The following is a 228,048-nucleotide window of genomic DNA, read 5'->3' as shown; positions in this document are numbered from 1 at the left end:
GTTCGTAAAGAAGATTCACCGATCGGCACGGCGTGGCGGGACCACCGAAATCGATCGCCGCGGTCGGTCGAGCGCGGAGTCGCGTAAATCGCGACCGGCGAAAACCGGCCGGCGTCACATCAGCGAGGATCTTCGCTCGAGAGCGCGTCCGATACGTTCTCGATCGGGTGGGATGGCTCCGCGCAGCCGTCGTGCCCCGAAAGTTGGCTCCGACAGGACGCGCCCGGTGCGACGACCGTCTCGCCGTCGCTCTCGTCGACTTGGTCGAAGAGGATGCGGCCGATCGCCGCGCTCAGCGAGTAGTGCTCGGCCTCGTAGCCGAACGAGCCGGCCATGCCACAACAGCCCGAATCGAGTGCGTCGACCTCGTAGCCCGCAGCCCGGAGGACGGTCGTCGCGTGCCCGTCCTTTTTCGTGGCTTTCTGGTGGCAGTGCCCGTGGTAGGTCAGCCGCTCCGTCGGCTCGGCCAGCGGGAGGGTAGCGACCAGGTCGAACGTATCGAGATACTCCATCACGCCGTACGTATTAGCCGCCACGCGATCGATGTCGTCGCCCGAGAGTAAATCTCGATAATCGGACTGAAGCATCACCGCATCGGAGGGTTCGATCAGGACGACCTCCCAGCCGTCCTCAACGAAGGGGCGAAGGGCGTCGACGTTCGTCCGCGCTCGCTCGCGAGCGGTTTCGAGGAACCCCTTCGAGAAGGCCGGCCGGCCCGTCGACGTGACGCCCTCGGGAATCCGGACGTGGACGCCCGCCGTTTCGAGGACCTGCACGGCCGCCTTCCCGGCGCGGGGGTGGTTGTAGTTCGTGTAGGTGTCGGGAAACAGCAGGACCTTCCGATCGGCCTCCGCGAGCCCGACGCAGGAGCCGCGCTTTGCGAACCAGTCCTCGAAACTCTCGGCGGCGAAGGGCGGGAGCGATCGGTCGCGGGCGATCCCCAGCGTCTTCTCGGCGATCACGTTCGCGCCCGGCAGCGACGCGGCCCAGTTCGAAAGCGGCGCGAGTTTCGAGCCGAGGGCGTTGACCCGGTCGACGTTCGCGAAGAGCCGATCGCGCAGCGTCGCGCCGTGGGCCTCGTGGCGGGCGTGCTCGACTTCCGCTTTGAGCTTGGCCATGTCGACCTCGCTCGGACAGTCCCGGGCGCAGCCCTTACAGCCGACACAGAGGTCGACCACCTCGGCCACGAACTCGGCGTCCGTCGCGTCGGCGTCGAGATCGCCGCTCATGGCCTGGCGGAGCATGTTCGCCCGACCGCGGGTGCTCAGCCCCTCTTCTTCCGCCGCGCGGTAGGTCGGACACATCACCCCTCCGGTCGTCTCCTGGGCGCCGCGACAGCCGGCGCAGCCGTGACAGAGTTCGACCATGCCCTGCATCTCGTTTTCGTTCTCCCAGTTCAGCGCGGGATCGAAGCCGGCGTCGAACTCGTAGCCGGGAGAGAATCGGAGGTGCTCGGTCAGGTCGTGGTCGCCGCAGACGTTTCCGGGGTTCAGGAGCCAGTCCGGATCGAACGCCGTCTTCAGGTCGCGAAACAGCGACCAGACCTCGTCGCCGTAGAGCTTCCGGTTCCACTGAGTTCGGGCGCGGCCGTCGCCGTGTTCGCCGGAGACCGAGCCGCCGTACCGGACGACGAGGTCCGTCACGGCGTCGGCGATCGCCTCGAACTGGTTCAGCCCGGCCGGGCTCTTGGTGTCGACCAGCGGCCGCATGTGCATACAACCCGGGCCGGCGTGGGCGTAGAAGCTGGCGACCGTGTCGTGCGTTTCGAGCACGTTCTGGAAATCCGCGACGTAGTCGGCGAGGTTCTCCGTCGGGACGGCCGTGTCCTCGATGAACGAGATGTGCTTCGCGTCCGAGGTTCGCGAGAGCAGGATCGGCGCCGCGCTCTTGCGGAGCTTCCAGAGTTCGGCTCGCCCCTCGGGATCGTGCGCTTTGCGGGCATCGAACGCGCGGACGGGATCGTCGCTTTCGTCGATCGCCCCGTTTTCAGCCGAGGGGGACGGACCCGCCGAACCGGGGAGGCGATCGGCGAGCAACTCCCGGACCTTCACCCGACCGTCGGCGTCGTCCTCGGCGTAGAACTCGACGAGCAGCGCGGTCTCGGTTCCGTCCGGGAGCCGATCGGCGACGGCGGCGAACTCCTCGGTGTCGCGGGCGAGGCCGAGCAGCACGTCGTCGATCGCCTCGATCGCGGCTGGATCGTGGTTCCTGACGATCGCGTCGACGTCGGCCATCGCGTCGAGCAGGTCGCGGTAGGTCAGCAACGCAACGGCTTTCGTCTCGGGGATCGGTTCGAGCGAGACGGTCGCCTCGGTGACCACGCCGAGGGTTCCCTCGCTGCCAGCGAAGACGCGAGCGAGGTTGACGGTCGCGTCGGGGTCGGGTTCGCCGTCGATCGAGACCGACGCTTCGGTGTTCTCGTCGAAGGCCTCCGGCTCTCCGTACGCCTCCGCGACGAGTCGATCGAGGTTGTACCCCGAGACGTTGCGTTTCAACTGCGGGAAGACCGCGGCGATCGCCTCGGCCTCCTCGTCGACGACCCGACGCAGCGCCTCGTGGATCCGCCCGCGAAGGTCGCCGTCGGGATCGGCCCGATCGCGGAGTTCGGCGACCGTCACTTCACCGAACGTCGTCACAGTGCCGTCCGCCAGTACGACTTCGCACTCCTCGACGTAGGCGTCGGTCTTGCCGTACTGCAGGGAGTGCGCCCCGGTCGAGTTGTTGCCGATCGCGCCGCCGATCGTGCTGCGGTTCCCGGCGGCGGGATCGGGCGCGAACTTCAGGTCGTGGGGTTCGAGCGCGGCGTTGAGCTCGGCCAGGACGGCGCCCGCCTGGACGGTCGCCAGCCGATCGTCGGGGGCGACGTCGAGGAGGTCGCCCATGTGGACGGTGAGGTCCAAGACGACGGCCTCGTTGACGGCCTGGCCGGCGAGGCTCGTCCCGCCGCCCCGCGGGAGGACCGGGACTCCTCGATCGGCGCAGTATTCGACGACGGCGGCGACGCCCTCGGTCGAGGCCGGGAAGACCACGCCGACGGGCGTCACCTCGTAGGCGCTCGCGTCGGTCGCATACAGCTGTCGGCTGTACTCGTCGAAGCGGACCTCGCCGTCGATACGCGCGTCCAGCGCCGCCACCAGCGAGGGTCGATTCTCGTCGCCGCCGACGTACTCGTACTCGGTCCGCGGATCGTCTGCCGGATCGTCAGTCCCCGAGTCGATCGGTCGATCGTCGGCCGGATCGTCGGTCCGCGAACCGGTCGCGCGATCGTCGACGGGTTCGGGATCGGCCCCGGACGGTCGTGAATCCTTGCTCGCCATGGGTCGTCAGCTCGACCCGGGGACGAGAACCGCGTTCTCCAGCTCGCCGCCCTCGTCGAGCGCCGCGACGTTGTGCGCGACGATGTCGGCGAGACGATCCCAGTGTTTCGGCGTGTGGCCGCCCGTGTGGGGCGTGATGAGGCAGTTCTCGAGATCCCAGAGCGGGTGGTCGTTCGGAAGCGGTTCGGGATCGGTCACGTCGAGCGCGGCGCCGCGGATCCCCTCGGTCTGCAGCGCCGAGACGAGCGCGTCGGTGTCGACGATCCCGCCGCGGGCGGCGTTGACGACGACCGCGTTCGGCGGGAGCGTCGCCAGTTCCGCCTCGCTGACGAGCCCGCGGGTCAGGTCGTTGAGCGGGCAGGCGACGACGACGTAGTCGCTGCGGGCGAAGGCCTCGTGAATATCGTCCTCGTCGAAGCCGAGCACCTCGTCGGTCGGACCGCCCTTCTCGGGCGTGTAGCGGATGCCGATCGTCTCGACCTCGAACCCCTGGAGTCGCTTGACGACCTCCCGCCCGATCGAACCGAGGCCGACGATCGTCACGGTGCTGTCCGTGAACTCGTACGATTGGAAGTGACGCCACTCGCCGTTTCGCTTGCGGCGCCACCCCTCGTGGAGCCGCCGGGCGAACACGAGCACGTTCCCGATCGCCTGCTCGGCGATGCCCGGCGCGTGGATACCGCCCGCGTTCGTGACGGCGACGCCGTGCTCGTCGAGCGCGTCCATCGGCACGTGGTCCGTGCCCGCGAACGTGCACGCGAACAACTCGAGCCGATCGGCTCGTTCGAGGAGGTCCTCCTCGATCGTGATCCCGGTCACCACTTGCGCCTTCGGGACGAGTTCGCGCTCCTCCTTCGGCGTTCGCGCCAGCGCCACGTCGGAGTCGGGCAGTCGCTCGCGCAGCGTTTCGACGTACGATTCCATCGACAGTCCCTCCGTCCCCTCTCGGAGAACGACGATATCTGGATTCTCGCTCATATCGATCGGTGCCGCGTCGGACGGACGCGTTGTGTGACGATCGAGACGCCGTACCTTATCCCTTTTGTGTACACGACGTAACCGATGATTGTGTATAATTAAGTCGGTGGAGCGAGTCAGTCGCTAGCATGAGCGAATCGATTCGCGATCGGCTCGTCGCCGTCCGACGCGACCTGCACCGCCATCCGGAGCCCGCGTGGTGCGAATTCGCCACCACCGCGCGCCTCGTCGAAGAACTCCGCGCGCTCGACGTCGACGATCTCGCCGTCGGTCCCGACGCCTACGACCCCGCCGATCGGATGGCCGTTCCCGACGACGCAGAACTGGACCCCTGGTTCGAGCGCGCCCGAACGCGGGGCGTCGACGAGGCGCTGCTCGATCGGATGGCGGGCGGAAACACGGGCGCAGTCGCCATCCTCGACCGCGGCGAGGGGCCCGCGATCGGACTGCGGGTCGACATCGACGGCCTGTTCATCGAGGAGTCGACCGATCCGGACCACGCGCCGGCCGCCGAGGAGTTCCGCTCGGAGATCGACGGCACGATGCACGCCTGCGGTCACGACGCCCACATGACCTGGGGACTGGCCGTTCTCGAAGCGATCTCGGAGAGCGACTTTTCGGGTCGACTTGTCGTCTTCTTCCAGCCCGCCGAGGAGACCAGCGGCGGCGGTTGTCCGATGGCGAACAGCGACTACACCGCCGATCTCGACTACCTGCTGGCGGTCCACGTCGGCCTCGACCACCCCACGGGCGAGGTCGTCGCCGGCATCGAGAAGCCGCTCGCGATGTGCCACGTCGACGCGACGATCGAGGGGACCTCCGCGCACGCGGGGAAGGCGCCCAACGAGGGCGACAACGCGATCCACGCGCTCGGAACGGCGATCGAGAACGCGTACGGCATCCCGCGTCACGCCGACGGGATGACCCGGGTGAACATCGGTCGGGTCGAGGCGGGAACGACGAGCAACGTCATCGCCGAGCACGCCACCCTCAAGGCGGAGGCCCGCGGCGAGACGACGGAACTCATGGAGTACGCGAAGTCGCGACTCCGCCGCGTCATCCGCAACGCCGCGGAGCTCCACGGCTGCCGCGCGGAGGTCGAAATCGAGAGCGAGTCGCCGCGGGCCGACAGCGATCCCGAACTGCAGCGCCTCGTCGCCGAGGTTGCTCGCGGCGTCGCGGGCGTCGACACCGTGCTGCCGAGCGCGGACTTCGGCGCCAGCGAGGACGCCACCTTCCTGATGGAACGGGTCCAGGAGAACGGGGGGCTCGCGTCGTACATGATCGTCGGCACCGACCACCCGACGAGCCACCACACGCCGACGTTCGATGTCGACGAACGGAGCCTGGAGATCGGCGTCTCGGTGCTCACGGAGTCGATCCTCGCGCTCACGGAGCGTCGGCCATGACCGGGCCGCGATCGCCGGTCACCGTCGAGGACGTCGAGCGGGCCCGCGATCGGATCGACGATGTCGTCCACCGCACGCCGCTCGACACGTCGCGAACGTTCGCGGAGATGAGCGGCGCGGCCTCGGTCGGCCTCAAACTCGAGAACGTCCAACGGACGGGCTCGTTCAAGATCCGAGGCGCGTACAACAAGATGGCGCAGCTTTCGCCCGAGGAACGCGAAACCGGCGTCATCGCCTCGAGCGCCGGAAACCACGCCCAGGGCGTCGCGCTCGCCGGCGACCTGCTCGACGTGGACACCACGATCGTCGTGCCGGAGGTGACCCCCGCGGCGAAGATCGACGCGACGCGGGGCTACGGCGCCGAGGTCGTCGTCGAGGGGGACATTTACGAGCGCTCCTACGAGTACGCCCTCGAACGCGCCGAGGTGTCGGGCCGAACGTTCGTCCACCCCTTCGACGACGAGGCGATCATCGCCGGCCAGGGGACGATCGGGTTCGAACTGCTGGAGCAGTTCCCCGAACTGGACACCGTCCTCGTCGCGATCGGCGGCGGCGGCCTCATCTCGGGCGTCGGTACGGTTCTGAACGCCCACGATCGGGACGTTCGCATCGTCGGCGTCCAGCCCGAGGGCGCCGCCCACGCCAAACCGTCGCTTGAGGCCGGCGAGATCCGCGAACTGTCGGACGTCGACACAGTCGCGGAGGGGATCGCGGACACCCGCATGCTTTCGACCACCTTCGCGGTCGCCCGCGAGGTCGTCGACGACGTCGTGGCCGTCGACGATCGCGAGATCGCGACCGCGGTGGCACTGCTGGCCGAGCGGGCGAAGACCGTCGCCGAGAGCGCCGGCGCGGCGCCGCTGGCCGCGCTGCTGTCGCATGAACTCGACGTCGCGGGCGAGCACGTCGCCGTCCTCGTCTCCGGCGGGAACGTCAATCTCACCGAACACGCCGACCTGACCCGCACCGGGCTCGCCGAACTCGGGCGCTACGTCGACGTTCGCCTGGCGATCGAGGGCTGGCCGACGACGCTCGGGGCCGTGATGGAGACCGTCGAAGACCGCGGCGCCGAACTCGACCGGCTGGAACGCGCCGATCGGACCGCGGTCGATCACCCGAACCGAACGCCCGTGACGATCGGCCTCGAAGGCAGCGGACCGGATCACCTGCGCGAGGTGCTCGCGGCGCTCTCGGAGATGCAGGGCGTGACGATCGTCGAGCGGACTCCGGACGTCTCGTAGGAGTTCGTCGGGTTTCAGGTCGAACGACTGCCGGCAGAACCGACGGCGAACGCGGAATCAGTCGGAGTACAGCTCCGTCGCGGCCCCGCCGTCACCGCCTCCGTTTCCGTCTCGGGAAGCCACGTGTCGGGCCACTTCTCGGTGCTCGTGTTCCCGCATGAGGTGATCTTCGAGGGTGCGATCGAGCGCCAGCGTGTTGCCGCAGATCGGACACTCGACCGGGGGTTGAAACGTCATCTCACGAGTATTCGACCGGTTCGCGAAAGACGGTTCAGCTTGCACATGCTCGCGGCGGACCCCCGGACCTGAGGGGGTTCCGTCGAAGACTAGGCGACCTTCGCGGTCGTTCCGGCCGCTTCGATCGCCTCGCGGAAGATCGAGACGCCGAGTTCGATCTCGCGCTCGGTCGAGTCCAGCGGCGGGAGCAGCCGGACAGTCTTCTTCCCGCAGCCGAGCGTGAGCAGACCGCGTCGCAGCGCCTCCTGGACCACGGCGGTGCGTCGCTCCGGCGTGTCGAACTCGACCGCGAGCATCAGTCCCGTGCCGCGGACGTCCTCGACGTGGGACGGCGCGCCGTCCCGGAGCAGTTCTTTCGCCTGCTCGCCGCGTCGGGTAGCGTTGTCGAGCAGGTCGTGCTCCTCGATCGCCTCCAGCGTGAACGCGCCCATCATCGAACCCAGCAGATCGCCGCCGCCGAACGTCGATCCCAGGCGGTTCTTCTCGCTGGGGAACACCTCCGATCGGGAGATGGTCGCGCCGACGCGCAGCGCCTTCGCGCTGGCGATGACGTCGGGTTCGATCGGGTAGTGATCCGAAGCCCAGATCTCGCCGGTGCGACCGACGCCGGATTGGATCTCGTCGACGACCAGCGGAATGTCGTACTCGTCGGTGACGTCAGCGACCTCCTGTACGAACCCCTCGCTCGGGAAGCGGTAGCCGCCGACGCCCTGGATCGGCTCGAGGATCAAGAAGGCGATCTCGTCGGGATCAATGTGACCGCCCTCCGGCGAGAGGGTGCCGCGGAGCCGCGAGCTCGATCCGGTGAAGAATCCGCAGTCGCAGGGGTCGCCGGAACTGTCGCGGGCCCGACAGTCGCAAAACGGGATCGTTTCGATGCCGCCGATCTCGGGGTAGTGGCGCGTGTAGACCGACTTGGACTTCGTGATCGAGAGCGTCCCCAGGGTCCGGCCGTGGAAGCTGCCGGCGAAGGCCACGCCGTACTTCGCAGGCGCCCGGTGGTCGTGGGCGATCTTCATCGCGTTCTCGACGGCCTCCGCGCCGGAGTTCGAAAGGAAGACCGTGTCCATCCCGTACTGGCTCGAGACGTTGACGAGTCTCTCCATCAGGTGGCTCGAGCCCGGAAACTCGGCCTCGGCGGGGTCGGAACCGGCTCCGAAGTACATGTCCTGGCCGGCGATCTTCATCGGCTCGACGAGGTCGAACTCGCGGAGTTTCGACGTGATCTTCTCGTTGTTGTAGCCGAGCGGCGCCGCGCCGATGTGACAGGTGAAATCGAGCAACACGTTGCCGTCGACGTCCGTGACGAACGGGCCGTCGGCCTCGCGGGTGACGTCCCAGACGAACTCGTGGGAGTACTCGCTGGGCGCGGAGTACTCCTGATGGAAGTCGACCCATCGCTGCGCGTTCGGACCCGGAAGCTCGCCCGCGTCGGGTTCCGCCGTGTCCCTATCCATACACAGTTTATGTTTACATCGTACATTAAAACTTGTTATCGATTCTCGAGGGGACGGAGCGAAACAGCGCTCGTCGGTCGGGCGCGCGAGAAAAGCGAACAGCATGACGGCCGACGCGACGCGTCGGCCGGAGAGGCAGAGGGCGTCGGCGTCTCAGTCGTCGTCCGATTCGACGGGGCCGCCGGGCGGCGATTCGGGTTCAGTCGTCGCGCTCGAGCCCACGAGGACGGTTTCATCTTGCAGGAGCACGCGGCCGTAGTTCGAGCCGAAGTTCTTGATCAGCGAGAGCATCGCGAGGAAGCAGACGAAGGCGAACGGTGCGCCGGTGATGATGACGGCGTCCTGAAGCGCGCCGGTTCCGTCGTTGCCGCCGATGATCATGAGGATCGCCGCGGTCACGCCGAGGACGACGCCCCAGAAGATCCGGTTGATGGTCGATGGGCGGGCCTTGCCGCCGGTCGTCATCATCGAGACGGCCAGCGTCGAGGAGTCGGCCGACGTGACGAAGAATGTCGTTACGAGAACCATGAAGGCGATCATGAACACGGTTCCAAGGGGGAACGCCTCGAAGAGGATGAAGCCCGACAGTTCCGGTGTGTTGTTGGCGATGACGGTGCTGAAGTCGGCCGTGCCATTGTGGTGGTACATCAGGGCAGTGCCGCCGACAAACGTGAACCACGGGATGGTCGCCGCAGAGGTCGCGACGATCCCCGTGAACGCGACCTCGCGGACGGTCCGACCCTTGGAGATGCGGGCGATGAACAGGCCAGCGAACGGTGACCACGAGAGCGCCCACGCCCAATAGAAGACAGTCCATGTGTTGACCCACGCCGTGCCACCTTCGTCGCCGGCACCGGTGTAAAGGCTCATAGAGACGAAATCGGTGATCATTCCGCCCACAGCCTGTGAGCCGAGCAGGAGCAAGAACAGCGTCGGTCCCAGGAAGAACGTCGCAACCATGAGCACGACGAACAGCACCATGTTGAAGTTCGATAATCTGCGGATCCCCTTGTCGACCCCGAGCACCATCGAGATCGTAAAGAGGAGCGTCATCATCGTCACCACGAGGAGGATACCGACGTTCCCCAGGCTGATCCCCCACTGGTAGTTAAGGCCAGCGATGAACTGGCTCCCGATGAAGCCGAGTGAGGTCGCCACGCCACCGATCGTCGCGAAGACGGCGAGGATGTCGACGACCTTTGCGACCGGGCCGTCGAGGTTATCGGCGCCGATGATCGGCGTCAGCGCCGAAGAGACGCGGAGCGGGACGTTCTCGTAGTTGTACGCGAAGTATCCGATCGCGAGCCCCATGATCGTGAACACGGCCAGCTGTGGCAGCGCCCAGTGGAACAGTGTCTGCTGGATCGCGATTGGGACCGCCTCGCTCGTCCCGGCCTCGATGCCGAACAGCGGTGACGGGGAATCGTAGTAGAACAGCGCCTCCGTCGGTCCCCAGAACACGACACCGGCTGCGAACCCGGCGGAGTACAGCATCGCGAAGAACGACAGGAAACTGTACTCCGGATCCGAGTCTCCCATCTTGATCTTGCCCCACGGCCCGACGATCAGGAACAGGAGGAAGATGACGATCAGGAATACGATCACCAGTAGTGCCCAGTTCAGATAGGCGAGGACCTCGGTCTGGACGGTCGAAATCCCGTTCGAGACGAACTCTTGGTCGATGAAGAACGCTGCAATCACGCCGACCGTAAGCAACGCACCGAACAAGAAAACCGTCGGATCGATCTCCTCGAAGAATTCGCCGACCATCCCCTTCTCGGCATCGCTCATTCCGTCCCACCTCCGGTTCCGAACAGCACCGTAGCTGATCCACCCTGTTTCTGCCTCAGCCGGACTGTGCCGTGCAATGGCATACCGAGATTATCGATAGTGTACTTAATAAAAATTTTCTTTTCGTATCTGGCATATACAGATTATGTTTATCGTCGGGAAGTTGTCACGCCCGGTCAGATCCGTTCGAACCGACCGCCGGTCGTCGACGAATACGCGGATCCAAAGGTCTGTCGACCAGGTTCCGTCAGCGCATTCGCCACCCAAGACCGTCCGTCCGACGCTCGAACGGAGACCTCGGCGGGACGAGGGTTACGCGGAGAAGGCCCGTTCGACGGAAGCTTCGATAGCGACGGCGGAAAACGGTAGCAGAATACGACGGCGGAGATGGCAGAGTGCGGCAGCGATCGACGTGGTCAGCGGACGACAGCAGCTCCCGTCAACGATGAGCGATCCGCTCAGTTCGTCAGCTCCTTGAGTCGCTGTTCACGGGATTCGGCGCTCTCGTTTACGTTCCGGGCGTACTCGTCGACGCGATCCTTGATATCCTCGCGCGTCGCCTCCGGGGAGAAGTCGTCGGACATGGTCAACAGGCGGACGAACGCCCGAAGCTCCTCGTCGGTCAGCTGGGCGAACTCCTCGTTTTCGAGCTTCTCGATCACCTCGTCGACGTCGATCTGACCGACCGGGTCGACGTTGAACTCGACGTTAACCATCCGGTAGTTCGAGCCGGCGAGTCGCTGTTCGGCCTTGCCGACGCCCTCGGAGAGCATGTCCTTGAACGGCGTGTAGTACCCCATCGTCCCGAGGTGGAGAAACGCGAGCATGTCCGTGATACCCTGCGTGTACGCGTCGCGTTCGTCGTCGTCGGGGTCGAAGACCGTCTTTCGGTCCCGGTCTTCCATGTATTCGAAGAGGATGCTGAAATCGAGTATCGCGTTCCGCACGCGGCGCCGAATGCGGTTTCGTTTCTGTTTTTTGGAGTGATCGGTGTAGTCCGTCTTCCGACCGAGCAGGAAGTCGCGATCGGACGGTGTGAGGATCCCGCGGGGCCGATCGGAGTCCGCTGCCGTCCGGAGCGACTCCGGCACGTCGTCCTGACTCATACAGGGAACACGGGCACCTCGCGAATTAACACTTCTGATCGAACGAATTCGACACGTCACCGAACGGTTTTCGCCGGTCGTCGGCCGGAGTTACGGGTGTCGACGGGAGAGTTCGACGGCGGCGTCCGCGAGGACCGAGACGCCGATCCCCAGGCTCGCTTCGTCTACGTCGAACGTCGGCGTGTGGTGATTCGTCGGGTGGTCGGTGCCGACGAGCAGGTACGAGGCCAGCCCGCCCTCGCTCTGGACGCGATCCATCAGGTACGTCACGTCTTCGCTGACGCCGAACTCCGCGCTCGGCAGCACGGTGTCGACGCCGGGGACCCGTTTCGCGACGGAGCTCACGAGGTCGCGGAGTTCGGGGTCGCTATCGACCCGCGGCGATTCGCTGATCATCCGGGGCGTGACGTCGCAGTCGTGCATCTCCGCGGCGGCGTACAGTACGCGCTCGAGTTCCGTCCGCACGTACTCCATGAGCGCCGTCGTCTCCCCGCGGACCTCGCCTTCGAGCGTGATCTCCTCGGCGATGACGTTGCTCGCGGTCCCGCCGTCGACCCGACCGAAGTTCACCCGGGTCATCCCGTCGGCGTGGCGCGGGATCGCGTACGCGTTCTGCACCGCGGTCGCCATCGCCTGCATCGCGTTCGCCCCTTCGTTCGGCGCCTTGCCCGCGTGCGCGCTCGCCCCCTCGAACGTCACCGTCAGGTGCGCCATGGCGAGCGGTTTCTCGACGCCGGCGATGACGGTCCCCGTCGGATTGTTGAGTCCGATGTGGACCGCGAGCAGGTACTCGACGCCGTCGAGGTAGCCGCCCTCGGCCATCGCCTTGCCGCCGCCGGAGATCTCCTCGGCCGGCTGGAAAAACACCGTGAACGTCCCCGCAAACTCGCTCGCCTTGATCGCCTCGACCGCGCCCAGCCCGATCGCGACGTGCGCGTCGTGGCCGCAGGCGTGCATGTAGCCGTCGTGCTCGGAGCGAAAGCCCTCGTCCGCCGGTCGGTGGCCGGGTTCGTCGGACTCCCGCAACGAGATCCCGTCCATGTCGACGCGCAGCCCGACCGAGGGGCCCTCGCCCTGCTCGACGACGGCGACGACCCCCGTGTGACCGTCGGCGGTTCGCTCGAGCACGTCCGATCGGACGCCGGCCCCGCGTGCGCGTTCGAACCAGGGCTCGAGTTCCTCGGCGTCGGGGACGGCCATCCGCGCATCGGAGGCGAGCGCCTCGCGGCCGACCGCGATCTCGTCGACCCCGATCCGCTCGAGTTCGTCGACGATCCGGCCCGTGGTCCGGTACTCCCGCCAGCCGGGTTCGGGGTATCGGTGGAACTCCCGCCGGAGGTCGCGCAGCCGTTCGCGTCCGTCGAATGCCATCACTCCCCGGGTCTATGACCAGGAACTACTTAATCGTGATCGATAATCGTGTACTCCGTACGAACGGGATATCCGATCGGCGGTCCGGGTGTGACGGGAGAGCGATACGCCACGAGAAGCGGGTCGATCAGCAGACGGCGATCGCGTCCATCTCGACGCGGACGTCCTCGGGAAGCCGCGAGACCTCCACGCAGACTCTGGCCGGCGGGTCCTCGCCGAACCGCGCGCCGTAGGCCTCGTTGACGTGCTCGTAATCCTCGAGATCGGTGAGGTAAACGGTGACCTTCACGACATCGTCGAGTCCGTCGCCGCCGGCCTCGTCGACGACCGCGGCGACGTTGTCGAGCACGCGATCGGTCTGGTCTCGAATATCGCCGTCGACGGCCTCGCCCGTCGCCGGATCGACCGGCCCGTAACCGGAGACGTAGAGCGTGTCGCCGGTGCGGATACCCTGCGAGTACGGATTGTCGGAGTTCGGTGCGTCGTCGGTTTCGACGGGATGTGCGTCGGTCATGGTGTGCGTCGGGTTTCCGTCCGGTCAGGCGGTTTGTGCGGCCTCTTCGGTCGCGTGTTCGATCGCGTCTACGATGACGTCCAGGGCCGTCTCGGCGAGGTCGTGCGTGAGCACGAGCGGCGGCAGGAGTCGAAGGATGCTACCGTGCCGGCCAGCGGTCCAGACGAGGACGCCGCGCTCGAAACAGTACTGCTGGATGGCGTCGACGAGGTCGCCGTCCGGGGCGCCGTCCGCGTCGACGAACTCGGCGCCGATGAACAGGCCCCGTCCGCGCACGTCGACGAGCCGATCGGTCTCCTCGGCCGCTTCGTTCAGCCGGTCCTGAATGTACTCGCCGAGTTCGCGGGCGTGGGCCAGCAGGTCGCGTTCCTGGATGTACTCGATCGCGCGAGTCCCGGCCCGCATCGCGACCACGTGACCGCGGTAGGTGCCGGCGTGGTCGCCCGCTCCCCACGTGTCGAGATCCTCGTGGTAGATCGTCGCCGACAGCGGAAATCCGACGCCGCCGAGCGCTTTGGCGGAGGTCATCGCGTCGGGCGTCACGCCCGCCCAGTCGCTGGCCCACCACTCGCCGGTGCGGCCGAATCCGCTCTGGATCTCGTCGAAGACGAGCGGGATGTCGTTGTCGTCGGCGATGTCGCGAAGCCCCTGCAGGAACCCCTCCGGAGGGGTCACGACGCCGCCCTCGCCCTGGATCGGTTCGACGAAGATGCCGGCGGGGTTGGCGAGGCCGCCGTACGGATCCTCGACGATCGCCTGCACCTCCTCGAGGGCGTGGTCGACCGCTTCCTGCGGATCTTTTCCCATGTGGACCGGGTACGGGTAGGGCGCGTGCACGACGTCCGAGAGCAGTGGCGTGTAGTGGCCCTTGAACTTCGTGTTGGAGGTGACGCTCATCGCGCCGGTCGTCGCGCCGTGGTAGGACCCGCGGAACGCGATGAGGCCGTCGCCGCCGGTGTTGTACTTGGCGAGCTTGATCGACGCCTCGATCGCGTCGCTGCCGGTGGGACCGCCGAAGACGACCTTGTTGGATCCTCGAAGTCCGTCGGGGGCGATCTCGTCGAGTTTTTCGATCAACTCGAGGCGCGCGTCGGTCGGGAAGTCGACCGTGTGCACCAGTTTGTCCGCCTGCTCGTGGACGGCCTCGAGCACGTAGGGGTTCGCGTGGCCGACGTTGAGCACGCCGATCCCCGCGAACATGTCGATGTACGCGTTGCCGTCGACGTCGCGAACGGTCGCGCCGCTGCCCTCCTCGAAGGCGACGGGGATGTCGTCGGGGTAGGCGACGGCGCTGCTGTCGATCTCGCGCTGTTTTTCGAGCAGTTCCCGGGACCGCGGCCCGGGAACGCTGTCGACCTTCGGCGCTTCCTCGTAGTGTAGGTCTTCGATCGGTGGGCCTGCCGTCATACGTAAGGCCAGGCGAAACAGTAATAAATAGTTTGTCCACAATAACCATATAATACATACACAGATATCGAACCCGGGCCGCGGCGGAGAACTCGAGAACGAGTACCGATACACACGATAATCGTATCCGGAGAGGATACACATGACAATCGCATCCGGATAGGGGGTGCCCTCCCGCGGGGATCCGCTCGGCCTTTTGCGCCGTCGCGCGTACGCGGCCGCTCGTCGAGCGAGAGAATCGAACGGCGCTCACCGACGGCAGTGTCGTCTGCAAGATACCCGCGACGAAGCGCCGCTCGAACTCGACGGAACCGGCGCCGCGCTCGACGAGTAGTACGAGATCAGCGGTCAGACCGAAGCCGGGACTGTTCCCGGAGAACGAGTTCCGGGCCGCGTCGCGATCGTCGCCCGATCACCAGGGTTCGTTCTTCAGTCCCAGCTTGTACGCGATCACGTTCGTCGCCACGTGCAGGACGGGCGTGAGGACGACCACGACGAGGACCACGTCCCACGTGAACACTTCGCGGAACCAGCCTGTCGCGAGCAGGGCCGTCAGCGGGAGCGAGACGACGACGAAATCCAGCTGATCGAGCCCGGGGAACATCGCTCCGCGCTGGCGACCGGTCCGTCGCTTGAGGAACGACGCGAGGATGTCGCCCAGCATCGCCCCGGTGGCGAGTCCGATCGCGGCCAGCGGTTCGAACGCCGGGACGTCGACCCCGATCGCCGCGCTGACGTCGTCCGCGAGAACCGACAGGACGGCCGCGAGCGCCAGTCCGGCGAGAATGCCCGCGGCCGTTCCACGCCACGTTTTTCCGTCTCCGAGGACCCGCTTGCCGTCCCACGTTCGGCCGCCGTCGATCGGCCGACCACCGCCGGCCAGCACCGCGGCGTTGTTGGGGACGTACGCGGGTAACATCGCCCAGAAGGCGACGACGATCGTCTCGATCACTGCCATATCGGCCGCGACGAACCCCGATGTCTTAACCGGCGGTGGTTTGTCCGCGCCGCCGGCCGTCGGAACCGATGTGAGCGGCGAGCACAATCACTAACTGCCTTAGTGGTCGCCTTACAAAATCGCTGTATGATCCCACCGATCGCAAACCGGTTCGTCGCCGGAGAGACGCCGGCCGAGGCGCTCGACCACGTACGGCAGTTGAACGATCGCAACCTGAAGGCGATCGTCAACCTGCTGGGCGAACACTACAACGATCGCGATCCCGTCGACGCCGACGCCGCGACGTACCGATCGCTCGCCGCCGACATCGCCTCCTCGGGCCTCGACGCGTGCATCTCGGTCAAGCCCTCGCAACTGGGACTCGACCTCGGCGAGGACGTGTTTCGCGAGGAGGTCACCGCGATCGTCGATTCGGCGGTCGAGGAGGACGTCTTCGTCTGGATCGACATGGAAGATCACACGACGACCGACGCGACGCTCGACGCGTTCGAAGCCCTCGCCCGGAAACACGGCGGCGGTGAGCGTTCCGGCGGAACGCGATCCACGTCGGACGGCGGGTCCGGCGCTGGCGTCGGCGTCTGCGTCCAGGCGAACCTCAAACGCACCCGGGACGACGTCGAACGGCTCGCCGACGTTCCCGGCAAGGTCCGGTTCGTCAAGGGAGCCTACGACGAACCGGCCGAAATCGCCTACAAAGACAAGGCGGCGGTCGACCGCGAGTACGAGGCGCTGCTGGAGTACGCGTTCGAGCACTTCGACGGCGGCATCGCGGTCGGCAGTCACGATCCCGCGATGATCGACCGGGCGATCGAACTCCACCAGAAGTACGGGACGCCGTTCGAGGTCCAGATGCTGATGGGCGTTCGTGAAGACGCCCAGGAGGAGCTCGCCGACGAGTACGAGGTCTGGCAGTACGTCCCCTACGGTGGTCGCTGGAAGTCGTACTTCTATCGGCGCGTGATGGAGCGGAAGGAAAACCTCTGGTTCGCCGTACGGGCCGTCGTCGGGCGGTAAAGGGAAGGGCTCATTACCCCGTAGTGAGAGGTGCAGTACATGGGTTCGTGGAAGCGGGACTTCGCGAGTGGGCTGATCGTCCTCGGTCCGATCCTCATCACGTTCTACGTCATCCTCTGGCTCTACGGCATCGTCGCCGGGGTGACTCCGGGTCTGGGCCTCGAGGGGTCGACGCTCGAGCCGTTGCTCCCGTGGGACGGTTTCGACCAAACTCGCGCACACCTCGCACAGTTCCTCCGCGTGATCGTCGCGCTCACCGTCTTCATCATTCTCACCTTCTCCGTCGGCTACTTGATGCGGACGACGGTCGGCAGCCTCGTCGAGCGCGTCGTCGACGACGTCGCCAACCGCGTCCCCGTAGTTCGCGTGGTCTACAACGCCTCCAAGATGGCCGCCGAGACGGCCTTCGGAGAGCAGGAATCGCTTCAGAAGCCGGTCAAGATCGAGGTCTGGGACGGCCTCCGGATGACGGCGTTCAAGACCGGAAAGACGTCCGAAGACGGCAGGGAGGTGCTCTTTCTCCCGACATCGCCGAACATCACGACCGGATTCGTCGTCGAAGCCAACCCCGAGGACATCAGCGAACTCGACGAGGACGTCGAGGACGCGCTCACCCGCGTACTCAGCGCCGGGTTCGGCGACGCCAATCGAAACCGGATGGACGCGGGCGTCTCGATCGACGTCGTCGACGAGTCAGCGGCGAAAGGAACGGACGACTAGCGGTAGGCGATCGGAACGGCGGTTCCGGAATCGCGGGAGTGGAACGGACACGTTTTGAACGGCGGGTCCCTCCACCCGCGTATGAAGCGACGAGCCGTCATCGCTACGATCTCGAGTCTCGCGTTCCTGAGCGGCTGTTCGTCGATGCTCGGTGACGACGACCACGTCGAACTGCACGGCAGCGGCGACATCGCGGTCGTCGTCGACGACGACTCGGTCGATCTCTCCGCCGATCGGTTCCAGGCCGAACACGCCGAGAACCACTCGATGGCGTTTCACCTCCACGAGGGGGACGAACACTGGTACATGGAAGGCGAGAAGCCGGTGACGTTCGCGGAAGGGCTCGATCTTCTCCCCCACTTCGAGTACGAGGAGTCGAACGGAGACCGCGCCCTGACGATCGACGGGGAGACGTACGATTCGGCCGACTCCGGCACCGACGTCGCGTTCTACGTCAACGATGAGGCGGTCGATCCGGCCGAATACGAACTGCAGGACGGCGATGATCTTCGGGTCGAGATCAGTACTGAGGAGTGATGTCCGGGTCCGTAGAAAGCCGCAGCCGTGAGCGTGCTCGCCCTGGTGGGGCGAGCACGCGATCCGGGGAAGGTCAGGCTGTTGTTCGAGGGAATCATACCGCGAGCGAACCCGCAGGGTGAGCGAGCGGGCCGACGACCGATGTGGAATGCGCTCGGAGAGCGCATGAAACGGAGGGAGGAGTGCTTTTCATCAACGTTTTGCCGAGTGCGGTCGCCAGAGGCGACCGCACGCAGAGTAAAAGGTTGTTAGACGTATTCGAACCACTCGCCGTAGTCGTCGGTCTTGCGCTCGACCACGTCGAAGAACGCCGACTGGATGTCCTCGGTGACGGGGCCGCGGGAGCCGTCGCCGACGACGACGTTGTCGACCTTCCGGATGGGCGTGACCTCGGCCGCGGAACCGGTGAAGAATAGTTCGTCGGCGGTGTGGAGTTCGCCCCGCGAGATCGTGACGTTGTCGTGGACCGTGTACCCCATGTCTTCGGCGATCGTGATCACGGTGTCGCGGGTGATGCCGTCGAGGATCGACTCGGAGAGGCCGGGCGTGTAGAGTTCGCCGTCGCGGACGAGGAAGATGTTCTCGCCGGGGCCTTCCGCGACGTGGCCCTCCTTGTTGAGGACGATCGCCTCGGCGTAGCCGTGGCGGCGGGCTTCTTCGCCGGCCAGCAGGCTGTTGACGTAGAGGCCGGTCGTCTTCGCGTTCGTCGGGATCTGGCTGGAGGAGTGTTTGCGCCACGAGGAGATCATCACCTCGATGCCGTTCTCGAGGGCGTCCTCTCCGAGGTAGGCGCCCCACGGCCAGACGGCGATCGCCGTCTTGGTGGGGCAGTCCTGCGGGCTCACGCCCAGCGAGTTGTAGCCGTAGAAGGCGATCGGGCGGATGTAACAGGAGGGCAGTTCCTGGCGGCGGATGAGTTCCTTCGTCGCCTCGGTCAGTTCCTCCTTGGAGAAGCCGATGTCCATCTCGTAGGGTTTGGCCGACTCGAAGAGCCGATCGAGGTGTTCCTCCCAGCGGAAGATCGCGGGGCCCTCCGCGGTGTCGTAACAGCGCGCGCCCTCGAAGACGCCGGTGCCGTAGTGGAGTCCGTGGGTGAGCACGTGAATCTGCGCGTCGTCCCAGTCGACGAACTCGCCGTCCATCCAGATCGTGTCGACGTCCATCTCGTCGAATCCCATAGTCGTGTGTGTTGAAACCCACTGTACTAAGTGTTCGCGATTCGCAGGTCGGCGATCGGGTGCTCGGCGGTCGATCGAGACGGCGGGACTGAAACTGAACCGGGAGAAGCGACGGGCCGTCGCGGCGCGGCGTCAGTCGGCGGGGCGATCGGATTCGAGGAGGTCGTCGACCAGCCTGGTGAACCGATCGATCAGCCGGTCCGGTACGGTGGGTTCGACGATCGAGAGCAGCGGGGCGGTCCGCTCCGGCGCCGCGAGTGCGAGGCTGACGCGATCGCGATCGTCGTAGCGTTTCTCCACGATGTCGTGGGCGACCAGCCGATCGAGGTGGTACTCCAGGGTGCTGCGGGCGATTCCGAGGTCGTCGGCGACGGTCGCCGGGGCGACGGACTCGTTCTCGATCAGGTACACGACGATCTCCCGCGCCGTTTCGCGGCGGAACAGCGCGAGCGCGGCGCGTTCCCAGTCGTCGTAGCCGGGCGGATAGTAGTGGGTTCGGCCGTAGTGTTCGCTTCGAACGAGTTCGTCGTCTTCCAGCAGTCGGCGGACGTGGTACTGGATCTGTCCCGGCGCGAACTCCGACTCCCTGACGAGTTCGTTGAAATGGATGCCGGCGTTCGCGTGGATGCGATCGCGTATCCGTCGTCGAGTCTCGGTCATATGGATTTCGTGTACGTTCGTCCCGGACGATCGAGCGGGGACGGTGCGTACTACGAGGAGACCCGTCATAACGCGGGTCGATCGTTCCCGGCGGCTGGGAACGGTCCCGACGGCCCTGGCCCGCGTACGGACCGCGTAACTCGAGTCGACGGGACCGGAGCGGCTGACGCTCGTTCGGGCGCTCTAATGACCGTAACCGAAGAGCCTACATGACGTTTTCACCCAGGTACGGTATACGATCGCCGCTATGGACCACACGAGCCCGTTCGACATCCCGTGGCTGGACCCGCAACTGGCGCCGGTGCTGGTGGCGATCATCGTCCTCGCCGTCGTCGGGACGACGATCCTCTTCTGCTGCGGCGTCGTCGCCTATCGACGCCGGCGATCGACGCGGTATCTACTGATCACCGTGGTCCTCGGGCTGCTCGTGGTCCGATCGGTCGTCGGTCTCGGGACCGTGTTCGGACTGGTGCCGATGACGGTCCACCACCTCGTCGAGCACAGTTTCGACTTTACGATCGCCGTGCTCGTGCTGTACGCTGTGTATCGGGCCGGGACCCGAGCGGATCGGGTCTCGATCGGATCCGACGACGATTGACGGCGAGAACCGGACCGGGAGCGGACGATCGGGTACGGCGACGTTACCCAAGTCGCGCGGTGATCTCGCTGCCCTCCAGGTAGGTAAAGCCGTGCCGATCGGCGTAGGCGCGGGCGTCGGCGGGCGTGAGCGCGTGTCCGGTCTCGTCGTCGAGCATCTCGCAGACGACGACCGCGGTCGGAAGACCGGCCGCGTCGGCGAGGGCGACGCCGAGTTCGGTGTGGCCCTCGCGCTGGGCAAGCAGGTCGGGCGCGGCCTTCAGCAGGTGGACGTGGCCCGGAACGCGGAACTCTTCGGCGAAATCGATCTGAGATGGGGCGGCCGCCGCGTCGCCGAGCGCCCGGATGGTCGTCGATCGATCGGCGTCGGTGATCCCGGTGTAGGTGTCCTGATGGTTGACCGTCAGCGAGAACGAGGAGCGCTCGTCGTAGCCGAGTTCGTGATCGCCCGCGGCGGGGTGGTCGACCGCTTCGATGTAGAACGGAAGGTCGAACGCCTCCGCGATCTCGTGACCGAATGCGACGCAGATCAGCCCGCCGGCGTCGTTTCGAAGCCGGGCGACGGCCTCGGGCGTGACGGCGTCGGCGTGGTAGATGAGGTCGGTCTCGCCCTCGCGATCGGCCGCGTCGTGGACCAGCACGGGCTCGCCGACGCGAAGCGACTCGACGGCTCGATCGAACGGATCGGCGTCCGCGGCGCCCGCGCCGGCCTCACTCGGCCCCGCGTCCGACCGAGCGCCGGCGTGATGGCCGGTCATCGTCCGTCACCCACCGAGATGGTGACGTGGTCGCCGTCGTCCAGGTCGAGCGTCTCGCGGAGTTTGTCGGGGGCGATGACCTCGAGCTGGTCCTCGTCGTGGTGGGTCCGTTCGGGCGCGATGACGTGGGCGTCCTCGTACGCGTCGCCGTCGACAGTCTCGATCGTCGCCGGGTGGCAGACCGCGGGGCCGTAGGTCCGGTCCTCGTCCTCCCAGCCGTCGATTGGGACCGGTTCGAGCGAGGCGATCGCGCTCCGTCGACGGACGCTGTCCTCTCGGAGGTCGACGTTCAACGTCCCGGGGAACGGCTCGTAGCCCAGCCGCTCCTCGAACTGGCGTTTGTACCCCGGCAGCGAGATGTAGTGGCGGCCCTCGCCCATCCCGCTGGTGATCGTCCCGTCGAGTTCGACCTGGGAGTCGGACTCGAAGATGCGGCGGTAGTCCTCGTACTCGGCGTGGAGCGCGCGCTCGCCGGCGTCGGTGATCGCGACCCACTGGCCGTCGCTGACGGTGTCGCGCTCGAGCAGGTCGGCGCTCTCGAGGCGCTGGAGCCGGCGCGAGGCGGTCTGATTCGAGGCGTCGAGTCGAGTCGCGAGATGAGAACAGGAGATTTTCACGTCGCCCTCGAGCCCGCCCTCGAGCGCGAGGAGCTTGAGCACGGCCAGTTCGTCGTAGCCGACGGCGGACTCCGATGTGAGTGACATGGGAGTGGGTTGGACTCACCGCCCTAAAAGCATACCGAAAGCGGTACGCATAACAAAATTGTGATGGCGTTCGCGGGCGTCGATCGGCTACTCAATCATGCGAGGCCGGGAGCAAAAAGCCACCGATGGGCGCGAACGTGCGCACGCGGTCTCGCATCGGTCCCATGCTAGGTATCGCGCGCAGAGATTGCAATCGTCCCGACGAGGCCATCCCGAACGATCGGGTGGACGCGGTTCGTGCTGGCCCGTGACCGCCACGAGACGGCACTCGTATAACAATGCAAGCCGGTCTCTTTTAAGGCGGTCCGTTGAGGCTTCCTCCAGACGTCTATGAGACGACTCCTCAGGGCTTGTTTCGCGCTGTTGACGCTTACGGGTCTTCCCTACGTGACCTATCTCGCCGCGTACTATCTCCTGCGACCGTCGGGTTCTCCGGCGAACGGGTGGCCACGGGAGCCGTCGGTCAGCATCGTCCTTCCGACCTACAACGAGGCGGCGATCGTCGAATCGAAACTCGAAGAACTCGTCGAACTGGACTACCCGATGGACCGGGTCGAGATCGTCGTCGTCGACTCGAGCGACGACGGGACGGCCGAACTGGTCGAGACGTTTTTCGCGGGCCGATCGGCGCCGGAACTGACGCTCATCCACAAGGACGAACGCGAGGGGCTGGCGACCGCGCTGAACGAAGCCTACGCCGCCGCTGCCAGCGAGATCGTCGTCAAAACCGACTGCGACTCTCGGATCGCGCCCGACGCCGTCCGGAAGGCGGCGGCGAACCTCGCCGATCCAGAGGTCGCGGCGGTGACGGGCCGCAACGCCGAGGTGATCGGCGGCAGCGAGGTCGAACAGGGCTACCGGGACGTCCAGACGATGATCCAGGTGCTCGAGTCGCACCTCGATTCGACGCTGATCTTCCACGGTCCGTTCTCCGCGTTCGAACGCGACGCGATCGTCCCCATCGACTCGGACTCGGTCGCCGACGACTCCGAACTCGCGCTGAAGATCCGCCGCAACGGCGGCCGAGTCGTCTTCGATCCGGAGATTCACTACCGGGAGGCGGCCCACTCCGAGTTCGGCAAGCGTCGCGAACAGAAGGACCGTCGGGCGATGGGGCTGTTACGACTGCTGTGGCGACAGCGCGACGCGATCGGTAGTCACGGGCTCTACGGCCGGGTCGTGCTGCCGTTCAACTGGTGGTTCATGGTGATCTCGCCCTGGCTCCTCGCCGGTTCGATCGCGCTCGCGACGGTCGGGTCGCTGGCCCTGGCCGGCCCCTTCGGACTCGCGGTCCCGGCTGCGCTGTTCGGCTTTACGACCCTCGGCTCGCGGGACGCGCTCGGCCCGCTCCAGCCCGCCTACGCGCTGTTCGACACGCAGGTCTCGCTGCTTCGCGCGAGCGTCGCCCTCGTCCGCGCCCGCGGCGACGAGGACGAAACGATCGACGGGACCTGGGCGCCCGATCGGGAACTCCGGGAGGTGTTACAGTGACCGACGTCGCGATCCTCCACGATCGCTTTCCCGGCGTCGGCGGCGGCGAGGAGTTCGCGATCGAGGCCGCCCGAGTGCTCGACGCGCCGATCTACACGACCTACGTCGCGGAAGGGACGGATCTGCCGGACGACGTCGAGGTGATCCCGTTCCGGCAGGCCAAGTACACCTCGCTTCCGTGGCGGCCGTTCCTCGAGTGGAAAAACGAGGGGATGAACCCCCTCGAGACGCTCAACGTCGCGCTCGACCTGACCGACGCCCACGACGATCTCGCCGGATACGACGTGGTCCTCGAGAGCGCGCCGCTGTCGAAGTACTACGTTCCGGAGGTCGACCAGCGGATCGTCCACTACCCCCACAGCCCGCCGCGGTGGCTGTATGACCTCTACCGCGATCGGCTCTCGTCGTTCGAGTATCCGTTCGTCGAGACCGCGATCAAGGGCTACGCGAAGGCGTGGCGGGCGATGGACAAGGAGGCCAACGACTACGTCGATCGGTTCGTCGCGAACAGCGAGCTCGTCCGCGATCGGATTCGACGCTTCTACGATCGCGACGCCGAGGTCGTCTACCCGCCGGTCACCGGCGACTGGCGCGACGAGGGCGACGACGGCTACTTCGTCACCTGGTCGCGGCTCGCCCCCGAGAAGCGGATCGATCTGATCGCGAAAGCGTTCGCGGGGCTCGACGAACGGCTCGTGATCGCGGGCGACGGGAAACAGCGCGAACGACTCGAAGCGATCGCGGCGGCCCACGACAACGTCGAGGTGCGAGGCTACGTTGACGACATCGAGTCGCTCGTCGCTCGGGCCACCGCGGTCGTCTACGCGCCGAAGCAGGAGGACTTCGGCCTCGTCGGGGCGGAGGCGATGATGGCCGGGAAACCGCTGCTCGGCGTGGACGAGGGATTCACGCGGTATCAGGTCCAGGGCGAGCGGACTGGCCTCCGCTTCGAGCCGACCGTCGCGTCGATCCGGGACGCCGTTCGCCGGTTCGATCCCGACGACTTCGACTCGGTGGAGATCCGCGAGGAGGCGCGGCGGTACGAGTACGATCGGTTCGCCCGGGGGCTCCGAGAGGTCGTCGAGGAGGTGGCCGCCGGAGCGCCGGGTTCTCGGCTCGCCGAGGACCCACCGCGGCGGGAGGCACCCGAGGAAAGCGACGCCGACGAGGCGGAACGAACGGCGCTCGAGGGGGTGACCGACGAGTGACCGCCGCGGCCGTGGCGGGGATCTCCCGACCGATCGACCACCCGGATCCCCGGATCTCGGTGGTCGTGCCGACGATCCCGGCGAACGACCACGACGCAGTCGTCGACCGCCTCCGCGCGCAGACGGCCGACGCCTACGAGGCGATCGTCGTCGACGACGCGACGCTCGACATCTGCGAGGCGCGCAACGCGGGCATCCGGGAGGCTCGCGGCGAGATCGTCGCGCTGACCGACGACGACTGTCGGCCGTCCGGCGAGTGGCTCTCGCGGATCGAGGCCGCGTTCGATCGCGATCCGGGCCTGGTCTGCCTCGAGGGAAGCGTCCGCGGCGGCCGAACCTACGACGGCGAGCGCCGCTACGTCGGCTGCAACCTCGCGTTCGATCGCGAGGCGGCGCTCAACGTCGGCGGCTTCCGCTCCGAGTTCGCCGGCTGGCGCGACGACACCGAGTTCGGCTGGCGGATGGAACGCGACGCTTCCGGTCGCTGCGCCTATCGCGACGAGGTCAGCATGCACCACCCCGACCAGCCGCGGGCGACGATCGACGAGGACCTCGAGGCCCGCCTGCGCCGGGAGTACCCCAGACGGTACGAGGAGGTCATCGTCCCCGACACCCTGCCGGGGCGGGTCAACGACTGGCTCTGGCGCAAGGGGTTCTGGAACCTCGTCGATACGATCCGCTACGACCTCCCGAACGCCGTTCGATCCGACAGATGACGAAGAACGCTACCCCCTCAATCGAACTATGACCAACGTCGCACTAGTCGTCCTCGACACGCTCCGGTACGACGCCTTCGAGGAGCACTTCGACTGGCTGCCCGGCACGCGGTTCGAGCACGCCTGGAGCACGAGCCACTGGACGGTTCCGGCCCACGCCTCGCTGTTCACCGGCAGGTACGCGAGCGAGGTCGGCGTCTACGCCGATGCACAGACCTTCGACTGCCCCGGCCCCCTGCTCGCCGAGCGCCTGCAGACGGCCGGCTACGCGACGCGAGCGTTCAGCGCGAACCCGAACCTCTCGCCCGTCTTCGACGCCGATCGCGGCTTCGACGAGTTCGAGCTGAGCTGGCGCATCCGACATCACGGTGACGACCTGTTCGACTGGGACGGCTTCATCGCGGAGACGCGCGACCAGGGGCCGGAGCGGTACGCCCGCGCGCTCAAGGAGGTCCTGCTGGGGGATAATCGGACGCTCCCGTCGCTGAAACACGGCGCCGTACTGAAACTTCGAGACACCCCGCTCGCGAGTCAGGTCGAGCACGTCGACGAGGGCGCGAGCACCGCACTCGAGATGGTTCGCGACGCGAGGTTCGGCGACGACGAGTTCGTCTTCCTGAACCTGATGGAGGCCCACTCGCCGTACGACCCGCCTCCGGAGTGGAAGACGGTCGACGTCGACATCGACGGACTCGCCGCTTCGCTCGGGGAACCCGACGACGATCCCGCGGACCTGCGGCGGGCGTACGACGACTGCGTCCGGTACCTCTCGCGCGTTTACGAACGGATCTTCGCCGAACTGCGCGAGTCGTTCGACGTGATCGTCACGGTCAGCGACCACGGCGAACTCCTCGGCGAACACGGCGGCTGGGAGCACCTCTCGGGCATCTACCCGGAACTCGCCCGCATCCCGCTGTCGGTCTACGACGCCCGGGACGGGAGCGTCGAGGGGGTCGCATACAACGATCGATCGGTCTCGCTCATGGACGTCCACGAAACCGTCCTTGCCGCGGCGGGCCTCGAGTCCGATCCCGAGGCGCGGGGGCGGGACCTCACCGACCTCCCGGACGCCGATCCCGGTCCCGTTCGGGAACCCCAGTCCGAGAGTGCGGATGGTGACACCGGGGAGCCCGCGGCGGACGGGTTCCGCGAGGGCGAAACCCTCGTCGAGTACCACGGGCTGCCCGAGCGACACCTCGACGCCCTGCGCCGAAAGGGGTTCGAAAACCTCGACCACCGCGCCGAGTGGCTCGACGGCGTCGCCGTCCGCGGCTACTTCGGCTACGAGACGTTCGACGGGTTCGAGGAGTGGGGCGAGTCGCCCTACGATGACCCGCGGGGGCGGCTCGAGGCGCTCGTCGAGACGATCGATCGGCGGACCGACGTCTCCGAGGACCGCGAACTGGACGAATCGGTGATGCGACAGCTGGAGGACTTGGGATACGCATGACGTCGGGAGCGTCGTATCCGCGGAGACGTCCGGAGCCGCTTCGGGAGGTGGTCGGCTGATGGGCGTCGGCCGATTCGTGCGACGGCTCCCGGACCGCGGCGTTCGACGATCGATGAAGATCGTCTACGAGTGGCTCGGACGGCAGCTGTGGATGGGCGACTTCGCCGACGAGACCGTCTTCGACCGCGAATGGGACGTGCTCGTCCTGCTGGACGCCTGTCGGGTCGACCTGATGGCCGACGTCGCCCCCGAGTACGAGTGGCTGCCTTCGTCCGAGGCCGTCGAGGCGGGCGCGATCGACTCGGTCGCGGGCTCGTCGAAGGAGTGGATGCGCCGGACGTTCGATCCCGAGCGTACGGATCCGGCCGAACTCTCGCGGACGGCCTACGTAACCGGGAACCCGTTCTCCGCGGAAGTCCTCGGTGACGACCACCCGCTCGGGCTGCTCGACGAAGTGTGGCGGTACGCCTGGGACGACGACCTCGGCTCGATCCGACCCGAGCCGATCACCGATCGGACGATCGACGCCCGCCGCTCCGGCGAGTTCGATCGCGTGGTCGTCCACTGCATGCAGCCCCACGTCCCGTTCCTCGATCGGCCGGACCTGCACGCGGGCTACCGGCCCGAGGAGTGGGGATCGCCGGATTCGGTCGTCGACGCGGACGAAACGGGGCTGAACGTGTGGGGCCGCGTCCGGGACGGGGACCTCGAGCGAGACGAGGTGTGGGCGGCCTACGCGGACAACCTCCGCCTCGGCCTGGACGCGGTCGACGCGCTTCGGCACAACGTTGACGGAACCCTGGTAGTGAGTTCGGACCACGGGAACGCGCTGGGCGAACTCGGCATCTGGGGCCACCCCGACAAGCCCGTCTCGAGCGTCCGGCGGGTGCCGTGGATCGAACTCGAGGCCCGCGACGAGGGGACGAGGGAGTCGACGCTCGAACCCGACGCGATCGACGAGGACGGACGACCGATCGACGTCGACGTCCAGGATCGCCTGGCGTCGCTCGGCTACAGGGAGTGAGATGCGGATACAGGACGTGAGAACGATGCGACCACAGATAACACCGCGAATGGAACGGCGAGACGACACGGATCGAACGGAGGTGAGAGCACGGTGACGAACGCGAGCGTCGCCCTCGGCGTCAAGGTCTTCAACCGAACCGAGAAGCTCGAGGCGCTCCTGGAGTCAGTCCCCGATGGCGCCTACGAGACCGTCTACGTCGCCGACGACGGGCGGACGGAGGAGCGCAGCCACCTCTACGATCGGGAGTGGCCGTTCGACCTCGAACTGCTCGACCTGCCCTACGACGCGGGTCTCGGCCCCGGTCGCAACGCGATCGTCGACGCGCTCTCCGAGGAGTATTTGACGATCGTCGACAGCGATCACGAGGTGCCGCCGAACGCGGACGTCCTCGCCCGCCAACTCGAGGAGCGACCGGAGTTCGGCGGGATCAGCGGCCTCCTGCTCGAGCACGGCCGGATCCAGGGTCTGTGCCACGACCTGTTCGAGGAGGGTAACGTGCTGATCCGCGATACGGGATCGAAGACCGCCGAAACGGTCGCGGAGTACCCGCTCGTGGAGTTCGACTTCGTGCCGAACATCACGACGTTCCGTCGGGACTGTCTCGAGGAACTGGCCTGGGACGAGAACTACGTGATCGGCCGCGAGCACCTCGACTTCTTCGTCGCCCACTGGCGGGAGACCGACTGGCGGTTTGGCACCTGTCCCTCGGTGTTGTTCCCCCACCGCCCGGGCGGCGGAGCCGAGTACGAGGGGAACCGACACGATCCCGCGAAGAACCTGGCGAGCGAGTCCTACTTCCGCGAGAAGTGGGGGTACGACCAGATCGTCGCCCGCGAGTTCTGGCTGGGGAACCAGTCCGTCGACAAACCGCTCGCGATCCTCGACCGCGACGTCTCGGTCCCGACGTGGCTGGGGGCGAAGGTGATGGACCTGCGCGACGCGCGGTTGCGCCTGGCGGCCGCGACGCTGAATGCAAGCGCCCTGCTCCCGGAGGTGGTCCGTCGATGACGCCCCAGTTGGTCCGGACGGAGCCGGGAACGGACTCGAACTCGACCGGCACGCCCCGGCGGACGCTGCTGGTCACCGTCGACTCGCTGCGCGCCGACCACTTCGACGAGCTGGAGCGGACGAGGAGCTACCTCGATCGCACCCACCCGCGGACGTTCGCGACGTCGACGGCGACCCTCGGGAGCTTTCCGGCGATCGTTGGCGGCGAGTACGCGACCGGTGGCGGTCTCAACGAGGGGACGAGCGTCGCCCGCCGGTTCGATCGCCGCTGCGTCGGGATCACGACGAACCACCTCCTCTCGGCCGAGTACGGCTACGACGAGGGCTTTGACTCCTTCGCCTCGCCGAAAGGCGGCGGGGAGACGCTGAAGGACAAGGGGGCGATCCTGCTCGATCGCGGCACCCTCGCGTACGACGTCGCCAGCTGGGGCTGGAACCGCTACCAGGCGCTCCGGAGTCGGTTCCGCAAGATCGAGAAGTCGTTCCGGCCGGCCGACGACGTGATCGAGTCGTTTCTCGACGCGGTCGAGGACGCCGATCGATCGGGGAACGACGGCGACGGGTGGTTCGGCTGGCTCCACTTCATGGAACCGCACCATCCCTACGACCCCAACGGTGCGAGCGTCGGCCGCGCCGAGGCGCAGCGAGTGACCCGCCGCGTGCTCTCGGGCCGGGGCTCCGCGGCGGACGAGGACCTCGTGCGCGAGCTCTACCGTCGGGAGGTCGTCGAACTCGATCGGAAACTGGCGCGGCTCTGGGAGGCGATCCCCGACGAGACGCGGGTCGTCTTCTGTGCGGATCACGGCGAACTCCTGGGCGAGGACGGCCTGTGGGGCCACCCCGGCGAAATGCGCCCGGAACTGCTCCGCGTGCCGTTCGGGACGCGAAACGCGCCCGAACTCGGTGACGTGGTCTCGCTGATCGACGTGCCGACGATCCTCGTCGGGAGCGAGCACGGCATCGGGACGCTCGATCGCGAGGTGGCCTTCGCCGCCTACGGCGAGCACAAGGCGGCGATGAACGCGGACCACCTGGCGAGCGCGGCGGGGACGATTCGACTGGTCGACGGCGACCCGGCGAGCGACCCGGCGCTCGAGCGCAAGCTCGATCGATTCGAGCCCGAGTACGTGATCAAGGAGGACGCGCTGCAGGAGGACCTCGAGGATCTGGGGTACGCCTGAGTATCGTCCGAACAGCCGAGCGTCGAACCCTGGTTTTCGAGCGTCCCGGCGGTCGTCACTCGAGGTAGCCGAGTTCGCGGAGTTGCTCCTCGGTCGTGTCCATCACCGCCCGCCGATCGGCGTCGCGTCCCTTGTCGGCCCGTTCGTCGACCCAGTCGCGGATATCGTAGACGGATTCGGGCGGCTCCGACAGCGTCGTCGACGCGAGCGCGCGCCAGCTGTGCAACCCCGGCTCGTCGTCGCCGTCGATCCACTCCACTTGCATCCCGTGGTCGGAGACGATCAGGAGGTCGCCGACCCGGTCGCGAAGCGACCCGACCATCGCGTCGACGCGCTCGTACACGTCTCGAAGCCGATCGGGGTGGGAGGCGAACGTGTGACCGGCGGCGTCGAGGACGTGCATGTGGATGCCGGCGACGGCGACCTCGGCCTGCGCCATCCCCTGCAGCCAGCCGAGTTCGACGCCGGCATTGCCGTACAGCCGGCGCCACAGTTCGGCGTCGGAGAGCTCCCCGTTCGAGGCGAGGTTGAACCAGTGCCACGTCTCGCTCACGTGCTCGCCCGGGGTCACGCCGGGCCACCAGCGGACGACCCGCCCCTCCGGTTCGAACAGGTGCGAGTGAGACGTCTGTCGCATCGCCATTCCGGCCCCGTCGTCGTCGTTATCGCCTCGCAAGCGCGTTCCGATTGCGACGCGCACGTCCTTCGGCAGGACGTACGGCGCGACCTTGCTCGCGTACTCGAGCAGGGGATTTCGCCAGTCCTGGTGTTCGCCGGTCGAAAGCAAGCCGTGGTCCTCCGGATGGGCACCCGTCGCGGCCGACGTCCAGACCTCGACCGTGTTCGGGTACCTGTTCGAGTAGGCGAACGTCTCCAGTTCGCGGTGGTTCTCCAGTAGGAGGTTGTCGCAGTTCCAGTCGCGGGCGAGTCGGTAATCGGCGGCATCGAGGGCAACGATCCCCAGCGTCGACATGGGACGACGAACCACGACCATGAGCATTAAGGTCGGGGATACTAGTCCGTTACCCTCCGAATTACTCCCGGCAGGAGCACTATCGGCGCACATCGATCGGCGTCGGTTCCGCTCGCTCGTCGTCTCCGAGACGTCCGTGCGGTGGAAAGATGCGACACACTGATGGGGGCGAACGGTGCACTCTCTCGTACCTCGTTTCGTGATCTCCATGGTGACGCACTCGATCGTACGTCCCGACGCTTCGCGTCGACGAACCGCGGCCGGTCGACGCCCCGCGCTCGTCGACCGGGCACTCGAGGGGCACACCGACGGTCGGCCAACACGCCGGCGGATTCGACGCGCATGACGGACGCCTCGACGGTCAGTCTCGGCAGCGAGACGGTGAAGGGAACGATCGCCAAGTTCGTGATGGCGGCGATCGGATTCGCGGGAACGATCGTCTTCGCCCGCGCGCTCGGACCGACCGGCTTCGGGGGCTACTACCTCCTCTACTCGCTGATCCGCATCGCCGATCGGGCGGTCAACGGATGGGCGACGGCGGTCCTGAAGCGGTACTCCGAGGCCGACGCGCCGAAGCGGGAGCTGATGGGCGGACAGGCCTGCTTCACGGTGGGGTGGGTGGCGCTGACCGGCGCGTGCTGTTTCGTCGCGGCGGAGTGGTTGATCTCGTACACGGGACTGCCCGAGGCGCCCGTCCTGTTCGTCGTCCTGATGGCCGCCGTCACGATCTACGACCCGCTGGATCGCGTCGTTCAGGCGCGCGGGCGCATCAGCGCCTCGATGTGGGTCGACACGTTTCGATCGCTGCTCACGTTTCCTTTCCAGCTGGCGCTCGTGCTTCTCGGACTCGGCGCCGCCGGCATGGCCTACGGACTCGCTGGCGCGACGATCCTGACCGTTCCCGTCCTCTGGTACTTCGTGCGGACGCCGCCGACGGTTCCCACCCGCGACACGCTGGCGAGCCTCTGGCGGTACGCGAAGTACAGCATCCCGAACTCGTTTCTGGGGCAGGCCTACGATCGGTTCGACATCCTCCTGCTCGGCTTCCTCTTGGCGCCCGCCGCGGCCGGCCAGTACGAGGTCGCGCTGAAGCTCACGGTGCCGGCGACGTTCGTGATGCTGGTGGCCCAGAGCGGGTTGATGGCTCGCGTCAGCAACCTGCACAGCCGGGACGAGGCGGTGAGCGACGACGTCTCGAACACGCTCGCGTTCTCGAGCATCGTCGCCATCCCGATGTGTTTCGGCGCCGCCGCGATGCCGGAACTCCTCGTCGTGACCGCGTTCGGCCCCGAGTACGCCGAGGCCGCGTCGCTGCTCCTCGGCCTCGCGGTGTTCCAGGTCGTCAGCACGCAGAGCGGGCCGCTTACGAGCGCCATCGGCGGGATCGATCGTCCGGAGATCAACACGCGGATCTCGGCGCTGACGCTCGCCGTCAACATCGCCCTCGGCGTGGCGTTGACCCTCGCGTTCGGCGCGATCGGGGTCGTCGTCGCGACGGTGATCGCGGAGACGATCCGATACGTCCTCTCCGCGCACGTTATCAAACGGGAGCTGCCGGACGTCGTGTTGGTCCCGCGGACCCTCCTCGAACAAGTCGCGGCGTCGGTGTTGATGTTCGTCGTCGTCGTCTCCCTGGTACGGGCGATCGCGATCGACGAGTGGTACGTATTGCTCGGCGTCGTCGCCGTCGGCGCGGCGGTCTACGCGGCCGTCTTGGTCGCGATCAGCCGCAAGCTCCGCGTGACGATCCGGGGCGTCGTCGGCAGCTCGCGACTCGGGTCATAGCGATCCGTCGGGCACGCGACCGCCGCCGATCGGACCGCAGCCGTCGCGTTCCGACCGACCGGCGGTCTGCGGCAGTCGATCGACGGGTGGCGGCCGACGATCGGCCGCCGATCAGTCGCCGATCACCGGGTCGCGCGCCCAGAACTCGCTGTCCTTCTTCAGCTTGGGCACCCACGTGTCGCTGGTCTTCGAGAGGAGGGCGACGCGGGAGGCGGGAACCTCCTTACAGGTCGTAAACTCGGGCATGTACTCCCGGACCTCCTCGGCGAACTCCGCGACTTCTTCGTGGTCGGGCATCGACGATCGATCGAGTCGGCCCCGGGAGTGGCCGACGTGCATGTACGCTTTGAGTTCGACGAAGTCGGGGTCGGCCTGCTGGTAGAAGCCGGCGTACCAGTCGGGGTGGTGCACGTTCTCGCCCTTGACGAGGGTCGTCCGCAGGACGGTCCGAGTCTCGTCCTTTTCGGCGAGGACGGCCATCGTCTCCAGGAGGCGGTCCCAGGCGTCGTCCTCCATCGCCTTGACGACCCGATCGAAGGTGTGGCGTTCCGGCGCGTCGACGCTGACGTACAGTTGCGTGGGATCGCACTCGCGGAGCACCTCGGGACGGGTGCCGTTCGAGACGAGGAAGGTGGTGATGTCCCGATCGTGGAAGGCTTCGATGAGTTCCGGCAGGTAGGGGTAGAGCGTCGGCTCGCCGTCCAGCGAGATAGCGACGTGGCGCGGTTCCATCGCTTGGTCGAAGACCTCGCGCGGGACCTCGTCGTTCCCGCCGAAGCCCGAGAGGAGTTTCTTCTGGAGGTCGATCGAGGCGTCGACGACGGCCTCGGGGTCGTCCCACTCGACGTCGTCCAGTTCGTAGGCGTGGCCGTTGTGGTCGCGCCAGCAGAAGACGCAGCGCTCGTTACAGCGGACGACGGGCGTCATCTGGATGCAGCGGTGGGACTCGATCCCGTACCAGATGTTCTTGTAGCACTTCCCCTCGCCGCGCAGGGCGTTGGCGGTCCAGCCGCAGGTTTGTGCGGCCGTGTGGTTCTCGCTGTGGTAGTTCGGACTCGAAACCTGCGCCGGTCCGCCGTCCGACCCGCCCTCGGCGCCGTCGGACGTCCCGTCTCCCCCGGAATCCGCGGAGTTGCTCATGTTGACGGTCGTTGGACGGGCGCCGACAAAAGGCGTATGGTATGCGCGGTTCGGAGCGAATGAAGTGAGGGAGAACCGCGATGAAGCGAGCGGCTCGCGCCGACCGGGTGCGACGCCGGCCGATCGGCGCTATTTCCGATGCGGAAGCTGCCCCGGTTCCGGCGGCTCGTCGTCCTCCGTCGCGACCTCCCGCTCGAAAGTGTACAGCACCGGCCCCGTGTTGGCGGTTAGGATGACGCCCGTCATCGGCGCCGCGTCGACGAACAGGAAGAGGTAGAATCCGACCGCGATCGTCCCCGCCGTGACCGTCGCCCAGAACAGGGGGTGGCCGATATCGAGGCGCGTCGCGTCCCGGTAGACGTACCCGAACGCGCCGATCGTCAGTGCGAGACCGACGATCGCGATCAGCGCCGTCGCCAGTGGTCCCATGTGGAATCCTTCGGGAGCCGACGCAAAAGCGTTCCGCGTTTCGAAGCCGCCGACGAGACGTCGCTACGCCGAGCGCACGCGATCGAGCACCGAAAGCGTCCCGTCGGCGTGGGGAAGATCGACGACCTCGTCCGCGGCCGACTTCGCGGACTCGTCGGCGTTCGAAACGGCGAAGCTCCGCCCGACGACCTCGAACGTCGAGACGTCATTGACGGAGTCGCCGATCGCCACGCAGTCGTCGAGATCGAACCCGACGTGGTCGGCGATCGTCGCGACGCCGTCGCCCTTGTTCGGACTGGTGTCCTTCACGTGGTAGGCGTACCCCGTATCGACCACTTCGAGGCCGTGCTCGGCGGCGATCTCGCGCAGCGGGCCGATCGGCTGCTCTAAGTTCACGGCGATCTCGGTCTCCCGCCACCGGTTGACCGTATTCTCCTCGCCCCAACCGGGCGAGTAGCCCCGCGCTCGGTACTCTTCGACGACTGCCTGGGCGGCCTCGCGATCGGCGGTGAAGAACACGTCGTCGCCGGTGTAGACGACGCCGCCGTTCTCGGCGACGACGAGTTCGGGGATCCCGACGAAGTGACAGAGGGCGACGGGATAGGGGAAGGCTTTCCCGGTCGCGATCACGACGGGCGCGTCCCAGTCGCGGATCGGGTCGAAGACGCGGGGATCGATGCCCCACCTGTCGGGGCGCGTGAGGGTGCCGTCGACGTCGAGGACCAGCGGCGGATCGACAGTCATATCGTTCGGTCGGTGATCGACCGCCTAAAACGATCGGTTCGTCGCCGTCGCGCTCGTGCGATCGCGCAAAAACCCCGCGCGCAGCGAGAGAGTCGAGGTCAGCGGGCGATCAGAACCACGGGACCCACACGGTGTGCGGGAAGACGCCGAGGGCGTACATGATCGAGACCACGAAGGTCCCGAAGACGATCGCCGCCGCCGGCGGGTCCCAGTGGGTATCGCCGTGGGCGTAGAACACCCGCTGGAACAGCTCGCCGAACAGCGCGCTGATCACGCCGAAGACGAGACCGACGAGTAGCGCGACCTCCAGGGGCTGGGCCGCGAGGAGCGCGCCGTCCTGGTAGGTGACGAGGTTCGGATCGAAGAACTCGCCGCTGCCGCCCCAGTCGTAGACCGACATCGCGGCCGTCGAGGCGGGCAGGGTCATGTGGTGGGTCACGGGGATCTGTTCGACGCCGCAGTTGAGGAACACCAGCGTCGCGGCGCTGATCCCGAACGCGAGGAACGCGCTTTCAGTCGAGATGGCGACGTATGCGCCCAGCAGCCCCGCGACGGCGCCGATCGCGGCGACGTTGGCCCACTTGTACTGGTGGGGCAGCCACGGTTCGACCGCGAAGCGGCCGGTTTGGGCCGCGGCGGCGGGCGCGGCGTCGGCCTGCGCTTCGGCTTCGCCGCCGTCGGTCGCGACGTCGGCGGCGGGGCGGCGCTCCTCGCGCTCGAAGGGCGTCATGTCGAGGATGCCCGAGCCGCGGACCTTCCCGATGATGCTGTAGCCGAGTATCAGCCGGTGGAACAGCGCCGAGAGGACGACGCCCATGGCGATCGGGTCGTAGGGCATACCGCCCACGAACTGGGCCGAAATCGTGGTCAGCCAGTAGCCCAGAACGCCGAAGGCGCCGCCGACGGCCAGCACGTCGGGCTTGGTCCCGAGCGCGAAGGCGATGTTCTTCGCCTCGTGGTAGTCGAAGCCCGTGTCGATGTAGCCCCGCCGAGCCGCGTACGCCGTCGCGGCGGCGCCGCCGGCGAAGCTGATCGCCGGCGAGAACGGCGGCCCGAAGGCGACGTTCGCGGTGATCGCGTCCGCACCTTCGACGCCCGTGATCGCGGCGGCCTCGCCGGCGATCACCATGAAGCCGGTGAAGATGAACGCCGGCAGCGCGCCGAGCGCCGCCCCGAACGCGCCGCCGCCGAAGGCGGCGATGATCTCCGCGAGATCGAGGAGCTGGTCGATCATTCGCTACCACCGTCTCTCGCCCAGTCGCGGGAACGATCGACCGCGTCGTCCCAGCGGCTGTACATCTCGTCCGCCGCGCCTTCGTCCATCTCCGGTTCGAACTCGGCGTCGACCTGCCAGTTGTCGCGGAGGCTGTCGACGTCCTCCCAGTAGCCGACGGCGAGGCCGGCCGCGTACGCGGAGCCGAGCGCCGTCGTCTCGTCGACGACCGGGCGGACGATTTCCGAGCCGATGATGTCCGACTGGAGCTGGCAGAGGAAGTTGTTCTTGACCGCGCCGCCGTCGACCTTCAGCGACGTCATCTCGATGCCGGAGTCGGCTTCCATCGCTTCGGTTACGTCGCGGGTCTGGTAGGCGATCGACTCGAGGGTCGCGCGGACGACGTGCTCTTTGCGCGTGCCGCGGGTCATCCCGACGATCGTGCCGCGGGCGCGTTGGTCCCAGTGGGGGGCCCCCAACCCGGTGAAGGCGGGGACGAGATAGACGCCGTCCGTCGAGTCGACGCTGCGCGCGAGTTCGGCCGTCTCGGCCGGGTCGTCGATCAGCGTCATGTCCTCGAGCCACTCGATCGCGGCGCCGGTGATGAAGATGGCGCCCTCGAGGGCGTACTGGACGGGCTCGCCCGACCGCTGGAACCCGATCGTCGTCAGCAGACCGTGTTCGCTCTCGACGGCCTCGTTGCCGGTGTTCATTAGGAAGAACGACCCCGTGCCGTAGGTGTTCTTCGCGTCGCCGGCGTCGAAGCAGGTCTGGCCGAACAGCGCGGCCTGCTGGTCGCCGAGCGCCCCGGCGACGGGCACTTCGGCTTCGAGGAACCCGTCGGGGTCGGTCGACCCGTAGGTCTCCTCGTCGCTGGAGGGACGGACTTCGGGCAGCATCTCGCGGGACACCGAGAACTCCGCTAAGAGCTCGTCGTCCCACTCGAGGTCGTGGATGTTGTACAGCATCGTCCGGGACGCGTTCGTGACCTCGGTGATGTGGTTGCCCGTGAGGTTGTAGATGAGCCAGGTGTCGATCGTGCCGAAGAGGACCTCGCCCTGTTCGGCGCGATCGCGGATGTCGTCGGGCCGCGCCCGCTCCATCTTGATCGGATCCGCGTTGTCCAGCAGCCACTCGGCTTTCGTCGCCGAGAAGTAGGCGTCGGCCTCGAGGCCGGTCTTCTCGCGGATGGTCCCGACCATCCCCTCGGCCTCGAGTTGCTCGACGCGATCGGTCGTGCGCCGATCCTGCCAGACGATCGCGTTGTGGACCGGTTTCCCGGAGTCGGCGTCCCACAGCAGCGTGGTTTCGCGCTGGTTCGTCACGCCGAGCGCCTCGAGCTGTTCGGGGCTGATTCCCGCCTGTCCGAGCGCCGTCGTGATGACGCTTTTCGTGTTCTCCCAGATCTCCATCGGGTCGTGTTCGACCCAGCCGGGTTCGGGATAGATCTGTTCGTGTTTCTCGTATGCGTTGGCGACGACTTGCCCCTCGTGGTCGAAGACGATGAACCGGGTACCGGTCGTCCCCTGGTCAACTGCGCCGACGTATGTGTTATCAGTCACTTCTGGTCACCCCTTTCGGAATTCACGCGATGTCTTTACTGCCGGTCGCGTGCTATTGGTAAACAGTAGCGACTATCATTATAAATGTTTCCGAAGACCCCATCGAAATGACATAATATACGTTATAATTACGGGGGAAGTGTGAGTCGTATTGGCCGGATTTCGGGGTATTCACGGATGCTGGAACGGTCGCATCGCGGACAGAGATTTTCTGCCGATCGAGACCGGTCGCGATACATTCCGTTTGTTATGGGTATTCGGCCAGCGCCGATAAAATAAAGACGGAGGCCTCCTAGGTGAGAGTGAAGGGATGGCACAGAACACCGAGGTCCTCGTCCTCGGGGGCGGATCGACGGGCTGTGGTATCGCCAGGGATCTGGCGATGCGCGGGCTCGAGGTCACGCTCGTCGAGCGAGGCAATCTGACAGGCGGGACGACCGGCCGGATGCACGGCCTCCTCCACAGCGGCGGTCGGTACGCCGTCTCCGATCGGGCCAGCGCGACGGAGTGTATCGAAGAGAACGAAGTGTTGCGGGAGATCGCCGGTCACTGCGTCGAGATGACCGGTGGGCTGTTCGTCCAGCGCCCCGAGGACCCGGACGACTACTTCCGGGAGAAACTCGAGGGCTGTCGCGAGTGCGACATTCCGGCGCGCGCCCTCTCGGGACGGGAGGCCCGCGAGGTCGAGCCGTACCTCGCGAAAGACGTCAAGCGCGCGATCGAGGTCCCCGACGGCGCGGTCGACCCGTTCCGACTCTGCGTCGCGAACGCCATCGACGCCGAGAACCACGGCGCGCGCGTCGAAACTCACGCCGAGGTCGTCGACCTGCTTCGCGACGGCGACGACATCTACGGCGCGAAAGTGCGCCACGACTCCGGCCCGGGCAAGCGCACGCACAGAACGCCCGGGACCACGGAGGAGATCACGGCCGACTACGTCGTCAACGCGACGGGCGCGTGGGCCGGCCGGATCGGCGCGATGGCCGACCTGAACGTCGAAGTGCGCCCCTCGAAGGGCGTCATGACGATTATGAACGTCCGGCAGGTCGACACGGTAATCAACCGCTGCCGGCCGAAAGGCGACGCTGACATCATCGTTCCCCACGAAACGACGGCGATCCTGGGGACGACCGACGAGGAGGTCGAGGATCCGGACGACTACCCCGAGGAGCAGTGGGAGGTCGACCACATGATCGACACCCTCTCGGAACTCGTCCCGATCATGTCCGAAGCGCGGACGATCCGCTCGTTCTGGGGCGTCCGCCCGCTGTACGAGCCGCCGGGAACGGGGACCACCGACCCGACGGACATCACGCGGGATTTCTTCCTGCTCGACCACGCCGATCGCGACGGCGTCGCCGGCATGACCAGCATCGTCGGCGGGAAGTTCACCACCTACCGGATGATGGCCGAGCAGATCTCGGATCACGTCTGCGAGAAACTCGGCGTTCGCGCCTCCTGTGACACCGCGACGGAGCCCTTACCCGGCAGCGAGGACCGCTCGGTGCTCGACGACGGCATGGACTCGTTCGGGCTACGATCGCCGATCGCCCGCCGGAGCAGGCAACGGCTCGGCAGCCGCGCGCGCGAGGTGCTCGACACGAACGAGGCAAACCCCGTCATCTGCCAGTGCGAAGGCGTCACCCGCGCCGAGATTCAGGACGCAATCTCGCAGTCCGGCTCCGACCTCAACGCGATCCGGATTCGGACGCGCGCCTCGATGGGCAACTGCCAGGGCGGCTTCTGCTGTCAGAACATGGCGAACGAGCTCCACCCCGAGTACGACGAGGCGACGGTTCGAGCGGCCCTCGACGAGCTCTTTCAGGAGCGCTGGAAGGGCGAGCGCCACGCCCTCTGGGGCGAGCAGCTCTCACAGGCCATGCTCAACTACGCGCTGCACGCGACGACGATGAACCGCGATCGCGATCCCGCGAACGCGACCGAGAGCGATCCGGTCGAGTACTCGGCGTTCGACGGCGGCCGCGCGAGAGCGGAACCGCACGCCGACGGCGGACGCGACGGAGGGCGCTGAGATGGCGATCGAAGACGACGTCCTCGTTATCGGCGGCGGCCTCGCGGGAGCGACGGCCGCGCTCGCGGCCGCGGACCGCGACGTCTGCGTTCGGCTCGTCACGTTCAAACAGAGCACGCTCCGCCACGCCAGCGGCCTGATCGACGTGCTGGGGTACGCGTCCGGCGTAAACGGGCCGCTCGTCGATCCCTTCGACGCGATCGCCGATCTCCCCGATAGCCATCCCTATCGACGCGTCGGGGAGGAAACGATCCGGGACGCGCTCGCGTTCTTCGACCGGATCGCCGGCCCCGCGTACGAGGGCGGGCACACGGATACGAACGCGCTCGTACCGACCCACGGCGGGACCGTCAAACCGACCGCCCGCTACCCCGCGTCGACCGCCGCCGGCCTGGCGAGCGATCCGCGGGACATGCTCCTGGTCGGCTTCGAGACGCTGGCGGACTTCGACGCCCCGCTCGCCGCGGCCCACCTCGACGCGGCCGGCGTTCCCTTCGAGGCTCGCGGCGTGACCCTCTCGTTCCCCGGCATCCGTCGGGACGACGCGAAGATCACCCGCTATTCGAACCTGCTCGACCGGGAGGAGACGGTCGAAACGGGGACCGGGTCCGCGACCGCCCGCGAGGCGCTCGCGGAAGCGATTCGCCCGCACCTCGCGGACGAGTCCCGCGTCGGCTTTCCGGCGATCCTGGGCGACGAACACGCGGACGAAGTGCGCGCCGATCTCGCGGCCGCGATCGGCGCCGACGTATTCGAAGTCCCGATGGGGCCGCCCAGCCTCCCCGGAATGCGACTCGACGATCTGCTGTACGCCGCCCTCGAGGACGCCAGCGTTCGCGTGACCGCGGGCGTGCCCGTGATTGACTACCAGACGAACGGGACCGGCGCCGATCGGATCGATCGCGTGATCGTCGACCGGAACGGGACGGAGATTCCCCACCGGGCCGAGCAGTACGTGCTCGCGACGGGGGGACTGGTCGGTAAGGGGATCCGGTCGGACCGCAGCGTCGAGTCCGGCTCCCGTGACGACGACGTCCGAACCGACGGGGTCGAACCCGCCGACGCCGGCGGATCCGCCGCGACGGAGCGATCGGGCGTCGTCTTCGAACCGATCTTCGACTGTTACGTGCCCCACGCTCCCGATCGGTACGACTGGTTCGTCGACGACGCCTTCGGCGAGCACCCCTACGCACGGTTCGGACTCCCGGCCGATCGGGAGCTGCGGCCGCTCGACGCCGATGACGAGCCGGAGTTCGAGAACCTGCGAGCCGCGGGCGCGGTGCTCGGCGGCTACGACTACGCGGCCGAGAAGTCCGGCGCCGGCGTCTCGCTCGCGACGGGCTACGCCGCCGGTCGCCGCGCCGGCGACGAGGTGGGGTACCGACCATGACCGATCGACAGACGAGCGGATGTGAGGTGATTCGATGAGCGATGCAGAACGACCGACCGACGACCACGTACCGGGAAGCGACGACTTCGAGCCGATCCAGGTCTTCCCCGAAGCGGAGGACATGGACCTCCGACCGGGCGCGGACAACTGTTATAAGTGCTCGACCTGCGACACCAACTGTCCGGTGGCGGAGGTCGACGACGAGTTCCCCGGCCCGAAGTTCCAGGGACCCGAGCAGTGGCGGCTCAAGCGCCAGGAGGACCACGACATCGATAGCTCGGTGATGAAGTGCTCGAACTGCATGCGCTGCGACGGCGCCTGCCCCTCCGAGGTGCCGCTGTCGCAGATGCACAACGCGGCTCGGGGCGAGTACGTCGACGAGCACATGGACACGTTCTCCCGCGAGTACGTCCGCAACCGGATCCTGGCGAACTACCGTCGACTCGCGCCGCTGGGGGCGGCCTTCCCGCGGACGGCGAACTTCGTGATGGGCCTGTCCGTCACGAAGTGGATGGGCGAAAAATTGCTCGGCATCACGGGCGAGCGGGAGTTTCCGGAGTTCGCGACGCAGACGTTCCGGGAGTGGTGGGCCGAACGCGGCGGCGCGCAGGTTCGAAACGAGAACAAGCGCATCGCCTACTTCCACGGCTGCTACTCGAACTACAACACCCCGCAGGTCGCGAAGGCGCTGGTTCGAGTCTACGAACGCTTCGGCTACGAGATCATGGTCCCCGAGCAGTCCTGTTCCGGCACGCCGATGTTCGCGAATGGGATGTTAGACGACGCGCGCCGGGCGGCCGAGACGAACGTCCGCGAACTCGGCGCCGCGATCGAAGACGGCGCCGACGTCATCGCCTCGTGTAGCTCGTGTTCGATGTCGCTCCGCCAGGAGTACCCCGAACTGTTCGACTTCGATGACACCGAGACCGTCGCCGAGAACACCTGGGACGCGATCGAGTACCTCCGGGTTCACGAAGATCTCGAGGCCGCGCTCGAGGGGACGTCCGTCGACGGCGAGCGGTACGCCTACCACGCGCCGTGTCACTCGCGCAACCAGGGACTGGACGGACAGACGGTCGAACTGATGGCCCTGATCGACGGCGTCGACGCCGAGGACGTCGGCGACTCCTGTTCCGGCATTTCCGGCACCTACGGCTGGAAGGCGGAGAATTACGAAACGTCCATGAAAATCGGCGAGGAAATGTTCGAGCACATGGACGCCGCCGACGCTACGACCGGCCTCACCGAATGTCCGACCTGTTCGATGCAGATGGAACACGGAACCGGCTACGAGATCACCCACACGCTCGAGGTACTCGAGGACGCGCTCGTCGGGACGAAGGAATGAACCTGCAGGAACGGATCGCTCGTCGGCGGTCAGTCCACCAGGGCCGGGCGGTCGTCGTCGATCGCGAACACCTCAGCCCGGTGGTTCACCGATCCGAGCCGGTCGGCCGCGGTCCCGTGCTCGAACAGTTGCTCGACGAACTCGAGCCGGTGTTCGACGGGGGCCTCCCGCCGCCGGTCGCCGTCGTCGGGCCGGCGGGGTCCGGGACGTCGGCGATCGTCACCGCGCTGTTCAACGCGATGAACGAACGGTTCGGCGAATCCTCGCAGGCGATGGGAACGACGACTCGCGGCGGCAGTTCGGGCCCGGTGACGTGGTTCGTCTACGTCGACGCGCGCCGCGTCGACAGCGCCTTCGCCTTCTACAGGGCCGTCCTCTCCGTCGTCTCGAGCGACACCGTTCCGGAAAGCGGCGTCGGCACCGACGACCTCCGCGATCGCCTCTGCGACCGCCTCTCACGGCACGATCGACGCGCGATCGTCGCGATCGACCACCACGACGAACCGGAGACGCTCGCCTACGGTCGGGTCCGCTCCCTGCTGGAACCGGCCGCCGAGAGCGTCACCGCGATCGCGGTCGGTCAGCGCGAACCCGACGAGTGGGACGGACCCACCGTCACCGTGCCGGCGTACCGCCAGCACGAACTCGTCGACGTCGTCACCGATCGAGCGTCGACGGGACTGGCCGCGGGCGCGCTCGACCACGAATTCGTCCGCGAACTGGCCGAGTGGGCCGACGGCAACGCGCACGACGCGCTCGCGGCCCTGTTCGGGGCCGCGATCCTCGCGAGCGACGAACGGAGCGCTCGGATCGACGCCGGCCACCTGGAGGCGGCGATGGCCGACGTCCCCGAGAACGGGGTTCACGTCGACCGGGCGCTCGCGCTCCAGGAAACGCGCCAGCACGTTCTGTTGGATCTCATCTCGGTCGAGTCCGCCGGTCGGCCGATCCGCGAGGTCGCGGCCGACATCGCGGGCCGATCGTCGCTGACGGCCGGGACCGTCAAACGATTCCTCTACGAACTCGCCGATCGCGGCGTGATCGAGCGCGTTCCACTGCCCTCGAGTGGGAGCGGGCGCCGTCCCAGCACCGTCGAACTTCGATTCCCGACGATCGCCTTTCGGGCGTTAGCCTCCGTCGCGGACGACGCCTGACCGGCGTTCGATCTCTCGTTTTGCGTCCCGCGAACGATCCGGTGTGCCTATCGACGGCTGAAAGAGTGCCGGGGGTCGAACGATCCGAGAGCGGATCGAGCGCTAGTACTCCAGATCATCCGTGTACCGATCGACCAGCAGGACGGCTGCCGCGCCGACGACGGCCGCGAAGAGCGCGACGCCGAGCGTTCCGCCGGGCGTGACGCCGAGTCCATCCTCGATTCTGGCGATCGGCAACCCGAGCGCGCCGACCATCAGACTCACGAGGAACGCCAACGTCGTCTGCCGGTACCGATCGAGCGCCCGGCGGACGACGTGAGCCATCGTAAACAGCCCGAGTACCGCCCCGACGCCGAAGATCGCGACGACCGTTCCGGTCTCGACGACCGGCGCCAGCGGATCGCCGTTCAGCGCGCCGAGAACGCCGTCGACGAACCGGCTCAGGGTCCCGGTCATATACTCGTACTGACCGAGCACCAGCAGGAAGAACGATCCGGAGACGCCCGGGAGAATCATCGCACAGATCGCGATCGCGCCGGCGAAAAAGACCATCGCCGGTCCGTGCGACGTGGCGCCCGCGGTGACGCCCGTCACGGCCGCCGCGAAGACGACGGCCGCAACGGAGACCGCGACCCGCCACGCGGTCCACTCGTCGATCTCGCCGTAGAGGACGATCGCCGAGGCGGCGATCAACCCGAAGAAGAAGCCGTACGTCGGAACGGGGTACTCGGCGGTCGCGACGTGCATGACCCGGGAGAGCGTCACGATCGCCGTCGCGATCCCCAACCCCAACGCCAGTAGAAACGGCGCGTCGATTCGTTCGAGTTCTGCCTGGAGCGCCGCCCGCCCCTCCGGCTCGTGAACGCGGCGGATCGCTCCGAATCGGCGCGGATCGATCGCCGTGATCGCGGCGATCAACCGATCGTAGATCCCGACGATGAGCGCGATCGTCGCCCCCGAAACGCCGGGGACGACGTCCGCCGATCCCATCGAGAATCCCTTGCAGTAGACGACGAGAAGTTCCCGCATCGTGCTGTGGTATTCCGGACGCCCTCAAAAGGATTCCCACTTTCCGGACGCGGTGACCGGAGGGTCGAAATCGCGGGACCGGACGCCCGCGCTACGAGCGATCGAGTCGATCGAACCGGGATCAGGACGCGACGTCGACCGCGGGCGAGACGACGCGTTCGGCGGTCGCGTTTCCGGCGTTCGCGCTCTCGTTGCTCTCATTGCTCTCGTTGCCGGCTCCGTCGTTCGCGCCGTCGGTTTCGTTTCCGCCGTCGGTTTCGTTTCCGGCGTCAGTCTCGTTCCCACCGTCGGTTTCGTTTCCGTCGTCGATTTCCGGGGGATCTTCGACCTCTTCGAGAGTCACCTCGACGGTCTCTCCCTCGACGACGGCCGTTTCGGGGACCGCGGTCTGTCCCGCGTACTGGCCTGCGACCACGGTGTACTCGCCCATCGCCTCGACGGAGCTGTTCGTGTAGCCGTCTTCGACGCCGAGTTCGTCGTTCGTCGCGTACGGGACGGTCAGTTCGAAGCTCCCGTCGGCCTGCACGGTCGCCTCCTGGACGTAGGTGAAGTTTCCGCCGCCGGTCCCGCGATCGAGTTCGACCTGGGCGTAGACGGACTCGCCCTCGGGAACGCCCTCGGCGGTGCCGGTGATCGTCGCCCCTTCGACGCGCTCGAACGTCTTTATCGCGCTGGCCTGTCGAACGTCGAAGATCTGCAGTTCGATGCCAGGGATCCGCTGAAGGAAGGCGTACCGCTGTTGGATCTGCCGCGGCGTGCCCCGCTCGTTGACGTAGATTTGGGGATCCCACTTGGCCTCGTCGGCCGGCACCCCGTTGGACAGCGACCTCAGGTCCTGAGTGAGCACGTTCCCGGTTTCGGCGTTTACGAACGCGTAACTCGTGAACGCCATCGTGTACGCGTCGTTCTCGTGGACGAGCCGGTAGTGTTCCATCCCGTTCGCGTCCCCGAAGTAGAGCCGCGACTGCATCGTATCGTCGTACGGCAGCGAGGCGTTCGCGAGTTCCTGGGCGGAGATCGACTCGCCCCTCTCGAATCCGTCGGGGGTTACGTAGTGGTTGTAACCCGGTCCGGCCCACTGGGTGATCGCGCTGAACTTTCCGCCGGCCATCTGGTCGTCGATCATCACGTACCGGATCTCCTCGTCGGTGCCGTTGGCCTCCGCGACCGCCGCCTCGAGGTCTTCGTTCTGGTAATTCCGCCAGCGTACGTCCGCCCCGGAGGCGATCGCGTCGAGGATCAGTTCGCCCTGTTCCTCGGATTCGGCGGTGAGGTACGCCGACGACGAGCGGGCGTTCTGCTGGAACGGGTTCGAGTGCGGGATCCGCTCGCCCTGTGTCGTGATGAAGTGGCCGTAGTCCCACCAGGACATCACGCCGTAGGCGCCGTTGGGATAGTCGTAATCCCCGTCGGCGGGATCGTAGGTGCCGTAGTAGTCGAGTTCGCTGGCATTCCCGGCGCCGCCGTAGTTCCCGGGCTCGGGCGTGTTCTCCGCGAGCCAGTGGGTCGACTCCTCCCAGACCTCGGCGCCGGAGTGCGGCTGTGCGGTCTTGCCGCGGTCGACGACGGTCGTGCCCGCGGCGGCGAGCGGCGGGACGAGCGGCGCGAACACCAGCAGGACGACCATGAAGACCACGATAACCTGGTAGGTTTCGATCTCCCTGAGCGAATCCACGCCGCCTCGAACGTCGAGACTGAACAGGCGCACGACGTCAGCGACGAAGACGGCGTTGACGATCGCGACCGCGAGCACGAGGTAGTACGCGAAGCGGACCTGCGTTGCGGCCATGCTGATCAGGAACAGCGTCCAGACGGCGATAAGGGTGTACTCGGCGCGAAATTCGCGACCGAGGAGCGGACGCGCGACGAGCAGCGCGAGGCCGACGAGCATCGTGTAGAACGCCGCGCCGAACTCGTCGAAGACGTACTGCGAGAGGAAGTTCTCCGGCGGCTGCGCCTCCTGGATCGTCAGCGTCCCCGTCCCCGGATTAAGCGGGATCAGGCGACTCGTAAGGTTCCCGATGAACGTCTCGTAGAGTCCCGGGAGCGCGAGCCACATGACCGCAACGGCTGCGATCGCGATCCCGACGATCGTCGCCGGGTAGTACCGGGGTTCGAGGCCGCGGGCGCTCCACTCGCGGGCGAGCCAGGCCATGAAGACGCAGCCGGCGGCGACGAGGAGCGCGGTGAGCGGCTGGAGGTAGCTGAAGCTCGTTACGCCGATCCCCGATCGTTCGATCAGCAGCGCCGTCACGACGGCCGTGACGCCGAGGCTGACCGCGCCCACGAAGGCGACGTGATCCGGGGAGACGCCGCGGAGGTAATCGAGGCAGAGCTGAACGGCGAAGAAGACGCCGAAGATGCCGATCAGGAGGACCGCCGCCGGCCAGACCCAGATGTACAGCGCGAGCGCAAGCCCGGCGAGAGCGCTGTACAGCGCCGGCGTCCGGAGGGCGCCCCAGTCTTTGTCGACGATCAGTTCGTAGATCGGCTGTTCCCGCTCGGCGACGCCGAGCGCGACCATCATCGCGACGACCGCGATCGCCATGAACAGCGTCTCGCCGACGTGGTGGTCGAGCTGTCCCACCGTCGATCGGGCGAAGAACTGGCCGGGGGTAAGCGCGAGGATGACCACGGAGACGAGTCCGCCCATCGTGCCGCCGAGTCGGCGACCGCCGTAGAAGACCGGAACCGCGGCGAGCGCGGCCATCGTCGGGATGGCGAGGAGGGCGACCGAGTACAGCGTCTCGGTCGACGGATCGCCGAACCCGACGATCATCGCCGCGGTGACGATGAGCTGGTCGAACAGGGTCCCGAACTGGCCGACGTACTTCCCGGTCGGGAACCCGGTCCAGATCTCGTAGGGCATCGTTTGCGGGTAGTTCTCCGCGGTCCACTTGATCGTCCGCCAGTGATACCACGAGTCGATACCCGCCAGGGCAGGCGAACCGTCGTCGGTGACGAAGCGGTCGTACGCCTGGGTCCGCACCCAGATCATAAACAGCATCACGACTCCGACCACGGGGAGGTGATACCAGTCCTGCCACGCCTCGAGGACGGACGTTTCCGTTCCCTCCTCGACGTGTTCAGTGTCGGTACTCATTAGCTTGCACCAGACCGAACCCAAGAATAAGTCTTTTTATATACGCGTGATCGGTTTGATAACCGGGCCCCTAATCCGGCGGCCGCGCTGAACGAATCGCTCTCGAGTCCGTCGCGACTGACTGAACGAAAAGGCTTATTCTTCGTTCCTCGCAACCACTCGCCGATGAAGGTCTCCGTCGTCATCTGCACGTACGCGATGGAACGCTACGACGTCTTCTCCGAGTGTGTCGACAGCGTTCTCGATCAAACGCACGAGCCGCTGGAAGTCGTCATCGTCGTCGACGGAAACGAACCGGTTTTCGATCGGGTCTGCGACGATTACGGGGACCTCGACGACGTCGTCATCCGCTGCAACGAGGAGAATCAGGGGATCTCGTACAGTCGGACCCGGGGCGCCGAAATCGCGACCGGCGACGTCGTCGCGTTCATCGACGACGACGCGGTCGCCGAGCCCGACTGGGTCGCGGAGTTGGTTCGCGCCTACGATGAGACCGACGCGATCGCGGTCGGCGGCCACGCGAAACCGGATTGGGTGGCGCAGAAGCCGGACTTCTTCCCGGAGGAGTTCTACTGGCTCGTCGGCTGCGACGAACGCGGAATGGGCGAGCACATGGAGGAGTTGCGGAACACGTACGGATCGAATATCTCCTTCCGGCGAGACGTCTTTCTCAGCGTCGGCGGGTACGACGAGAACACGGGGCGGAAAGGCGACAAGCACATCCAGGCCCACGAGGCGCCGGTCTGCATCCGGATGGCCGATAAGTACGGCAAGGGCGTGATCTACAACACGAACGCGGTGGTAAATCACAAGCTGTTCGAGTATCGCGGCGACTTTCGGTGGCTGGTGTTTCGATCGTTCTGGCAGGGCTACTCGAAACGGATCATGGACCTGCTCCTGCCGGAGGCGAAAGACGACAAGAACGAGTACCTGAGGCGGCTGCTGCTGGAGTTCGTTCCCGATCGAGTGACGGATCTCGTGCGGCGACCGTCGGCACCGAAGGTGGAGCAACTGTTGGCGATCTTCGTGTTCACCGGCGCGGTCGGCCTCGGCTACCTCTACGGGCTGTTCGAGGTCGATCGAGCGGAGCTGATCGCCAGCCGAGACGCCGTTGGAACCGAGTAACCGCCGAGAGACCGTTCCGCGAGCGATCGACCGGCGTTACCGATCGTCGGACAGGTAGTCGACGTACCACGGCGGGGTCGTGTCGGACGTCGAAACGGCCTCGGCGACCGCGTCGCGGATTCCGTCGTGAAACGCCTCCACGGAAAACCGATCGGCGAACGACGCGATCTCCTCGTCCGACCACCGCACGCCCTCCGTTTCGAACCGGCGAACGGTCTCCGTCAGCGAGGGGCCCGAGTCGCCGTCTCGCGCGTGCCGGTAGCCGTTCTTCCCGTCGACGACCTGGTACTGCGTCATCCCTTCCCGGACGCCGAGTACGGGCGTTCCCGCCGCTAACGCCTCGACGGGTGCGATCCCGAAGTCCTCGTCGCGACCGTTGAACACGAACGCTTTCGCGCCGGAAAGAAGCGTCCGTTTCTCCGCCTCGTCGACGAAGCCGAGGAACTCGACGTTATCCTTCGCGATCCGCTCCAACCGATCGCGCTCGGGGCCGTCTCCCGCGATCAGCAACCGTTCGTCGAGGTCGTTGAACGCCCTGACGATGCCGTCGATATCCTTGTGCCAGTCGAGCCGAGAGAGCGTGAAGTAATAGTCCGCCGTCGGGGCGTCGCTCGGGGAGTACGTCCGGGTATCGACGGGCGGATAGACGACGCGGATCTTCTCCTCCGGGACGCCCCAGTACCGGACGACGCGTCGCTTCACGATCTCGGAATTGACGACGAACAGGTCCGGTTTGTGCGTGTTGTGATCGAACGCGACGCGGATCGCGTAGTGGGCCAGCAGTCGCGCCTTCTCGAACGGCTTCGATTCGACCTCCGCGAGCTGGTCCGACTGGCGCCGGTTCGTGTGGTGGATGTAGGCGACCCAGGTCTGATCGTCGGGCGGAACGTAAAACAGCGGCTCGTTGCCGCTCGTAACGAGGACGTCGTACTCTCGCAACGGCGAGGCGAGCTGCCAGCCGAGCAAGTGGGCTACCTTTCGGAACGGCCCGCCGCGTTCCAGCGCGCGGTTCAGCCAGTCCCCCGCGATCAGTTGTCTCGCCTCGACGTCGTCCGGTTCGATCGATTCGTCCCGCCACCCCGCGTAGAACGGCGCGTCGTCGAACACCCGTGCGAGCTCCCACGCGAGCCGATCGCCACCGCCGTTGGCGTGTTCGCCCCAGTGGGCGACGACGAGGTCAGCGGCTGACGATGTTCGATTCGCTTCAGGCTCGTCTGTCATTGCTCCAGTGGTTCAGTGCCAGGGACAAATCGTTCACGACTCAAGTGCGCCGATGAGCGAAGCGTCAACCGGCAGTGTATCCGGTTCACATCCGATAGCCGAGCGCCTCAAGTTGCTCCTCAATGGCGGGATCCGTCTCGGTTTCGGATGGCGGATCGAAGGAGGGAGAGTAGGTACCTTCGTCTGTTGCCGTGGTCTCGACCCATGGGACGGTCCGAACCTTCGGGTGGAGACTCCCCGTTTTGTGACCGTACTCCCAGTACTCGCCGAAGGCCTCGCCGTGGTCCGCGGAGATCGCGACGGTCTCTGCGTCGACGTTCTCCAGTAACAGTTCCACGTCGTCGAGCACGTATCGAAGTTCGTCGAGGTACGTCTCCCAAATCGTTTCGTAGTCGCCCGTCTCGCCGAGGTATCCCCACCAGTCGTACTCGTACCGGTAGAGCTCGTCGCGGCCTTCGCGGAGGGCATTCACCACGTACGGCGGATGCGGCTGGAGGTAGTGGAGGATCACGCGGTCGAGGTCGTCGCGTCTCCCGACCTGAATGCCGCGGTCGGTTACGTACCGGGGCGGCGTCCCGCCGCCCTCATGACCTAGGGGTCCCGGTTCCCCAACGGGTTCGTACCGGTAGAGATATTCGAAGTGGCCGAGAGCGTCGACATCGACCGTCGGAATTCGCCTGAGGAGTCTATAGGTCAACTGTTCGTCGCTGATTGAGGCTGACTCGTGATGTCTGTTTCGCAGGATCCGCTCCGGAAACACGTTCGCCGACAGATACCCCGTTCGCCGAATCTCGTCCTCGTACTTCTCGACGAAGGTTTTGGCGATCCACTCGGGTGATCGACCGCCGACCGAACGGATCGAGCCAACATCGGGGATGAAGTCGTACTCGGGAGCGACGGCCTCGAGTGCATCGACCCGGCAAGTATCCAGAATAATCAGTAGGTCCCACTCTCGGGAAAAAACGTTTGTCCCGATCGTTCGTTTCGTGTTCGCGTAGGTAGCGGGGATCCGATAGCAGACCTCGTAGAGCGTCTCGTCGACCGCCTGCCTCGGGTATTTGAAGGCTTTCTTGACGTTTTCGAGCGTTACGTTGTGTTTCAGCATGAGATCGGCGCGTAGTGGTGAGACTGTATCAGTCGTTCTTAAGGATTCTCCTATTCCGAAATCCGGAGTCGAGACCGTCGTACGCTAGCCGGTGAATCGCCCCGCTCACGAACGGGCGGCGGATCGCATCCCGTCGACGGCGCCAGATCGACGTCCCCAGCAACCAGTACGTTATTAGTGTCGACCTGTCTCTGACCCACTATGGCCCTGCGCCACCACCTCCGAAAAGCTCGAGAGATCCTCTCGAACGAGGGGCCCCTCGAGACGGCCAAAAGCGCGATCAGGTTCGTCCCAATCGAGGTAAACAACTACATCTTTCGGCTGCGACACGGCAGTGGCACGTACGTGATGGACGAGGACTGGGACAATCTCCTTATCCTCGACGCCTGTCGGTACGACATGTTCGCCGACCAGATTGATCTCGACGGGGCGCTCGAGCCGCGGATTTCGCTCGGTTCGAGCAGCGAGGAGTTCCTCGAACGCAATTTCGACTCGCGCGCCTGTCACGATACGGTCTACGTCAACGCGAACCCGTACATTCCGCGACTCGATCTCGACAGGGGGACGTTTCACGCCGTCATTAATTGTCTCGAAGACTGGGATCCGGATCTGGAAACAGTTCGCCCCGAAACAGTCGCGGACGCAGCGCGGGACGCACACGAGTCGTTTTCGAACAAGCGGCTCGTTGCCCACTTCATGCAGCCACACCACCCGTTCATCGGAGAGACGGGACGCGACCTGACCGGGACCGGACTTTCCATCGATTCCGACGGCGAACGGGACACCGTTATCTGGGAATATCTCGAGTCCGGTGACGCTGACGCCAGCCTCGAGACGGTCTGGGCAGCTTATAAGGAAAACCTGGATATCGTCCTCGCGGAAGTCGAGTCCCTTCTCGAGGATCTCGAGGGAAAGACGGTGATAACGGCAGATCACGGGAACCTCTTAGGCGAACGCCTGTCACCGATACCGTCGCGTCGAAAGTACGGGCATCCGTACGGAGTCCACACCCCCGAACTCGTCCGCGTCCCGTGGTTCATTTGCGAGGGATCGGAGCGACGTGACATTCGGTCGGACCCGCCCGTCGAAAGCGAACGAGCGTCCGATTCGGAGATCGAAAAGCGGTTGGAGGCGCTGGGATACAAATAAGCGCGACTGTCGGCGATCGTCATTTTAGACGGGCCATCTACCAATCAGTCAATATTTATAGGGATACGTGGCTACAGTCCGGTAATGAACGGGTACGAGTTGAGTCTCGAAAACATCTGGAAAGGGTTACGAAATCCGTCCCGCGTTCTCGATAATATCGTTCTCGATTACGTCTACCGAACCCCCGCGATCGTCGCCAACAGCCGACGGACCATCGGGACCAACGTCTTTGACCGCGAATGGGACGTGTTAATCTTGCTCGATACCTGCCGCGTCGACGCGCTGCGGGAGGTCGCCCCTGAATATGAATTTATCCCGTCCGTCGAGAGTATCTTGTCGACAGGCGGCGCATCTGCGGAGTGGCTAGCACGAACGTTTGATGAACAGCACCGCGACGAAATCGCGGATACCGCGTTCTTATCGGCACAGAACCATGTCCAGCAGATCCTCGACACCAACCTGCCGGAGCGCGACTCCGATAAACCGCTCCCGTTCAAAGCGCTCCGATTCATGCCGTCAGTCGATCTCGAAGATGTCGGAAAGGTTGAGTATATCTTTCGGTATGAACCGGTCGGAGAGGAGGGGCCGTACGGGCATCCCGAAGGAAGTACACCGCCCCGATATGTCACTGATCGCGGGATTCAGGTCGGGAGACGTGAGGAGTACGATCGACTCATTCTCCAGTATCACCAGCCCCACACTCCCTGGTTTTCGACCGCTCTCGAGGAGGATCGCGACCTGAAGTACCACGAACGCGACTGGTGGAACTACTATATGGAAACTGGTGACGTCGACACCATCTGGGACGCCTATATGAGCGATCTCCGGTACGTGCTAGATGATATCGAACTCTTGCTTCGCAATATCGATGCGGAAACCGTCGCCATCTCGTCGGACCACGGCGAAGCGTTCGGCGAATACGGAATTCTTGGTCACACGCTCGGAAGTCTCCACCCGAAAGTTCGAAAGGTTCCATGGGTAGAGACGACCGCTACTGATGAGGGATCATACGAGCCGTCGATCGACGAGCCGAGCAGCGAGCGCGTGCCTCGAGAGAAACTCGACGAGCAACTGAAGGCGCTGGGGTATCGATGACCGAAAGCTCAGCCCGGAGCCACCCCGAGTGACAACATCGAAATAGATAGCATGTTTACCCACAGAAACATGATCTCGACGGAGTTTGCGTACCGAAAGCTAGAGCGAAAGCTCGAGGCTGACGGGATCAGTGAGTCGATCGTCGCGGCCGGCGACCTGCTGGTCCGAAAACGCCTCGGGCGGCCGATCTTCGACCCGCTCGTCGAACGTGGCGTCGTTCGGACCGTTTCGCGGCCCGCTCTTGAGACGATCGCGAACGAGACCGTCGCGATCCCGGCGGATGCAGACGATAGTTCCGCTCCCTTCGTTGCACTCTTGGAAGAGGGATGCGTCCTCTCAGAAACGGGATTAGCGCTGACTCCGGACTTCGAAATACTCGAGGAGAGCGCCGCCGTCCCGGACCAAGCCCAGCAAGCTATGATGGCGATGCTTTCCAGAGAGTTCTTTTACGGGGATGCCCCGCTCCGTGGCTTCCTGTCGGAGCCGCGCCGCGGACACTTTCGCGAAGCCGCGGGGTCACTTGAAACTGCTGCACCGCTCATCCCTAGGTATCCGAACTACTACCACTGGATGGTCGAGACGGTCCCGCAAATACGCTATATTCGAGCGTTCGAAGAGAATACTGGTGAGCGCGTGACGTTGCTCCTGCCGCCGGACGCGCCGTCGTTCGTCGGCGAGACGCTCGACGTACTCGGGTGGCCGCGGTCTAAAGTCGAGTACGCCACTGAGCCGGTGTACGACATCTCGAGGCTCGTTCTCCCCTCGTTCCCGGAACGACGGGCGGCAGACTTCGAGTGGCTTCGCCGTGAGGTACTTGACCAGGTGCTCGAAACGACGCCGGAGAGCGGCGACAACGTCTACGTCTCGCGAGCGAACGCCGTCGAACGGCGCGTGGTGAACGAGGACGACGTGATGGACGTCCTGTCGCAGTTCGGATTTTCGTGCTATCGATTGGAGGAACGGTCGCTCGAACAGAACGTGCGTCTATTTGCTGATGCCGACGTTGTAGTCGGGCCGCACGGGGCAGGTCTCACCGACGTCGTCTTTGCCGATGACTGTATCCTCGTCGAACTGTTCGGCGACAAGATCAAACCGCACTATCGAGAGTTAGCGTCGACGCTCGGCCTGTCGTACGAACCGATGTACTGTCGGGCGGAATCGACGGACATCGTCGTCGACACCGAGGCGTTGGCGGAAACGATTCGCGAATTAATCGCCTGACCTCGTGTCGTTACAACACCGACCGATAGCGGATTCACCGATGCAACGAAGATTCGAATGACGAAAGTATTTAGAACCGAGAATCATTCTATCCCCCTCCAAATAGCTACGTGGAATCCATGAATAACCATTATACACTCGAGAATTTGAAACGGGCGATACGAAATCCGGTTTTGTTCGGTCGAGAGGCGCTTCGATTGGCCAGTTGGCCACTTCATAAGGGATACGGGAGGTACACCGATCGAAAATACGGCGCAGGACTCGACGTAATGGACGAGGATTGGGATAACTTGATCATTCTCGACGCGTGTCGATACGACTATTTCCAGCGTCTCAATTCGATCGACGGAACCCTCTACAAAGCGGTTTCGAAAGGAAAGAAAAGCTGGGAGTTCTTACGGAAGAACTTTGCAACTGGTGAGTTTCACGACACCGTTTACGTGACGGCGAACCCGTTTTCGACAGATCTCGATGAGGACACGTTCTATCACATCAAACACTTACACGTCGATCGGTGGGACGACGACATTGGAACGGTCCAACCGGCCGAGGTCGTCAGCGCAGCGAGAGAGGCTCACGAGCAGTATCCGGACAAGCGACTTATCGTTCACTTTATGCAGCCTCATCGTCCTTACCTCGGAGAGACGGCTGACGAGCTACGGCGCCGGCTGGATCTACGAGGATACGGAGAACACGACGAGGGGATCCAGATCTGGGGGGCGGTCAAACAGCGAGATGTGACGTTTCGAGAGATACGTGACGCGTATACCGAGAGTCTCGAGATCGCGCTAGAACACACTGAAGCGTTGCTCGACGACGTGCCCGGAAAATCCGTCATAACCGCCGATCACGGAGAGATGCTCGGTGAGCGTGTATTCCCGTTTACGACTCGTGTATGGGGACACATGGAAGGGTTCAGTACCCCTACCCTTCGTGAAGTTCCCTGGTTAGTAATCGATGCGGACGAACGCCGCGAGATCACTCGTTCGGATCCCATCCAATCCGAGAAGAACCTAGACGACGACGAGATAGCGGAGCGCTTGGAAGCGCTCGGATATGCTGATTGAACGGAGGGTATCACGCGTCCTACGATGGATGTTCGCGGACGACTGGAAGGGGCAGGAAAAGTAGTTAGGGATCTCCCAACTGTCTGTAGGCGATGCGGGTCACTAGCCGTCTCTCCTCGAAACGTCGTGTCGCGCCAAAGACAAGCGGGCGCGAGGCGCGTTCGAAGCCGGCCCGAAAGACAGCTCCCGTGTAATGCGCCTTCGGCATTTCCGGCGCAAATCGATGGAATCAAGAATATTTGCGAGAGTAGGTCGAGTCGATACTCCTTAATACACAGATGCGCCTCGGGCAAACCTCTTTAGTCTATTTCTTGTCGAACCTCGTCTCTTCGGCCCTGGGATTTCTGGCGACGATCTACATCGCTCGCATGCTCGGAGCGGGACCGCTTGGGGTGTATCACCTCGTCGTCGGACTTGTCTCGTGGCTGGCTATCGTGGGGGAAGTCGGCATTTCGCGTGCGATATCGAAGCGGATCTCCGAGGGAGAGGATCAGGCCGAATACGTTCTCGCCGGAACGACGATCATCGTCGGTCTGTTCGTCCTTAGTACCTGTGGACTCCTTCTCTTTCGAGAGCGGCTGGTCAACTACGTCGGCTATCCTGCCACGGGGTACGTCATCGCGATTCTGCTGGTCGTGCTCGTCAACGGACTCGTAAATTCGCTTCTCGTCGGGTTACACCTCGTCCACGTAAACGGGTTTCTGTCGCCGGTGCGAACGGGTGGTCGAGCGCTGGTCCAGATCGCCCTTATCGTTGCCGGGGCCAGCACGGCCGCACTGTTCATCGGGCACATCGCGGGATATATCGTCGTTATCGGTATCGGTACCTACTTCACTGCACGAGCACTGCCGGGACTCTCTCGGCCACGGCGATACCACTTCGACCGACTCGTCGATTTCGCGAAGTTCTCTTGGCTCGGCAACCTCCAGTCTCAGATGTTTAGCTATACCGACATCATCGTACTCGGTTTTTTCGTCTCGTCCGGACTCATCGGCGTCTATTCGGCGGCATGGAATATCGCCGAATTTCTGATCCTGTTCAGCGGCGCTCTCAGTTCGACGCTGTTTCCCGAAATGAGCTCGCTTTCGTCGAAGGACAATTCTCGAGCGGTCGCACGAATCGTCGAACAATCCCTTTCGTTTTGTGGGCTCTTCCTCATTCCCGGTCTGTTTGGAGGGATGTTACTCGGCGAACGTATTCTCCGTATCTACGGTCCCGAATTCCCGAGAGGGGCGACCGTGCTGACGATCCTGATCGTTGCGAATCTCCTCATGGGGTACCAGAATCAGCTGTTGAACGCACTCAACGCGATCGATCGTCCGGAACTCGCCTTTAGGGTCAACGTCGTGTTCGTGGGATCTAACGTCGCGCTCAACATCGCGTTGATTTATCTGTACGGATGGATCGGGGCAGCGATAGCAACGACGATTTCGGTTGCGATTAGCCTCGTGCTCGCCTATCACCACGTCGACGCAGTTATCGACTTCGAGGTTCCAGCGGGAGAAATCGTAAACCAGTGGATCGCCGCTGTCCTTATGGGTGGGCTGGTATACGTCAGTCTCTGGGCTGAAACCACGTACGGCCTGCTCAATCACAACGTTGCGACGGTTGGTATTCTCGTCGTAATCGGCGCTGGCACGTATTTTGCCGTCCTGTTGATAATTTCGAGGCAGTTCAGGACGGTCGTCGATCAGAACGTGCCGTTCGATCTCACCCTTCTCTCGAGCGAATGATCGAATTATCGCCCGAAACGGCGATCGTTGATTGTCGAGCCTCCGTTAGGCTATAGCCTGAAACCCGACGATCGACGTCGAACGCGACTGCTCACCGTCACCCAAAGTATTTGTCCTGCTATTTCAATTGCTTTCCCATGCAAGCAGTTGTCCTGGCCGCGGGCAAGGGTACCCGCCTTCGGCCGCTCACCGAAGACAAACCCAAGGTCCTCGTCGAGGTCGACGGCAAACCGCTCATCGAGGACGTCTTCGACAATCTCATCGAGATCGGCGCGACCGAGTTCGTCGTCGTCGTCGGCTACATGAAAGAGAAGATCATCGAACGGTACGGCGACGAGTACGAGGGCGTTCCGATCACCTATGCCCACCAGCGAGAGCAGCTCGGACTCGCACACGCCATCCTGCAGGCGGAGCCCCACGTCGACGACGACTTCATGCTCATGCTCGGCGACAACGTCTTCCGGGCGAACCTCGGGGACGTGATCAACCGACAGCGAGAGGAGCGCGCGGACGCCGCGTTCCTCGTCGAGGAAGTTCCCTACGAGGAGGCCTCGCGGTACGGCGTCCTCGATACCAACGAGTACGGCGAGATCGTCGAGGTGACCGAAAAACCCGACAACCCGCCGTCGAACCTCGTCATGACCGGCTTCTACACGTTCACGCCCGAGATCTTCCACGCGTGTCACCTCGTCCAGCCGAGCGATCGCGGCGAGTACGAACTCCCCGACGCGATCGATCTCCTCATCCAGTCCGGGCGGACGATCGACGCGATCCGGATGGACGGCTGGCGGATCGACGTCGGCTATCCCGACGACCGCGATCGGGCGGAAGAACGGCTGACCGAAGCGGTGGCCGCGATCCGAGAGTAGCCGGCTCGTTCGTTACTCGGCAACGATGATTCCGCCGTCGGGAACGGTGGTTTTGAGGTCGGAGATCGCTTCGCGAGCCGCGGTGCGCGTCCCGTACGTCTGCGTGCTCTCGATCACCGTGGTGCCATACTCGTCGACCAGCCGCCACACCCAGCCGTCCTCGTCGGCGTACAGTTCGAACGCGGCGCTGTCGATCGCGAAGATGCTCGCCCGATCGAGTAGCTGGCGGCCGTCCGAGACGGCCTCGCGGGCAGCCGCCCTCGACTCGTAGCGGTCCGCGCCGGTCGCGACGGCCTGCCCGTGTTCGTCCCGAAGTTGCCACTGCCACCGATCGTCCGCCGTCGTGACGAGGTCGAACGACGCAACCCCGAATTCGACCGGCTGCGCCAGCGGTGCGAGCCGACGGACGTCGGCGATGGCCCCCATGAGCGCCGTCTTGGTCTCGGTGGCGGCGCCCGCGCTGGCGAGTACCGCTCGATCGCGGTCGACGAGTTCCCAGCGCCAGCCGTCGTCGCCGTCGAGGCGGATCGCCGCGTCGTCGATCGTGAAGACGGGGACGTCGTCGACGCGGCTCGTGAGCGTCTCGACGGCGTCGAGCGCCGCCTTGCGATCGGGGTAGGACCCCGTCCCAGTAGCGAGTTCCTCGCGGTCGCGATCAAGTACCCGCCAGTGCCAGTCGCCGCTGTCGTAGAGTTCGATCGCGACGTCGTCGATCGTCGCGTCGTCGGCGGTGGCCGCGGCTTCGCGGACGGTCGTCACGCCCTCTGCGAGGTCGTCCCGTGTCGGGTACTCGGCGGCACCGGTCGCGACGATTTCCCCCGTCGGGAGCACGAACCGCCAGCCCCAGTCGTCCGTCCCGGAGACCTGGAATATCGGCCGGTCCATCGTGCGAACGTCGGCCTCGAGGTGGTCGAGCAGGCGCCCCATCGCGTCGCGGGCGGCCTCCCTGGTCGGGTGGGTGGTGGGTCCCTCGGCGACGAGGCTGCCGGCGCCGTCGATCAGTCGCCAGCCCCACTCGTCGTCCGCGGTGACGAACAGTTCGAACGCCGCCGTCTCGATCTCCAGCACCTCGGCGTCGGGCGCCTGCTCTTTCAGCGTCAGCATCGCCTCCGCGGCCTCGTCTCGGGAGTCGTGTTCCGCGCCGCTGTCCGCGAGCACGGTTCCGTTCTCGTCGATCAGCCGCCAACGCCACTCGCCCGCGTCGGTCTCGTAGACGCGGAACGCAGCGTTGTCGAACTCGATGAGTTCGGCGTCGCGAGCCTGTTCGCGAACCCGCTCGATCGCCGCCTCGGCCGTCTCGACGTCGGCGGCGGAGTCGGTGCTCGCGGCGATGATCTCGCGATCGTCGGTCACGAGTCGCCAGCCCCAGTCCCGGGCGTCGGTCGCCTCCGCGGCCGAGGCGTCCGCGGACGTCTCGGCGACCGACGCGCCCGCCCCGTCCGCGATGGCTTCGGGCCGCTGACTGGTTGCGGTCGCCGACGCGGGCCGGCTCTCCCCGGCGTCGCGCACCGGATAGACCTCGTACTCCGCGGTTTCGATCTCGACGACGTCCGCCTCGCGGGCGGTCTCGCCGAATCGTTCGATGGCCGGATCCGCGTCGTCGCGCGCCGGCGCGCCGGCGGTCGACCGGGCCACGACCCGGTCGGTCCCGTCGACGAGCCGCCAGTGCCACTCTTCGTCGGACCGGTACCGCTCGAAAGTCGGCTCGTCGGCGACGAGAACCGCCGCCGACTCCAGCGCCGTGAGCACCTCGTCCGCGGCGCGTTCGGCGTCGGGGCGCGCGGCGAACGCGTCGGTCGAGTCCGCGACGACGGTATCCTCGTCGTCGACGATCCGCCACGCCCAGCCGTCGTCGCGGTCGTACAGTTCGACGCCGACGCGATCGACGTCGAGTACCCGCGCCTGGATGAACCGTTCTGCGAACGTTCGAGCGGCGGCGACGGCGCGTTCCTGGCTCGCGTACCCGACTTCGCCCGCGGCCAGCGTGGTTCGATCGTCGGCGACCAGCTGCCAGTGCCACCGTCCGTGGCGCTCGACGACCGTGAACGCTCCGCCTTCGACGTCGATCATCTCGGCGTCAGGGCCGTGTTCTTTCAGGAAACTCACCGCCGTTTCGGCGCCGTCGCGGTCGTCGAACTCGCGGGACGCGGCGCAGACGCGACTACCGTCGCCGCGCACCAGCGTCCACTGCCAGGTTCCGTCCCGCGTCTCGGACAGCCGGAACGCCGATTCGGACACTTCCAGCAGCCCGGCGTCGTCGATCGTGTCTTGCAGCCGTTCGATCCGCTCGGTCGCCGCCGCTCGGGAGGGGCTTCGGGCCGCGCTCTCCGCACGGGTCTCGAGATGCAGGACGGACCACGTCCAGTCGCCGTTCTCGTCCTGTGCGAGTGCGATCCGGGAGTCCTCCACCGCGTCGTCGGTCGGGATCGCCGGAGCCACGGCTGCTCCCACCTCGCCGTCACCGTCGGCGCCGTCGAACGTCCGTTTCGCGTTCAGGGCGAACGCGACCGCGAGGAGGCCAACGACGAGCAGGATGCCGGTTGCGATAACGAGTTCGCCAGCACCCAAATCCGTAGTCGGGACGGTCATTCGTACCGGTTCGAATCACCGACTGGGCCATAATAATGTGCGACTTACACGAACGACGCGGCTAGAACGGCGGCCCGGTCGGGGCACAGTGCCGGTGGCTCGCGATCGGTGGGGAGCGGCGGCCGTCGACGGGCCGATCGGAGAAAGGGTGTCTCTAACCGCTGCGAGCGCGACGATCGGTGGTCGTCGAAGTCAGTACTGATTATCGGTTCCTCGTCAGCGTCCTCACTCGTCCGTATACTGCGCACAGACCCGCCGGATTCCCTCTTCGAAGTCGATTCGGGGTTCCCAGCCGGTTTCGTCGCGAATCTTCGAGGAATCGGCGCAGGTATCGTGGACGTACACCGACTCGGGGATCGGGTTCTCGACGTACTCGGGTTCCACGTCGGTCCCGAGTTCGTCGTTGATCAGCTCGACGACCGTATTGAAGTCGTACGACTCGCCGGTCCCGAGGTTGTAGACCCCGTCGAGCTCGTGGGCCGCGGCCAGTTCGAGTCCGCGAACGATGTCGGAGACGTGAGTGAAGTCCCGGGTTTGCGAGCCGTCGCCGTAGAGCACCGGCGACTCGCCGCTGGCGATGTCGTCGGCGAACTGGGCGATCACATTGGCGTACTCGCCCTTGTGGTCCTCGGCGCCGCCGTAGCCCTGGTAGACCGAGAAGAAGCGCATTCCACACGCCGACATGCCGTAGTGGTTCGAGAAGTATTCGCCGTAACGCTCGCGGGCGAGTTTCGAGGCCTCGTAGCCGGTGTTCACCGTCACGTCCAGTCCCTCCGGCGAGGGATCCGTCCGGCTGCCGTAGATCGACGATGTCGAGGCGTACACCACGGTCTCGCAGCCGTCCTCGCGCGCCTGTTCGACGACGTTGACGAACCCCTCGACGTTCACACGGGCGCCCCGTCGGGGGTTCTCTTCGTGCATCGCGTACGAGGAGAGCGCGGCGAGGTGAACCACGGCGTCCACGTCCGTCGGTAACTCGTCGTCCAACACGCTCGCTTCCACGAAGTCGACGTCGTCGGAGAGGTTCGACGGCGTGCCGAGGTAGCAGTCGTCGACGGCGATCACCTCGTTTCGATCGGCCAGTTCGTTCGCGAGGTTCGACCCGATAAACCCTGCACCCCCGGTGACGAGAACGCGAGCGTCGTGTAGCTCCATACGCGACAGTCACCGATCGCGGAAAAGTGTCTTCTGGTCACTACCCGCGGACGCCGTCGTCGCACGGGACGTCCACGCCGGAGGCGATTCGCGGACGGTCGCGGATCCCTTCGCATTAGTATAACAATTACTGTTACGGAACGCTCGTAGTCGACGGATACTGCGAAAAGCGCGCTCGCGGTCGTCTACCGTCCCGCCCGAGCAGGCCGACGACAGCAAGCTCCTCATGTGACTCTCCCGGGCGGGCGAGGAGAACGACGTCGAGGCGAGCATCACTGTCGGGATCAGAAACGACCTCAAGTACGCCGATCGGGTTCGGGAGGAGCGCGTCCGCGTGGCCAACGACGACGCGGAGGTCACCCGCATCCAGGATCTCATCCGGGGCTGTCCGATCCAGGCGAAGATCGCGATCGACGTGCGGGTGCGCCAGCACATCGCGGGGATCCTCGACTCCTGATCTCGTGCGGTCTCGCCCGCGACTCGCGTCTCGCGGAATCGACGAGCGCCGAGCGGTTGCGATCGGCCCTGCCGATCGGAAACCCAAAAACGTCTAACGACCACCCCGCATTGCTCCTGATATGCACGTCTCGATCGTCGGCAGCGGCTACGTCGGAACCACCGTCGCCGCCTGCCTCGCGGATCTCGGACACGAGGTCGTCAACGTCGAAATCGACGAGGGGATCGTCGAGACGATAACCGCCGGCGAGTCCCCCATCCACGAGGACGGCCTCGCGGAACGGATCGCCGAGCACGCCGGAACCCGCCTGCGGGCGACGACCGACTACGGCGCCACCGCGGAGACGGACCTCACCGTGTTCTGTCTCCCGACGCCGCAGGCCGATGACGGCAGTCTGGATCTCGCGATCGTGAAGGCGGGCGCGGAATCGCTCGGCGACGCGCTCGCCGCGAAAGACGGCGAGCACGTCGTCGTCGTCAAGAGCACCGTGTTGCCGGGCACGACCGAGGACGTCGTCGGGTCGATCCTCGAAGACCGATCGGGGAAGCGCGTCGGCGAGGACCTCCACCTCGTGATGAACCCCGAGTTCCTCCGGATGGGAACCGCGGTCTCGGACTTCCTCGAACCGGACAAGGTCGTCGTCGGCGCGTCGAGCGAGCCCGGGGCCGCGGCCCTCCGGGAACTGTACGCGCCGATCCTCGATCGACCCGAGACCGCGCTCGTCGAAACCGACGTCCGCGAGGCCGAACTGATCAAATACGCCAACAACGCCTTCCTCGCGGCGAAGGTCTCGCTGGTCAACGAACTCGGCAACGTCGCGAAGGAGTACGGCGCGGACGCCTACGAGGTGCTCGACGCCGTCGGCCTCGACGATCGGGTTTCCGAGCGGTTCCTCCGGTCGGGCCTCGGCTGGGGCGGCTCGTGTTTTCCGAAGGACGTCAACGCCCTGCGCGCCGGCGCTCGCGAACGGGGGTACGAGCCCGCGCTGCTCGACGCGGTCGTCGCGGTCAACGACGAACAGCCCCGCCGGCTCGTCGCGCTCCTCGCCGACCACGTCGCGCTCGACGGCGCGCGGATCGCCGTCCTCGGGCTCTCGTTCAAGCCGGGCACCGACGACATCCGAAAGTCGCGCGCACTCGACGTGATCGGCGAACTGGTCGATCGCGGTGCGGACGTCGTCGCGTACGATCCAGTCGCGACGGCGAACGTCCGCGAGGAGTATCCCGACCTCGACGTCGAGTACGCGGACTCGGTCGCGGGGGCGCTCGCGCACGCGGACGGCGCCGTGATCGCGACCGACTGGCCCGAGTTCGACGACCTCTCGTTCGCGGACATGCGCCGGCGGATCGTCGTCGACGGTCGCCGGATCGACGTCGACGAGGACGAACTGGCGGTCTACGAAGGCCTGACGTGGTGATCGATGGGCCGACGCACGAAACGGAGACGGTCAAAACGCCGGCGCGGTGCGGGCGACGTACCGATCGCAGCGCCGTCGACCGATACGCCGGGGGCGCAGGTTGGGGTGTCGGGTGCGCCGATCGACGCTGCGATCTGCGGGCGGCGTCCCGCGACGGCTGCGTATATAAGCGAACCGCCAGTTTATCAGCACCCTTTTGCACTCCGACACGAGATTGCCTGCCGATGGAGGATGACGGCACTCTCGTGGACGCGGTCGACGCCAACGCCACCACCGGCCGGGAGGTCATCGGGATGAGCGAGACGGCGCGCGAGGTTTCGCCCGAGGACGTCTGCATCCTCGTCCCGACGCTCAACGAAGAAGCGACGATCGGCGAGGTGATCGACGGGTTCCGCGAGCAGGGCTACACGAACGTCGTCGTCGTGGACGGCGACTCGGACGACGACACGCGCGAGGTCGCTCGCGAGTACGGCGCCCACGTCATCGTCCAGTCCGGGGACGGGAAGGGCCAGGCCGTCCGCGAAGCGCTCCGGTACATCTCCGTTCCATACGTGCTGATGGTCGACGGCGACGGGACCTACGATCCGGCGGACGCGGAGAAGATGCTCGAACCGCTCGCACACGGGTACGAACACGTGATCGGCAACCGGTTCGCCGACATGGACGACGACGCGATGCGCGCGCTGAACGGGTTCGGAAACCGGCTGATCAACCGATCGTTCCGGTTCATCCACGGAGCCGACTACGACGATATCCTCTCGGGATACCGGGCGTTCACCGTCGACTCGATGAAGCGGCTCTCGCTCGACTCGGACGGGTTTACGATCGAGACCGAACTCGCCGTCGAGTGCGTCAAACACGGGATCGACACGACGGTCGTCCCGGTCAGCTACCGCGCGCGCCCGGAGGAGTCGGAAACGAACCTCCATCCCGTCAGAGACGGCGGGACGATCATCCTGGCGCTGTACACGCTCGCGAAGACGAACAATCCGCTCTTTTACTTCGGGAGCCTCGGCGTCACCGGGATCGGCTCCGGCGCCGTCATCGCGTCGTACGTCATCTGGGAGTGGATCCAGTACCGCCAGGGCCACGAGATCATGGCGATCGTCTCCGCGGCCGCGATCTTACTCGGCGTGCAGTTGCTCATGTTCGGCGTCCTCTCGGACATGCTCGTGACGCTGCACCGCGAGCAGCGCCGGCGACTCGAACAGATCGCGCGAGAGACGGACGAGGAGTAGCGAGAGCCGATTCCGCGAACCTCGTGAGCGGGTCAAAACGGGAGGAGCGATCGGACCTGCTGGACGACGCTCCCCGAGTGACGCTTCCGGTACGCTTCGAAGGGGTCGTGCAGGGCGTTCAACAGCTCCTGTCGCGAGCCGAACTCCTCCGCGTCGACTTCGGCGAGTATCTCCCCCAGCGAAACGTCGTTCCCGTGAACGTCGTAGGGGATGCGCTCGTGTCCGAGTTCGGCTTCGACGTCGGTCCTGGTCGCCGGAAACGAGAGATCGGCGTCTCTGAGTTCGGCGTCGACGGCGGCGATACCGAACTCGACGCTCTCGGGATCGTCGTTGTCCTCGCTCGATGGTGGTCGAACTCCCATACTGGATCGCTAGTCAGGTAGATACAAAAAACCGCTACGGAGACGATCGACGCCGGTCGCCGGTCGGCGCCAAGGGGAGCCGCCGATCGTATCGCCGGCCGGAAACAGGCTCGCCCGCGCCGACGGCGCGCTGTCGGTGATCCCGCGCCGGTCGACACTCATTTCACGGCGGCGACGGAGTAACGGATATGACCGAGTACACGACGGTTTCCATCCCGAAGGATCTCGCCGATCGGGTCGAAGAGACGATCGAAGGCACCAGTTTCCAGAGCACGAGCGACCTCGTCCGGTTTCTGTTGCGTAGCATCGTCATCCAGCACCAGAAGGAGGGGAAGCTTACCGAAGCGGAGTTCGAGGAGATCACCGAACAGCTTCGCGGCCTGGGCTACCTCGATTGATAAGTCCGAACCTTTTCAGGGCCGACGGTCCTAGTTAGTCGCGGAGGTCGAACCGCATGCCCCACATCCCGGATTTCCCGACACCGTCGGACGATCCCGACGAGGAGCAGCGAGATCCGAACCGGAGCATCATCGACCGAATCATCGGCGGCGGCGACGGACCGACGCCGACCGGCGGGTAACGTCCCTCCGCTTTCGATCGCGACGTCCGCGATCGCGATCGCGTTTTTTCAGTCCGTCAACGACTGGTCCGGCGCGCGGGCGTCGACGACATCGAGGGGCTGGCGCGCGCCCGTTCGATCGAACGCGCCGAAGGAGTTCTCGTCGAGTTCCCACGGCGGCACGGCGACGAAGATCACCTCTGCGAGGTCGTCCCGTTTCGTTACCTCGAGTTCTCGCAGCGGATGGGAGACGAATTGCCCCTGGGCCTGCCGGACGGGCGTCGTGAGGTCGACGCCGAAGACGGCGTTAACCGAATTTCCGGGATCCGGGAGGAAGAAGTCGGTGAACACCGGCGTCTCCGGCGGGAGCGCGTCGGCGTCGGTGCCGTCGAGATCGCCCGCGGGGGTGACGGAGACGCCGGTCGTCACGCGATCGGGATCGGCGCCGCTGGCCAGATCGAGGAGGACGTCGACGAGCGCTTGCGTGACGTAGACCACGGACCCGATACGGGCGGTGCGTAGTTAGATGTGTTCCCCGCGAGCGCTAAGCGGGGGCAGCGATCGTCGCGGGTCGGAGGGCCGGAACCCGCGCCGCGGCCCTCCGGCTCAAAACGGCAGCAGGTTCCGCGCCGCCTTCGCGTAGAGAATCGGCGATCGTTTTCGAGCGCCCGCCAGCGCGTTGTCGAGCGCTGCCGACGCGCCGTCCATCACCCCGGGGCCGTGTCCGACGAGTACGCGTTCGGGATCCAGGTCGCCGAGGGCGTCCCGCGGGGGAACGAGCCGTCGCATCGGGTGGACGCCCAGACGCTCGCTCCCGGCGAGGAAGTACTCGGCCGTTCCGACGGACTCGGGAACGATGAGCGTTCCTTCGGCGGGATCGTACAGCGCGACTTCCTGCCAGAACCGGCTGTCGACGACCGTCCGGGCTTCGAGGCCGGTGTCCGCGAGTTCGTCGTCGAACCGAACGATCGGCGCCTCGAGCTCCTCGGAAACGCCCTCGAAGAACTCGGGGAGGTAGACGTGGACGCCGTGCCGATCGGCGATCTCGGCCGCGTCGCGTTTGTGGCGATCGAGGGTGATGACGACGCCGGCCACCTCGCCGAACTCGGCGAGCAGGTCGTCCAACCCCTCCGTGTCGACGGGATCGAAGAGCCAGACTTCGCCGTCCACTTCGAGGGCGTGGCTCGCCCGCTGCATCGTCTCGTCGGGATGGGCGATCCAGCCGACGCCGCCTTCGAAGCGATCGATCTCCGCGAGGTCGGTCGCGCGCTCGTCCGTACGGAAGGTCATGACGAATCATAGACGCGTCGGACGCATAAACACCGGCGAACCGATCGACCTCGCCCGCGCTGGGCGGCCGATCGCCGATCCGAGCCCTCCGGTCTCGAATCGCGCCGATCGCCGACGGTTCTTTGCTCGCCGGTCGAGTAGGGTTGGCTATGCTACGCCGGCTCTCGCGGCTCGCCCTCGAGGTCAAGTACCTCGAGCCGGCGCGATCGTTCTACGAGGAGACGCTGGGACTGCCCGTCCGCGAGGAACGCGCGGATGAACTCGTCTTCGCCGCCGGCGAGAGCGAGTTCGTCCTTCGCCGTCCCACCGCCGTCCCCCGCGGCGGCCTCCACACGCACTTCGCGTTCTCGATCCCCGACGCCGAGTACGACGACTGGTGGGACCGCCTGGGCGAAGACTACGACCTCGAGGAGGCGCGGTTCGGCTCCGCTCGATCGCTGTACCTGTACGACCCCGACGGCAACTGCGTCGAACTCGGCCAGCAGGGTGTCGACGGCCCCGGGATCGACGGCATCTTCGAGGTGGTCCTCGAGGTCGAAGATCTCGATCGCGCGAGCTCGTTCTACGAGGATTTGGGATTCGAGACCGTCGACGTGGGCGACGACAGAAAGCGCGTTCGACTCCAGGGACCGATGGCGCTCGAACTCTGGGAGCCCCACCTCGGAATCGCCGACGCCCGCGGCGGGGTCCACGTCGACCTGGGGTTCGCGACCGCCGATCCGCCGGCGGCGCTCGATGCAGTGCGCGATCGGGTCCGGTCGATCGATCGGGAGCGCGACGACGAAGTCGTCGTTCGTGACCCGGACGGTCACTTCCTCACGTTTTCGGCGTAGACCCTGCGCCACGTGCTGATCCGGCGGCGCTCGCCCGAACTGCTCTCAGGTGCAGGCCCGCCGCTTTTCGACCGCAGCGGCGTTCCATCACCTGGATCACCCATGAGCATTGATTCAACCGAAGACCTCTTCGTGTCCGGTCTGAAGCACGCGTACTACACCGAACAGCGACTCGTCGACGCCCTCGACGAACTCGAACGAACCTCGTCGAACGAGGAACTCAAGGGCGGCTTCGCCGAACACCGCGAGGAAACCCGACACCACGTCGATCGCATCGAGCAGGTGTTCGAACAGCTCGACGCGAGCGCCGAGGCGGAGGAAGACCCCGTCATCGAGGGGATGATCGAGGCCCACGAGGAGTTCATGAGCATGGACCCTAGCCCGGAGGCCATCGATCGGTTCAACATCGCGGCCGGCCAGAAGGCCGAACACTACGAGATCGCGACCTACGGCAACCTCATCCCGATGGCCGACCAGATCGGGATGGACGACGCCGCCGACACGCTGGAGGAGACGCTCCGGGAGGAACAGGACGAACTCGAGACCCTCTCGAAGATGGGCGAGGAGTTCGACTACGGCGAACTCACGGTTTCGGAGTGAGCGCTCGGGGCGACGAGGTTCGCCGCGGTCGCCGCTCCGTTCGCAGCGCTCAGAGCCGATCGGTGTTGACGCCCACGCCGGGCGGCGTCACGATCAGGAAGCCCCGGAAGTGGACGAGATTGCCGCCCGACTCCTTGACGTCGCGGGCGAAGCCGGAGGCCAGGTCGTTGACGTCGCCGTCGACGCGGAGGACGAGGACGTTGCCGCTGGATATCGCTTCGAGCCACTCCTCGGGCGTCGTCGTCCCGTCGAGAATGCCGAGGACGAGTTCGCCCTCTAGTTCGAGTTCGTCGTCGATGTGCTCCTCGACGGCCCGAAGGTCGAGGTCGAAATCGCTCATACGGGGTGGGTCGAACCGGGGCGAGAAAAACGTTCGCCTCTATTCTGGAACTGCGTCCGGCCACGCAGTCGGATCCCGACCGTTCGGTAGGAACGGGTCTTCCCCTCCTGACCGCGCTCTTTCCGCTCGTCGGCGTCGGCGTCGTCGTTCCGCTGTGGTACGTCTATCGCAGGAGTCGCCTCCGACGGCGCACGAGCGATCGGTGACTCCGTCCATCTCCGGAGCGGCTGCGGCGTGCGGTACCCGGATCGAGTGGCGGACTCGAGAGAAATCGGGAACGCGCCCGATTCCGACGCGTCGCCAGCGAGCCATCAATCCTGCGGGAACTCCTTCTGGAATCCGCGGAACTCGGTGTGGTGGGCTTCCTCGTCGGCGAGGATCGTGACCGCCACGTCCTCGGTGACGGGATCGTTCGCCTCCGAAGCGGCTTCGTGGAGCGCGCGGTAGGTCTCGATCGCGTCGTTTTCGGCCTCGATCACGCCCTCGATGACCGACTGGACGTCCGTCGTGTCTTCGGGGGGCTGGAGACTCGACTGGCGCGCCTCGAACGACTCCGAACCGGGCGGCGACTGATCGAGTTGCTTCAGCCGGTTGCCCAGCATCCGCGCGTGCTCCAGTTCCTCCTGAACGTCGGCGTCGAGGCTCTCTTTGACCTCCTCGGCGTGGACGCCGTCCAGCACGATCGCGTTCGTGAGATAGTTCATGACGGTCTCGAGCTCGTCGATGTACGCTTTCGTCAACAGGTCGGTGACTTCGTCTGACGTCATTCCTCGCGTTCCTACCACGAGGGGGCGTAAAGTTCTGACACGCGCATACCGAACCCAGTACCACCGGGTCGACGACACCGATCGTCGTCGACGCGGTCGTCGGAGACGGAGCGGAATCGAGCGCCGAACGGCGTACATTAATTGCAATCGGGAGCGAATGTGAGAATATGCGCGACCTCGACGATATCGATCTCGAGATCCTCCAGTTGCTCAGCCAGGACGCTCGCCGCCCGTACCGGGAGATCGCGGACCACGTGGACCTGACGCCGCCGGCCGTTTCCGACCGGATCGCCCGCCTCGAAGAGCAGGGGATCATCCGCGGCTTTACGCTCGACATCGACCGGGAGAAGCTCCAGCGCGACGTGGCGATCGTCGCGGAACTGGAGGCGAAACCCGGTGCCGTCGACGACGTCTACACCGCTGCGCTCGAACTCGACGGCGTCGAACACGTCTTCGAGGGGATGGACGGGCGGGTCCTCGTCCACGCGACGCTACCCGACGCGAACACGCGATCGTGGCTCGAGTCGGGCGTCGACCTCGACGCGCTGCGCGGCTACGACGTCACCCTGCTCACGCGGACCGATCGGCGGGTCGGCATCTCGGCGACGGACTTCTCCCTCGAGTGCGTCGTCTGCGGCCAGACGGTCACCGGGGACGGCGTGACGGCGACCGTAGACGGCGAGATCAAGACCTTCTGCTGTCCGTCCTGCGAGGACCGCTACCTCACCGAGTACGAGTCGCGCCGGGAAGCGATCGACTAGCCGACGCCACAGGGGGCGACGACCGAACCGGCCGGCTATCGGACGATTCCGACCGCTGCCGCCAGTGAAGCCGCCCGCTCCGACATCGAGTGGACGATCGGTCACAATTTTGCGAGTACGTCGACGATTCCGAACGCCAGACCGTCGGTTCCCCGATTCGGTGCCCGAACGTCCAGTGGCGAGCGCGCGCGAGCGATCGGCCGGCGAAATTCCGCCCGTCGAACCGATTTCAATCGGCTCGATCGCGCGATCGGAACGACGAGATCAATATCGTAATAGGTCATTGGATTCGATATTAGGCCGTCGATGTCGTGCGGTTTTCCGCCGTCCTCGAAACCGTGCACCGCGGTAACGCGGCATTCGATTCTCGAAACAGCGGTAGGTTTATATAGCACGTCGCCCGTCGGGTTCTGATACAATGTCTTCACAAGGCAACCCGTCCTCTGATACCAGTCAGGGGGGTCGAGTTCTTCCAGGGCACGTTAGATTCCACTGACGAAATTGAGTCAGCACGTGTCTTCGATACCACCCTCCGGGATGGTGAACAGTCGCCCGGAACTTCGTTCTCGTACGACGACAAACGGCAGATCGCGTCGATCTTAGACGAGATGGGAACCCACGTCATCGAGGCCGGATTCCCCGTCAACTCCGACGCCGAGTTCGAGGCCGTTCGTGATATCGCGTCTTCGACGTCGACGACCACCTGCGGGCTAGCCCGCGTCGTCGACAAGGACATCGAAGCGGCGCTTTCTTCCGGCGTCGAGATGGTGCACACGTTCGTCAGCACCAGCGACGTCCAGATCGAGGATTCGATGCACGCGACCCGGGACGAAGTAGTACAGCGCGCGGTCGAGTCGGTCGAACGCATCAAAGCGGCGGGCGCGATCTGCATGTTCTCGCCGATGGACGCGACGCGAACCGACGAGGCGTTCCTGATGGACGTGATCGAGGCGGTCACCGACGCGGGAACCGACTGGATCAACATTCCGGACACCTGCGGCGTCGCCACGCCGACCCGGTTCCGGGCCATGATCGAGAAGATCTCGGCCCGCACCGACGCGCGGATCGACGTCCACACCCACGACGACTTCGGGCTGGCGACCGCGAACGCGCTGGCCGGCATCGAGGCCGGCGCCGACCAGGCTCAAGTGTCGGTCAACTCGATCGGCGAGCGCGCCGGCAACGCCGCCTACGAGGAGTTCGTGATGTCCGTCGAGTCGCTCTACCAGTGCGAGACGGGGATCGACACGACGCGCATCATGGAGCTCTCCGAGATCGTCGAGGAGAAGAGCACGATCGAGACGCCCGGCAACAAGCCGGTCGTCGGCGACAACGCCTTCTCCCACGAGAGCGGCATCCACGCCGCCGGCGTCATCGAGAACTCGGACACGTTCGAGCCCGGCGTGATGACTCCCGAGATGGTCGGCGCGAAGCGCCGCCTGGTCATGGGGAAACACACCGGGACGCACTCGGTACGCGAGCGCCTGCACGAACTGGGCTTCGAGCCCAGCGGCGAACAGGTGCGCGCAGTCACCCGTCGCGTCAAGGACTACGGTGCGGAGAAACGTCGGGTCACGGTCGACGATCTGGAGCGCTTCGCCGAAGAAGCCGACGTCGACCGTCAACAGGAGCAAGAGGAGGTGCGCGTCTGAGGGATGTCCCCCTCGTTTGCCACCGTCCGCGAGCACCGGCTATCGCGAACGGCTCGATCGACGCGGACGCGATCGACTCGCAACAGTTATGACCGTCGAGTCACGTATGTGGTCGATAATGAGGTTCCGCGCGTCAGTGTCGGCTCGCACGGTCGACAGCAGCGCGCTCGCTCTTATTCGTATTGTAGGGGCGTAACCGCCCCTCACTACACTCGCCCTCGATCCGAGCCCGCACCGTTTCCACAGCGATCAGCAATCCACCAGATGACACCGTACCGTACACCCAGACCCACGACTCGCCGATCGACGGCGGGAGGTACTCGATGAGCGAACGCGCAGCATCCGTTACGCCAGCGGAGGAACAGGACGACGAACAGCCGGACGCGGACGCCCAGATCGCCGACGGCGCGGCGCCCGACGCCACGGAGGAGTCCGAGACGACGCCCGAGCCGGTCACGACGGGCGCCGAGGCCGTCGTCCGCGCGCTCGAGAACGCGGGCGTCGAGTACGCGTTCGGCGTCCAGGGCGGCGCGATCATGCCCGTCTACGACGCGCTGTACGACTCGGACATCTACCACGTAACGATGGCCCACGAACAGGGCGCGGCCCACGCGGCCGACGCCTACGGCATCGTCTCGGGCGAGCCGGGCATCTGTCTGGCCACGTCGGGACCGGGCGCGACGAACCTCGTCACCGGCATCGCCGACGCCGACATGGACTCGGATCCGATGGTCGCGCTGACCGGCCAGGTCCCGACGGCGTTCGTCGGCAACGACGCCTTTCAGGAGACCGACACGACCGGCGTCACGACGCCGATCACGAAGGAGAACACCTTCTCGAGCGACCCGGATCGCGTCGGCACCGACGTCAGCGAGGCGTTCGCCCTCGCCCGCGACGGCCGGCCCGGCCCGACGCTGGTCGACCTCCCGAAGGACGTCACCAAGTCCGAGACCGATCGCGAGCCCGACGACCCCCGCGTGCCCGACACGTACGAGGTCCAAGAGCGGGCCGACGAGGAGATCGTCGCGGCGGCCGCAGAGCGCATCGAGAACGCGGCGAAGCCCGTGATGCTGCTCGGCGGCGGCGTCATCAAGGGCGAGGCCAGCGACGTCTGCCGGGAGTTCGCGATCGAACACGAGATCCCGGTCATCACCACGATGCCCGGCATCGGGGCGTTCCCCGAGGATCACGAACTCTCGCTCGAGATGGCCGGCATGCACGGCACCGGGTACGCCAACATGGCGATCACCCACTGCGACGCGCTGATCGGTATCGGCACTCGGTTCGACGATCGCCTGACCGGCGGCATCGAGACCTTCGCACCCGACGCGGAGCTCATCCACGTCGACATCGATCCCGCCGAGATCTCGAAGAACATCAGGGCGGACTACCCGCTGGTCGGCGACGCCGCGACCGTCGTCGAACAGCTGTGCGAGGCGATCGACGCCTCGCCCAAGGTGGCGAAGTGGCGCGCCCAGTGCCAGCAGTGGAAGTCCGACTACTCGATGGCCTACGAGGCCCCCGAGGACGAACCCGTGCAACCGGAGTTCGTCGTCGAGGCCTTGGACGAGGCGACGAGCGATCGCGCGATCGTCACCACGGGCGTCGGCCAGCACCAGATGTGGGCCTGCCAGTACTGGACCTACACCGAACCCCGGACGTGGGTCTCCAGCCACGGGCTCGGCACGATGGGCTACGGCCTCCCGGCGGCGATCGGCGCCCGTCTCGCGGCCGACGACGACCAGGAGGTCGTCTGCATCGACGGCGACGGCTCGTTCCTGATGACCTTACAGGAGCTGTCCGTGGCCGTCCGCGAGAACCTGGACATCACGGTCGCCGTGCTCAACAACGAGTACATCGGGATGGTTCGACAGTGGCAGGACGCCTTCTTCGAGGGCCGCCACTCTGCCTCGGAGTACCACTGGTGTCCCGAGTTCGACAAACTCGCCGAAGCCTTCGGCGCGAGAGGGTTCCGGATCGACGACTACGACGAGGTCGCCGAGACGATCGAGGCCGCGCTGGCCTACGACGGCCCCTCGGTGATCGACGTCCATATCGATCCCGAGGCGAACGTCTACCCGATGGTTCCGAGCGGCGGCGACAACGGCCAGTTCGCACTGACGGAGGAGCAGCTATGACCGTCGGACGAACACCGGCCAACTGCACGCGAAACACCAACGGGAGGTGTTCCACATGAGGCGGGGACTCGACGGACCGGCTCCGGAGGAGCGGCCGACCCCCGAGGGGCGGCGCAACGACCAGGGCATTCGCATCGACCCCGAAGTCGAGGCGACGCACCTGCCGCGGCGCACCGTCATCTCGACGCTGGTCCAACACGAACCCGGCGTACTCGCCGAAGTCTCGGGCCTGTTCTCGAGGCGGCAGTTCAACATCGAGAGCCTCACCGTCGGCCCGACCGACGACGAGGACCGCGCTCGGATCACGCTGGTGGTCGAGGAACCCGACCCCGGCATCGACCAGGTCAAGAAGCAACTGCGCAAGCTGGTGCCGGTCATCTCGGTGCGCGAGCTCGCGCCCGACGCGATGCGCCGAGAGCTGGCGCTCGTGAAGGTCGACGCCGAGCGACCGGACCAGGTAGCCGCGGTCGCGGACATGTACGACGCCACGACTGTCGACTCCAGCCCGGAGACGGCGACCTTCGAGATCACGGGCGCCCGCCAGAAGATCGAGGCCGCGATCGAGACGTTCGGCCAGTTCGGAATCCGCGAGATCTCTCGGACCGGAACGACGGCACTCGCCCGCGGCACCGCGGAGACTGCGGCGCCGGTGAGCGCGACGGAATCGGCAACCGACCAACCCACCCAACAAGACCAATACACAGCAGACGATGACTGACGAATTCACCACCGACATCTACTACGACGACGACGCGGACGTATCGACGCTCGACGACGACACCGTAGCCGTCCTCGGCTACGGCAGCCAGGGCCACGCCCACGCGCTCAACCTTCACGAGAGCGGGGTTGACGTGGTCGTCGGCCTGCGCGAGAACTCCTCGTCGCGATCGGCCGCGGAAGCCGACGGACTCACCGTCACGACGCCGGCCGAGGCCGTCTCGAAGGCGACCTACGTCTCCGTGCTGGTCCCCGACACGGTCCAGGCGGACGTCTACGAGAACGCGATCCGGCCCAACCTCGAACCCGGCGACACGCTCCAGTTCGCCCACGGGCTGAATATCCACTACAACCAGATCCAGCCGCCGGAGGGCGTCGACGTGACGATGGTCGCGCCGAAGAGCCCGGGCCACCTCGTCCGTCGCAACTTCGAGAACGACGAGGGGACGCCCGGTCTGTTAGCGATCTACCAGGACACGACCGGCGACGCTCAGGAACGCGCGCTCTCGTACGCGAAGGGGATCGGCTGTACCCGAGCGGGCGTCATCGAGACGACGTTCCAGGAGGAAGTCGAGTCCGACCTCTTCGGCGAGCAGGCCGTCCTCTGTGGCGGCGTCACCGCGCTCGTCAAGCACGGCTACGAGACGCTCGTCGACGCCGGCTACTCGCCCGAGATCGCCTACTTCGAGTGCCTGAACGAGCTCAAACTCATCGTCGATCTGATGTACGAAGGCGGGAACATGGAGATGTGGAACTCCGTCTCCGACACCGCCGAGTACGGCGGTCTCACCCGCGGCGATCGGATCGTCGACGAGACGGTTCGCGAGAACATGGAGGAGGTCCTCGAGGAGGTCCAGAACGGCGAGTTCGCCCGCGAGTGGATCCTCGAGAACCAGGCCGGCCGCCCGAGCTACACCCAGCTCCGACAGGCCGAGCAGGAACACGAGATCGAGGATGTCGGCGGCCGACTGCGCGAGCTGTTCGCCTGGGCCGACGACGGCGAGGAGGACGAAACGGACGCCGCCGAAGTGCCGGCGGACGACTGATCGACGACTGCAGATTCACCAATGAGCGAGAACGAGACCGACACCACGGACACGATGGCCGGCGTCAGCCACACGAACCCCTACACCGGGGAAACGGCCGGCCGCCTGTTCAGCCGCGGCCCGACCGTCGTCACCGACGGCGGTGAGCGAAGCAACGCTTCGCGATCCTCGTCGGAGCGTGGCTCCGACGCTGGTGAGCCGGTGGGCCAGCCGGCTGCGACGGACCCCGACGGACGCACAGACCCGGAATCGAACGACTCCATGCGAGACGTCGACCACACGCCGCCGAAGGGCGCGGACGACGCCAACCGCGTCTTCGAGCGCGGCCGCAAACGCCCCGTAGAGGACGCAGAATGAGCGAGGGAACGCTGTACGACAAGGTGTGGGATCGCCACAAGGTGACGACGCTGCCGACGGGACAGGATCAGCTGTTCGTCGGACTCCACCTCATCCACGAGGTGACCAGCCCGCAGGCGTTCGGGATGCTCCGCGAGCGCGACCTCGAAGTCGCCTATCCCGACCTGACCCACGCGACGGTCGACCACATCGTCCCGACGGCGGACCAGACCCGACCCTACGGCGACGACGCGGCCGAGGAGATGATGGCCGAACTCGAGGAGAACGTCCGCGAGGCGGGCATCGACTTCTCGGACCCCACCAGCGGCGACCAGGGGATCGTCCACGTCGTCGGCCCGGAGCAGGGCCTCACGCAGCCGGGGAAGACGATCGTCTGCGGCGACAGCCACACTTCGACCCACGGCGCGTTCGGCGCGCTGGCGTTCGGGATCGGCACCAGCCAGATCCGGGACGTGCTCGCGACGGGCACCGTCGCCATGGAGAAACAGAAGGTACGCAAGATCCAGATCGACGGCGAACTCGGCGAGGGCGTCGAGGCGAAGGACGTCATTCTGGAGATCATCCGCCGACTCGGCACCGAGGGCGGCGTCGGCTACGTCTACGAGTACGCCGGCGAGGCGATCGAGAACCTCGGGATGGAGGGGCGGATGTCGATCTGCAACATGTCGATCGAGGGCGGCGCCCGCGCGGGGTACGTCAACCCCGACGAGACCACCTTCGAGTGGCTGAAAGAGACGGATTACTTCCAGGACAACCCCTCCAAGTTCGACGAACTCGAGCCCTACTGGGAGTCGATTGCCAGCGAGGACGACGCGGAGTACGACGACGTCGTGACGATCGACGCGAACGCACTCGACCCGGTCGTCACCTGGGGGACGACTCCGGGACAGGGCGTCGGTATCTCCGATCCGATCCCGACGCCGGAAGAGCTCCCCGAGGACAAGCGGGACACCGCGCGACGCGCCCAGGAACACATGCGCGTCGAACCGGGCGACACGATGGAGGGCTACGAGATCGACGTGGCCTTCCTCGGGTCCTGTACGAACGCCCGCCTGCCCGACCTGCGCCGCGCGGCGGCGATCGTCGAGGGGCGGCAGGTTCACGACGACGTCCGCGCGATGGTCGTCCCCGGCAGCCAGCGCGTCCAGCGGACCGCCGAGGAGGAGGGGCTGAAGGACGTCTTCGAGGCCGCCGGCTTCGACTGGCGCAACGCCGGCTGTTCGATGTGTCTCGGCATGAACGAGGACCAACTGGAAGGCGACGAAGCCTCCGCGTCGTCGTCGAACCGGAACTTCGTCGGCCGTCAGGGGTCGAAGGACGGCCGCACCGTCCTGATGAACCCGCAGATGGTCGCCGCGGCGGCGATCGAAGGGAACGTCACTGACGTGCGCGAACTGAAGGAGGTGACCGCCGTATGACGGACGCTGATGGGGTCGAGATCCCCGAAGTCGACTACGTTTCCGGCACGGGCATCCCGATCCGGGGCAACGACATCGACACCGATCAGATCATCCCGGCGCGGTTCATGAAGGTCGTCACCTTCGACGGCCTCGGCGAGTTCGCGTTCTTCGACGTGCGCTTCGACGAGAACGACGACCCCAAAGCGCACCCGATGAACGAGGAGCGGTTCCGGAACTCCTCGATCATGGTCGTCAACAACAACTTCGGCTGCGGCTCTTCGCGCGAGCACGCCCCGCAGGCGCTGATGCGCTGGGGAATCGACGCGATCGTCGGCGAAGGCTTCGCCGAGATCTTCGCCGGCAACTGCCTCGCGCTCGGCATTCCGACAGTCACCGCCGACAGCGAGACCGTCCAGGAACTGCAGGAGTGGGTCGACGCGAATCCCGACGGCGAGATAGAGGTCGACGTCGAGGCCGAGACCGTCACCTACGGGGGCGAGACGATCGACGTCACCGTCGACGACGCCCAGCGGAAGGCGCTCGTCGAGGGCGTCTGGGACACGACGGCGCTGATGAAGTCCAACGCCGGCGAAGTGCGGCGGAAGGCCGAGGAACTGCCGTACGTCGAGGACGCGGCGATTCCCGAAGCCGAGTAGCTGCCGCGCGCTCGGTTACGGTTTCGCGTTCGGACTCCCTTCTTCTCGACGATCGTACCGCGCTCGTCGGTCCCGTCGTAGCTACAATCGTCGTTTCAGCTTGCGTAACGGATTATCGCCCGGGTCGAGACGTATCGGGTATGCCTTCGGAACGGCGACGATTTCTGGCGCTGTGTGGGGCCTGCACCGGGAGCACGATCGCGGGGTGTTCGACGCTGGCGGATCGGAGCCCGTGGAGCGACGAATCGGACGGCGTCGACGACTGGCAGTATTCGCCCCCCGACGAGGACGACGGCGGCTGGCACTTCGGCGGAACCGACGCCGCATTCGAAGCGGACGCCGCCAGTGCCGGCGGCGAACCGATCGGCCTGGCCGCGGGCGGCGCCGCGGACGTGGGAACGTTCAGGCGCAACGTCTACGAGGGGTACCTGCCGATCCCCGAGAGCATGGCCTCCGAGGGGTTGTTTCACGAGTACTACTTCGATACCGCCGGCGATGGCTCCTGCGGGTCGCTGTTCTGTCCGACCTACACGCCCGCCGTCTCGCCGGATCCACTCTCGGGCGAGACGGAGCGGTACCTCTCGGTGGGGATGGACTCCGGTCTCTCGCAGTCCGACTTCGAGCGTCCGCCGCTGAACCTCGTGATCGTCCTCGATATTTCGGGATCGATGAGCGCGAGTTTCAGCGACTACTACTACGACGCCTACGGGAACGAACGGGAAGCGGAGGGGGACACGAGTCAACCGAAGATCGACGTCGCGAAGGACGCGCTCGTCTCGTTGACCCGCCACCTCCGGCCCGACGATCGGCTCGGGGTCGTCCTCTTCAACCACGAGGCCCACCTGGCGAAACCCCTTCGCGCCGTCGAAGAGACCGACATGGACGCGATCCGGGGACACATTCAGGACGATATTCGCGCCACCGGCGGGACCAACGTCTCGGCCGCGATGGAGCGCAGCGAGGAGGTGATAGCCGAGTACGGCGGCGCCGATCGCGGCGAGTACGAGAACCGATCGATCCTGATCACCGACGCCCAGATCAACGTGGGCGAGACCGACGCCGACGAACTGCGCGGAAGTTTGGAGGCGAACGCCGACCGAGGCCACCACACGACGGTGATCGGCGTCGGCGTCGACTTCAACGCCGATCTGATCGATCAGATCACCGCCGTCCGCGGCGCGAACTACTATAGCGTCTACTCGGCCGAGGAGTTCGAGCGCCGCGTGGATGACGGGTTCGAGTACATGGTGACGCCGCTGGTGTACGGCCTCTCGCTGGAACTCGACGCGGAGGGGTACGAGATCGCGGGGGTGTACGGATCGGACGCCGCGGAGCCGTCGACCGGGGAACTCATGCGCGTGAACACGCTGTTCCCGTCGGAGCGGACTGACGGGGAGGCGAAAGGCGGCGTTGTCCTCGTGCGGATCGAACGAACGGACGACGCGGAATCGAGCGAGGGAAGGAATCTGACCCTCGAAGCGAGCTGGGAGACCCGATCGGGCGATCGCGAGTCGACGACCGAGGACGTCTCGATCCCGTCCGGCAACGAGGAGTACGGCAACGGTGCGGTTCGAAAGGCGATTCTGCTCGCGCGGTACGCCGACCTGCTGACGAATTGGACCGTCTACGAGCGCGACGAGACGCTCGTCGACGAGCGCGAGGGAATCGATCGGCCGCCCGCCGCCGATCGACTCGGCGAGTGGGAACTGGAGTCCGATCCGCTTTCGGTCTCCGATCGGTACGAATCTCGGCTTGGCGCCTACCGGGAGTACCTCGACGCGGAGATGGACGCGATCGACGACGCCGATCTGGGTCGAGAACTCGAGTTGCTGGACGAGATTCTCGCGGCGACCTGACCAGTTCCCCGATCGCGCCCCGCGGCGGCGACCGAGCACTCGCTGGAGAGGATTGCGACCGTGACGCCGGAATGACGGCAGCCACGCCGGAGTCGATAGATGACGGTATCGATACGCTCTTTTCGGCGCCGCATCGAGGTAACGTATGACGCACGAGATCGCCGTCATTCCGGGCGACGGAATCGGACGGGAAGTGACGCCGGCAGCGGTCGCGGTCCTCGAGGCGCTCGATATCGACTTCGAGTTCGTCGAGGCCGACGCGGGCGACGCGGTGAAGGAAGAAACGGGCGAGGCGCTCCCGCAGGAAACGTACGAGCTGGCCGCGTCGGCGGACGCGACGCTGTTCGGCGCGGCCGGCGAAACGGCCGCCGACGTGATTCTTCCCCTCCGGAGTGCTGTGGATTCGTTCGTCAACATCCGCCCCGCGACGGCGTACCCGGGGATCGACGCCGTTCGACCCGAGACGGATCTGGTCTTTCTCCGCGAGAACACCGAGGGCGTCTACGCCGGTCTCGAGGATCGGCTGACCGAGGACGTCGCAACGCTGACGCGGCTCACGACCCGGTCGGCCTCGCGACGGCTCGCCGAGTTCGCCTGCGACTACGTCGAGGATAGCGATCGCGACGGATTCACGATCGCCCACAAGGCCAACGTGATGCGCGAGACGGACGGTCTCTTCCGGGACACCGTCGCCGAGGTCGCCGACGATCGCGGCGTCAAGGCGGACGAGGTGCTGATGGACGCCTTCGCGACGCGGGTCTGTCTCGACCCAACCCAGTTCGACGTCGTCGTCTGTCCGAACCTCGCCGGCGACGTTCTCTCGGACCTCGCGGCCGGTCTCGTCGGCGGGCTCGGGCTGCTCCCCAGCGCGAACGTCGGCCCCGATCGGGCGCTGTTCGAACCGGTCCACGGCACGGCGCCGGATATCGCCGGCGAGGGCGTGGCGAACCCGGCCGCGACGATCATCTCCGCGGCGATGCTGCTCGAGTACCTCGGCCACCACGACGAGGCCGCCGCGGTCACCGAGGCCGTCGAGACGACGCTCGTCGAGGGACCGCGGACGCCGGACCTCGGCGGCGACGCCTCGACCGAGGACGTCACGAACGCGATCGTCGATCGGGTGTAACGCAACTTGCGCGCGTTCGTGCACGTCGCGTTCGCCGATCGATCACGGAACCGACGACGGTGCCGACGAGTTTTCAGCCGTTGAGCGGACCGGAAAACCGACTGCAGGGCGTCTCACGGCGTCGATCGATGGGGTCGATTCCGTCGCTGAACGCCCATAAGAATTATTCTGTTTTATCGATCAGAAACGATCGGTTCAAACAGGGTAAACAAATAAAAGCGAGCAGAACGCACGCTGTAACGAAGACTCCCAAGCCAATGTTACCCGAACAGCGGAAACGCACGATCGTCGAACTCGTCTCGGATCGGGACGGCTGCTCGGTCGAGGAACTCGCCGACGGACTCGACGTCTCGAAGGCGACGATCCGACGAGATCTCGACGACTTGGAGGCGGACCGACTCATCGAACGATCCCACGGCGGCGCGGTGCCGGTGACCGCCGTCGGCCGCGAGCAGACGTACGTCCAGAAGGAAGTCCAAAACCTCGACGCGAAAGTCGCGATCGGCTCCCGGGCGGCGACGGAGATCCACGACGGGCAGGTGATCTTTTTCGACTCCGGGACGACGACGATGCAGGTCGCGAGACAGGCGCCGACCGACGCGTCGTTCATCCCGGTGACGAACTCGCCGCTGATCGCGCTGGAACTCGGCAAGGAGGCGACGGACGTGAAACTCACCGGCGGGACGCTCCGCCACCGGACGCGGGCGCTCGTCGGACCGAGCGCGGAGGCGTTCATGGAGCGGACGAACTTCGATCTCCTCTTTCTGGGGACGAACGCGATCGACGGCTCGGGCGCGCTGACGACGCCGAACGAGGACGAGGCGAGCGTGAAGTCGCTCATGGTCGATCGCGCGGAGCGCGTCGTGCTCGTGGCCGATCGCACCAAGTTCGGCGAGCGAAGCTTCGTCGAGTTCGCGTCGCTGGACGACGTCGACGTCCTCGCGACCGACGAGGAGCCGACCGGCGATCTCGCCGAAGCGTGCACGGCGGCGGACGTGACCGTCGGTGTGGAGGTGCCGGATGATCGCTAGCGTGACCCTCAACCCGGCGGTCGATTACACGGTCGAACTCTCGGAACCGCTCGCGGCGGGCCAGGTTGCCAGGACGGCCGAGCACCGGTACGACGCGGGCGGGAAGGGGATCAACGTCTCGAAGTACCTGGTCGAACTCGGCGTCGAGACCGTCGCGACCGGCATCGCCGGCGGCTTCCTCGGCCGGTACCTCCTCGATCAGCTCTCCGGGCAGGGGATCGCCGCCGATTTCGTCGAGATCGACGGCGGAACGCGGCTCAACACGACGATCCTCGACGGCGAAGGCGAGTACAAGATCAACCAGAACGGGCGGCGGGTTCCGGCGTTCGCGATCGACGAGGTCGTGGACGTCCTCCGCGAGCACGATCCGGAGACGGTCGTCGTCGCGGGGAGCCTGCCGACCGGACTCGGCACCGAGATGATCGATTTGCTCGCCGACGCTGGCTCCTGGGAGACGGTCGTCGACGTCGACGGTGAAACTTTGTCGGCGCTCGACGGCGACTACGCGCTCTGCAAGCCGAATGCCGACGAACTCGCGGCGGCGACCGACCGGGAGGTCGACGATCCGCGATCTGCGACGGTCGCCGCGCGGGAACTTCGCCGGGCGGGATTCGATCGCGTCGTCGCGTCGCTCGGGGGCGACGGCGCGGTGATGGCGACGCCGGAGCAGGAGCTGCACGCCCCTGCGCGCGACGTCGAGGTGGTCGACACCGTCGGCGCGGGCGACGCCCTCCTGGCAGGCGTCCTCGCGTCCCGCGCCGCGGGCGAGTCCGACGCGGCGGCGCTGCGTTCCGGCATCGCGGTCGCGTCCCGCGTCGTCTCCGTCTCGGGGACGCGCGCGCCCTCGCTGACGAACGTGCTCGACGATCGGGAGCGGATCTCCGTTTCGGGCCGCTGATCCGGATTTCGGCCCGCAGATATATAGTATTCACAAACGATCTGAAACAAACATGTTCGAAAACACTTTGGCGCTCTACTGTGATAGATGCTGGCAGAGGTAGACACAGATGAAAGAAAATGTAGAACACCACCTTCGGTCGCACGTCGTGTCGGTGAAGGAGGACCTGATGACGGGCGTGTCGTTCATGATTCCGTTTGTGACGATCGGCGGGATCTTCCTCGCGTTCGCGTTCCTGATCGCGGAACTTCCCGATACGATCCTGGGCATTCGGACGCCCGGTGCGGCTACGACGACCGAGACCGTGTTCGAAGACACCGGGACGCTCGCCTGGTTCGTCGCCCAGATCGGCGATCTCGGGTTGACGATCATGATTCCCATTCTGGGGGCGTACATCGCGTACGCGATCGCGGACAAGCCCGGACTCGCGCCGGGATTCATCCTCTCGTACGCGATTCAACAAGAGCAGATCATCGAAGCGGCCGGCCTCCTCGTGGGCTTCGAGTCCAACGGTGCCGTCGCCGGCTTCCTCGGTGCGATCGTCGCCGGCCTGCTCGCGGGGTACGTCGCCCGCTGGATGAAACGCTGGTCCGTGCCGTCGTTCATCAGGCCGATGATGCCGGTACTCGTCATCCCGGTCTTCACGACGGCGCTGCTCGCGCCCCTGGTCATCGTCGGTCTCGGCGTTCCGATCGCGATCGTCGATTCCGCGCTCACCTCGGCGCTCGAGGGGATGCAGGGGGCGAACGCCGTTCTGCTTGGGTTCATTCTGGGGGCGATGATGGCCTTCGACATGGGCGGTCCCGTCAACAAGGTGGCGTATATTTTCGGCTTCGCGTTGATCGGCGAGGGAATCACGGAGCCGATGGCGGCGGTCATGATCGCGGGGATGGTCCCGCCGCTCGGCCTCGCGCTGTCGAACTTCATCGCGCCGCACAAGTACTCCGAGGAGATGTACGAGAACGCGAAGGCGGCCGTGCCACTCGGCCTCTCGTTCATCACGGAGGGTGCGATCCCCTATGCCGCGGCCGATCCGCTGCGGGTCATCCCCTCGATCATGATCGGGAGCGCGATAGCGGCGGCGACGTCGCTCTGGCTCGGCGTCACGATGCCGGCGCCGCACGGCGGCATCTTCGTCGCGCTCCTCTCGAACAGCTTCCTGCTGTTCGTGGCTTGTCTCGCGCTGGGGACGCTCGTCACCGCAGCGGTCGTGACGCTGCTCAAGCCCGACTACGACGAACGGGTCGCGACGGCCGACGCCGAGACGGCCCAGGTCAGCGATTAGCCTAATAGCTCACCACTACTGAACACATATAGCAATCAATGTCGATGGACGAACCCACTGTTGACACGGTACTGACGCCGGAACTGATCTCTCTCGAGGAACCGCCGGCGGAGAAAGAGGCCTGCATCGAGTTCCTGCTCGATCGGGCCGTCGAGGCCGGGCGGGTCACCGATCGCGACGCCGCGCTCGACGCCCTCCTCGCGCGCGAGGAAGAGACGACGACGGGCGTCGGCAAGGGGATCGGCATCCCGCACGCGAAGACCGACGCCGTCTCGAAGCCGACGGTCGTCTTTGCCCGCTCGTCGGAGGGCGTCGACTTCGACGCTATGGACGGCGAGCCGGCGACGCTGCTGTTCATGCTGCTCGTCCCCGCCGAGGGCGGCGAGGAGCACCTGCAGATCCTGAGCTCGCTCTCGCGATCCCTGATGCACGACGACGTCCGCGAGCGGCTCCACGAGGCGAAGTCGAAGGCGGCGATCGAGGAGACCCTCGCGGAGGCGATCCGCTGATGGAGCGCGTCGTCACCGTGGTCCCCGAGGACGGGCTCCACGCGCGACCCGCCGCGAAGTTCGTCGAGACCGCAAACGGGTACGACGCGGACGTGCAGGTCGGCCCCGCCGACGGCGACCTGGTCGACGCCGCGAGCATGCTCGCGGTCACGAGCCTCGGCGTCGCCAGCGGCGACGACGTTCGCATCGTCGCCGAGGGCGACGACGCCGAGGCGGCGCTCGACGCGCTCGAAGGAGTCCTTTCGACGCCCGAAGCGGAATCCGAGACCTGATCATGTCCACAGACGAGCAACCGAGCCGGACGATCGACGGCACGGGCGTCACTCCCCTCGCGGGGGTCGGGACCGCGGTGTGGTACGACCTCAGCGTCGACGTCGATCTCGACGAGCCGCCGGAATCGGACGCCGTCGATCCCGAGGCGGAGCGCGATCGGTTCGACGACGCCCGCGAACGTGCACGCGACGAACTCGATCGCGAGCGCGAGCAGACGGCGGAACGGGTCGGCGAAGAGGAGGCCGCGGTGTTCGACGCCCACCGGCAGTTCCTCGACGATCCGCAGATCACCGATGGCGTCGCGGACGCGCTCGACGACGGACTGCCCGCCGAACACGCGGTCCACCGGGCGTTCGAGGGACCGATCGAGCAGTTCGCCGCCATGGACGGTATGATGGCCGAGCGCGCCGACGACCTCCGGGACGTCCGCGATCGGCTGTTGCGGCTGCTGACCGACGTCGATCGCGTCGACCTCGGCGCGCTCCCCGAAGGGTCGGTGGTGCTCGCGGAACGGCTCACGCCGAGCGACACCGCACAGCTCGACCCCGATCGGGTGGCCGGCTTCGCCACCGCCGAGGGCGGCCGAACCTCCCACGCGGCGATCTTCGCTCGATCGCTCGGCATTCCCGCGGTGGTCGGCGTCGGCGAGGACCTGCTGACGATCGACGCCGACGCGGACGTGCTGGTCGACGGCATCGAGGGGTCGGTGATCGTCGATCCGACCTCTGAACAGCGCGAGCGCGCCAGCGCGGGTCGCGACGTCGAGATCCGCACGGAGCCGGTGGCCACGGCCGACGGCCGATCGATCGAGGTCGCGGCCAACGTCGGCACCCTCGCGGAACTCGAGGGCGCGGTTCGCCAGGGCGCAGACGGGATCGGCCTCTTCCGGACCGAGTTCCTCTTCCTCGATCGGGAGGCGCCGCCGGACGAGGACGAACAGGTCGAGACGTACGTCGAGGCGCTGGACGCCTTCCCGGACGGCCGGGTGGTCGTCCGGACGCTCGACGTCGGCGGCGACAAGCCGGTCCCGTACCTCGACCTGCCCGAGGAGGAGAACCCGTTCCTCGGCGAGCGGGGGATCCGCCGATCGCTCGGCCCCGATTCCGGCCTGTTCGAAACCCAGCTCAGGGCCCTACTCAGGGCGGCTGCCGCCGGCGACGGCACGCTGTCGGTGATGTTCCCGATGGTCGCGACGGTGACCGAACTCGAGGCGGCGCTGGAGACGGTCGACTCGGTGGCCGACGCACTCGACGACGCGGGAATCGACCGCGCGATGCCCGAACTGGGCGTCATGATCGAGACGCCGAGCGCGGCCTTGCTCGCGGAGGCGCTCGCCGAGCGCGTCGACTTCCTCAGCATCGGGACGAACGACCTCACCCAGTACGTGATGGCCGCCGCCCGCGAGAACGATCGCGTCGCGCACTTGCACGATCCGACCGAACCGGCCGTCCTCCGGGCGATCGATCGCACCGTCAGCGCGGGCCACGCCAGCGACGCGTGGGTCGGGATGTGCGGCGAGATGGCCGGCGATCCCGAACTGACCGAACTGCTCGTCGGGCTCGGGCTCGACGAACTCAGCATGAGCGCCGTCACGATCCCGGCGGTGAAGGAGACCGTCACTGGGATCGAGACGGCCGACGCGGAATCGCTCGCCGACCGAGCAACCGACGCGACCGCGAAGTCCGCGGTTCGCGACCACATCGACAACCGAGAACCATGAAATTCGTCGCAGTCACGTCCTGTCCGACGGGTATCGCACACAGCCAGATGGCCGCCGAGAACCTCCAGCAAGTCGCGGAGGCGAACGGCCACGAGATCGACGTCGAGGTCCAGGGGGCGATGGGCCAGGAGAACGAACTCTCGAGCGAGGCGATCGCGGCGGCCGACGCCGTGATTCTCGCGACCGACACCTCGATCAGCACGGACCGATTCGACGGGAAGACGATCGTCGAGGGGACCGTGAAAGACGCCGTCAACGACGCCGAGGGGCTCCTCGAACGGGCGATCGAGGACGCCGGCGGCGACGCCGACGTCGCGAGCGCGGACGCCGATTCCGACGCGGGCGCAGACACCGCTGCCGCCGAATCGACCGGCACGACCGCCTCCTCGAGTCGGGGCGGCGATCGATCGAAGGGCCTGTTCGCCAGGCTCAAGCGACTGTTCTCCTGATCCGGTTCCAACGGAATTCGGTTCTCCGCAGCCGATCCGTTTCGGCGCGTCCGCTCCGTACCACGATCGCGTCAGAAAACTCGACTCGATTCGCGAGCCGATCCGCCGAACGGGCGGTCGCACTACGCGTCGCGGGTCGAACCGATCGCCGACTCGACGCGCTCGATGTCCGGGTTCGAGCCGACGAAGACGGGGACGCGTTCGTGCACGCCGTCGGGCGATCGATCGAGCAGGCGGCCGCGCCCGTCGCTCGCCCGCCCGCCCGCGGCTTCGACGAGGTGTGCGATCGGATTCGCCTCGTACTGCAGCCGTAGGACGCCGTCGGGGCAGGCGTCCGTTCGCGGGTAACAGAGGACGCCGCCGTCGACCAGCAGGTTCTGGACGTCGGCGACGGCCGCGCCGGTGTATCGGAGCGTTCGCTCGTCGAGGAACCGATCGAGACAGCCGCGAACGTCGACGGGGAGATCGGATCGCCGACCGGAGTAGCCGCAGATACCGGCTTCGGATCCGTTCGCGCCGAGGTTCGGAATCGAGACGGGACGCGGATCGACGGCGGCACCGTCGTCGAGTCGATACCGCGTCACTGCGCCGCCCTCGGCGACGAACATCGTCGTCCACGGCCCGAAGACGATTATCGCGCTCCCGACCAGGTCGGTCCCGCGGGCCGGCAGCGGCGCGTCGTAGATTCCGAGGACGGTCCCGATCGGCGCGTTCGACGCCAGATTCGACGAGCCGTCGAGCGGATCGATCGCGACGCCGTACCCTTCGCCGCAGTCGAGGACGGCCGCGCGCTCCTCGCTCGCGTACTCGCCGACGACGTCGAGCGGCGCGAGCGCCTCGCGGAACCGGTCTTCGAACCACCGATCGGCCGCCGACTGCGCGTCGCCGGACGGGTTCCGATCGGCATTCGATCGCTCGGCGCGCAGCTCCGGAAGTCGTTCGGGCACGTCGGCGGCGACCGTCGCGACGGCGTCGACGATCGGATCTAGGTCGGTCATCGAAGCGCGCTATCGGCCGTTTCGCCCTCGAAGACGACCGCTTCGAGCGCGTCGAGGATTCGGGTCGGATCCTCGCGCTGCCAGACGTTGCGGCCGACGGCGAGTCCGCCCGCGCCGGCGTTCATCGCGGCCTCGACCATCGAGAGGAACTCGTAGTCGCTGGTCTTCGAACCGCCGCTCAGAACCACCCGGGTCGCGTCGGCGGCGTCGACGGCGCGGGCCAGCGCCGCCGGACTGCGCGGGTACTTGACCTTCACGAGGTCGGCGCCGAGTTCGAGGCCGATCCGGGCGGCGTAGGCGATGACTTCGGGACTGCGGTGTTCCTTGATCGCCTGCCCGCGCGGGTAGGACCACATCGCGACCGGCAGGTCGTGCTCTCGGGCGTCCTCCTGGACGGCTCGGAACTCCTCGGTCATCTCCGGTTCGCGGTTCGTGCCGGGGTAGACGGTGTAGCCGATCGCGTCCGCGCCGACCGTGACCGCGTTCTCGACCGACCAGGTCTGGGGCGAGTACGGTTCGCCCATCCAAAGGCTCGACGTTCCGTTGCACTTTGCGAGCAGCGACACGTCGTCCTCGTAGGAGGGGTAGTACGTCTCCGCGAGGCCCTTCTGGACCGCGAGCGCGGTCACGGCGTCGTGAGTCGCCATCTCGAAGACGGTCTCGGGGTCGAGCCGATCCTCGACGCCGTCGAACGCCGACGGGCCGTGTTCGAGCCCGTGATCGTGGGCGAGGATGAGCGATTTCCCGTCCCTGTCGATCGGGGAGTCGTCGAACGGTTGCATACGCGTCCTCCTTTCGACCGCTGTGAAGAATTACTTTCGAATATGATTGTTTGTGATCGAAACATTCGAAATTAGTGGGGTCGTGTGCACCGACCGTCACCGGCCGCCGAACAGATCGCCAGTGTGCGCTCGTTCGGGACGTGTTGCACCGCACGCGCGAGCGATCATCGAGATTTCGAGAATCACCACGACAGCTATCCCGGTCGCCGTGATACGCCCCGCACATGACTCGGGACGATACCCGCGCCGGCGTCGACTCGCGGCTCGTCGAGACCGATCGGCTCGAAACGCACTACCTGGAAGCCGGGACCGACGACGGGCCGCCGGTCGTCTTCCTGCACGGCAACGTCTCCTCCTCACGGTTCTTCGAGGACACGCTCGTCGATCTCCCCGAAACGCACCGGGGCATCGCACCGGATATGCGTGGGTACGGCGACTCCGAGACGAAACCCGTCGACGCGACGAACGGACTCGGCGACTTCGCCGCCGATCTCCGTACGTTCCTCGCGGCGATCGAGGTCGACGATCCCGTGACCCTCGTCGGGTGGTCGAACGGCGGCGGCGCGGCGATGCGGTACGCGATCGACCACCCGGAGGCGGTCGACTCGCTCGTGCTCGTCAATCCGGTCTCGCCGTACGGCTTCGGCGGGACGAAAGACGTCGAGGGGACGCCGTGTTTCGACGACTACGCGGGCTCCGGCGGCGGCACCAGCAGCGATGAGTTCGTGACGGCGCTCGCGGCGCGCGATCGGGAGGGTGACGGACAGGGATCGCCGCGACGAATCCTCCGGACGTTCTACGTCGCCCCTTCGCACGCGTTCGATCCGGAGCGCGAGGAGTCGTACCTGACGGGGATGCTCGACACCGCGACGGGCGACGAGAACTACCCCGGATCGGCGACGTCGAGCGAGAACTGGCCGGGCGTCGCCCCGGGAAAAACCGGCGTGAACAACGCCATCTCGCCGAAGTACTGCGACCTCTCGGCGATCGCGGATATCGACTCCGACGAGAAGCCGCCGATCCTGTGGCTCCGCGGCGATTCGGACCAGATCGTCTCCAACGAGTCGATGTTCGACCTCGGGGCGCTCGGGAAGATGGGTGCGGTTCCCGATTGGCCCGGCGAGGACGTCTTCCCGCCCCAGCCGATGGTTGACCAGACCCGCGCGGTCTTCGACGACTACGCCGATCGGGGCGGAGCGTACGAGGAGGTCGTCTTCGGAAACGTCGGACACACGCCCCACGTCGAGGTCCCCGGCGACTTCATGGACAGGCTCGAAAGCGTACTGGAGTGACGCGACGGCACTCGGGCGGACGATCCCGCCTCAGGCCACGTCGAGCGCGTCCCGATCGGCGCCAGCGAGTTCGACCAGCGCGTCCGCTTCGAGCAGGTGACACTCGCCCGGAATCACGAGCAGGTGCAGCGGATCGCCGAACTCCCGATCGGCGAGGTCGGTCATCGTCCCCGCTTCGACGAGGGGGTCGGGGCTGCCCGCGCGGGCGACGACGACGCCGACGAGGTCCGGGTACTCCTCGGCCAGGAGGTCGGCGCCGACGTCGGCGGTCATGTACTCCTCGCGATCCTTTCGATCGGCTTTAATATCGAGGTAGACGACCGTGTGAAGCCCGTCGGCGCGGTTGTCATCGATCGTGTTCGTCACGCTGGCCGGCAGCCCGTCGGCCCCGTGGGCGTAGGGAAACGGGAGGGTTGTCGCCTTCCCGAACCGGTAGTTCTGCAGGCCGGTCAGCGCGCTGGTGGCCGTTTGCGCCGTCACGCCGTGGATCACCCGCGTCTCGATCCCGCGATCGTTCGCCCGCAAGCGGAGATCGACGTGGGTCGTCGAGATCATCGTATCGCCCGCCGTCAGGAACGCGACGTCCTCGTCCTCGGCCGCGGTGAGAACGTCGTCGGGGTGCTGTTCGACGCCCGCTCGATCCCGAACCTCGATCGAGACGTCGTGGTACTCCTCCAAGTCGTCGATCGACGCGCCGATCAGCCTGCTGGTGTAGCACTCGGCGTAGGCGCGATCGGCCCCGCGGAGCGCGTCTCGGCCCTCGACGGTGATCGATCGCTCGTCGTAGAGGCCGAGCCCGATGAACGTGAGCATAGCCGGTCGTAGTCGCAGACGCCGTTATAAGGTTTCGAGTCCGTCCGTCGCGACGGGGCGCCCGGGACCGGGCGGTAGCGCGCGGCTTCTCTCACTCCTCGAGTATCGATCGAAGCTTCTCCATCGCGAGGTTGCGGCCGGAAACCGGGAACGCGACGGTCTTTCCGGCGAGCTCCTCCCTGCGTTCCAGTGCGGCCGCGACGCCGGTTGCACTCGCTGCTTCCGTCAGGATGTGTTCTTCCTCGAGCATTCGTCCGACCGCGTTTCGAAGCGCATCGTCCTCGACGAGGACGAACTCGTCCAGCCGTTCGCGCAGTATCTCGAGGGTCAGCGCGAACGGCACGCGGGTTGCGACCCCCTCCGCGATCGTCTCCATCGTCTCGTGGGGTTCGAGCGTCCCCTCCTTCCACGCGCGATGCATCGCGGGTGCGGCCGCCGATTGCACGCCGATCACGTCCGCGTCGGTGAGTTCGCCGATCGTCAGGCAGTATCCCGCCGCGCTACTGCCGCCGCCGATCGGCGAGAAGAACACGTCCACGTCGGGACGCTCCTCGACGACTTCCAGTCCGGCGGTGGCGACGCCCGCGATCAGCGCCGGCTCGTTGGCCGAGTGAACGTACCGGTACCCGTCTTCGATAGCGAGCCGTTCGGCGTACTCGCGCGCCTCGTCGAAATCGGAACCGTGATGTTCGACGCGGGCACCCAGCCGTTCTATCGCGCGCACTTTTCCCGGATTCGCGTCCTCGGGGACGCAGATCACGACCGGAACGTCGAACTCCCGGCCGGCGTAGGCGATCGACTGACCGTGGTTGCCCGTGCTGGCGGCGACGAGCCCCCGGTCCCGAAACTCCTGCTCGAGCGTCGCGACGAGGTGGATCCCGCCGCGGACCTTGAACGCGCCGGTCGGCAGCGTATCCTCGCGTTTGAGGTAGACGTCGGCGTCGAGTTCCGCCGACAACCACTCGCAGCGAACCAGCGGCGTCTTCGGCAGGTGCGCCGCGACGAGCGACCGAGCGCGATAGACGTCGGCCGTCGTCGTCGGTGTCAAATCGTGGTACGGAAAGACCGTCGTCTCGTCGGGCGACTCGACGGGTTCGTATCGATCGACCATACGTCCATCACGGTGGTCGTTCGATATAGTATTCGCGTACACGGGGTACCCGTCTCGAACGAACCGTACCGGACTGCGCTGACGTTTGCTCGGACCGGGTCCACCTCGCGCGTCTTCGTCGACGGTCTCGAGCGGTCGTCTCTTCCGGATATACGGATCGTTCGGGGCGGTAACGGTACCCGAGACCGCGATCGATCAGTATCGCTCCGAGACCGCTCCGAGTTGCTCGAGGAAGCCGAGCACGTCGTCGACGACCCACCGTTCCGCGATCCGGCCGTCCTCGACCCGGGCGAAGATCGTCCCGACCAGTTCGACCTCGTCGCCGGTCGGTTCGACGCCCATGAATTCGCCCTGATGAGTCGCGCGCATGGTGAACCGGTTCGCGACCGTGTCCCCCTCGGCGATCACGTCGTCGATCGTCCCGTGCAGATCAGGAAAGGCGGCGTGAAAGTCCCTGATCTGCTGCTTGAACTCGTCTCGCCCGTGCAGTTCCGAGGGCTTCCACGGGGAGTGCTGGACGAAGCCCTCGGCGAAGAGGTCGTCGATCGCGTCCACGTCGCCCTCGTTCCAGACCTCCTCCTGCACGCGGCGCGCGAGCGCCTTGTTGTCCTCGATGCTCATGATGTGTGCCGCTAGACAAGTGGTCGACGGCGGGGATAACGGTTGTCTGCGGGCGGCTGACGGGTCCGAAACCCTGACGCTCGCCGCGGGGGTACGAACTCTCTCGGGATCACTCGTCGTCGACGATCGCGACCGCCTCGATCTCGACCAGGTGTTCGGGGTCGATTAACCGCGACACCTCGACCATGCTCGTCGCCGGCCGAACGTCTGCAAAGACCTCGCCGTGGGCCTCGCCGATCGCCTCCCAGTCGTCGATGTCGGTCACGTAGATTCGGGTTCGGACGACGTCCGCGATCGACGCGCCGACCTCGTCGAGGGCGTCGTCGACGATTTCGAGCGCGCGAACGGTCTGTGCGTACGGGTCGTCCGCCCCCACGACGTCGCCGTTCTCGTCGGTCGCCGTCGTCCCGGAGACCTCGACCCGCGACCCGGTCCGGACGGCTCGCGAGTATCCGACCGTTGCTTCCCACTCGGTGCCGGTGGAGACGATCGTTCGGTCCATGCGAGACCCTCATACCGGACGGTGAAAACGCTACCTGAAAACCCCCGACCGATCCGTCAGCCGTCGCGGCGGTGTCGCGTCTCAGGACGAGTCCCGGTCGAGATCGTCCGCAGTGAAGGTGTATACGTCTAGGTCGTCTTCCATCAGGGCGATCGTCTCCATCGGTCCGTCGACCAGGTCGGAAAGTGGATCGTTAAACCGTTGATAGTAGTCCGTTTTCGTGTGCGCGACCATCGCCGCTTCGTCTTCGTACTGCTCGAAGAATCGTACCGTGTGCTCGTCTTCGAAGTCGACCGTCGCCCGGTACCGAACGGTTCCGTCTTCTCGCCGCGACTGGTCCGCCAGATCTCTCACGAATTCGATCGCCTCGTCGTACCGGTCGGGATCGAACGGAATGCTGGTGTGAACGACGATCACGATCGGTCGAAACCCTTCTCCGTAATTACAAATATCTAATAGGACGGGTGACGGAATCGTCACCGGTCCGCTTCGCGGCGTCAGAACGAGAGATGAGACGTCGACGCCGGCCCGTCGTCCCCGTCGTCCTCGCCAGCGTCGACGCCGCCCTCGTGGAGGAAGGTCGCCTCGTCGTCGGCGAGGTAGACCGTGCCGTCTTCGATTTCGATCCCGATCGACGGGAGCGTCGTGTCGGCGGCCTCGCCGTTGTCGCAGTAGCCGCTGCAGGAGTCGAACATCGAGCCGTGTTTCGGGCAGATGATCTCGCCGTCGCGCATCGCCACGCCGCGGCCGGTGTCGAGCCGCTGGGCTTCGTGCGTGCAGCGGTTGATCCACGCCTCGACCCCGTCGTCGCAGGGAACGAGGATGACCTCGTCCCGGTCGCCGTGACGGTTGCGGATCGTGAACAGCCACGATCGATTGTCGCGGACGGTCTCCACGGTCGTCAACTCCGTTCGATTGGTCATCTCCGGGGAGTTCGGTCGCCGATCCGAAAACCGTTTGCGGTTATACTTGCGGGACTCTGCCACCGCCGCGATCGGTGCGTTGCGACGAGTTTTCGCGGGCCGCGAAGCGTCACTACTACGGCCTCCGGGTGCGGACTCCCGAGTATGGAGGTGCCGTGCGTCCGCGTCCCGCGCGAGCAGGGCGAAGCGACCCGATCGCGACTCGCCGACGCGGACCTGATCGACGACGACTACGACATCACCGTCGCGGACGAGGAGGGCGTCCTCTACATCCCCGTTACCGACCCCGACGCCGCGCCGGACGACCTCGACGTGGTCTCCCGCGACGTTCCCGAACGCGAGACGCAGACGCGGCCGGCGGACCTGCTGGGGTTCGAACCGTCCTACGAGCGGCTCGGCGACGTGGTCCTGCTCGACGAGGACTCCGAGGAGCGAGCGCTACAGCTCGCCCAGGCGATCGTCGACTCGGACCTGCCCGTCGAGACGGTCCTGAACAAGCAGTCGAAGGTGAAAGGCGAAACGCGGGTACGCGACTGGGAACTCCTCGCGGGCGAGAGCACCGAGACGGTCCACCGGGAGTACGGTTGCGAGTTCTTGCTTGACCTCGACGCGGTGTACTTCTCGCCCCGGCTGGCGACCGAGCGCTACCGCGTCGCCGAACAGGTCGCCGCCGACGATCGGGCGTTCGACATGTTCGCCGGCGTCGGCCCATTCGTCGTCCCGTTCGCGAAACGCAGCGCGGAGTGCGTCGGCGTGGACATCAACGGAACGGCGATCGAGTACCTGCGCGAGAACGCGCGACGAAACGGGGTCGCCGATCGGATCACCGCCGTCCACGGCGACGTCCGCGAGGTTGCGGGCGAGTACGAAGACTGGGCGACCAGGCTGGTGATGAACCTTCCCCACAGCGCCGACGAGTTCCTGGACACCGCGATCGAACTGGCGGGCGACGATTGCGTCCTCCACTACTACGACATCCAACACGAGGACGCGCCGTTCGATCCGGGGGAGCGGGCGATCCGCGCGGCCGCGGGCGCCGAGTACGACGTCACCGTCGAAACCCGGCGGATCGTCCGCTCGTACGCGCCCCACGAGGTGAACGTCTGTCTGGACGTCCGGCTGGAGCGGGTTACGCGATAGCGTCGCACGATCGGTCCGATTCGCAACCCTTATGGCTGGTATCGATCGTACGTTGAAGTGCACAGATCGCACCCAGTGCCGGTGTTGAGGTGACGACGTCACCGATGCACGGGACACGAACGGAGTGAGTGTGCCGGTGTAGCTCAGCTGGCAGAGCGAATCCTTCGTAAGGATTAGGTCGAGGGTTCAAATCCCTCCACCGGCTTGAATCCTTAGGTTCAAAGCCTCTACCTCCAGGTATCAGAGTTTTCGGAAACAACCCAGTCCCGAATGAGCAGAACCCTGGGTTCAAAGCCGTTACATTGGCTGGGTCAACGGGAGGTGTCGCGGCGTGACGGCCCACGTTCTGATCGCTGGCGACGGCTAGGCTGTCACCTCGAATCCGGTCTCAAATTTACGACGCTCTGCGGCCGGACATTCGCCCCCGAAGAGGTTGAGCGCGAACGTTACGACGGCACGGACAATCACGATCATCCACACTCGGCGAAGTGCTTCGACTGTCTCACCGTCAGCGCTGGCGGGGAGATCAGTCTTCAACGCCGTGAAATTCACTTTGTAGGAGGGGGATCGGCGCGTACCTCCGTGAGATCGATGCGCCGGTGAAGACATGGGAGGCGTTCGTTCAGCTCTCCCTGCACGACGATTACCAGGGCGACGCGGCGAAGGAACGCGATGCCCTCGAGGATGTTCTCTGGACCGAGCCCGATCGGGAGTGGTACTTCGAGAACCCGGATTCGCACACCCTCGCGCCGGCGCTCGCGAGGGCGATCTTCCGAGCTGAAGACCGTGCGAACGGTCGGCGATTCGGGAAAACCATGCATGAACCACCGCGTCTTGAGGCCGGCGTTCGCGATGACGACGACTGGAACCGCGAGTGGGTCTCGATCGTTCTCGACGAGAGCAACGACGTCCGATCCGTTCGTGTGGTCCCCGACTTCGGCTCTGCTCGATCGCTTGTCGGGCTCGACGCCCACCCCGCGGTGCCGCTGTGGCAGGCAAATACCGTCCCCTGGATCAAAACTACCGATGTCCTCGAGCCTGAAGAGCGTCAGCTGTGGCGCCGTTACGAGCGTGGCCTTCGCGTTGTCCAGGTCGGCGATGCGACGCGTCCGCTTTCCGGCGACAAGGCCCTCGAGTGGCTGAACGAAGACAAGCTCGAGGCGCTGCTTGAGCACCTCGTCGACGAGTACGGGACCCAGTTCCGAACTGCGATCACGACGAGTCAGGTCGAGGATCGTCTCGAGGAGCTCATGGAGGAAGCTGGCGTCCACCGGCCGGAGTTGATGCACTTCGGCGAGGAGAAGTCGCGCAACGACTTCGAACACGAACGTGTCGGGCTCGTCAACGGCTACATGGATCCTGGCGACGACTACGTCCTCGATCTGCTCGCCGAACTCGACCTTGAGGCGGAGGTGGAAACGGCTGTCGACGACGCAGGCGAGGAGTACCGGGCCCGCGGACGTGGGTTCGAAGGCGAAGATGCTGAGACTGCCCAGGAGATCCTCGCGAGCGTCCGCGAGAACCACATCGCTCAGGCCGCCGGTCGCTACGCTCGTGACCCGACCGATCCCGACGTCACCGCCACAGTGTTTGTCCGGACCGACGCGATGCCGCCAGGATTCGCCGACGTCCAGGTGCCGGGTGTGGAGTGTGTCTTCACTGACCTCCAGGAGGAGATCGTCGAGGAACTCCGATCGAGTAAGCGCTCGAAGACGGTCCGGGAGATCTCCGAGGCGGTTGGATGCTCGAAAGAGCACGTTCGTCAAACACTCGATCGTCTCGTCGATACTGAGTTCGGAGAACCGTCGGTCCACGTTTCGGAGGGCGCGGGAACCCACGGAGCGACGCTCTATAGCGACTCTGGCCTCCCTTCCGTTGGATATGTTGACCTTCAGGAATCGCCAACTAACCCCTACGGGGACTCTAGTAGGTGGGCGTTGGCGATTTGCGACCCAGACGAGCGCGGAAACGTCGATCAGGGGATGAGTAGCCGGTCCAGTGACACATCTACGGAGGTCTGGGACTGGCGGTCACCGCCTGATACCTGTGACTGACCTCGTCGACAGGCGTCTCGCGGCCTTGCTCGCCCGCTCTCGACCAGCCGCGGCACTCTCTGAAAAACAAAGCCCATGAACGTCTCCGACGACCTCCCCTGGAGCGCGAAACACCTACTCTGGGTGCTCGAGGACGCCGGCGGATCGATACGACGCGACGAACTCCAAGACCGAACCGAGATGCCCTCGCGAACACTCGACCGAGCACTCACCCGACTCGAGAACGCGGACGTCATTCGTCGCGATCGCGATAGCGAGGGAGACCTCCGTTTTGTTCGAGTAGCTCTGTTGAAACCCCTAACTGATGATAATTTCAGGAGGTCATGCTGAATACATAGCGCGTATGCAGAACGTAGCGTTGCACAGGAAGAATGATAGCGAGTTGCAATACAGAAAATTATGTGTCGGCGGTCGAGAGCGTCAACGAAAACGTCGATCCGACTCCGGGCTCAGAGTCAACCCAGATCTTGCCACCGTGGCGCTCAACGATTCGCTCGCAAAGTGCCAGTCCAATGCCCGTCCCTTCGTGATCGTTGCGTGCGTGGAGGCGCTCGAAGACCTCGAAAATTCGTTCCTGATCGTCGGGAGAGATGCCAATTCCTTCGTCGCGCACGGAGATGCGCCACATCTTGCCGGCACGGCCTGCGGATATCATCACTCGTGGCGGCTCATCGTCACTGTACTCGATTGCATTGTCGATCAAGTTCTGCAACAGTTGCCGTAGTTGATTCGCATCCCCCTTAACGTGGGGAAGGTCCTCGACCGTTACGTCGGCATCAGTCTCCTTGATGCGAAGCTGCAAGTCAGCCAGTACCTCGTCAATGAGGGCATCGAGATCGACGGATTCGAACGACTCCCCTTCGGTTTCGATCCGCGAGTATTCGAGGAGTCCACCGATCATCTCCCGCATTCGGTCAGCCCCATCGACAGCGAACTCGATGAACTCTTCCGCATCTGCGTCCAGATCGTCGGTATACTGGCTTTCGAGCAACTGCAAGTAACTCGAAACCATCCGCAGGGGCTCTTGTAGATCGTGGGAGGTGGCGTACGCGAACTGTTCGAGGCGCTCATTGGATTCCTCGAGGCGCTGCTCGTATTCACGGCGTTCGAGTTCTTGCTGGACCCACTGCCCCATCGATTTCAGGAACATACGCTCGGCTTCCGAAAACGACGCGCTCCGGGAGTCGTGGGACACGAAAAAGAACGATCGATCGAGTCCGTGTTCCACTCGGAGCCGCGTTCCCAAATACGATCTCACGCCGAACTCCTCGTAGGCTAGCGTTCCCTCAAATCCTTCTTCCGCGGGAGCGGTGAGGCCGATCGGGTTACCACCGTCGGTCAGGACGCGACAGTACGTCTCAGAGAGGCTCACTTTGGCGCCGGGTTGTAAGTGGTCGTGCGAATCACTGACGTATTCGACTTCGAAAAGATCCAACTGTGGATCGATCCGAGCCATCCCGCCGAGATCGAGATCGAACCGTTCACAACCGAGATCGAACAGGGCTTGGAGTTTTTCATCGAACGATCGCTCAGGTTCCGATGTGATTTCGTAGAGTTCACTCTGGAATCGATCGCGTTCGGTGAGTTCACGTTGAGTTTCCGCGTGCCTAAGTAACCCCTCGACCGTCCGATCGACGTCGAGTGGTGGGTGATCTGTGTCAAAGAACTCGTCCGGCGGCTGGTAGTAGAAGTTCTGGCAGACCGTTCCGTCGTATACGACGAGCGGATGGCTCCGAATCACGTCCGAAAGCACATCCGTAGAAAATCGATCACGATTATACTGGCAGAGGACGACATAATCATCACCCTCGTAAATCGTATTGAGCAGTGCTTCATACCGGACTAATTGATCGAGTCCGGTGTCCTCCTCGAGTGCCCACGTCATCTCGGCGGTGGCTCGAACACCTTCGTATCCCTCGCGATCGCGTGCCTCGGCGAGGGTTTCCTCCCAAAACTCGACCATCGTCTCCGGCTTGAACTCACCCGTCCGGAGGTACGTGTCCGCTTTTGTGTGGATCGATAACGCACCGGAGTCCTGGGCAGCTTCGACGTCGATACCGCCTTCGCGGAGCGCGTCGCGGACTTCCTCCGTCGTATTCTCGTCCGCGACGTAGAGGCACTGCTCACCCTGTTCCAATCCCTGTTTGATGAACGGCACGACCGCGGCGAACTGATCGTCCTGATTATCGTATATGGAAGCGAGATGATCATTTGATCCGTCCCCGCACTGGTGATCGTGTATCGCACTCGCCTTCTGCCGTGCTTCGATGCCAGAGAGGGCGCCATCAAGGCCGAACGTCGTACGTTTGTTAGAGTGCTGTTTGCTCATACTCGGAATTGGAGTGCTGGGATTGAGGGGACATTGAGTCACCCGGGGAGTCTCCCCAATAAGCCATTATCACCTTGGGACGATTGGCTCAAGGAAAAAGGTTCTCATGGGAAAAACGCTATGCTGAATTCATACTCTGTATCCAGCAGCCAGCTTCTGACATTTTTCGATCAGATCCTATGATGCGTGCTGTATACAGGGCGCGTGTCTATCAGTGTGATTGCTTTAAACTGGCCTAAGCTCAACGCTAAACAGCTAGCATTCGCGCCATCCTCGTATGGGAACAGTTCTGCACCACCGCTGTTCCCGGATGAAAAAGCACAACAATGAGCCGGACCTCCTTGAGGTATGGAAGATACGGAAAGTCGCCTTTCGGAGGCTGTGAAGGGAGAGGATCGTCTCTCGACGGGGGTCAGGGGGCTTGACAGAATTCTACACGGAGGACTTATTCCAGGACGGACTTATATGGTCCGTGGCCAGCCTGGGACCGGCAAAAGCGTTCTCGGGTTGCATTTTCTCACAGATGCCACCACCGCCGGTGACAACGAGGCACTGTATATCAATCTGGAGGAATCGGAGGCCGATATTCGTGAAAACGCCAACTCGTTCGGATTTGATCTCGATGGTATCGAGTTCCTCGATCTGAGCCCCGATTCTGAGTTCTTCGTTAACGATCTCTCCTACGATATCTTCACCTCGGACGAGGTAGCCGAAGAATCGATCACCGAGAAAATTACGGAGCGGGTTACGGAAGTTGATCCCAACATCATCTTCATTGACCCGCTCACGCAACTACGCTATCTGTCGTCCGACGATTATCAGTTCCGCAAACAGGTTCTCTCGTTCATGCAGTTTCTCAAAGAACAGGAGACGACCGTGCTGTTTACCTCTCAGGACACGGAGTCGGAACCCGATGACGATCTGCAGTTCATGAGTGACGGTATCATCCATCTCGGTCGGTCGTCGAAGGGCCGAACAATTGAGGTTCCCAAGTTCCGTGGCACGGATTTCGAGAGCGGCGAGCACTCACTCACAATCGAGTACGGCGGACTGACAGTGTATCCCAACCTCGTCCCCCGTCAGCACGAACAGAAATTCGACGCTGAAACCCTCTCCTCTGGCGTCCCGGAGTTAGACCAGCTACTAGACGGCGGTATCGAGCGCGGAACGGTCTCTATCTTGACGGGACCGACCGGCGTCGGAAAGACCACGACTGGGATACAGTTCATGAAGGAAGCTGCAGGGAGGGGTGAACGATCCGTCATCTATTCCTTCGAGGAGGGAAAGGGAACGATCTTGCATCGGTGTGAGTCGATCAATATCCCGATTCGCGAAATGCTCGATCGGGAAGCACTCCAGATCGAAGAGATAGAGGGATTGCAACTTTCCTCCGACGAATTTGCCTATCGAGTGCGCAGGCAGGTCGAACAGGAACAGGCGAAAATCGTGATGATAGACGGGGTCACGGGCTACCAACTCGCCTTGCAGGGTGATGACCAGAATCTCACTACCGAACTCCATTCGCTGTGTCGATATCTGAAAAACATGGGCGTGACCGTTATTCTCGTGAGTGAGACGAGAGATATCACCGGGCCGTTCCAGGTCACCGCAGAGGGCCTCAGCTACCTCGGGGATACGATCCTATTCCTGCAACATATAGAGGTTGACGGTCAGATGCACAAAGCGATCGGGGTGCTGAAAAAACGAACGAGCGACTTCGAGCGGACGATGCGCGAGTTCCAGATCACCGAGTACGGGGTCCAGATCGGCGATCAGCTGACGGAGTTACGTGGCATCCTAAGCGGGACCCCGGAATGGGACGACTCCGAACAGGGTAACATCGGTGACAACTGATGCCCTGCATCGCTATATCTTCCCACAGGCGACCATCACCCAACCGGCAACCGTCGACAGCGGCTTAAGCGTGCGACCGCCGAGGAGAGCGACCCAACGAGCAAAACAGAAATGACGCCCCATGGACCTAACGGACAAACGGCCGCCGAACCGCCAGCAACACGCGATAGCGGCGGGATGAGCCGCATCCTCCTTCTCCTCGATCACGAGGAAAATCGCCGACTGCTCGCGGAATGGCTGTCGTCTGAGTACCAAGTTGTGCAGGCGAATCCTTCAGAGGTGCTCGACGAAACGATTGATCTGTGTCTCATCGATCAATCGTCGCTGCAGCGCTACGACGATGTATTACTGGAAAGCAAAGACGCCGTGCGGCCAGTCTTTCTTCCTTATCTCCTCGTCGTGTCTCAGCGGGATTCGAAACGGCTCGGTTCGGATATCTGGAAACGGATCGACGCCGTGGTCGGTGACTGTATTGACGAACTCATCACGACGCCGATACAGAAGGCCGAGCTACAAGGACGGATCGAGAGTCTGTTACGGGCGCGCCAGCAATCCCTGCAACTGAATGAGCAAACGGAGGAACTGGAGACGTTACATCACATCAACACAGTCATCCGAAACATTACGCGAGCACTCGTCCAAGCATCGACGCGCGAGGAGATCGAGCAAACCGTCTGTGATCGCCTCGTCGAGGCCGAACCGTACCGGTTCGCCTGGATCGGTGAGCCCAATTCGGACACCAAAGAGATCGAACCACTGGCGTGGGCCGGAACTGATACCGGAGATCTGGAGGATGTTACCGTCTCGTTCGATACGAGCGAAACCGGACAGGGGCCGTGCGAAACGGCGGTACACACACGCGAGATGCAGGTCAGTCAGAACCTCTCCGAACAACCGGACTCCGAATCATGGAAAGAACACCTTACAGAAGCTGGACTCCGATCCGTCGTGAGTATTCCACTCGTGTACGACGAGACATTGTACGGTATCCTGAACGTCTACGCTGACCATGCGGATGCATTCGATTCGGACGAACAGGACCTCCTCGAGGAACTCGGCAGTACGATCCCGTATGCGATGCAGACGGTCATCGCGAAAGAGCGGTACCGCTCGTTCGTTGAGGATATTTTCGGTCCCTCGGAAGTAGGCGTCCGTATTCTCGATTCGTCGGGTACCATTGCGTGGCTGAACGAGGCGTTCGAACAGTACTTCGGGGTCGACCGGACAGACACCATCGGTCGGGATAACGCACCGTTCGTCCGGAGTGATCTCAAGCAGATCGTTGCGGATCCGGAGCCGTTCGCCGAGATGGTCACGGCTCCCTACGACGAGACGACCGACATCGAAACGTTCGAGTGCCACGTCCCTCCTGCCGACGATCGTGACGAACGCTATCTTCACCACCGCAGCCAGCCGATCAAATCGGGACGCTATGCCGGTGGCCGCATCGAGCTCTACTATGACATTACAAAGCGCAAGCGTGTCGAAGCCGAACTCGAAGACACGATCGAGAAATTAGAGCGATCGAACGCCGACCTAGAGCAGTTCGCATATGCCGCCTCCCACGATTTACAGGAACCGTTGCGGATGGTCTCGAGCTATGTGCAGCTCCTCGAAGACCGCTATGCGGACGATCTCGATGCCGACGCTCAGGAATTCATCGACTTCGCCGTCGACGGTGCCGACCGGATGCGCGAAATGATCGAAGACCTGCTGGAATATTCACGCGTCAACTCACGTAATAAGGAGATCCAACCGATAGACTGCAACACGGTTTTCGAGCAATCGCTGACGAACCTCCAGATCGAGATCGAGGAGAGCGACGCCGAGATCACTGTCGGTTCGCTGCCGACTATCAACGGCGATAAAACGCAACTGCTCCAGCTCTTTCAGAACCTGATTAGCAACGCGATCGAGTACGCTGGCGACGAACCGCCTCGTGTCCACGTCTCTACCGAGGAGCGAGAGAACGAGTGGCTGTTTTCGGTCCGTGATCAGGGAATCGGAATCGATCCGGACGACGCCGAGGAGATTTTCGAGATTTTCAATCAAGTCGGTGAGATAGGGGAAGACACGGGAACCGGAATCGGACTGTCCATCTGTCAGAAAATCGTCGAATACCACGACGGCGACATCTGGGTCGAGTCAGAACCCGGAGAGGGCTCAACGTTCTTCTTTACGATTTCCGCCAGCAACGAAACCAACTCGTGAGCGATCAGACAATACAGGTTCTTGGAATGCTATCGTCCGTTGGTGTTAGATACGAACTGTAGTGACCACTGATTCAGCCCAACTGAACTGAATCTAACCAGACCGTCATGAGAGGCTCATCCTCTATATTCAGCAAGCAACTCCTATCACTTACTGATGATTTCTACAGAATTGAATTCGATGAAAGATCGTGAGTCGCCAAAATTTCTACTGATGCAGAAGGCCAATGAACCCATTCAACGATCAACTCGACTGGTACGATGAGGACGTCCCAGACGGTCAACCGGTTCTCTCGTCGAACGACGGTGTCACGGAGGAACTCGGTCTCGGCCAGCTCGAGAACGATTACTGGGACGGCGAGTTCGTCCGCAGTGATCTCGCGGTCAACGCCGATCGGGCTGACGCGATCGCCTGCGCGTTGTCCCGCAGGTTGTCCCATCGATCGCAGGGGACGGCGAACTGCTGGCCGTCCTTCTCGAAGTAGACGACCACCCCTGGGTCGTCGGGATTCCGATTGGCGTAGGGCCGGTGTGGTTCCTTCGCGGTGTGCGGCGCCGCGGTCCGCACCTGAACGTTCCGGGCGTCCATCTTCTGTAGCCCATCTAGGATGTTGTCGAACGCGGCGGTTTGAGAGACGCGGAACCCGTGCGGATAGGATTCGCGTTTCTCGGGTGACGTCCGATCGAACCCCTCCGGCCAGTTCAGTAGTGATCCACCGTCAGCGTACTGCTGGCTGCTCATCAGGATCGCCCCTTTTACGCTCGATCGTGACCTCGTCGGCGCCGGCGAGCACCGCGCCCGCGACACAGTGTGGATCAAAGATGCGAATGTAGCACGAGATCCGGCTTGATTTGGAAAGTGGTGATCACTCAGTACAGTGCGCTCAGTTATCGGACTCGTCTGCTACCGGAAGCGTAAAAGCAAACGTTGTTCCATCGTGAGGGTCGGGCTCGACCCAGATGTCGCCGCCGTGGCGCTCGATGATGCGCTCACACAGCGCCAGCCCAATTCCCGTCCCCGCGCCTTCCTCTTGCGTGTGGAGGCTCTGGAACACCTTGAAGATACGGTTGGCGTCCGCAGGATCGATACCGATGCCCTCATCGCGAACCGAGATCGTCCACTTATCGTCCGCTTGCTCGGCTGAGACGTGCACTCGTGGTGGCTCTTCACCGCTGTACTCGATGGCGTTGTCGAGCAGGTTTTGGAACACCTCTCGGAGTTGGTCGGCGTCGCCTTTGACGCGGGGGAGCGTCTCCACGACGATCTCCGCATCCGTTTCCTTGATTTTCAACTGGAGGTCCTTGTGAACGTCTTCGAGAACAGCGTCCAACTCGACCGGCTCTAAGGGGTCTCCACGCGTTTCGACCCGCGAATACTCGAGTAATCCATCTATCATGTCGCGCATCCGGTCAGCACCATCGACCGCAAACTCGATGAACTCCCGGCCGTCCTCGTCGAGGTCGTCGGTATACTGCGACTCCAGCAACTGGAGGTAACTCGTCACCATCCGCAGGGGCTCTTGGAGGTCATGCGAGGCGGCGTAGGCGAACTGCTCCAAGCGTTCGTTGGACTCCTTGAGTTCCTGCTTATACACCTTGTGCTCGAGTTCATTGCTCACCCAGTTGCTGAGCAGACCAATGAACGAGACTTCCCAATCGGAGAAGGCTTCGGTCCGCGCCTCCATCCCGTAGAAGCAGAACGTCCCGTACACTTCTCCATGGACGATGACCGGTGTCCCGAGATAACAGGCGATTCCCCACTCGGGGTCGACCAGTTCCGGAGCCTCGGACTTTACGTCCTGCAGGACAAGCGTCTCCGCAGTCTCGACGACGCGTGAGCAGTTGGGCAGAGTCTCCAGCGGCGTCGTGTCACCCGATTCGAGGTCCACAGTTTCCGGCGCGGCCACGTGTTCAAAGATGTATTCACCAGCATCTTCATTGACACGTGAGAGCGTCGCAAACTTGGTTCCAACTGTCGTCCGGACTACTTCAAGGAGCGAATTTATCTGCTGGGAGAACGGCTGGTCTGCGGCCGCCATCACCTCATTGGCACGTCGGAGAGCTTGCTCCCGTTTCTCGACTTCTTGCTGACGGTCATCCGGGTCAGTGATGTCGCGTACGTACACTGAAAGTCCGGTTTCAGAGGGATAGGCATGGGTTTCGAACCAACCGTCCTGTGGCGGATAGTGCGTCTCAAATGTGACAGCTTCTTGGGTCTTCATCGCACGTTCATGCTCCCACTGGAACGGCGAGTCGGTCAACATGGGAAACTCCTTCCAGATAACTTCCCCACGGAGATCCGCTTGGTCTCGCTGGAACAGGGTTTCAGCTTGGTCGTTGCAATACGTGAACCGCCAGTCTTCGTCAAGCGCGAAGACAGCGTCGGTTACGCGCTCTAAGACCTCTTCTGGAGAACTTTGATCGGGGTATTCACTCGACGTCTCTGGGTCCGTCATTAGATGCACTCAGTGCTTTAAGAGTCATGGGCATTACGCATATCTACTGAACGGCTGGTTCATTGGCTTCGAGATGAAACAAAGAAAGCCGTCGTGCTGAACACATCCTCTGTATTCAGCATGCCAGTGTTGACAGGCACTGGAAATATCTCTGGTCGGCCTGTTACACCGTTGCCCTATCCGTAACAAGCATTTCGTGAGTATTTCTAGATAAAGAAACCGCGATACTATCTACTGATAGCAAGATGAGTCTGCGGTCACGACGACCGCATTAGTCGAGTTTTCCTCTTCGTGAGGCGGCATCCAGTTCGAAACCACCTGTAAATAAATACAGTTAATCAATTAATAGAGTTGTAGTGACACCAAGAGTCGTCAATACGAGACGGTGAGGTCGTGGGGCGAATGTGCGTGTTCTTGCGCACAATCGCCAGCAGCGGTTTGCATGTAACCGTCGATACGTGCCATATCGGCGAGGAACCGGTCAAACCTGTCCGTGTCTCTCAGTTCAATGAAGCCCGTGTTCGCGCCAAACGAAACGATACCCCCATCGACAAGTTTTGGGAGGTGCGTGTGACGAAGGGTGGTCTCGACGGCTTTTCTGTCCGTACTCCGGCCCGCCTCCGTCTGATCTCCAGTCCATTCGGCGATCGCGATCGCGATGTCGACGATTCTTTCGAGCGAGCGAAACACGAGATTCGGAAGCTGAACCTGGAGTCGCTGCCCTGCCATCACCAGGTGCTATACGCGATCGTCCATGAGGCCGGAGAGATCACCGGCCCGGAACTCCACCAGCGGTACGAAGAAGTGGCCGATGAGGCCTACGCAGGGACACCAGTCTATCCACTCGGGAAGCGAGCTCGTCGCGACAAATTCCCGAAACTCAAAGAATACGATCTCGTAAACTACGACGGGCCGACAAGAGACCGTCTTTATTAGGTGATCGACGCCGACGTCGAGCCGATCGTTGATAGTTGGCAGTAGTATGGTTTCTTTATTCAAAATTGGCCGTGAAACTCGTGTTCAGTATAGGTTAAGAACATAGCACTGTCAAGAGCTATCCATCCACTATTTACAATAAGGAATCCTATTCATCAGCCGCACCCGACTCTTCGACCTGGGATGTTGTTTGCTCTAAATTGCCCTCTGTGAGCACGTTAACTTCATCTATTTTGAAGAGTTCCACTTCATGATAGCTTTCAACGTGATCACTGAATAGCTTCTGCGCTTTTACGAAATCTTCAAGCGTTTTTTCCTCATCACAGGTATAGCAGACACAGCGATACATACTAATCCTCGTCTGCCAACCTGGTAATCATAAGGTCTCCACCGCCTGTGAGCTTTATTCTCAACCCCTCATACTCGAATTTGATGTATGCTTGGTGATCGGCTGATTGTAGAAACCGGTCGATGACATCAGCGTCAATCGCATCGTGCAGGGGATTTTCCATCTCTGCTGGGTTTTTATCTTTTTCCTCCGCTACGCAGTAAATAAGACCTGTTGCGGACTCAATTGTATTATCTGCCCCGTCTTCCGATTCAGATATTAACCCCATCACTCACCCAATACTTCGTCCGGTCTAAAATACTTGCCCCAAATGTGGTTTAAATCTACACATACATATATAGGCATTTGAAAATTCGAATCTAACTTAGTGAAAATATGTTCTGCAGCGGCAGTGCTATTCGCTGGACACCACTTCTTCACCGAAATGGTTGAACGGGCGCAAATGAGATTTGCGAAGCAGGGTTTCTCTCTCGATAGTTAGGGGGAGATCGTCTAGTACAGATGCGATTTCGTTGATCTCTTCGGCAGTATTCGTTATTGCCAAGAGGCGGATATTCTCCTTCGCACTTAACATCTCGTCAACGGCGACTATATGCGGAAGTTGAAGGACCTCTTCAGCGATCTCCGACCGATCCTGCGTTGGAGCGGTGCAAGAAAATTGAAGTCGAATCGGGAATCCAGCTTTTTCATAGTTAATGACAGGAACGTAGCCTTCGATAACCCCTTGTTCTTCTAGATTTTTTATCCGGTTACGGATAGTTGTATCAGAGACGGGGAGGTTGTCAGCCATGTCAACCGGAGTCTGATCACGTGCGTTTTGCTGAAGCAGGTGAAGGATACCGTAGTCAAGTTCGTCAAGTCCATCCGCGGCCATACCCCACGTAGCGGTGCAGGCAACTATGATTCTTTGGACAGTAGAAAATGAAAATGGAATGCAATCATCTAAAATTCTCCAGCTAATTCTTTTCCAACTTCTATTACATGGGCAACCCAGCGTAACAGATTGATCCCATTGATGGGGTGAACGCGTCTATAGAACACAAGATTCATCGAACCAGTCCGCACCAAATCACAGTAATTTTTAGGGATAGATTGGCCCTACAAGTGGTCATTCCTGGAAACTTCCTTAATCATATCTATGTTGAGATTTCGAATGGGGACATCTTTTCCGATTGTATACTCGGATGTTTGACCACACTCATAACATTCAATGACGATATCAGTTCGGTGCGCTAGCATCTTTACACCATCTCTCTCTTCACAGGCAGGACATGAGAGCCAGTCCCAAAATCGGTACTCCATACCATTCACTGATTCTTCTCCACTATGACTATTCCGGCGGTTATGGAATTTTATTTATCATCTTGGTGCGTATGTTACGGTCAATTCGCGTCTGTACACAACGAACTGGCCGGTACAGATTGAGTCTGGTCTTCGGTTCCGAAACGACGTCCATTACACCTTTTATATCTGTCATCGAAATCGTCGGTACTGATTAAGAATCGCGTCGTGTTCGAAGACATCTATCCGACGCAGATCCTCCATCGGAACGCCGAGTTGGACGCGCTGTCGCGGCTTCTCGAGCCCGCACAGTACAGTCGATCCGCCGAAAACGCGCTTATCCACGGCCCCAGCGGCGTCGGGAAGACGGCCTCGGCGCGCTGGATGCTCCGCGATCTCCGCCAGCGTGAGGGGGTTAACTCCGCACTGATCGAGTGCTCTGGTGGAACTCGAAACGGAATCCTCCACGAGACGATCGAGAAGTATCCGAAGGGGACAGTCGTCCATCGGAACCAGCCCCACGAGGAACTCCTGAAGATGTTCCAGAAAATCGCCGACGAGCCATTCATCATCGCACTCGACGAGGCCGACGTCATTCCCGACCTAGACGTCCTCGGCGATCTCTTCTCGATCGACGAGGTCTCGGTGATCGCGATCACGCATTCGGATACTGAATGGCTCAATCGGGTCGATCGGAATCTCCGGTCACAGTTCCATGGTGACCGCCAGATCGAGTATCGAAAGTACCGCGTCCCGGAGCTCGTCGATATCCTCGAACCGCGGGTCGAGCACGGACTGATCGGCAACCCGGTTTCAATCGACCAGCTAGAGTGGATCGCTGACGAAACTGGTGGGTTGCACGGTACGCGATCAAATCCGTGCTTGCCGCCGCCGAGATTGCGATGGATCGCGACCATGGGACGATCCGCGAAAACGATGTTCGAGACTCGTTCGATCGCGCCAAGCGCATGATTCGGAAGGCCAATCTGCGATCGCTGCCGTGAAGCATCTTCGGCTGTACGAGCTGGTGCGCGCGGTTGGGCCGGTCAACGGGACCGAGATGAAAACGGCCTACCGCGAGCACAAAGAGGCGATCTTCGAGGGCGAGCGACGCGATCCTGTTACTTGGCGGAGGGCGTGGGACTATCTGAGTAAGATGGCCGACTACGACCTGATTAGAAACCCGGGGACTACGAATTTGAAAGTGTACGAAGTCGTTGATCCAGAGCTAGAAGCGCCTGTCGAGTTCAACGTTTTTGAAACAGTATAACAGTGACTGACATTACATTCCCCGTACCCGGCAACAGGGATGGATCTGAGTCGCCTGATTCGTTACATAGGCATGCATACTTTGCGCGACGAAAATTGTATTTGCGAATTTTGTACATTCTATAACAAGACTGGTTAGTCCTCTTCTGGGGATGGCCATTCTCGCGCGTCGGATTCAACTATGCCAAGCAATGTTCGCCGTCGTTCGTTCAATTCGTCCAGAGACGAAGCGAACTCTTCGTCGGAAACAGTCGGAATATTAACCTCACGAAGGGAAGCGAGATCGGGGGCAGGGGGAGTTCGATCCGCAGAATCAACAAACGTGTGATGGAGCGTTCCGAGATAATTCTGGACGCTTGTCCGCGCACTGTGTAAGATGATTTCGTTCGGCTGATGTGCCTCTGGAATTCCGAATCGAAGAAGCGTTAACGCCTCATCTAACACAATTATACTAATTGTAGGAGTCGTGCTTTCTTGTTGACTATGGAAATAGTGAAGAATGGGGTATGCCTTGTGATTTGTCGTTAGTGTATTGAGTTGTGTCGTAAAGGTATGTAGTGGGAGTTCAAGTTCACGAAATTCTTCTTCGTTCCAACTACGGCGGATAATCTCCGTACTTGTCGTCCCAAGTCCATAGATATTGCTGGCGAGCGACCGTTTCTGTGTAACCGCGTCGAGCAGTGAGAGCATATAGGTGATACTGAGCGTGAGCAAGAGGAGGCCGCTCCCTGTTGCGAGTATGGTGAGTAGTTGCCAAACTCCTTCTCGCGGGACAAGATCACCGATACCCAGGGTGAATATTGTATAGCCCGTGAAGTAAACGCGATCACTCCAGGAAATCGGCCCCCTATTGAGCGTATCCGAAAGAGCGGTTTCAGCACTCGCAAAAATGAGTGTCCATCCACCCCAGAGAAAGACTATCCAAACGAGAAGACTGAAGGAGAGAATCAACGGCCCTGAGAGACTCAAGAAGAGTGAGTTCTTGCGTCCGATTTTTCGCAGTACTCGCCATGTCCATGCCATCAATCGGGAGGTAATCGGACCGGCCCCTCCTGCAATCCAGAGTGTCGTCCAGAGAACGTCGATAACGACAATAGTGAGCAAAACAGCGCCCAAAATGAGATAACCAAGGATCATATGGCTCTCTTAGGAATCATACCGGGAAAGGATTAAACGGGATTACGCCGAGGCCATATCGCGACAGGAGTCAGCACACTCTCGGAGAACATCGGCGCAAATCTGACAATGTTCCTCGTCGTGCTGTTCGCACTCGTCGGCGCACTCCTCGCAGGCCTCCGCACACGTTTCCGCGAGATCGCTACTGTATCCTGAATTTCGAGCCATAAACTGAGCATGCAACGTCGTCAGATCAGCAACGTCCCGACAGAGCCGAACACAGCGGGCCATCTCCTCTCCCATGCCAATGCACTCGTCAGCACACCACTCGCAAGCTTGAGCCGCCTCAAGACAGTTATCGATACACTCTGCCATTCGATCGTTCTCGCCGACGTGCGTAATTTCAGTTAGCGCCATCGCGTATGCTTGTCCTACGGGGACCCTCTTTGTTAGTGAGTGGCAATACGTTAGCGGCTAATTAGTGAGGACGTTCTCTCAGAAGGGGTAAAGCGGTTTTATTGAATCGGTGAACGAACATCGAATATGCCCGATACCGCGTTCCATGTGTTGAGTATCTTATTTGCGATTATTACCGGGACTGGAGCGGGTTTCCTCGCGCTGTTATCACGGAATATCCTCCGAGAATCGCCCTTTGGAAAAGCAATTTTATCGCTCATAGCTGTCATGTGGTTACTGACAATTTACCAGACGCCACCTACCAAGCGATCACCGAGCGCTCGGACGTCAACGGCCAGACATCGTTCGACGACTGGGGTGGTCGTCGTGAGCTACGAACCAATTTCGGAAGAATCGGAAGAAACGGAAACGACCCAGATCGACCTAAGTTCGATCGGCGCCGAGATGACGTCGACGATCGATGCGCTCCCGGTCTGGGACGCCTACAACACGGCGTGCCATGCAGTGTCCGACACGATCGAGCGCGTCATCGAAACGGGGGGGTCTGAATGCAGGTCAACACGCGTCCAAAGCCGAATTGGGAGGAGAGTTACCGGCAGCACAGAGGTCCAGAACCGACGGTTGACGAGGCTGAAGTGGTTGCAGGACCCGAAGATATTTTACCCGGTGGTGGACAGGACAGTGAGACCGATCGCGATCCGCTGTACGTCGGAGACCACGTCCAGGACGTCACCGACGACGATGACGAGAAGACGATGGTCGTCGTCGAAGTCACTGCTCACCAATCGAACGAGTACCGGCTGGAGGGGGCGAACAGGACGGTCGCGGACGTCAACCCGGAATTTGACGAGACTGACGACGTCGTCGAGGTTGTCTACCCGGACCGTACTACGAAGACGATCGACTCGCTGAAGCGCTACGCGTTCCCTCGTGGACGGCTCAAGCGTGTCACTGCCGTTCACGATGTCAGAGGTGAGTAGTGATGGCGGTCACCGAGTCCGTCCAGGAGGCCACCGATGAGCTCGATCGGCGTGCGCTCACCCAGTATATGACCGTTCTCGAAGACGTCAGTCGCGTCCGTGGCTGCGATGGCCAGTACCTCGTTATCTCTCAGCCCGGGTCGGAGTATCTCGTCGACGCGCGACTCGGTGTCTGCGAGTGTCCGGATTATCGGTTTCGTAGTCGAGAGTGCAAACACCTGAAGCGGGGCGCATACGCTACCGGCCAACGGGAGATTCCGGCGATCATCGATCGCGACGACCTCGACGAGCAGCTGGGCGAACACTGCAGCGGTACTCTGCGGTGAGCAGATCTGGAGGGACGCTGAGATGAAGGACGCACTTGCGCCCAGTACAGAGTATCGGATCGTCCGAAGCGAGACGCCTGTCTGGGACGACGGACTCAAAATCGGCGAGCCGACCGGCGAAATCGAGTGTTGCAGCTGTAGGCGCTCAGCGCCGAATATCGACGAAACTCCCCACTGCAAAGACTGCCCGCAGCACTGGGTGAAGACCGACTACTGGCGCGATCGGTTCCTTGTTGAGGAGTAACAGTAGTTGGTAGTACGATTCCAATATTCAAAGTAGAGTTGAACTGAATCGGTCGGTTGGTAACTACGTGTGCTTACTTATCGTCATCAAGTTCCTCAGTAGTGAGTTTGTGGCCAGTTTCCTGTCCGTGTTCAATAATTACTTCTGAGGACTTTTTTCCTTCTTTCGTTATCAGCTTCGAGAAGGCGCATTCAGTACACACGATACGGATTTTCCGTGAGGTTTGCCCAGCTCCATTTGTCGGGGTGTTCCTGTCTTCGGTCATATGTAGGTTAAGGAATCATTCTCCAGACAATGTGTCACACGTGGCAGCGACGTAGAGAGAACAAGGTGCGTTCCGCGACAGAACGAGGATCCGGTTCAAGCAATCCCGTTATCACCGGGACACACCATATGAATTGTTATTCCGTATACAATAGAGATGCCCCAGACGGTTAAAGCTATGTATATGAATAGCACAGCTCACCTCCTCTCTTTGTGTGATACGTGCTTCACCTGTACTGAACATTATTTCCACGGTTTTTATATGTGAAACACATGTTACAATCTACTGGTCACAGTTACTCTTTCATCTCGCTGGATTATTCGGAATAGCAAGAAGTCTCTTTACGAGATGTGATTGCGATTGGTGATATTGTTGCGGATCCTCTGGGTCTTCGATGACAAATTTGTTCCGCCCGACCTGCTTCATCGGGAGAATGAAATTGAACAGCTTCTTCGACGGTTCACGATTCCATATCCAAGTAACTTTTAGGGATGTTCTCCCAGCATTGGGAACCTATGCGTCGTTCGAAGACCCAGATGGTACGAATTCGTATTGACCGATTCCCCCTGACCGAAATCGGGCCATCGTACCTCAGCAGAGGTCACTTCATCACTCCTCGTAGCTGACGATGGAGCGGAAGCCGCCGTACGCCATGCGCTCGAGGTCGACGGGCATCTCCTCATCGTAGTTTTCCGGGTCCATCGCGGGATCATCCATTACCTTTGCGTTCACCTCGTCTCGGTGCTCTCGAGATTCGAACACAATAAATGAGAACACGACCGTTTCGTCGTCCCCGGTTTCGGCGAGCTGTGGGAAGAGCCGCATCGACATGTCGCCCATGTCTGGCTCCATGTCGTCTCCCACTCCTTCGAAATACTCAAGGGCGCCGTGTTCGATCCAAAGCTGTCCGGCCTCATCGGCTATTTCGCGGTACGCATCAAGCTTATCGTTCGGGATCGGGAGGACGAATCCATCGACATATCGTTCCATAGCATACATAGAGAGGTCGCGACAGGAGTTGAACCTTTTTTACACCAATCGAGACCTACCTCATCAGTAGAGGTTACCTTGGTGAACGGTTCACACGGCTGGTTCGCCGAGGAAGTTCTTGATGATGCGGCCTTCAGCGCGGTGGAGAATGCGACTTGCTCCACCTTTGCTGACATCCAGCGCAGCCGCAAGCTCGGTGAGCGTGCACTCGCGCGGGCTATCGTAGTACCCGTGCTCAACCGCCGCGGTAATGAACCGCCGTTGGCGATCCGTCAGTAGGTCTGTTGGGTCGGTTGACTGTGTGACCGAGCCGATTTCATACGGGATCCCCTCGGCCTCGAATGCGTCTTTGAGTCGGGATAGCTGCTCGTGTGAAGTAGTTATGTCACTGAACATCCACCCATCTCGAAGGGTCAGGGGATACTGCAGGAGGGGCCCCGAGGAAAGAAGTGCACGATGCAGCGGGGGGAGGAACTGGTGGGAGTACTGAATGAGCAACGTCTGCTCATCGGCGTGCAGCACGTCGTAGGACGGCAACCACGATGCTTCGTCGAAGTGTCGAATGATGGCTGCGGTGTCAAACGTCTGAACTTCGAGGACTACTTGAATGCCATCTCTTGTCGGGAGGGTCGCTAGAATCCGGAACTCATCGTCCGGGCGCTCGGTTGAGAGTGCGCCTGGCCCGTCAGAGAATTTGAATTTAACCTGTGCACTTGGCATATACCACTGTTTTCGACTCCCAGCCTTATCCGCATGGTGTTGAACATGTTTACGGTAATCACCAAGCTGCATCCCCCCGTAGTACATATCATGGTGAGACAAATGCAGCACGACGAACGTGCCGCCAGAATCCGACAATTAAACAGGGGCCCGGAGGATTCGCTATGAGTCAGTTCAGCGTCTTAGTCGTCGGAGCGACTGGCCGCCAGGGTGGGGCGGTTGCTAACCACCTATTATCCGGCGAGTACGGCGACTTCGATGTCCACGCGTTGACGCGCAGTCCCGAGAGCGATCGCGCGCAGGCGCTTGCCGATCGGGGCGCGACGCTCGTTGAGGGAAACCTCCTGGATAAAGCCAGTCTCACGCCAGCGGTTGAGACCGTTGACGCGGTATACTGCGTCACGATTGAGGCTGAGAGCGGTACGACACCTACTGAGGCAGGGATTGAGGCTGAGATCGAGCAAGGAACGAACATGGCAGAGGTCGCGGCCGAAATCGGCATCGAGCAGTTCGTGTTTAGCTCCGTCGCCGGAGCCGAGCGCGACACCGGGATTCCTAACTTCGAGTCGAAGTACGACATCGAACAGCGAATTCACGGCCTTGGGCTTCCTGCAACGATCCTTCGCCCCGTCACGATCATGCAGAACTACGAGCGCCAGCGCGAAGTGATCCTGAACGGAACCCTTGTGTCCCCCCTGGCTGAGGGCGTCTCGATGCAGATGGTCGATGCCTCCGACATCGGCGCGCTCGCCGTCACTGCGTTGGCGACCCCCGAGGAATACGTTGGTGAGACCGTTGAAGTGGCCGGCGATGAGCACACGCTCGAAAGTGCGGCTGAAGTTTTCACTGACGTGACAGAGACTAAGGTTGACGCCCAGCACGTCCCGATCGAGGTCGCCCGTGAGGAGATGGGGGAGGTGTTAGCAATGATGTTCGAATGGATCAACGAGTACGGATACGGTGTCGATGTTGAGGCACTGGAACGTGACCGTAATATCGATCTTACCCGGCTTGAGACGTACCTTCGAGAACATGACTGGGACCAGTGAAAACACATAGTGCGAATGTTGCACGGATCTGGCTTGATTTGCGGAGGTAGTGACTGCTCAGCACAGACAAAGTCGGTGACGGTTCGGAAGTCGATCTCACCGATAGCTGTCAAAAACATCGTGCTGAATACAGGGAGCGTATCAGTCACAGACTAGGGTTCCATCGGTGTAGATAAGCTATTAACCACCTGTAGAGAACGAAACACGTGAATCGACGAAGGTTCCTCGCTCGTACCGCGGGTGTATCCCTCGCCGCTCTCTCCGGTTGTATTAGCGATCCGGGGATGAATGGTGGATTGCTTCAAGTGTTGTCCACCGATACGCCGCCTCAGACGACGGTTACTGAAGCCTCTGATGGACGTATTACGGATGTTGAGCCGATACGAAGAGGACTTCAACAGGCGCGTCAAAACGGTCAAGCGGATATCGAAGTGACTGAACGTGAGTACGATACGGTAGCTCACGCTCTGTCGGCCCTTCCGTGGTACTCACGACTCGAACACGACTCTGACTACATCTCGGGTCTCTATATCCGATATGGAGACGTTGTGTACGTAGTCGTTCTCACGTCCTACTGTACTGACTCGTGGCTTTGGGACGCCCACAGCGACAGAGGAGAATACGGATGGGGCGGCTGTTTCGAAAAGGACTGAACGCATGGGAAAGGTAATCGACGTAAAGTCGTCTTGAGAGCGGTGACTGACTAGACTATTGTACGTCGTGACCGCTTGCTGAATACATCCTCTGGATTCAGCACGCTGCCTTTGACAGCATCTGGAAAGGTCGATTACCAGCCCGATGACTTTACCACTTATACTGAACACGCGTTTCACGGCCTCTCTAGGTAAAGAATCCGTGCTAATCCCTACCGATACTACCAAAATATCATCCTGTTTGATTATTCGGAAACACAAGGAGTCTTTTCATGGAACGTGATTGTGATCGGTGATATGATCGCAGATCCGCGTGTCTTTGATGACAAATCCGTCCCGTCTGATCTGCTTCATCGAGAGAACGAAGTCGAACAGCTTCTTCGACGGTTCACGACACCGTATCCCACTGAGTCGGATGTACTTATCTCCGGCCCGAGCGGGAGAAAACTGTCGTAACGCGCCTGCAACTCGAGGCGATCGCGGACGAGGTCGCCGGCGTCGAACGGGGGGCATTCGGTCGTTGCGGGCGGCCGCCGAGCTCACACAGGAACGCGATCGGCCGCAAGACGATCCGAACGGCGCGCTCGTCTCCGATGTCCGCGCGTTATCCGCGGCGATCGACCGCGCCGATCGTCGACTCCCGCGTGTAGGGTGAACGGGGTTAATGTACGAATCGACGCGAGAAACGCGGGACACAGTTGCGGATCACGAGACGTACAGTTGTTGGATAGTACGGACGACCCGATGCGAGCGGCCCCAGCCCTCCGAGTATCTCTTCGGGTACATATAATGAAACCTACTTTTGTTTAATGCCGTCATCTACAAATACACTTTTAGTATGCGAGTGTCACGATGTATCCGAACATGGGGAAACGCAATACATTCTCTCCGATAGGGCGTCTCAGGGGGAGCTTTTCGCTCAAACTGGCAGTCCTGTTCTGCATCGTTCTCGTGATCATCGCCACGTTTGGCGGGCTCATCTACATGCAAACTGGCGCCGCTCTCGAGAAGAGCACGAAAGACAACATGGAACGGTCGACGGTGTTGCAAGCGAACACGATCAGCGAATGGGTCGAGCGGACGGAAGAGAAGACCCGACACCTTTCTGCGGCCGATCCCGTTCTGCGCGGCGACGAATCCGAGATCGAATCGTTCCTCCGGGAGGAACGTGCTGAGAGCGCCGGTTCCATCGCCGCGATCCACTACTTCGACGCGAACGATCGAACCGTGATCGGGAGCAGCGAGGACGGCGTCTCGACGAGCGCGTACGCGGATGCGTCCGTCGAGTGGGTGACCGAGGGGATCGCGACCGACGAGGCGGGACACGTGACCGTGACCCATCCCTACCACGATCCGGTGGCCGACGTGCCGGCGGTCGCGTTCGTCAGTTCGGTTCCGGACGACCCCGATCGAGTGATCGTGGTCGTCGTCGACCTCGAAACGCAGACGAACCAACTGGAGCGACCGTCCGTCTCGGAGGGAGCGTTCACCCACGTTGTCGACTCCCGGGGAACTGTCGTCATGAGCCACGACAAGGGGGACATCAACACCCAGAATATGGGGGGCGACGCCGAGCTCTCGGTCGAGTCGATGGCGGTCAAACGCGGCATCCGCGGTGAGACGGGCTACCTCGAGATGGAGATGGACGCCCACGGCATGATGGCCATGGGATACGCTCCGATCCCGGAGACCAACTGGGTCGTCATGACGCACATCCCCGCCGAAGCGGCGTACGCGCTCCAGGACGATATCACGCAGTCGGTGCTCGCGCTGGTGGCGTTCTCGCTGCTCGGGCTCGGGCTCATCGGTGCGATCGTCGGACGCAACACGTCCCGATCGATCGGCCGGCTGGTCGAACAGACCGAAAAGCTCGAAGACGGCGATCTCGACGCCGAACTCGAGACCAGTCGATCGGACGAGATCGGCCGGCTCTACGACGCGTTCGACAGCATGCGCGTCTCGCTGCGCGAGCAGATCGAGGAGGTCGAACGGGCGCGCCAGCGGGCCGAGCAGGCTCGGGACGAGACGACCCGTCTGAACCGTCACTTAGAGCAGAAGGCCGACGAGTACAGAACCGTGATGCGCGAGTGCGCCGAGGGCGATCTCACCCGTCGGCTGGACCCCGAAAGCGAGAGCGAGGCGATGTCGGACATCGCCGTCGAGTTCAACGAGATGATCGCCGAACTCGAGGAAACCACCGAGCAGCTCTCGCAGTTCGCGACCGCCGTCGCGGCGGCGAGCGAGGAAGTGACCGCCGGTACGGAGGAAGTCCACAGCGCGAGCGAGCAGGTCGCGGGATCCATCCAGGAGATCGCCGACGGCGCCGAGCGCCAGAACGAGAACCTGCAGACGATCGACGCCGAGATGGACGGGTTGTCGACGACGACCGAAGAGATCGCTTCCTCCTCGAACGAGGTCGCGACCCTCGCCAGGCGAACCGCCGAGACGGGCCGAACGGGTCGAGAGACCGCACAGAACGCCATCGAGGGGATGGGAGATATTTCGGACGAATCGGAGCGGGCCGTCGCGGAGATCGAGCGGCTCGAAACCGAGATCGAACAGATCGACGAGCTCGTCGAGAGTATCGGCGAGGTGGCCGAGCAGACGAACATGCTGGCGCTGAACGCCAACATCGAGGCCAGCCGCTCGGCCAACTCGGGCGAAGGGTTCTCCGCCGTCGCAAGCGAGGTCAAAGAACTCGCCGAAGAGACCAAAGTGACCGCCGAGGACATCGAGAACCGCATCGAGGCGATCAAGACCCAGACCGGACGCACGGCAGAAGGGGTACAGCGAACCAGCCAGCAGATCGCCGACCACCGCGAGGCGGTCGCGGAGGCGGTCGAGGCGCTTGAGGAAATCGCGAGGTACGCGGCCGAAACGAACGACGGCGTACAGGAGATCTCGGCCGCGACCGAACAGCAGGCGGCGTCGACGCAGGAAGTCGTCTCCATGATCGACGAGGTTTCGACCATCTCCAGGGAGACCACGAACGAGGCCGAGACCGTCGCCGCCGCCGGGGAGGAGCAGACGACCGCCCTCACCGAGATCACCCACTCGGCCAACACCCTCTCACAGCAGGCGTCGGAGCTGTCGTCGAAGCTCGACGAGTTCGAGACGGACGCGGACATCGACCTGGACCGATCGTTCTCCGCGGACACGATCGACGTCCGCGACGAGGGATCGGCGTTCGACGACCTGTTGCAGGATCGCAACGCGACCGAGGGCGACGAGTCGAACGCGGATACCGACGACCGACCCGCGCAGTCCGAATCCGGCGCCGACCGCGACGACGTGTTCACCTTCGTCGACTCGACCGAGGCGGACGACATCCCGGTCGACGACTCGGATCAGAAAACCGAGCGCTAACGCGCACCGAAACGATTTTCGGTGCCCTCGGTTCGATTCGAACGTGTCCGGTCGGCGAGCCCGGTCGAGCGATCGGCGAGCGAAAATCGGGGATCGGCGAATCCGGATCGAGCGATCGGCGACGTCGAGAGCGCTCGGGCGTAGCGAGGGAGGCCGCGTGGCCCGCGGGTGACTGTTTCCGATGATTCACAGCAGCGCGGACAGCGCGAGTGCGATCCCGAGCGCGACCGCGAGGTAATCGAGCGGACCGAACCACAGTGCCGGGAGGGTCGGGTTCCACGCGAAACACCGCGCCTGCAGCGCGAGCGCGAGCCGATCGGCGCGATCGAACGCTCGCGAGAGCCCGATCGCGCCGATCGTTCCGGCCCGATCGACGGCGCTTCGCTCGGTTCCGAGCCGCGCGGCCATCGCATCTCGGATCGTCCGGAAGTCGGCCCGGAGAACGGGGAGGAATCGGAAGACGAGCGCGACGCCGACGCCGAGGACCTGGCCGGGCTTGCCGGGGATCGTCCGCTGAATCGCGGCGCGGGAGTCGCGAACCGGCGTCGATCGCACGTAGGCGGCGCTGACGAGTAACACCAGCAGAACGCGATACCCGGCGCGGGCGGACGCGAGGCCGGCGTCGACGTCGATCCACGGCGAGCCGAGCGTCGCAGCCGAGAGCAGCGGCGCGATCGCGACGACGACGAGCGCGAACCGGTACGCGACGAGCGTCCGCCACACCGGCAGCCGCGCGGCCGCGAGGAAGACCGCGGCCACGGCGGAGAGGGCGACCAGCGCCCGCGGAGACGTGTGCGCCAGCGCGGTCGCGGCGAACCCGATCTGGACCGCGAGCTTTGATCGGGGGTCGAGGCGGTGAGCGATCGTCTCGTCGTGCTCGTACGCTATCATCGTCACTCGGGAGGACGGCGGGCGCGGGGAATCCGAACCGAAAGGTCGCCGAGCCGATCGAGCGCCGCGGCCGGCGGGTCGTCGACCGCGACGCGGCCGTCCCGCATGGCGATCACCCGATCGGCGAGCGGGAGGACGTCGCGGAGATCGTGGGTCGCGAGCAGGATCCCGGTACCGTCGGCCGAGAGCGCTTCGAGTCGGTCGAGCACCGACCGTCGAGCCGGTTCGTCGAGGCCGGTGAACGGTTCGTCGAGGACGAGGTGGGCCGGCTCCATCGCGAGCGCGCCGGCGATCGCGACGCGGGACTGCTCGCCGCCCGAGAGCCCGTCGATTCGATCCGTCTCGCGGCCGGTCATCTCGACCGCGTCGAGCGCCGACGCGACCCGGCGATCGATCTCCGCGCGCGGGAGGCCGAGGTTCTCCGGGCCGAAGGCCACGTCGGCGCCGACAGCCGCCGCGACGAACTGATCGCGGGGGTGCTGGAAGACCATTCCGACGCTCGATCGGGCGCCGACGAGGTCGTCTCGAACGGGCGTCCCGTCGACGCGGACCGTCCCCGAATCGGGTTCGAGGAGGCCGTTGCAGTGGCGGAGCAGCGTCGTCTTGCCGGAGCCGTTCGCGCCGGCGAGCAGGACGAACTCGCCGTCCTCGATCGAGAGCGAGACGTCGTCGAGGACGGTGACGCCGTCGAACGCGAAGGTGACGGACTCGAACTCGATCATTCCGACGTGACGATCGTGAGCCGCGCGTTCATGGCGGCGTGATCCGCACGCTTCGAACGATGGCGATCGCGGCGACCAGTTTGAGGAGATCGGCCGGGACGAAGGGGATCGCGACGGCCAGGGCCGCCTCGACGACGCTCAGGTGCGCGAGCCAAGCGTACCAGGCCGTTCCGCCCGCGTAAATCAGGACGAGCCCGGCGAACAAACTCCCCGCGACGATCGGAACCGGAACGGCGGCCGGATCTCGGGGCGAGAGCCGCCGGTGGACCAAAAAGCCGATCACCAGCGCGGCGATCGGGAACGACCAGAGGAAGCCCGCGGTCGGCTCCGAGAGCAGCACGCCGGGACCGCCGGTGAGGCCGGAAAACACCGGCGCGCCCACCGCGCCGGCGGCGAGGTAGAGCACCATCGAGATCGCTCCCCAGAGGGGACCGAGATACAGCCCGGCGAGGAAGACGACGAGGACCTGTAACGTTATACTGGCGGCCGGAGAGAGCGGGTACGGGATCGTTACGACGACGGCGGCGCCCATCAGCGCCGCGAGAAGCGCGGCCCGCGCGATCGATTTGACGGTCTCGCCGCCCACCAAGTCGACCTCGGATCGTTCGGTTTCCATGCTCTCGCTTCTCCCGTTCGGGCAGTTCAACACTTCGGTTTCCGGGCCGAACGCCGGTCTCCGCACCGATCCGGTTCTGTCCGGCGATCGCGCTCGGCGCGACCGAAACAGACGGCTACCTGTCGCCGGGGATGACGGTGTCGACGGGACGGCGGCGGGAGCCGGTCCTCGCCGAAATCGACCCCTATACCGAGGTTTTCGTCCTTCGCGACGGGGCGTTCTCGGCCATAATGGTCGATTTGTGTCCGCCGACCAACCGAAACGGACGGGCGGCTTATGCTCGCGTTCCGCGGCGCACTGCGGGAGGAATGGGATCGATTAGCACGAGCGGCGAATCCGGGGGGAACCGACCGACGATATCCAGAGGGCGATCGCGGCGTCGCGCGGGACGATGCCGGCGGGCCAAGACGTCGAGTTCTCGATCGAATCGCGTCATCGCCGCCGGGGAGCCCGTCGAATGAGATCGACGAGCGCCGCGGCGACGGTCGTCATCGTCGCCGCACTGGTGACGAGCGTCGTCGCCCTGCCGCTTCTCGGCGGCGGGTTCGGGGGGACCGACGGGGTGACGGCGGCCGACGACGGGGAGGCACAACAGACTGTCGCGCCCACGCCCGGAGCCGAGTTCGATCTGGTCGACATGGACGCGACGAGCGCGGCGACGGGAACCGCTGCGCTCCAGCAGGACCAGGAGGCGGCGATCGAAGAGGGCGTCGAGGAGGGCGTCGAACTCGTCCAGTCGCAGGGCGTCGAGGTGACCCAGGAGCAGCGCGCGGCGGCGATCGAGGGGGCGCTCGAGTCGGTCGCCCAGCACCAGGAGGCCTCCGTCGAACAGGTTCAGCAGGCGACCGCAGGGGCGGTTCACGGCGCGTTGATCCAGGAACAGCGCGTGGAAGCCGAACAGGTGCAGTACGCGGTCGGCGGGGCGACCGACGGTGCGCTCTCCCAGCATCAGACGGTCGAGGCCGAACAGATGCAGAGCGCGACGTGGGGCGCGACCCACGGCGCGATCGCGCAGATCGAACAGACCCAGCGCGTCGAGGTCGAACAGATACAGGTCGCGACCCGCGGAGCGGCGGCGGGAGCCGCGAGCGAGGCCGGCGCCAGGGACGTCCGGCAACAGCCGAAGATCCAGGAGGCGGCGCAGGGAGCGGCCTACGGCGTGATCGAGCAGTACCAGAAGATCACGGTCGAGCAGCGCCAGCGGGTCTCCCTGGAGCACGTGCAACACGCGGCCGCCGGCGCGTCCGCCGGCGCGCTCGAGGGGAGTACCAGGGCCGCCCTCGAGCAGGAGCAGCGCGTCGAGGTCGAGCAGTACCAGCGGGTGACGATCAAGCAGATACAGAAGGCGGCCATGGGCGCGGCCGCCGGCGCGATCGTCCAGGAGCAGGAGGTCTCGGTCGAGCAGACGCAGGCCGCCGCGCGCGGTGCCGGAGCCGGGCCGCTGAAGCAGATCCAGCGGGTTCGCGTCGAGCAGATCCAGCGGATCTCGATCACGCAGATCCAGGAAGCCTGCTTCGGCGCGGCGAAGGGGTCGATCTCCCAGAGTCAGGAGGCCTCCGTCGAGCAGATCCAGGCCGCGGCCGACGGCGCGTCCCAGGGGGTCGTCCAACAACAGCTGGTGTCGATCGCACAGGTCCAGTCCGCCGCGGTCGGCGCCGCGGAAGGCGCGACCGTGGCGGCGATCCAGCAGCAGATCGTCGAGGTCGAACAGATCCAGGCCGCGGCCTTCGGCGCGGGCCAGGGGACAGTGATCCAGACGCAGGTCCTCGACGTCACGCAGGTGCAGAACCTCGCCCAGGGGGCCGCCGCCGGCGTGCTCGTCCAGCACCAGGAGGTGACGATCGAACAGCTCCAGATCGCCGCGATCGGGGCGTGTCAGGAGACTGCGCGGTCGGTCCAGTACCAGCGCATCAGCGTCACGCAACTCCAGCAGCTGAGCCAGGAAACGGCCTCCGATACGGCGGCCTTCGCCGCCGAGGAGGGGACGGACGATCCGAGTCAGATCCAGCAATTCGCCGCACGAGACGCCGAAGAGGGAGTCGAAGAGATCGACGAAATCGAAGGAACCGCGTCGACGAGCGTCGTGGACCAGGAGAGCGACGGCGATCGCGTCGTCGTCGACGCCGTCAACCTCTCGGAGGGCGGCTTCGTCGCCGTCTACGACGGCACCGATCTCGACCCTGAGTCCGTCCTCGGCGTCTCGGATTACCTCGACCCCGGCGAGCACGAGGGCGTCGAGATCGAACTCGACGAACCGATCGAATCGGATCAGCCGATCGTCGCGGCCGCCCACACCGACACGAACGGCGACCGGGAGTTCGACTACGCCGACAGCGACGGCGAGGACGATCCGCCGTACGTGGCTCCGGGTGGCGCGCCGGTGCTCGACACGGCCCTCCTCGAAGTCGACGGCGCCGACGACGCGAACGAGACGATCGACGACGAACCGATCGGAAACGAGACGGACGAGAACGAGACGGACGAGAACGAGACGGACGAGAACGAGACCGCCGAGACCGACACCGTCGAGGCGACGCTCTCGGTCGCGGATCAGGAGGGGACCGGCGAGAACCTGACGATCGACGACGCGAACGCGTCCGTCGAGTACGCGATCGCCGCCGAATACGACGGCGAGCGGACCGAGAGCGAGTTCTTCGAGGAGAACGAGGCGGTCGAGAACGAGACGATCGATCTCGAGCCGCCGATCGAAGAGAACGCGACGGTCGACGTCTCGCTCGTCGATTCCGACGGCGTCGAACTCGAGAACGAAACCATCGAGTACGCGATCAGAAACGAAACGGCCGGAAACGAAACGACCGAAGACGTAACCGACGGCGACGAACCGATCGGAAACGAGACTGACGACAACGAAACCGCCGACCCGTTTCAGGTCGAGTCCCTCGACTGTTCGAACGCGGCGGTGTCCGGGACGTTCGAGGAGGGTGACGTGATCGGCGTCACGACCGCGTTCTACGAGTCTGGCGCCGACGGCCCCGTCGAGGAGGAGTACGAGATCACCGTCGGCGAGGACGTCGCGGCGCCGTTCGACGGGACGATCGCCTACGAACCCGGCGACGAGTTTAGCGTCACCGAGACGGAAGACGGCGCGACCGTGACGCTTCCGGACGGCGACTTCGGCGTCGCGATCGTCGGCTTCACCTCTCCCGAGGCGGCGCCCGGCGAGGTCGACTACCCCAACCCGGACGAGCAGGAGTGTCTCCTCGAGGTTCGGCCGGAACTCCCGTCGATAGCCGTCGCCGACGCGGTCCCGATCGAGGGCGATCCGTCGGGCGCGATCGAGGTGACCTTCGAGTACGAGAACCCGAACGACGCCGCGATGCTCGTCGAAAGCGCGTTCGTCGAGGGAACGACCCCGAACGAGCCGGTCGAGAACCTCGAACCCGGAACGGACACGTTTACCGTCGAATGGACGCCCGACGACGACGCCGAGCGCCTCGTCTGGGAGGTCGATCCGACCGCGTACGATTACGAGGAGGTGCTCGTCGCAGAGACCGATACCGCCGGCGAGATCGATCCGACCGAGCCCGCCGAGTTCGCCGTCGAGATCCTCGGGACGAACGATCCCGTCGAGCAGGGGGAACCGCTCGAAGTGGAAGCGGCCGTCGAGAACGTGGGCGGGGAGGAGGGGACGCAGGACGTCGAACTCGACGTCGGCGGCGTCATAACCGATTCGAGTTCGCTTTCGCTCGAACCGGGGGCGACCGAGACGGTCTCGTTCGCGGTCGAGACGACTGACGTTCCCCCCGGCCAGTACGCGGCCACGATCTCGAGCGAGGACGCCGACGCCGAGACGATCGTCGTGATCACCGAGCCGTCGGAGATCGACGGCGAGGACGGCGCTCCGTCCGACGGGCCGCCGGACGACGAACCGCCCGAGGATGATCCGTTCGATGACGTGCCGCCGGACAACGAATCACCCGATAACGATCCGTTCGACGAGCCCTTCGGTGCGCTCTGGTTCCGCGGCGCGTAGGCCTCACTTCGGCGTCTCGTCCCCCGCGGATCCAGTGCCCCCGATCAGTGCTGGTGGCCGGTCGCTTCGCCGAAGGTGACGCCGAAGCGTTCTTCGAACAGGTCCATCACGCGGGACTCCTGGGCTTCCAGGTCGTCGTCCCCCGCCTCGCCGTGGTGGACGAGGTGGTGCGCGCGGCTGGCGAACGACAGCAGCAGGACGTCCGCGACGGTTTCGGCGCCGTTCTGGTCGCCCTCGGCGACGAGTTCGACGAGTCCGGTCGGAACCGTTACGTCGTCGGTCGAGCCGTCGTCGGCCGTGATCGAGAAGGTCGTCGTGTCAACTTCGTCTGTCATACCTCTACGGTCGGGAACCGTACCTAAAGGTGCTGTGGCTTGCGGCGGCCGTTCCCGGGGCCGTCTCGTGCGCCCCGTGCGTTTTTGCCCTCCGGCGGTGAAGCCGAGGACATGCCGTCCGTCGAACTCGAGGAGGAGACGATCGAGCGGTTGGATGCACTGCGCGTCGACGACGAGTCCTACGACGAACTCGTCAACGAACTCATCAACATCTACGAGAGCAGCGAGTTCACGCTGTTTCACGCCGGCGACTGAGAAGCTGCGCCCAGAGCCCTACTCGACCGATTCTCCCGTGTCGCGGTCGAGTCCGGTTAGCGTTCGCCGTCGGCCGCGACCTCGCGCACCGACTCCCACCGACCGTTCGATTCCAGGTGCGATTGTAGCCGATCGGCGTACTCCTGGGTGAGTTGCTCGGCCGCTTCGCGCTGTTCGGCGTGGGAGTCGCCGCCACCGCCGCCGAGTCCGAGTGCGCCCTTGACCGAGTCGAAGAATCCGCCCGAGGCGCCCGAACTCGATCCGCCGGATCCGGCCTGGCCTCCCATCGCGCCCATCTGCGACTGGATGTTGTCGAGTTCCGGGAGGATCTGGTCGACTTTCTCGGTGTTGGCGACGATTCGCGCCCGATCGGGATCGTCCGCGTGTTCGATCTCGAACTCGGTGGCGGTCATGATCAGGCTCCACTGCTGGTTCGAAAACTTCGAACTCGCGATCCGCGAAGTGAACTCCCGATCGACGGTCATTCGGGCGCCGACGATCCGGTCTGTCCACGAATTGTCGCTCATGCCCGCCGATTGGAACGGTACCTGTATCAGGGTTTCCCTCGTCGCGGTCGGGGCGAACGCCCGCTCGTGGATCGACGATCGTCCCCGATCAGTCGAGTCGCTCCGACGTCTCCCGGTATCGTGCCGAGAGGTCGACGTACCGATCGGCCGTCGCCGCGAGTCGCGGGTCGTCGACCTCGGCTTTCGGTTCGGCGGGCGCGCCGGCGACCAGCGTCGACCGGGGGACGTCCGTTCCCTCGGCGACGACGCTGCCGGCGGCGACGACGGCGCCCTCCCCGACGTGCGCACCGTCGAGGACGACCGCGTTCATCCCGACCAGCGCGCGCTCGGCGACGGTCGCGTCGTGGACGATCGCGCCGTGACCGACCGTCGCGTGTGGTTTCAGTTCGGCATCCTCGTGGAGGACGGCGTTGTCCTGGACGTTCGCTCCCTCGCCGACGACGATCGTCCCGTGATCGCCGCGGAGGGTCGCGTTCGGCCAGACGCTCGCGTCGGCCTCGATCCGGACGTCGCCGATGACGACCGCGGCCGCGTCGACGTACGCGGAGTCGGCGACCTGCGGTTCCGTTCCGTCGAAGGATCGTCGCATGGATCGTTGCTGTCCCGGAATCGCCTTGAACCCAGCGGGTTCCGTCGCCGCACGCGCCTCGTCCGCCGGTATCAAATCTAGTGACAATCACGGATACCAACACACCTTGGCATCAACCATATTATCCCGGAGGTGAAACCGCCGTGGTGCAGCGGGTGTTCGACGCGGTCGGTCGAGGAGAACCCGCTGAGCCGTCGATTCAGGCACCCCCGAATCGCAGACCGGATTCGGTTCCCCCTTCGTTCTCTCTCGGACGGAGCGTTCGATCAGCGGTCAGGAATCCTCGTCGGGCAGTCGGCGGGAGAGTCGATCGAATCGCTCCTGCGCCCGCTCTCGGCGACCGCGCTCTTCGTCGGGGCGATAGGTCAGCTCGCGGAGGACGCCGTCCTCGATCGAGACCGCGAACACCGCTCCCTCGTGCCGGCCGGCCTCGGGCAAGGCGGCGACGGAGACGGCGAGGTCGTCGACGGTCGTTCCCTCGGCTTCGAGGAGGAGCACCGCCGTCCGGCCGTCGACGATGCGATCGACGACCGCGGTATCGATTTCGCTCATGGTGTAAGCGGCCGAGCCCCAGGGATATCAATCGTCGGCCGGCCGGCCGACGGATCGGCGGCTCCGATCGTCGGGATCGCGGGCGCGGTCGACGGTGCGGCGATCGGATCGACTCGATCCCCGCTCGATCCGATTCGATCACGACCGGACTCGTCGCGTTTCGCTTCGAGCAGGGCGCGCGCGTCCGTCGGTGCATCTCGATCGGTCGTCACGGACGCGGTTTCGCCGTCCGTCGCGACGACGATGTCTCCGTGGACGCCGGTCCAGTAGGTCTCGACGCCTCGATCGGCGAACGACTCGAGCACCTCGTCGTGCGGGTGGCCGTACCGGGAGTCTGCCGCGCTCGAGACGATCGCGATCTCGGGATCGACGGCGGCGAGGAATCGATCGTGCGAGGACGTGGACGAACCGTGGTGACCCGCCTGATAGACGTCGGCCGCGAGGTCGTCCTCGCGGTCCCGAACGAGTCGCTGTTCCGCGTCGCGTCCGGCGTCGCCGGTCGTCAGGTACGCGAACTCGCCGAACGTGATCCGGAGCGCGACGCTAGCATCGTCGATATCGCCCCCGCGATCGGCTCCCTCCGCGGGCGGGTTCAACACGGCGGCGGTGACCGCCTCGTCCGCGATCGGCAGTTCGTCGCCGTCGGCGACCTCGAACAGCGCGACGTCGTGGGCCTCGATGGCGTCGAGGTAGCGCTCGTAGGTCGCGCTCGTGTGGGCGACCCCGGGGTCGTAGGCCGCGCCGACGCCGTCGCCGCGTTCTTCGAAGTGCTCGATGACGGCCGTGTGACCGCCGATGTGGTCGGCGTGGGCGTGGGTCGCGATCAGGTGGTCGATGCGATCGACGCCGCGGTCCTCCAGGGCGGCGATGACGGACTCGCCGTCGTCGCGCCAGTCGCCGGTATCGATCAGGACCGTCTCTCCGTCCGGGGTGGTCAGCAGCGTCGCGTCGGCCTGGCCGACGTCGATGTGGTGGATCTCCAGTTCGCCGTCCGGGGTGCTGCCGGGATCGTCGGGGTTCCGACGGTCGTCGTCGTCGGGGCCGATGCCCGCGTCGAATCCGGTGGTACAACCCGCGATCAGGAGCAGCCCAGCGACGGAGAGAACCGCCAGCCCTCGGCGCATACGCTGTCGAAGCCATCGGCGAATATGTGGGTTGTGACTGGTTCACAGGAGGTCGTCTCAGAATAAAACCGCGTAACTGATGGGCGATTCGGAACCGATCGCCGTCGTCCGGCGGCCGATCGCACCCTCTTGCGACGGTTCTACAAGGCGCCGCCGTCGATCGACATCTCCGCGTGCAGGTCCGGCTTCACCGCGTCGTGGACCTTACAGAGTTCGTTCGCTCGCTCGATGATCCGCTCGCCGGTTTCGTCGTCGAACTCGGCCTCGGCGCGGATGTCGAACGCGATCGATTCGAGTTTGTCGTCGTCGTTGAGTTCGCCCGTCGCGCCGATCTCGACGCGTCCGAGGTCGTCGACGCCGCGCTGCTGGCCGCCGACGCGCAGCGCCGGCACGTAGCAGGACGCGTACGCGGCGAGCAGCGCTTCGAGCGTGTCCGGCGCGTCCTCGCCGGTGGCGTCGATCGTCGTCTCGAAGTCGCGGATCTCGTTCGTCGAACTGAATCCCTCCTCGGAGATGGTGGTGACTTCCTTCGCCATAGCACTCGTGACGTCGACAGCCGTCGCTGTAAACGTTGCTCTCGAAACCGAGGCGATTCTAGCGGAGAACCGTGCTCAGATACAGGCACCGCCTCTCGGTCCCTCCAGCGCAGGACTAGATGCGAAAAACTCGAGGGTTCGTCCGCCGATCGACGCGAATCGTACGGGATATTCCTAGGCGTCGAGATCGTACGGCTCGTCGGCTTCCAACGTCACTACCTCGGCGTCGCTGCCGGTCGCGGCGACCTCGCGCTCGAAGTCCTCGGAGTCCTGCTCGATCGGCGGGAAGGTGTCGTAGTGCTGTGGGAACGCGTAGTCGACGTCGAGCCAGTCGACCGCGATGGCGGCCTGCTGGGGTCCCATGGTGAAGTGGTCGCCAATCGGGACGGCGGCCGCGTCGGGCTCGAGGTGGGGCCCGATGACGTCGCGCATCTCGGTCATCAGCGCGGTGTCGCCGGCGTGGTAGAACGTCGCCGAGTCTTCTCGCGGGCTCCGCCCGCTCGAACTGTCCGCGGAACTCCGTTCCGCGCCGTCCTCGTCGGCGACCTGCGTCGGCTTCGTATCGGAGACGACGAACCCCGCGGGAACGCCGGCGTCGACGTCGTACTCGGTCATGATTCCGTTCGTGTGATCGGCACGAACCATGGTGACGAACGCGTCGCCGCACTCGACGGTCCCGCCGAGGTTCATCCCCATGCCGCCGACGGCGTCCTCGAAGCCGAACTCCTCCTGGCAGTAGGAGACGAGTTCCGGCGTGGCGACCAGGGTCGCGTCCGAAAACTCGCCGGCGTGGGCGATGTGGTCGGCGTGGCCGTGGGTCAACAGCACGTAATCCGGCGCGTCGACGGCCGACGGCTCCAGGTCGGTCTTCGGATTGTCGAAGAACGGATCGATCAACAGGTCCGTCTCGCCGACGGTGACGTGCCACGTCGAGTGGCCGTGCCAGGTGACTTGCATAGCGTTCGAACCGTTGGGCGCAGGCGAACTTAAAAATGGGCGGGAGCCCGTCGAACGCCGGAATCCGGCGGCCGTCCGGCGATCGATCGCGCGGCGCGATCGGCTCGAACGATCACCAACGTTTATACGCCGCGTATCGCAACGATATCAAGCCGCACGCGGATCCTGACACACCACGCATGCGGTCGGTCGCGCACCCCGCGACCGGAAATAAGAGCGAGGCGTCGAGCAGGTCGGTCCGCCGCAGCGACCGTCTACTCGAACCTCCCGGTCGCTTGGCGATCGCGACGGAATCGGGGGGATCCGAGATTCCTCACGGTCGGCGCTCGCCGGCGATGCCACATCGTTTTTTACCCCGGGTTCGTACGACGACCATGCTCGCACTGACGCTCGATGAGTTCATGGTGGAGTTGAACGAGGGGTCGATCAAAAACGTCGGTCCGAAGAACAAGTCGGCGACGGTCAAACTGTTCGACGTCGAGTCGGCCGAAGCGCGCGAGTTCGGCGACAAACGCGTCAAACTCGTTTTCGCAGACGAGGACGACAACGAAATTCAGGTGTCGCTGTTCCCCGACGACGTCCGAAAACTCGTAGACGAGATCGAGGCGCTCGAGGAAGACTCCCCCGCGTTCGAGTAGCGTCAGTCGCCGTCGAATCCGGAGTGCCGATCGGTCGTTCGTTCTCGAGGACAATCCGACAACCGTTTTAGGGCGAAACTGCTTGGTCCGAGTAGATGGGTACCTGTATCATCTGCGGCACGCCCGTCGACGGCGAAATCTGCGGGAGTCACGAGGAGGACGTGGTGTTCGAATTCCACGGCTCTTCTCCCTCGCAGCTTACCCCCTCCCGGTACTACCGGGGGACCGTCGACGGTTATGCCGATTTCGGGGTCTTCGTCGACATCGGAGACCACGTTACTGGCCTGTTGCACAGAAGCGAACTCGACCAACGACTCGAAAGTCTCGACTGGGAGCCCGCCGACGACGTCTACGTCCAGGTGCTCGAGGTCCGGGACAACGGCAACGTCGATCTCGGCTGGTCGATCCGCCAGCGCGAACGCGAATTCCGCGGGAAACTGATCGACACGGGCGACGACGAGGTCCGTCCCGAAGCGTTCGAGGACGGCACCGAAGACGGGGCCGGAACCGGAACGGCGTCGGAACCGAACGACGCGCCCGCCGAGACGCACGAGGCAGGCGACCTTCAGGCGGCTGCCGACGACGCCGGAACGACCGGCCCGAACGCGTCCGACACCGTCTCGGGCGGCAGCGGCTCGGTCGCAACGGAGACCGCCGCCGCCTCGAAGCCTGCGGCCGACGACGCGACCGACGCCGAACCGGACGCCGAACCCGCGCTCAAGCGCACCACGATCGACGCGATCGGCAACCAGGTCGGCAGCGTCGTCCGCCTCGAGGGCGAGATCACGGGCGTTCGACAGACCTCCGGACCGACCGTCTTCGAACTGCGCGACGAGAGCGGTACCGTCGAGTGCGCCGCCTTCGAGGAGGCCGGCGTTCGCGCCTACCCGGCCGTCGAGGTCGACGACATCGTCGCCCTCGAGGGCGAGGTCGAACGCCACTACGGCGACCTGCAGATCGAAACCGAGTCGCTCGAGGTGCTCGACGGCGAGGACCGCGAAACCGTCGTCGACCGCCTCGAGAACGCGATCGAGCGCGAGGCCCGGCCGGCCGAGATCGAGTTGCTGGCCGACCACGACGCGGTGGGCGCCGTCGAGGACGACATCGCCGACGCCGCGACGACCATTCGGCGGGCCGTGATGGAAGCCCGTCCCGTCGTCGTCCGCCACGGCGCGACCGCCGACGGCTACGTCGCGGGCGCCGCGATCGAGCGCGCCGTCCTCCCGCTGATCCGGGAGAAGCACACCCGCGAGGACGCCGTGTACCACTACTTCGAGCGCCGGCCGCTCGACGGCCGCGTCTACGACATGGACGCCGCGACCAGCGACGTCACATCGATGCTCGAGGCCCGCGACCGTCACGGCGAACAGCTTCCGCTCGTCGTACTGGTCGACGCCGGCTCGACCGTCGAATCCGTCGACGGCTACGACCTGCTCTCGCTGTACGACGCCGAGTCGATCGTCATCGACGACAGCCGCGCCGACGAGGGAATCGTCGACGCGGTCTCCGCCGCCGTCGCCCCGTCGCTTGCCGACGTCGACGTCTCGGACGTCACGTCGACGGCTCTGGGGGCCAACGTCGCCGCGCACGTCAACGATGACGTCCGATCGGACCTCGAACACCTCCCCGCGGTCAGCTACTGGGAGGACGCGCCCGACGCGTACGTCGACCTCGCGACCGACGCGGGCTACGACGAGACGGCCGTCTCCGAACGCCGCGAAGCCGTCGCGCTCGAGGCCTACTACCAGTCCTACAAGGACAAGCGCGAACTCGTCATCGACCTGCTGTTCGGCGACGGTGAGGCCTCGCGGCCCCGAGACGGCGACCTCGCCGCCCACGTCTCCGAGCAGTTCCGGGCGAAACTCGAGACGGAACTCGAGACGGCCCGGGAGAACGCCACGGTCCGCGGCCGGGACGGCGTCACGGTCGCGCTGCTCGACACCGACGCCTTCACCCACCGGTACAACTTCCCGACGACGGTCCTGCTGCTCGACGAACTCCACCGGCGCGAACGCGATCGCGCCGAGCCCCCCGTCGTCACCCTCGGCGTCGGTGAGGACGAACTCCACGTCCGCACGACCGGCGCCGTGAACGTCCGCGACCTGGGCGAGTCGATCGCCGATCGCGTCCCCGACGCCGGCGTTCACGTCGTCGGCGGTGCGGACGGCCACGTCGAATTCCTGCCCGGCGAACGCGACGCAGTTCGTGAGGCCGCTATCGAGGCGCTCGTCGAAACGCTCGCGTAACACGCGCCCTTCTCCGTCGTCGATCCCTGATAAGCCACAGCACCCGCCGTCGCCTCTCGAGAGCCACGCCGTTTCGGCTCGTCCGACCCGCGATCGATCGAATGACAACACGTATTCGTTTCTAGCCGAATACAATCGGTATGGGAACGGCGGGATCGAACGATCGCAAACGCGACGATCCGCGGGCGCGGCTCCGCGAGAACGCGACCGGAATCGCGTCGATGCTCGTGACCGGGTTCTGGCTCGCGGCCATGTTCACCGGCCAGTCGTGGTGGCTCGCCGCGTTACTCGTGGGATACATCGTCGTCGTGCCGCTGGTCGCGCTGGTGTACGGCGACGAGGAGGATCGAAAGGAGTGGGTGGACGGGTGGACGAGCGATTCGAGTACCGACGCGGAGTCGAAGACCGACTCCGAGACGTCGATCGGAGCCGCCGCGGATTCGGAGAACGCCCGTGAGGCGCTCGAGACGCTTCGTGAACGGTACGCCGCGGGCGAACTGACGGACGAGCAGTTCGAGCGAAAACTCGAGCGACTGATCGAGACGGAGACGATCGAGGACGTCCAGGATCGCGCCCGGAATCGCGACGGGGAACGGGGAGCCGATCGCGATCGAAATTCGGATCGAAACCGCGACTACGAGTACGAACGCTGAAAGCGGGGTCGACGCGAGCTACCCGGCGGTTCGGCGCAGGTCGGTCGTCAGGCCGACACCGGCCTGGAATCGGCGCGGATCGAGTCGAACACGCGGGTCGCCCACTCGCGCGCGATCGCCGCGTCCGCGTCGACGAACACGCACATCGCCCCGGTTTCCTCGTCGTAGCCGCCGATCCCGACCCGATCGTCGAACAGCGCGAGGCCGTACGGGAGCGCGTCTCGAGCGCGGATGGTGACGGTTCCCTCGTCGATCGCCGCCTCGAGCGCGGCGTCGGAGTCGTTTCGGAGCGTCTCGACGGTGTCCGGGACGTAGACGAGTTCGACGGTGCGACCCGTAAAGAGCGGGTCGTCGGCCGCGTCGGCGCCGGGCGGAATCATGTGCGTCGTGTTGAACCCGCGGAACGTCTCGCTCTCGCGCAACAGCGACAGGAAGCGCTCGATCGGCGCGTACGGGTCGGCGGGCGTGGCGATCGTAACGGTCGCGTCGACGAACGGCTCGACCACGAACTCCTCGTGGTCCTCGCAGATGTACTCGAACAGCGGCTCGAGCCGGCGCGCCGTCCCCAGGTAGGTTTCGAACTTGCAGACGCCGTAGGCGATCGTCGCGCCGAACCCGGTCAACTGGTACCGGTTGTCGACGCGCTCGCCGTAGCCGTGTTCTTCGAGCCAGCGGACGAATCGGTGGCTGGTCGCCCGCGACACGTCCAGTCGCTCCTCGATCTCGCGCCGATCGAGCGGACCCGCGAGCAACGCCCGAAACAGCTCGCCGTGGCGGACGACGTCGAGCAGCTCTTCGGCGTCGGGAGCCGCGTCCGGGTCCCGGCGGTATCGGTCCCGTCCCAGGGAGAGTTCGTACTGGAACAGTTCGTCGAGGAGGTCCTGTGTCACGGCGCGCTCACCACGGCCCGGCGGACCGTTACTAGCCGTACACCGTTCGCCGGCTTAACCCTGTCTCACGCACTGAGACGGGTCTCAACACCGGATAATTCGCTCAGAAAATAAGTACAGGACGGCCGGCCGCCTGGGGTAAGCCATGGGAACGACGACCGATCCCGACCGAACCGACCGCGAACAAACCGACTCCGACCGAATCGACCCCGAACTGACCGAGGCGTTCGCCGACTCGATGCTCGAGCGAGCCGTCGGCGCGATGTCGCTGTTCGGAATCTCGATCGGCGATCGACTCGGCTACTACGACGCGCTGGCCGCGGCCGAGAGGCTCACCTCGGCCGAACTCGCGTCGACGACGGACACCCACGAGCGGTACGCGCGCGAGTGGCTCGAACACCAGACCGTCACCGGCGTCCTGACCGTCGAGAACCCGGACGCCGACGCGCCCGATCGGCGCTACGCGCTGCCGGAGAGTTACGCTCCCGTCCTCTGTGACGCCGAGAGTCTGTCGTACCTCGCGCCGCTCGCGAGCCTCCTCCCGACCGTCGCCGCGACGTTCGAGGACCTGCTCGAGGCGTTCAAAACCGGCGAGGGCGTCCCCTTCACGGCCTACGGCGACGCTTGCCACGAGGAGATCGCGGCGATGAACCGGCCCGCGTTCCTCGCCCAGCTCGGCCCGGAGTGGCTCGCGTCGATCCCCGACGTCGACGCGCGGCTCCGCGACGGCGGACGTGTCGCCGACATCGGCTGCGGCCACGGCTGGTCCGGGATCGGCGTCGCGGAACACTACCCCGAGGCGATCGTCGACGGCTACGACCTCGACGCCGCGTCGGTCGCGCGGGCGAACGAGAACGCCGCAGCCCGCGGCGTCGACGATCGGGTCACGGTCCACCACCGGGACGCGGGCGACCCGACGATCGAGGGCGACTACGACCTCGTGATGGCCCTCGAGTGCGTCCACGACGTCGCCGATCCGGTCAGCGTCCTCGAGACGATGGGGCGGCTGGCGGGCGACGACGGCGCCGTGCTGGTTGTCGACGAACGCGCGGGCGAGTCGTTCACGCCGGAAGGTAACGAGATCGAGCCGCTGATATACGGCTTCAGCGTGCTGCACTGTCTGCCGGTCGGCACGGCGGACGAACCCGCGACCGGCACCGGGACGGTGATGCGCCCGGACACGCTCTCGGAGTACGCGTCCGCAGCCGGATTCGATAGCGTCGAGGTGCTGCCGATCGAGAACCTCTTCTTCCGGTTCTACCGGCTCCACCGATGACCGCGAGCGCCCCCGAAGCCGACACTCCCTCCGACGCCGGCGCAACCCCGTCCACGCCCGACTCCGCAGGATCGCGCATCCCCTGGGGGTCGCCGACGGTCCGGGTCGTCCTGCTGAGCACGCTGCTGGCGCCGCTCGGGGTGCCGCTGGTCAGTCCGACGCTGCCCGTCGTCCGGGACGCGTTCGGCGTCTCCGACGCGACGGCTAGCCTGCTGATCAGCGCCTACTTCGTCGCAGGGATCGTCCTCTCGCCGTTCATCGGCGCGTTGGCCGATCGGCTCGGCCGGCGGCTCGTGCTCGGCACGAGCCTCGTCGTCTTCGGGCTCGCGGGCGGCGCGATCGTCTTCGCGCCCTCGTTCGCGGCGGTGCTGCTGGTCCGGGTCGTGCAGGGAACGGCCTCGGCGGGGATCTTCGTCGCGACGATCACGATCGTCGGCGAGACGTTCGAAGACACCCAGCGGAACGCGGTTCTGGGGGTCAACAACGCCGTGCTCTCCGTCGGCGCGGCGATTTTTCCCGTCGTCGGCGGCGCGCTCGTCGCGATCTCGTGGGACGCGCCGTACCTGCTGTACCTGCTCGCGATCCCGCTCGGGGCGGTCGCCTGGATCGTTCTGGACGAACCGGCGCGGTCCGACGCCGATCGGGACGCCGGGTCGACCGGCGGATCGACAGAGTCGACCGCGGACACCGACGGTTCCGTCACGCTCGACGCGGCCTACGTCCGGGGCGTGCTCGCGGCCGTCGGGACGACCGGCGTCGTGGCGATGTTCGTCGCGACGTTCGCCGCCGAACTGCTGCTGTTCGGGGCGATCCTGACAGCCGTGCCCTTCCTGCTGACCGCCTCGTACGGGCTCGCACCCGCGATCGTCGGCGGGATCCTGATGCTGGCCGAGGGCGTCTCGGTTGTCGTCTCCGCCGCGAACGGCCGCTTCGCGAGTCGCTTCTCGAATCCGACCATCGTCGCGACTGGCTTCGGCTGTCTGGCCGCCGGGCTGGCGATCGCGTGGCTCGCGCCGACGGTCGGCGGGATCACGGCGGGTTGTGCGATCATCGGCGCCGGAGTCGGCCTCGTGTTGCCCTCCGTCGACGCGGAGGTGAGCGACCTGGTCGCGAGTCGGTACCTGGCCGGCGCCCTGAGCCTCCGGAACAGTACGACGTTCCTCGGGCGAACGCTGGGTCCCGTCGCCTTCGCGGCGATCGCCGCGACGACGGGCTACGCGCCGCTGCTGCTCGCCAGCGCGGTCGCGGCGCTCGCCGTCGCCGGACTCGTCGCGGGATCGGGGTTCGTCGGCGCCCGCGACCCGATCGTCCCGCGACGCGCCTGATCGCCGCCTCACTCGTCTTCGGGCGCCTCGGCGGACTCCGCGGTGTCCCGCCGATCTCGCGCCAGCGCCGACGCGTCCGGCCAGGTGACGCTGCCGAGGAACGGGATGCCGATCCGCTCGGCCGATCGGGCGATCATGTGCGCGCCCGTCGGCACCGTCAGGAACAGAAAGAGGATGCCGACGAGCGCGGTCAGCCCCTCGCTGCCGGGGCCGAAGCGGACGAAGCCGGCGAGGAAGATCGCCGCCGTCCCGAGGGTCGTGGGCTTGCTCGTCGCGTGCATCCGGTTGTAGACGTTCGGCAGGCGGAGCAGGCCGATCGTGCCGACGGTCAGGAAGAAGACGCCGACGGCGATCAGCGCGACTTCGAGCCAGGCGTGCAGCACCTATATCACCTCTCCCTCGATGACGAACTTCGCGACCGCGACCGTGGCGATGAAGCCGATGATCGCGAGCACCAAACTGACGGTGACGAAGAGGCCGCGATCGGTCTGCAGGGCGTACAGGGTGGCGATCGCGACCACGTTCGTCGCGATGGCGTCGAGCGCCACGACCCGATCGGGGTTCGTCGGCCCCCGGATGACGCGGTAGCTACAGAGCACGCAGAGGGCGCTGACCAGTATCAGCGCCGCGCCGATCGTCGTTTCGAGAACCACCGGAGTCGCCTCACTCATCGTCGATACCTCGCCGTTCGGGCTCTCGACTCTTCGTTCTGTCTCCGTCGCGCGCGGCCCCGAGCTCTCCGCCGTCCGATTCGCCGTCGCTCCCGGCGGACTCCCGTCCGCCGCGCACCGCGTCGTGCTCCCCCCCGGAGACGACGATCTCCCGCGCCGGATCGCCGGGCGATCGCTCCTCGTCGAACACGGAGAGCGCGTAGTCCTCCCACGTCCGGATCGGGGCGACGATCGCCTCGGGGTCGCGGCCGTCGACCGCGTGGACGTACAGCGCGTTCGTCTCCTCGTCGTAGTCGAGCGTGACGGTTCCGGGCGTGATGGTGATGCTGTTGGCGATCGTCGTGATCGCGAGGTCGGTCTCGACCCGCAGCGGGACGAGGATCACCTCGGGTTCGATCGGCATGCCGGGCGAGAGCACTCGGTAGGCAACGTCGACGTTCGCCCGGACGATCTCCCATGAGAACGCCGCGAGGTAGAGGCCGACGTAGGGGAGCGCGCGAACGCCGCGGGAGAGATCGACCCGCTTGGCGTAGAGCCGGCGGAAGACGAACGCGACCGGCAGGCCGACGGCGAGGCCGAAGAGGAACTGGCCGACCAGCGCCGCCGGTTCGAGCGCGACGCCGCGGACGAAGATCCACAGGACGGCGAAACCGACGCCGGCGACGGGCCAGGCGCGCCACTTCACGCGTGTTCACCCCCGTTCCCAGTCGCACCCTCGAGCGCGCAATCTTCGGTCATCTCGCCCGGTTCGCAGGGGTCGACGGCCTCGACGTACCCGTCGGAATCGAGCGCGGCCTCCGCCGCCGCGTCGGCGAACTCGTAGACGGGTTCGAAGCCCACGCCGACGGCGACGATCGCCGCCGCGAGCGCGACCAGGACGGCGACCTGGACGGGATCGACCGCCGCCTCCTCGACCGCCTCCGTCCGCGCGCCCCAGAAACTCCGGTTCCAGGTTCGGGTCGCGTAGGCGATCGTCAGCAGCGAGCCGACGAGCAGGAGGACGAGCGCCGAGGACGCCTCCGCTTCGACCGCAGCGTCGAAGACGAGGAACTTGCCGAAGAAACCCGAAAGCGGCGGAATGCCGACCAGGGCGAGCGAGCCGACGAAGACGGCGATCGCCAGCGGCGGCGATCGGCCGGCGAGTCCGCCCAGGTCGTCGAAGCGACTCGTTCCGGTCGCCGATCTGACGGTGCCGACCGAGAGGAAGAGCAGCCCCTTCGCAAGCGAGTGGTTGAGCGCGTAGACGAGCGCGGCGAGGATCGCGGCCTGTCGGAGCTCCGAACTCGTCGTCGTCGCCGCGATCGCGACCGGCAGCGCGATGAAGCCGACCTGGCCGATGCTCGAGTAGGCGAACACGCCCTCCAACGACGACCGCCCGACGGCGCCGATACCGCCGACGAGGATGCTCGCGGCGGCCATGACGAACAGGGCGGCGCCGACGAGGACCAGCGGCGAGTCGCCCGCGACGCCGAGTTCGGTTCCCGGGACCGTCAGATCGACGCCGATCTGCGCGCCCGCGAAGACGGTGAAGGAGAGGCGGATGATCGCGTAGATACCGACCTTCTTCGTCGCGCCCGCGAGCAGCGCGGTGATCTGCGGCGGCGCGGCCCGGTAGGCAGTCGGAATCCAGAACTGGAAGGGGACGAGTCCGGCCTTGATCGCGAACACCGACAGGAGCAGTGCCAGCAGGCCGACGACCGGCGTCGGGTCGATCCCGTACGCCGCCGGCGCCGCGAGTCGGCGGGCGAGGTCGGCCATATTGAGCGTGCCGGTCGTCGCGTAGATGCCGCCGACGCCGAGCAGGAAGATCGCGCTGGCCAGCAGGTTGAGCGCCACGTACCAGAACGCAGCCCGCGTGTGCTGCGGACCGCCGTAGTAAGCCACGAAGATGTAACTGGCCATCAGCATCACCTCGAACCAGACGAACAGATTGAACAGGTCCCCGGTGAGAAACGCGCCGGTGACGCCCAGCGCCAGGAAGTGAAACAACGGGAAGTAGTAGCTGCGCCGATCGAGTTCGGGCAGCACTCGAACCGAGAAGACCAGCGACGCGATCCCGATGACGGCGACCATCGTCAGCATGAACGCCGACAGGCCGTCGACGACGAGCGTGATGCCGAACGGCGCCGGCAGGTCCCCGACCTGGTAGGTCGCGACTCCCGGCGCGTTCGGCGCGAGGACGACGTACCAGTCGATCGCCGCGACGGCGAGGGCGTAACCGACGCCGCCTGCGAGGCTGACGATCGCTCGCGCCCGCGGCCGATCGCCGACGAGCAAGGTTCCGACCGCGACGACGAGGACGATCAGCATCGGCGCGATGACGAGCGATTCCGTGGCCGGGCCGGCCGGTTGCGCGGCGATCGCGGCGTCCGACGGTACCGTCGCCGCCATCGTCGCGTCCGGCGTCGTCATTCCCGATCACCCAACTCAGTTACGTCGAGCGTGTCGTGTTCCTCGTACACCCGGTAGGAGAGCACGAGTGCGAACGCGGTCATCCCGAAGCCGATGACGATCGCGGTCAGGACGAGCGCCTGGACCACCGGATCGGCGGTTTCGGGAACGTGATCGGCGTGCCCGGCCAACACCGGCACCGAGTCGGCGGTGCCGGATGTGATACCCCCCATCGCCAGCAGGTAGACGTTCGCGGCCTGGCTGACGATCGCCAGGCCCCAGACGACGCGGATGAGATCCCGCTGCAGGAGCAGGAACGTCCCGAGCGCGAACATCGCGCCGACCGCGACGGCGAGGCCGAACGCCGTCATTCGGCGCCCACCACCGAGAGGATCGTCAGCACGCCGCCGACGACGACGCAGTAGACGCCGAAGTCGAACGCGATCGCGCTCGCCAGTTCGACGTGGTGGTAGATCGGCACCCCCTCGAACTCCTCGTACGTCTGCGTGAGGAAGGGCAGATCGAACGCGAGCGGGACGAGCCCGCTGCCGACGGCGATCGCGAGTCCGACCGTGAACACGCGGCGGTACGCCGAGACGACCCGATCGCGCGAGGGTTCTTTTCCGGCTTCGACGTCGCGCCCGAGGACGCCCCGCTCCAGGAAGTCGAGCCCGAAGGCCATGTAGACGATCGCGAACGCGGTCGTCGTCAGGACGCCGGCGATGAAGCCGCCGCCGGGGAGGTTGTGGCCCTCCACGAACAGCGCGATCGAGACGACGAGGATGATCGGGACGACCACGCGGGCGGTCGTTCGCATGATGACCGTGGTCACTGGTTCCCACCTCCGGACCGCATCACCACCAAGGTGATGATAGAGAGCGCGGCGAGCGCGATTACGGTGAGTTCGCCGAGCGTGTCGAACCCGCGGAAGTCGACGAGGACCACGTTGACGACGTTCGTCCCGCCGCCCTGTGGCACGGCCCACTCCGTGTACGTCCGAGCGATGTACGTGCTCCCGTCGGGGCGCGCGTCGGTCGTGAGGACGACCGTGACGAACGCGGTGGCGCCGACGATCAGCGAGAGGGCGGCGTCGCGGGCGACCTTTCCGATGCCGACCTCGTAGTACTCGGGGATCTCCTCGATCACGAGCAGGAAGATCAGGAGCACGAGCGTCTCGACGACCAGCTGGGTCAGCGCGAGGTCGGGCGCGCTCGCGAGGATGTAGAAGATCGCGACCATGAAGCCGAGGATCGAGAGGGTGAGGACGCCGGCGATGTGCGACGACGAGAGCACGACCGCGATCCCGGCGGCGATCGCGACGACGAGGACGAGCGCGGCGGCGGGCGGCGCGTCCAGGCCGAGGTCGGTCGGGAAGACCGCGGTCGTGGCGGCGAACCCGGCGAGCGCGAGCGCGCAGGTCGCGCCGAGCGTCCACGTCGCGTACGTTCGGAGGTGGCCGTTGTGGACCCGCGAGCCGAGCCGCGCGCCGCCGTCCGTCAAGGAGTCTACGATCGCGTCGTACCACCAGTTCGCGCCGATCGGCGGAACCGCGCGCGGAACCGCCCGGATCCCGTCGTGGATGCGATCGTAGAACGGGTACGCGGCGACCCCGACGCCGATCGCGACGGCGCTCATGCCGACTGCGGGGGAGTAGGAGGTGGGAATCTCGACGTGCATCTCGGGCGGATCGATCGCGGTCGCGTCGAGGGCCGACTGGACGATCGCGCGGACCGCCAGGTCGGGGTCGACGCTGACGACGGCGGTGAGCGCGGCCAGGATCGCCGGCGGGACAAGCATCGTGAGCGGCGCGTGGTGGACGTGGCCCAGCTCGTCGGGTCGATCGCCGAAGAAGAGCGCGATAAAGCGCAGCGAGTACAGCACCGTGAAGATGCTCGCGAAAACGGCGACGGCGGGGTAGAGCCACGCGAGGGCGCCGATATCGTGGTGGTGGCCGACCTCGACCGCCGCCTCGAACAGCAGTTCCTTGGAGTAGAAGCCGCTGAAGGGCGGGATGCCGGCCATGCTGAGCCCGACGACGACGGTGATCGCCGCCGTCACCGGGAGGTCGTGCCGGAGGCCGCCGAGGTCGGCGATCCGACGCGTGCCCGCTTCGTGAGCGATAATTCCGGCCACGAGGAAGAGCGCGGCCTTGAACAGGGCGTGGTTGAACAGGTGGAAGACGCCGGCCTCGGCGCCGTAGACCGACGTGAAGCCGAAGCCGGCGATCATCAGCCCGAGGTGGCTCGCCGTCGAGTACGCGAGCAGTTCCTTGATGTCGGTCGCGGCGACGGCCAGCAGCGCGCAGACGGTCATGGTCACCAGGCCGAGCGTCGCGAACAGGAGGAGCCACTCGGGACCGACGAACAGCGGCCGCACGCGACCGACGAAGTAGACGCCGACTTTCACCATCGTCGCCGAGTGCAGGAAGGCCGAGACGGGCGTGGGTGCCGCCATGGCGTTCGGCAGCCAGAAGTGCAGTGGCACCTGCGCGGACTTGGTTCCGGCGCCGATCGCGATCAGGCCGAGCACCGGCAGGAACAGCCCGCGATCGCGGAGCGCGCCGGCGATCGCGTCGGAGTTTTCGAGCATCGCGGCGAGGTTGAACGCCGATTCGGTCCCGAGAACGTCGCCGGCGACCGACGCCAGCAGGAGGAAGCCGACGAGCAGGAAGAGGCCGCCGCCGACGGTGACGAGCATGGCCATCCGCGCGGCGTACTGCGAGGAGTCGTCGCCGGTGTGATAGCCGATCAGCACGAACGAACAGAGGCTGGTGAGTTCCCAGAAGAGGAAGATGGCGACCAGGTCGGCGGCCAGCGCGACGCCGACGATCGAGCCCATGAAGGCGAGTAAGGCGGTATAGTACCTGGCGAGCCCCTCTCCCTCGTGGAGGTACGCGGGCGAGTAGAGGAAGACGAGCGCGCCGATCCCGCAGGCGAGCAGCGCGAACAGCAGTGCCCAGCCGTCGACGTGAAAGCGGAGCGCGATGTCGAGCGGCGGCGACGCGGTGGGCGCCGAGATCCAGGAGAGTCCGACCGTCCCTTCGCTTCCGTACTGGGTGACGAGCAGGAGGAAGCTCGTCAGCGCCACGGCCACGCCTGCATAGCCGGTGCGCTCGCCGAGGATACGAAACAGGAACGGTGTACAGCCGGCAGCGAGAAACGGTAAGACGACAGCGGCAACTACGACCGACAAATCGGGCATCTAGTTATCGCACCCTTCCCAGCAACTGTACTTAAATCGTGGCCTTTCGACTTCCGACCGAGTTATGGATTCGGCCCTACGCTTCGGCGATCGGCGTAGAGAGCGCCTTCACCGGGACGATCCCCGAGGGGTCCGTCCGGTCTAAAATATGCTCGGAGAAGATCGTCTACTGGCGATCGATCGTAGGCGTCGAAACGTCCTTTCCCGACGACGTTTTTCAAGCAGATGGCGCGTTCTCTGCCGTTTACAAGCAGACTTCCCAGTCCCCAAGATACATTTTATCGTTGCGCGAATAATCAGCATGCACATCCTCACCATCGTCGATCCCCTCCACTATCCGTAGATCCGCGTCGGGGCCGTACTCGCACGCGAGCGGTCGCGAGTCCGACACGCTTATTCGCGACGGGCGACCAATCCCGTGTAGTGAGCACCGAGACGCCCGATTCCGATCCGACCGAGACGGACGCGTTCGAGCGGGTCTGCGAGTCGCTCGTCGAGCGGATCCTCGCGGGCGAGATCGAACGCGACGAGGTCGAGACGGCCAAACTCGAGGCCTGTTCGGAGCACTCGGCGCCGAAGGTGCCGAAGAATTCGGAGCTGCTGGATTACGCGTCCCGAGAGCACCGCGAGGAACTCGAGGCGGTGCTCCAGCGCAAGCCGGTCCGAACCGCGTCGGGGGTCTCGCCGGTCGCGATCATGACGTCGCCGGAGCGGTGCCCCCACGGAAAGTGCCTCTACTGTCCGGGCGGCCCGGACTCGGAGTTCTCCTCCTCGCAGAGCTACACCGGCGAGGAACCCGCGGCCGCCCGCGGAGTGCAAAACGACTACGATCCCTACGGGCAGGTGACGCTCCGACTGGAACAACTCCGCGAGATCGGTCACCCCGTCGACAAGGTCGAACTCATCCTGATGGGCGGGACGATGACCGCCCGCAGCCACGACTACCAGGAGTGGTTCGTCAAGCGCGCGCTGGAGGCGATGAACGACTTCGACGTCGAGAAGGAGCCCGAACCCGCCGAAGGCGAGAGCTTTGCGCAGGATCCCGACGAGTACGAGTGGCGGTACGTCGAGGACGTCATCGCGGAGAACGAGACCGCGGACGTCCGCAACATCGGGACCACGTTCGAGACCAAACCGGACTGGTGCGATCCCGAGCAGATCGATCGGATGCTCGATCTGGGTGGAACGAAGGTCGAGGTCGGGGTCCAGACGACCTACGAGCGGATCAACCGCGAGATGCACCGCGGCCACGGCGTCCAGGAGTCGATGGAGGCCAACCAGCGCCTGCGCGACGCGGCGTTCAAGGTCGGCTTCCACATGATGCCCGGCCAACCCGGCATGTCGAAGGAGATGTGTCTGGAGGACTTCCGGCGCATCTTCGAGTCTGAGCAGTGGAAGCCGGACTACCTGAAGATCTACCCGACGCTGGTCGTCCGCGGCACCGCGACCTACGACTGGTGGTACAAAGACGAGTACGAACCGCTCGGAAACGAGGAGGCCGCGGAGCTGGTCGCGGAGATCAAGGACATGATCCCGCGCTATACGCGCCTCCAGCGCGTCCAGCGGGACATTCCGGCGGACTTCATCGACGCCGGCGTCTGGAAGTCGAACCTGCGGCAACTCGCCCGACAGCGCATGGCGGACCACGGCTGGACCTGCGAGTGCATCCGCTGTCGTGAGGTCGGGATGAATGACGAGGATCCCGAGACCATCGAACTCGACGTCACGACCTACGAGGCCTGCGGCGGGACGGAGCACTTCATCTCCTTCGAGGATTTCGAGAAGGACCTCCTCGTCGGCTTCTGTCGGCTGCGGTTCCCGAACGACCCGGTCCGAGGGGAACTCGAAAACGCCGCCCTCGTGCGCGAACTCCACGTCTACGGCAGCGAAGTCGCCATGGGCGACGAGAGCGAGCGCGGGCAGCACCAACACCAGGGATACGGGAAGCGACTGATGGAGTGCGCCGAGGAACTTGCCGCCGGCGCGGGCTACGACAAACTGAGCGTCATCTCGGGCATCGGTGCCCGGGAGTACTACCGGAACAAACTCGGCTACCACCAGGACGGACCGTACGTGAGCAAGCGGCTCTAACCGGCCACCCTTTCGATCGATCCGCTCGTCATTCCTCGGTAAAATTCTCTCCCGAACGACAAAATTTATACCCTCGACCGAGAAACTATCGCCTGCCGACGGATGTCGGCACCGTTGTCGACTCTCCCCCAGATCGACAGCGACACTCCGAGCAACATCTCGTTCGAGTACGCCATCCCCACCGATCGCTTACCTCCCCATAAAGCGACTCGCCACGGCGTACTCGGTCTTTCCGCCCCCTGCTCTCGCGCTGCTGCCCGGAGGGCATCGATCATCGTTACGGTACGATACTTCCGGATAACGTATATTTATATTGCGATATATAATTATCACAGACTGCTTCCGGATAGAAGCGATCCAGCCATGAATTTCGATCGACGGACGTACCTGAAGGGTATCGGTGCGGGACTGGGACTGCTCGGCGTCGCCGGGGTCACTAGCGCGGACGATCGGGAACGGTACCTGGTCGTCGGCGGCAACGGCGGCGTCGAAGACCGTCTCGAGGAGACGGCGTTCGACGTCGATCGCTCGCTCGCGGACGGAACGGTGTCCCTCGTCTGGGGACCGGCAGATGCGGCGGACGACCTCGAAGCGATCGAGGGCGTGCAGCGGGCCGCACACGACTACCGACTCGAACTCGCGGGCGCGGAACTGGAACGCGGCCGGTCCGAGGCCGAGTCGGCGGTCGACGAACCCGCCTTTTACGAGGAGTTGCTCTGGGATAAGCAACTGATCGAGTCGGTCGAGGCGAACGCCCGCGCGACCGGCGACGGCGCGACGGTCGCGGTGATCGACACCGGAATCGACTCCGCCCACCCCGAACTCGCGCCGAACCTCGACGAAGACGCGGGGCGGCTGTTCCGCGAGGGCACGGTCGAGTCGGGCGTCGACGAGGTCCTCGTACCCGACGACTACGCCGATCCGACGTCGCTCGACACCGCGACCTTCCACGTCGCCGACGATCAGGAGGGCCACGGCACGCACGTCGCCGGCATCGCGGCCGCGGCCGACGGCGACGATGTGATCGGGACGGCACCGGACGCGACGCTCGTCTCGTTGCGCGTCTTCTGGTGGACGACCGACGACGAGGGCGAGCCGACGCTGGCCACGACGACCGGCGACGTGCTGACCGCGATCGATCACGCGGCCGAGCGCGGATACGACGCGGCGAACCTCAGCCTCGGGACCGCGCCGATCGAACCGCGCGAGATGAGCGACGACACCGTTCGAACGATGCGCAACGCCTACCAGCGGGTTGTCCAACGCGCCACGCAGCGGGGGACGGTCGTCGTCGCCAGCGCGGGCAACGACGAGACGCGGCTCCAGCAGGGCGGGTTGTTCAGCCTCCCCAACAGCGTCCAGGGCGCGATGAGCGTCAGCGCGACCGCGCCGAACGACGAACTCGCGTTCTACTCGGACTACGGGACGAACGAGATCGACGTCGGCGCACCCGGCGGCGGCTACGAGACGCTCGAGAAGACGGTCGACCCCGGCGCCGACGTCGACTGGCCGTACCCGACGAATCTGGTCTTCTCGGTGACGTCGCCCCGCATCGAGGGCGACGCGTACGGGTGGAAAGCCGGGACGTCGATGGCCGCGCCGCAGGTCGCCGGACTCGTCGCGCTCGTCCGCGAACTCGATCCCGAGGCCACCCCGAATCAGATCGAATCCGCGATCAAACACGGTGCGGCGGGCGATCCCGGACGAAGCGATCCCGAGGTCGGCGCCGGCAGAATCAACGCCAGGGAGACGGTCGAGCGGCTGTAGCCCGCCGCCCGGTAACCGACCCGACGATCGAAACCGAATCGATCGCCGATTGGCGCTGACGGTACCGCCTCGATCGCGTCCGATCGCGTCGGAGTGTCCGATCGACCGGCCAGATAGGACCATCGAGCAGCCGGGGTGCCCCGCTGAACAGTCGAACCGGTCCGCCGAGGGATAACGGGATGATATCAGCGGGTTATATGAGCGAGACTCTCGTCAGATCGATCGATGACGTTCAGCGAGACGCTTCTCGAGGAGGGTGAACACGTCTGGGAGGCGCAGAAAGCGCATCCGTTCGTCCGCGAACTGGCCGCCGGAACGCTCGACGAGGCGGCGTTCGAACACTGGGTGAAGCAGGATTACCGGTACCTGCTCGATTACGCGCGGCTGTTCGCGATCGCCGGAACGAAAGCCCGCGACGAGGAGACGATGACGCACCTGCTCGGCGTCGCCCACCAGGTGCTCGACCACGAGATGGGCCTTCACCGGGAGTTCGCCGCCGATTACGGCATCTCGCGGGCGGAGCTCGAGTCGGTCGAGAAGGCGCCGACGTGCGTCGCGTACACGAATTTTCTGCTGCGGACCGCCTACGAGGGGTCGATCGCCGAAATCGCGGCGGCGCTGTACCCGTGCATGCAGGGGTACTACGACGTCGCCAGCCACATGGCCGACCTCGCCGACGAGGGACACCGGTATACCCCCTTCATCGAGATGTACACGAGCGAGGAGTTCCGCGAGGCGACGGAGTGGTGTCGCGCGTTCGTCGATCGCTGTGGGGAGCGGTATCCGGGCGAGCACGACGCGATGCGGGAGGCGTTCCTCACCAGCGCGAAACTCGAGTACCGATTTTGGGAGATGGCCTACACGCTGGAGGGGTGGGGCCTGTGAACGCGACGGGAGCCCGTGACGGACCCGACGAGGCCGTCCCGGCCGTGTATCAGGAGTACGTCGCCGAGAGCGACGGAGCGGACCCGCGGTTTACGGACTGGCTCCGGGAGCGATCGGAACCCGCCTGGACGGCCGCCGTCGAGCACCCGTTTACGGACGAGCTCGGGGCCGGAACGCTCCCCCCGGAGACGTACGCGGCGTACCTCGTCCAGGACTACGCGTTTCTGGACGAACTGGTCGGAACGTTCGGGTACGCGATCGGCCAGGCGCCGGACGTGCCGTCGAAACGGCCGCTCGTCGAGTTTCTCGACACCGTCACCGACGAGGAGAACGACTACTTCCAGCGCTCGTTCGACGCCCTCGACGTCCCAGAATCGCGCCGGCGGGATCCCGAACTCGTCGAGACCACCGCCGCGTTCGCCGACCTGCTCGGGCGAGCGGCGCGCGAGGGCGGGTACGCGGAGACGCTCGCAGTGCTCGTCCCGGCCGAGTGGATCTACGAGGAGTGGGCGACGGCGGTGGCGGCCGAGTACGGCGATCCCGCCGCCGACGGGCCGCCGAGCGCGGGGGCCGACCTCCCGTTCTACTACGCCGAATGGATCGACCTCCACGCGGTTCCGCCGTTCCGCGAGTTCGTCGACTGGTTGCGGGGCCAACTCGACGCGATCGGTCCCGAACTCTCGCTGCGACGGGAAACCCGCGTCGATCGACTGTTCCGGCGGGCGGTCGAACTGGAGGTCGCGTTCTTCGATACGGCGTACGACTCGGCTCCGAACGAGTAAGGTGGGTGCGTCCGCCGATCGCGCTCGCGCTCAGTCGATCGTAACCTCGAGTTCGAGGACGCCGAGGTAGGAAGGCGCGTTCCCGCCGCTCATCCGGAACTCGGACACCGACGAGTCGACGCGCTGGTAGAATTCCCCCTGCGTTTGCGGGAAGAGCGGTTCGCCGTCCTCGTAGAGGAGGTACGCCGGCGAGTCCGTCGCGCGGAGTCGATCGACTCGCTGTTGCCACTCCGACTCGTCGTAGAGGAAGACGCCGAAGGAGAACCGGCCGGCCGCGACCGCGTCCTGCTTGGACTGGAACTGATCCGCCTCCTCGATCCGATACTCCTCGTCGCTGATCCACGCCAGCGCCGCCAGCCCCTGCGTCCGCACGAGGTAGGCGTCCCACGACAGGGTGTCGTCGAACTTCTCCCAGGCGTTGCGCGCCCCGATCGTGTCGACCTCGACGCTGAACGCGGGCCGGCCGCGCGAGCCGGTCGGTTCGTGGACGAACGTGGCGTCGTATCCCGGTACCCGGACGCCGCGATCGTGGTAGACCACGCCGCCGGCGTCGATCGAGACCTGTCCACTGTCGTTTAACTCCTCCACCAGCGCTATCACAGAGATGCCGCCGTCCGCTTCGAGTCGCTCGAAGAACCGGGGGATACGGAAGACGTCGTCCCAACGATCGGCTGCCTGACTCATGGCTGGCGGCCCCCTCCGCGGATCGCGCGGGCCGATTCGGGTCGCCCGAGTGGTGCGAGGCGGTTCCGAACGGGCGACCGATCGGCGGCAGCGTCGTTCATACTCGTGAGATACGGGTCGGTTCGGATTAGCGTTGCGACCGCGGTCGATAGAGGGTGTGGATCCGATGCGCGATCGAATCCGAGTTCGTCGCGGTGATCTCGCTCGAAATACGATCGTAATCTGCTCGTCACCGGTTCAGTTCGAGCGATCGTTTAACACCTCCGCACCCGTCGCCGACAGTATGCGCGCTGCAGTGCTGGCGGAGTACGGCGAACCGCTCGCGATCGAAGACGTGGACCCGCCCGAACCCGACCCGCACGGCGTCGTCGTCGACGTCGAAGCCTGCGGGATCTGCCGCAGCGACTGGCACGCCTGGCGGGGCCACGGCGAGTGGGCCGACGATCGGGTGCCGATCGGGCAGATTCTGGGACACGAACCCGCGGGACGAGTGGTCGAGATCGGCGATCGGGTCGAGGCGCTCGGGCCGGGCGACCGGGTGGCGGTCCCGTTCAATCTCGGAGACGGGACCTGTGCCCAGTGTCGGAACGGTCACGGGAACGTCTGCGAGGACGGCTATGCGCTGGGGTTCGAATCCGACGTCCCGGGCGCGTTCGCGGAGCGGGTCCACGTCCCTCACGCCGAGTTCAACGCGGCTCGGCTGCCGGACGGCGTCTCGGCGACGGAGGCCGCGGCGCTCGGCTGTCGGTACGTCACCGCCTTCCACGCGCTCGCTCACCGCGCCGACATCGACGGCGGCGATCGGGTAGCCGTCCACGGCTGCGGCGGGCTCGGACTCGCGGCGGTGCAGATCGCGGACGCGCTCGGCGCGAGCGTCGTCGCGGTGGACGTTCGGGACGAACCGCTCGCGATGGCGACGACCCTCGGGGCCGACGCGACCGTCGACGCGTCCGCGGTCGACGACGTTGCCGCCGAAATCGAGGCGATCACCGACGGCGGCGCGCACGTCTCCGTCGACGCGCTCGGACGGGCCGAAACCTGCCGGAACAGCGTCGACTGCCTCCGGAGTCGAGGTGCACACGTCCAGGTCGGCCTGACGACCGACGCCGAGCGCGGCGAGGTGTCGCTGCCGATCGACGAGATCACCCGCTGGGACGTCAGCTTCCTCGGCTCGCGGGGAATGCCTCCCTCGCGGTACGACGAACTCCTCCGGATGATCGATGCGGGCCGGCTCGAACCCGAGCGGCTGGTCACGAATCGGGTCGGGCTCGAGGACGTGTCGGATCGCCTCGCCGCGATGACCGACTACGAGACGAGCGGGATCGAAGTCGTGACGGCGTTCGAAAGCCGCTAAGCGATTCCGGACCGCGGACGCCGACGATCGGCACCGGGGTCCCGAACCCGTGTCAGGCGAAGAACTGCTCGAGGGCAGGTAGTATCCGGACGAGGGTGAACGCGGCCACGTAAGCCCGCCAGCGACGATCGCACGCTTCGGCGCGTCGGACCGCCGGTCGGCCGTCGCGCGGGGATTTCACTTTCGCTCCGCTGGCCAAACCCTCTTACATACACGTCCCGCACCCAACGATAATGGTTGGGAACGAGGACCTCGAGTTGCCGGTCGCCGACGACTCCCTCCCCTTCGATCCGGACGCCGTCGCGATCGAGGACCGAGACGTCTTCGACCTGCTCGAACCGGCGGTCCAGCAGTGGTGGCTCGAGGAATTCGGCGAGTTCGTTCCCGAGAACGAGGGGTTCTTCACGCCGCCCCAAGAGGGGGCGATCCCGAACATTCACGAGGGAACGAACACGCTGATCTGCGCGCCGACCGGATCTGGCAAAACGCTCGCGTCGTTTACGTCGATCATCAACGAACTCTACCGGCGCAATCGGGCCGCCGAAGACGGCCTGGAAAACTCCGTCTACTGTCTCTACGTCTCCCCGCTCAAGTCGCTCGCCAACGACATCCACCGGAACCTGGAGGTGCCGCTCGAGGGGATCGAGTCGATCGTCCGCGATCGAGACGGGGACGAAGAGATGGGGGAGATTCGCCACGCGATCCGCCACGGGGACACGGACTCGAGCGATCGCCAGAAGATGCTCGCGGAGACGCCGCACATCCTCAACACGACGCCGGAGACGCTCGCCATCCTGCTCAACTCCCCGAAGTTCCGAGAGAAGCTTCGCACCGTGGAGTACGTCATCGTCGACGAAATCCACTCGCTGGCGGACGGAAAGCGCGGCACCCACCTCGCCGTGAGCCTCGAACGACTCGAGGCGATGGTCGAGCACGACATTACGCGGATCGGCTGCTCGGCGACGATCGAACCCCTCTCGCAGGTCGCCGAGTTCCTCGTGGGACAGGAGGAACCGGGAGGCGAGTCGGGCGAGGCGCGTTGCGCCTCGGAAGAGCGAGCGGGGAACGAAGTGATCCGCGAGCCGCGACCCTACGAAATCGTCGACGCCCGCTTCGCTCGCGAGTTCGACATCGAACTCGAGTGCCCGACGGACGACCTGATTCACACGTCCCGCGAGGTGGTCCAGGAGCGGTTCTACCGGATGCTCCACGATCATATCCAGGCGCACACGAACACCCTCGTCTTCACGAACACCCGATCGGGCGCGGAACGCGTTTTACACAACCTGCGCGAGCGGTTCGACGACTACGACGAGACGAACTCGGGGTGTCACCACGGGAGCCTCTCGAAGGACGTCCGTCAGGGCGTCGAGGGGCGACTGAAGGACGGCGACCTCGACGTCGTAACGTCCTCGACGTCGCTCGAACTGGGGATCGACATGCCCCACGTCGATCTGGTCGTGCAGGTCGGCTCCCCCAAGTCGGTCGCCGCCCTGCTCCAGCGGATCGGGCGGGCGGGCCACCGCGTCGGCCAGACCGTCGCCGGCCGAGTGATCGCACTCGATCGGGACGAACTGCTGGAGTGTGCGGTCATGCTCAAGAAGGCCGACGAGGGGTTCGTCGACTCGGTGTCGATCCCCGAGAGCGCCCAGGACGTCGCCGCCCAGCACGTCTACGGGATGGCGATCGCCGAGATCCGGCCCGAGTCCGAGGTGAACGCGATCCTCCGGCGTGCGTACCCGTACCGCGACTACGGCGACGAGAAGTTCGAGTCGCTCATGCGGTATCTCACCGCCGAGTACGCCGGCATGGAAGACCGGAACGTCTACGCGAAAGTCTGGCGCGACGAGAACGATCCGCCGGACGGCCAACACCACTACGAGGCCTATCCCGTGGGCGAGCCCCTGATCGGCAAGCGGGGCCGACTCGCGCGGGTGATCTACATGACCAACATCGGGACGATCCCGGACTCCTTCACCTGCGACGTCTTTACCCGCGCGAGCGACGAGTGGGTCGGCCAACTCGACGAGGGCTACCTCGACACCCTGGAGAAGGGTGACGTCTTCGTGCTCGGCGGCGACCACTTCGAGTACCGGTACCGTCGCGGCTCGAAGGTGTACGTCGATCGAACGAGCGCCCGCCCGACCGTCCCCTCGTGGTACTCCGAGCGGCTTCCGCTCTCGTACGACCTCGGCCTTGAGATCCTCCGGTTCCAGGGGGAGTTGCTCGATCGCTACGACGAGGGCGGCCCGCCGATGATCCGCGCGTGGCTGCGCGAGTTCCCCTTGGACGACGATAGCGTCCGGGCGATCGCGCGGCTGTTCGACTACCAGATCCGGTACGCGGGGCCCGAGAGCGTGAGCGCGACCGACCGACTGACGATCGAGGTCGAGCGCGACCACGACGAGTACGAGCGCCACTACTACGTCCACTCGGCGTACGGGCGCAAGTTCAACGACGGCCTCTCGCGGCTCCTGGCGTATCACTGCGCCCAGCAGGCGACCGCGAACGTCCGCGTCGCCGTCGCCGACAACGGCTTCGTGCTCTCGATGCCGCTGAACCGGAAGATCGACCTCGAAGGGATCGTCGACGATCTCGCTGCGGACGAGGTGCGCGAGGACCTCCGATCGGCGCTCTCCGGCACCGACCTGCTCCAGCGGTACTTCCGGATCAATGCGACCCGATCGCTGATGATCTTAAAGCGCTACAAGGGCTACGAGAAGTCCGCGAGCGAACAGCAGGTCTCCAGCGAAATGTTACTCGGGTTCGCCGAGGATCTGGACGGGTTCGCCGTCATCGAGGAAACGTACCGCGAGATCCTGGAGGACAAACTCAACGTCGAGGAGATCGCGGAGATCGTCGGCGCGATCGACGCGGGCGAGATCGACGTCGAACGGCGCCTCGTCGACTCGCCGACGCCGCGGGCGTTCGGGCTTGCGACCCTCTCGGCGAGCGACGTCGTTCTCGCCGAAGACGAGAGCGCGGCGCTGCAGGCGTTCCACGAGCACGTCCTAGAGGAGATCGGCGAGGAGTCGCTGGCGGGGCTGTCGGGCGAGGACTAGGGGCGACCGAGACCTAACGTCGGATCTCGGTCGCCCCCGCGTCCGACCGCGCGATCGTCGGACGCCCCGAACGGACGGCGCTTTCCACAACTTTGAATATAATGAGTATATCCTAACATCGATAGGATTCACCCGAAATTATTTTTTGTTGGAAATTGCAGTGGGCGTATGTCGTTTCAGCTATCGGAAGAACAGCGGGCGATCCGCCGGACGGTTCGGGAGTTCGGCCGGGAGGAGATCGAACCCGTCGCCCGAGAGCACGACGAGAACAAGGAGTACCCTCACCAACTCGTCCGGAAAGCCGCGGAGATGGACCTCGTGGGGACGAGCATCCCCGTCGAGTACGGCGGCGCGGGGATGGACCTCCTCTCGAGCGTGGTCGTCACCGAGGAGCTCTGGCACGCGGATCCGGGTATCGGGAGCGCGATCGGTAGCCGGGCGTTCGGTTCGACGATGATCAACCGATTCGGCGACGAGTGGATGAAAGCGGAGTGGCTTCCGAAGATCGCGAGCGGCGAGTCGGCCTGTGCGAGCGCGATCAGCGAACCGGCCCACGGCTCGAACGTCGCCGGAATGGAAACGCGCGCGGAACAGGATGGAGACGAGTACGTGATCAACGGCACCAAGATGTGGATCACGAACGGGACGGTCGCCGACGTCGCCGTCGTCATGGCGAAGACCAGCCCGGACGAGGGCCACGACGGCATCAGCGCGTTCCTCGTTCCGACGGATCTCGACGGGTTCAGCGCGGAGAAGATCGACAACAAACTCGGCATCCGCGCATCCGACCTCGCGGAACTCGTCCTCGACGACGTCCGGGTGCCCGAGGAGAACGTCATCGGGACGGAGGATGCCGGCTTCTACCAGTTGATGGACTTCTTCGCCGCCGGCCGCGTCAGCGTCGCCGCCCAGGCGGTCGGGACCGCCCAGGCCGCGCTCGATCAGGCGCTCGACTACGCCCAGGAGCGCGAGCAGTTCGACCAGCCGATCGCGGAGTTCCAGGCGATCCGGCACAAACTCGCGGAGATGGCCACGAACGTCGAGGCGGCCCGGTCGCTGACCTACCGCGCGGCGACGTACGCGATGGCGGACGACGACCAACTCGCGGCGAAGTTCGCGTCGATGGCCAAACTGTTCGCCAGCGAGCACGCGGTCGACGTCGCGGACGAGGCGATCCAGGTCCACGGCGGCGCGGGCTACGTCACCGACCACCCCGTCGAGCGCTACTACCGCGACGCCCGCATCACCAAGATCTACGAGGGGACCAGCGAGATCCAGAAGAACATCGTCGCCGATCAGCTGTTATGACCGCCCACGAGGACTGGAGCGAGCAGCAGACGCGCGCGGACGTGACGGTCGACGGCCACGATCTCGCAGTCGCCTACTACGAGGACGGGCCAGGCGCGGAGGCCGGGAACGAGGCCGAAACCGGCGGCGACGAACCGCCGATCGTCTTCCTCCATGGCATCCCGACCTGGTCGTTCCTCTGGCGCGATATCGCGCCGGCGATCGCCCAGGACCGGCGAACGATCGCACCGGATCTGCTCGGCTACGGCAACTCGTCGATGCGCGACGGCTTCGATCGATCGATCCGCGCCCAGGAGTCGATGCTCGAAGAGCTTCTGGTGGAACTGGACGTCGAGACGGCGTCGCTGGTCGCCCACGACATCGGTGGCGGGGTCGCCTTGCGGTTCGCGGCGCACGAGCCCGATCGAGTCGACAAGCTGGTGCTCTCGAACGCCGTCTGCTACGACTCGTGGCCGGTGGAGTTCGTCGCGAACCTGGGGCTGCCCGACAGCGCCGAGACGGACGACGAGTTCGAAAGCCACCTCGACTCGGCGTTCGTCGACGGCGCGTACGGCGAGGCGGATCCCGAATTCGTCGAGGGGATGAAAGCCCCGTGGCGCTCCGACGAGGGGCAGCGCTCGCTCGTTCGGAACGCCGTCGCGACGAACACGAACCACACGACGGAGATCGAGTACGGCGCGATCGAAGCCGAGACGCTGCTGCTGTGGGGCGAGGATGACGTCATGCAGCCGATCGACTACGCCGAGCGACTGACCGACGACCTCGAGAACGCCGCCGTCGAACCGCTGTCGGAGGCCTACCACTGGGTTCCCGAGGACCGATCGGCGGCGTACGTCGATCGGCTTCGCGACTTCCTGCTCGAACCGAACGTATAAACGATGGAACCAACGAATTCACAGTCGATGACCGAGGAGGAAGCGCCGGACTGGGACTTCAAGGACCGCGACATCGCGATTCTCTGCGAACTTGCCGAGGATCCGCAGCTCTCGTCTCGGGAGTTGACGAGGGTGCTGAAAGAGGACTACGACATCGACGTCTCGCACGTCACCGTTAGCGAATCCATCCGGCGGATGCGCGACGAGGGCGTCTTCCGGGAGGCGATCATCCCGAACGAGGAGTACTACATCTTCGCGCTCTTCGAGTTCAAGTTCAACACGGCGAACTTCGCCGAGAGCTGGTACGACGCGATGGAGCACATCCGCGAGGACAAGCACACCCTCTTTTTCTTCCTTTCGGACGGCGAGTACCAGTGGAAGACGGTGATGATGTTCCGGGACCGCGAGGAGGTCTCGAAGTGGATCCACAACTGCTACAAGGAGTACGGCGACGTCATCGCGAACGTCAGGAACTCGGCCGTCCACAACGTGCTCAAGTTCCGGACCGATCCCCGGATCTACGAGGACCTCGGCGAAGAACACGGCGAGAAGTGAGCGATCGGGTCTTCGGTTGACGGGCCTGCCGTCGATCGCGGAACCGGCCGCGGTACCGGGATCAGCGTATCACCGTCAGCGCACCAGTGTCAGCATCTCGCAGGAGAGCGCGACTGCGTCCTCGTCGGTGACGAGTCGCGTCTCGTACCGGGCAACGCCGTTCGCGACGGGGTGGTCCCGTGGCTCCTTGTCGATCAACTCGGACTCGGCGTGGACCGTCGCCCCCATCGTCACGGGGCTCGTGAATCGAAGCTCGTCGACGCCGTAGAACGCGATCGTCTCCGGCCGTTCGTGGCGGTACTGCCACAGCAGTCCGCTCGCGATCCCGAACAGCAGGGCGCCGTGGGCGATCGGCTCGCCGAACGGCGTCTCCTCGGCGGTGAACCGCTCGCTCAGGTGCAGCGGGTTGAAGTCGCCGCTGACGCCCGCGTAGTTTCGCACGTCGGCTTCCGTGATCGTCCGCGAGTGGGTGACGACCTCGTGACCGATCTCGAGGTCGTCGAACGACGGCGTCTCCGCGGCCATCTCACCGTCCCTCGAACTCCGGTTCGCGATCCTCGGCGAACGCGGCGGTCCCCTCCATCACGTCCTCCGTGCTGAGCAGGAGGCCGAAGCCCTGGCTCTCCATCGCGAGTGCGGCCTCGAGTCCGACCTCCGAACCCTCGTTCATCACCTTCTTGGCAACGTTGAGTCCGATCGGCGGGCCGCTGCGCAGGTCGTCGACGAACTCGGCGACGGTTTCGTCGAACTCGCCGCGGGAAACGGTGCGGTTGACCAGCCCCCACTCCTCGGCGCGATCGGCGTCGATGTGGTTCCCGCGGAAGACCAGTTCTTTCGCGCGGGTCTCGCCGAGAACCCGCATCAGGCGCTGGGTCCCGCCGCCGCCGGGGATGAGCCCGAGGCCGATCTCCGGCGCGCCGAAGGCCGATCGCTCGGTCGCGATCCGGAGGTCGCAGGCGAGCGCGAGTTCCAGCCCGGCCCCGAGACAGTAGCCGTCGATCTTCGCGACGACCGGCCGCGGGAAGTCGTGGACCGTCTCGAAGGCCGGCGTGACGTCCATCGCGTCGGTCGGTTCGAGCGAGCCGAAGCCGGTGATGTCCGCGCCGGCGCTGAAGGCCCGATCGCCCGCCCCTTCGATCGTCGCACAGCGAATTTCGTCGACGTCGACCGAGGAGAACAGCTCGTCGATCTCCGCGAGCAGGTCGGCCGAGAGGGCGTTCATCCGGGAGGGTCGATCGAGTTCGACTCGCAGCACGCGATCCTCGATCTCGGCGTTCAGGTGGTGGTATCCCTCCAGCGCGCCGTCGCCGTCGTCGTACTCGTAGAAGCCTGCACCCGCATCCTCGCCGGTCTTGCCGTCCTCGACGAGTTCGACGAGGTACGGGTGGGGCTCGAATCGATCGTCGTCGGTCTCCTCGCGGAGGGTTTCGAGTTTCTCGAGCACCCTGTCGAGTCCGATCTTGTCCCCGCGGCGGCAGATCCCTTCCGGGAAGCCGAGTCCGAGCTGGACGCCGGTGTCAACTGCATCGGGCGTGGCGACGTCCTCGCCGACGAGGGACGCCGCCCGGTTGATCATCCTGGCCTCGACGCGGAGGGTGTCGAAACCCTCCCCGTCGCCGGGTTCGTAGTCGGCCCCGTCGCCGCCCTCGTAGTCGTAGTATCCCTTCCCGGTCTTCCGGCCGAGTTCCTCGGCCTCGACTTGCTCCTCGATGATCGGCGGAATGTCGCCGCCGCCTTCCTTGCGCACGTGGTAGCCGACGTCGATCCCGGTCAGGTCGGCGAGTTCGAACGGCCCCATCGGGTAGCCCCGCCGGTGGACCATCGCGGCGTCGGCCTGCCGGATCGTGGCCTCCCCGTTCGAGACCATCCAGGCGGGTTCGCCGCCGAACGGGCCGACGATCGTGTTGACGACGAAGCCGCGGACGTCCTTGCGGACGTAGATCGGCGTCTTGCCGATCGACTCGACCCACTCGTAGCCGGCGTCGGCGGCCTCGTCGCTCGTCTCCTCGCCGTAGATGACCTCCACGAGGTCCATCTTCACCGGCGGATTGAAGAAGTGGAGTCCCAGCACGCGTTCCGGCGTGTCGATCGCCTGCGCGATGTCCGTGATCGGAAGGCTCGACGTGTTGGTCGCGAGCAGCGCGTCCTCGTCGCAGTACGCCTCGAGATCGCCGAAAATGTCGTGTTTCAGGTCGAGATTCTCGGGCGCGGCCTCGATCACGAGGTCGGCGTCGGCGACCGCTTCTTCGAGGTCGGTGGTGGTGTCGATACGATCGAGGATCGCGTCCGCGGGTTCGTCGAGCAGGTCCTTCTCCTCGAGTTTCTCGAGGCTCCAGGCGATCTGTTCGTAACCATCTTCGACGAGTTCGGCTTCGATATCGCGCATCGCAACGTCGTAGCCCGCCATCGCGGTCACTTCCGTGATTCCGTGTCCCATATTGCCCGCGCCGAGCACCGCGACGCGATCGATGTCCTCGTATGCCATAGTCGACACCTCGTCCGGGATCGGCTTAATACCACCGTCGGAAAATTACCATTGTTAAATCTATCGGCGAGACATCCGTTTTTCGTACGACCAATAGATCTCGTCGGGAACGTCGGTAATGTCGTCGATCGATCGAGTCAGTGCCGATCGACTCAGAATCTCGCACGCTCCAAGCGACTACCGCGACTATCAACCGAAACGCATCCACTCGTTCCAGCCAATTTGCAGTAGTTATAAGTTATACTAAATCAACAATTAGAACGGAAGCCACAACGGGCATGGATGAAATGCCCCGGGTGCTGGGACACCCGAGACGTGGCTTCCACCCGCAAGGGTTCGAAGCCATGATTGCGTTCATTCTACCGGGATATAAACGTCCCTCACGATCGACGTATCACCACACACGAGTACGTTCGCCAGCGATCGCCAGCCCCTGCGGCTGCGTCGTCTCGCCCGAGCTGTTCGACGACGCCGGTCGTGAGTAGGCCGTCGATCGCCGATCCGACTCACTCCGAATCCAGTTCTTTCACCGCGCTCGCGGGATTCCCCTGGACGACCGCCCGGTCCGGGACGTCCCCGGTGACGACCGCGCCGGACCCGATTACGGCCTCGTCGCCGATCGTCACGCCCGGATTGATCACCGCGCGGCCGCCGATCCAGACGTCGTCGCCGATCGCGACCGGTTTTCCGTACTCCCGTCCGCTGGACCGCTCGATCGCGTCGAGCGGGTGGGTCGCGGTGTAGATGTGGACGCCGGGGCCGACGAGGCAGTTCCGGCCGATCTTCACCCGGCACACGTCCAAGATCACGCAGTCGAAGTTCGCGAAGAACCCGTCGCCGACGTGGACGTTGTAGCCGTAGTCGCAGCGAAACGGCGGCTCGACGACGTACTCCTCGCCGTGCGACCCGAGGAGTTCGTCCAGAAGCTGCCGTCGTCGATCGACTTCGCTCGCCGACGTTCGATTGTAGCGGCGCGCGAGGTTCCGCGCGCTCGCGATCCGAGACGAGTTCGGCGTCCGTCGGATCGTACCGCTCTCCGTTCAGCATCTTCTCCTTTTCGCTGGGCACGACTGGTTTCGATCGACCGTCACAATAGGTGTTCGGGGAGAGCCGTACCGCTCTCGGCGCTCGATTTCGGGGTCGAACTCGACGTCGACGAGTGCCGAATCGGGGCGTCCGTCGTCGTTCAGAGCGGCTCGTCGCCCTCGATGATCCGCGTCGCTCGCTCGGCGAGCGCCGGGACGCGGTCTTCCATCTTCGGGTACATCGGATCGTCGCTGTTGCCCTCCAGGTACCGGCGGTAGAACATCTCGCCCAGGGCGGCCAGCTTGTACACCCCCAGGGCGCGGTAGAACCGCTCGCGTTCGAACGCGTAGCCCGTTCGGGACTCCCAGCGATCGACCAACTCGCGTCGGGTCGGATACCCCTCGCGCTCCATGAACGTCGAGGTGAGTTCCGGGATCACGGGCTCGGGATCTTTCGGGTCGCGCCAGTAAGAGAGCATCCAGCCCAGATCGGCCCGGGGATCGCCGAGGGTCGCCATCTCCCAGTCGAAGACGCCGATCAGTTCCGGCTGCTCGCGGGTGCCGCCCGCTCGTTCGTCCCGGGAGCCGTCGGCTCTCGCCGGTCCGTACATCACGTTATCCAGTTTGTAATCCCCGTGGACGAGCGCGTGCGGATGCTCGTCGGGGCGGTTCTCCTGCAGCCACGCGCCGACCTCGTAGAGGGCCGGAACCTCCCGCTCCTCGGCCGTGACGTCGAAGGCCCACATCAGCTGTTGGCCCCACCGGTCGACCTGTCGTTCGGTGTACCCCTCGGGATAGCCGAACTCGCCGAGGTCGATCGCCTCGTAGTCCAGGTCGTGGATCGACGCCAGCGTGTCGACCAGTTCCTCGCCGATCCGCCGTCGGGAGGCGGGATCGGCGAACCGATCGGGTTCCTCGTCGCGGATCACCACGCCGTCGAGTCGCTCCATCACGTAGAAGTCGCTGCCGATGACGCCGTGATCCTCGCAGGCCAGCAGCGGCTCGGGAACCGGAACGTCGGTCTCGACGAGCGCGTTCGTCACGCGATACTCTCGAAGGACGTCGTGTGCGGTGTCCGCGGTCTCGCCTGGCGGCGGCCGACGGATCACCAGGTTCCGATCGCCCCAGGCGACGTACAACGTTTCGTTCGAGTGGCCTTCCTGGTGGCGCTCGACCTCGTACCGGTCGACCTCGCCGAGGTGATCCTCGAGGTAGGTCGCCAGCGCGTCCTCGTCGACCAGCCGCTCGTAGTAGTCGTCGCTCATAGTGCGCGGACGGGGATTCCGTCGGTATCGTCGGCCGATGCGGCCACAGCGGTCGGTTTGCGGTTCACGATCGACATGGTGATGTACGGTACTAGTCCCTCTCTTCTTTACGAAAGTGTTTTCGACAGGGATCGGGTTTTACAATGTTCGCCAACGGGTGCGTTCCCCTCGCGATCGCGATCGGAATCTGTACGCTCCGTCGAGAGGGAAAGAAACGTGAACGTTGCGCCCGTCGCTTCGACTAGCGATCGAGCATGAGTGCTACGAGAGAATCGAGGGCGACCCGTGACGAGGTGGCGGCGCCGGTTTCGGACGGTGCCGCTCGCCCCGATAGCGCGGTCGGATCGGGTGGGCGAACGATCCGGGTGTCGATCGGGGCGAATCATCGGCGATCGACGCGTCCCAATCGTGACGGATGATCACCACGCGGCCGACGATCGACGCGTGACCGACGATCGCCAGACGGGTGACGATCGTCGCGCAGTCGTGGGGATCGTCTCGCGGTCGCAACTGGTCCGAATCGGGGGCGGGTTCGCCGTCGCGATGATCCTCCTGGCGGTGTTGGCCGTCGGTCTCGGGCTCGAGGACCTTCGGACGATGCTCTCGACCGCATCGATCGAGTGGATCGCCGTCGCGTTCCTCTCGACGGGACTGTGTTTCGCCGCGTGGGCCCGGAGCTGGCAGATCGTTCTGGGCGTCATCGACGTCGACGAACCGTTCTCGACGCTGGTAGTGACGTACGCCGCCGCGACGTTCGCCAACTTCGTGACGCCGATGGGGCAGGCGGGCGGCGAACCGTTTATCGCGTACGTGCTCTCCCGGGAGACGGACGCGAGCTTCGAGGATAGCCTCGCGACCGTCGTGACCGTGGACCTGCTGAACCTGCTCGCGTCGTTCGGTCTCGCGCTGTGCAGCCTGGTTTTGCTCGCGGCGCGAATCGACCTCCCGAACTCGATCGAATCGATCGCGGGCGGCCTCGCCGTCGCGGCGATCGGCGTGGTGATTCTCGCGACGATCAGCTGGCGGTTTCGAACGCGGCTGGCAGGGGTTATCGAGGGGGGGATCGAACCGGCCGCGCGGCTGGTTCCCGGGCTGACCGTCACCGGCATCCAGAACCGGCTTCGGGAGCTCTACGACGCGTTCAATCGGATCGGGGCCGAGCGGCGGACGCTCGCTCGCGCGTTCGTGTTCTCGATCAGCGGGTGGGCGCTGTTCGTCCTCCCGCTGATTCTGGCGGGCCGAGCCGTCGGCCTGATGATCGGTCCGTTCGTCGCGTTCTTCGTCGTTCCGGCGAGCATGCTCGCCGGGTACGTCCCGTCTCCGGGCGGCCTCGGTAGTATCGAGGTGGTCCTCACGGGACTGTTGCTCGCCCTGGTCGCGGTGACGGCCGCCGAGGCCTACGCGATCACCCTCATCTACCGGATCGCCACCTACTGGTTCGGCATCACGGTGGGCGGGATCGCCGCGCTGGAGCTCCTCCGGCGACAGTAACCCGCGAGCGTCGTCCGCGGCCGATCGAGGGTTCGAGCCCTCGGCCGGTCGATTACTCGGCTCAGTCGAGCCGGTACCGCAACAGCGCCGCGATGCCGCCGAGATTCGAGAGCTGTTCCCCCGGCGGGAACTCGCTCGAGAAGACCGTCACCTCGCCGCCTTTCTGCTCGGCCGTGCGGACGACCTCGTCGACGTCGATCGCCCACTCGCCGTCGGGGCCGCGCTCCTGTCGCAGCCGATCGTCGACGATCAGCAGACGTTCGATCGCGCCGTACTCTGCGGCCCGCTTCACGTCGTCGGGCCCGTAGGCCGCCTTCGCGCCCTCGGCGATGCGCTTCGTGAGTTCGTCGATGTACTCGGCCTCGCTCTCGATGCGGGTCTCCTGTTGAACGTCCGCGACCGCGCCGCGCTTGAGGACCTCGTGAACGCCGCGATCGCCGACGCTCGCCGTGTCGACCATCGTCACCTTCTCGGCGACTTCGGGCTCGTTCTGCTCCAGGTACTTGTAGGCGTCCTGCTTCGTGAAGCCGGGGCCGGCGAGGATGATCGCGTCGGCGTCCTGGCGCTTGAGGACGTCGCCGAGTTCCGAGAACAGTTCCGATCGATCCCGAGCGTACTCGCCCTTGCCGGTGGGACCGGTAATCGTCGCCCGCTCCTCGGTGCCGTACTGGGCGACCGTGTGGACGTGGGCCTCGCCCTCCTCGACGGTCGCGATCGCCACGTCGGGGTTCTCGGTGGCCTCCTCGGCCTCCTCGAGTCGGGCCTCCTGATCCGGTTTGAACCACTTTTCGATCGAGAGTTCGTCGCGCTCCTCGACGTTCAGCGTGTGGTGAAAGCCGAGCTGGTCCTCGCGCGAACAGGCGACGATCTCGCCGCCGACGCGCAGCCGGTTCGCGAACTTGTGGAACTCGATATCCTCGACGGCGATCGCGACCCACATGTGCTCGCGCTCGCCGCCCGTATCCCGCATCTGGTCGTCGTTGCGCTGGATCCGCCGGGTCGTATCGCCCGCGACCCGATCGCCGGGCTCGAGGACGTACTGGAGGTGCCAGAGGTCGTCGACGCTCTCGGGGACGACGGTCACCCGTTCGCGTCCGCCCTCGACGTGCTCCCGGTCTTTGATCTGCATGCCCGTGCGTTCTCGAGGAGACGGTAAGTGCGTGACGAATCCGACGGGTCGGCCGCTGACGGCGTCGGCCTCAATCGAGGGATGAGACTCGGTTGGACGGGGCCGAAACGGTTACCGGGGTACTTCCTCGTGGACCGACTCGCCCGCTCCGGGTTTCGACTCCCACTCCCACTCGTCCTCGACGCGGACGCGGCCGTCCTCGAGGAGTTCGACGTCGCCGACGGAATGACCGGTGGCCGTCTCGCCGTCCGCGTTCAGTTGCACGTATCGGATATCCCACCGCGACCCGTCGAACGTACCGACCAAGTGCCCGTCGGCGACGTCGCCGCCCGAGTACTGCGCGTAGATTCGGTCGCCGGTCTGTTCGAAGTGGAAGACAGTATCGGGGCCGACGTCGCCATCGTCGTCGTTCGCGACCCCGGCGAGCGTCCGTCCGTCGAGCGAGATCTCGCCAGCCATACGACGACTGGTTCAGAACTGCCAATAGATCTTCCGAAGGGGCCCTCGTCGCTGACGAGTGTCGTTCGCGGTCCGAGTCCGATCCCGAGCTCGATCGCGGCCGTGATGATCGCTACCGTCACCGTTTCTCACACGGGAGACGCCGCCGATCTCACCGTAAAAACGGCTCCTTACGGGCGCATCCGATCGACGATCGCCTCGATCTCGTCGTCGGCCTCGAGTGCTTCGAGTTCGGCGTCGAGATCGATCTCGGAGAGGATCGCTTCTCCCGCCGGCTTTCGGCGGAGCGTGAGCGCGGTGAGGAGATACGAGAGTCGAAGCAGGCGGATCGCGCGATCGACGTCTTCGTCGGACTCGATCGCGAAACTCGTCCAGCCGCCGCCGGCGAAGCGGTGTTCGTTCGTCCCGCCAGTCGCGATGAGGTGATCCGCCGCGCGCTTCGGGAAGTTGATGTCGACGACGCGGTCGCCGTGGGTGTGGCCGAACTCCCGGCCGTCGATCGTGAACTCGTCGGTGCCGAGTCGGTGCGGAGCGACGGTGACGCCGCGCCACGCCGAGACCGTTTCGACGATCCGCTCGCCGGCGTTGGCGTCACTCGTGGGCGTGGTAGTCGATGTCATGTCCGAGCTAAGCGCCGCGAAGGGATAACGCTTGCATCGGCCGACGAAACCGCGACGGGAAGTGCGGGCGCGGCGTGGTGACGGCTCGAGGGTAGTAGAAGCACCCTTCATCACCGCCGATCACGAAATGTCCGTCATGTCACGCGAGGAAGGGACGGCCCCGTCGTCCGGAACGGAGGTTCGCGGCGTGTGGGATCGGCTCGTCGGGCCCGACGCGACCAGATCCGAGAACGGACTGGTGCTCGGATACAGCGCGCTCGTCTGCGGCGGACTGGTGTTGTACGTCCACGACGCGAAACTGAGCTGGACCCCGCTGCAGCAACTCGTCGCCGTTCTCATCGCGTTCGACATCGCGGGCGGAATCATCGCCAACACGACCGAGTCCGGCAGTCGCTGGTGGCACCGGCCGTCGCGGACCAGAGCCGATCACCTTCGGTTCGTCGCCGCGCACGTTCACCCGTTCGTTCTCGCCGCGCTGTTCGCCGCGTTCACGTTCGCGGAGGCGACCCTCGTCTACGGGGTGGTCCTCGTCGGTGCGATCGTCATCCTCGCCGTTCCGGAGCGGCTTCGGCGGCCCGTCGCGATGGGAATCGTCTCCGTCGGGTTGCTCGTCGCGCTGTCCTTCGTCGCGGCGCCGGCGGGACTCGAGTGGTTCGCTCCGTTCCTCCTCCTCAAGTTGCTTCCGGGACACCTGGTGAGAGGGCCCGAATCTCCTCAGGCGTGCGCGAGGTAGCGCTCGACGCACCAGACCCACTCGTTGTAGCTGGGGAAGTGAATGCCCCACCAGGTGTAGCCGTCGTTGGTTTCGGGGCCGTTCATGATCTCGCCTTGCGTTCCCTCGGGATACGTTCGGACGACGTCGTAGTTGAGGCCGGGGCCCTCCCGTCCGTTGAGACCGGTCGTGGTGCGCACCTGATCGCCGTCCTGGAACTTGTCGCCGCCGTCGCCGTCGCGGACGAGGCTCGCGAAGTAGTCCATGTCCCAGTCCGGGTACGGACAGGTTCGGCCTCCGTGATAGAAACTGTCACACCCGCCGTCCGGGACGTGCGTGTGGCCGATGATCCCGCCGGAATGATTTTGAATGCACGTGTTGCTCGTGTAGAACTCGAGCGGGATGTCGTACGTGTCGGCGATACACCGGACGAGCTCCGCCGACGACTGGTAACACGCCTCGGAGATGCCGTTGTCGTTGAACCACTCGTGCTCGATACCGATCGAGCGGTGGTTCGCGATGTACCGGGCGTGCCACGCTGCGCGGTTGTGGTGAACGAGCTGATCGACGTGGCCGGCTGCCGGACCGCTGGTCCAGTCGTAGTTTTTCACGAGGTAGTGGGAGCTGACGCCCGAATCCGAACTGGTCAGCGTGTTCAGCGCGCCCTGGTAGGCGCCGGCGGTGACGTGGATGACGATCCAGTTGATACCGTACTGGCGAGTGCTGTGGTTCGGTGATCCAACCCACCGGTCCGCCGCCGGACACTCCGTGTGCGACGCGGCCGCGCGGTCCGTCTGGGTTCCCAGGAGCGTCCCCGTTCCGGCCGCAGCACCGGACGCCCGGAGGAAGGATCGGCGATTCCACCTCGAGCGATCGCCCGTCCGATCGTCGGTCGCTTCCGATTCGTGCGCTTCGTCGTCGTGTCGTGTGCACTCGAGGCACATGGGACACCGGTACTATTTTTCGAGTTATAAAAGTTTGTGACAAATAGTTCAAACGTTATTTGCACATATATTATATAGAAATAATTTGGCACGGTGATTGCCGACGACTGTTTCCGACGAGCCCGGTCGAACCCGTATCGGCCGATCGAGACGGGGCTGAGCACGGCCCGTGAACCGGCGAGCCTCGGCACCGCTCGCCCTCGGCTCTCGACGAACGCCACCTTCGAACGATCGGTGGCGGTGCGTCGCTCGCGCATGCCGGAAACGATCGCCGCTATCTCGGTCTCCGATGGCGATATTCACCACGCTCTCGTCGCGCGATTTTCGGCTCGAACGCGACTCGTCACGCCGGTAAGCCTTGCCCGGGGCGACGGACGAAGGGTCGTGGCCGCGGAATCGCTCGTATGGCGATCGCACTGCGAACGCTCGACGACGGCGCGTGGATCAGCGTCAACGACAGTCGACAGGTGAGCGTGAGCGACGTCTGGACCCTCTCTCGCGGCGCGTTTTGCGACTGCGAACCTGCCTACGTCCTGCTGGAGGCCTTCGTCGACGTCTCCGTCGACGGGCCGATCGTGGCCGTGGACGCGGTCGGACAGTGTCTCGAGTGCGGCGAGCGCGACCCGATCGATCGATTACCCGTCGGCCGGATGGTCGACGGCGAGTTCGAACCGTACGAGCCCGAGGGCGTCCAATCGCGGATCGAACCGATCCTCGATCGTTCGTGAGACGGTAGCACCGAACCGGAGGTGGCAACACCGACCGGAAGCGGCGAGAGCCGGGGAGAACTGACGCCAGAAGGAGAGGCTTATGCGTGCTCTTCAAAGAGAGGGTATCAATGGTCAGCGACGTCGAGAAGTGGAAAGACGAACTCTACGGAACCGATATCCGCGCCGAAGTCGAGCGCTTCGCCGAGGAGGGATGGGAGTCCATCCCCGAGGACGAGCGCGACGCCTGGTTCGAGCGCTTCAAGTGGTACGGCCTGTACCACCAGCGCGCCGGCCAGGAATCGTACTTCATGATGCGGATCGGCCCGCCGGGCGGACGTCTAGAACCCGGTCAGTTCCGGCGCGTCGTCGAGATCGCGGACGAGTTCTCCCGCGGCCCCGTCGAAAACCCCGAGTTCGGCAACGGCTGGCTCGACGTGACGACCCGCCAGGCGATCCAGCTGCACTGGATCCGGCTCGAAGACGTCCCCGAAATCTGGGATCGGCTCGAGGACGTCGGGCTCTCGACGGTCCAGGCCTGCGGTGACTCCTGGCGCAACATCGTCGGCTGTCCGGTCGCCGGCAAGGACAAACACGAGCACGTCGACGCCGGCGCCCTCGCGAACGAACTCAACGACGCGTACAAGAAGAACGAGGCGCACTCGAACCTCCCGCGCAAGTGGAAAGTGTCCGTCACGGGCTGCGACGAGGGCTGCGGCCAGGGCGACATCAACGACCTCGCGTTCGAACCCGCCGAGAAGGAGGTAGACGGCGAGACCGTCACGGGCTACAACGTCCGCGTCGGCGGCGGCCTCTCGCGCAACGAGCCCCGTTTCGCGCGTAACATCGACGTCTTCGCCACGCCCGAGCAGGCCGTCGAGGTCGCCGGCGGCATCTCGGCGCTGTTCCGCGATCACGGCGATCGGGACAACCGATACAACGCCCGGATCAAGTTCCTCGTCGACGAGTGGGGTCCGGAGACGGTCCGCGAGGTCCTCCAGGAGGACTACGTCGACTTCGAACTCGAAACGGCGGGCGAGGACCTGCGCGACTCTTACTCGTACAACGCGGGCGAAGCCGACGGCAAGCACGACCACGTCGGCGTCCACGAGCAGGTCGACGGCGACTACTACGTCGGGCTGAACGTCCTCGTCGGCCGGATCGGCATCGACGACGCCTACGGCCTCGCCGACGCGGCCGAGGCGTACGGCTCCGGCGAGGTCCGCCTGACCCAGCGCCAGAACATCGTCTTCACCGACGTCCTCGAAGAGACCCTCGACGACCTCCGCGCCGAACCCGTCCTCGGCGAGTACAGCCCCGATCCGCACCCGTTCCAGCGCGGCTCGATCGCCTGTACCGGCACCGAGTTCTGCTCGCTCTCGATCGTCGAGACGAAAAATCGGATGGTTCGGTACTCGCGGTGGCTCAAAGAGAACGTCGAGCTTCCTGACGGCGTGGAGAACTTCCACATCCACCTCTCGGGCTGCACCGCCTCCTGCGCCCAGCCCCAGATCGCCGACGTCTCCCTGCGCGGGATGAAGACGCGCAAGAACGGCGAACCCGTCGAGGCGCTCGATATCGGCCTCGGCGGGGGTCTCGGCGAGAATCCGCAGTTCGCCTCCTGGGTTGGCGAGCGCGTCCCCGCCGACGAGGTGCCCGGCGCGATCAAGAATCTGCTCGAGAACTTCGCCGAGGCGCGCGAGGGGACGGAGAGCTTCCGGGAGTTCGTCGCCGCCCGCGACGACGACGAGCTCGCCGAGCTGATCGAGCCCGAGGAGACGGACTACGAGGACCCCTACATGCACAACACGAAGCGCACCTGGTACCCCTACGCCGAGGACGACGGCCTCGACGCGAGCCCCGCACCCGCGCGGGCCGACGGGACGCCGATTCCGTCGGACGACTGATCCGCTCCGGTCCCGTCGGACGACTGTTCCGATCGGGAAGGTGACTCGTCTCGGGCGAGTCATCGTATCGGCGTTCGTACCAGAACTATTGTTACGTTGTCGTCCCAAGAGACGTTCAGAATGAGTATCATCGATCGGGGACCGGTCGATCGCCGACGCGTGCTTCAGGTGGTCGGGACGAGCGCGCTGGCGTCGATAGCAGGGTGCATAAGCGACGACGGCGGTACGGACGGCGAAGGCGGGGAGGACGTGAACCCCGAGTCGGTCGACGTCGCGGATGACGCGACCTGGCGGACCGCTTCGCTCACGGACGTCACGTCCGACGAGGAGTTCCGCGTCGCGGACTTCGATCGGCCCGCCATCGTGCACACGTTCTCGCGAGGGTGTACGGCCTGTCACGCCCAGCAAAAGCAGTTCGCCGACTTCTACGCGACGGCGGGCGACGTCGAGATCGTCGACCTCACGATCGATCCGAACGACGATCCGGAGAAGATCCGGACCTACGCGTCGGAAGACGGCTTCGAGTGGCGGTTCGGGACGTCTACGGAAGACGTTACGAGGAGCCTCATCGACGACTTCGGGAGGGACGTAACCACCAGCGCGGCTTCACCGGTGATCGTCGTCTGTCCGAACGGCGGCGTCTATAGCCTCGACAAGGTCGTCGACGCCGGCCCGCTCGAGTCGGTGCTCGACGGGAACTGCTGATACCGATGGAGGTTATCGCGGCGCACCCGATCGACCCCGCTCTCACGAATCCACACCCGTGACCTCGACCGCCGCCGCGCTACTCGAGTTCTTCCTGCTCGGCCTCGCGACGCCGCTGACGGCGACCTGCGTCATCCCCCTGTATCCCTCGTTCGTCGCGTACCTGGTCTCTGCAAGCGAGGGCGATCGGCGACCCTCGGAAGCGCTGCTCGGCCTCCTCGTCGTCGCCGGCGTGCTGGCGTTCGTGACGGTCGTCGGCCTGCTGTGGACCGTCGTGCTGGGAGCGGGGGTCGCGGACGCCGTCGACCTCCTCTCGCCGATCGCCTTCGCCGTCCTCGCGGTCGTCGGCGCGGTGCTCGTCGTCGCGCCGAACGGGTTCGCCCGATTTCCGACGATAGAACCGCCCCACAGCAGGTATCCCACCCTGTCGGCGTTCGGCTACGGCTTCTTCTTCGGGGCGATCGTCATTCCCTGCAACCCGGGGCTGATCGCGCTGTTTTTCGGCCGATCGACGGTCGTCTTCCCCGGGTTCGACTCGGGACTGGAAGTGATGCTCGGCTTCCTTGCGTTCGGGCTGGGGATCGGCGCTCCGCTGCTGGCGTTCGCCGTCCTCTCGCAGTCGCTCGGCCGGCGTCTCACCCGGACGCTCGCACGCTACGGGTCGCCGTTGAACCGTCTCGTCGGCGTCGTCCTCGTGGTCGTCTCCGTCTACTACCTCGTGTTCGTGTTCGCCGTTCTCCCGGGAACCACGTGACACACGCCGGCGAACGCTTGCCACCGCCCGGCAGTATAAGTGCGTTCGAGCGCTCTCTCGAACCGGACACATGGCCGATCGACTGATGAAGGTCAACGCGTACACGACGCTCGACCTCGTCGACGCCGTCGCGACGGGGCACGACTTCGAGACAGAGTCGTTTGCCGTCGTGAACGCGACGTCGGACAGGGAGAACCCCGACCGCGTTCGACTGCAGTTCGAACTCGACAACATGACCGAGGAACACCTCCCCGCCCACATGGAGGAACTCGCGCTGACGCCCGATCAGGCGCGGACGATCGCCGCCGATCTCGAGAAACACGCCGCGCGCGTCGAAGAAGCCGGCGACGAGTAGTCGAAGCGGTCGTCCGAGACCGGAACCGCGACGCGAGAGCGCAGGCGCTACGTCGACGGATCGATCGAAAACTCGTTTCGAGGGGCACAGACCACCCGGATCTCGCCGTCAGGAGAGTTGCGCGGTGACGTCGGTCGAGGAGATCATTCCGATATACTCGTCGTCCTCGTCGACGACGGGGAGGTGTTTGATGCCGAAGTTGACCATCATCGCCGCGATCTCCTCCAGATAGAGGTCCGGCGGCACGGTCTCGACGGATTCGGTCATCACCTCGGCGACCTGCACCTCGGTCGGGTCGCGCCCGTCGGCGGCAGCGGCCACGATGTCGGTGCTGGTGATGATCGACGGCGGATCCGTCGTCACGACGAGCGCGCTGATTTCGTTGTCGCGCATCACCGTCGCGGCGTCCGCGATCGTCGCACGCTTCGAGATCGTCTCCAGCGGCGTCGACATGACCTCTTCGACGCGAGTTCCATTTGACGGACTCATAGGGTCCGATACGGGCACCTCCCCCATTGGTGTTGTGCTCGAGTCGTCACCGGCGATCGCGCGCGGACGTCGATCCGCGACGGAATCAGTCGTCCGCGATCCGGCTTCCGCCCGGCGGCAGGAAGTATTGAATTCGATCGGGGCTGGCGATCTTGCGGACGAACGTCTCGTCTTCGAACCGCTCGCGGAAGCGCCGGTAGATCCGCTTCGCCGTGTCGGCCTGGGCGTAGCGGCCGGGTTCGACCGCGATCGTCGTCTCCGCCTGGCCCTCGATCGCCGACGGCGGGCCGCCGATCACGCGGGTCCACGGCTCGCACTGGATGCCGACCGTGACGCCGACCGGCGTGTCGTCGTAGTAGGTTCGATCGCCCCGAACCGCAAAGCCCCCCTTCTCCAGGTACTCGCCGCTCTCGGGGGTCTTCGAGACCTGGTCCGAGTCGACGGCGTAGACGTCGCCCGCGTAGCGGCCGTCCTTCCAGACCGACGCGTAGGAGACGGCGAACTGGGCGGCCTCCTCGACGCTCGACTCGGGGAGTTCGATGTCGTGCGACGAGGCCTCGCTGGGATCCGTCGCCTTGAGGACCGTGACGGGGCCGCCGTGGGCCTGCGTGTGGAGCACCTTGTCGCCGGGTTCGAGGTACTTCTTGACGAGTTCCTCGTTCTGGTCGGCGTTGCGCCCGCCGATCACGAGGTAGCCGTCGCTGGTGTGGAACCATCGGAACCGATCGTACCACGGTTCGTTCTCGCGGATCGGGACGGAGGGCATCGAGAGCCAGTCGCGATCGTCGCTCTCGTCTTCGTCGTCGTCTGCGTCGGCCGCCGCATCCTCGGCTTCCCACTGCTCCTTGCGGCGCTTGGCCCCTTCTAAGTCCTCGCGGGTGTCTTCGATCGCAGCGAGCGCGCCCTCTTTTTTCTCTTCGATCCGTTTCGCTTCGTTGTAGAGCCGATCGGCGTTCTGCTCGACGCCGTCGCGGGCGAACAGGTCGATCCGCTCGCCGTCGATTTCGACCGTCACGGTCCCCTCGCTGCCGTCGACGTCGACGACCGCCTCGGCAGCCTCGATGCCGCGCTCTTTGCCCTCCTCGAAGCGCTCCTCGATTTCGTCCCACGGCCGATCCTGCGCGCGGGCCTGCTGGACCGTCGAGAGAATCTCGTCGACGAGACCGTAGTTCGCGTACAACAGTTCGGCCCGATCGCGCTGGGCCTCGGCCTGCTGTTCGAACCCCTCGATCGCGCCCTCCTGTTGCTCGATGATCCGCCGGTGTTTCGCGATCTCGGCCTCGAAGTCCGGCTTCTGTTCGGTCGGATCGGGCTCGGACTCGTCCTCGAGCGAGAACTCGAAGAAGTAGTCGTCCAGCGCGGCGAGGAAGCTGTCGGCCGGGTCGGCGATCATCTTCCCGCGTTCCTCCAGCGGGAACGGTGTGACGTCGACGACCCGCGCGTCCTCTCCCTCGCCGTCGTCGCTGCTCCCCTCGCCGTCGCTCTCGTCGCCGTCCGCGGGTTCGCGGTAGATTCGAGGATCGAAGTTCCCGTTGCGGACGTCGAGCGCGAGCCGTTCGATCGCCTCGTAGATGCGACGGTAGTCGTCGTCGGTGGCGTCGTCGATGTCGATCGTCTTCTCGACGCCGGCGCGGGTGCACAGTTCCTCGGCGTAGAGGCCGCCGAAGTTCAACTGCGTCGCGAGCGTCCGAACGACGTCCGTATCGGACTGGTCCATCTCGCGATCGAACTGCTCGCGGGAGACCGTCAGCGGGTTCGTCCGTGACTCCGGGAACTCGTAGCGCGAGCCGGGCGCGACGGTGCGGGACTTGAGCCGAACCGTTTCGAGGGAGTCGATCACCTCGTACTCGCCGTCCGTGACGGCGACGTTCCCCTGCCCGAACAGTTCGACGATGATCCTCGTCGTGCCGTCTTCGCGGTCAAACACGAACTCGAGGATGCGATCGAACTCGTACTGTTCGACGCCGACGAAGTCCGCCCCCGACAGCCGATTCCGGAGCATCATCGCGAACTGCGGCGGCCGTCCGGGGGCGTCGGGGACGCGCTCGGGGGCGACCGTGTGGGCGCGTTTGACCTCGCCGACTTCGAGGAGCAGTTCGACCCGGCCCCGATCGAAGTCCCGCATTTTGAGGCGGACGAGATCGTCGCCGTAGAGATAGGCCTTGTCGACCTTCGCACCCTCGTAGACACCGAGTTCCCGAACGAGGGCGGCGAGATCGACGCTGGTGAGTTCCCGCTTCGGATCCATATCGCACACTCCCCGGCGCGGTCAAAAAGGCGTGTCGCTCCCGTTCGAGGTCCGACGGGATCGTCCGAAAACCCGGTGAGAACGATTACGACCGCCACGAAAGCCCTGCCGTGTTCGACTCCCAGAACTTGCTGCGGTCCTTGCTGTGTCCGGGTTCGCCGAGCCAGCGGCTTTCGTGGCGGATCCAAAATAGCGGGTTCCTCCGAGCGCAGGTACAGGGGGACGGCCGAACGGGCGAGAACGGGACGAGAAGTCAGTCTTATCGGTCGGGCCGTCGGACGTGTTTGTATGCGCGTTACCTTTCTCGGAACCGGCAGCGCGATGCCGACCGGCGAGCGGTTCCAGACCGGGATCCTCGTCCAGGAAGACGGCCGATCGGTGCTGATCGACTGCGGGTCGGGCGTGCTCCACCGGCTCCAGCAGTCCGGCGTCGGCTACGAGAACGTCTCGACGGTCCTGCTGACCCACCATCATCTGGACCACGTCGCCGACCTGTTGCCGCTGGTGAAAGCCCGCTGGCTCGCCGGCGAGGAGCACCTCGAAGTCCTCGGTCCGCAGGGAACGAAGGCCCTGCTCGACGACCTGCTGTCCGTGTACGAGTACATGCAGGGGAAGATCGATCTGCAGGTGCGGGAAGTCGTCCCCGGCGAGTTCTCGATCGCGGACTTCGACGTTTCGGCCTACGAGACCCGCCACTCGCTGCCCTGTCTCGCCTACCGCTTCGACGATCGGTTCACCTTCAGCGGCGACAGCGAGGCGTTCGCCGGACTGGCGAACTTCGCTGACGGCTCCGCGATTCTGGCTCACGACTGCTCGTTTCCGGACGACGTCGACGTCTCGAACCATCCGACGCCCGACGCCCTCGGTAGGGAACTCGCCGGCCGCGATATCGGACGCGTCTACCTGACTCACCTCTATCCGCACACCGACGGCCGCCGCGAGGAGATGCGCGAGTCGATCGGCGCCCACTACGACGGCGACGTGCGGTTCGCCGAGGACCTGACGACGGTCTCGATCGAGTGATCGAAACCGCTTCCGGATAGGTTTCGCCGCGTCTCGGATCGATAGCCTGCCTAGACGGACGTACGGGCGATAGACGAATCGCCCCGCGCCGATCCCTGGTGATTAACCACACGCGGGCGTCCGTATCCGAACAGGTATATAGCGGTAGTTTGTAGGATCATAACAACAGAATGGTTCCCTGTACTCAGATAGTGTATTTCGGAGAGGTGAGCGGATGAGCCTTCCAGATCGTATCGCAAACGGGGTCACGGGGCACTCTCGAATCGTCATCGTCGTCCTCCTGTTACTGACGGCGCTCGTCGGCGCGGGCATGCCGATGATCGACGACGATTCGTCGCTCGATCAGTTCGAGAGCGAGTCAGCGGAGGCGAAAGCTCTGGAGCGCATTCAAGGCACTGACGAGGACGAGGGCTACTTCGAGACCGAAGGCGAGGGGAACACGACCAGCGTGCAGGTGATCACACGCGGCGACAACGTACTCACGCAGGAGTCGCTGATCGCTTCGTTGGAATTCCAACAGAAGATCCGGAACAACGAGTCGATCAACGAGACGCTGGCGGAAAACGACTCGATCACCGGCGTCGAGAACATCGTCGCGTTCACCGCGATCACCAACGAGCGGGTGGCGGAACTCGAATCACGAGGCGCTGAACTCGAGCAGCGGCGGGCCCAACTCGAGAACAGAACGGCCACGCTCGAGGAGGGATTCAACGAGACGCTGGCCCTCCAACGGGAGTACGCGAACCAGACGGCCGCCGGTGACGAAGAAGCCGCCGCGGCGACGGAGGCCGAGATCGAGGCCGTCGTCGAGGAGACGATCGCCGCGGCCGAGCTGGACGACGAGCAGGCCGCCGAGTACGAGCAGCGAGTCGGCCAGGCTCGCGAGATCGAATCGCAGCGGTGGGAAATCGAACAGGCGACCGACGCTCCCCAGGAGAACCCCGAGTATCAGGAGCTGACCGAGAATTTAGCGCAGATCCGTCAGGGTGCCACGGTCGGCATCTTCGCGGACGAGTACGAGCAACTCGAAGAAGACTCCCAGCAACTCCAAGAGGATCGGCGGGCGCTCCAAGAAAACGACGAGCAACCGTCGCTCGAAGAGCAGATCGAGGCCATAGAAGAGCTCGACGACGAGGAGTACGAACAACTCCTCGAGCAGACGCTCTCGTCGAACGACGACGAGGAGAACTTCGCGCTCGCGCTGATGCCCTCGTCGTACGATCCGGGCAGCACCGAAGCCGAGACGCGGATGACCTCGATCAGCCAGTCGACTCAGACCGGCGACGGCATGGAGGAGATGGGCGGACTCGACGATCGAATCGTCGAGAGCCAACTCGAGATCCGCGAACTCGCCACCGCACAGGACGAAGACTATATCGTCTTCGGCGGCGGGATCATCACCGACGAGATCGACCGATCGATGGGCGACAGTCTCGCCATCGTCGGTCCGCTCGCGCTGCTGTTCGTCGTCGTCGCCCTGCTGGTCGCCTACCGCGACCTGCTCGACATCGTCCTAGGCGTCGTCGGCATCGTGGCCGTTCTCGTCTGGACGTTCGGCTTCATGGGCTGGGCGGACATCGCGTTCAACCAGATGTTCGTCGCGGTGCCCGTCCTACTGATCGGGCTCTCGATCGACTACGCGATTCACGTCTTCATGCGCCACCGCGAGCAGCGCGAGGCGGAAGGACGGTCCAGCACCGTCCGCGGCTCGATGCGGATCGCACTGGCCGGCGTCGGCGCCGCGCTCGTCTGGGTGACGGCGACGACGGTCATCGGCTTCCTCTCGAACCTCGTCAGCCCGATCGGCCCGATCCGGGAGTTCGGGGTCGTCAGCTCCGTCGGGATCGTCGCCGCGCTGATCGTCTTCGGCGCGCTGATCCCCGCGCTCAAGGTCGAAATCGACGAGTTCCTTGAAGGGCGCGGCCTGGACCGCCGCAAGCGCGCGTTCGGGACCGGCGGCGGCCGCTTCAGCGAGATCCTGACGATCGGTTCGATTGCCGCGCGAAAGGCGCCGCTGGTCGTCCTCGTGCTCGTCCTTCTCCTCTCGGCCGGCGGGGTCTACGGCGCGTCCCAGGTCGACACCAGCTTCCAGGAGGAAGACTTCCTCGCGGAGAGTCCGCCGGCGTGGACCGAGCACCTGCCGGCCGGAATGAGTCCCGGCGAGTACCACGCCAAGGACGATCTGGAGTTCGTCAACCAGCACTTCCAGCGCGAGGACAGCCAGGCCCAGATTCTCGTCGAAGCCGACGGCGGCGGCGTCGACGATCCCGAGTTGCTCGCGGCGATCGACGTGGCGCGCGACGACGCCGCGGAGAGCGACGTCGTCTACACGAGGGCGGACGGCGAGGCGAGCGTCCAGGACCCGCTGTCGACGATGGAATCGGTCGCCGCGCAGAACGAATCGTTCAACGAGTCGTTCCGGGCAGCCGACACCGACGGCGACGGCGTCCCCGACGAGAACGTCACGGCGCTGTACGACCAGCTGTACGAGGCCGACGAGCAAGCCGCGAGCCAGGTGCTCCATCGAACCGACGGCGGCGAGTACGACGCGGCGCGATTGATCGTCGGCATTGAGGGCGGCGCCGCCGTCGGCGACACGACCGACGAGATGCGCGCGATCGCCGACGACATCGAGGACGGCAACGGTCGCTGGAGCGCAATCGCCACCGGCGATCCAGTCGTCAGCCACATCGTCGAACAGGACCTGCTGAACACCGTCCTCGAGAGCCTGCTGATAACGCTCGTGGCCGTGTTCGTCTTCCTCTCGGGTGCGTACTACCTGACCGGCAACAGCGCGACGCTCGGAACCGTTACCCTGCTGCCGGTCGCGTTCACCGTCAGCTGGATCCTGGGAACGATGTATCTGATCGACATGCCCTTCAACGTGCTGACGGGGATGATCACGAGCCTCACCATCGGGCTCGGGGTCGCCTACAGCATCCACGTCAGCGACCGGTACATGCTCGAACTCGAGCGCCAGGGGAACGTCTGGTCGGCGCTGCGAACGACGGTCACCGGCACCGGCGGCGCCCTGCTCGGCAGCGCGGCGACGACCGTCGGCGGCTTCGGCACGCTCGCCTTCGCGATCCTCCCCGCGCTCCGCCAGTTCGGTATCATCACCGGACTGACGATCACCTACGCGTTCCTCGCGAGCGTCGTGGTCCTGCCGACGCTGCTGGTGCTCTGGACGCGGTACTTCGGTCCGGACGTGTCCTTCGACGCACCAGGAGCGGCTAGCCCCGCGGCGGCGAGCGACGGCGGCACGCCCGCCGAACGCGAAACGGACTCGACGAACGACGCCGGAGGGACCGACGAGTGACGAACGACGAGAACGAAGCCGTAGACGCGTTCGAACGGCTCGGACTCACCAGCTACGAAGCCAAGGTGTTCATCGCCTTGCACCGACTCGGCTCCGGAACCGCTCGCGACGTCGCCAGCGTGGCCGACGTCCCTCGATCGCAGGTGTACAGCGTCGCCGAGAGCCTCGAAGAACGCGGCTTACTCGAGGTCCAGCAGTCGAGTCCGATCCGCTATCGCCCGGTCAGTATCGAGGAGGCGCGGGAGACGCTCGAGCGCCGGTTCGAGCGCGAACGGGAACGAGCGTTCGACTACGTCGATACCGTCAAACGGGAGTCGGCAACCGAGGAGACCCAGGAGGCCATCTGGACCATTCGAGGCCGCGAACGCATCGACGATCGCGTCGTCGACATCGTCTCCAACGCCGATCGACGCCTCATCTTCGGGACCCGTCTCCCCGAACTGCTCACCGACGAGATCGCGGCCGCGCTCGAAGACCGCGCCGAGACGGGCGTCGACGTCGTCGCGTTCAGCGGGACCGAAGCGGTCCGCGATCGGTTTCGCGGGGTCGACGGGATCGAGGTTGCCAGACCGCCGGCCCACCGGCGGGACGACGATCGATCGGGGCGGATCCTCATCGTCGACGACGACGCCATCCTGCTGTCGGTCGTCGACGACGACGGCAGCGAGACCGCGATCTGGAGTTCGGGGTCGCTGTTCGCCTCCGTGTTGATCCAGCTCATCGAAGCGAACGACAAGGCGCCGGGAGAGTGGTGACGGGGAGTCGAGAATCGTGGCGGCCGGCGGACCGCGATCGAAACCGCCGGCCGGCGGCTGACGACTGACGGCTATTCGACGGGTCGCTCCCCGTCGACGATCGCGAGCACTTCTTCCGGCGAGTCGATCCGATAGGCTACTGCGGGGCCGTCGTCGGCGCCGAACGCGACGCCGTGCATCCCCGCCTGGACCGCGCCGCACACGTCGTGATCGTACCGATCGCCGATCATCAGGGATCGCTCGGGGGCGACGCCGGCTTTCTCCAGCGCGGTTTCGAACATCGCCGGATCGGGCTTGGTGCGCCCGACCGCCTCGGAGGTGGTGATCGAGTCGAAGCGCTCGCGGACGCCGAAGTGATCGAGCATCATCGTTCCTTCCTCGTCGTCGACGTCGCTGATGACGCCGAGGTGGAGGTCGCGCTCGGCGAGCTCCTCGATCGTTTCGACGGCGCCGGGGACGGGCTCGATCGCGTCCCGAACGGCTTCGCGAAACGGCGGCCGCCACTCGGCCGCCGGCAGCGGTTCGCCGACGATCGCTTCGATCCCTCTGTGGTAGCCCTCGCGGGCGGCGCGGAACTCCGTGCCGTCGCGCTCGCGAAAGTAGTCGCCGACCGTCGTCCGCCAGGCGCCGATCGCCTCCTCGATGGTGCGGTCGACGTCGTACCGCTCCAGCAGGTCGGCGACGAACGACGTGTGGGCGGCCCGGACGGACTTGAGATCGAGGATGACGCCGCCGATGTCCCAGAAGACGGCCTCCCACTCGTCGGGGTCGGCCGGCGGGTCGGGTGGCCGCGGATCCGATCCGGCGCGTTCGTCGGCGGATCGCGCGCCGGCCGTGCCGCGGGTCCCGACTCCGGCACGGTCGTCGTCGCTCGTCCGATCGTCGTCGCCGCGGGTCATCGATCGTCGCTCCCGGCCCGCCGGACCGTCGATCGATCGATCTCGTCGATGCTCGCACGGCCCGAGAGACCCACGGTCAGATCGAGGTCGGCGAGCAGGTTTTCGAGGACCGCGCGGACGCCGTCTTCGCCGCCGATCCCGAGTCCGTAGGCGTACGGACGACCCAGCAGGACCGCGTCGGCGCCCAGTGCAACCGCCCGGAACACGTCGCTGCCGCGGCGGACGCCGCTGTCGAACAGCACGGTCGCCTCGTCGCCGATCGCGTCGACGACCTCGGGTAGCGCCTCGAGCGCGGGGATCGCGCCGTCGACCTGTCGGCCGCCGTGATTCGAGACGACCACGCCGTCCATCCCGCGATCGATCGCCTCGCGGGCGTCGTCGGGGTGGAGGACGCCCTTGAGAACGATCGGCAGATCGGTGTGCTCGCGAAGGAACTCGAGGTCGTCCCACGTGAGCGAGGCGTCGCCGAAGCAGTCGATGAACGACTCGAGCGAGGCCTCGGGATCGGCCCACGGCTCGTCGGTGTCGAGCCGATCGAGGAACGCCTCGTCCTCGAAGTAGTTCTTGATGCCCTGCCCCTCGAGGAAGGGCAGGTAGGCGAGTTCGATGTCGCGCTCGCGCCAGCCCATCTTCGGCGTATCGAGCGTGACGACGATCGCGTCGTACCCCGTGGCCTCCGCGCGTTCGAGGAAGCTGGCCGCAACCGCCCGATCGGAACTCCAGTAGAGCTGGAACCAGTTCGGTCCGTCGCCGAGTTCGTCCGCGATCTCCTCCAGCGTGTACGACGAGACGGAACTGCAGATCATCGGCACGTCGAGGTCGCGACTCGCTCGCGCGACGGCCAGTTCGGCCTCGTCGTGGAGGATCGACTGGACGCCGATCGGGGCGAGCAACACGGGAGCCGGAACCTCGCGCCCGAAGAGGTCGACCGAGAGGTCGCGATCGGAGACGTCCCGCAGGATCCGCGGGACGATCCGCCACTCGTCGAAGGCCCGATCGTTGGCGTCGACGGTCGACTCCGAACCCGCGCCGCCGGCGACGTAGGCGAACGCCCGCTCGGTCAGTTCCTCGCGGGCGCGGTCCTCGAGATCCTCGTAGGAGACGGGGAACTCGGGCGGCTCGCCTTCGAGCATGCCGCGTCGGTACACCTCCTCCTGTCGATTCGGTCCGTACTCGGGAGCGTCTCCTGTCATGGCGTGTCGGTGAGCGGCGATTCGGACGCCGCCAATGTATGCGTATCGCTGACAACGGTCACTCGACGGCGTCGGGACGCCGGCTTCGCACCCACATTTATTAACATTGTCTGCATATGTTACTTTGTATCTAACAATGGTAACCATAACTGCACCCGGTTCGGGTGAGCGCGCGTGAGTACCGACCAGTTCGGCGTCGACGGCGACGTCGCCATCGTCACCGGCGCCTCGAGCGGCATCGGGAAGGCGATCGCGGAACGATTCGCCGCCGACGGCGTCGACGTCGCGATCTGCTCGCGCGAGCAGGAGAACGTCGACCCCGTCGCGGAGGAGATCGAAGCGAGCGATCGGCCGGGTCGGGCGCTGGCGGTCGAGTGCGACGTGACCGATCGCGAGGCCGTTGACGCGTTCGTCGAGGCGACCGTCGAGGAGTTCGGCGGGCTCGACGTGCTGGTGAACAACGCAGGCGCCTCGTTCATGGCTTCCTTCGACGACATCTCGGAGAACGGCTGGAAGACGATCGTCGATATCAACGTCCACGGGACCTACCACTGCACCCACGCCGCCGCGGAGCACTTAAAGGACGGCGGCGGGACCGTCGTCAATCTCGCGAGCGTCGCGGGCCAGCAGGGATCGCCGTATATGAGCCACTACGGCGCGTCGAAGGCCGCCGTCGTCAACTTCACGAAGTCACTCTCCTACGAGTGGGCCGGCGACGACGTCCGAGTCAACTGCATCGCGCCCGGGTTCGTCGCGACCCCTGGCGTCGAGAGCCAAATGGGCGTCTCGGCCGACAACATCCAGCGCGACGAGGTCGAGCGTCGCATCGGTACGGTCGAGGAGATCGCCGACCTCGCGCAGTTCCTCGCGAGCCCCGCGTCGTCGTACGTCGTCGGCGAAACGATCACCGCACAGGGCGTGCCTCGGGTCGAGGAATCGCACGAGGTATAGCGTCGCGCGTTTCCGCTCGGTCGACCGCTTCGAGGGTCGCGGGACGTCGATCGAAACCCGATCGGCGCCCGCCGCGCTCGACGCGGCCGCGTCCGAACCGATCGCGGAGTCGCGTGCGGCGGGTTTGTGAGCGAGGGAGCGTCGTGAACTGACCAACACGCGTTTACGGACTCGTGTTCTCACTTGTCCTAATGGAATCCTCGGATTCGACGTCAGATATCTCTCGGGGGGACGTTCGGCGGTTTTTCGCGCAGTTAGACGAGCCGTCCAGACCGGTCACGACCGCCGAAGTCGCCGACGAACTGGAGTGTCCACAAGAGACCGTCCGTCGGACCCTACAGATTCTCGCCGAACGAGGAACGATCCGGACGAGGAACGTCGACGAAACGACGCGCGTCTGGTGGCGTCCGTCCGAGACGGAGCGGCCCGGCCGGCGGCCCGACGGGAAGGAGTTTACCGCCCTCGTCGACGCGGTCGAGGACTACGCGATTTTCATGCTCAATCCCGACGGTCGCATCGTCTCCTGGAACGAGGGCGCCAAACGGATCAAGGGGTACGCCGCAGACGATATCGTCGGCGATCATTTCTCCACGTTCTACACCGATTCCGACGTCGACGACGGCGTCCCCGATCGAAACCTCAAGGCGGCGACGAGGGACGGACGCGTCGAAGACGAGGGATGGCGAGTCCGTCGGGACGGCTCTCGGTTCTGGGCCAACGTCACGATCACCGCGATCCGCGCCGACGACGGATCGCTGCGGGGATTCACGAAGGTCACCCGCGACATGACCGAACGCCGCGAGCACGAGCAGCGGCTGCGGCGAGAACGAGACCTCGTCGAACGGATCCTCGAGACCGTTCCGGTCAGTATTCTCGTGAGTACGGCCGACGGCGAAATCGTCCGCACCAACCGGCAACTGCTCGACGGACTCGGCGTCGACGAATCGGCGCTCGACGACTCCGATCTCGGATCGTGGGACGTCTACGACGACGACGGCAACCCGATTCCGACCGACGAGTTACCGTGGATGCACGTCGCCGAGACCGGGGCGGCCGTGACCGACTACCAGTGTCAGGTCGACGTTCCGAATCTCGACCGCCGGTGGCTCTCGATCAACGCGGCGCCGATCGCCGACTCCTCGCGCGACGGGCGCGTCGTCTTCTCCGTCGTCGACATCACCGAGCAGAAAGAACGCGAGCGTCAGCTCCGCCGCGAGTCCGAACAGACCGAGAAGCTGTTGCGAACGGCGCCGATCGCGATCGCCGTCCAGAACGCCGACGGGGACACGGTGATGGCGAACCGGCGAGCGCAAGACGCCCTGGGACTCTCCGAACGGGAGCTCATCGACGAACCCGACGACGCCGACGAGTGGGACGTCTACGACGCGGACGGAAATCCGCTCGACCCGAGCGACACGCCGTCGGCGCGAGTCGCAGCGACCGGTGGCGCGGTGCGAAACGAGGAGCTGATCATCGATCCGCCGGACGGCGATCGGATCCAGTTTCACGTGAACGCGGTACCGTTGTTCGGCTCCGACGGCGAGGTCGAGCGGATCGTCGTGGCCGGCGAGGACATCACCGAACTCAAGGATCGCGAACGCCAGCTCGAGCAGCGAAAGGCGGAACTCGAGACCGAGCTGAGCGAGATCTTCGGGCGGATCACCGACGCCTTCTACGCGCTCGACAACGACTGGCAGTTCACGCACGTCAACGAGCGCGCCGAGGAGCTGCTCGACTTCCAGAACCGGGGACTGGTCGGGGAACGCGTCTGGGAGGTCTTCGACTGGACCGCCGACACGCGACTCCGCGAGGAGTACGAGCGAGCGATGGAGACACAGGAGCCGGCGTCGTTCGAGTTCTACTATCCGGAGCCGCTGGACGCGTGGTTCGAAATCCACGCCTATCCGTCGGAGACCGGCCTCTCGGTCTACTTCCGGGACGTCACCGAACGCAAGCGTCGCGAGCACGAACTCGCGGAGCGGGAGCGCCAGCTCTCGACGCTAATGGACAACGTCCCTGGGATGGTCTATCGCTGTCGCAACGAACGGGGGTGGCCGATGGAGTTCGTGAGCGACGCCTGCCGCGAGATCACTGGCTACGAACCCGAGGCGCTCGAGCGAGGCGACATATCGTTCGGAGACGACGTCATCGTCGAGGCGGATCGCGACGACGTCTGGGAGGCAATCCAGCGAACGGTCGACGACCGGGAGCCGTTCTCCGTGACCTACCGCATCGAGACCGCGTGCGGAGACCGCCGCTGGGTCCGGTCTTACGGGCGCGGAATCTTCGACGACGACGCCCTCATCAGCCTGGAGGGGATCATCACCGACGTCACGGAGCGGAAACGCCTCGAGAGAGAACTGAAGGAGTCGGAACGTCGGTACCGGACGCTCGTCGAACACTTCCCGAACGGCGCCGTCGCGCTGGTCGACGACGAACTCCGGTACCAGACCATCGGCGGCACGCCGCTCAATGCGGCCGACGTTACGACCGGCTCGCAAAACGGGACGTTAGTCGAAGAAGTGCTCACACCGCCGCTGGCCGCCGAACTCGTCCCGCGCTACGAGGCCGCGCTTGAGGGCGAGTCCGACTCGTTCGAACTCGACCTCGACGGGCAGGTGTACCAGTTTCAGTTCGTTCCGATTCACGACGACGACGGCGACGTCTTCGCCGCGCTGGGCATGTCACAGGACATCACGGAGCGCCGGGGGTACGAGCGGAAACTCGAGGAGTCCAACGAGCGGTTAGAGCAGTTCGCCTACGCCGCCAGTCACGACCTCCAGGAGCCGCTGCGGATGGTCACGAGCTACCTGCAGTTGATCGAGCGCCGGTACGAGGACGCCCTGGACGACGACGGCCGGGAGTTCATCGAGTTCGCCGTCGACGGCGCCGATCGGATGCGCGAGATGATCGACGGCCTCCTCGAGTACTCCCGCATCGAAACGCAGGGCGATCCGTTCGAGCCCGTCGATCTGGATCCCGTCCTCACCGACGTGCTGGACGACCTCACGATCCAGATCGCGGAGAGCGACGCCGAGATCGCGGTAGGTCCGCTCCCGCGAGTCGTGGGCGACCCCAGCCAGTTGCGGCAGGTGTTCCAGAACCTCCTCGACAACGCGATCGAATACAGCGGCGACGAACCGCCTCGCGTTCACGTCGCGGCCGAGCGGGCGGGATCGATGTGGGAGGTGTCGGTCCGCGACGAGGGGATCGGTATCGATTCCGAGGACACGGAACGGGTCTTCGAGGTGTTCCAGCGCCTCCACAGCCGGAAGGAACACGACGGAACGGGTATCGGTCTCGCGCTCTGTCAGCGGATCGTCGAGCGCCACGGCGGCGAGATTCGGGTCGACTCCGAACGCGGCGAGGGAACGACGTTCTCGTTTACGCTGCCGACAGCCGGCGATCGCGGCGAGTGATCGAACCGGGCACCCGCGGTTCGGAATCGGGATTCGAGCGCGTCCTCACCCGCAGTTCGGTGGAGAAACCGACCCCGATCGGGCGGCCCCGCGACGCTTCGACCGCCGGTTCCAATACACCCAAATGGACGGCACTGCTCTGTGAACAACGATGACAGATAGGGACGTCCACCTCCCGGTCGCCGCACAACCGACCGTCGACTCGCTCGTCGAGTACGCCCGACGCGCGGAGGCCGGCGGCTACGACTGCGCGTGGCTCCCCGAGACGTGGGGTCGCGACGCCGTGACCGTCCTGACGGCGATCGCCGAGCGGACCGAGGAGATCGACGTCGGATCGAGCATCCTCAACACCTACTCCCGATCGCCCGCGCTGCTCGGCCAGACGGCCGCGACGCTTCAGGAAGTATCAGACGGGCGATTTCGACTCGGAGTCGGCCCGAGCGGCCCGGTCGTGATCGAGAACTGGCACGGGATGGCCTACGGAAACCCGCTCAGACGGACCCGAGAAACCGTCGAAATCGTTCGACAGGTCCTTTCGGGTGAGCGGGTCGAGTACGACGGCGAGGACTTCTCGCTCTCCGGGTTCCGACTCCGCTGCGAGCCGCCCGACCCCGCGCCCCCGATCGAAGTCACCGGTATGGGTCCGAAGGCGGTCGAACTCGCCGGCCGCTTCGCCGACGGCTGGCACGGCATCATGCTCGCGCCCGAGGGCGTCGAGGACCGAATCGCGGACGTCGAACGCGGCGCGGAACTGGGCGATCGCGACCCCGAGGACGTCTCCGTCACCGTCGGCGTCACCTGCTGCGCCCTCGGCGATGCAGAGCGCGCTCGCGACCTCGTCCGCCAACACGCCGCCTTCTACGTCGGCGGCATGGGGACGTTCTACCGCGACGCGCTCGTCCGGCAGGGGTACGACGTCGCCGACGAGATCCACGACGCCTGGCAGGACGGCGATCGCGAGCGCGCGCTCGGGCTCCTCTCCGACGACATCCTCGACGACCTCGCCGCCGCGGGGCATCCCGGAGCCGTCCGCGATCGACTGGAACGGTTCGAAGCGATCGATGGAGTGGACGCGGTCGCGGTCGGCTTCCCCCGCGGCGCCGACGAGAACGAGATCGTCGAGACGATGGACGCGGTGGCCCCGAACGCGGACTGAGCGGTCTTCGTTTCGAGTGTTACCGCCATCCCTTCTCCGACAGCTACAAGCCCAGCATCGTCCCAGTTCGTGGTATGCCCGGCAAAGTTGGCCCGGACGAACTGCTCGCGCACGTGTTCGATCGGACGGGGACGGCCGCGGCCGACGAGACGGTGGTGCAGGGGGCCGCGTACGGCGAGGACGCCGCCGCGATCGACTGGCCCGGCGCGGACACGCTCGTCGTCAGCTCCGATCCGATCTCGCTGGCCGCCGCGGACGTGGGAACGCTCGGCGTCGCGATCGCCTGCAACGACGTCGCCGCGTCGGGAGCCGACCCGCGCTGGCTCACGGTCGTCGCGTTGCTCCCCGACGAGGACGCCCCGCTCGAGGCGATCACGTCGGACCTCCACGCGGCCGCCCGCGACGTCGGAGCCGCGATCGTCGGCGGCCACACGGAGTACGTCGACCAGCTCGATCGGCCGCTGCTCTCGCTGACCGCGATGGGGGCGACCGACGCGTTCCTTCCGACCGGCGGCGCCGAACCCGGCGATCGGGTCGTCCTCACGAAGGCGGCAGGCGTCGAGGGAACGGCGATCCTCGCGGCCGACTTCGGCGACGACCTCGGCGTCGATCCGGAGATTCGCGAGCGCGCCCAGGCGTTCCTCGAGGAGCTCAGCGTCGTCCCCGACGCCCGTATCGTCCGCGAGTACGCGACCGCGATGCACGACCCGACGGAGGGCGGTGTCGCGGCCGGCCTGCTCGAACTCGCGCGAGCCTCGGCGGTTCGCATCGAGGTGGAGCGGGACGCGGTGCCGGTCCGCGATGAGACGGCCGCCCTCTGCGACGCGGCGGGCGTCGATCCGCTGCGGATCTTCGGCTCCGGAGCGCTGCTCGCGACCGTCCCGCAGGCGGACGTGAGCGACGTCCTCGACGCGCTATCGGACGCGGAAATCGACGCCGCCGACATCGGACGCGTCGAGCCGGCCGGCGTGGATGACGAGGGCGACGGGAGCGGAGAGAGCGAAGAGAGCGGAGCGGCCGACGAGGACGAAGCGCGCGAATCGGCGGCCGGCCTCGTCCTCGGGCGCGAACTGCTCACCGACGCGATCGAGGACGACCTCTACCCGCTGTGGGAGGCCGCCGACGCGGCCGACTGAGCGTCGGGCTCCGCGGTCCCGATCGCGGCTCCGATCGTCGCCTGAACGACGAGGTCCTCCGGCGCGAGGGCGGCGTCGGCACCGGCGCGTTCGAGCGCGTTCTCCCGTCCCGGGTCGGAGAACGCGACGATGCGGGCGTCCGTCCGTTCCCGGGCCGAGATCACCGCGTAGCTGTTTTTGGCGGCGTCAGCCGTCGCGGCGAGCACCAACTCGGCGTCGTCGAGTCCCGCCCGATCGAGCGTCCGATCCTCGGTGGGATCGCCGGCGAGCACGTCGACGTCGAGGTCGTCGGTCGGGACCGCGTCCGCGTCGGTCGTCACGACCCGGACGGTCGCGTTTCGGCGCGCGAGTTCCGCGACGATCGGGGCGGCCGTCTCGTCGTAGCCGAGGACGACGACCGTTCTCGGGTGTTCGGAGTCGAGGTTGACCTTCGCCCGTTGCTCGACGCGGGTGAAGTAGCGTTCGACCGCCGGCCCGAGCAGACTGCCGACCACGACGGCGACGGTCGCCGGACCGAGCAGGACCAGCGAGATGGCGAACAGCCGCGCCGCGTATCCGGTGGGGTGGACGTCGCCGTAGCCGACCGTGCTCGCGGTTACGAGCGTGAAGTAGATCGCGTCGACGACGGTCTGCAGTTCGGCGAACTCGTCGCGGAGGGCGTACGCGCCGACCGTCCCGTAACAGAGCACGCCCACGAACGACACCAGGCTTCCGAGTTGGGCCCCGCTCAGCGAACTCGATCGGGTGAACTGGTCGCTCGTCAGCAACAGGACGACGAAGCCGCCGCTCCCGATGACGACGAGCGGAACCGACTGCAGCCGGAACTGAACGACGCCGTGTCCGGCCGCGAGGACGACGAGGCCCGCCGCCGCGACATAGGCCAGCCGGTAGCCCCGTCGCATCCCCCAGGCGGCGACCAGCAGGACGAACCCGATGACCGCGCCGCTGAACTCGGCGATCGACTGAACGGTGCCGAGCGTGCCGGTCGCCCTGATCGTCGGCCCGGTCACGATCGCCACGAGGCTGGTCACGATCGACGTGAGCGCGACGGTGACGACGATCCAGATGGCGACGCGACCCCCGCGCGTTCGGAGTCGTTCGAGCATAGCGGTTCAACCACGCCGACGGCGGTAAATCCTCGCCGGGATCGCACGACCCGAACGCCGCCGATTCCGGCCGCCGACGCGTCGATCCGATCGCGACGCGGACGATCAGGGGCAATCGGACGCGGACGATCGGAAGCAGGCGGGAGAGCAGATCGACTGAGCGGCCCGAATTCGCGTGGACGTCACTTATTGACGTGGGCCGAGAGGTAGTTGTATGGCGACCATCGCGTACGAGGCGCCGGACGGCACGGCCGAGGAATCGGTCGACGCCGACAACATCACCGACTCTGGGAAGGTTCAGGGAATCCGGGTCAACCTCGAAGGCGAGGGGTACATCCACCTGCCGTACGCCCGGATCTACTGGATCCGGACGAGCGAGGACGAGGGGAAAGTGGACTACTCCTCGGCGTAACGTCCGGCGCCGATCCGTCGAATCCGTCCGGGGATCGGCCGTCGACGAGTAGCGTGCTCGGCGCGTCGGGAACCGCGAGGACGTCGCTGCAGGGACCGATCGCGTCCGAGACGTCGGCTTCGGCGCGTATGAGGCGCTTTTCGACGGTCGCGGGCGCGCTGCCGTTCGTGATATTCACCGCGCTACCGACGCTGATCCGATCGAAACTCGACCGACCACGGCAGGGGCCAGCAAAATCGCGACGAAGAGGCCGGCGTTGACTGCCGTGAGGGCGATCGCCGCGACGAGGGTCGACGCGATCGCCGCGGCGAGGGATTCGAGGACGACCCCGACGACGATCGCGCCGATCCCGACGACCACGAGGAGCGCGCCTTCCAGGCGCGACCGGAGGTCGGGAAGTGAGCCGAGCCGGGTCGACGCCAGCAATCCGCCGACGCTGCCGCCGAGGGCGATCAGCACGTCGGATTCGCCGCCCGTGACGAGGACCGCCGGGACGGCGATGGCTCCGCCGAGCGCGAATCCGCGGCGCGGATCGCCGGCGACGATCGCGTGAACGGCGACGAGAAAGGCGAGGCCGACGATCGCGCCGGCGATCACGTCGCCGAGGTAGTGGACGCCGAGGACGACCCGCGAGAGCGAGACGAGGACGACCGCGCTCGTCGCCGCGCCGATGGCGAGCGGGTCGCGGTACCGATCGAAGGTGAGCAACAGGCCGCCGTAGACGAGTGTCGCGGCGAACGCGTGGCCGCTCGGGAAGCCGTACGGATCGTCGTCGTTCGGGACCAGAAAGACCTCCTCGGGCGGTCGCGGCAGCCCGATCACTAGCTTGAGCAGCAGGATGAAACTCACCCCGGCGACTGCATAACTGATCACGAGCGCCGTCTCCCGCCGTCGCGTCAACCAGTACAGCAGCGCGAGGACGAACATCAGCGCCGTCGGCCCGCCGAACTCCGTGACGACCGCCGCGACGCCGGCGTACGCGTCGGGGAACGCCTCCCAGATCCCGGCGCTTTCCGATTCGAACCGCATCTGTGAAACCGATGATCCGGTCGCGATGAAAACGTATCGATCGGGCACAAGATCACGTCCCGAAGGCGGTCGGGGTCGATCGCGGCCGACCGCCGGTACCGGGGTTCAGCGATCGGCCCACTCGAGCATCCGCTCGTAGACGGGATCGGACGCGAGCGCTCGCGAGTCGCCCACCAGCACCAGCGCGCGCTTGGGTCGCGTCAGGGCGACGTTGATCCGCCTGTAGTCCTCGAAGATCGGCCCCTCCAGCCGTCCGGTCGCGGTGAAGGAGACGATGATCACCTCCTGGCTCGACCCCTGGAACCGATCGACCGTGTCGACGGCGACGTCGGCCGGGACGTGTCGCGAGATTTCGGACACCTGCGCCCGGAAGGGGGCGATGACGCCGATCTCGGAGCGATCGAGCCCGGCGTCCTCGTAGGCCGCGATCAACTCGGCGATGCGGGCGGCCTCCTCGCTATCGGTGTACGCGCTTCGATCGCCCTCGACGTCGACGAACGCGACGGGGTCGCGGAGTTCGGCCGGGAGGGCGTCCCGCGAGACGCCGTCCAGATCGTCCAGCGTCCGCGACGCCACCTCGGGTTCGGCCGGCCGGAGTTTCCCCTCGTAGAACTCGGTCGAGGAGAACGCCTGGATGCGCTGGTTCATCCGGTACTGCCGATCGAGCATGACGCCCGCCTCCGGATGCAGATCGACGAGGCGCTCGAACAGCGACTCCGTGAGGTCGTTCTCGGCCCGGACGACCGGCGGCAGCTGCTCGTGGTCGCCGACGAGGACGAACCGATCGGCGAGGTTGATCGCCGCGTCGGTTCCCGGCTCCGTCAGCTGACCGGCCTCGTCGACCAGCGCGACGTCGAAGGCCTGCTCCTTCATGACCCGCGAGCCACAGGAGGCGGTCGTCGCCGCGACCACCTGCGCGTTCTGCAGTTTCGCGACCCGATCGTCCGGATCACCCGCGCGCTCCAGCCGATAGGGCTCCATGTCCTCGCGGACGCCGCTCTCGGAGCCGACGCGGACGATCCGCTCCTCATCGATCGTTCCCTCCAGTTGCTCCAGCAGCGCCTCCAGCGCGTTGTCGACCGCGCGGTTCGTAAAGGCCGACAGGAGGACGCGATCGCCGCGCTCGACCATCGCGCGGATGGCCCGGGCGATCGTGTACGTCTTCCCGGTCCCCGGCGGACCGTGGATCAGCGCGCAGTCTCGCGCACCCACCGCCTTCGTCACGGCCTCGTTCTGCGCCGCGTTGTTGTCGATGAACGTATCCTCGATCTCGTCGAACTCGGGGTCGGCCCGGCCGAACAGGACGTCCTTGCGCCGCTCGCCGCCCTTCAGCAGACAGTCGTGGAGCGCGACGAGGAGGCGATCGGTCGTCAGTTCGGAGGGGTAGACGTCGAGGCGGGTGACCTCGACGGGTTCGTCGGCGGTCAAGACCACTTCGTCTTCGTTCAACCGCTCGATCCGCGCCAGTTCCGACTGGCCGCGGACCGGGTGGCCGTCGCTCGCGAGGACGAGATCGCCCTCGCGAAGCTTCGAGGTCGCACCGCCGTCCCGACGGGCGCGCAGTTCCCAGCGCCCGCCCTCGAGTTCGCGCTTCGAGTCGAATTCGAGGTCGATCAGCGCCCGATCGTCGTCCGCCCGCTCCTGGGCGTCCTGCTCCCAGAGTTTGGCGTACTCGCGGTGGACCTCGCGGCGCTCCTCCTCGATCGCCCGGTAGAAGCGCTCGAAGTAGTCGCGCTCCTCTTCGGGGAGCGGTCGGCCGATCTGGCCGGCCTTCGACTCCTGGTCGAGCCGTCCCGAGACGACCATGCAGGTGTCCTGCTCGAAACAGTACTCGCATTTCGCCGAGCCCTCGTAACCCGTGGGAACGTCGCCTTTGATCTCCATCGCGGCGAGTTCGTTCCGGAGTCGGACGACAAACTTCAGGAGGCCGTCGCCCATCGAGAACTCCTTGGCGGGCGTGAGGTCGCCGGTTTCCTCGTTGCGATCGAGCGCCGAGTTCTTGGTGTACAGCAGGGTGCCGGTGTCGACGTCGCCGCCGTGTTCCTCGAGCAGGAGCGCGTAGCAGGCGGCCTGCACCTTGTCCTTGAACCGCGGCTCCTTTTTGAGGTTCTTGCCGGTCTTGAGTTCGACCGGGGCGCCCCGTCGAATCGCGTCGGCCCGCCCGCGGATGCCGAACGTCTCGCTGATGAGCAACTGCTCGGAGCGCCAACTGTCCTCCTCCGTCAACCGACCCTGCTCGAGCCAGCCCTCGATCGCCGTCGCGTTCTCGCGGACCTCGTCGGCGACGGCGTCAGGCGTCTCGCCGAGCAGCCCCAGTTCGAGGCCGCGTTCCTCGACTCGGGCGTCGATCGCCTCCTCCAGGTCCCGACCCCGGAGCAGGTCGCCGAACACCTCGTGAACGATCGTCCCCTTCACGACGGGGTAGTTCAGCGGCACCCCGGAGAGCTTATTCAGGTAGTACAGGCGGGGACACTCCACCCAGTTGCGGATCGCCGTCACGTTCACGAGAAAGCTCGGTTCGACGACGACGTACGACTCTCCCGTGGTCGCGTACTTCGTTTCGCCGCGGAATTCCTCTTCTTTCGCGTCGGTCACGAGCAGTTCCATCCCCGGTTCCAGTAACTCGGCGGACTCGGTCCACTTATTCCAGAGCGTCACCGTCGTGATCTCGCGATTCTCGGGATCGGGGGCTGTACCCGGATCCGGGTCCGAACCCGAACTGTCGATCGATCGATCGCCGTCCGCTTCGACCAGGAGCGGCACCTCCGCGAGATCGCTCTCGCCGTAACTCGTCGACACCGATCGGATCTCGACCTCGCCCGCGACGGTTCCGCGTACGTACACGACTGTTCGTCACGGGCGAGTGGTCAAAAACGCTATCGGTCGCCGGGGAGACGGCCGTCCGGAACGATCGTAATCCGAGATTACCGTCTCCCTCGTCGCCGCTTGCCGTGGAACGGTCGCGGTCGCTTTTGACCGCCCGGCGGCAACGCTCGACTCCCATGAGTGACCCCAACAGTGACGAGCGACGGACCGAAACCGGGACGGACGGGACCGACGATCGACCCTCCACGGACCCGACGAACGATCGGACCCGCGTAGACGCGTCCGCCGAAGGCGATGCGATCAATGATCGTGCGGAGAAGACGGGTGAAACCGTCGACTCCGGTACCGGCGTCGGCGATCGAGGCGATCGCGGGCGGGACCGCCGGGACGAGTCGACCCGGATCGCGAACGAGGAACGCCGGCGGACGATGCCCTTCATCAGCGCGATCATCGCCGTGCTCGGCGCCTGGGTCGCCCTGTCGGTGTTCGTCTACGACGTCTCGCAGACGACGCTCTGGAACAACGTCCTCGTCGGTGCGGTCGTCTTCCTCGCCGCCGGCTACAACTTCTACCGCGTCAGAAACGACGTCCCCCTCAGCGTCGGCATCGCCGGGTTGGTCGCGCTACTGGGTCTCTGGCTGATAATCGCCCCCGCGCTCCTGGCGATGACCACGGGTCCGTTCTGGAGCACCCTCGTCACCGGCCTGCTCATCGCGGGACTGGCCGGGTACAACGCCTACGACGCCCGCGAGGCTCGATCGGTCGCGACCGAACCGGGGACCGAGTCGCCCTGAGCCGATCGCCCGTCGCCGGAACGCGTCAGTTCGAGTCCGCGAACTGCGGATCGAGCCGTCGCAGCCGGCGTTCGGCGGCGTGATGTCCCGTCGCGACGACGGCGAACGCGATCATCGCGACGGCGAACGCGATCGAGACGACCGGCGACACGCCGTTCACGTAGCTGTTACAGAGCTGTCCGATCGCCAGGACGAGCGGGCAGATTCCGAGCAACGAACTCGTCGCCGGATCGGCGCGAAACAGGTCGACGACCGAGGATATCCGTCGTGGTGGCATGATCAACCGGTGGTTACCCCTGTTGTCGGGGGGACGATCGTATTCCTTTTGGTTCGATCGTCGCGCCTCGTCGGCAGTCCCGTCCCAGTTTCGACCCGATAGCCGTTCGTTTCCGGTGCGTTCGAACCGATCGAGACGGGTTTCGAGCCGCGTTCGCTCCAATCGATACGTTCATTCCGCAGGCGTCACAAGCATCGCGTATGCGGATTCGCGAGTGGCAGGACGTACTGGCGGACGTCACCGAACGCGACGTCGACCCCGACGACTGGCGAGCGATCGCCGGCGACCGCGCGGGCGGCGTCGGCGAAGACATGTACCTCGCGCATCCCCGTGCCGGCGTCTTCTTCCTGAAGACCTACGCGAAGAACCCCTACCAGGTTCGCGGCGCCGGGACGCGAGTCGCCCGGAAACTCGACGATGAGATCGGCTCGTTCATGCCCGAGAACGACTCTGGCGGGCGATTCGCGGTCCAGTCGCCGCCCGAGGACGAGGATCACGCGGAAACGGTCTCGAAGCGGCTTCGGACCGTCCTCGAGACGCACGCGGACGCTCCGACCCGGCCGCAGGACCTCTTCGACGACGTCATGGAGGCCATCGAAAGTCCGGCCTTCGGCCCCATGGCGTACGACCAGTACGATCGCCCGGACGAACTCGACGACCTCTCCGATCGGTTCGAGGAAGCCGAGGAGCTGCTCGACGCGGAACTCGACGACCTGATCGAGACCGACGAGGTCGATCGGGGCTTCATGTAACGCCGGCGGTTCTCGCCACCCCTGCTCTCCTCGCCCCCGGTACCGATTCCCTTGCGCGTGCATCCGTTGCGTCTTTGAGCGCGGCGGCCGAGTCGCCGACAATGATGCGTCCGGCGACCGCGGTTCGCGACTACTACGCGGCGCTCCGCGAGGGCGAACCGCTGGAACCCTACTTTCTCGATCGCGGGTCGACGATCAAGTTCGGCATCAGCGAGGCGCTGTACGGCCCCGAGGTGATCGCGACGGCGCTGCGCGAACAGACCGAGACGACGGCCGAGTGGACGGTCGAGAGTACGAATCTCGCCGTCGACGATCGCGGCGCGTTCGCCACGTTCGCGGACGAAGTCACGATGGCGTGGACCGATACCATCTCCGGCGAACGACGCCGCTTCGACTCGCGCTGGAGCGGGACGCTCGTCCGGCGGGACGCAACGTCCGGTCCCCTGGACGTCCAGGAAGCGGCGATCGACGACGAGCGGTCGACGAGCGAGGAGGGAACTGACCGCGGGCGGCCGGCGTGGGGCTTCCAGTCGATGCACGTCAGCGCCCCGCACGAGATATGAGACGCGACCCGCCGCGATCGACGGGGTTGACGTCTGCCTCGACGCGACTGGCGATCGCGTTCGTCGCGCTGGTCGGCCTCTCGGGCGGGACGATCGCCCTCCAGGGCGGCGCGTCGCTGCTCGTCGCCGGCGTCGCGGCGATCGGCGGACTGCTCGCCGGTGGCGCGTTGCTGTGGTATCTGTACTGGATCGCCTGACGATCGCGACCGCACCGTCGAGGCGGGGCGGCGGGGACCGATCGGTCGCCGGCCGGTCAGCGTTCGACGCGCCGGAGCCACAGTCCGGGTGTGTCGAGTTCCTCGTGCGTGGGGAGGTTGTCGGGGTGGGCCCAGACCAGACTCGCCGTCTCCAGGTCGCGTACGGCGACGACGTGCTCGAAGAAGTTCTTTCCGCGTTCGTACTGGCGCTGCTTGAGGCCGAGGCCGAGCAGGCGTCGGAACAGCTGCTGTAGCGGACCCCGCCCCTGTCGCTTGGCGTCGAGTTTCCGGCGCAGGTCCTCGTACTCGTCGTCGAAGGCGTGGTCCATCAGCAACTCCGCGTACCCCTCCACGACGGTCATCGCCGCGTCGAGATCCCGGAACGCCTCCCGATCGAACGAGCCGTCGGAGAGGGCCGCGATGCCGTCTTTCATGCGATTCTCGAGGTGGGTCGACAGCCACGGCGCGGCGCCGAACTCGGCGGCGTGGGTCACCTCGTGGAAGGCGATCCAGCGCCGGAACCGATCGTAGTCAGCGTCGAGGGCGTCGGCGACCCGGATGATGTTCGGCCGGACGAAGTAGAGGGCGTGCTCGTTGGCCGGCGAGTCGGCGAGCAACAGCGGGTCGTACTGGCCGAGGACGTTCCGGCCGAGAAACGAGAGCAGGACGGTCATCGTGCCCGTGTTGATCGTTCGCGCGACGTCGGGGAAGACGCCGTTGTGCGTCTCCAGGGTGCCCATCACGCGCTCGAAGGTGTCGACGTTGGCGTCGATCCAGTGGTGGCGGTTCTGGATTTCGACGGTGTCCGGGACGTCGAACTCGACCTGGGCGATCGACCGGACGGCGGTCCGCGCGTCTCGAACGTCGCGAGCGTAGGCCTCGCCCTCGCCCGGTTCGAGCTCGAGCGAACCGGGGTCGGTCGCGGCCTTGGCCGCCTCGGCGGCCGATCGCCAGTCGATCACGTCGTCGCCGGACGCCCCGGCAACGGCCCGGGCGCTACGATAGAGATTCACAAATACGGGTACGGGAAGCGGACGCAAAAGCGTTCGGTCGGTCGAATCGATCGAAAAGCGCGTGAGCTGAACCCGACAGCGGGGAGTCGTCACCGATCGAGGGCTAGTTAACGATAACGTCGGGTTCCTCTTCGCGTGCGAGGTCCTCCTCGTCGTCGCTGGTGTACTTTTTCGCGGCGACGCCGATCGCGACCAGCACGGCGAGCGCGACGAGCGCTCCGACGGGGCTTCGGCGGCCGGAGTCCTCGTCCGCGGCGGCGGCGTCCTCGTCCTCCTCGACCGATTCGGTCTCCTCCGTCTCGGCGTCGGTTCCGCCGAACGGGAGCGCGCCGCCGATCGTTCCGGGGCCGAACTGGGTGTCGCCGTCCAGGTGCAACTCGATGAGCGTGAATTTCCGGTCTCCCATACCTAGAACCTCCACGAGCGCGCACTTAGCCGTTTGGTTAGCTACAGGATACTGCAAGACGCAGCCGGGACGGTCGCGGCGTGTGAAATCGAGATCGATTCTGACTCACGACCGGTACGATTAAGTAGCCATCAACTGCCGTCTTTCGTATGAGTGGACGACCGCTGGACGTCCTCGAGGCGTCGCTCGGTGACCGCGTCACGGTACGACTCAAAAGTGGTGACGAGTACATCGGCGATCTCGCCGGCTACGATCAGCACATGAATCTCGTCTTAGAGGACGTGACGATTCCGGTAGACGGCGGGGTCGAAGAGGAGGCACCGGTTCAAGACACAACGATTATACGCGGCGATAACGTCGTGTCGATCACTCCATGACTGGCGCAGGAACCCCAAGCCAAGGAAAGAAGAACAAGACGACGCACGTCAAGTGTCGTCGCTGCGGAGAGAAATCGTACCACACGAAGAAGAAGGCCTGCTCGTCGTGCGGCTTCGGTAAATCCGCCAAGCGCCGCGACTACGAGTGGCAGTCCAAAGCCGGCGACAACTGAATTCTTCTCGCTTCCACGCTTTCCCCTCCGACGAGCCCCGCGGCTGCACGCCGCGGCGGCCGACCCGCTCCTCGCGGTCCCCGGATCGGGCTGGATGCGATCGGTGTTCCGATCGCCGAACGTATCCGAGATCGAGATCGTCGTTTTGTCCTATTCGACCGCGAGCGGGCCGAACGGCGCCGCTAGCGAAGCCTTATATCCCTATCAGGTCTATACTATCCGACCACGCCGCGAGCAGCGGCAGTCGGTCGAGGACGATACAATGTTGGCAGAATCGGTAACCTACCTGAAGAACAGCGACCACGTGTGGAGGACGAGCATCATCGGAGGAGTGTTACTCCTCCTGGGCTTCCTGTTTATCCCCCTCTTTCTGGTCTGGGGATACGTCGTCCGGGTGCTCGATCGGACGGCGCGCGGCGACGACGATGCCCCGGAATTCGACGACTGGGGCGACCTGCTGGTCGACGGCGTGAAGGCGTTCGCGATCACGCTCGTCTACGTGCTCGTCCCCTCGATCCTCGGGGGTGTGGTGTTCGGCGGTATCTGGACCGCCACCGACGGGAATCCCGGGACGATCGCCAGTATCGTCCTCGCGATCGGCGGCCTCCTCACCGTCGCGGCGTTCGTCGCGGCGGCGTACGTCATGCCCGCCGCGCTCACCAACTTCGCGACCGACCGACGGATCGGCGCCGGCTTCGACTTCGAGACGCTCCGACCGACCCTCTCGTCGGGGACCTATGCCGTGGGCTGGCTCACGGCGGTCGGGATCATCCTCGTCGGAACGATCGTCTCGGGGCTGCTCAACGCGATCCCGTACGTCGGCACCGTGGCAGGTGGGATCATCTCGTTCTACGCCCTGGTGGCGGCGTACTACGTGATCGGCCACGCGTGGTTCGATCTCCACCCCGTCTCGGTCGACGAGCGCAGGGACGGCCCGTCCGACGAACAACCCGCGGTCTAATTCGACGCCCTTTTTGCGACGCTTCGGTCCATCCCGCCGATGGACAGCCATTAGTCCCGCGCCGCGAACACACGGGTATGGAAACGACAGCCGCCTTCACCGGTCTGGAGTGTCGCGATTGCGGCGCCGCGTTCGACGCCGGCGAGGCGACCCACCAGTGTCCGGACTGCGAGGGCGTCCTCGACCCGGCCTACGACTACGACGCGATCGACCTCGATCGGGAGGCGCTCGCGAGCCGGCCGTTCGACTCGCTGTGGCGCTACGAGGAGCTCCTGCCTTTCTCCCGCGAGTCGGCGGTCACGATGGGCGAGGGCGCGACCCCGCTGGTCGACTGCCCGAAACTGGCCGCCGAACTCGGCGTCGAGCGCGTTCTGGTCAAGGACGAGGGGCGGAACCCGACGGGGACGTTCAAGGATCGCGGGCAAACCCTCGCCGTGACGGCGGCCGCCCAGCACGGCGCGACCGACGTCGCCCTCGCGTCGGCGGGCAACGCCGGCCAGGCGGCCGCGGCCTACGCCGGTCGCGCGGGACTGGACTCACACGTCTACCTTCCCGCCCGATCGGGCTTTACGAACAAGGCGATGGTCAACGTCCACGGCGGCGACATGACCGTCGTCGGCGGTCGGATCGGCGAGGCCGCCGCGGCGTACGAGGAAGGCCTCGCGGAAAACGAGGACTGGTACTCCCTCCAGACGTTCGTCACGCCCTACCGTCACGAGGGCAAGAAGACGATGTACTACGAGATCGTCGAGCAACTCGACTGGGCGGTCCCCGACGCGATCTGCTACCCGACGGGCGGCGGCGTGGGCCTCGTCGGCATGTACAAGGCGGCGAACGAATTCCGCGACCTCGGCCTGGTCGACGATCGTCCGGCCTTCTACGCGGCCCAGGCGTCGGGCTGTGCGCCGATCGTCGACGCCTACGAGAGCGATCGCGACGTCCACGAGCCGGTGGAGAGCCCCGACACCATCTGCGGCGGCATCGAAATTCCCGATCCCGGCGCGAGTCCGTGGATCCTCGAGGCGATCCGCGAAACCGGCGGCGGCGCGGTCGCGACGGACGATCCGGACATCCTCGACGCCGCGATCCAGGTCGCCCAGCACGAGGGCCTGGAGATGGCACCGACCTGCGCCGCGGCGGCCAGCGGGGCCTGGGAACTCGCCGAGCGGGGCGCATTCGACGGCGACGAGACGATCGTCATCCTGAACACCGGCACCGGGAACAAGGAGGCGGACGTGTTGCGCAGTCACCTGATGAGCCAGGGGATCTAGGCGGTCGACTCGCCCCGAGTACGACCGTCGGGTTGAGAGCGAGTCGCACACCGAGCGAACACTTTTGATCACGCATCCAACACGTTTCGTATGGAGACGTCCGACTACTACGACGACATCGCGGCGTTCTACGACGCTGCGTACCAGCAGCAGGCAAGCGTCGAGGGGGATCTGGAGTTCTACCGCGACCTCGCGATCGAGGCCGACAGTCCGGTTCTCGAGGTCGGCTGCGGCACCGGCCGGATCTACCTCGAGTTGCTCCGCGCCGGGGTCGACGCGGACGGCATCGACGTCTCGGACGGAATGCTCGCGACCCTCCGCGAGAACGCGGCTGCGGAGGATCTCGACCCGAGCGTCCGGAACGCCGACGTGACGTCGTTTCGGTCGGACCGCGAGTACGCGCTCGCGATCGTCCCCTTCCGCGCGTTTCTCCACTTGCTGACGGTCGACGACCAGTTGGCGGCGCTCGAACGGATCCACGACGCGCTCGCTCCCGGCGGGCGGCTCGTCCTCAACGTCTTCACGCCGAACTTCGACGTGATCTGCGAGCGGTACGGCGAGTGGGAGGAGACCGAGGTGACCGTCGCGGGCGAGACGTACGCGCATCGAACGGTGACGGAACTGGCCGACGAGGTCGAGCAGACCGCGCGCATCCACTCTGCGGTGTTCGACGCCGACGGCGAGCGGGTTCTCGAGCGCGAGGTGTCGATCGCCCTGCTCTCGAAACAGGAGTTCGAACTGCTCTTCCGGTTGTCGCCGTTCTCGTCGTGGGACGTGTCCGGTGACTTCGAGGGTGCGCCGCTCGTGGAAGCGACCCAGGAGATGGTCTGGATCGCCGAGCGGTAAGTCACGCACGATCGGGGGATGCGACCGATCGCAATCGGACGGCGCCCCGTCAACGGCGCGATCATTCGAGGCGTGAATCGGCCGATTCCGGTCGTATTACCCCGTTATTCCGACGGAATGCCGTTCCGTAGCGCTTTTGGCCGTTACAGAGAAAGCGGGGGGTATGACTGCGCCTTGGGACGACTGGAACCACATTCTCAAACTCGATCCCGACAAGGATCTTCCCGAGGGGATCACCTACGGCGATCTCTGTGCGACCGGCACCGACGCGATCGAGGTCGGCGGCACGATGGGGATGACCGAGGAGAACATGACGGCGGTCATTGAGGCCTGCGCGAAACACGACGTCCCGCTCTACCAGGAGCCGTCGAATCCCAGCGTCGTCGTCGAGACGGACGCGCTCGAAGGGTACCTCGTCCCGACCGTGTTCAACGCCGGCTCGCCGTTCTGGATCACGGAAGCCCACAAGGAGTGGGTCCGCATCGAGGGCGACCTCGACTGGGAGCGGACGACGCTCGAGGCCTACATCGTGATGAACCCCGAGGCTGACGTCGCGACGCTGACGGAGGCCAACTGCGATCTCGGCGCCGACGACGTCGCCGCCTACGCGACGATCGCGGAGCGAATGTTCGGCCAGGAGATCGTCTACGTCGAGTACTCCGGGATGCTCGGCGACGAGGAAGTGGTCGCGGCGGCGGGCGACGCCGTCGACGAGTCCACGCTGTTTTACGGCGGCGGCATCCGCGACTACGACTCGGCGTATCTGATGGCCCAACACGCCGACGTCATCGTCGTCGGCGACCTCGCGCACGACGAGGGCGTCGAGGCGGTCCGCGAGACCGTCGAAGCTGCGAACGACGCCTGAGAAGGCGTTCGCCGCTCCCGAACACTCCGGCGGCGCAGAGCGCGACCGGAACGGAATTGGAGACTTCTCGGACGGGCGCTGGCGCCGCGTCTCGTCCGTCATTCTTATACGGAACAACGGTCTTCCACCGGTGATGGTATCAGCCACCCCGCACGACAGTGACGGATCGCTGTCGACAGCGCTGGATTCGCTCTTCGAACCGCGATCGTCGGCGGTCCACGACCCGACCGCGCGCTTTACGCACGGTGGAACCCGGATCGCCGTGGACGGCGACGGTGACGCGGCCGTCAAACGGTGTTCGTGAGTATCGCCGATGAAGTTCTGCCACAACTGCGACTGGTTCGCGGACGGCGACACCGAACGGGAACGGTCGAAACTGGCCCTCGATCACTTCGTCGAAACCGGCCACTCGATCGATTCGAGCGACTCCGTCGGCAGACCGACGCCGCCGTCGATCTGCGAAGAACTCCTCGTTCGGGAACTCGTGAGGGCGGCCAGCGCGGCGGACTGACCGTCCGACGCTTCGAACCGCGTTGGAATTTTTCGCGCGAGGCTACCGACCGAGTCGTTACGTCACTCTCGAAACCGAGCGCCGACGGCTATCCCGACGCGGCGAGATCGCGAAGCCGCGGCAGTACCTCGGTGACGTCCTCGCGGCAAACGACGTCGGCGACGCCGTCGCAGGGCGTGGACTCGAGATTGACGATTCCGACAGTCGCTCCCGACGAGGCGGCCAGTCGGGGCAGCGACGCCGCGGGTTCGACGGCGAGCGAGGACCCGATCGCCAGGAAGACGTCGCTCTCGCGAGCGAGCGATCGGGCGCGCTGGATGACGGCGCCGGGGAGCTGTTCGCCGAAGAGGACGACGTCGGGTTTGTAGACGCCGCCGCAGTCGCAGGTCGGCGGCCGCTCGCCGTCGGCCGCGCGATCGAAGATCGGCTCGGCCTCCGTGCGGTTTCCGCAGTCGGTACAGCGCACCCGCCGGGCGTTACCGTGGAGTTCGAGGATCGTCGCGTCGGCGGCGTCCGTGATCCCGTCCGCGGGGGAGTCGTCGCCGACGAACGCCGCGTCCCGGTGCAAGCCGTCCGTGTTCTGCGTGAGAATCGCGTCGAGGTGACCGTCCCGAGCCAGCGCCGCGAGGGCGTCGTGCGCCGCGTTCGGTTCGAACTCGCCGCCGAACATCTCGCGGTGCAGTTCGAGCCGATCGGCCCAAAAGCCCGCGGGATCGGACCGGAATCGCCCGTAAGTGAACTGTCCCTCGTCGAAGCGCTTCCAGACGCCGTCGTCACCCCGGAACGTCGGGATGCCCGAGGGGGCTGAGATGCCAGCACCGGTGAGGGCGATCGCCGTCTCCGCGTTCCCGAAGTCCGAGGCGAGTCGATCGAGTTCGGTCACAGTGGACGATCGGACGCCAGTACACTAATTCCTCGCGTATCACGAACGCCGATGCTGCCGAAATCCGGTTCCTTCGACACGTTCTCGGTAGCGACACGGTGGACAGGCACCTGTGTAACGGTTGGATCGGACAGCTGTTCGACGCTCGTCAAAATCGGCACGCTGAATGCGGATGCCGAGTTCAGCGCGGATGGCGACGGTAGTTCTCGCGGTGGACGGTGATCACGGGATGGTATTCCCCGGTTCAACAATGGCCAAGGTTAAGAATCCTCGGCGATTATCCTGGTAGAGTGAGTAACGAAACCGAGCGCAGCACCCAACGGAACCAACTGTGCCACGATCGGGAGCAGGAGTCGTTGCGTCAGGGCTCGGAGTTTCGTGGGCCGGTCGAATCACACGACGGCCACGCCCATTCGAACGACCATTTCGCACTCATCTACGAGAACCGCGAGGACCAGCTTGCGTCCGCGATTCCGTTCATCCGTCAGGGGCTGGAGCGCGGCGAGCGCTGTGTGTACGTCGCCGACGACAACTCTCGAGAGGACGTGCTACGGGCGATGCGGGACTACGGCATCGACGTGGACGCCGCCCTCGAATCGGGCGCACTCTCCGTCCTCACGCCAGCGGACACGTACCGCCGGAACGGCAAGTTCGATCGGGCCGAGATGCTGGAGTTCTGGGAGGAGTCGCTCGAACAGGCGACGGACGAGGGCGATCACACGGGGCTCAGGGCGGCCGCCGAGATGACGTGGGCGCTGGACGGGGACGCCGGTACCGACGAACTAGTCGAATACGAGGCTGTGTTGAATCCGCTCTACGAGGACGAAGACTACGTCGTCATGTGTCAGTACAACCGGGAGCGGTTCCCGGCAGGGGTCATCCACGACGTCATCAAGACTCACCCGTATATTATCTCCGACAGGACCGTCTCCCAGAACTTCTACTACACGCCGCCCGAGAAGTTCTTCGACCCCGAGGAGCCCGAGACGAAGGTCGATCGCATGGTGCAGACGCTACGGGAGCGGACCGAGGTGAAGACGGAACTGAAGGAACGGCAAACGTACCTCGAGCGCATATTCGAGAGCAGTCACGACGCCATCCTGGTCGTCGATCCCGAGGCGGACGAGATCGTCGACGCGAACCCGGCCGCGACCGAGATGCTCGGTTACGCGCGCGAGGAATTGCTGGCCCTCGCTCCCTCCGATATCCACCCCGACGAACTCGACAGGTTCCGAGAGTTCGTTGAAGCGGTGTTCGAGAACGGTACCGGGTGGATCGATGAACTCACGTGTCGCACGAACGATCGCGGCGAGATTCCGACGGAGATCTCCGCGTCGCATATGGTTCACAACGGCCGTTCAGTCATGCTCGCGGTGGTCCGCGATACGAGCGAGCGCAAGAAATGGGAACACGCACAGCGGAGATTGTACGAGATCACGTCCGACCCCGACCGCACGTTCGAGGAGAAGCTCCAGGCGTTGTTCGATCTCGGCTGTGAACGGTTCGATATGGAACTCGCCGGTATCGCCGTTGCCGAGCCGTCGACCGACCGATTCGAGGTAGAGACGATGAACGGTGAGCACGACTACCTCGTTCCGGGCGAATCGTATCCGCTTTCCGAAACGTACTGCAGCGTGCCCGCGAGCGAGGGGGGAACGTGTGCGATCACCGATCCCGCAGGCGACAGGTTCGAGGGCAAACTGTGCTACGACCAGTTCGGCGTCCGAACGTACCTCGGAACGCACCTCGAGTTCGAGGACGACGCCAACCGGACGTTCTGGTTCGTGTCGACCGAACCGAGAGCGGACGGGTTCTCGGGGGTCGAACGGACGTTCCAGCACCTGATGGGCCAGTGGGTGAAGTACGAACTCGAGCGCCGCCAGCGCGAGCGAGAACTGCGCGAGCAGACGGAACATCTGAGCGCGCTCGTCGAGACGGCGCCCGAATGCATCAAAACCGTCGCCCCGGACGGTACCTTACTCCAGATGAACGCCGCCGGGCTGGACATGGTGGAAGCCGACGCGGAATCGGACGTAACCGGCGAATGCGTCTACGATCTGATCGCCCCCAAGCACCGCGAGCGGTTCCGCGAGTTCAACGAGCGGATCTGTCGCGGTGAACGCGGGACGCTGGAGTTCGACGTCGTCGGGTTGGAGGGCACTCGCCGACACATGGAAACGCACGCGGCGCCGCTCCGCCGTCCCGACGGGACGATCGCCCACGTGGCGCTGACGCGCGACATCACCGAACAGGTCGAACGCGAGCGGGAACTCGAACGGGTGCTCGACCTGCTCGAGAAGACCGAACGGATCGCGGACGTCGGCGGCTGGGAGATCGACACGGAGACGACGGAGGTGTTCTGGTCCGACCACATCTTCGAACTCCTCGAGGCGGATTCCGACGAGGAACCGCCGCTTTCCGAGGCGCTCGAGATGTACCACGAGGAGGACAAGCCGATCGTCGAAGCGGCGATCGAGAACGCGCTCGACTCCGGCGACCCCTTCGACGTCGAGGTGCGCCTCCGTACGGCGATCGGTGACGAGGTGCGCTGGCTTCGGGTGCAGGGCGTCCCGGAGACCGTCGACGGCGACGCCGTATCGCTCCGCGGGGCGGCCCAAGATATCACCGAGCGCAAACGGCGCGAGCAGCGACTCGAAACGGTGATCGACAGACTCGAGGCGTCGAACGAACGGCTCGAACAATTCGCGTACGCCGCATCCCACGACTTACAGGAGCCGTTGCGGATGGTCTCGAGCTACCTCCAGCTCCTCGAATGCCGGTACGAGGACGTCCTCGACGAGGAGGGCGAGGAATTCCTCGAGTTTGCCGTGGACGGTGCTGATCGGATGCGCGAGATGATCAAGGGGCTACTCGCCTACTCGCGCGTCGAAACGCAGGGCGATCCGCTCGAACCCGTGGGCCTCGATACCGTCTTCGACGACGTGCTGACGGACCTCCAGGTCCAGATCGCGGAGAGCGACGCCGAGATTTCCGGCGACGACCTCCCCCGCGTCGAGGGAGATCCGAGCCAGCTCCGTCAAGTGTTCCAGAACTTGCTCGAGAACGCGATCACGTACAGCGGGGACGAGCCGCCGCGGATCCACGTCTCAGCGGCCAGAGACGGGTCCGAGTGGGTCGTGTCGGTCCGCGACGAGGGGATCGGTATCGATCCCGACGACCAGGATCGAATCTTCGACGTGTTCCAACGACTTCACAGCCGCGACGAGTACGCCGGGACCGGCATCGGGCTCTCGTTGTGCGAGCGGATCATCGAGCGTCACAACGGGGAGATCTGGATCGACTCCGAGCCCGGCGAGGGAACGACGGTCTCGGTTACGCTTCCAGCAGCGCGAAATCGCGATCGATGAAGCGGCTGTGCTGACCGGTTCGTTCCGCGCGGGGTAAGACGGTGTTCGCCGTCGCTCAGCGCGAACGATTGCGCTTAAGTTCCGGCGACGGGAATCGGGGGGTATGCAGGATAGAACCTACACTGCCGACGCCGAGCCCGGCGACGACGTGACCGTCGCCGGCTGGGTCCACGAGATCCGCGACCTCGGCGGCATCGCCTTCCTGATCCTCCGCGATACGACCGGCAAGATCCAGATCAAGTTCGAGAAAGAGGAGATGGACGAGGATCTGGTCGAGACGGGGCTGGGCGTCTCCCGCGAGAGCGTCGTGACGGTCTCCGGGAGCGTCGAGGAGGAACCCCGCGCGCCGACGGGCGTCGAGATCACGCCCGAGGACGTCGAGGTCGTCGCCCCCGCCGACCCCGAACTGCCGCTGGACCCCTCGGGGAAGGTCGACGCCGACATCTCGACGCGGCTCGACAACCGCACGCTCGACCTCCGCAAAGAGGACGTGCAGGCGATCTTCGAGATCCGATCGGAGATCCTGCGCGCCGTCCGCGATCGGTTCCGCGAGTTCCGCTGTACCGAGATCACCACGCCGAAGATCGTCGCCACGGGTACCGAGGGCGGTACGGAACTCTTCCCGATCACCTACTTCGGCGAGGAGGCCTTTATGAACCAGTCGCCGCAGCTGTTCAAGCAGCTGATCGCCGGCTCGAACGTCGAGCGGGTCTTCGAGATCGGCCCGATCTTCCGCGCGGAGGAGCACAACACGCCCCGACACCTCAACGAGGCGACCTCGATCGACTTCGAGGGCGCGTTCTGCAGCGAGAGCGACGCGATGGACGTCGCCGAAGGCATCGTCAAAGCCGCGTACGAGGCCGTCAACGAGAACTGCAGCGAGGAACTCGAGGCGCTCGGTCTCGAGGACGAGTTCGAGGTTCCCGAGGGCGAGTTCCCCCGCATTAGTTACGAGGAGGCGATCGAGCGGATCAACGCGACGGGCGAACTCGACGAGCAGCTCGTCTGGGGCGATGACCTCCCGACGGAGGGCGAGAAGGCCCTCGGCGAGGACGTCGGCAGCCACTACTTCATCACCGACTGGCCCAGCGAGATCAAACCGTTCTACATCAAGGACCACGACGACGATCCGGACCTCTCGACCGGCTTCGACTTGATGCACCCGCGCATGGAACTGGTCTCGGGCGGCCAGCGCGAACACCGCCACGAGAAGCTGATCGAGGGCTTCAAACAGCAGGGTCTCGATCCCGATCAGTTCGAGTACTACACGAAGATGTTCAAGTACGGCATGCCGCCCCACGCCGGCTTCGGCCTCGGCGGCGAGCGCCTGATCATGACGATCCTCGGCCTGGAGAACATCCGCGAAGCCGTGCTCTTCCCGCGGGATCGCCAACGTCTGAGCCCGTAGGCGAAGACGTTGGGGGCCAGCAAGACTCGAACGTTGTGAGAGCCTTGCCGGACCGACAGCGCCTGTCGCCGTAAGGCGACGGCGCAACTGTCGAGTGGGAGCTCGCGAGATCGCCAGAGACTGCGCCCGTACCCGACGCTCGCCGATCGGGCTCGACCGGACCGATTCGACCGACTTCTCACGCCGTTCGGTTCGATACTCGACAGCCGTCGCTCCGCTCGGGGCCGGGGAACTAGCGGTACGAGGCGAATGCCGGCGATCCGGTCACAGCCGTTCGCGTTCGACAACAGTTCCGTCCGCGCCCACGGCGACCGATCGGTCGGCGCCGATCGCGACGCCGTGCAGGGGCCCGTTCGCGCCCGTGAGCGTTCGCTCCCAGTCGGCCGTCGGACCAGAACGATCGTAGACGGCACCCGCGTCGCCGATCGTGGCGAGTCGGTCGTCGTACCGGGCGAGGGCCGAGAGGGACCCGTCGGTGACGCGCTCGGGCGTCCACGTCTCGCCGTCGAATCGGTGGACGACGCCCGCATCTGTACTCACGTAGCAGCCCCGCTCATCACCCGTGACGTCGGTGAGCGTGCCGTCGACGCCGTCGACACCGATCGCGTCGAACGTTCGACCGCCGTCGTCGGTCCGGAAGACGCCGGCGTTCGTGTCGCAGCAGTAGCCGATCTCGGCGTCGAATAGCGCGACGCCGCTCACGCTGGAACCGCCGCCCGGCGTGGCGGGGCCCTCCCACGCGAGATCGCCGTCGCGATACCGGCCGCGGATCACCTCGCCCGACCCGTTCGTCAGGAGGATCGTCTCGTCGCCGGCCGCGCCCGCGACGGCCAGACCGGTCAGGTTGTCGGTCCGATCGTTCGGCGCGGAGTAGTCCGCGTGCCGTTCCGTCTCGACCTCGATCCGTCCGACGGCGCCGCCGTCGCCGGCAACCCAGACGATCTCGCCGTCGCCGGTCGCGTCGATCGCGCGGAGGTCCTGACCCTGCGCGCTCGGTCCGTCGATAAGAACGTGGCTCCACTCGTCGCCGCGGGACGCGAGGACCACGCCGCCCGTTCCGGCGGCGACCACCGTTTCGTCCGCGATCGCGGCGTCGAAGAGCGTCGCGTCGGTCGGCGACTCGACGGACCGCCAGCGCGGTTCCCGTTCGGGTTCCGATCCCGGGTCGTCGCCTGTCGCGTCGGACTCCGGTTTCTTCCGGGTGTCGGTGCCGCTCGTGCGACCGGCGACCGATACCGACGCCGATCGGCGCCCGGATTCGGCGGATTCTCCGCTCGAATCGGGTGTCGTCCGTGTGCCGTCGCGGCCCGACCCTGAGTCGGAACCGGCGCTCGAATTGGACCGATCGGCCTCGGCCAGTGCGGCGTCGGTCGGTGAGCGGGATCCGGTGGGTACCGGGTCGTCGCGGCCGCGCGTACGCGAGAAATAAAGCACGATCGGCGGGACGACGTAACTGGCGATCGCCAGCACGACGAAGCCCCGGTGGACGGTCGCGAGCACGCCGAACGCCGTAAGTCCGGCCGCCGCGACGGCGTGCATCCACGTCTTCGTGTACCGCCTGAAGAACGCGCCGAAGCCGTCCGGATCGGATCGAGTTGCCATGCCGCCAGTCGTCCGAACTGGGGTTTCCGGGCGGAAAAGCCGCGACCCTGTGTGTGCCAGAGGTGGTCGTTCACCGGAGCGAACCTGTAAGGTTATATCGGGCGAGGCGCAAGCGGAGCCTAATGCGCGAGGAGGCGACGGCGTTCGTCCCGGGGCACATCACCGGCTTCTTCAGCGCCCACCCGGACGACGATCCGACGAAGGCGGGGTCCCGAGGTGCAGGACTGACGCTCACCGACGGCGTCGAGGTCACCGTCGAACCGGCGGTCAGGGCGGAGTCGACGATCGTCCTCGACGGCGAGGAGATCGAGATCGATCCGGTGACGACCGTACTCGAGACGCTCGACGCGCCCGCTCGCGTCGAGGCCGAGTCTGATCTGCCGATCGGCGCCGGATTCGGCGTCTCGGGGGCGATGGCGCTGGGGACGGCGCTCGCGGCCAATCACGTTTTCGAGCGAAAGCTCTCGGAAAACGAACTCGTGACGATCGCCCACGGGGCGGAAGTCCAGGCGGGGACCGGGCTGGGAGACGTGGTCGCACAGGCTCACGGCGGCATCCCGATTCGCCTCGAGCCGGGCGGACCGCAGACCAACACGCTCGACGCGATTCCCGCGCGCGCCCGAGTCGAGTACGTCACGTTCGGCCAGCTCTCGACGGCCGAGGTGCTCTCCGGCGAGACGGATCGGTTGTCGGCCGCCGGAACGGAGGCACTCTCGCGGATCGTCGAGGAACCCACGCTCCGCTCGTTCATGTACGCCTCCCGGCGGTTCGCGCGCGAGACCGGACTGCTGACCGAGGACGTCAAGGGAACGATCGAGGACGTGATCGCGGTTGACGGGCAGGCGTCGATGGCGATGCTCGGCGAGACGGTGTTCGCGCTCGGGACGGGACTCTCGGACGCCGGCTACGACCCGTGCGTCTGTGCGACCCACCCGGCCGGCGCGCTTCTCAGGTGAGGCGATCGATCGGGGACCGCGACACCGATCTCGCGTTCCCGAATCTACTTCTCGAGCGATCGATGTGCAGACGGACTGAAACCAACTCGCTCGATCGTCCCGCGATTCGATCGAAAATGGTGGACATGGGCCCGAAGACGCGGTTTCTTCTAACTTTCACGGGATGTGACAAAAATGCGTATAATAGCCGTAAATTTATTATAGTTCGATCTAGTTATCCGGTCAAGTTTGAAAAATGTCTTTCAGCAGCGACCTTCACCAAAACCTGTTTCAGCTGTACGAACGCTACGTCGGCGAACCGAACTCGAGAAAGGACGTCTACGGCTACTGGGTGTTTATCCTCGGCTACGTCGTCGGTGCCGCGGGCGTGTTCACATTCGTGGTCGGCTACGCGGGTGACACCGGGTCCTATACGTTAATCAGGATCTCCGGGGTCGTCGCCGCGACGGGCCTTACGCTCTGCCTGTTCGGCATCGTCCTGATGCTGCCGGTTCGCAAACGGGGGATACAGGCGAGCGTCGTCGGCCTAGCGATCTCGCTCGCCGGCGTCGTCTTCTTCGGCTACGCCTATCCGAACAACTGGCGCGGCTTCGGGGTCGACTACAGCGTCGAGGTGATCGTGACGTACACGGCCGGGATCGGAATCATCGCGGGCGTGACCGCGCTCGTGCCCATCCTCACGGGGCAGAAAGGGATGTTCGTCGAGGAGGAGGGAGCGACCGAGGATCCGCCGATTCTCACTGGCGATGCGACCGAAGGGGCGCAGTTCGCGGTCTTCCGCGACGAGCACGGCGACTGGACGTGGAACGTCCTCCACCTCGAAGCACTCGCGGGAAGCGACGACAGCGCCGTCACGCGCCCCGAAGCCAAAGAGGGGATCGAGCGCGTCAAGTCCCAGATTAGCTCCGCCGGGCTGATGGAACTCACGACGTCGGCGTTTCGCCTCTACGAGGACCGCGACGGAACCTGGCAGTGGGCGCTCGCCCGGGACGACGGCAGCATCGTCGGTACCTGCGCCGGCCAGTTCGACGAGCGCGACGAGGCCGAGAACTCGGTGAGTTTCCTGAAAGACCGCGGTCCCAAGGCCGACGTGATCGAGATCGAGGATGCGGCGTTCACCTACACCGAGGAGCGCGATCGGTGGTACTGGAAGCTGATCGACGACGAGCGGACGCCCCTCGCGGCCGGCGAGGACGGCCACCAAACCCAGGAGCGCGCCGAGGAGGCCGCCCGGACGTTCGCCGAACGGTTCGATCGGGCTCGACTGCTCGATATCGAACACGTCGGGGTCGAACTCTACGAGCGCGATGGCGGCTGGACGTGGCGATTCGTCGACGATGCGGACGCGGTCGTCGCGACTGCCGAGGACACGTACGGATCGCGTCGGGACGCAGAGGAAGCCGCCGAAGCGTTACTGCCGGAACTCGAATCGGCCGCGGTCACCGTCGCCGGCGAACCGACCTACGAACACTACCAGTCCGGCGAGGAGTGGCGGTGGCGACTCGTCGACGAGGCCGAGCACGTCATCGCCCGGAGCCTCGACGGCGTGACCGATCACGCCGACTCGGAGCGGAGTACCGAGGCCTTCCAGGCGAACGCGCGCGACGCGGACGTCGTCGAAATCGAGGACGCGGAGTACGAGGTCTTCCCCTCGGGGTGGGAGCTCACGTACGACGAGACCGACGACCTGCCGGCGAAGGCGGGCGAACAGGCGGTCTCGACCGACGGCGGAACGGTCGCCGAAGCCGGCGACGGTGACGCGCCGCCCGAGTGGCAGTGGCGACTCGTCACCGACGATCGCGAGATCGTCGCTGCGAGCAACGAACCCCACGAGAGCCCCGAGTCGGCGTCGGCGGCGATCGAACGGGTTCGCGAACAGGCGGCCGAGGCCGACCTGATCGAGTTCGAGAACGCCGCGTTCCAGGTCTACGAGGCCGACGACGGCGAGTGGCGTTGGCGGCTGATCGACGAGGACGGGAATGTGCTCGCCGACAGCGGTCAGGAACACACCTCCCGCAGCGAGGCCGCCCAGGCGATGATGACGCTGAAGGAGGAGGCGCCCGACGCCGAACTGCTCGAGATCGAGACGGCGGCGTTCGAACTGTTCGTCAACGAGGACAACGAGTGGGGCTGGCGACTGATCGACGAAGCCGGAAAACTCGTCGCCGAGGACCCAGCAACCCACCCGACCCGCGGCGCCGCGCGCAAGGCGATGAACCGGTTGCTCGAGCACCTCGACTCGAACATTCGCACGATGGACCGGGCCATCTTCCAGACCTACCCGGCCGAGGAGTGGCACTGGCGGTTCGTCCTGCCGACGGGCGAGACCGTCGCCGTCGAGGGCGAGTCCCATCCGACGCGGGACGAACTGGTCGACAGTCTCGATTCGGTTCGGAACGCCGCGGCGACCGCGAACGACTACACGATCGGCGACGTCGCCGTGCAACTCTACGGCAGCAGCGAGTGGCGCTTCCGACTCCTTGATCGCGACCGCGAGGAGATCGCCGACTCGACCGATTCCTACGCCGACCGCGCGACCGCGTCGGCGACCGTCAACACGCTCACGACGCACGCCGACGAGGCGCCGATCTTCGCGATCGAAGACGCCGTGATTCGCCTCGGCGACGAGGGCGGCTGGAGCTGGGACCTGATCGACCGCGACCGCGAGGTCATCGCGAGCGGGGTCAGCTCCGCGCCGACGAAGGACGACGCCGTCTCGGAGATCGAGACCATCAAACAGCTCGCCTCGATCGCCGGCCGCGTCGACTTCGACGTCGCCTCGTTCGAACTGGTCGCCGACCAGGACGACCACTGGCAGTGGCGGTTGCTCGACAAGGACGGCCGGACCGTCGCGACCGGCACCGAAGTCCACGACTCGAACGCGGCCGCCCGCGATGCGATCGAGAGCGTCCGGTCGCTGATCGAAGCGGCGAGCATCCTCGAGATCGACAGCGTCTCCTTCGAGCTCCACAGCGCCGAGGACGAGGACGGCTGGGTGTGGCAGCTGGTCGATAAGTACGGCTCGACGATGGCCGAGAGCACCCAGACCTACGAGAGCCGGACGGACGCCCGCGAGGCGATGAACGACGTGAAAGCCCACGCCCCCGAGGGCTGGATCACCTTCACGGACTGAGCGTCGGTTCGCGGACGATCCGGATCCGATTACGCCCTTCTTTCGCCGCGTTCGGTATCAGTCGTCGACGCCCGCCGCCCGGCAGTCGGCGACTCGACGGGGCCGATCCGGTGCGATCGCGTGCGCGAGGGGTTCGATATCGGAACCGAACGGATACTGGAGGATGCGACTCGGCTCCTCGAGGAGCCGTCCGAGCAGGAGTTCCGAGAGTCGCGCGACCGGATTCCAGGTAGCGTAGTAGGCGTCGTACACTTGCCGCATGTCGCGCGCTTCCATGTACTGGAGCGCCGCGTAGCCGTCGGCCCCGCGTTCGAGGAAGATCGATTCCGTGTACATCTCCTCCGCGTCGAGCATCTCGGCGCTCCAGGACTGGACGCGATCGAGGTCGAGGTCGCCAGCGACGACGCGCCGGGACAGCTCGGCGAACCAGTCGGCGAACCGCTCCGGGAAGCCGGATTCGAGTCGCGTTCGGACCAGTTCGACATCGACGCCCGACTCGTCGCGATCGGCGGCAACCAGCAGCGATCCCGACTCCCGGTCCGCGTCCGGATTCGGGTCGGCGTCCGAATCGTCGGCCGCGATCGACCGCGGTCGGGACGGGTTCACCGCGTGGACGACGAGTTCCCGATCGATCGGTTCGTCCATCGGTTCGAGGGCGTCGTGGGCGATCGGGAACGCCTCGTCGATCGTCGCATCGGGATCGTTCCACGCGTCGACGACGGACCGCGGGAGCTCGACGTACCAGCGGAGAATCGGTTCGGCGCCGCCCCGATCGAGAAACAGCGTCGCCGTACTCGCGCCGTCGACGCCCAGCAACTCGCTCGGATCGGCTTCGGCGAGGGTCTGCGAAACGCGGGTTCCGAGTTCGTCAACGCGAGTCGGATCGACGGCTCGATCCGCGAGAAACGCCGTCGCGTGGCGTTCCGTGATGACCGCCTCGGACGTCGGCGTCCGATCGATTCGCGAGCGGCGTCGGCGGTACGCGGCGCCGGCGAGGGCGCCGAGGGTACCGACGAGGAGTCCGTATCGAAGCCGTCGTCGGCCGCGTGTTCGTGCCATACGATACCTACGGGGGACGGGACGAACGGAGCAGTCGCGAAACCTATCGCGAATTTAAGTGCTCGCGGCGGGAACGCCGAGCCATGAAGTCGATGGGAATCGAAATCGGGTACACGAGCGAGACGATTCCGCCGCTCCACGCGGGGCTGTGCGAGTCGCCGGCGCTCGATCGGGAACTCATCGTCGGCGGGCAGTCGGTCGACGGCGTCGAGACGATCACGTCGTTCGTCTACGGAGAACCCGAAGCGTACGAGTCGTTATTGTACGATCGGGACGGGGTACTCGAGTACGACATCGCGCCCTCCGACGACGGCTTCTTCTGCTACCTTCGACGGAAACTCGGCCCTGAGGGCCTGTCGTTGCTGGACGCGCTGGCGCAGAAGACCGTCGTGGTCGTGCCGCCGATCGAGGTTCGATCCGATCGGACGATCCGGCTGACGCTCGTCGGCCATCCCGAAGATCTCGCGGCGGTGATGGACGCGGTCGCCGATGGGATCCGGTTCGACGTGCGCTGGGTGAGCGACGAGGTGACGGTCCGGGAGCCGGCCGTCTCCGATCGACAACTGACGGCGCTCCGAGCTGCGTGGGAGCTCGGCTTCTACGAGGTTCCGCGCGAAGCCGGAATCGAAGCCGTTGCGGACGAACTGGGCTGTGCAGTTTCGACGGCGTCGGAGCTGCTTCGCCGCGCCGAGGCGAACGCCGTGGAACGAGTGCTCGACGAACGGTAAGGATAGGGGACGCTACTCGTCCGATCGGCTCTCGGAGGTGTTACTCGTCCGATCGCGCCTCCGAGACGCGGTCGTCGAAAGCGGCTCCTTTTCGCACAGCACGGTGTAGCCCGCGCCGGCGGCGTACCGCTCGACGACCGCACAGTCGTCGAACACGGTCGAGAGCGAGTCGACGACGTCGTCGTCGGGATTCCAGTTCGCGTACCACCGCAGGAACCGTCGGACGAGCGGATTCGCGAGCCGAGCGGGACCGGTCTGAAACGGCCCGATATCGAAGGCGAGGAACCGACTTCCGGGAGCCAGCGATCGGTAGACGTTCGCCGCCGTCCGCTCCGCGTCGGGCATGACGCTCATCGAGAGCGTCGCCAGCGCCGCGTCGAACGGCTCGTCGAACGCGACCGTCGCCGCGTCGGCGCACCGGACCTCGACGTTCTCCCAGTCGTAGTGCCCGATCCGCTCGCGCGCCTTCTCGACCATCTCGGGGCTGTAGTCGACGGCGATCACTTCTCCCTCGTCGCCGACCTCGCTTCGGACCCGTTCGAAGTTCACGCCGGGTCCGCAACCGATCTCCAGAACGCGATCGCCCGGCTCGAGAGCCAGTCGATCGATCGCGGCCATGCGGATCGGTTCGAAGTCCCGCTCACTCATCTTGTACCGATCGCTCCAGCGGTCCCAGACCCTCCGACTGCGCTCGAGGTGGGCTTCGTACCGGTCGCCGTCCGACCGGACTTCGTTCGACCGGCCGTCCGGATCGCGGTCTCGTCGTTCGGTCGCCATACTCGACGTTTCGGCGCGACACCGGAGTGGCTTTACGCGAAGCCTATCGTGTCTTTATAAGATTTCGAGGCCCCGTCCGTCAGCCGGCGTTCGGCGTCGACTCGCTTCATCCCTATCGACGCCGCTCGAGGCTCCGCAGGCGCTCGACTCGCGATTCGGTCGTCGGATGCGTCACCGGTCGCCAGCCGAGGAACCGCCGGACGCCCGCCTTCGCCGGGCCGACGAGTCGCGTCCGGAGCCGCGCTTTGACGCGCTCTACTGCCCGGTCTACGTATCCCGACGGACTCGAGTCGTCTGACCGCTCGTCCTCGACGGTCTCCACGGTGAACTGGTCGACGAACCACCGGTCGAACCAGGTTCGCTCGCCGTCTTCGGCCGAGCGATCGAACGACAGCGGCCGAGGGACGATCCCGAGGGTCGCCGTCGCGTGCAGCCGCGCGTCCCGCGTCGGGCGGCCGTCGCCCTCGAGCGTCTCAAGGGCACTGGCCAGCGCGGCCGGATCGCCGGTGAGCCGACTCGCACCGCGATCGGCGGCGTACTCGCGGGTTTTCGAGAATAGCCCGAGGGCGATCGCGTTCACACCGAGCAGTCCCCGCGCGACGGCGCTCAGGATGATGTAGAGGATCACGAGCAGCAGGATCGGTATTGCGAGAACGAGGAGACCGACGCCGGTGAAGAAAGCAACCAGCGCCAACCCCCAGAGAACGCTTCGAAGCTTCCGTTCGCGCTCGAGCAACCGATCGCCGATCGCGACCGTCGCGGCGACGGCGGTGACGACCGGGAGGTCGCGGTTCGCGACGTGAGCGACCTCGTGGGCGAGCGCCGCGTCGAGTTCGCGGTCGTCGAGGGAGTCGAGCAACCCCGCGGTGATCACGATCGTCGGCGACCGCTGCGTCCCGACGGTCAGACAGCCCGGTTCGTCTCGGTCGGCGACGGCAACGGTGGGGTGGGGAACGTCCGCCTGCGCCGCCAGCCGTCGCACTCGCCCGACGACGTTTCGCGGCCCGTCGGCCGTCCCGTCGACTTCCTCGAGTTCGAGGCCGGCGGCGACCGTCCGGGTGCCGTAGCGCGCTTGCACAGCGACGAGACCGATCGCACCGAGGAGGATCGCTCCGACGACGAGCGGCAGACGGGGTATCGAGAGACCGGACTCAAGCGACACCGCTCGGTCGCTCGCGGACAGGACGTGGTGTACGCTCCAGGCCAGCACCGAGAGCAGGAGCGCGTTGACGACCACGACCAACGCGAGCGCGCCGGCGATTCGGACCTGAAGTCGTCGGTCCGGTGTCAGTGTCACGCCGTGGTATCGTCTCGGAGCCGGCAATAGTGTTACGGACCTAACCGGTTTCGTCGCGGAACGTGACTCCGATCACTCGGCCACGCTCACGGCCGCGTCGCACCGCGGCCGCCGCCGAGTACCGCGAGGGCGCGCAGCGAGGCGCGGACGGCCGATCGGCGGGACTTTCCGCGTCGCGGAGACGTCGGAACCGCTTCGCTCGAGACCGCTAACCGGAGCGATCGATCGGGTCGTTTTTTATCGACTACCACCAGTGATCGACCGTGACCGACTACGAGACCGTCTCGGCGGAGGTCGAGGACGAGGAAGAGATCCCTGAGGACCACCCGAGATACCAGGACCTGCTCACCCGCCACCGAATCGAGAAGGGCGTCGAGAAGGGCATCACGCACCTGCAGGGGATGCACGCGGAGGGGCGCGCCAGCGCCTTCGACTACCTGCTCGGCGAGGAGACGATCCCCAGCGCGGACGAGGCCGAGCGGGCGGCCGCGGCCCACCTGCTGCTCGCCGATCGGCCGGTGCTCTCGATCAACGGTAACGTGGCGGCGCTCGTCCCCGGCGAGATGGTCGCCCTCGCCGAGGCGACGGGTGCCGACCTCGAGGTCAACCTCTTCAATCGAACGCCGGAACGGATCGCGGCGATCGCCGACCACCTCCGCGAGCACGGCGCCGAGGACGTGAAAGGGATCGAGGCCGACGCTCAGATTCCGAACCTCGACCACCAGCGGGCGAAGGTCGACGCCGACGGGATCTACGCCGCCGACGTGGTGCTCGTCCCGCTCGAGGATGGCGATCGGGCCGAAGCGTTGGACGCGATGGACAAGACGGAGATCGTGATCGACCTCAACCCGCTGTCGCGATCGCCGCGGGTCGCCGACGTGCCGATCGTCGACAATATCATCCGCGCGGTGCCGAACATGACCGACCACGCGCGTGAGTTGGCCGACGCGGACGAGGCGGAACTCAGGGAAATTATCGAGGCGTTCGATCCGGAGGCTGCGCTCGAGGAATCTGAAGCGCGGATCCGAAACGGATTCTAATCGTGCCATAGTCGGTCTAATCGTTCGATAGCCGGGCGACGGCGGCCGCCAGTTCTGCGTGCTACGGCGATTCGGCGTGACGGTAGCGTCTGAACAGATAGACGATCACGGCGATCCAGAGCGCGCCTGCGAAGCCGTAGATCGCATCTCCGGCCGGGTTTTCGGAGTTGAACTGCACCGCCGCCACGACGTAGGTGAGCGCGGCGAGTATCGTCGGACCGCCGACGTACGCGAGCCAACTCGGTTGCCACGACGAACTCGTCGCCGCGACGGCGTTCGTATCCCGGACAAGCACGCCCGGCGTGAGCACGGAGGTGAGGAGAAGCGCCAGTACGAGGCCGAACCCGGCAAAAAACACCGCGTCGCTTTCCGAACTGGGGTCGACGAACAACCAGCCGAGATACACACCCGTGGCCGGCGCGACGAGGACGTGGGGAACGAGGAATTTCCGCCAGTCGACGTCACTGCCAAGCGTTGCTGAGAGCCAGCCGACGGTGTCAGGCGCGAGCGGGTACGACCACGCACTCCCGAAGGTCGCTTTCCCCATCGCGATCAGCCCGAATGCGAAGTTCGCCAGAAAGACGAGCGTGGACGCGAAGAGTCCTACCGTGGCGACGAGCACGAACGCTATCGCGAGGTAGTGGACGGGCGAACTCTCGGAAACCATAGAATCGATGACGAATCCGACCCCGAGGAGGCCGAAGAGCGCGGCGTATACGCCGGTAACGATTACCTGCCAGTTGAACGCGTTCCGGGCGTTTTCGCGCGTGAATTCGTGTTCGGCGACCAGATACACGAGTGCGGGGAGGACGAATCCGGTCCCCAGGCCGAGGAGGTGAACGAAGATCCCCGAGAGCGTTCGCTCCTCGAGGAGGGCCGGTCCTGGTTGCGTCGTCGATGCCGTCGGTCGGTCGTGTTCGTTGGACATGAGTCGGGTCGTGTGTCGGGGATCGTGCGTGGTCGGTTCGTGACGAGTCTACGCGATAGCAGCGGTCGGCTCAGTTCGAGTTCGTTCGGCCGAGACGGACGCCGGCGATCGCCGCGCCGTCGTCCCGGAGTTTGCGGACGGTCCGCTCGAGGAGCAGCAGGACGAAACAGACGACGAAGAGGTTCCCCGCCGCTTCCCAGTACGCGTTCGTGCTCCGGACGATCGGATCGCTCGCGAGCGGCGAGGCGACGATCCCCACCGCAAAGAGGACCAGGCTCAACTGGAATCCCGCGAGCACCAGGGTCCTGATGCCGGCCGGATTCCGAAGCCGGACGAAATCGCCGACCGAGAGGGTGTCGAGCGGCGTCTCGTAGGCGAGCGCGTCCCTCCCTTCGGGGCTCAGCGGCCACTGCGATTCCGGGTGGTTGACGTAGTACAGCGTGATCGACTCCGGGTACGTGTCCGCGGCGATAACGTCGATCTCGAGGAGCTCGTTCAACCGGAGCCGGACGGTTTCCTTGCTCACGTCCGGACGCACGCGAGCGCGTATCTGTTCGGCCGAGAAGTACGGCCGGTCGGCCTCGAGCATCGTTTCGACGACGTGGCGCTGGGTTAACTTCCTGTTCAGCTCGTCGTCGATCCGTGTCTTAATCCACGGCGGGAGCGGTGCCATCGTACCTGTTTCAACCCATTCCACCCGGAGTAGTTAAACCCACATTCGGATTTGGCGGCCGCCAAACGGCGCGAAACAGTTCAATGCGGCCTATCGGCGGCCGTTTTCCCCCGTCGCATCGAAACGCGGCAGGGAATTCCGGCGGACGGCGTTGATTGCGTCTTCGCGGGGCCGCGGGCGAACGTCTTCGCCAGAACTATACTCACCGCGCCAGGCCAACGATCGCAGAGTCGTAGCACCGGGCCTTCGCCGTCCGTGATACTGTTACTGACCACATGCGAACGGCCTATCGAGACAAATACCTTTCACGTCCCGGCTCGAAGTACGGGCCGATGGTCTCACTCGAACCGCCGTGTCTGCGATCGAAAGGCGCCTCCGAAGGTGCAGCGAAGGGAGCGAAACTGGGCGGGAAAGTCGGCGGTCTCGCGGGTCCCGCGGGCGGCGCCGTGGGCGCTGGCGTCGGCGCCGCAACCGGCTACCTTGCAGGAACGGCCCGCGATCGGGCCAAATCCGTTCTGAAACCGTTCTGAAGTCGTGTTACGGGCGAGCGGTACACTACCGTCGTTCACAAAGTAATAAATCCGTCCGCTGATTCAACTCGGATAGCAATGGATACCTACGACCTGATCACGCGAAACGCCGAGGAGGTCGTCACCGACGAGGAGGTGCGTGAACTGGCCGACGATCCCGACGGGAAACGCGCCTACGTCGGCTACGAGCCCTCCGGCGTGCTCCACATCGGGCACCTCCTGACCGCGAACAAGCTCATCGACCTGCAGGACACGGGTATGGAAGTGGTCGTCCTGCTGGCGGACGTCCACGCCTACCTCAACGGGAAAGGGTCGTTCGAAGCGATCCGCGAGACGGCCGAGCAGATGAAAGCGCAGTTCATCGCCTACGGCCTCGACGAGAACAACACCGAGTTCGTCTACGGCTCCGAGTTCCAACTCGACGAGGAGTACGCACTCGACTTGCACGAACTCGAACTGTCGACGACGATGAACCGCGCTCAGCGCGCGATGGCCGAGCTCCAGTCCGGCGAGACCGCGAAGGTCAGCCACCTCGTCTACCCGCTGATGCAGGCGCTCGACATCGAGTACCTCGACCTCGACCTCGCGGTGGGCGGCCTGGACCAGCGCAAGGTCCACATGCTCCACCGCGAGGAGATCCCGGATCTCGGCTACGAGGCCCGGCCTTGTCTGCACACGCCGATCGTCGCCGACCTCACGTCGGGCGAAGGGAAGATGTCCTCGAGTCAGGGCGTGACGATCTCGATGGAGGACTCGACCGAGGAACTGGAAGAGAAGGTGAACTCGGCGTTCTGTCCGCCAACGCGCGATCCGGAGGGCGACCTCGAGAACCCCGTGCTCGAACTGTTCGAGTACCACGTCTTCCCCCGGTTCGAGACGGTGACCGTCGAACGCCCGGAGAAGTACGGCGGCGACCTCACGTACGAGGACTACGAGACGCTGGCGGCCGACCTTGAATCGGGCGAGTTGCACCCGGCCGACGCGAAAGGAACGCTGGCGAGCTATCTCGACGAACTGATCGCGCCGGGCCGCGAAAAGCTGCGAGAGCTGCGAGACTGATCGCGCCGAAGCGGTCTGAGTCGGTGCGCAGTCGTCGCTCGCCACGTTCTACTCGACCGACCCAAGGCGTCGCGCTCGCGAGTTCCGGACCGTGATACCCGGATCCGCACTAGTCGTAGACGCCCTCGGAATCGTCGATCGGCAGTTCCATGTCAGTCTCGACGACTTCGTCGACGCGCGCGGAAACTCGAAGCGGATCGCTACACGACGGACAGGGAACGACGACGTCGATCGTCGGCGATGTGTCTCGATAGTAGATGTCGAGAACGGTCGCGTCGGACGCCGACAGGTACTCGGCCTCGAGGTCGTGCTCGTGCTCGTTCGCGTACTCGTCCGTCATATTCGCAGTACTTCGAGGAGATAGTAGAACGTTTTGCCGTCGAGGCCACTCGAGAAGCGACGGGGCTCGACCGCCGCGACCGTACTCGGATAGCGGATGCCGAGAGCGCCGAAAACGGTATCCTGGCTCCGGGCAGAACTGAGCGCCGCTCACACGGAGGTCTTCCGGGGTTAAAGAGCGGCTCGGTAACGATGTCGCGTGCTTCTGCATCTTGCGTGTTATCGTCTCGATCTGACAAATGTCCGTCCTTCCTAAACTTATAACCCCTCCAACCAATGTACGGACGGAGCTATGAAAAAAGTCCTCGCAAGCATCGGTATCGGTAACGCCACGGTAGATACCGTCCTCCCGACGGATACTGTCCGCCCGGGTGAAACTGTTACCGCCGACGTGAATATTACCGGCGGGAAGGTAGAACAGGATATCGGCACGATCCGCTTCGAACTCGAAACCCGTTACCGGACCGAAGACGGATATCAGGAGATAGACATCGACCGATTCACGCTTACGGAGGGGCTCACTATCAAACCCGGCCAAGAGGAAACCCGATCGGTATCGATCGACATTCCGTACGAGACGCCAGTGACGATCGGCGGCGTCGACGTCTGGGTCGAAACGGAACTCGATATCGACCTCGCTGTCGATCCCGAAGACAAAGACTACCTCGAGGTTCGACCGACTCCTCGCCTTCAGACGGTCTTCGACGCGATGGACGACCTCGGGCTTTCACTCCGGACGGCGGAGTGCGAAGCAGATCCGTACGGTCGGTACGCTGCCGGCCGACGGTTTATTCAGGAGTTCGAGTTCAAGGCTACCGCCGGGCGGTTCCGCGACAGTCTCGACGAAGTCGAACTCATCGCCCAACCCGGGCCCGACGAACTCGAGCTGTTCGTCGAAATCGACCGTCGTGGTGGCCTCCTCAGCGAACTGGCTGACACCGACGAACGCAAAACTCGGACGACGATTCGCTCGACGGATCGGGACGTGGTTCGGGACGAGATGGCGGCGCTCATCGAGAAACACGTCTAACGGGTAGTTCCCATCGACCGAAGTCGCGGGTTTTCGCGCGATCGAACGACGCCCGTAACACGGCCTACCGAGGCCGAAGAGCGTCTTCGTGAAGATTTCGGACACTTCTGCGGATAGCGCGTTCTTGTATCTACCGGACGTATCGATAGAGGCGTATTCCGGAGTTTTCGCGCGCCAAGTGGGGCAGCATCAGTACCTGGTACATCGCTTTGGACCGTTAGTGTGCGTTAGATTTCACGTCGTCGAACCGTGCGAGGAGGTCGTCGATCGAGTCATCGCTGTACTCGAGTCGGCCCTCGAAGGTCCTCCGTCGATCGTCCGTGCTGGTATCAACGGAGCTGATCTGTTTCTCGCGGCGCTCGTATTCCTCGTGGTCGAACGTTCCCATCGACATGTGGTCTCACCTCTGTACCGTGTATAGGTGATGAACGAACATGAAGTGATTGGCAAGAACGGTTCGTTTTCGTGTTCCGAAGCGCCACCTATGCTCGAATTTCGGCCTGTAAAAACCGTACAGTATGAAGTTACATTCGATCTTCCGAGAGAACCGCCGGTTCGAGCGGAGGGTCGCCGGAGAAGCAGGCGATCCGCGACGCCGTTCAGCCGTTCGGTGAGGTGGAGATTCGCCACGGGTTCGATCGCGTACGAGGCCGAGAAGCGGCGCCTACAGCTCTCCTCCAGGAGGAAGCCGGCCTCGATCCCGTCGATTCGGGTCGGATACGCAGCGCAGATCCTGCCGATTTTCGGGTTCCTCGGTAACGCACAACTCCATGTGTCCTGGAACGTGTGTGATCGGCCCGGAAAAGCCTCGGAATCGGCCGCACGACCGATATGTCGTCCGAACGAATCGAGCGGGCCGATACGGTCGCTTTCGGTGCTCGATCGCGGGTCGCTGAACGACCATCGCGATTGAAGTGCGATCGACTCCCTTGCCCGAGTATGAACGAGACGCGACGATCGATCCTCGGGGCCCTCGACGACGGGCCGATCTCCGGACCCGAGTTGGCCGAAGGCCTCGACATCTCGCGGGCGGCCGTCTGGAAGCACGTCGAGGAACTCCGGGACGCCGGCTTCGAGATCGAGAGCGGCGGCGACGGCTACGTCCTCGCGGGCGTCGCGGCCTACAACGGACCCGCCGTCGAGTACGGTCTCGACGCGCCGTTTACGGTCGAGTACTACGACTCGATCGGGAGCACGAACGATCGAGCGCGCGAACTCGCGACTGCAGGCGTGGCCGACGTCGCCGTCCTCGCGGACGAACAGATCGGCGGCCGAGGTCGACTCGACCGCGAGTGGGCTGCGCCCGCCGGCGGCGTCTGGCTGAGCGTCGTCTCCCGACCGTCGATCGCGCCGGCCCGCGCGCCGCTGTACACCCTTGCCGCGGCCGTTGCGACGACTCGCGCGGCTCGCGAGGCCGGCGTCGATGCGCGGATCAAGTGGCCGAACGACGTCGTCGTCCCGGTCGACGACACGGCGTACCGGAAACTCGCCGGCATCCTCACCGAGATGGAAGGCGAGACGGATCGCGTCGAGTGGCTCGCCGTCGGGATCGGCGTCAACGCGAATATCGATACCGCCGATCTCCCCGAGTCGGCCACCAGCGTCCGCGCCGAAGCGGGCGACGTCGATCGGCGCGTCTTCGTCCAGCGACTCCTCGAAGAGTTCGACGCGTACCGGACGGACCTGGACGCCGTCGTTCCCGCGTGGCGCGAACACGCACTCACGATCGGGCAGCGCGTCCGAGTCGATCGGCCGTCGGGCGAACTCGTCGGCGACGCGGTGGACGTGACCGACGCGGGTGCGCTCGTCGTCGAGACCGACGACGGTCGAGTGACGGTTTCGGCGGGCGACTGCGAGCACCTCCGCCCGGTCTGACGGTCCGATCGCTCGACCGGAGACGCGTCTCGATCGGATTCTTCGGTACCGGCGGGCGGTGGTCGCCGCGAACCGTCACTCCGCCGGGATGCGGGACCGTTCCCGCCCGTTCTCGATCCCGTTTTCGTCCACGCGGACCGTCAACACGGGCACGGCGGCCCGTCGGACGACCCGTTCGGCGACGCTGCCGAGCAACAGCCGATCGATCCCGCCGCGGCCGTGCGTCCCCATCACGACGAGATCGCAGTTCTCGGGCGACGCCTGTTCGACGATAACCCGGCTCGGCGTCCCCTCGCGGATCTCCGTCTCGACGACGACGTCGTCCGGTGCAATCTCCTCGACCCGCTCGACGGCCGCCTCGCCCTCCGCGTACAAGGCGTCGCTGATTCCCTCCCAGGCGGTTTCCATGGGGAGACCGCCGTAGCCGGCGACGTTGACGACGTACAGCGCCCGGACCGTCGCGTCGTGCTCGCGCGCGAGGTCGAACGCGTACTCGAGGGCGTGTTCCACCTCCGTTGAGCCGTCGGTCGGGACGAGGATGCAGTCGTACATCGTGTTATCATACACCATACGAGGGCCACGGTATTAACGTTATGGTGATCGTCGAGCGCGATGATCGACGCGCGAACCCGACTGACGGACGGAAAACGGTGTCGACCGAAGGACGGCTGACGGGCGGACGCTACGATCGCGCAACGAGTTTGACCAGCCGGCCGTTTCGGGAGCCGTACAGTGCACCCGCGCAACGAGCATCGATCGGCGAGACGGAGTCGGCGTTGCCATCTCCATTGACCGTTGCTAGACTAAGTATCATAATTATTCCGATCATGGGCAGAAAGTTACCACAGCGGCGGGCCAAACCGGCCGATACCAGCGATAGACGGTTCGAGTCGAACGATGCCGGTAACGACCGAGGTCAGACCCCGAGCACGACCTCGCGGACGTCGTCGACACCGGCTCGTCGGACGATCGCGCGAACCGGATCCCGCGCCCCGGCGAGGTTGTCCGAGTCGCCGTCGAGCACCGTAAACCGTGCC

The 228,048-nt window shown here is 65.3% G+C and carries 212 protein-coding genes, 1 tRNA gene and 2 pseudogenes (1 of these 215 cut by a window edge); 115 read left to right on the top strand and 100 right to left on the bottom strand.

Annotated elements, in window-relative coordinates; genetic code table 11:
- Positions 1-119 precede the first annotated feature (119 nt).
- Entirely contained in the window at positions 120-3,317 is a 3,198-nt protein-coding gene (locus MUH00_RS02790; protein ID WP_247002254.1) for an FAD-binding and (Fe-S)-binding domain-containing protein, read from the bottom strand.
- A 6-nt stretch (positions 3,318-3,323) separates the two neighbouring features.
- Positions 3,324-4,295, bottom strand: a complete 972-nt coding sequence (locus MUH00_RS02785; protein WP_247002253.1) for an NAD(P)-dependent oxidoreductase — start codon at positions 4,293-4,295, stop codon at positions 3,324-3,326.
- A 128-nt stretch (positions 4,296-4,423) separates the two neighbouring features.
- On the opposite strand from MUH00_RS02785, the gene MUH00_RS02780 reads away from it, so the two are divergent.
- On the top strand, positions 4,424-5,704 hold the full coding sequence (locus MUH00_RS02780) for an amidohydrolase (protein WP_247002252.1): 1,281 nt from the start codon (positions 4,424-4,426) through the stop codon (positions 5,702-5,704).
- A complete protein-coding gene (gene ilvA, locus MUH00_RS02775) occupies positions 5,701-6,945 on the top strand; it encodes a threonine ammonia-lyase (RefSeq protein ID WP_247002251.1) in 1,245 nt (414 codons plus the stop codon). The genes MUH00_RS02780 and ilvA overlap by 4 nt, the downstream gene beginning before the upstream one ends.
- 57 nt (positions 6,946-7,002) lie before the next feature.
- On the opposite strand, the gene MUH00_RS02770 is transcribed toward ilvA, so the two are convergent.
- The 8 genes from MUH00_RS02770 to MUH00_RS02735 form a co-directional block, all read right to left on the bottom strand.
- The gene (locus MUH00_RS02770; RefSeq protein ID WP_247002250.1) at positions 7,003-7,182 is read right to left on the bottom strand and encodes a hypothetical protein; all 180 of its coding nucleotides are present in this window, start codon (positions 7,180-7,182) and stop codon (positions 7,003-7,005) included.
- 89 nt (positions 7,183-7,271) lie between these two features.
- Positions 7,272-8,639, bottom strand: a complete 1,368-nt coding sequence (locus MUH00_RS02765; protein WP_247002249.1) for an aminotransferase class III-fold pyridoxal phosphate-dependent enzyme — start codon at positions 8,637-8,639, stop codon at positions 7,272-7,274.
- A 153-nt stretch (positions 8,640-8,792) separates the two neighbouring features.
- Entirely contained in the window at positions 8,793-10,430 is a 1,638-nt protein-coding gene (locus MUH00_RS02760) for a BCCT family transporter (RefSeq protein ID WP_247002248.1), read from the bottom strand.
- Positions 10,431-10,888: 458 nt separating this feature from the next.
- Complete coding sequence (locus MUH00_RS02755) at positions 10,889-11,536, bottom strand: DUF8102 family protein (RefSeq protein WP_247002247.1); 648 nt, start codon at positions 11,534-11,536, stop codon at positions 10,889-10,891.
- Between the two features lie 90 nt (positions 11,537-11,626).
- Positions 11,627-12,907 (bottom strand): amidohydrolase, encoded by a 1,281-nt coding sequence (locus MUH00_RS02750; protein WP_247002246.1) that lies wholly within the window; start codon positions 12,905-12,907, stop codon positions 11,627-11,629.
- Between the two features lie 127 nt (positions 12,908-13,034).
- Positions 13,035-13,421 (bottom strand): Rid family detoxifying hydrolase, encoded by a 387-nt coding sequence (locus MUH00_RS02745; protein WP_247002245.1) that lies wholly within the window; start codon positions 13,419-13,421, stop codon positions 13,035-13,037.
- A 24-nt stretch (positions 13,422-13,445) separates the two neighbouring features.
- Complete coding sequence (locus MUH00_RS02740; RefSeq protein WP_247002244.1) at positions 13,446-14,828, bottom strand: aspartate aminotransferase family protein; 1,383 nt, start codon at positions 14,826-14,828, stop codon at positions 13,446-13,448.
- 412 nt (positions 14,829-15,240) lie between these two features.
- On the bottom strand, positions 15,241-15,786 hold the full coding sequence (locus MUH00_RS02735) for a CDP-2,3-bis-(O-geranylgeranyl)-sn-glycerol synthase (RefSeq protein WP_247002243.1): 546 nt from the start codon (positions 15,784-15,786) through the stop codon (positions 15,241-15,243).
- A gap of 126 nt (positions 15,787-15,912) precedes the next feature.
- On the opposite strand from MUH00_RS02735, the gene MUH00_RS02730 reads away from it, so the two are divergent.
- The 3 genes from MUH00_RS02730 to MUH00_RS02720 all read left to right on the top strand — a co-directional run bounded on the left by MUH00_RS02730 (position 15,913) and on the right by MUH00_RS02720 (position 18,057).
- Complete coding sequence (locus tag MUH00_RS02730; protein WP_247002242.1) at positions 15,913-16,800, top strand: proline dehydrogenase family protein; 888 nt, start codon at positions 15,913-15,915, stop codon at positions 16,798-16,800.
- Positions 16,801-16,839: 39 nt separating this feature from the next.
- Positions 16,840-17,520, top strand: coding sequence for a DUF502 domain-containing protein (locus tag MUH00_RS02725; RefSeq protein ID WP_247002241.1), 681 nt, complete (start codon positions 16,840-16,842; stop codon positions 17,518-17,520).
- 81 nt (positions 17,521-17,601) lie between these two features.
- Positions 17,602-18,057 carry a hypothetical protein gene (locus tag MUH00_RS02720; protein ID WP_247002240.1) on the top strand — a complete coding sequence of 152 codons (456 nt, stop codon included), beginning with the start codon at positions 17,602-17,604 and terminating at the stop codon, positions 18,055-18,057.
- 248 nt (positions 18,058-18,305) lie between these two features.
- Here MUH00_RS02720 and MUH00_RS02715 read toward each other — a convergent pair whose 3' ends face one another.
- Complete coding sequence (locus tag MUH00_RS02715) at positions 18,306-19,235, bottom strand: branched-chain amino acid transaminase (protein WP_247002239.1); 930 nt, start codon at positions 19,233-19,235, stop codon at positions 18,306-18,308.
- A gap of 132 nt (positions 19,236-19,367) precedes the next feature.
- Complete coding sequence (locus MUH00_RS02710; protein WP_247002238.1) at positions 19,368-19,895, bottom strand: winged helix-turn-helix transcriptional regulator; 528 nt, start codon at positions 19,893-19,895, stop codon at positions 19,368-19,370.
- A gap of 247 nt (positions 19,896-20,142) precedes the next feature.
- Here MUH00_RS02710 and MUH00_RS02705 point away from each other — a divergent pair, with 247 nt between their 5' ends.
- On the top strand, positions 20,143-20,493 hold the full coding sequence (locus MUH00_RS02705) for a DUF7471 family protein (protein ID WP_247002237.1): 351 nt from the start codon (positions 20,143-20,145) through the stop codon (positions 20,491-20,493).
- A 43-nt stretch (positions 20,494-20,536) separates the two neighbouring features.
- Here MUH00_RS02705 and ribB read toward each other — a convergent pair whose 3' ends face one another.
- Entirely contained in the window at positions 20,537-21,250 is a 714-nt protein-coding gene (ribB, locus tag MUH00_RS02700; protein WP_247002236.1) for a 3,4-dihydroxy-2-butanone-4-phosphate synthase, read from the bottom strand.
- Positions 21,247-21,954 carry a DUF120 domain-containing protein gene (locus MUH00_RS02695; protein WP_247002235.1) on the bottom strand — a complete coding sequence of 236 codons (708 nt, stop codon included), beginning with the start codon at positions 21,952-21,954 and terminating at the stop codon, positions 21,247-21,249. Before MUH00_RS02695 ends, ribB begins: the two co-directional genes overlap by 4 nt.
- A 330-nt stretch (positions 21,955-22,284) precedes the next feature.
- On the opposite strand from MUH00_RS02695, the gene MUH00_RS02690 reads away from it, so the two are divergent.
- The 7 genes from MUH00_RS02690 to MUH00_RS02660 all read left to right on the top strand — a co-directional run bounded on the left by MUH00_RS02690 (position 22,285) and on the right by MUH00_RS02660 (position 30,035).
- A complete protein-coding gene (locus MUH00_RS02690; protein ID WP_247002234.1) occupies positions 22,285-23,445 on the top strand; it encodes a glycosyltransferase in 1,161 nt (386 codons plus the stop codon).
- On the top strand, positions 23,442-24,653 hold the full coding sequence (locus tag MUH00_RS02685) for a glycosyltransferase (protein ID WP_247002233.1): 1,212 nt from the start codon (positions 23,442-23,444) through the stop codon (positions 24,651-24,653). The genes MUH00_RS02690 and MUH00_RS02685 overlap by 4 nt, the downstream gene beginning before the upstream one ends.
- Positions 24,650-25,369, top strand: coding sequence for a glycosyltransferase family 2 protein (locus tag MUH00_RS02680; protein WP_247002232.1), 720 nt, complete (start codon positions 24,650-24,652; stop codon positions 25,367-25,369). Before MUH00_RS02685 ends, MUH00_RS02680 begins: the two co-directional genes overlap by 4 nt.
- 28 nt (positions 25,370-25,397) lie before the next feature.
- The gene (locus MUH00_RS02675; protein WP_247002231.1) at positions 25,398-26,819 is read left to right on the top strand and encodes a sulfatase-like hydrolase/transferase; all 1,422 of its coding nucleotides are present in this window, start codon (positions 25,398-25,400) and stop codon (positions 26,817-26,819) included.
- Between the two features lie 58 nt (positions 26,820-26,877).
- The gene (locus MUH00_RS02670; RefSeq protein WP_247002230.1) at positions 26,878-27,843 is read left to right on the top strand and encodes an alkaline phosphatase family protein; all 966 of its coding nucleotides are present in this window, start codon (positions 26,878-26,880) and stop codon (positions 27,841-27,843) included.
- Positions 27,844-27,936: 93 nt separating this feature from the next.
- Positions 27,937-28,854 (top strand): glycosyltransferase family 2 protein, encoded by a 918-nt coding sequence (locus MUH00_RS02665; protein ID WP_247002229.1) that lies wholly within the window; start codon positions 27,937-27,939, stop codon positions 28,852-28,854.
- Complete coding sequence (locus MUH00_RS02660) at positions 28,851-30,035, top strand: sulfatase-like hydrolase/transferase (RefSeq protein ID WP_247002228.1); 1,185 nt, start codon at positions 28,851-28,853, stop codon at positions 30,033-30,035. Before MUH00_RS02665 ends, MUH00_RS02660 begins: the two co-directional genes overlap by 4 nt.
- Positions 30,036-30,090: 55 nt before the next feature.
- Here MUH00_RS02660 and MUH00_RS02655 read toward each other — a convergent pair whose 3' ends face one another.
- Entirely contained in the window at positions 30,091-31,008 is a 918-nt protein-coding gene (locus MUH00_RS02655; protein ID WP_247002227.1) for an alkaline phosphatase family protein, read from the bottom strand.
- Between the two features lie 342 nt (positions 31,009-31,350).
- Between MUH00_RS02655 and MUH00_RS02650 the strand changes: the two genes are divergently transcribed.
- Positions 31,351-32,793: a lipopolysaccharide biosynthesis protein gene (locus MUH00_RS02650; RefSeq protein ID WP_247002226.1), complete on the top strand. Its 1,443-nt coding sequence runs from the start codon at positions 31,351-31,353 to the stop codon at positions 32,791-32,793.
- Between the two features lie 111 nt (positions 32,794-32,904).
- On the opposite strand, the gene twy1 is transcribed toward MUH00_RS02650, so the two are convergent.
- From twy1 to glpK, 5 genes are all read right to left on the bottom strand, one after another.
- Positions 32,905-33,933: a 4-demethylwyosine synthase TYW1 gene (gene twy1, locus MUH00_RS02645; protein WP_247002225.1), complete on the bottom strand. Its 1,029-nt coding sequence runs from the start codon at positions 33,931-33,933 to the stop codon at positions 32,905-32,907.
- A 129-nt stretch (positions 33,934-34,062) separates the two neighbouring features.
- A complete protein-coding gene (locus MUH00_RS02640; protein WP_247002224.1) occupies positions 34,063-34,362 on the bottom strand; it encodes a hypothetical protein in 300 nt (99 codons plus the stop codon).
- A gap of 63 nt (positions 34,363-34,425) precedes the next feature.
- The gene (locus MUH00_RS02635) at positions 34,426-35,106 is read right to left on the bottom strand and encodes a phosphoglycolate phosphatase (protein WP_247002223.1); all 681 of its coding nucleotides are present in this window, start codon (positions 35,104-35,106) and stop codon (positions 34,426-34,428) included.
- 109 nt (positions 35,107-35,215) lie between these two features.
- The gene (locus tag MUH00_RS02630) at positions 35,216-36,340 is read right to left on the bottom strand and encodes a DUF7973 family transport facilitator (protein WP_247002222.1); all 1,125 of its coding nucleotides are present in this window, start codon (positions 36,338-36,340) and stop codon (positions 35,216-35,218) included.
- A complete protein-coding gene (glpK, locus tag MUH00_RS02625) occupies positions 36,337-37,881 on the bottom strand; it encodes a glycerol kinase GlpK (protein WP_247002221.1) in 1,545 nt (514 codons plus the stop codon). Before glpK ends, MUH00_RS02630 begins: the two co-directional genes overlap by 4 nt.
- 310 nt (positions 37,882-38,191) lie before the next feature.
- Here glpK and glpA point away from each other — a divergent pair, with 310 nt between their 5' ends.
- From glpA to MUH00_RS02605, 4 genes are read left to right on the top strand one after another with little or no spacing between them, the layout of a single operon-like run.
- Complete coding sequence (gene glpA / locus MUH00_RS02620) at positions 38,192-39,913, top strand: anaerobic glycerol-3-phosphate dehydrogenase subunit GlpA (RefSeq protein ID WP_247002220.1); 1,722 nt, start codon at positions 38,192-38,194, stop codon at positions 39,911-39,913.
- Between the two features lies 1 nt (position 39,914).
- Positions 39,915-41,303, top strand: coding sequence for a glycerol-3-phosphate dehydrogenase subunit GlpB (gene glpB / locus MUH00_RS02615; RefSeq protein ID WP_247002219.1), 1,389 nt, complete (start codon positions 39,915-39,917; stop codon positions 41,301-41,303).
- 34 nt (positions 41,304-41,337) lie between these two features.
- Positions 41,338-42,651: an anaerobic glycerol-3-phosphate dehydrogenase subunit C gene (locus MUH00_RS02610; RefSeq protein ID WP_247002218.1), complete on the top strand. Its 1,314-nt coding sequence runs from the start codon at positions 41,338-41,340 to the stop codon at positions 42,649-42,651.
- A complete protein-coding gene (locus tag MUH00_RS02605; protein ID WP_247002217.1) occupies positions 42,648-43,805 on the top strand; it encodes a Cdc6/Cdc18 family protein in 1,158 nt (385 codons plus the stop codon). Before MUH00_RS02610 ends, MUH00_RS02605 begins: the two co-directional genes overlap by 4 nt.
- A 102-nt stretch (positions 43,806-43,907) precedes the next feature.
- Here the strand turns inward: MUH00_RS02605 and MUH00_RS02600 are convergent, their stop codons facing one another.
- Both MUH00_RS02600 and MUH00_RS02595 read right to left on the bottom strand, forming a co-directional pair.
- The gene (locus tag MUH00_RS02600; protein ID WP_247002216.1) at positions 43,908-44,834 is read right to left on the bottom strand and encodes a DUF368 domain-containing protein; all 927 of its coding nucleotides are present in this window, start codon (positions 44,832-44,834) and stop codon (positions 43,908-43,910) included.
- Positions 44,835-44,955: 121 nt separating this feature from the next.
- Complete coding sequence (locus tag MUH00_RS02595; RefSeq protein ID WP_247002215.1) at positions 44,956-47,937, bottom strand: oligosaccharyl transferase, archaeosortase A system-associated; 2,982 nt, start codon at positions 47,935-47,937, stop codon at positions 44,956-44,958.
- Between the two features lie 165 nt (positions 47,938-48,102).
- Between MUH00_RS02595 and aglG the strand changes: the two genes are divergently transcribed.
- Positions 48,103-49,062 (top strand): glucosyl-dolichyl phosphate glucuronosyltransferase, encoded by a 960-nt coding sequence (gene aglG / locus MUH00_RS02590; RefSeq protein ID WP_247002214.1) that lies wholly within the window; start codon positions 48,103-48,105, stop codon positions 49,060-49,062.
- Between the two features lie 36 nt (positions 49,063-49,098).
- Here aglG and MUH00_RS02585 read toward each other — a convergent pair whose 3' ends face one another.
- Both MUH00_RS02585 and MUH00_RS02580 read right to left on the bottom strand, forming a co-directional pair.
- Positions 49,099-50,283, bottom strand: a complete 1,185-nt coding sequence (locus MUH00_RS02585) for a glycosyltransferase (protein ID WP_247002213.1) — start codon at positions 50,281-50,283, stop codon at positions 49,099-49,101.
- Positions 50,284-50,368: 85 nt separating this feature from the next.
- Positions 50,369-51,388 (bottom strand): alkaline phosphatase family protein, encoded by a 1,020-nt coding sequence (locus tag MUH00_RS02580; RefSeq protein WP_247002212.1) that lies wholly within the window; start codon positions 51,386-51,388, stop codon positions 50,369-50,371.
- Positions 51,389-51,589: 201 nt separating this feature from the next.
- Between MUH00_RS02580 and MUH00_RS02575 the strand changes: the two genes are divergently transcribed.
- The 6 genes from MUH00_RS02575 (at position 51,590) to aglF (ending at position 58,522) form a co-directional block, all read left to right on the top strand.
- The gene (locus tag MUH00_RS02575; protein ID WP_247002211.1) at positions 51,590-52,537 is read left to right on the top strand and encodes an alkaline phosphatase family protein; all 948 of its coding nucleotides are present in this window, start codon (positions 51,590-51,592) and stop codon (positions 52,535-52,537) included.
- A gap of 246 nt (positions 52,538-52,783) precedes the next feature.
- Positions 52,784-53,632 (top strand): alkaline phosphatase family protein, encoded by an 849-nt coding sequence (locus MUH00_RS02570; protein WP_247002210.1) that lies wholly within the window; start codon positions 52,784-52,786, stop codon positions 53,630-53,632.
- 69 nt (positions 53,633-53,701) lie between these two features.
- Positions 53,702-54,853 carry a glycosyltransferase family 61 protein gene (locus MUH00_RS02565; RefSeq protein WP_247002209.1) on the top strand — a complete coding sequence of 384 codons (1,152 nt, stop codon included), beginning with the start codon at positions 53,702-53,704 and terminating at the stop codon, positions 54,851-54,853.
- 269 nt (positions 54,854-55,122) lie between these two features.
- Positions 55,123-55,920 (top strand): alkaline phosphatase family protein, encoded by a 798-nt coding sequence (locus MUH00_RS02560; RefSeq protein WP_247002208.1) that lies wholly within the window; start codon positions 55,123-55,125, stop codon positions 55,918-55,920.
- A gap of 311 nt (positions 55,921-56,231) precedes the next feature.
- The gene (locus tag MUH00_RS02555) at positions 56,232-57,653 is read left to right on the top strand and encodes an oligosaccharide flippase family protein (protein ID WP_247002207.1); all 1,422 of its coding nucleotides are present in this window, start codon (positions 56,232-56,234) and stop codon (positions 57,651-57,653) included.
- A gap of 137 nt (positions 57,654-57,790) precedes the next feature.
- On the top strand, positions 57,791-58,522 hold the full coding sequence (gene aglF, locus MUH00_RS02550; protein ID WP_247002206.1) for a UTP--glucose-1-phosphate uridylyltransferase AglF: 732 nt from the start codon (positions 57,791-57,793) through the stop codon (positions 58,520-58,522).
- Between the two features lie 12 nt (positions 58,523-58,534).
- Here the strand turns inward: aglF and MUH00_RS02545 are convergent, their stop codons facing one another.
- Positions 58,535-61,111: a DUF1508 domain-containing protein gene (locus MUH00_RS02545; RefSeq protein WP_247002205.1), complete on the bottom strand. Its 2,577-nt coding sequence runs from the start codon at positions 61,109-61,111 to the stop codon at positions 58,535-58,537.
- 225 nt (positions 61,112-61,336) lie between these two features.
- On the bottom strand, positions 61,337-62,266 hold the full coding sequence (locus MUH00_RS02540; protein WP_247002204.1) for an NAD-dependent epimerase/dehydratase family protein: 930 nt from the start codon (positions 62,264-62,266) through the stop codon (positions 61,337-61,339).
- 190 nt (positions 62,267-62,456) lie between these two features.
- Between MUH00_RS02540 and MUH00_RS02535 the strand changes: the two are divergent.
- The 3 genes and pseudogenes from MUH00_RS02535 to aglJ all read left to right on the top strand — a co-directional run.
- Positions 62,457-62,678: pseudogene (locus MUH00_RS02535) on the top strand (orc1/cdc6 family replication initiation protein); the annotation flags it as partial.
- A gap of 166 nt (positions 62,679-62,844) precedes the next feature.
- The gene (aglM, locus tag MUH00_RS02530; protein WP_247002203.1) at positions 62,845-64,140 is read left to right on the top strand and encodes a UDP-glucose 6-dehydrogenase AglM; all 1,296 of its coding nucleotides are present in this window, start codon (positions 62,845-62,847) and stop codon (positions 64,138-64,140) included.
- Positions 64,141-64,364: 224 nt separating this feature from the next.
- Positions 64,365-65,378: an S-layer glycoprotein N-glycosyltransferase AglJ gene (aglJ, locus tag MUH00_RS02525; protein ID WP_247002202.1), complete on the top strand. Its 1,014-nt coding sequence runs from the start codon at positions 64,365-64,367 to the stop codon at positions 65,376-65,378.
- 32 nt (positions 65,379-65,410) lie between these two features.
- Here aglJ and MUH00_RS02520 read toward each other — a convergent pair whose 3' ends face one another.
- Positions 65,411-65,740, bottom strand: a complete 330-nt coding sequence (locus MUH00_RS02520; RefSeq protein WP_247002201.1) for a DUF5789 family protein — start codon at positions 65,738-65,740, stop codon at positions 65,411-65,413.
- A gap of 188 nt (positions 65,741-65,928) precedes the next feature.
- Between MUH00_RS02520 and MUH00_RS02515 the strand changes: the two genes are divergently transcribed.
- Positions 65,929-66,138, top strand: coding sequence for a ribbon-helix-helix domain-containing protein (locus tag MUH00_RS02515; RefSeq protein WP_247002200.1), 210 nt, complete (start codon positions 65,929-65,931; stop codon positions 66,136-66,138).
- 56 nt (positions 66,139-66,194) lie between these two features.
- Complete coding sequence (locus MUH00_RS22825; RefSeq protein ID WP_256464804.1) at positions 66,195-66,320, top strand: hypothetical protein; 126 nt, start codon at positions 66,195-66,197, stop codon at positions 66,318-66,320.
- A 48-nt stretch (positions 66,321-66,368) separates the two neighbouring features.
- On the opposite strand, the gene MUH00_RS02510 is transcribed toward MUH00_RS22825, so the two are convergent.
- Both MUH00_RS02510 and MUH00_RS02505 read right to left on the bottom strand, forming a co-directional pair.
- Positions 66,369-66,797 (bottom strand): JAB/MPN domain protein-containing protein, encoded by a 429-nt coding sequence (locus MUH00_RS02510; RefSeq protein WP_247002199.1) that lies wholly within the window; start codon positions 66,795-66,797, stop codon positions 66,369-66,371.
- 108 nt (positions 66,798-66,905) lie between these two features.
- Entirely contained in the window at positions 66,906-67,589 is a 684-nt protein-coding gene (locus MUH00_RS02505) for a hypothetical protein (RefSeq protein ID WP_247002198.1), read from the bottom strand.
- 149 nt (positions 67,590-67,738) lie between these two features.
- Between MUH00_RS02505 and MUH00_RS02500 the strand changes: the two genes are divergently transcribed.
- Together MUH00_RS02500 and MUH00_RS02495 are read left to right on the top strand one after the other, a co-directional pair.
- A complete protein-coding gene (locus MUH00_RS02500) occupies positions 67,739-68,422 on the top strand; it encodes a VOC family protein (RefSeq protein ID WP_247002197.1) in 684 nt (227 codons plus the stop codon).
- A gap of 102 nt (positions 68,423-68,524) precedes the next feature.
- Positions 68,525-69,022, top strand: a complete 498-nt coding sequence (locus MUH00_RS02495) for a YciE/YciF ferroxidase family protein (protein ID WP_247002196.1) — start codon at positions 68,525-68,527, stop codon at positions 69,020-69,022.
- Between the two features lie 49 nt (positions 69,023-69,071).
- Here MUH00_RS02495 and MUH00_RS02490 read toward each other — a convergent pair whose 3' ends face one another.
- Both MUH00_RS02490 and MUH00_RS02485 read right to left on the bottom strand, forming a co-directional pair.
- Positions 69,072-69,362 (bottom strand): DUF5779 family protein, encoded by a 291-nt coding sequence (locus MUH00_RS02490; protein WP_247002195.1) that lies wholly within the window; start codon positions 69,360-69,362, stop codon positions 69,072-69,074.
- Positions 69,363-69,673: 311 nt separating this feature from the next.
- Complete coding sequence (locus tag MUH00_RS02485) at positions 69,674-70,129, bottom strand: ferritin-like domain-containing protein (RefSeq protein ID WP_247002194.1); 456 nt, start codon at positions 70,127-70,129, stop codon at positions 69,674-69,676.
- A 167-nt stretch (positions 70,130-70,296) separates the two neighbouring features.
- Here MUH00_RS02485 and MUH00_RS02480 point away from each other — a divergent pair, with 167 nt between their 5' ends.
- The 17 genes from MUH00_RS02480 to MUH00_RS02400 all read left to right on the top strand — a co-directional run bounded on the left by MUH00_RS02480 (position 70,297) and on the right by MUH00_RS02400 (position 88,003).
- On the top strand, positions 70,297-70,890 hold the full coding sequence (locus MUH00_RS02480) for a winged helix-turn-helix transcriptional regulator (RefSeq protein ID WP_247002193.1): 594 nt from the start codon (positions 70,297-70,299) through the stop codon (positions 70,888-70,890).
- A gap of 410 nt (positions 70,891-71,300) precedes the next feature.
- Positions 71,301-72,542 carry a LeuA family protein gene (locus tag MUH00_RS02475; RefSeq protein WP_425603060.1) on the top strand — a complete coding sequence of 414 codons (1,242 nt, stop codon included), beginning with the start codon at positions 71,301-71,303 and terminating at the stop codon, positions 72,540-72,542.
- A 323-nt stretch (positions 72,543-72,865) separates the two neighbouring features.
- Positions 72,866-74,680: a biosynthetic-type acetolactate synthase large subunit gene (gene ilvB / locus MUH00_RS02470; protein ID WP_247002192.1), complete on the top strand. Its 1,815-nt coding sequence runs from the start codon at positions 72,866-72,868 to the stop codon at positions 74,678-74,680.
- Between the two features lie 55 nt (positions 74,681-74,735).
- Positions 74,736-75,398, top strand: a complete 663-nt coding sequence (gene ilvN / locus MUH00_RS02465) for an acetolactate synthase small subunit (protein ID WP_247002191.1) — start codon at positions 74,736-74,738, stop codon at positions 75,396-75,398.
- Positions 75,391-76,443 (top strand): ketol-acid reductoisomerase, encoded by a 1,053-nt coding sequence (gene ilvC / locus MUH00_RS02460; protein ID WP_247002190.1) that lies wholly within the window; start codon positions 75,391-75,393, stop codon positions 76,441-76,443. Before ilvN ends, ilvC begins: the two co-directional genes overlap by 8 nt.
- A 21-nt stretch (positions 76,444-76,464) precedes the next feature.
- Positions 76,465-76,800 (top strand): DUF7989 family protein, encoded by a 336-nt coding sequence (locus tag MUH00_RS02455; RefSeq protein WP_247002189.1) that lies wholly within the window; start codon positions 76,465-76,467, stop codon positions 76,798-76,800.
- The gene (gene leuC, locus MUH00_RS02450) at positions 76,797-78,218 is read left to right on the top strand and encodes a 3-isopropylmalate dehydratase large subunit (RefSeq protein ID WP_247002188.1); all 1,422 of its coding nucleotides are present in this window, start codon (positions 76,797-76,799) and stop codon (positions 78,216-78,218) included. The genes MUH00_RS02455 and leuC overlap by 4 nt, the downstream gene beginning before the upstream one ends.
- Positions 78,215-78,856: a 3-isopropylmalate dehydratase small subunit gene (leuD, locus tag MUH00_RS02445; RefSeq protein ID WP_247002187.1), complete on the top strand. Its 642-nt coding sequence runs from the start codon at positions 78,215-78,217 to the stop codon at positions 78,854-78,856. Before leuC ends, leuD begins: the two co-directional genes overlap by 4 nt.
- A 140-nt stretch (positions 78,857-78,996) precedes the next feature.
- Positions 78,997-80,712, top strand: coding sequence for a vWA domain-containing protein (locus MUH00_RS02440; RefSeq protein ID WP_247002186.1), 1,716 nt, complete (start codon positions 78,997-78,999; stop codon positions 80,710-80,712).
- A gap of 145 nt (positions 80,713-80,857) precedes the next feature.
- Complete coding sequence (locus MUH00_RS02435) at positions 80,858-81,838, top strand: isocitrate/isopropylmalate dehydrogenase family protein (RefSeq protein ID WP_247002185.1); 981 nt, start codon at positions 80,858-80,860, stop codon at positions 81,836-81,838.
- Positions 81,839-82,095: 257 nt separating this feature from the next.
- Positions 82,096-82,869, top strand: coding sequence for an HTH-type transcriptional regulator GlpR (gene glpR, locus MUH00_RS02430; RefSeq protein ID WP_247002184.1), 774 nt, complete (start codon positions 82,096-82,098; stop codon positions 82,867-82,869).
- The gene (gene pfkB / locus MUH00_RS02425; protein WP_247002183.1) at positions 82,859-83,767 is read left to right on the top strand and encodes a 1-phosphofructokinase; all 909 of its coding nucleotides are present in this window, start codon (positions 82,859-82,861) and stop codon (positions 83,765-83,767) included. Before glpR ends, pfkB begins: the two co-directional genes overlap by 11 nt.
- Positions 83,768-83,876: 109 nt before the next feature.
- Positions 83,877-85,052 carry a PTS fructose transporter subunit IIC gene (locus MUH00_RS02420; protein WP_247002182.1) on the top strand — a complete coding sequence of 392 codons (1,176 nt, stop codon included), beginning with the start codon at positions 83,877-83,879 and terminating at the stop codon, positions 85,050-85,052.
- A gap of 44 nt (positions 85,053-85,096) precedes the next feature.
- On the top strand, positions 85,097-85,561 hold the full coding sequence (locus tag MUH00_RS02415; protein ID WP_247002181.1) for a PTS sugar transporter subunit IIA: 465 nt from the start codon (positions 85,097-85,099) through the stop codon (positions 85,559-85,561).
- Positions 85,561-85,833, top strand: a complete 273-nt coding sequence (gene ptsH1, locus MUH00_RS02410; protein ID WP_247002180.1) for a phosphocarrier protein HPr — start codon at positions 85,561-85,563, stop codon at positions 85,831-85,833. Before MUH00_RS02415 ends, ptsH1 begins: the two co-directional genes overlap by 1 nt.
- 2 nt (positions 85,834-85,835) lie before the next feature.
- Positions 85,836-87,554 carry a phosphoenolpyruvate--protein phosphotransferase gene (gene ptsP, locus MUH00_RS02405; RefSeq protein WP_247002179.1) on the top strand — a complete coding sequence of 573 codons (1,719 nt, stop codon included), beginning with the start codon at positions 85,836-85,838 and terminating at the stop codon, positions 87,552-87,554.
- On the top strand, positions 87,551-88,003 hold the full coding sequence (locus MUH00_RS02400; protein WP_247002178.1) for a PTS fructose transporter subunit IIB: 453 nt from the start codon (positions 87,551-87,553) through the stop codon (positions 88,001-88,003). The genes ptsP and MUH00_RS02400 overlap by 4 nt, the downstream gene beginning before the upstream one ends.
- A gap of 122 nt (positions 88,004-88,125) precedes the next feature.
- Here the strand turns inward: MUH00_RS02400 and MUH00_RS02395 are convergent, their stop codons facing one another.
- Complete coding sequence (locus tag MUH00_RS02395; protein WP_247002177.1) at positions 88,126-89,001, bottom strand: class 1 fructose-bisphosphatase; 876 nt, start codon at positions 88,999-89,001, stop codon at positions 88,126-88,128.
- Positions 88,998-89,783, bottom strand: coding sequence for a class I fructose-bisphosphate aldolase (locus tag MUH00_RS02390; RefSeq protein ID WP_247002176.1), 786 nt, complete (start codon positions 89,781-89,783; stop codon positions 88,998-89,000). Before MUH00_RS02390 ends, MUH00_RS02395 begins: the two co-directional genes overlap by 4 nt.
- 224 nt (positions 89,784-90,007) lie before the next feature.
- On the opposite strand from MUH00_RS02390, the gene MUH00_RS02385 reads away from it, so the two are divergent.
- A complete protein-coding gene (locus MUH00_RS02385) occupies positions 90,008-91,075 on the top strand; it encodes an alpha/beta hydrolase (protein WP_247002175.1) in 1,068 nt (355 codons plus the stop codon).
- 30 nt (positions 91,076-91,105) lie between these two features.
- Here the strand turns inward: MUH00_RS02385 and dph5 are convergent, their stop codons facing one another.
- From dph5 to MUH00_RS02355, 6 genes are all read right to left on the bottom strand, one after another.
- On the bottom strand, positions 91,106-91,888 hold the full coding sequence (gene dph5 / locus MUH00_RS02380) for a diphthine synthase (protein WP_247002174.1): 783 nt from the start codon (positions 91,886-91,888) through the stop codon (positions 91,106-91,108).
- A gap of 91 nt (positions 91,889-91,979) precedes the next feature.
- Entirely contained in the window at positions 91,980-92,999 is a 1,020-nt protein-coding gene (locus MUH00_RS02375) for a threonine ammonia-lyase (protein WP_247002173.1), read from the bottom strand.
- A 195-nt stretch (positions 93,000-93,194) separates the two neighbouring features.
- Entirely contained in the window at positions 93,195-93,620 is a 426-nt protein-coding gene (locus tag MUH00_RS02370) for an ester cyclase (RefSeq protein ID WP_247002172.1), read from the bottom strand.
- 109 nt (positions 93,621-93,729) lie between these two features.
- Positions 93,730-94,122 (bottom strand): RidA family protein, encoded by a 393-nt coding sequence (locus MUH00_RS02365; protein WP_247002171.1) that lies wholly within the window; start codon positions 94,120-94,122, stop codon positions 93,730-93,732.
- Positions 94,123-94,203: 81 nt separating this feature from the next.
- The gene (locus MUH00_RS02360) at positions 94,204-94,539 is read right to left on the bottom strand and encodes a putative quinol monooxygenase (protein ID WP_247002170.1); all 336 of its coding nucleotides are present in this window, start codon (positions 94,537-94,539) and stop codon (positions 94,204-94,206) included.
- Positions 94,540-94,619: 80 nt separating this feature from the next.
- Positions 94,620-95,045 (bottom strand): Rieske (2Fe-2S) protein, encoded by a 426-nt coding sequence (locus tag MUH00_RS02355; RefSeq protein ID WP_247002169.1) that lies wholly within the window; start codon positions 95,043-95,045, stop codon positions 94,620-94,622.
- A gap of 144 nt (positions 95,046-95,189) precedes the next feature.
- On the opposite strand from MUH00_RS02355, the gene MUH00_RS02350 reads away from it, so the two are divergent.
- The 3 genes from MUH00_RS02350 (at position 95,190) to MUH00_RS02340 (ending at position 98,239) form a co-directional block, all read left to right on the top strand.
- The gene (locus tag MUH00_RS02350) at positions 95,190-96,185 is read left to right on the top strand and encodes a class I SAM-dependent methyltransferase (RefSeq protein ID WP_247002168.1); all 996 of its coding nucleotides are present in this window, start codon (positions 95,190-95,192) and stop codon (positions 96,183-96,185) included.
- 132 nt (positions 96,186-96,317) lie between these two features.
- Positions 96,318-96,390 (top strand) — tRNA-Thr (locus MUH00_RS02345).
- Positions 96,391-97,108: 718 nt separating this feature from the next.
- Positions 97,109-98,239, top strand: coding sequence for a hypothetical protein (locus MUH00_RS02340; RefSeq protein WP_247002167.1), 1,131 nt, complete (start codon positions 97,109-97,111; stop codon positions 98,237-98,239).
- Positions 98,240-98,636: 397 nt separating this feature from the next.
- Here MUH00_RS02340 and MUH00_RS02335 read toward each other — a convergent pair whose 3' ends face one another.
- Positions 98,637-100,568, bottom strand: a complete 1,932-nt coding sequence (locus MUH00_RS02335) for an MEDS domain-containing protein (RefSeq protein WP_425603036.1) — start codon at positions 100,566-100,568, stop codon at positions 98,637-98,639.
- 348 nt (positions 100,569-100,916) lie between these two features.
- Between MUH00_RS02335 and MUH00_RS02330 the strand changes: the two genes are divergently transcribed.
- A complete protein-coding gene (locus MUH00_RS02330) occupies positions 100,917-102,422 on the top strand; it encodes a DUF7125 family protein (protein ID WP_247002165.1) in 1,506 nt (501 codons plus the stop codon).
- Positions 102,423-102,533: 111 nt separating this feature from the next.
- Positions 102,534-104,633, top strand: a complete 2,100-nt coding sequence (locus MUH00_RS02325) for an ATP-binding protein (RefSeq protein WP_425603035.1) — start codon at positions 102,534-102,536, stop codon at positions 104,631-104,633.
- A 345-nt stretch (positions 104,634-104,978) separates the two neighbouring features.
- On the opposite strand, the gene MUH00_RS02320 is transcribed toward MUH00_RS02325, so the two are convergent.
- The 7 genes from MUH00_RS02320 to MUH00_RS02295 form a co-directional block, all read right to left on the bottom strand.
- Positions 104,979-105,374, bottom strand: coding sequence for a hypothetical protein (locus MUH00_RS02320; RefSeq protein ID WP_247002163.1), 396 nt, complete (start codon positions 105,372-105,374; stop codon positions 104,979-104,981).
- Positions 105,375-105,516: 142 nt separating this feature from the next.
- Positions 105,517-107,088, bottom strand: coding sequence for a sensor histidine kinase (locus tag MUH00_RS02315; RefSeq protein ID WP_247002162.1), 1,572 nt, complete (start codon positions 107,086-107,088; stop codon positions 105,517-105,519).
- Positions 107,089-107,460: 372 nt separating this feature from the next.
- The gene (locus MUH00_RS23110) at positions 107,461-107,817 is read right to left on the bottom strand and encodes a DUF7344 domain-containing protein (RefSeq protein WP_425603034.1); all 357 of its coding nucleotides are present in this window, start codon (positions 107,815-107,817) and stop codon (positions 107,461-107,463) included.
- A 9-nt stretch (positions 107,818-107,826) separates the two neighbouring features.
- Complete coding sequence (locus MUH00_RS23105; protein WP_425603033.1) at positions 107,827-108,087, bottom strand: hypothetical protein; 261 nt, start codon at positions 108,085-108,087, stop codon at positions 107,827-107,829.
- A gap of 85 nt (positions 108,088-108,172) precedes the next feature.
- The gene (locus MUH00_RS02305; protein ID WP_247002161.1) at positions 108,173-108,373 is read right to left on the bottom strand and encodes a hypothetical protein; all 201 of its coding nucleotides are present in this window, start codon (positions 108,371-108,373) and stop codon (positions 108,173-108,175) included.
- A gap of 1 nt (position 108,374) precedes the next feature.
- Positions 108,375-108,641 (bottom strand): HalOD1 output domain-containing protein, encoded by a 267-nt coding sequence (locus tag MUH00_RS02300; protein WP_247002160.1) that lies wholly within the window; start codon positions 108,639-108,641, stop codon positions 108,375-108,377.
- A 126-nt stretch (positions 108,642-108,767) separates the two neighbouring features.
- The gene (locus MUH00_RS02295) at positions 108,768-109,247 is read right to left on the bottom strand and encodes an Lrp/AsnC family transcriptional regulator (protein ID WP_247002159.1); all 480 of its coding nucleotides are present in this window, start codon (positions 109,245-109,247) and stop codon (positions 108,768-108,770) included.
- A 635-nt stretch (positions 109,248-109,882) separates the two neighbouring features.
- On the opposite strand from MUH00_RS02295, the gene MUH00_RS02290 reads away from it, so the two are divergent.
- Both MUH00_RS02290 and MUH00_RS02285 read left to right on the top strand, forming a co-directional pair.
- Complete coding sequence (locus tag MUH00_RS02290; RefSeq protein ID WP_247002158.1) at positions 109,883-110,626, top strand: Cdc6/Cdc18 family protein; 744 nt, start codon at positions 109,883-109,885, stop codon at positions 110,624-110,626.
- A gap of 28 nt (positions 110,627-110,654) precedes the next feature.
- Positions 110,655-110,924, top strand: coding sequence for a hypothetical protein (locus MUH00_RS02285; protein ID WP_247002157.1), 270 nt, complete (start codon positions 110,655-110,657; stop codon positions 110,922-110,924).
- A 134-nt stretch (positions 110,925-111,058) separates the two neighbouring features.
- On the opposite strand, the gene MUH00_RS02280 is transcribed toward MUH00_RS02285, so the two are convergent.
- Both MUH00_RS02280 and MUH00_RS02275 read right to left on the bottom strand, forming a co-directional pair.
- Positions 111,059-112,060: an ion channel gene (locus MUH00_RS02280; protein ID WP_247002156.1), complete on the bottom strand. Its 1,002-nt coding sequence runs from the start codon at positions 112,058-112,060 to the stop codon at positions 111,059-111,061.
- Between the two features lie 42 nt (positions 112,061-112,102).
- Positions 112,103-112,456 (bottom strand): four-helix bundle copper-binding protein, encoded by a 354-nt coding sequence (locus MUH00_RS02275; RefSeq protein ID WP_247002155.1) that lies wholly within the window; start codon positions 112,454-112,456, stop codon positions 112,103-112,105.
- A gap of 635 nt (positions 112,457-113,091) precedes the next feature.
- On the opposite strand from MUH00_RS02275, the gene MUH00_RS02270 reads away from it, so the two are divergent.
- Genes MUH00_RS02270 through MUH00_RS02260 form a run of 3 tightly spaced genes read left to right on the top strand, consistent with a single transcriptional unit; the run spans position 113,092 to position 114,006 of the window.
- Positions 113,092-113,436, top strand: a complete 345-nt coding sequence (locus MUH00_RS02270; protein WP_247002154.1) for a hypothetical protein — start codon at positions 113,092-113,094, stop codon at positions 113,434-113,436.
- Between the two features lie 2 nt (positions 113,437-113,438).
- Positions 113,439-113,762 (top strand): hypothetical protein, encoded by a 324-nt coding sequence (locus tag MUH00_RS02265; protein ID WP_247002153.1) that lies wholly within the window; start codon positions 113,439-113,441, stop codon positions 113,760-113,762.
- Between the two features lie 22 nt (positions 113,763-113,784).
- A complete protein-coding gene (locus tag MUH00_RS02260; RefSeq protein ID WP_247002152.1) occupies positions 113,785-114,006 on the top strand; it encodes a hypothetical protein in 222 nt (73 codons plus the stop codon).
- A 73-nt stretch (positions 114,007-114,079) separates the two neighbouring features.
- Here MUH00_RS02260 and MUH00_RS02255 read toward each other — a convergent pair whose 3' ends face one another.
- The 3 genes from MUH00_RS02255 to MUH00_RS02245 form a co-directional block, all read right to left on the bottom strand.
- Positions 114,080-114,271, bottom strand: coding sequence for a hypothetical protein (locus tag MUH00_RS02255; RefSeq protein ID WP_247002151.1), 192 nt, complete (start codon positions 114,269-114,271; stop codon positions 114,080-114,082).
- Positions 114,272-114,880: 609 nt separating this feature from the next.
- Positions 114,881-115,261 (bottom strand): DUF1428 domain-containing protein, encoded by a 381-nt coding sequence (locus MUH00_RS02250; protein WP_247002150.1) that lies wholly within the window; start codon positions 115,259-115,261, stop codon positions 114,881-114,883.
- 90 nt (positions 115,262-115,351) lie between these two features.
- Complete coding sequence (locus tag MUH00_RS02245) at positions 115,352-115,981, bottom strand: helix-turn-helix domain-containing protein (protein WP_247002149.1); 630 nt, start codon at positions 115,979-115,981, stop codon at positions 115,352-115,354.
- A 164-nt stretch (positions 115,982-116,145) separates the two neighbouring features.
- On the opposite strand from MUH00_RS02245, the gene MUH00_RS02240 reads away from it, so the two are divergent.
- Positions 116,146-117,030: an NmrA/HSCARG family protein gene (locus MUH00_RS02240; RefSeq protein ID WP_247002148.1), complete on the top strand. Its 885-nt coding sequence runs from the start codon at positions 116,146-116,148 to the stop codon at positions 117,028-117,030.
- A 1,517-nt stretch (positions 117,031-118,547) separates the two neighbouring features.
- The gene (locus tag MUH00_RS02235) at positions 118,548-121,049 is read left to right on the top strand and encodes a methyl-accepting chemotaxis protein (protein ID WP_247002147.1); all 2,502 of its coding nucleotides are present in this window, start codon (positions 118,548-118,550) and stop codon (positions 121,047-121,049) included.
- A 186-nt stretch (positions 121,050-121,235) separates the two neighbouring features.
- On the opposite strand, the gene MUH00_RS02230 is transcribed toward MUH00_RS02235, so the two are convergent.
- Genes MUH00_RS02230 through MUH00_RS02220 form a run of 3 tightly spaced genes read right to left on the bottom strand, consistent with a single transcriptional unit; the run spans position 121,236 to position 123,278 of the window.
- Positions 121,236-121,940: an energy-coupling factor transporter transmembrane component T family protein gene (locus tag MUH00_RS02230; protein ID WP_247002146.1), complete on the bottom strand. Its 705-nt coding sequence runs from the start codon at positions 121,938-121,940 to the stop codon at positions 121,236-121,238.
- 2 nt (positions 121,941-121,942) lie between these two features.
- The gene (locus MUH00_RS02225; RefSeq protein WP_247002145.1) at positions 121,943-122,662 is read right to left on the bottom strand and encodes an energy-coupling factor ABC transporter ATP-binding protein; all 720 of its coding nucleotides are present in this window, start codon (positions 122,660-122,662) and stop codon (positions 121,943-121,945) included.
- 28 nt (positions 122,663-122,690) lie between these two features.
- Positions 122,691-123,278 (bottom strand): biotin transporter BioY, encoded by a 588-nt coding sequence (locus MUH00_RS02220; protein WP_247002144.1) that lies wholly within the window; start codon positions 123,276-123,278, stop codon positions 122,691-122,693.
- 457 nt (positions 123,279-123,735) lie between these two features.
- On the opposite strand from MUH00_RS02220, the gene MUH00_RS02215 reads away from it, so the two are divergent.
- Positions 123,736-127,272: a DUF7282 domain-containing protein gene (locus MUH00_RS02215; protein WP_247002143.1), complete on the top strand. Its 3,537-nt coding sequence runs from the start codon at positions 123,736-123,738 to the stop codon at positions 127,270-127,272.
- Between the two features lie 44 nt (positions 127,273-127,316).
- Here MUH00_RS02215 and MUH00_RS02210 read toward each other — a convergent pair whose 3' ends face one another.
- A complete protein-coding gene (locus MUH00_RS02210; protein WP_247002142.1) occupies positions 127,317-127,607 on the bottom strand; it encodes a DUF7545 family protein in 291 nt (96 codons plus the stop codon).
- Positions 127,608-127,718: 111 nt separating this feature from the next.
- Here MUH00_RS02210 and MUH00_RS02205 point away from each other — a divergent pair, with 111 nt between their 5' ends.
- A complete protein-coding gene (locus MUH00_RS02205) occupies positions 127,719-127,862 on the top strand; it encodes a DUF7557 family protein (protein ID WP_247002141.1) in 144 nt (47 codons plus the stop codon).
- 56 nt (positions 127,863-127,918) lie between these two features.
- On the opposite strand, the gene MUH00_RS02200 is transcribed toward MUH00_RS02205, so the two are convergent.
- The 6 genes from MUH00_RS02200 to MUH00_RS02175 form a co-directional block, all read right to left on the bottom strand.
- Positions 127,919-128,389 carry a DUF5799 family protein gene (locus tag MUH00_RS02200; protein ID WP_247002140.1) on the bottom strand — a complete coding sequence of 157 codons (471 nt, stop codon included), beginning with the start codon at positions 128,387-128,389 and terminating at the stop codon, positions 127,919-127,921.
- A gap of 88 nt (positions 128,390-128,477) precedes the next feature.
- Positions 128,478-128,978 carry a gamma carbonic anhydrase family protein gene (locus tag MUH00_RS02195; protein ID WP_247002139.1) on the bottom strand — a complete coding sequence of 167 codons (501 nt, stop codon included), beginning with the start codon at positions 128,976-128,978 and terminating at the stop codon, positions 128,478-128,480.
- A 273-nt stretch (positions 128,979-129,251) separates the two neighbouring features.
- Positions 129,252-129,530: a DUF3006 domain-containing protein gene (locus tag MUH00_RS02190; RefSeq protein ID WP_247002138.1), complete on the bottom strand. Its 279-nt coding sequence runs from the start codon at positions 129,528-129,530 to the stop codon at positions 129,252-129,254.
- Positions 129,527-130,654: a ComEC/Rec2 family competence protein gene (locus MUH00_RS02185; RefSeq protein ID WP_247002137.1), complete on the bottom strand. Its 1,128-nt coding sequence runs from the start codon at positions 130,652-130,654 to the stop codon at positions 129,527-129,529. Before MUH00_RS02185 ends, MUH00_RS02190 begins: the two co-directional genes overlap by 4 nt.
- Positions 130,655-130,794: 140 nt before the next feature.
- Positions 130,795-131,190, bottom strand: coding sequence for an OsmC family protein (locus MUH00_RS02180; protein ID WP_247002136.1), 396 nt, complete (start codon positions 131,188-131,190; stop codon positions 130,795-130,797).
- Positions 131,191-131,364: 174 nt separating this feature from the next.
- The gene (locus MUH00_RS02175) at positions 131,365-132,147 is read right to left on the bottom strand and encodes an MBL fold metallo-hydrolase (protein ID WP_247002135.1); all 783 of its coding nucleotides are present in this window, start codon (positions 132,145-132,147) and stop codon (positions 131,365-131,367) included.
- Positions 132,148-132,521: 374 nt separating this feature from the next.
- Between MUH00_RS02175 and MUH00_RS02170 the strand changes: the two genes are divergently transcribed.
- The 3 genes from MUH00_RS02170 (at position 132,522) to MUH00_RS02160 (ending at position 135,684) form a co-directional block, all read left to right on the top strand.
- Positions 132,522-132,785 carry a hypothetical protein gene (locus MUH00_RS02170; protein ID WP_247002134.1) on the top strand — a complete coding sequence of 88 codons (264 nt, stop codon included), beginning with the start codon at positions 132,522-132,524 and terminating at the stop codon, positions 132,783-132,785.
- Positions 132,786-132,880: 95 nt separating this feature from the next.
- On the top strand, positions 132,881-135,031 hold the full coding sequence (locus MUH00_RS02165) for a DHH family phosphoesterase (RefSeq protein WP_247002133.1): 2,151 nt from the start codon (positions 132,881-132,883) through the stop codon (positions 135,029-135,031).
- Positions 135,032-135,171: 140 nt separating this feature from the next.
- The gene (locus MUH00_RS02160) at positions 135,172-135,684 is read left to right on the top strand and encodes an SHOCT domain-containing protein (RefSeq protein WP_247002132.1); all 513 of its coding nucleotides are present in this window, start codon (positions 135,172-135,174) and stop codon (positions 135,682-135,684) included.
- A 47-nt stretch (positions 135,685-135,731) separates the two neighbouring features.
- On the opposite strand, the gene MUH00_RS02155 is transcribed toward MUH00_RS02160, so the two are convergent.
- The gene (locus tag MUH00_RS02155) at positions 135,732-136,574 is read right to left on the bottom strand and encodes a helix-turn-helix transcriptional regulator (RefSeq protein WP_247002131.1); all 843 of its coding nucleotides are present in this window, start codon (positions 136,572-136,574) and stop codon (positions 135,732-135,734) included.
- 145 nt (positions 136,575-136,719) lie between these two features.
- Here MUH00_RS02155 and MUH00_RS02150 point away from each other — a divergent pair, with 145 nt between their 5' ends.
- Together MUH00_RS02150 and MUH00_RS02145 are read left to right on the top strand one after the other, a co-directional pair.
- Entirely contained in the window at positions 136,720-137,850 is a 1,131-nt protein-coding gene (locus MUH00_RS02150; protein WP_247002130.1) for an SAM-dependent methyltransferase, read from the top strand.
- The gene (locus MUH00_RS02145; RefSeq protein ID WP_247002129.1) at positions 137,847-139,175 is read left to right on the top strand and encodes an MFS transporter; all 1,329 of its coding nucleotides are present in this window, start codon (positions 137,847-137,849) and stop codon (positions 139,173-139,175) included. The genes MUH00_RS02150 and MUH00_RS02145 overlap by 4 nt, the downstream gene beginning before the upstream one ends.
- Positions 139,176-139,183: 8 nt before the next feature.
- Here the strand turns inward: MUH00_RS02145 and mnhG are convergent, their stop codons facing one another.
- The 7 genes from mnhG to mbhE are packed head-to-tail and all read right to left on the bottom strand — an operon-like array spanning position 139,184 to position 145,438.
- On the bottom strand, positions 139,184-139,558 hold the full coding sequence (gene mnhG, locus MUH00_RS02140) for a monovalent cation/H(+) antiporter subunit G (RefSeq protein ID WP_247002128.1): 375 nt from the start codon (positions 139,556-139,558) through the stop codon (positions 139,184-139,186).
- Positions 139,559-139,846: an MrpF/PhaF family protein gene (locus MUH00_RS02135; protein WP_247002127.1), complete on the bottom strand. Its 288-nt coding sequence runs from the start codon at positions 139,844-139,846 to the stop codon at positions 139,559-139,561.
- Positions 139,839-140,531 (bottom strand): Na+/H+ antiporter subunit E, encoded by a 693-nt coding sequence (locus MUH00_RS02130; protein WP_247002126.1) that lies wholly within the window; start codon positions 140,529-140,531, stop codon positions 139,839-139,841. Before MUH00_RS02130 ends, MUH00_RS02135 begins: the two co-directional genes overlap by 8 nt.
- Complete coding sequence (locus MUH00_RS02125; protein WP_247004051.1) at positions 140,528-142,237, bottom strand: complex I subunit 5 family protein; 1,710 nt, start codon at positions 142,235-142,237, stop codon at positions 140,528-140,530. The genes MUH00_RS02130 and MUH00_RS02125 overlap by 4 nt, the downstream gene beginning before the upstream one ends.
- Positions 142,238-142,254: 17 nt before the next feature.
- Positions 142,255-142,608, bottom strand: a complete 354-nt coding sequence (locus MUH00_RS02120; protein WP_247002125.1) for a sodium:proton antiporter — start codon at positions 142,606-142,608, stop codon at positions 142,255-142,257.
- Positions 142,605-143,069, bottom strand: a complete 465-nt coding sequence (locus tag MUH00_RS02115; RefSeq protein ID WP_247002124.1) for an MnhB domain-containing protein — start codon at positions 143,067-143,069, stop codon at positions 142,605-142,607. The genes MUH00_RS02120 and MUH00_RS02115 overlap by 4 nt, the downstream gene beginning before the upstream one ends.
- Complete coding sequence (gene mbhE / locus MUH00_RS02110; protein WP_247002123.1) at positions 143,066-145,438, bottom strand: hydrogen gas-evolving membrane-bound hydrogenase subunit E; 2,373 nt, start codon at positions 145,436-145,438, stop codon at positions 143,066-143,068. Before mbhE ends, MUH00_RS02115 begins: the two co-directional genes overlap by 4 nt.
- Positions 145,439-145,861: 423 nt before the next feature.
- Between mbhE and MUH00_RS02105 the strand changes: the two genes are divergently transcribed.
- The 4 genes from MUH00_RS02105 (at position 145,862) to MUH00_RS02090 (ending at position 150,963) form a co-directional block, all read left to right on the top strand.
- Positions 145,862-147,529, top strand: coding sequence for a tRNA uridine(34) 5-carboxymethylaminomethyl modification radical SAM/GNAT enzyme Elp3 (locus MUH00_RS02105; protein WP_247002122.1), 1,668 nt, complete (start codon positions 145,862-145,864; stop codon positions 147,527-147,529).
- Between the two features lie 363 nt (positions 147,530-147,892).
- Positions 147,893-149,296: a S8 family peptidase gene (locus MUH00_RS02100; RefSeq protein ID WP_247002121.1), complete on the top strand. Its 1,404-nt coding sequence runs from the start codon at positions 147,893-147,895 to the stop codon at positions 149,294-149,296.
- A 225-nt stretch (positions 149,297-149,521) separates the two neighbouring features.
- Positions 149,522-150,181, top strand: a complete 660-nt coding sequence (gene tenA / locus MUH00_RS02095) for a thiaminase II (protein WP_247002120.1) — start codon at positions 149,522-149,524, stop codon at positions 150,179-150,181.
- A 44-nt stretch (positions 150,182-150,225) separates the two neighbouring features.
- Positions 150,226-150,963 carry a TenA family protein gene (locus MUH00_RS02090; RefSeq protein ID WP_247004049.1) on the top strand — a complete coding sequence of 246 codons (738 nt, stop codon included), beginning with the start codon at positions 150,226-150,228 and terminating at the stop codon, positions 150,961-150,963.
- A 30-nt stretch (positions 150,964-150,993) separates the two neighbouring features.
- Here MUH00_RS02090 and MUH00_RS02085 read toward each other — a convergent pair whose 3' ends face one another.
- Positions 150,994-151,647 carry a hypothetical protein gene (locus tag MUH00_RS02085; protein ID WP_247002119.1) on the bottom strand — a complete coding sequence of 218 codons (654 nt, stop codon included), beginning with the start codon at positions 151,645-151,647 and terminating at the stop codon, positions 150,994-150,996.
- Between the two features lie 283 nt (positions 151,648-151,930).
- Here MUH00_RS02085 and MUH00_RS02080 point away from each other — a divergent pair, with 283 nt between their 5' ends.
- The 5 genes from MUH00_RS02080 (at position 151,931) to MUH00_RS02060 (ending at position 158,801) form a co-directional block, all read left to right on the top strand.
- Positions 151,931-153,001 carry a zinc-dependent alcohol dehydrogenase family protein gene (locus MUH00_RS02080; RefSeq protein WP_247002118.1) on the top strand — a complete coding sequence of 357 codons (1,071 nt, stop codon included), beginning with the start codon at positions 151,931-151,933 and terminating at the stop codon, positions 152,999-153,001.
- A 233-nt stretch (positions 153,002-153,234) separates the two neighbouring features.
- Complete coding sequence (locus MUH00_RS02075; RefSeq protein ID WP_247002117.1) at positions 153,235-156,063, top strand: ATP-dependent helicase; 2,829 nt, start codon at positions 153,235-153,237, stop codon at positions 156,061-156,063.
- A gap of 168 nt (positions 156,064-156,231) precedes the next feature.
- Complete coding sequence (locus tag MUH00_RS02070) at positions 156,232-157,371, top strand: acyl-CoA dehydrogenase family protein (protein ID WP_247002116.1); 1,140 nt, start codon at positions 156,232-156,234, stop codon at positions 157,369-157,371.
- Positions 157,368-158,246: an alpha/beta fold hydrolase gene (locus MUH00_RS02065; protein WP_247002115.1), complete on the top strand. Its 879-nt coding sequence runs from the start codon at positions 157,368-157,370 to the stop codon at positions 158,244-158,246. The genes MUH00_RS02070 and MUH00_RS02065 overlap by 4 nt, the downstream gene beginning before the upstream one ends.
- Before the next feature lie 27 nt (positions 158,247-158,273).
- Positions 158,274-158,801, top strand: coding sequence for an Lrp/AsnC family transcriptional regulator (locus MUH00_RS02060; protein ID WP_247002114.1), 528 nt, complete (start codon positions 158,274-158,276; stop codon positions 158,799-158,801).
- Between the two features lie 75 nt (positions 158,802-158,876).
- On the opposite strand, the gene MUH00_RS02055 is transcribed toward MUH00_RS02060, so the two are convergent.
- From MUH00_RS02055 to MUH00_RS02040, 4 genes and pseudogenes are all read right to left on the bottom strand, one after another.
- Positions 158,877-159,326: a MaoC/PaaZ C-terminal domain-containing protein gene (locus MUH00_RS02055; RefSeq protein WP_247002113.1), complete on the bottom strand. Its 450-nt coding sequence runs from the start codon at positions 159,324-159,326 to the stop codon at positions 158,877-158,879.
- A gap of 1 nt (position 159,327) precedes the next feature.
- A complete protein-coding gene (locus MUH00_RS02050) occupies positions 159,328-161,286 on the bottom strand; it encodes a 3-hydroxyacyl-CoA dehydrogenase/enoyl-CoA hydratase family protein (RefSeq protein WP_247002112.1) in 1,959 nt (652 codons plus the stop codon).
- Positions 161,287-161,792: 506 nt separating this feature from the next.
- Positions 161,793-162,354, bottom strand: a pseudogene (locus tag MUH00_RS23065) (maltose acetyltransferase domain-containing protein).
- 118 nt (positions 162,355-162,472) lie between these two features.
- Positions 162,473-163,576, bottom strand: a complete 1,104-nt coding sequence (locus MUH00_RS02040; protein ID WP_247002111.1) for a phosphotransferase family protein — start codon at positions 163,574-163,576, stop codon at positions 162,473-162,475.
- A 408-nt stretch (positions 163,577-163,984) separates the two neighbouring features.
- Between MUH00_RS02040 and MUH00_RS02035 the strand changes: the two genes are divergently transcribed.
- Complete coding sequence (locus MUH00_RS02035) at positions 163,985-165,067, top strand: lysylphosphatidylglycerol synthase transmembrane domain-containing protein (protein WP_247002110.1); 1,083 nt, start codon at positions 163,985-163,987, stop codon at positions 165,065-165,067.
- Positions 165,068-165,128: 61 nt separating this feature from the next.
- On the opposite strand, the gene MUH00_RS02030 is transcribed toward MUH00_RS02035, so the two are convergent.
- The 3 genes from MUH00_RS02030 to MUH00_RS02020 all read right to left on the bottom strand — a co-directional run bounded on the left by MUH00_RS02030 (position 165,129) and on the right by MUH00_RS02020 (position 167,275).
- Positions 165,129-166,196: an mRNA surveillance protein pelota gene (locus MUH00_RS02030; protein ID WP_247002109.1), complete on the bottom strand. Its 1,068-nt coding sequence runs from the start codon at positions 166,194-166,196 to the stop codon at positions 165,129-165,131.
- A gap of 111 nt (positions 166,197-166,307) precedes the next feature.
- A complete protein-coding gene (locus tag MUH00_RS02025) occupies positions 166,308-166,655 on the bottom strand; it encodes an avidin-fold protein (RefSeq protein ID WP_247002108.1) in 348 nt (115 codons plus the stop codon).
- Positions 166,656-166,825: 170 nt separating this feature from the next.
- A complete protein-coding gene (locus MUH00_RS02020; RefSeq protein WP_247002107.1) occupies positions 166,826-167,275 on the bottom strand; it encodes a luciferase domain-containing protein in 450 nt (149 codons plus the stop codon).
- 136 nt (positions 167,276-167,411) lie between these two features.
- Between MUH00_RS02020 and MUH00_RS02015 the strand changes: the two genes are divergently transcribed.
- On the top strand, positions 167,412-168,008 hold the full coding sequence (locus MUH00_RS02015) for a hypothetical protein (RefSeq protein WP_247002106.1): 597 nt from the start codon (positions 167,412-167,414) through the stop codon (positions 168,006-168,008).
- Here MUH00_RS02015 and MUH00_RS02010 read toward each other — a convergent pair.
- Complete coding sequence (locus MUH00_RS02010) at positions 167,990-168,931, bottom strand: N-acetylmuramoyl-L-alanine amidase (protein ID WP_247002105.1); 942 nt, start codon at positions 168,929-168,931, stop codon at positions 167,990-167,992. The two genes, MUH00_RS02015 and MUH00_RS02010, sit on opposite strands and share 19 nt — an antisense overlap.
- Before the next feature lie 404 nt (positions 168,932-169,335).
- Here MUH00_RS02010 and MUH00_RS02005 point away from each other — a divergent pair, with 404 nt between their 5' ends.
- The 5 genes from MUH00_RS02005 to MUH00_RS01985 all read left to right on the top strand — a co-directional run bounded on the left by MUH00_RS02005 (position 169,336) and on the right by MUH00_RS01985 (position 173,359).
- Positions 169,336-169,659 (top strand): DUF8134 family protein, encoded by a 324-nt coding sequence (locus MUH00_RS02005; RefSeq protein ID WP_247002104.1) that lies wholly within the window; start codon positions 169,336-169,338, stop codon positions 169,657-169,659.
- Between the two features lie 110 nt (positions 169,660-169,769).
- Positions 169,770-171,545: a nitrite/sulfite reductase gene (locus tag MUH00_RS02000; RefSeq protein ID WP_247002103.1), complete on the top strand. Its 1,776-nt coding sequence runs from the start codon at positions 169,770-169,772 to the stop codon at positions 171,543-171,545.
- Between the two features lie 120 nt (positions 171,546-171,665).
- On the top strand, positions 171,666-172,250 hold the full coding sequence (locus MUH00_RS01995) for a TlpA family protein disulfide reductase (RefSeq protein ID WP_247002102.1): 585 nt from the start codon (positions 171,666-171,668) through the stop codon (positions 172,248-172,250).
- Between the two features lie 58 nt (positions 172,251-172,308).
- Positions 172,309-173,004: a cytochrome c biogenesis protein CcdA gene (locus MUH00_RS01990; protein ID WP_247002101.1), complete on the top strand. Its 696-nt coding sequence runs from the start codon at positions 172,309-172,311 to the stop codon at positions 173,002-173,004.
- Positions 173,005-173,074: 70 nt separating this feature from the next.
- Positions 173,075-173,359 carry a DUF6360 family protein gene (locus MUH00_RS01985; RefSeq protein ID WP_247002100.1) on the top strand — a complete coding sequence of 95 codons (285 nt, stop codon included), beginning with the start codon at positions 173,075-173,077 and terminating at the stop codon, positions 173,357-173,359.
- A 108-nt stretch (positions 173,360-173,467) separates the two neighbouring features.
- Here the strand turns inward: MUH00_RS01985 and MUH00_RS01980 are convergent, their stop codons facing one another.
- A complete protein-coding gene (locus MUH00_RS01980; RefSeq protein ID WP_247004045.1) occupies positions 173,468-173,812 on the bottom strand; it encodes a CBS domain-containing protein in 345 nt (114 codons plus the stop codon).
- 121 nt (positions 173,813-173,933) lie between these two features.
- Entirely contained in the window at positions 173,934-176,096 is a 2,163-nt protein-coding gene (gene rqcH / locus MUH00_RS01975) for a ribosome rescue protein RqcH (RefSeq protein WP_247002099.1), read from the bottom strand.
- A 288-nt stretch (positions 176,097-176,384) separates the two neighbouring features.
- On the opposite strand from rqcH, the gene MUH00_RS01970 reads away from it, so the two are divergent.
- From MUH00_RS01970 to MUH00_RS01960, 3 genes are all read left to right on the top strand, one after another.
- A complete protein-coding gene (locus MUH00_RS01970) occupies positions 176,385-177,119 on the top strand; it encodes an MBL fold metallo-hydrolase (protein WP_247002098.1) in 735 nt (244 codons plus the stop codon).
- A gap of 214 nt (positions 177,120-177,333) precedes the next feature.
- Entirely contained in the window at positions 177,334-180,438 is a 3,105-nt protein-coding gene (locus tag MUH00_RS01965; protein WP_247002097.1) for an efflux RND transporter permease subunit, read from the top strand.
- A complete protein-coding gene (locus MUH00_RS01960; protein ID WP_247002096.1) occupies positions 180,435-181,193 on the top strand; it encodes a TrmB family transcriptional regulator in 759 nt (252 codons plus the stop codon). The genes MUH00_RS01965 and MUH00_RS01960 overlap by 4 nt, the downstream gene beginning before the upstream one ends.
- A gap of 71 nt (positions 181,194-181,264) precedes the next feature.
- Here MUH00_RS01960 and MUH00_RS01955 read toward each other — a convergent pair whose 3' ends face one another.
- Both MUH00_RS01955 and MUH00_RS01950 read right to left on the bottom strand, forming a co-directional pair.
- Positions 181,265-182,092, bottom strand: coding sequence for an HAD family hydrolase (locus tag MUH00_RS01955; protein ID WP_247002095.1), 828 nt, complete (start codon positions 182,090-182,092; stop codon positions 181,265-181,267).
- Positions 182,089-183,285, bottom strand: a complete 1,197-nt coding sequence (locus MUH00_RS01950) for a lactate 2-monooxygenase (protein WP_247002094.1) — start codon at positions 183,283-183,285, stop codon at positions 182,089-182,091. Before MUH00_RS01950 ends, MUH00_RS01955 begins: the two co-directional genes overlap by 4 nt.
- A 174-nt stretch (positions 183,286-183,459) precedes the next feature.
- Between MUH00_RS01950 and MUH00_RS01945 the strand changes: the two genes are divergently transcribed.
- The 4 genes from MUH00_RS01945 to MUH00_RS01930 all read left to right on the top strand — a co-directional run bounded on the left by MUH00_RS01945 (position 183,460) and on the right by MUH00_RS01930 (position 189,947).
- Entirely contained in the window at positions 183,460-184,236 is a 777-nt protein-coding gene (locus tag MUH00_RS01945) for an SDR family NAD(P)-dependent oxidoreductase (RefSeq protein ID WP_247002093.1), read from the top strand.
- A gap of 191 nt (positions 184,237-184,427) precedes the next feature.
- Positions 184,428-187,655, top strand: coding sequence for a PAS domain S-box protein (locus MUH00_RS01940; RefSeq protein WP_247002092.1), 3,228 nt, complete (start codon positions 184,428-184,430; stop codon positions 187,653-187,655).
- 151 nt (positions 187,656-187,806) lie between these two features.
- Entirely contained in the window at positions 187,807-188,811 is a 1,005-nt protein-coding gene (locus tag MUH00_RS01935; protein WP_247002091.1) for a TIGR04024 family LLM class F420-dependent oxidoreductase, read from the top strand.
- A 74-nt stretch (positions 188,812-188,885) separates the two neighbouring features.
- The gene (locus tag MUH00_RS01930; RefSeq protein WP_247002090.1) at positions 188,886-189,947 is read left to right on the top strand and encodes an AIR synthase family protein; all 1,062 of its coding nucleotides are present in this window, start codon (positions 188,886-188,888) and stop codon (positions 189,945-189,947) included.
- Here MUH00_RS01930 and MUH00_RS01925 read toward each other — a convergent pair.
- Positions 189,911-191,053 carry an NAD-binding protein gene (locus MUH00_RS01925; protein ID WP_247002089.1) on the bottom strand — a complete coding sequence of 381 codons (1,143 nt, stop codon included), beginning with the start codon at positions 191,051-191,053 and terminating at the stop codon, positions 189,911-189,913. The two genes, MUH00_RS01930 and MUH00_RS01925, sit on opposite strands and share 37 nt — an antisense overlap.
- Before the next feature lie 214 nt (positions 191,054-191,267).
- Here MUH00_RS01925 and MUH00_RS01920 point away from each other — a divergent pair, with 214 nt between their 5' ends.
- Positions 191,268-191,465, top strand: coding sequence for a hypothetical protein (locus MUH00_RS01920; RefSeq protein WP_247002088.1), 198 nt, complete (start codon positions 191,268-191,270; stop codon positions 191,463-191,465).
- 174 nt (positions 191,466-191,639) lie between these two features.
- Here the strand turns inward: MUH00_RS01920 and MUH00_RS01915 are convergent, their stop codons facing one another.
- Complete coding sequence (locus MUH00_RS01915) at positions 191,640-192,494, bottom strand: phosphatase PAP2 family protein (RefSeq protein WP_247002087.1); 855 nt, start codon at positions 192,492-192,494, stop codon at positions 191,640-191,642.
- A 105-nt stretch (positions 192,495-192,599) separates the two neighbouring features.
- Positions 192,600-195,338: an AAA domain-containing protein gene (locus MUH00_RS01910; RefSeq protein ID WP_247002086.1), complete on the bottom strand. Its 2,739-nt coding sequence runs from the start codon at positions 195,336-195,338 to the stop codon at positions 192,600-192,602.
- A gap of 158 nt (positions 195,339-195,496) precedes the next feature.
- Between MUH00_RS01910 and MUH00_RS01905 the strand changes: the two genes are divergently transcribed.
- Positions 195,497-196,114 carry an SPW repeat domain-containing protein gene (locus MUH00_RS01905; RefSeq protein ID WP_247002085.1) on the top strand — a complete coding sequence of 206 codons (618 nt, stop codon included), beginning with the start codon at positions 195,497-195,499 and terminating at the stop codon, positions 196,112-196,114.
- 25 nt (positions 196,115-196,139) lie between these two features.
- Here the strand turns inward: MUH00_RS01905 and MUH00_RS01900 are convergent, their stop codons facing one another.
- Positions 196,140-196,391 carry a hypothetical protein gene (locus MUH00_RS01900; RefSeq protein WP_247002084.1) on the bottom strand — a complete coding sequence of 84 codons (252 nt, stop codon included), beginning with the start codon at positions 196,389-196,391 and terminating at the stop codon, positions 196,140-196,142.
- Between the two features lie 200 nt (positions 196,392-196,591).
- Here MUH00_RS01900 and MUH00_RS01895 point away from each other — a divergent pair, with 200 nt between their 5' ends.
- From MUH00_RS01895 to MUH00_RS01885, 3 genes are all read left to right on the top strand, one after another.
- Positions 196,592-197,143, top strand: a complete 552-nt coding sequence (locus tag MUH00_RS01895; RefSeq protein ID WP_247002083.1) for a hypothetical protein — start codon at positions 196,592-196,594, stop codon at positions 197,141-197,143.
- Positions 197,144-197,244: 101 nt separating this feature from the next.
- Positions 197,245-197,706: a nuclear transport factor 2 family protein gene (locus MUH00_RS01890; protein ID WP_247002082.1), complete on the top strand. Its 462-nt coding sequence runs from the start codon at positions 197,245-197,247 to the stop codon at positions 197,704-197,706.
- Positions 197,703-197,903: a hypothetical protein gene (locus MUH00_RS01885; protein ID WP_247002081.1), complete on the top strand. Its 201-nt coding sequence runs from the start codon at positions 197,703-197,705 to the stop codon at positions 197,901-197,903. Before MUH00_RS01890 ends, MUH00_RS01885 begins: the two co-directional genes overlap by 4 nt.
- A 56-nt stretch (positions 197,904-197,959) precedes the next feature.
- Here MUH00_RS01885 and MUH00_RS01880 read toward each other — a convergent pair whose 3' ends face one another.
- The gene (locus MUH00_RS01880) at positions 197,960-198,916 is read right to left on the bottom strand and encodes a zinc-dependent metalloprotease (protein WP_247002080.1); all 957 of its coding nucleotides are present in this window, start codon (positions 198,914-198,916) and stop codon (positions 197,960-197,962) included.
- A 103-nt stretch (positions 198,917-199,019) separates the two neighbouring features.
- Positions 199,020-199,322 (bottom strand): hypothetical protein, encoded by a 303-nt coding sequence (locus MUH00_RS01875; RefSeq protein WP_247002079.1) that lies wholly within the window; start codon positions 199,320-199,322, stop codon positions 199,020-199,022.
- Between the two features lie 149 nt (positions 199,323-199,471).
- On the opposite strand from MUH00_RS01875, the gene MUH00_RS01870 reads away from it, so the two are divergent.
- From MUH00_RS01870 to MUH00_RS01835, 8 genes are all read left to right on the top strand, one after another.
- On the top strand, positions 199,472-199,699 hold the full coding sequence (locus MUH00_RS01870) for an LSM domain-containing protein (RefSeq protein WP_247002078.1): 228 nt from the start codon (positions 199,472-199,474) through the stop codon (positions 199,697-199,699).
- Positions 199,696-199,872 (top strand): 50S ribosomal protein L37e, encoded by a 177-nt coding sequence (locus MUH00_RS01865; RefSeq protein WP_247002077.1) that lies wholly within the window; start codon positions 199,696-199,698, stop codon positions 199,870-199,872. Before MUH00_RS01870 ends, MUH00_RS01865 begins: the two co-directional genes overlap by 4 nt.
- Positions 199,873-200,134: 262 nt before the next feature.
- On the top strand, positions 200,135-200,833 hold the full coding sequence (locus MUH00_RS01860) for a DUF4013 domain-containing protein (protein ID WP_247002076.1): 699 nt from the start codon (positions 200,135-200,137) through the stop codon (positions 200,831-200,833).
- 77 nt (positions 200,834-200,910) lie between these two features.
- A complete protein-coding gene (locus tag MUH00_RS01855) occupies positions 200,911-202,104 on the top strand; it encodes a threonine synthase (RefSeq protein WP_247002075.1) in 1,194 nt (397 codons plus the stop codon).
- Positions 202,105-202,194: 90 nt separating this feature from the next.
- Entirely contained in the window at positions 202,195-202,950 is a 756-nt protein-coding gene (locus MUH00_RS01850; RefSeq protein WP_247002074.1) for a class I SAM-dependent methyltransferase, read from the top strand.
- 163 nt (positions 202,951-203,113) lie between these two features.
- Positions 203,114-203,815 (top strand): phosphoglycerol geranylgeranyltransferase, encoded by a 702-nt coding sequence (locus MUH00_RS01845; RefSeq protein WP_247002073.1) that lies wholly within the window; start codon positions 203,114-203,116, stop codon positions 203,813-203,815.
- Positions 203,816-203,948: 133 nt separating this feature from the next.
- A complete protein-coding gene (locus MUH00_RS01840) occupies positions 203,949-204,119 on the top strand; it encodes a hypothetical protein (protein WP_247002072.1) in 171 nt (56 codons plus the stop codon).
- Positions 204,120-204,128: 9 nt separating this feature from the next.
- The gene (locus MUH00_RS01835) at positions 204,129-204,326 is read left to right on the top strand and encodes a hypothetical protein (protein ID WP_247002071.1); all 198 of its coding nucleotides are present in this window, start codon (positions 204,129-204,131) and stop codon (positions 204,324-204,326) included.
- 88 nt (positions 204,327-204,414) lie between these two features.
- On the opposite strand, the gene MUH00_RS01830 is transcribed toward MUH00_RS01835, so the two are convergent.
- Complete coding sequence (locus MUH00_RS01830; protein WP_247002070.1) at positions 204,415-205,209, bottom strand: SIR2 family NAD-dependent protein deacylase; 795 nt, start codon at positions 205,207-205,209, stop codon at positions 204,415-204,417.
- 290 nt (positions 205,210-205,499) lie between these two features.
- Between MUH00_RS01830 and MUH00_RS01825 the strand changes: the two genes are divergently transcribed.
- Both MUH00_RS01825 and aspS read left to right on the top strand, forming a co-directional pair.
- Positions 205,500-208,577, top strand: a complete 3,078-nt coding sequence (locus MUH00_RS01825) for an MEDS domain-containing protein (protein ID WP_247002069.1) — start codon at positions 205,500-205,502, stop codon at positions 208,575-208,577.
- A 103-nt stretch (positions 208,578-208,680) separates the two neighbouring features.
- Positions 208,681-209,985, top strand: coding sequence for an aspartate--tRNA(Asn) ligase (gene aspS / locus MUH00_RS01820; protein ID WP_247002068.1), 1,305 nt, complete (start codon positions 208,681-208,683; stop codon positions 209,983-209,985).
- Between the two features lie 264 nt (positions 209,986-210,249).
- Here the strand turns inward: aspS and MUH00_RS01815 are convergent, their stop codons facing one another.
- Positions 210,250-211,587, bottom strand: coding sequence for a WD40/YVTN/BNR-like repeat-containing protein (locus tag MUH00_RS01815; protein ID WP_247002067.1), 1,338 nt, complete (start codon positions 211,585-211,587; stop codon positions 210,250-210,252).
- Positions 211,588-211,709: 122 nt separating this feature from the next.
- Between MUH00_RS01815 and MUH00_RS01810 the strand changes: the two genes are divergently transcribed.
- Positions 211,710-212,543 (top strand): pantoate kinase, encoded by an 834-nt coding sequence (locus tag MUH00_RS01810; protein WP_247002066.1) that lies wholly within the window; start codon positions 211,710-211,712, stop codon positions 212,541-212,543.
- Positions 212,544-212,778: 235 nt separating this feature from the next.
- Positions 212,779-215,676: a DUF1508 domain-containing protein gene (locus MUH00_RS01805; RefSeq protein WP_247002065.1), complete on the top strand. Its 2,898-nt coding sequence runs from the start codon at positions 212,779-212,781 to the stop codon at positions 215,674-215,676.
- Positions 215,677-215,733: 57 nt separating this feature from the next.
- Here MUH00_RS01805 and MUH00_RS01800 read toward each other — a convergent pair whose 3' ends face one another.
- Positions 215,734-216,735 (bottom strand): DUF6176 family protein, encoded by a 1,002-nt coding sequence (locus MUH00_RS01800; protein WP_247002064.1) that lies wholly within the window; start codon positions 216,733-216,735, stop codon positions 215,734-215,736.
- Between the two features lie 83 nt (positions 216,736-216,818).
- On the opposite strand from MUH00_RS01800, the gene MUH00_RS01795 reads away from it, so the two are divergent.
- Positions 216,819-217,463 carry a helix-turn-helix domain-containing protein gene (locus tag MUH00_RS01795; RefSeq protein ID WP_247002063.1) on the top strand — a complete coding sequence of 215 codons (645 nt, stop codon included), beginning with the start codon at positions 216,819-216,821 and terminating at the stop codon, positions 217,461-217,463.
- Between the two features lie 12 nt (positions 217,464-217,475).
- Here the strand turns inward: MUH00_RS01795 and MUH00_RS01790 are convergent, their stop codons facing one another.
- Positions 217,476-218,240 carry a class I SAM-dependent methyltransferase gene (locus MUH00_RS01790; RefSeq protein ID WP_247002062.1) on the bottom strand — a complete coding sequence of 255 codons (765 nt, stop codon included), beginning with the start codon at positions 218,238-218,240 and terminating at the stop codon, positions 217,476-217,478.
- A 112-nt stretch (positions 218,241-218,352) separates the two neighbouring features.
- Entirely contained in the window at positions 218,353-219,537 is a 1,185-nt protein-coding gene (locus MUH00_RS01785; protein WP_247002061.1) for a M48 family metallopeptidase, read from the bottom strand.
- Between the two features lie 263 nt (positions 219,538-219,800).
- Between MUH00_RS01785 and MUH00_RS01780 the strand changes: the two genes are divergently transcribed.
- Entirely contained in the window at positions 219,801-220,577 is a 777-nt protein-coding gene (locus tag MUH00_RS01780; protein WP_247002060.1) for a 4-phosphopantoate--beta-alanine ligase, read from the top strand.
- A 61-nt stretch (positions 220,578-220,638) separates the two neighbouring features.
- On the opposite strand, the gene MUH00_RS01775 is transcribed toward MUH00_RS01780, so the two are convergent.
- A complete protein-coding gene (locus MUH00_RS01775; protein WP_247002059.1) occupies positions 220,639-221,505 on the bottom strand; it encodes a DUF4870 domain-containing protein in 867 nt (288 codons plus the stop codon).
- A gap of 70 nt (positions 221,506-221,575) precedes the next feature.
- A complete protein-coding gene (locus MUH00_RS01770; protein WP_247002058.1) occupies positions 221,576-222,178 on the bottom strand; it encodes a helix-turn-helix domain-containing protein in 603 nt (200 codons plus the stop codon).
- A 332-nt stretch (positions 222,179-222,510) separates the two neighbouring features.
- Here MUH00_RS01770 and MUH00_RS01765 point away from each other — a divergent pair, with 332 nt between their 5' ends.
- Both MUH00_RS01765 and MUH00_RS01760 read left to right on the top strand, forming a co-directional pair.
- Positions 222,511-222,708, top strand: a complete 198-nt coding sequence (locus MUH00_RS01765) for a hypothetical protein (RefSeq protein WP_247002057.1) — start codon at positions 222,511-222,513, stop codon at positions 222,706-222,708.
- A 78-nt stretch (positions 222,709-222,786) separates the two neighbouring features.
- Complete coding sequence (locus MUH00_RS01760; RefSeq protein WP_247002056.1) at positions 222,787-223,767, top strand: tyrosine--tRNA ligase; 981 nt, start codon at positions 222,787-222,789, stop codon at positions 223,765-223,767.
- Between the two features lie 109 nt (positions 223,768-223,876).
- Here the strand turns inward: MUH00_RS01760 and MUH00_RS01755 are convergent, their stop codons facing one another.
- Entirely contained in the window at positions 223,877-224,107 is a 231-nt protein-coding gene (locus MUH00_RS01755; RefSeq protein ID WP_247002055.1) for a hypothetical protein, read from the bottom strand.
- Positions 224,108-224,398: 291 nt separating this feature from the next.
- Here MUH00_RS01755 and MUH00_RS01750 point away from each other — a divergent pair, with 291 nt between their 5' ends.
- A complete protein-coding gene (locus tag MUH00_RS01750) occupies positions 224,399-225,136 on the top strand; it encodes a sporulation protein (protein WP_247002054.1) in 738 nt (245 codons plus the stop codon).
- Positions 225,137-225,353: 217 nt separating this feature from the next.
- Here the strand turns inward: MUH00_RS01750 and MUH00_RS01745 are convergent, their stop codons facing one another.
- Positions 225,354-225,530 carry a DUF5786 family protein gene (locus MUH00_RS01745; protein WP_247002053.1) on the bottom strand — a complete coding sequence of 59 codons (177 nt, stop codon included), beginning with the start codon at positions 225,528-225,530 and terminating at the stop codon, positions 225,354-225,356.
- 545 nt (positions 225,531-226,075) lie between these two features.
- Between MUH00_RS01745 and MUH00_RS01740 the strand changes: the two genes are divergently transcribed.
- The gene (locus tag MUH00_RS01740) at positions 226,076-227,011 is read left to right on the top strand and encodes a biotin--[acetyl-CoA-carboxylase] ligase (protein ID WP_247002052.1); all 936 of its coding nucleotides are present in this window, start codon (positions 226,076-226,078) and stop codon (positions 227,009-227,011) included.
- Between the two features lie 75 nt (positions 227,012-227,086).
- On the opposite strand, the gene MUH00_RS01735 is transcribed toward MUH00_RS01740, so the two are convergent.
- Positions 227,087-227,563 carry a universal stress protein gene (locus tag MUH00_RS01735; protein WP_247004043.1) on the bottom strand — a complete coding sequence of 159 codons (477 nt, stop codon included), beginning with the start codon at positions 227,561-227,563 and terminating at the stop codon, positions 227,087-227,089.
- Positions 227,564-227,927: 364 nt separating this feature from the next.
- A protein-coding gene (locus MUH00_RS01730; RefSeq protein WP_247002051.1) for an amidohydrolase family protein crosses the window boundary here: on the bottom strand, positions 227,928-228,048 show its 3' portion. 902 nt of this gene lie beyond the right edge of the window; the window shows 121 of its 1,023 coding nt (coding positions 903-1,023); the start codon falls outside the window, past its right edge; it ends in the stop codon at positions 227,928-227,930.

Origin of the sequence: Halosolutus gelatinilyticus (assembly GCF_023028105.1) — an archaeon.
GTDB classification, from domain to species: domain Archaea; phylum Halobacteriota; class Halobacteria; order Halobacteriales; family Natrialbaceae; genus Halosolutus; species Halosolutus gelatinilyticus.
Note: the sequence above shows the minus strand (reverse complement) of the source record. Positions and strands in the feature narration are given on the sequence as shown.

What these genes read in the sequence shown, in the direction of transcription:
- MUH00_RS02790 (WP_247002254.1), bottom strand. Translation starts at nt 3,317, where the DNA reads ATGGCGAGCAAGGATTCACGACCGTCCGGGGCCGATCCCGAACCCGTC.
- MUH00_RS02785 (WP_247002253.1), bottom strand. Translation starts at nt 4,295, where the DNA reads ATGAGCGAGAATCCAGATATCGTCGTTCTCCGAGAGGGGACGGAGGGA.
- MUH00_RS02780 (WP_247002252.1), top strand. Translation starts at nt 4,424, where the DNA reads ATGAGCGAATCGATTCGCGATCGGCTCGTCGCCGTCCGACGCGACCTG.
- ilvA (WP_247002251.1), top strand. Translation starts at nt 5,701, where the DNA reads ATGACCGGGCCGCGATCGCCGGTCACCGTCGAGGACGTCGAGCGGGCC.
- MUH00_RS02770 (WP_247002250.1), bottom strand. Translation starts at nt 7,182, where the DNA reads ATGACGTTTCAACCCCCGGTCGAGTGTCCGATCTGCGGCAACACGCTG.
- MUH00_RS02765 (WP_247002249.1), bottom strand. Translation starts at nt 8,639, where the DNA reads ATGGATAGGGACACGGCGGAACCCGACGCGGGCGAGCTTCCGGGTCCG.
- MUH00_RS02760 (WP_247002248.1), bottom strand. Translation starts at nt 10,430, where the DNA reads ATGAGCGATGCCGAGAAGGGGATGGTCGGCGAATTCTTCGAGGAGATC.
- MUH00_RS02755 (WP_247002247.1), bottom strand. Translation starts at nt 11,536, where the DNA reads ATGAGTCAGGACGACGTGCCGGAGTCGCTCCGGACGGCAGCGGACTCC.
- MUH00_RS02750 (WP_247002246.1), bottom strand. Translation starts at nt 12,907, where the DNA reads ATGGCATTCGACGGACGCGAACGGCTGCGCGACCTCCGGCGGGAGTTC.
- MUH00_RS02745 (WP_247002245.1), bottom strand. Translation starts at nt 13,421, where the DNA reads ATGACCGACGCACATCCCGTCGAAACCGACGACGCACCGAACTCCGAC.
- MUH00_RS02740 (WP_247002244.1), bottom strand. Translation starts at nt 14,828, where the DNA reads ATGACGGCAGGCCCACCGATCGAAGACCTACACTACGAGGAAGCGCCG.
- MUH00_RS02735 (WP_247002243.1), bottom strand. Translation starts at nt 15,786, where the DNA reads ATGGCAGTGATCGAGACGATCGTCGTCGCCTTCTGGGCGATGTTACCC.
- MUH00_RS02730 (WP_247002242.1), top strand. Translation starts at nt 15,913, where the DNA reads ATGATCCCACCGATCGCAAACCGGTTCGTCGCCGGAGAGACGCCGGCC.
- MUH00_RS02725 (WP_247002241.1), top strand. Translation starts at nt 16,840, where the DNA reads ATGGGTTCGTGGAAGCGGGACTTCGCGAGTGGGCTGATCGTCCTCGGT.
- MUH00_RS02720 (WP_247002240.1), top strand. Translation starts at nt 17,602, where the DNA reads ATGAAGCGACGAGCCGTCATCGCTACGATCTCGAGTCTCGCGTTCCTG.
- MUH00_RS02715 (WP_247002239.1), bottom strand. Translation starts at nt 19,235, where the DNA reads ATGGGATTCGACGAGATGGACGTCGACACGATCTGGATGGACGGCGAG.
- MUH00_RS02710 (WP_247002238.1), bottom strand. Translation starts at nt 19,895, where the DNA reads ATGACCGAGACTCGACGACGGATACGCGATCGCATCCACGCGAACGCC.
- MUH00_RS02705 (WP_247002237.1), top strand. Translation starts at nt 20,143, where the DNA reads ATGGACCACACGAGCCCGTTCGACATCCCGTGGCTGGACCCGCAACTG.
- ribB (WP_247002236.1), bottom strand. Translation starts at nt 21,250, where the DNA reads ATGACCGGCCATCACGCCGGCGCTCGGTCGGACGCGGGGCCGAGTGAG.
- MUH00_RS02695 (WP_247002235.1), bottom strand. Translation starts at nt 21,954, where the DNA reads ATGTCACTCACATCGGAGTCCGCCGTCGGCTACGACGAACTGGCCGTG.
- MUH00_RS02690 (WP_247002234.1), top strand. Translation starts at nt 22,285, where the DNA reads ATGAGACGACTCCTCAGGGCTTGTTTCGCGCTGTTGACGCTTACGGGT.
- MUH00_RS02675 (WP_247002231.1), top strand. Translation starts at nt 25,398, where the DNA reads ATGACCAACGTCGCACTAGTCGTCCTCGACACGCTCCGGTACGACGCC.
- MUH00_RS02670 (WP_247002230.1), top strand. Translation starts at nt 26,878, where the DNA reads ATGGGCGTCGGCCGATTCGTGCGACGGCTCCCGGACCGCGGCGTTCGA.
- MUH00_RS02660 (WP_247002228.1), top strand. Translation starts at nt 28,851, where the DNA reads ATGACGCCCCAGTTGGTCCGGACGGAGCCGGGAACGGACTCGAACTCG.
- MUH00_RS02655 (WP_247002227.1), bottom strand. Translation starts at nt 31,008, where the DNA reads ATGTCGACGCTGGGGATCGTTGCCCTCGATGCCGCCGATTACCGACTC.
- MUH00_RS02650 (WP_247002226.1), top strand. Translation starts at nt 31,351, where the DNA reads ATGACGGACGCCTCGACGGTCAGTCTCGGCAGCGAGACGGTGAAGGGA.
- twy1 (WP_247002225.1), bottom strand. Translation starts at nt 33,933, where the DNA reads ATGAGCAACTCCGCGGATTCCGGGGGAGACGGGACGTCCGACGGCGCC.
- MUH00_RS02640 (WP_247002224.1), bottom strand. Translation starts at nt 34,362, where the DNA reads ATGGGACCACTGGCGACGGCGCTGATCGCGATCGTCGGTCTCGCACTG.
- MUH00_RS02635 (WP_247002223.1), bottom strand. Translation starts at nt 35,106, where the DNA reads ATGACTGTCGATCCGCCGCTGGTCCTCGACGTCGACGGCACCCTCACG.
- MUH00_RS02630 (WP_247002222.1), bottom strand. Translation starts at nt 36,340, where the DNA reads ATGATCGACCAGCTCCTCGATCTCGCGGAGATCATCGCCGCCTTCGGC.
- glpA (WP_247002220.1), top strand. Translation starts at nt 38,192, where the DNA reads ATGGCACAGAACACCGAGGTCCTCGTCCTCGGGGGCGGATCGACGGGC.
- glpB (WP_247002219.1), top strand. Translation starts at nt 39,915, where the DNA reads ATGGCGATCGAAGACGACGTCCTCGTTATCGGCGGCGGCCTCGCGGGA.
- MUH00_RS02610 (WP_247002218.1), top strand. Translation starts at nt 41,338, where the DNA reads ATGAGCGATGCAGAACGACCGACCGACGACCACGTACCGGGAAGCGAC.
- MUH00_RS02605 (WP_247002217.1), top strand. Translation starts at nt 42,648, where the DNA reads ATGAACCTGCAGGAACGGATCGCTCGTCGGCGGTCAGTCCACCAGGGC.
- MUH00_RS02600 (WP_247002216.1), bottom strand. Translation starts at nt 44,834, where the DNA reads ATGCGGGAACTTCTCGTCGTCTACTGCAAGGGATTCTCGATGGGATCG.
- MUH00_RS02595 (WP_247002215.1), bottom strand. Translation starts at nt 47,937, where the DNA reads ATGAGTACCGACACTGAACACGTCGAGGAGGGAACGGAAACGTCCGTC.
- aglG (WP_247002214.1), top strand. Translation starts at nt 48,103, where the DNA reads ATGAAGGTCTCCGTCGTCATCTGCACGTACGCGATGGAACGCTACGAC.
- MUH00_RS02585 (WP_247002213.1), bottom strand. Translation starts at nt 50,283, where the DNA reads ATGACAGACGAGCCTGAAGCGAATCGAACATCGTCAGCCGCTGACCTC.
- MUH00_RS02580 (WP_247002212.1), bottom strand. Translation starts at nt 51,388, where the DNA reads ATGCTGAAACACAACGTAACGCTCGAAAACGTCAAGAAAGCCTTCAAA.
- MUH00_RS02575 (WP_247002211.1), top strand. Translation starts at nt 51,590, where the DNA reads ATGGCCCTGCGCCACCACCTCCGAAAAGCTCGAGAGATCCTCTCGAAC.
- MUH00_RS02565 (WP_247002209.1), top strand. Translation starts at nt 53,702, where the DNA reads ATGATCTCGACGGAGTTTGCGTACCGAAAGCTAGAGCGAAAGCTCGAG.
- MUH00_RS02560 (WP_247002208.1), top strand. Translation starts at nt 55,123, where the DNA reads ATGGACGAGGATTGGGATAACTTGATCATTCTCGACGCGTGTCGATAC.
- aglF (WP_247002206.1), top strand. Translation starts at nt 57,791, where the DNA reads ATGCAAGCAGTTGTCCTGGCCGCGGGCAAGGGTACCCGCCTTCGGCCG.
- MUH00_RS02545 (WP_247002205.1), bottom strand. Translation starts at nt 61,111, where the DNA reads ATGACCGTCCCGACTACGGATTTGGGTGCTGGCGAACTCGTTATCGCA.
- MUH00_RS02540 (WP_247002204.1), bottom strand. Translation starts at nt 62,266, where the DNA reads ATGGAGCTACACGACGCTCGCGTTCTCGTCACCGGGGGTGCAGGGTTT.
- aglM (WP_247002203.1), top strand. Translation starts at nt 62,845, where the DNA reads ATGCACGTCTCGATCGTCGGCAGCGGCTACGTCGGAACCACCGTCGCC.
- aglJ (WP_247002202.1), top strand. Translation starts at nt 64,365, where the DNA reads ATGGAGGATGACGGCACTCTCGTGGACGCGGTCGACGCCAACGCCACC.
- MUH00_RS02520 (WP_247002201.1), bottom strand. Translation starts at nt 65,740, where the DNA reads ATGGGAGTTCGACCACCATCGAGCGAGGACAACGACGATCCCGAGAGC.
- MUH00_RS02515 (WP_247002200.1), top strand. Translation starts at nt 65,929, where the DNA reads ATGACCGAGTACACGACGGTTTCCATCCCGAAGGATCTCGCCGATCGG.
- MUH00_RS22825 (WP_256464804.1), top strand. Translation starts at nt 66,195, where the DNA reads ATGCCCCACATCCCGGATTTCCCGACACCGTCGGACGATCCCGACGAG.
- MUH00_RS02505 (WP_247002198.1), bottom strand. Translation starts at nt 67,589, where the DNA reads ATGACCTTCCGTACGGACGAGCGCGCGACCGACCTCGCGGAGATCGAT.
- MUH00_RS02500 (WP_247002197.1), top strand. Translation starts at nt 67,739, where the DNA reads ATGCTACGCCGGCTCTCGCGGCTCGCCCTCGAGGTCAAGTACCTCGAG.
- MUH00_RS02495 (WP_247002196.1), top strand. Translation starts at nt 68,525, where the DNA reads ATGAGCATTGATTCAACCGAAGACCTCTTCGTGTCCGGTCTGAAGCAC.
- MUH00_RS02490 (WP_247002195.1), bottom strand. Translation starts at nt 69,362, where the DNA reads ATGAGCGATTTCGACCTCGACCTTCGGGCCGTCGAGGAGCACATCGAC.
- MUH00_RS02485 (WP_247002194.1), bottom strand. Translation starts at nt 70,129, where the DNA reads ATGACGTCAGACGAAGTCACCGACCTGTTGACGAAAGCGTACATCGAC.
- MUH00_RS02480 (WP_247002193.1), top strand. Translation starts at nt 70,297, where the DNA reads ATGCGCGACCTCGACGATATCGATCTCGAGATCCTCCAGTTGCTCAGC.
- ilvB (WP_247002192.1), top strand. Translation starts at nt 72,866, where the DNA reads ATGAGCGAACGCGCAGCATCCGTTACGCCAGCGGAGGAACAGGACGAC.
- ilvN (WP_247002191.1), top strand. Translation starts at nt 74,736, where the DNA reads ATGAGGCGGGGACTCGACGGACCGGCTCCGGAGGAGCGGCCGACCCCC.
- ilvC (WP_247002190.1), top strand. Translation starts at nt 75,391, where the DNA reads ATGACTGACGAATTCACCACCGACATCTACTACGACGACGACGCGGAC.
- MUH00_RS02455 (WP_247002189.1), top strand. Translation starts at nt 76,465, where the DNA reads ATGAGCGAGAACGAGACCGACACCACGGACACGATGGCCGGCGTCAGC.
- leuC (WP_247002188.1), top strand. Translation starts at nt 76,797, where the DNA reads ATGAGCGAGGGAACGCTGTACGACAAGGTGTGGGATCGCCACAAGGTG.
- leuD (WP_247002187.1), top strand. Translation starts at nt 78,215, where the DNA reads ATGACGGACGCTGATGGGGTCGAGATCCCCGAAGTCGACTACGTTTCC.
- MUH00_RS02440 (WP_247002186.1), top strand. Translation starts at nt 78,997, where the DNA reads ATGCCTTCGGAACGGCGACGATTTCTGGCGCTGTGTGGGGCCTGCACC.
- MUH00_RS02435 (WP_247002185.1), top strand. Translation starts at nt 80,858, where the DNA reads ATGACGCACGAGATCGCCGTCATTCCGGGCGACGGAATCGGACGGGAA.
- glpR (WP_247002184.1), top strand. Translation starts at nt 82,096, where the DNA reads ATGTTACCCGAACAGCGGAAACGCACGATCGTCGAACTCGTCTCGGAT.
- pfkB (WP_247002183.1), top strand. Translation starts at nt 82,859, where the DNA reads ATGATCGCTAGCGTGACCCTCAACCCGGCGGTCGATTACACGGTCGAA.
- MUH00_RS02420 (WP_247002182.1), top strand. Translation starts at nt 83,877, where the DNA reads ATGAAAGAAAATGTAGAACACCACCTTCGGTCGCACGTCGTGTCGGTG.
- MUH00_RS02415 (WP_247002181.1), top strand. Translation starts at nt 85,097, where the DNA reads ATGGACGAACCCACTGTTGACACGGTACTGACGCCGGAACTGATCTCT.
- ptsH1 (WP_247002180.1), top strand. Translation starts at nt 85,561, where the DNA reads ATGGAGCGCGTCGTCACCGTGGTCCCCGAGGACGGGCTCCACGCGCGA.
- ptsP (WP_247002179.1), top strand. Translation starts at nt 85,836, where the DNA reads ATGTCCACAGACGAGCAACCGAGCCGGACGATCGACGGCACGGGCGTC.
- MUH00_RS02400 (WP_247002178.1), top strand. Translation starts at nt 87,551, where the DNA reads ATGAAATTCGTCGCAGTCACGTCCTGTCCGACGGGTATCGCACACAGC.
- MUH00_RS02395 (WP_247002177.1), bottom strand. Translation starts at nt 89,001, where the DNA reads ATGACCGACCTAGATCCGATCGTCGACGCCGTCGCGACGGTCGCCGCC.
- MUH00_RS02390 (WP_247002176.1), bottom strand. Translation starts at nt 89,783, where the DNA reads ATGCAACCGTTCGACGACTCCCCGATCGACAGGGACGGGAAATCGCTC.
- MUH00_RS02385 (WP_247002175.1), top strand. Translation starts at nt 90,008, where the DNA reads ATGACTCGGGACGATACCCGCGCCGGCGTCGACTCGCGGCTCGTCGAG.
- dph5 (WP_247002174.1), bottom strand. Translation starts at nt 91,888, where the DNA reads ATGCTCACGTTCATCGGGCTCGGCCTCTACGACGAGCGATCGATCACC.
- MUH00_RS02375 (WP_247002173.1), bottom strand. Translation starts at nt 92,999, where the DNA reads ATGGTCGATCGATACGAACCCGTCGAGTCGCCCGACGAGACGACGGTC.
- MUH00_RS02370 (WP_247002172.1), bottom strand. Translation starts at nt 93,620, where the DNA reads ATGAGCATCGAGGACAACAAGGCGCTCGCGCGCCGCGTGCAGGAGGAG.
- MUH00_RS02365 (WP_247002171.1), bottom strand. Translation starts at nt 94,122, where the DNA reads ATGGACCGAACGATCGTCTCCACCGGCACCGAGTGGGAAGCAACGGTC.
- MUH00_RS02355 (WP_247002169.1), bottom strand. Translation starts at nt 95,045, where the DNA reads ATGACCAATCGAACGGAGTTGACGACCGTGGAGACCGTCCGCGACAAT.
- MUH00_RS02350 (WP_247002168.1), top strand. Translation starts at nt 95,190, where the DNA reads ATGGAGGTGCCGTGCGTCCGCGTCCCGCGCGAGCAGGGCGAAGCGACC.
- MUH00_RS02335 (WP_425603036.1), bottom strand. Translation starts at nt 100,568, where the DNA reads ATGAGCAAACAGCACTCTAACAAACGTACGACGTTCGGCCTTGATGGC.
- MUH00_RS02330 (WP_247002165.1), top strand. Translation starts at nt 100,917, where the DNA reads ATGGAAGATACGGAAAGTCGCCTTTCGGAGGCTGTGAAGGGAGAGGAT.
- MUH00_RS02325 (WP_425603035.1), top strand. Translation starts at nt 102,534, where the DNA reads ATGACGCCCCATGGACCTAACGGACAAACGGCCGCCGAACCGCCAGCA.
- MUH00_RS02320 (WP_247002163.1), bottom strand. Translation starts at nt 105,374, where the DNA reads ATGAGCAGCCAGCAGTACGCTGACGGTGGATCACTACTGAACTGGCCG.
- MUH00_RS02315 (WP_247002162.1), bottom strand. Translation starts at nt 107,088, where the DNA reads ATGACGGACCCAGAGACGTCGAGTGAATACCCCGATCAAAGTTCTCCA.
- MUH00_RS23110 (WP_425603034.1), bottom strand. Translation starts at nt 107,817, where the DNA reads ATGGCAGGGCAGCGACTCCAGGTTCAGCTTCCGAATCTCGTGTTTCGC.
- MUH00_RS02305 (WP_247002161.1), bottom strand. Translation starts at nt 108,373, where the DNA reads ATGTATCGCTGTGTCTGCTATACCTGTGATGAGGAAAAAACGCTTGAA.
- MUH00_RS02300 (WP_247002160.1), bottom strand. Translation starts at nt 108,641, where the DNA reads ATGGGGTTAATATCTGAATCGGAAGACGGGGCAGATAATACAATTGAG.
- MUH00_RS02295 (WP_247002159.1), bottom strand. Translation starts at nt 109,247, where the DNA reads ATGGCCGCGGATGGACTTGACGAACTTGACTACGGTATCCTTCACCTG.
- MUH00_RS02280 (WP_247002156.1), bottom strand. Translation starts at nt 112,060, where the DNA reads ATGATCCTTGGTTATCTCATTTTGGGCGCTGTTTTGCTCACTATTGTC.
- MUH00_RS02275 (WP_247002155.1), bottom strand. Translation starts at nt 112,456, where the DNA reads ATGGCGCTAACTGAAATTACGCACGTCGGCGAGAACGATCGAATGGCA.
- MUH00_RS02265 (WP_247002153.1), top strand. Translation starts at nt 113,439, where the DNA reads ATGGCGGTCACCGAGTCCGTCCAGGAGGCCACCGATGAGCTCGATCGG.
- MUH00_RS02260 (WP_247002152.1), top strand. Translation starts at nt 113,785, where the DNA reads ATGAAGGACGCACTTGCGCCCAGTACAGAGTATCGGATCGTCCGAAGC.
- MUH00_RS02255 (WP_247002151.1), bottom strand. Translation starts at nt 114,271, where the DNA reads ATGACCGAAGACAGGAACACCCCGACAAATGGAGCTGGGCAAACCTCA.
- MUH00_RS02250 (WP_247002150.1), bottom strand. Translation starts at nt 115,261, where the DNA reads ATGGAACGATATGTCGATGGATTCGTCCTCCCGATCCCGAACGATAAG.
- MUH00_RS02245 (WP_247002149.1), bottom strand. Translation starts at nt 115,981, where the DNA reads ATGCCAAGTGCACAGGTTAAATTCAAATTCTCTGACGGGCCAGGCGCA.
- MUH00_RS02240 (WP_247002148.1), top strand. Translation starts at nt 116,146, where the DNA reads ATGAGTCAGTTCAGCGTCTTAGTCGTCGGAGCGACTGGCCGCCAGGGT.
- MUH00_RS02235 (WP_247002147.1), top strand. Translation starts at nt 118,548, where the DNA reads ATGGGGAAACGCAATACATTCTCTCCGATAGGGCGTCTCAGGGGGAGC.
- MUH00_RS02230 (WP_247002146.1), bottom strand. Translation starts at nt 121,940, where the DNA reads ATGATAGCGTACGAGCACGACGAGACGATCGCTCACCGCCTCGACCCC.
- MUH00_RS02225 (WP_247002145.1), bottom strand. Translation starts at nt 122,662, where the DNA reads ATGATCGAGTTCGAGTCCGTCACCTTCGCGTTCGACGGCGTCACCGTC.
- MUH00_RS02220 (WP_247002144.1), bottom strand. Translation starts at nt 123,278, where the DNA reads ATGGAAACCGAACGATCCGAGGTCGACTTGGTGGGCGGCGAGACCGTC.
- MUH00_RS02215 (WP_247002143.1), top strand. Translation starts at nt 123,736, where the DNA reads ATGAGATCGACGAGCGCCGCGGCGACGGTCGTCATCGTCGCCGCACTG.
- MUH00_RS02210 (WP_247002142.1), bottom strand. Translation starts at nt 127,607, where the DNA reads ATGACAGACGAAGTTGACACGACGACCTTCTCGATCACGGCCGACGAC.
- MUH00_RS02205 (WP_247002141.1), top strand. Translation starts at nt 127,719, where the DNA reads ATGCCGTCCGTCGAACTCGAGGAGGAGACGATCGAGCGGTTGGATGCA.
- MUH00_RS02200 (WP_247002140.1), bottom strand. Translation starts at nt 128,389, where the DNA reads ATGAGCGACAATTCGTGGACAGACCGGATCGTCGGCGCCCGAATGACC.
- MUH00_RS02195 (WP_247002139.1), bottom strand. Translation starts at nt 128,978, where the DNA reads ATGCGACGATCCTTCGACGGAACGGAACCGCAGGTCGCCGACTCCGCG.
- MUH00_RS02190 (WP_247002138.1), bottom strand. Translation starts at nt 129,530, where the DNA reads ATGAGCGAAATCGATACCGCGGTCGTCGATCGCATCGTCGACGGCCGG.
- MUH00_RS02185 (WP_247002137.1), bottom strand. Translation starts at nt 130,654, where the DNA reads ATGCGCCGAGGGCTGGCGGTTCTCTCCGTCGCTGGGCTGCTCCTGATC.
- MUH00_RS02180 (WP_247002136.1), bottom strand. Translation starts at nt 131,190, where the DNA reads ATGGCGAAGGAAGTCACCACCATCTCCGAGGAGGGATTCAGTTCGACG.
- MUH00_RS02175 (WP_247002135.1), bottom strand. Translation starts at nt 132,147, where the DNA reads ATGCAAGTCACCTGGCACGGCCACTCGACGTGGCACGTCACCGTCGGC.
- MUH00_RS02170 (WP_247002134.1), top strand. Translation starts at nt 132,522, where the DNA reads ATGCTCGCACTGACGCTCGATGAGTTCATGGTGGAGTTGAACGAGGGG.
- MUH00_RS02165 (WP_247002133.1), top strand. Translation starts at nt 132,881, where the DNA reads ATGGGTACCTGTATCATCTGCGGCACGCCCGTCGACGGCGAAATCTGC.
- MUH00_RS02160 (WP_247002132.1), top strand. Translation starts at nt 135,172, where the DNA reads ATGGGAACGGCGGGATCGAACGATCGCAAACGCGACGATCCGCGGGCG.
- MUH00_RS02150 (WP_247002130.1), top strand. Translation starts at nt 136,720, where the DNA reads ATGGGAACGACGACCGATCCCGACCGAACCGACCGCGAACAAACCGAC.
- MUH00_RS02145 (WP_247002129.1), top strand. Translation starts at nt 137,847, where the DNA reads ATGACCGCGAGCGCCCCCGAAGCCGACACTCCCTCCGACGCCGGCGCA.
- MUH00_RS02135 (WP_247002127.1), bottom strand. Translation starts at nt 139,846, where the DNA reads ATGAGTGAGGCGACTCCGGTGGTTCTCGAAACGACGATCGGCGCGGCG.
- MUH00_RS02125 (WP_247004051.1), bottom strand. Translation starts at nt 142,237, where the DNA reads ATGGCGGCGACGGTACCGTCGGACGCCGCGATCGCCGCGCAACCGGCC.
- MUH00_RS02120 (WP_247002125.1), bottom strand. Translation starts at nt 142,608, where the DNA reads ATGACGGCGTTCGGCCTCGCCGTCGCGGTCGGCGCGATGTTCGCGCTC.
- mbhE (WP_247002123.1), bottom strand. Translation starts at nt 145,438, where the DNA reads ATGCCCGATTTGTCGGTCGTAGTTGCCGCTGTCGTCTTACCGTTTCTC.
- MUH00_RS02100 (WP_247002121.1), top strand. Translation starts at nt 147,893, where the DNA reads ATGAATTTCGATCGACGGACGTACCTGAAGGGTATCGGTGCGGGACTG.
- tenA (WP_247002120.1), top strand. Translation starts at nt 149,522, where the DNA reads ATGACGTTCAGCGAGACGCTTCTCGAGGAGGGTGAACACGTCTGGGAG.
- MUH00_RS02085 (WP_247002119.1), bottom strand. Translation starts at nt 151,647, where the DNA reads ATGAGTCAGGCAGCCGATCGTTGGGACGACGTCTTCCGTATCCCCCGG.
- MUH00_RS02080 (WP_247002118.1), top strand. Translation starts at nt 151,931, where the DNA reads ATGCGCGCTGCAGTGCTGGCGGAGTACGGCGAACCGCTCGCGATCGAA.
- MUH00_RS02075 (WP_247002117.1), top strand. Translation starts at nt 153,235, where the DNA reads ATGGTTGGGAACGAGGACCTCGAGTTGCCGGTCGCCGACGACTCCCTC.
- MUH00_RS02070 (WP_247002116.1), top strand. Translation starts at nt 156,232, where the DNA reads ATGTCGTTTCAGCTATCGGAAGAACAGCGGGCGATCCGCCGGACGGTT.
- MUH00_RS02065 (WP_247002115.1), top strand. Translation starts at nt 157,368, where the DNA reads ATGACCGCCCACGAGGACTGGAGCGAGCAGCAGACGCGCGCGGACGTG.
- MUH00_RS02060 (WP_247002114.1), top strand. Translation starts at nt 158,274, where the DNA reads ATGACCGAGGAGGAAGCGCCGGACTGGGACTTCAAGGACCGCGACATC.
- MUH00_RS02055 (WP_247002113.1), bottom strand. Translation starts at nt 159,326, where the DNA reads ATGGCCGCGGAGACGCCGTCGTTCGACGACCTCGAGATCGGTCACGAG.
- MUH00_RS02050 (WP_247002112.1), bottom strand. Translation starts at nt 161,286, where the DNA reads ATGGCATACGAGGACATCGATCGCGTCGCGGTGCTCGGCGCGGGCAAT.
- MUH00_RS02040 (WP_247002111.1), bottom strand. Translation starts at nt 163,576, where the DNA reads ATGAGCGACGACTACTACGAGCGGCTGGTCGACGAGGACGCGCTGGCG.
- MUH00_RS02030 (WP_247002109.1), bottom strand. Translation starts at nt 166,196, where the DNA reads ATGCAGATCAAAGACCGGGAGCACGTCGAGGGCGGACGCGAACGGGTG.
- MUH00_RS02025 (WP_247002108.1), bottom strand. Translation starts at nt 166,655, where the DNA reads ATGGCTGGCGAGATCTCGCTCGACGGACGGACGCTCGCCGGGGTCGCG.
- MUH00_RS02020 (WP_247002107.1), bottom strand. Translation starts at nt 167,275, where the DNA reads ATGACATCGACTACCACGCCCACGAGTGACGCCAACGCCGGCGAGCGG.
- MUH00_RS02015 (WP_247002106.1), top strand. Translation starts at nt 167,412, where the DNA reads ATGTCACGCGAGGAAGGGACGGCCCCGTCGTCCGGAACGGAGGTTCGC.
- MUH00_RS02010 (WP_247002105.1), bottom strand. Translation starts at nt 168,931, where the DNA reads ATGTGCCTCGAGTGCACACGACACGACGACGAAGCGCACGAATCGGAA.
- MUH00_RS02005 (WP_247002104.1), top strand. Translation starts at nt 169,336, where the DNA reads ATGGCGATCGCACTGCGAACGCTCGACGACGGCGCGTGGATCAGCGTC.
- MUH00_RS02000 (WP_247002103.1), top strand. Translation starts at nt 169,770, where the DNA reads ATGGTCAGCGACGTCGAGAAGTGGAAAGACGAACTCTACGGAACCGAT.
- MUH00_RS01995 (WP_247002102.1), top strand. Translation starts at nt 171,666, where the DNA reads ATGAGTATCATCGATCGGGGACCGGTCGATCGCCGACGCGTGCTTCAG.
- MUH00_RS01985 (WP_247002100.1), top strand. Translation starts at nt 173,075, where the DNA reads ATGGCCGATCGACTGATGAAGGTCAACGCGTACACGACGCTCGACCTC.
- MUH00_RS01980 (WP_247004045.1), bottom strand. Translation starts at nt 173,812, where the DNA reads ATGTCGACGCCGCTGGAGACGATCTCGAAGCGTGCGACGATCGCGGAC.
- rqcH (WP_247002099.1), bottom strand. Translation starts at nt 176,096, where the DNA reads ATGGATCCGAAGCGGGAACTCACCAGCGTCGATCTCGCCGCCCTCGTT.
- MUH00_RS01970 (WP_247002098.1), top strand. Translation starts at nt 176,385, where the DNA reads ATGCGCGTTACCTTTCTCGGAACCGGCAGCGCGATGCCGACCGGCGAG.
- MUH00_RS01965 (WP_247002097.1), top strand. Translation starts at nt 177,334, where the DNA reads ATGAGCCTTCCAGATCGTATCGCAAACGGGGTCACGGGGCACTCTCGA.
- MUH00_RS01955 (WP_247002095.1), bottom strand. Translation starts at nt 182,092, where the DNA reads ATGACCCGCGGCGACGACGATCGGACGAGCGACGACGACCGTGCCGGA.
- MUH00_RS01950 (WP_247002094.1), bottom strand. Translation starts at nt 183,285, where the DNA reads ATGACAGGAGACGCTCCCGAGTACGGACCGAATCGACAGGAGGAGGTG.
- MUH00_RS01940 (WP_247002092.1), top strand. Translation starts at nt 184,428, where the DNA reads ATGGAATCCTCGGATTCGACGTCAGATATCTCTCGGGGGGACGTTCGG.
- MUH00_RS01935 (WP_247002091.1), top strand. Translation starts at nt 187,807, where the DNA reads ATGACAGATAGGGACGTCCACCTCCCGGTCGCCGCACAACCGACCGTC.
- MUH00_RS01930 (WP_247002090.1), top strand. Translation starts at nt 188,886, where the DNA reads ATGCCCGGCAAAGTTGGCCCGGACGAACTGCTCGCGCACGTGTTCGAT.
- MUH00_RS01925 (WP_247002089.1), bottom strand. Translation starts at nt 191,053, where the DNA reads ATGCTCGAACGACTCCGAACGCGCGGGGGTCGCGTCGCCATCTGGATC.
- MUH00_RS01920 (WP_247002088.1), top strand. Translation starts at nt 191,268, where the DNA reads ATGGCGACCATCGCGTACGAGGCGCCGGACGGCACGGCCGAGGAATCG.
- MUH00_RS01915 (WP_247002087.1), bottom strand. Translation starts at nt 192,494, where the DNA reads ATGCGGTTCGAATCGGAAAGCGCCGGGATCTGGGAGGCGTTCCCCGAC.
- MUH00_RS01905 (WP_247002085.1), top strand. Translation starts at nt 195,497, where the DNA reads ATGAGTGACCCCAACAGTGACGAGCGACGGACCGAAACCGGGACGGAC.
- MUH00_RS01900 (WP_247002084.1), bottom strand. Translation starts at nt 196,391, where the DNA reads ATGCCACCACGACGGATATCCTCGGTCGTCGACCTGTTTCGCGCCGAT.
- MUH00_RS01895 (WP_247002083.1), top strand. Translation starts at nt 196,592, where the DNA reads ATGCGGATTCGCGAGTGGCAGGACGTACTGGCGGACGTCACCGAACGC.
- MUH00_RS01890 (WP_247002082.1), top strand. Translation starts at nt 197,245, where the DNA reads ATGATGCGTCCGGCGACCGCGGTTCGCGACTACTACGCGGCGCTCCGC.
- MUH00_RS01885 (WP_247002081.1), top strand. Translation starts at nt 197,703, where the DNA reads ATGAGACGCGACCCGCCGCGATCGACGGGGTTGACGTCTGCCTCGACG.
- MUH00_RS01875 (WP_247002079.1), bottom strand. Translation starts at nt 199,322, where the DNA reads ATGGGAGACCGGAAATTCACGCTCATCGAGTTGCACCTGGACGGCGAC.
- MUH00_RS01870 (WP_247002078.1), top strand. Translation starts at nt 199,472, where the DNA reads ATGAGTGGACGACCGCTGGACGTCCTCGAGGCGTCGCTCGGTGACCGC.
- MUH00_RS01865 (WP_247002077.1), top strand. Translation starts at nt 199,696, where the DNA reads ATGACTGGCGCAGGAACCCCAAGCCAAGGAAAGAAGAACAAGACGACG.
- MUH00_RS01860 (WP_247002076.1), top strand. Translation starts at nt 200,135, where the DNA reads ATGTTGGCAGAATCGGTAACCTACCTGAAGAACAGCGACCACGTGTGG.
- MUH00_RS01855 (WP_247002075.1), top strand. Translation starts at nt 200,911, where the DNA reads ATGGAAACGACAGCCGCCTTCACCGGTCTGGAGTGTCGCGATTGCGGC.
- MUH00_RS01850 (WP_247002074.1), top strand. Translation starts at nt 202,195, where the DNA reads ATGGAGACGTCCGACTACTACGACGACATCGCGGCGTTCTACGACGCT.
- MUH00_RS01845 (WP_247002073.1), top strand. Translation starts at nt 203,114, where the DNA reads ATGACTGCGCCTTGGGACGACTGGAACCACATTCTCAAACTCGATCCC.
- MUH00_RS01840 (WP_247002072.1), top strand. Translation starts at nt 203,949, where the DNA reads ATGGTATCAGCCACCCCGCACGACAGTGACGGATCGCTGTCGACAGCG.
- MUH00_RS01835 (WP_247002071.1), top strand. Translation starts at nt 204,129, where the DNA reads ATGAAGTTCTGCCACAACTGCGACTGGTTCGCGGACGGCGACACCGAA.
- aspS (WP_247002068.1), top strand. Translation starts at nt 208,681, where the DNA reads ATGCAGGATAGAACCTACACTGCCGACGCCGAGCCCGGCGACGACGTG.
- MUH00_RS01815 (WP_247002067.1), bottom strand. Translation starts at nt 211,587, where the DNA reads ATGGCAACTCGATCCGATCCGGACGGCTTCGGCGCGTTCTTCAGGCGG.
- MUH00_RS01810 (WP_247002066.1), top strand. Translation starts at nt 211,710, where the DNA reads ATGCGCGAGGAGGCGACGGCGTTCGTCCCGGGGCACATCACCGGCTTC.
- MUH00_RS01805 (WP_247002065.1), top strand. Translation starts at nt 212,779, where the DNA reads ATGTCTTTCAGCAGCGACCTTCACCAAAACCTGTTTCAGCTGTACGAA.
- MUH00_RS01800 (WP_247002064.1), bottom strand. Translation starts at nt 216,735, where the DNA reads ATGGCACGAACACGCGGCCGACGACGGCTTCGATACGGACTCCTCGTC.
- MUH00_RS01795 (WP_247002063.1), top strand. Translation starts at nt 216,819, where the DNA reads ATGAAGTCGATGGGAATCGAAATCGGGTACACGAGCGAGACGATTCCG.
- MUH00_RS01790 (WP_247002062.1), bottom strand. Translation starts at nt 218,240, where the DNA reads ATGGCGACCGAACGACGAGACCGCGATCCGGACGGCCGGTCGAACGAA.
- MUH00_RS01775 (WP_247002059.1), bottom strand. Translation starts at nt 221,505, where the DNA reads ATGTCCAACGAACACGACCGACCGACGGCATCGACGACGCAACCAGGA.
- MUH00_RS01770 (WP_247002058.1), bottom strand. Translation starts at nt 222,178, where the DNA reads ATGGCACCGCTCCCGCCGTGGATTAAGACACGGATCGACGACGAGCTG.
- MUH00_RS01765 (WP_247002057.1), top strand. Translation starts at nt 222,511, where the DNA reads ATGGTCTCACTCGAACCGCCGTGTCTGCGATCGAAAGGCGCCTCCGAA.
- MUH00_RS01760 (WP_247002056.1), top strand. Translation starts at nt 222,787, where the DNA reads ATGGATACCTACGACCTGATCACGCGAAACGCCGAGGAGGTCGTCACC.
- MUH00_RS01755 (WP_247002055.1), bottom strand. Translation starts at nt 224,107, where the DNA reads ATGACGGACGAGTACGCGAACGAGCACGAGCACGACCTCGAGGCCGAG.
- MUH00_RS01750 (WP_247002054.1), top strand. Translation starts at nt 224,399, where the DNA reads ATGAAAAAAGTCCTCGCAAGCATCGGTATCGGTAACGCCACGGTAGAT.
- MUH00_RS01745 (WP_247002053.1), bottom strand. Translation starts at nt 225,530, where the DNA reads ATGTCGATGGGAACGTTCGACCACGAGGAATACGAGCGCCGCGAGAAA.
- MUH00_RS01740 (WP_247002052.1), top strand. Translation starts at nt 226,076, where the DNA reads ATGAACGAGACGCGACGATCGATCCTCGGGGCCCTCGACGACGGGCCG.
- MUH00_RS01735 (WP_247004043.1), bottom strand. Translation starts at nt 227,563, where the DNA reads ATGTACGACTGCATCCTCGTCCCGACCGACGGCTCAACGGAGGTGGAA.